Below are 230,686 nucleotides of genomic sequence, written 5' to 3'. Positions count from 1 at the left end.
GGCGCGCAGGCGGTGTCGAAGGCGAGGCCGGTGCCGACGGCGGCGGGCAGCAGCAGGTCGGACACCTTGGCGACGGGCGCGAAGGCGGAGTCCGCGACGGTCACCACGGTCAGGCCCGCCTCCCTGGCGTAGGCCAGCGTGTCCGCGACCTCGCGCGGGTGCCGGGGCAGCGCGAAGCAGAGCAGGGTCGAGGCTCCGGCGCGTACGGCGGCGTCGATGCGGTCGTGGATCATCGTGCCGCCCTCGTTGAGCAGCCGTACGTCGGGATGCACCTTGGCGGCGAAGTACGCGAAGCCGTACGCCTGGGAGGCCGCCGCCCGCAGCCCGAGCACCGGCAGCGGCCGGGAGGCGGCCAGCAGCCGTCCCGCCCGCTGGACCGGACGCGGGTCGGCGAGGAGCTCCGCGAGGTGCTTCAGGTTCTCGATCTCGGCCTCGACGGCCTGCTGGTACTCGTTGTACGAGGCCGTGTTCGCCGTCTGTTCGGCGGGCGCCACCTCGCGCAGGTGTCGGCGCAGGGCGGGGTAGCCGTCGAAGCCGAGGGCGACCGCGAAGCGGGTCACGGACGGCTGGCTGACCCCGGCCAGCTCGGCCAGCTCGACGCTCGACAGGAACGGCACGTCGGCCGCCCGGCGGACCATGCTGTGCGCGATGCGCCGTTGGGTCGGTGTCAGCCGGTGCCCCTCGAAGAGCGCCTGCAGCCGTGCGGCGGGACTGTCCGCCACACCCACCCCCACACCTGTGTCCCTGTCCGCGCTCATGCCCCGCTCCCCCTCCAGATGTCCGTGAACCGGTCCAGCAGCCGGGCCGCGGCCGTCACGTCGTCCGTGAGCGGCCGGTCGGCCTGTTCCTCGTCGAGCACCGACTCGGCGAGCTCCAGCGCCCGGCCCACCGGGAGTCCCGGGTCGGGCCGGAGGTCGCGCTGACGCAACGCCCTTACGGCGGCGACGAGTTCGCAGCCGACGACGAGACGGTACGCGCCGCCGGCACGCAGCGTCTGCCGTGCGGCGAGCGAGGCGAAGCTGGCCTGTTCCTCGACGCCCCGGGAGAGTACAGCGTGGCCGAGCGACGCGGGCGCCGAGAAGGCCCGCAGGTCACCGAGGGCGGCCCCGGCGGCGTACTCCAGGATCATCACGCCGGACGAGGCGGGTTCGGGGTCGGCCAGGAAGGGCCGCAGCCTGGTGTAGGCGGGTTCGTTCAGCGTGGAGAGACGCGAGGTCGACAGACGTGCCACCTGCGTCACCGCCAGCCTGAAGTGGTCCAGGGACAGCGCCAGTTGGGCCTGATAGAAGCCGCCGTGGTGGTAGGCGGCCAGGTCCTCGGCGCAGATGAGGGGGTTCTCGGCGGCCGCGTTGAGCTCGACGGCGAGCACCGCCTCCAGGGCGTCGGCCGCGTCGTGCGCGGGACCGTGGATCTGGGGCAGGCAGCGGAAGCCGTACGGGTCCTGGAGCCGGCCGAGGGGCGGTGTGGGCCGGTCGGCGGCACCGATCAACTCCCGCATGCGGCGGGCGACTTCGACACTGCCTCGATGCGGGCGGGCCGCGTGCACGGGGGCGGCGTAGGCCTCGTGCGAGCCGTCGACGGCGAACAGGGACAGGGCGCCGACGACCTGGGTGGCGGCGACGAGGCCGCGCAGTTCGTGCAGGGCGAGCGCCGACTGTCCGAGGGTGAGGGCGTTGCTGCTGATGAGCGCGAGGGCGTCGTTGTTGTCGAGGGACTGGGCCTCGGGTGCCGAGGCACCCCGCCACGGGTGCTCGCCCACCAGCGCGAGTCCCAGCTGGGCCAGTGCGGCGAGATCCCCGGTGCCCACCGACCCGAACTCGTTGACGACCGGGTAGGCCCCGTTCTCCAGCGCCTCGCACAGGGCCGTCACCACGCTCGGCCGCAGTCCCGCACCCCCGGCGAGCAGTTGGTTGGCGCGGACCGCGAGCATGGCCCTCACCTGCCGGGCGGGGAGTTCCTCGCCGATGGCGCCGGCGTGGCTGCGGAGCAGTCGCAGGCCGTGTTCGGCGGCGGCCTCGGTGGGCACGTCCTCGTTCCGGTTGGCGCCGACGCCGGTGGAGCGGCCGTAGACGCGTCCGGTCGCGGCGATCTGGCGGGCGACGTCCCAGGACGCGGTCATCCGCTTCACCGCGTCGGTACCCAGAGCCGGATGTGCGGCCCCGTCGGCCAGCCGCACGACGTCCGCGACACCGAGGCCGCGTCCGTCGAGGACGACGGGGCCGGAGCCCTCGGAGGCCATGGAAGCCGGTACGTCCACGATCTGAGACGGCATAAGCCCTAACTCCCCTCAATCCGGACGCTTGATCTTGCCTGTCGGGCATCCGTTACCTCGGATTAACACCGAGGCATTGACAACCTATTCAGACACCAAGAACTCTGCATGATGTTATACAGCCGGGCAAGGGACAACTCATGATCCAGTTCGACGCGGTCCACAAGCGCTTCCCCAACGGCACGACAGCAGTCCACGACCTCTCCCTCGACATGCCGGAAGGCGGCGTGACCGTCCTAGTCGGATCCTCCGGTTGCGGCAAGACCACCACCCTGCGGATGATCAACCGGATGGTCGAACCGACCTCCGGCACCATCCGGGTCGGCGGCAAGGACGTCACCCGGCAGGACGCCGCCGAACTGCGCCGCTCCATCGGGTACGTCATCCAGCAGTCGGGGCTCTTCCCGCACCGCACGGTGCTCGACAACATCGCCACCGTGCCGCTGCTGCTCGGCCACGGCCGGCGCAGGGCCCGTGCTCGCGCCGCCGAACTCCTGGAGACCGTCGGCCTCGCGGCCGACGCCGGCCGGCGTTACCCGCACCAGCTCTCCGGCGGCCAGCAGCAGCGCGTCGGCGTCGCCCGCGCGCTCGCCGCCGACCCGCCCGTACTGCTCATGGACGAGCCGTTCGGCGCCGTCGACCCGGTCGTGCGCACCCAGCTCCAGGACGAACTGCTGCGACTGCAGAAGGAGTTGAACAAGACCATCGTCTTCGTCACGCACGACATCGACGAGGCCGTCCGGCTCGGCGACCGTATCGCCGTCTTCCGCACCGGCGGCCACCTCGTGCAGTGCGCGGCGCCCGCCGAACTCCTCGCCCGCCCGGCCGACGACTTCGTCGCCGACTTCCTCGGCGCCGAGCGCGGCCTCAAGCTGCTCTCGCTCACGACCCTCGCCGGTGTCCCGCAGGGCCCGGCCCCCGAGGGCGGTGACTGGACCCTCGTACTCGACGCGGCACGCAGGCCGCTGCACTGGGCCGCCGACACGACGCGGGACGAACTCCCCGTACGGCCGCTCACGGACGGCGACTCCCTGCTGTCGGCGCTCAACGAGTCCCTCGCCTCCCCCACCGGCCTGGTCGCCCGCGTCGACACCGACGGCGTCCTCACCGGTGTCACCTCCCGAGACGACATCCACGCCCACGCGGGCCGCGCCCACACCGAGGCCCGGACCTCCACGAGCACCGGGGTGGCCGCATGACGATCGACTGGTCGTGGATAGGCGACCACACCGACGATCTGACCACCCTCACCGTCTCCCACCTCCAGGCCGCCCTGACCGCCGTCTTCCTCGGTCTGGTCATCTCCCTCCCGCTGGCCGTGGTGGCGCACCGCGTCCGCGCCCTGCGCGGCTTCCTGCTCGGGCTGTCGAACATCCTGTTCACCATCCCGTCGATCGCGATCTTCGTGCTCCTGCTGCCGGTCAGCGGCCTGACCCGCACCACGACCGTCATCGGCCTGACCGTCTACACCCTGGTCGTCCTGCTGCGGAACACGGTCGAGGGCCTCGACTCGGTCCCCACGAAGACCAAGGAGGCGGCCAAGGCGATGGGTGCGCGCCCCCTGCGCACGCTCCTGACCGTCGAGTTCCCGCTCGCGCTCCCCGTGATCATGGCGGGGGTCCGGATCGCGACGGTCATGTCGATCTCCCTGGTCTCGGTCGCCACCTACATCGGCGACGGCGGCCTCGGCCAGCTCTTCACCGACGGCTTCCAGCGCGACTTCCCGACCCCGGTGATCGCGGGCGTGGTCCTCACGATCCTGCTCGCCGTCGTCGCCGACGCGGCCCTGGTCACTCTGCAGTACGTCCTGACCCCGTGGCGAAGGCGGCGAGCCTGACATGTACGAACTCTTCGAGAACCTCGGCTCCTGGCTGACCAGCGGCGACGCGTGGACCGGCTCCGACGGCATCGCGCACCGCCTCGCCGAACACCTCCAGTACTCCCTCCTCGCCACCCTCATCGCGGCCGTGATCGGCCTCCCGCTCGGCCTGCTGATCGGCCACACCGGAAAGGGCGCGTTCCTCGCGATCAACCTGGCGTCCTTCGGCCGCGCCCTGCCGACCGTCGGCCTGGTGGTCCTGGTCTTCCTCGCCGGCGGACTGTCGATGCTGCCGGTGTACGTCGCCCTGGTCGCCCTCGCCGTCCCGTCGATCGTCACCAACACCTACGCCGGGATGACGGCGGTCGACCCGGACGTGAAGGACGCGGCACGCGGCCAGGGCATGCGCGGCCACCAGGTGCTCCTGCGGATCGAACTCCCGCTCGCCCTCCCGCTGGTCATGACGGGCCTGCGCCTCGCGCTCATCCAGGTCGTCGCCACGGCCACGATCGCCGCGTACGTCTCCTTCGGCGGACTGGGCCGCTACGTCTTCGACGGCCTCGCCCAGCGCGACCTGGTCCAGGTCCTCGGCGGGGCGGTCCTGGTCGCCGCGGTCGCCGTCGTCCTGGACCTGGCGCTGGCCGGCCTCCAGCGCTTCCTGTTCCGCCACCGCTCCGCCCAAACCGCCTAGGGACCCCGACATGAACCGACGCACCCTCCTCGGCGGCCTGTTCGCGGCCGCCTCCGTCCCCGCCCTCGCCGCCTGTGGTGGCGGCATCACCTCCCTCGACAGCCAGGGCGCCGGAGCGTCCGGCGGCGGCTCCAGCAAGGGCGGAGTCACCATCGGCACCGCCAACTTCACCGAGAACCAGGTGCTGGGGTACCTGTACGCGGCCGTCCTGGAGCAGGCCGGCGTGAAGGTGAAGGTCCGCCCCAACCTCGGCACCCGCGAGATCCTCATCCCCGCCCTCAAGGGCGGCGACATCGACCTGCTCCCCGAATACCAGGGCGCGCTGCTCCACTACCTCGCCCCCAAGGCGACGGCGACCGAGGAGGGCGCGATGCAGAACGCCCTCGCCGTCGCCCTCCCCGCGGGCCTCCAGGTGCTGCCGTACGGCATGGCCGAGGACTCGGACGCCTTCGTCGTCACCCGCGAGACGGCCCGGAAGTACGGCCTGACCTCGCTCGCCGACCTGACGAAGCAGAACGGCAGGCTGGTGCTCGGCGCGGCACCCGAGGTGAAGACACGCGAGGTGGGCGCGGTCGGCCTCAAGGACGTGTACGGCGTGGAGCTGAAGGAGTTCAAGTCCCTCGACTCCTCCGGCCCCCTCGTCAAGGGCGCGCTGAAGAAGGGCGACGTGGACGTGGCGAACCTCTTCACCACCGACACCGACATCCAGGCCAACGACTGGGTGGTGCTCACCGACCCGAAGAACCTCATCCCCGGCCAGCACATCGTCCCCCTCATCGCCGACCGCAAGGCCGACTCCACGGTCCGCAAGGCCCTCGCCCGCCTCGGCAACGTCCTGACCACCGCCCAGCTCACCGAGCTCAACCGCCAGGTGGACAAGGACAAGAAGGACCCGGAGGACGTGGCGAACGCGTACGCGAAGCAGCACGGGCTGACGAGGTAGCCGGGGGCCGCCGGCGGGCCGCAACAGGGGGGATATCCCCAGTGCGGCGTGCGTTCCCGCTGCCTAGCCTGGGCGTATGACCGGAATGGACGCTCGGGACACCGAGCTGAAGAAGGAGCTCAACGTGACCCTGCAGGCTCGCAGGGAACTGGGCGAGGAGTACGAGTCCGCGCTGGTCGACTCATTCCTGGAGAAGGTCGACCAGCGCATCGACGGCGCCGTGGAGCGCCGGTTGCGCCGGCAGTTCGCCGAGCGGCAGATGGTGGTGGCCCGGGGCTCCCGGTCGCCGAAGGCCACGGACTCCTGGGGAGAGCGCTTCGGCTTCGGCATCGTCTCGCTGGTCCTGGCGATCCCGCTGTCCGCGATCGGCGGCGCCCTCGGCCACCTGCCCGGTCTGTTCGCCGCCTGGGCCGGCATCGTCGGCGTCAACGCCTTCCAGGCCGTCCGCACCAACCCCGGCCTCTTCGGCGGCCTGCGCCGCAGGTCCGCCGAGGACGGCGACTGGAAGGACTGACCGCACCGCGGTCCGGCCGGACCTCACGCATGCCGGGTGGGGCAGCACCATGATCTGCCGCAGGTTCACCCGGCGAGAGCGGCGCCGGTTCAGGCGCGCAAAAAGCTGACGCGGGGACCGCCGCACCCCCGTTACCGGGGGGCGGGACGACGGCGGTCCCCGCGGAGGACGCGTGCCGGGTCAGGGCCGGGCGTGCGCGTCCGTGGCGTCCATGGAGGTCCGGGAGCCGCTCCGGAGGTCCTTGACGCCGTTTCGGTGTCGGCCGGGCGGGGAGCCGCTCCCGCCCTGCCGACATCCACCAATGTGCCGGACCCGTGTTAAGCGGGTGCTGCGCGGACGTGACGCGCTCGTACCACTTCTGCGAAGTCCACCATTTCGGTAGGGAACCGCAAGTTCGTCACCGGCACGAGCCGTTCACCGGACGTTTCCCGTCACTTTCCGCCCTTGGCGAGGAAGGCCAGCAGGTCCTGCCGACTGACCACGCCGGTCGGCTTGCCCTCGACGAGGACGATCGCCGCGTCGGCCGAGCCCAGCACGGTCATCAGGTCGGCGACCGGCTCGCCGGAGCCGACCTGCGGCAGCGGCGCCGACATGTGCTTCTCCAGCGGGTCCTCCAGCGAGGCCCGCTGGGTGAACAGGGCGTCGAGCAGCTCGCGTTCGACGACGGAGCCGACGACCTCGGCGGCCATGACGTCCGGGTGACCGGCGCCGGGCTTGACGATCGGCATCTGCGAGACGCCGTATTCGCGCAGCACCTCGATGGCCTCGCCGACGGTCTCGTCCGGGTGCATGTGGACGAGGGAGGGGATGGCGCCGTGCACCTTGTCGCTGAGCACGTCGGCGACGCGGGCGCTGGGGCCCTCGTCCTCGAGGAAGCCGTAGTCGGCCATCCACTCGTCGTTGAAGATCTTCGACAGGTAGCCGCGGCCGCTGTCGGGGAGGAGGACGACGACGACGTCCTCGGGGCCGAGGCGCTCGGCGACGCGCAACGCGGCCACGACGGCCATCCCGCAGGAGCCGCCCACCAGCAGGCCCTCCTCCTTCGCCAGCCGCCGGGTCATCTGGAAGGAGTCCTTGTCGGACACGGCGACGATCTCGTCGGCGACGCTCCGGTCGTAGGCCGTCGGCCAGAAGTCCTCGCCGACCCCCTCGACGAGGTACGGCCGGCCGGAGCCGCCGGAGTACACGGAGCCCTCCGGGTCGGCGCCGACGACCTGCACCTTGCCGTCACTGGCGTCCTTCAGATAGCTCCCGGTGCCGGAGATGGTGCCGCCGGTCCCCACACCCGCGACGAAGTGCGTGATCCGCCCGTCGGTCTGCTCCCACAGCTCGGGGCCCGTGGAGTGGTAGTGGGAGAGCGGGTTGTTCGGGTTGGAGTACTGGTCGGGCTTCCAGGCGCCCGGCGTCTCGCGCACGAGGCGGTCGGAGACGTTGTAGTACGAGTCCGGGTGCTCGGGATCGACGGCGGTCGGACAGACGACCACATCGGCCCCGTAGGCCCGCATCACGTTGATCTTGTCGAGGGACACCTTGTCGGGGCATACGAAGATGCACTTGTAGCCCTTCTGCTGGGCCACGATCGCGAGCCCGACCCCGGTGTTGCCGCTGGTCGGCTCGACGATGGTGCCGCCGGGCCGGAGCTCGCCGCTCTGCTCGGCCGCCTCGATCATGCGCAGGGCGATGCGGTCCTTCACGGAACCGCCGGGGTTGAAGTACTCCACCTTGGCCAGGACGGTCGCCCGAATGCCCTTGGTCACGCTGTTGAGCCTCAGCAGCGGGGTGTTGCCGACGAGGCTGATCATCGAGTCGTGGAATTGCACCGTTGTCTCCGGATGCTTGCAAAAGAAGTGGTCGTAGTGGTTCCGCCAGCCTAGGCCCTGCCGCCGGATTCCCGCTGTTCGTCCGGATCCGGGCGGACGTGGAGCCACGCGGGTGGTTCGGCGGTCGCCGGCGTGCGGGCCGGGCCTCGCGGGGCAGGGGGAATCCGACGGCCCGTCCGGCACCCGTGACGGTCGTTCACCGCCCGTGGGGATTTGGCGACGGTGCGTGCGGGGCAAGCAGTGGGTGTACCGGTACGTGGAGGTGGCGGCGACGTATGACGAGCATGTCGAGAGCGAGGGTGGCCCGGCGGATCGCCGCCGGCGCGGCCTATGGCGGCGGCGGGATCGGCCTGGCCGGCGCGGCAGCGGTCGGTCTGGTGCTGGCCGAGGTGCGGCTGGCCAAGCGGCAGGTGGGCAACGGCTCGGCACCGCATGTGCCGAACGCGCAGGGTCTGTACGGCCTCGGGTACTCCGTACCGGGTGAGCCGCCGCTGCGGCTGGCGATGCTGGGCGACTCGACGGCGGCGGGCCAGGGCGTGCACCGGGGCGGGCAGACGCCGGGCGCGCTGCTGGCCTCGGGACTGGCGGCGGTCGCCGAGCGCCCGGTGGAGCTGCGCAACGCGGCCCTGCCGGGGGCCTGCTCCGACGACCTGGACCGGCAGGTGGTGCTGGCCCTGTCGGACCCCGCCCGGGTGCCCGACGTCTGCGTGATCATGATCGGCGCGAACGACGTGACCCACCGGATGCCGCCGACCCGTTCGGTACGTCACCTGTCGGCGGCGGTACGGCGGCTGCGCACGGCCGGCGCCGAGGTCGTCGTCGGCACCTGTCCCGACCTGGGCACGATCGAGCCGGTGCAGCAGCCGTTACGGTGGCTGGCCCGGCGGGCGTCCCGCCAGCTGGCGGCGGCGCAGACCATCGGGGCGGTGGAACAGGGCGGCCGTACGGTGTCGCTGGGCGACCTGCTGGGCCCCGAGTTCGAGGCGAACCCGCGCGAGCTGTTCGGCCCGGACAACTACCACCCCTCGGCGGAGGGCTACGCCACGGCGGCGATGGCGCTCCTGCCCACGGTCTGCGCCGCCCTGGGCCTGTGGCCGGCCGACGAGGAGCGCCCGGACGTCTCCCGCCGCGAGGGCTTCCTGCCCGTGGCCCGCGCCGCCGCGGAGGCGGCGTCGGAGGCCGGCACGGAGGTCGCCGCCGCGATGCCGAGCGGCCCGAAGGGCCCCTGGGCCCTCCTCAAGCGCCGCCGCCGCAGGCTGCTGGCGGCCGAGCGGGTCGACGAACCGGTCGGCGGGCCGCACGGGGCGGACAGCGCGGAGAACTGAGGAGCGCGACCCTTTCCGTACACGCAGCGTTCACCGCGCACGTGACAGGGCGTCACCGGGAACTCGCCCGGCCTGGTGAGGGTGGGCGGTTCCGCCCTGCCCTTTTCTGTCACGCCGCTGTCAGGAGTACGCCGCCGCGATGGACAACCCGTCTCCGAGACCCGCCCCCTCCGCCGCCCCGGACCGGGCCCGGAACCCCTGGTGGGACAACGCCCGCTTCGTGTCCGCCGCGCTCATCGTGGTCCTGCACTCCATCGGCAGCATCATGAGCCGCTACGACGCGCTGAACGCGTTCCACATCGCGACCTGGGCCTTCCGGGTGCCGGTCTTCGTCGTGCTGGCTGGGGTCTTCAGCAGCGGAGGGCCGCTCGGTCCACGCGAACTGCGCACCCTGCTGCGCAGCATCGTCCTGCCCGCCCTGCTGTTCAGCCTGTTGTTCTCGCTGGAGATGTACGCGCTCGACCACCCGTTCACCGTGCACGTGGCCCAGCTGCCGTGGACGCTGTGGTTCCTGATGTCGCTCTTCTGCTGGCGGCTGCTGCTGCCGCTGGTGGTCCAGCTGCGTCACCCCCTGCTGGTCACCACGGTCGTGGCGCTCGCTGTCGGGTACGTGGACGAGTTCGGGCTGATGTTCTCGGCCAGCCGGACCCTGGTGTACCTTCCGCTGTTCTACTTCGGCTGGAGGCTGGGCCAGGGCATGCTCCGCGGGTGGTTCGAGAGCCGGTGGAGCCTTCCGGTGGCCGTGGCGGGGGTGCTCGCCGCGGTCGCCGGGGGATGGCTGTGGGGCCGCGAGGTCAAGGGCCAGTGGCTGTCGATGCGCCACGCGTACACGGCCGACACCTCGCTGGGCCTGGGCCTGGAGGGCGCCTGGCTGATCCGGCTGCTCGTCCTGGCCGCGGCGACGGGACTCACGCTGTGCCTGCTGCGGCTGATGCCGAAGCGGCGGCTGCCGCTGGTCTCCGCGCTCGGGGCGGGCGGCTTCACCATCTACCTGCTGCATCCGCTGGTCATCCTGCCGGTGCGGGAGCGCGGCCTGATCGAGCGGGCCGACACCCCGCTGGAGGTGGCCGCCCTGATGGCGGGCGGGGTCATGCTCGCGGCGGTGCTCGCGTCGCCGTGGGTACGGCGCCTGGTCCGGCCGCTGACCCGGCCACCGGTGGACCGGCTGTTCGCCCCGGTGCCCTCACCGCCGGCACCCCACCCCGCCGGGCCTAAGCAAGCGCTTGGAAAAGAGGTCCGTGTCACACCCGTTTAACGGTGACCGAGGGCTTACGTACGGGTAACTTCCCCCGTAAGCCCCTCCCGTCGTCGTCTGGAGCCGTGATGCCCGAAGCCGTGATCGTCTCGACCGCCCGCTCACCCATCGGCCGCGCTTTCAAGGGCTCCCTCAAGGACCTGCGCCCGGACGACCTGACCGCCACGATCATCCAGGCGGCGCTCGCCAAGGTCCCGGAGCTCGACCCGCGGGACATCGACGACCTGATGCTCGGCTGCGGTCTGCCCGGCGGCGAGCAGGGCAACAACCTCGGCCGCGTCGTCGCCGTACAGATGGGGATGGACCACCTCCCGGGCTGCACCATCACCCGGTACTGCTCCTCATCCCTGCAGACCAGCCGCATGGCGCTGCACGCCATCAAGGCCGGCGAGGGCGACGTCTTCATCTCGGCCGGCGTCGAGCTGGTCTCCCGGTTCGTCAAGGGCAACTCCGACAGCCTCCCGGACACGCACAACCCGTTCTTCGCCGAGGCCGAGGCCCGCACCGCCGCGGTCGCGGAGCAGGAGGGCACCAGCTGGCACGACCCGCGCGAGGACGGCCTCGTCCCCGACGCCTACATCGCGATGGGCCAGACCGCCGAGAACCTGGCCCGCATCAAGGGCGTCACCCGCCAGGACATGGACGAGTTCGGCGTCCGCTCGCAGAACCTCGCCGAGGAAGCCGTCAAGAACGGTTTCTGGGAGCGCGAGATCACCCCGGTGACGCTGCCCGACGGCACCGTCGTCGCCAAGGACGACGGCCCGCGCGCCGGCGTCACCCTGGAGGGCGTCCAGGGCCTCAAGCCGGTCTTCCGCCCCGACGGCATGGTCACGGCGGCCAACTGCTGTCCGCTGAACGACGGCGCGGCCGCCCTGGTGATCATGTCCGACGCCAAGGCCCGCGAGCTCGGCCTGACCCCGCTGGCCCGGATCGTCTCGACCGGCGTCACCGGCCTCTCCCCCGAGATCATGGGCCTCGGCCCGGTGGAGGCGTCGAAGCAGGCCCTCTCCCGCGCCGGCCTGACCGTCGACGACATCGACCTGTTCGAGATCAACGAGGCGTTCGCCGCCCAGGTGATCCCCTCCTACCGCGACCTGGACATCCCGCTGGACAAGCTGAACGTCAACGGCGGCGCCATCGCCGTGGGCCACCCCTTCGGCATGACCGGCGCCCGCATCACCGGCACGCTGATCAACTCGCTCCAGTTCCACGACAAGCAGTTCGGCCTGGAGACGATGTGCGTCGGCGGCGGTCAGGGCATGGCGATGGTCATCGAGCGCCTCAGCTGAGCCCACCCGGCCGCTACTGAACACCTGTCAGTAGCCGGTCGGAGACCCAGCGTCACTCATCGGCCCAGAACCTGGGAAGCCCCCAGGTTCTGGGCCGATTTGTGATCCAATCTCCCCCAGGATGTGACCTATCTCGCGCCGAACCGGATCCACGCAGGTCAGAGCCGCTACACCCCCTACCCCCCGATGCAAACGCCTGCCCGTTTCGTGACGTTACGCACTGACAGCGGGATAGTCCGCCCTTCAAGCTGATGTAGGAAGTCGGGGGTCGACTTTGAACCGGGAGTACGTCAGTGAGCGCCATGCCGATCGCTTTGCTGCTCACCACGGCCGCCACAGGCGCCGTGGGCGTCGCCGTCCTGCGCACCCTCATGGTGCTGCGCCGACAGGTCGCGGCCCTGCACGAGGAACTGGCGCAGAGCAACGCCGCGGCCCTCAGAGGCCGGGTGCCCGCCGCCCGCCTCGCCGCGGACGTCGATGAGATACGTGCCGCCGTGGCCGAGGCGCTCGCCGAGGAACGGGAGCGCGAGCTCGCCGAGGCGCGGGCGTTCTGGGCCGCCCAGGAGTCCCGTGACGCCGCTGACGCACCCACCCTGCTGGGCCTGCCGGACAGTGAGCTGTTCCTGCCCCGCCAGGCCGACTTCGTGGGCATGGAGCCGCTCGAGACGGTGACCGAGCCGAGCGCGGACACCGACGAGTTCGCGGGCGAGTCCCCGGAGCTGGCCGCCGCGCGGCGCCGCCACCCCTCGCACCCGGACTTCGTACCGGTCGCCTCTCCGGCCGTGAACGACCATGACCGTACGGTCGCCACGCTGGAGGAACTGGCCGCCTCGCACGTCGAACTCGCCGACGTCCGCCCCGGCCCGCTCGGCACCCTCGACGTCTACGTCTTCGCGGACGGCACCACGCTCTGCATGACCCCGGGCCACCGCGAAACCGCGGAACGCCTCGCCGCCGCCCTCCGCGCCGGCCAGACCCCGACCCTCCTGGGCGGCTCCGGCATCTCAGGCGCCTACACCCTGACCTTCGCCTGCGGCGAGGAAAACGTCTACATCCTGGCCGACCGAGTCATAGCCAGCCTCTGACCCAAACCCCGCCCACCCCGCCCCACCCAGGGACGCGGGGAACTGCGCGCCAAGCCCCAACGCACCCGCACCCGACACCCCACCGCACCCCGCAGGAGCCGCGCCTGCAAACCCGGCCCGCCCCGACCCACCCAGGGGCGCGGGGAACTGCGCGCCAAGCCCCCACGCACCCGCACCCGCCAAGGCGACCGGCGAGGCAACGGCAACAACCGCGGCGACGGCGAAGCCGTCAAACCCCCGCCCGCTTCTGCGCCTCCTCCACCAACCGCACCGCGTCCTCGACCTCCCCCTGGCTACGCAGCACCAGCGCCACATCGTGCCCCGCGACCGTGATCTGGTCGGCCGCGGCGAACATCCCCGCGTCGGGCATCTCCCGCGGCTCCACCCCGGGCTCCTCCACCCGCTGCGCCCACCGGGCCAACTCCCTGGCCAGCGCCAGCGCTTCCGCGGCGGCGCTGCGCTGCAACCGGCTCTGCGGAGCGGCTCGCAGACGATCGGCGAAGTGATCCACCGCACGGACGAGAGGCGTCGTATCAACCACGCCGCGAGACTACGCGCCGCACCGCGACTGTTGCCAACGCGCCGCCGCTCAGGCACGGTGACAGAAGGACCGGCTTACATCCCCTTTGCGTCCGGAGGCGCCGATGTCCCAAGTCTTCTCCCAGGAGACCCATCGCAACCTACTCGCCCGCATTCCCCACTGCACCGGTCGTGAGGTGTCCGACTGGCTGCGCACCGTCGACGAAGGCCCCGCTCTCTTCCGCTTCGAGGAGAAGGTCAGCTGGCTTCGCGCCGAGCACAACCTCGCGTACGGCCACGCCAAGGCGATCATTCACGAGTACGACCTGAGGAGGGCCGCGCGCAAACTGCTCTAGGCGCGCACGTCTGGACAGCGGAAGGGCCCCGGGAGATCCCGGGGCCCTTCTTTCGAACCGCACTCCTACCGCCGTATGCTCACGGCCGCGTGGAGCTAGTCGCTGCTGTTGAGGATCGCGATGAGGCGCAGGAACTCCATGTAGATCCACACCAGCGTCAGCGTCAGGCCGAAGGCGGCGAGCCAGGCCTCCTCGCGCGGGGCACCGTAGGCGATGCCGTCCTCGACCTGCTTGAAGTCGAGGGCGAGGAAGCACGCGCCGAGCAGGATGCCGATGACGCCGAACACGACGCCGAGCGGGCCGCTGCGGAAGCCGAGGCCGTCACCGCCGCCGAAGACGGCGAACAGCAGGTTCACCATCATCAGCAGGACGAAGCCGAGCGCGGCCGCCATGACGAAGCCGTAGAAGCGTCGGTTGACGCGGATCCAGCCCGCCTTGTACGCGATCAGCACGCCGGTGAAGACCGCCATCGTGCCGATCACGGCCTGCATGGCCGCGCCGCTGGCGATGTGGGTGTCGACGATGTTGGAGACGACGCCGAGGAACACGCCCTCGAACGCGGCGTACGTCAGGATCAGCGCGGGCGAGGCCTTGCGCTTGAAGGACTGGACGAACGCCAGGACCATGCCGATGAGCGCGGCGCCGATGCCGATGCCGTAGGAACGGTTGATGTTGGCTTCGTCGACGGGCAGCAGGGCCCAGGAGAGCGCGGCCGTGAGGATGAGGACGCCGAGCGTGGACGCGGTCCGCAGGACCACGTCGTCGATCGTCATCCGGCCGGTGGTGACCGGGGCCTGCGGAGGCGCGCCCTGCTGGAGGTCCTGCTGGGCGTAGGGGTTCTGCGCGTACGGGTTGCCGGACGGCTGGGCGTAGGGGTTGCCCTGCGTACCGACAGCGGCGCCCCCGGCCTGCGGCGCGGTGTTGAAGCCCGCGTAGCCGTTGTCGCGGCTGAACCCCCGTCGCGAGAAGACCGGGTTTCTGCTCCTCATTTCACTCCTCCATGGCCACGCTGCGTGGCCTTGGCCACAAGGGTAATGGGTAGGCAAAGGATTGACCCTACTGCTTGGGGAGGATCTTTCCCTCGTCGTGCTGCGCAACACGCTACGCGGATCTCTGATTCCCCGGACCGGAGGGGCTCATTCATGACCAAGCTGCGACACGCCCGGAACCGGCCGGAGATCCCGCTTCGGGATCACCGGATCGAGCGTCACCCGAACGGGAACCCGGTGTACGCCTCCGCGAGGTCGGTCTCGGCGGCCCGGGAGGAGGTGAGCCGCTCGAGGCGGGCCAGCTGGAGGCGGTCCTCGAAGCCGGTGGCGTCGGGCGCCCGGTGCAGGAGGGTCGTCATGTCGTAGGAGAACCGCTCGGCCTGCCAGACGCGGCGCAGGCAGGTCGCCGAGTAGGCGTCGAGGAGTTCCGGGGAGCCGGTCTCCTTCTCGTACGTCAGCGCCCTGGCGAAGGTGACGACGTCGCCGACGGCGAGGTTGAGGCCCTTGGCCCCCGTGGGCGGCACGATGTGGGCGGCGTCGCCGGCCAGGAAGAGGCGGCCGTGCCGCATCGGCTCGTGGACGTAGGAGCGCATCGGCGTGACGGACTTCTGGGTGATCGGGCCGCGCCGCAGCCGCCAGCCGTCGGCGGTCTCGAAGCGCCGCTCCAGCTCCGCCCAGATGTCGTCGTCGCTCCACTCGTCGGCGTCCGTGCCCTCGGGCACCTGGAGGTAGAGGCGGGAGACCGACGGGGAGCGCATGGACAGCAGGGCGAAGCCGCGGTCGTGGCGGGCGTAGACCAGCTCGTCGTGGGAGGGCGGGACGTCGGCGAGGATGCCGAGCCAGCCGTAGGGGTAGGTCCGTTCGAAGACGCGGGCCGTGCCGGCGGGGACCGCTTCGCGGGAGACGCCCCAGAACCCGTCGCAGCCGACGACGTAGTCGCACGCGAGGACCTCCTCCCGGCCCTCGTGCCGGAACCGCACCCGGGGGCCGGTGCTCTCCGCGTCCTCCACGGCCAGCGCCTCCGCCTCGAACAGCAGCGGGCCGCCCTCCTTGAGGTGCAGGGCGATGAGGTCCTTGCAGACCTCGGTCTGGGCGTAGACCGTCACGGCCCGGCCGCCGGTGAGGGCGGGGAAGTCGACGCGGTGGCGCTGCCTGGCGAACCGCAGCTCGATGCCGTCGTGCCGGAGCCCCTCGCGGTCCAGGCGCCCCGCGGCACCGGCCGCGCGCAGCACGTCCACCGTGCCCTGCTCGAGGATTCCGGCCCGCTGGCGCTGCTCGACGTAGGCGCGGTCGCGGCTCTCCAGGACGACCGAGTCGATCCCGGCGTTGTGGAGCAGCCGGGCGAGCAGGAGGCCGGCGGGGCCGGCTCCGATGATGCCGACGGTGGTGCGCATCGGTCGTTCCCTTCGGTTGGCGTCGTTGCCGCGCCGTGTGCGGGGTCGGGTCATTCGCGGTGGCACCGGGTTCGCGATGTCGCGATGGTCCCACTGGCGGCCTGTCGGTGTACGGTTTTCCGATTCTGTTCGTCAGGTGAAATTCTCTTCACTTGATTCACCCTGTGAGTCTCCGACCGCCGACGCCCGCTGTCAACGGTCGCGTGGTGAAGTCCTCGATGGACGATGCAGGGAAAGGGGCCGCGCGTGCGGCCGGGGAAAGACGTCGGAGGTGCCCGGAGCCGGACTTGAACCGGCACGCCCGCGAAGGGGCAGCGAGGTTTAAGCTCGCCGTGTCTGCATTCCACCATCCGGGCAGGCCGTGGGCTCCGCGTCGAGGTTCCGAGCCTATCGGGGTGCAACCCCCGAACAGCGGCCGGGCAGAGCGATGTTGTCTTATTTTATTGACTTCTGAGGGTGCATCAGCCCGCGGAACTGGCCATCCGCACTTGCCAGTAGCGTTCCGTGCGGCGTCGGGCCGCGCATACGGAATGACGGAATTTCACCGTCCGAACAAGGACGCTCCACCCGTTCTCGACGTACCGCCTCTCAGGGCCGGCCGTCATCCCCAGGTATGACGCGAGGACACCTGGTCCGACCGCAGGCTGCCTTCGGAACCGGAACAGCGGCTGACTACACGCCTCCGATCGACGGCCACGATGGAACCTGTCCCCCTCACGTCGTCCCGACAGGAGCGTCTCCTCGTGACCACCTCTTCCATCGCCGGCCGGACCACCACCGTGGCCGCACGCGCCACGGATCTGTCGAAGATCTACGGACAGGGCGAGACCCAGGTGGTCGCCCTCGACCGGGTCTCCATCGACTTCCGGCAGGCCGAGTTCACCGCCATCATGGGCCCCTCCGGGTCCGGCAAGTCCACGCTGATGCACTGCGTGGCCGGTCTGGACACCTTCTCCTCCGGCTCGGTGCGCATCGGCGAGACCGAGCTGGGCTCCCTCAAGGACAAGCAGCTGACCAAGCTGCGCCGGGACAAGATCGGCTTCATCTTCCAGGCGTTCAACCTGCTGCCGACGCTGACGGCCCTGGAGAACATCACCCTCCCCATGGACATCGCGGGCCGCAAGGCCGACAAGGCGTGGCTGGAGAACGTGATCCGGATGATCGGGCTGGCCGACCGGCTGAGCCACCGGCCCGCCCAGCTGTCCGGCGGCCAGCAGCAGCGCGTGGCCGTCGCCCGCGCCCTGGCCTCCAGGCCCGACATCATCTTCGGCGACGAGCCCACCGGAAACCTCGACTCGCGCGCCGGCGCCGAGGTCCTGGGCTTCCTGCGCAACTCGGTACGGGAGTTGGGACAGACCGTGGTGATGGTGACCCACGACCCGGTGGCGGCGGCGTACGCGGACCGGGTGGTGTTCCTGGCGGACGGACGGATCGTCGACGAGGTGTACGGACCGACGGCCGACTCGGTGCTCGACCGCATGAAGCAGTTCGACGCCAAGGGCCGCACCAGCTGACGCTCCCTCACCTCCGCACGTCTGGACAGAGAAAACCCATGCTCCGTACCGCCTTGCGCAACGTACTCGCGCACAAGGCCCGGCTCCTGATGACCGTCCTCGCCGTGATGCTCGGCGTGGCGTTCGTGTCGGGGACCCTGGTCTTCACCAACACCATCTCCGACGCGTACCAGAAGAGCTCCGCCAAGGGCTTCGACCAGGTCGACGTCGCCGTCCAGGCCGAGAGCCAGGAGGACAAGGGCGACCGGATCGGCAAGACCCCCGAGCTGACGCGGGCGATGCTCGACAAGAGCGCCCAGGTTCCCGGCGCCGCGTCCGCCACCGGCGTCGTGACCGGCTTCACCGCCATCGCCGACAAGCACGGCAAGCTCATCGGCGGCGGCTTCCAGTCCCAGGGCGGGAACTACTGGGGCGCCAAGGACGCCCGGTACCCACTGGCCGAGGGCCACGCCCCGAGCGGCACCGGCGAGGTCCTCATCGACTCCGCGACCGCCAGGCGCGCCGGGTACGAGGTCGGCGACACCGTGCGCATCTCGGTCGACGGCCCGGTCCTCACCCCGAAGATCACCGGCATCTTCACCACCGACGACGGCAACGTCGCGGCCGGCGGCAGCCTCGCCCTCTTCGACACGGCGACCGCGCAGCGACTCTTCGGCAAGCCGGGCACCTACGACGAGATCGACGTGAAGGCGGCCGCGGGCACCAGCCAGACCGCGTTGAAATCGGAGCTGGACAAGGCCCTGCCCAAGGGCCTCACGGAGACCACCACCGGTCAGCAACTCGCGGACGACCAGGCCGAGTTGATCTCCTCCTCGATGGCCGGCCTGAAGCAGGGCCTGCTGGTCTTCGCGGGCATCGCGCTCTTCGTCGGTACGTTCATCATCGCCAACACCTTCACCATGCTGGTCGCCCAGCGCACCAGGGAACTGGCGCTGATGCGCGCGGTCGGCGCCTCACGCAGGCAGGTCACGCGGTCCGTGCTCCTCGAGGCGTTCGTGGTCGGTGCCGTCGCCGCGGTGGCCGGTCTGGTCGCGGGCATCGGCATCGGGGCCGGCCTGCGCTCGCTCATGGGGTCGCTCGGCGCGACGGTCCCGGACGGCCCGCTGGTGATCTCCCCCGGCACGGTCGTCGCGGCCTTCGCGGTCGGCATCCTCGTCACCATGCTGGCCGCCTGGCTGCCGGGCCGCCGGGCCGCGAAGATCCCGCCGGTGGCCGCGATGAGCAGTCTGCACGCCCCGGCCACCACCAAGTCGCTGGTGCTGCGCAACACGCTGGGCGCCCTGTTCAGCGGGGCGGGCGTCGCGGTCGTCCTCGCGGCCACGACGATGGAGGGCTCCGACGGCCAGGCGCCCATGGGCCTCGGCGCGGTGCTGCTGATCATCGGCGTCTTCATCCTGACCCCGCTGCTGTCCCGCCCGCTCATCGCGGCCGCGGCGCCGGTCCTGCGCGGTTTCGGCGTCGCGGGCAAGCTGGCCCGCCAGAACTCGGTCCGCAACCCACGCCGTACGGCCGCCACCGCGTCCGCGCTGATGATCGGCCTGACCCTGATCACCGGTATGACGGTGATGGCGGGCAGCCTGCAGAAGTCGATCGACAAGATGGCGTCGGCGGCGATCAGCGCCGACTACGTGGTGTCCATGGCGAACGGCAACGAGCTCTCCCCGGACGTGGAGAAGAAGCTGGGCCGCGTGGACGGCGTCACCGCCACCAGTCCGCTGCGCAACGCGGCCTCCCGCATCGACGGCACGACCGAGTACCTGACGGGCGTCAACGGCCGCGCGATCGGCGAACTCACCGACCTGAAGGTCGACGAGGGCTCCTTCACCGTCGGCGGCACCAAGGTGGTCGTGGACACCGACACCGCCGAGTCGCACCACTGGAAGGCCGGTTCGGACTTCACCGTCTCCTACGAGGACGGCCGCAGGCAGCGGCTGACGGTCGCCGGGGTCTACGAGGGCAACGAGATGATCGAGGGCATCATCCTCGACACCTCGGCGCTCTCCCCGCACCAGTCGGACCCGGCCGACATGCAGGTCATGGTGAAGACGTCCGACGGCGCCACGAGCGCGACGAAGGACCGTCTGGAGAAGGCCCTCGGCTCCAACCCGGCCGTCAAGGTCCAGGACAAGAAGGACCTCTCCAACGACATCGCGCAGATGTTCACCCTGATGCTGAACATGGTCTACGGACTGCTGGCGATGGCCGTGATCGTGGCGGTCCTCGGAGTCGTCAACACCCTGGCCATGTCGGTCTTCGAGCGCTCGCAGGAGATCGGCATGCTGCGCGCGATCGGCCTGGACCGCAAGGGCATCAAGCGGATGGTCCGCCTGGAGTCCCTGGTCATCTCCCTGTTCGGCGCGGTCCTTGGCATCGGTCTGGGAGTGTTCTTCGGCTGGGCGGCCGGGGAACTGCTCGGCGCGAAGATGGCGACGTACGAGCTCGTCCTGCCCTGGGCCAGGATCGCCGTCTTCCTCCTGCTGGCGGGGACGGTGGGCGTCCTGGCGGCGCTGTGGCCGGCCCGGCGGGCGGCCCGGCTGAACATGCTGTCGGCGATCAAGTCGGAGTAGCCGCACCCATGGCAGGGCCCCGTTCCGGTGTCCGGGAACGGGGCCCTGTCGTATGCGCTCAGATCCAGGTACGCGCCCGCAGTGGCATCCCGGAGGCGCCGGACTCCGGTGTCCGGACCGCCAGCACCTGGTTGACGCCGATCTGGTTGCGCTCGAAGGCGACCACGCAGGCGGCCATGTACAGCCGCCAGACCCGGGCCCGGCCGGGGCCGGTCAGCCGCACGGCCCGCGTCCAGCCCGCCTCCAGATTGGCGACCCAGCGGCGCAGGGTGAGCGCGTAGTGCTCGCGGATCGACTCGACGTCGCGCACCTCGAACCCGGCGCGCTCCAGCTGGTTGACGGTGGTGCCCAGCGGGGCCAGTTCACCGTCGGGGAACACGTAGGCGTCGATGAACTCGTCGAGGGCGTACGTCGACTCGTCGCGCCGCGGGCGACGGGCGATCTGGTGGTTGAGCAGCCGCCCGCCCGGTGCGAGGAGCCGGTGCAGCAGGTCCGCGTACTCCAGGTACCGCTCGGCGCCGACGTGCTCCGCCATGCCGATCGAGGAGATGGCGTCGAAGGGCCCGTCGACGACATCGCGGTAGTCCTGAACGCGGATCTCGACCCGGTCGGTCAGCCCCTCGTCGGCGACGCGCTTGCGGGCGTACGCGGCCTGCTCCTGGGAGAGCGTGATGCCGACCACCCGCACGCCGTGTTCCCGGGCCGCGTGGATGGCCAGGGAGCCCCAGCCGCAGCCGACGTCCAGCAGCCGCTGCCCGGACGTCAGGGCGAGCTTGCGGCAGACGAGTTCCAGCTTGTCGCGCTGGGCGTCCTCCAGGGTGCCGTCCGGTTCGGGGGCGGACCAGTAGGCGCAGGAGTACACCATGGACGAGCCGAGGACGACCTCGTAGAAGTCGTTCCCGACGTCGTAGTGGTGGCTGATGGCGCGTTTGTCGCTGCGTCTGCTGTGCAGGCCGCGGCGGGCCCTGCGCACCTCCTCGCGGGGCGGGGCGGGCGGCAGCGGGGGGCCGGCGAACCTGACGAGGCCGCGGACCGCGGACCGCACCTCGGGGTCGCGCAGCGCCTGGACCGGACTCCTGGTGTCCTCCTGGCGCTCCCACACCAGCCCGGACACCAGGGCGAGCGCGGTGAAGAGGTCTCCCTCGACCTCCAGGTCCCCGGCGACCCAGGCCCGTGCCAGGCCCAGCTCTCCCGGCTTCCACAGCATCCGGCGCACCGCACGCCGATTGCGCAGTACCAGTGCCGGTGCGTCCGGCGGCCCGGCCTCGGAACCGTCCCAGGCGCGGATGCGGAGTGGGAGCGGGGCTCCCAGCAACTGTTCGACGAGGCCCGTCAGCCGCAGCGCGGCGTCAGCCATGGCGTGCACCTCCGTGAGGAGTGATCCCTGAACGTCCGACACCACGTAAACACCTGTGAGGCCGGGTCGCAGTCCCCCACGCGCGTTTCGGCTGGGCAAACCCTTCGTCTCCCCTGCCTCCCGCCCGTCCGGCGCCGGGACGGAGGCGTCCGGGCCGGGGGAGGGTGGCCCGGGTCGGCGGCGCCCGGAGGGGCGTACGGCTCCACGAAACGCCGAAGGACCTCCCGCACCACGGATGGCGGGAGGTCCTTCGGACGGGTCGGTGACCGGAGGTCAGGAGGCCTTGGCCTGGCTGGCCTTCGGCTTCTCCTCGGCCTTGGCCGCCGCGGCGACCGGCGCCGGCTTCGCGGCCTCGTAGAACTCCTCGCGCGGGGACTCCAGCGCGCCGAGCGCCACGACCTCACGCTTGAGGAACATGCCGAGTGTCCAGTCGGCGAAGACGCGGATCTTGCGGTTCCAGGTCGGCATGGCCAGACCGTGGTAGCCACGGTGCATGTACCAGGCCAGGCGGCCGCGCAGCTTGATCTTCACCTTGCCCATGACGATCATCGCGACGCCCTTGTGGAGGCCCAGGCCCGCGACCGCGCCCTTGTTGGCGTGGCTGTAGTCCTTCTGCGGGAAGCCCCGCAGGCCGGAGATCACGTTGTCGCCGAGGACGCGCGCCTGCCGCAGCGCGTGCTGCGCGTTCGGCGGGCACCAGGCGTTCTCGTTGCCGGCCTTGCGGCCGACGAGGTCGGGCACCTGCGCGTTGTCGCCGGCGGCCCAGATGTAGTCGGTGCCCTGCACCTGGAGGGTGGGCGCGCAGTCGACGTGACCGCGGGGGCCGAGCGGCAGGCCGTAGCGGGCCAGCACCGGGTTCGGCTTGACGCCCGCCGTCCACACGATCGTGCTGGAGTCGACCTCGAGGCCGTTCTTCAGGACGACGTGACCGTCGACGCAGGAGTCCATGGAGGTGGAGAGGTAGATCTCGACCCCGCGGCTCTCCAGGTGCTCCTTGCCGTACTGGCCGAGCTTGGGGCCGACCTCGGGCAGGATCTTGTCGGCGGCGTCCACCAGGATGAAGCGCATGTCCTCGCGGGACACACTGGTGTAGTACTTGGCCGCGTCGCGGGCCAGGTCCTCGACCTCACCGATGGTCTCCGCACCGGCGAAGCCGCCGCCGACGAAGACGAAGGTGAGCGCCTTGCGGCGGATCTCCTCGTCGGTCGTGGAGTCGGCCTTGTCGAGCTGCTCGAGGACGTGGTTGCGCAGGCCGATGGCTTCCTCGATGCCCTTCATACCGATGCCCTGCTCGGCGAGGCCGGGGATCGGGAAGGTGCGGGAGACCGCGCCGAGGGCGACGACCAGGTAGTCGAAGGGCAGCTCGTACGCCTCGCCGACCAGCGGGGCGATCGTGGCGACCTTGCGGTCCTGATCGATGGTGGTGACCCGGCCGGTGAGAACCTCCGCCTTGGGCAGCACGCGTCGCAGCGGGACGACGACGTGGCGCGGGGAGATGTTGCCGGCGGCGGTTTCGGGGAGGAAGGGCTGGTAGGTCATGTACGACCGGGGGTCGACGACCGTGACGGTCGCCTCGCCGTAGCGCATCTTCTTGAGAATGCGCCGAGCTGCGTACAGGCCTACGTACCCACCGCCTACTACGAGGATCCTGGGACGCTCCGTGGTGCTCATGCCATCGAGTATCCACCCGCCTCAGGGGGGTGGCTCGTGCGCCCCTTCACAAGCATGCGCAGCGCCTGTGTTATCCTCCGCCACCCGGGTGATCCAGGTCATGGTGGCGCGGCCCGGTCGCGGGGCGGTTTGAGCCGTTGTCAATGCCGCGTGAGCTGCCGTTCCGTGCTCTCCAGGCCACCTCGATCCGACCTCGAGAGCCTCTCGTAAACCCCCGCCGGGAACCCGCCGAAACGCCCTGTCCGACCCGCGCACAGGCGGGTCGAACCCCCGAAAGGGTCAGCCCCGCCACTTTCCTTGCCCGGCTGGGCAGATTTCCTTGTGAAGAACTTCACGAACTTTCCCGGCGAGGTGCCGCCGAGGGGTCCGCACAGACCCCCCGGAGGCGCTCATACGCTATCCGACCTGCTCAGCCGAGGGCTACTGATCAGTAGCAAAGGAGACCCGGACCACCCGGCGCATGTGGCCCACGCCACCGGCCGACCCCGGCCCCCCGGCCGACTCCTAGGCCACCGACCACGCGATCCCGTCGAGGATGTCGTGCTCGCTCACCACGACCTCCTCCGCCCCGCTCCGCTCCATGATCGAGAGCAGTACGAGGGCTCCGGCGGCGATCACGTCGACGCGCCCCGGGTGCATGGAGGGCACCGCCGCGCGCTCGGCGTGCGTGGAGCGCAGCAGCCACTCGGTGATCTCGCGGACCTTGTCACGGGAGACACGGGAGTGGTGGATGGCGGCCGGGTCGTACGCGGGCAGGTCCTGCGCGATGGCCGACACGGTCGTGACCGATCCGGCCAGCCCGACCAGGGTCCTCGCCTCGCCCAGCGGCACCGACTCCTCGACCAGGTCGAGGGCCGCCTCGATGTCGGCGCGCATCGCCGCGATCTGCTCGGCGGTCGGCGGGTCGGTCACGGCCCCGTCCCGCAGGAGGTGCCGCTCGGTCATCCGGACACAGCCGACGTCCACCGAGCGCGCCGCACGCACCCGGTCGTCGCCCACGACGAACTCGGTCGAGCCGCCGCCGATGTCCACGACCAGGTAGGGCCTGGCGAGGTCCGCGCGTTCGGTCAGTTCCTTCGTGGCGCCGGTGAAGGAGAACTCGGCCTCCCGGTCGCCCGAGATGACCTCGGGCTCGACGCCGAGGATGTCCAGCACCCCGCGGACGAACTCGTCCCGGTTCGAGGCGTCCCGCGAGGCCGACGTCGCCACGAACCGCACCTTCCCCGCGCCCAGTCCGCGGATCACCTCCGCGTACTCCCGGCACGCCGTGAACGTCCGCTCCAGCGCCTCGGGGGCCAGCCGGCCGGTCCGGTCCACGTCCTGGCCGAGCCGCACGATCGTCATGCGCCGGTCGAGTTCGAGCAGTTCACCGGTGGCCGGGTTGACGTCGGCGACGAGCAGCCTGATGGAGTTCGTCCCGCAGTCGACGCCGGCGACCCGGCTGAAACCGGCGGGGACCGCAGGGGCTTCCGCGAAGGAGCCGCTGCGGGTCTCGGCGGGGTCGAGGACCGCGCCCTCCTCGTCCGGGTGCTCGTCGGCCGGGTCGGGGGCCGCGAGCGGCTGTACGCACGGACCCTTGAGCCACCACTCGGGCAGCATCGCGATCGCCTCGTCGCCCAGCGGGTTGACGCCCGGCCCCGCGGCCAGGGAGTGCCCCACCAGCACGTGCAGACACTTCACCCGGTCCGGCATGCCGCCCGCGCTCGGGAAGCCCTCCAGCACCTCGATGGCGTCCCGGCGCGCGAGGTAGTCCTCGTGCGCCGCGCGGTATGCGGCGGCGAGTTCCGGGTCGGTCCCGAGCCGCTCCGTCATCTCCTTCATGACGCCGTTCGCCTCAAGGGTGCCGATCGCCGAGGCGGCCCGCGGACACGTCAGGTAGTACGTCGTCGGGAAGGGCGTGCCGTCGGGCAGTCGCGGTGCCGTCTCCACCACGTCCGGCTGCCCGCACGGGCACCGGTGGGCGATGGCGCGCAGTCCACGCGGCGGACGTCCGAGCTGTTGCTTGAAGGCCTCGACGTCCGCATCGGTGGGTTCGGTGCGCGGGGTGGTCGGCGGGGGCGTTTCCATGCCTGTCTTTCTCTGGATCGGTTCACTGGTCGGAGGCGTCGGACTTGTCGACCCCGTCCCAGACGTTCGAGTACCAGGGGCGGTCGGCCGCCCCCTGGTCGGCGCGCGACTGCCTGGCCGCGTCGGGGTCGATGACGACGTAGCCCGTCTCCCCGGGCATCACGTAGTGCAGCCGCTTCCGGATCTGCTGCTCGGCGTACGCGTCGTCCTGCCAGCGCGCCTTGAGGTCACGCAGCTGCTCGACGCGCTGTCTGGCCCGCTCCTTCTGGCGCACCATGTCAGCCATCTCGGCGCGCTGGGAGACGTACTGCCTTATCGGGTAGGCGAGGGCCACGATCAGCGTGCACAGGACGAGGGCGAGCAGCGCGGCACGGCTGGTCAGCCGGGAGCGGCGGGCCTGGCGTCTGGTCTGGGAGCGGTAGACCCGGGCCGCGGTCTGCTCGCCGAGCAGCCGGATCCTGGTCGTGGTGGAGAAACGGTCCCGGTCCTTCACGGCCACTGGCTCTCCGCCTCCCCTTCGCACCTGTCAGCCCGTCATACGCGCGTACGTCCCCGGACACGGTACGGGACCGAGTACGGGGACGTACGTGCGACTGGCTGAGCCTGCCCAGGTGGGGTCAGCCGCGGAAGCGCGGGAAGGCGCTGCGACCGGCGTACACCGCGGCGTCGTCGAGGATCTCCTCGATGCGCAGCAGCTGGTTGTACTTGGCGACGCGGTCCGAGCGGGCCGGGGCGCCGGTCTTGATCTGACCGCAGTTCACGGCGACCGCGAGGTCGGCGATGGTGACGTCCTCGGTCTCGCCGGAGCGGTGGGACATCATGCACTTGAAGCCGTTGCGCTGGGCCATCTCGACGGCGTCCAGCGTCTCGGTGAGCGAGCCGATCTGGTTCACCTTGACGAGCAGGGCGTTCGCGGAGCCCTCCTCGATACCGCGGGCGAGCCGCTCGGGGTTGGTGACGAAGAGGTCGTCGCCGACGATCTGGACCTTGTCGCCCAGCTTGTCGGTGATGACCTTCCAGCCGGCCCAGTCGTCCTCGTACAGCGGGTCCTCGATGGAGACGAGCGGGTACGCGGAGACGAGCTCCTCGTAGTACTCGGTCATCTCGGCGGCCGAGCGGGACTTGCCCTCGAACTCGTACTTGCCGTCCTTGTAGAACTCGGACGCGGCGACGTCGAGGGCGAGCGCGATCTGCTCGCCGGGGATGTAACCGGCCTGCTTGATGGCCTCGAGGATGAGGTCGAGCGCGGCGCGGTTGGACTCCAGGTTCGGGGCGAAGCCGCCCTCGTCGCCCAGGCCGGTGGACAGGCCCTTGGTCTTCAGCACCTTCTTGAGGGTGTGGTAGACCTCGGCGCCCCAGCGCAGGGCCTCGGAGAAGGACTCCGCGCCGATCGGGGCGATCATGAACTCCTGGATGTCCACGTTGGAGTCGGCGTGCGAGCCGCCGTTCAGGATGTTCATCATCGGAACGGGCAGCAGGTGCGCGTTCGGGCCGCCCAGGTAGCGGAACAGCGGCAGGTCGCTGGCCTCGGAGGCGGCGTGGGCGACGGCGAGGGACACGCCGAGGATGGCGTTGGCGCCGAGGGAGCCCTTGTTGTCGGTGGCGTCCAGGTCGAACATGGCCTGGTCGATCAGGCGCTGCTCGGTGGCGTCGTAGCCGACGAGCTCCGGGCCGATCTGCTCGATGACGGCGAGGACGGCCTTCTCGACACCCTTGCCCTGGTAGCGGTTGGGGTCACCGTCGCGGAGCTCGATGGCCTCGAAGGCACCGGTGGAGGCGCCGGACGGGACGGCGGCACGACCCGTGCTGCCGTCGTCGAGGCCGACCTCGACCTCGACCGTGGGGTTGCCTCGGGAGTCCAGGATTTCCCGGGCTACGACGACGTCGATGGACGGCACGAGCATCTCCTTCTTCAGTGTGACGCGGGTACGGCCGGACCGTGGCCCGGCTGGTGCAGCGCCGCACGGGCTCTGCGGGACGAGCCTAACCGGCTCCGGCCCATCGGCCGGCCCGTCGGCCACGTCGTGGACAGAACCGAGAGTAAATTGTTTCCGAACGGAACAAAGAGGGGGCCCGTCCGGAGTGCGAAAAACAGCTCCGGACAGCACAAAGCCCCGCCCCGGTGCGTACGGGGGAAGACGCACCGGAGCGGGGAGCCCGTGGGGACGGGGGGTGACCCTCACGAGGCCTTCATCGTGAAGGACACGGATGTGAGGGCGCTGTGGTTCGGCTACGGGCCGGATGTCACTTCAGGTGAAGCTGCTGGCCCGGGTAGATGAAGTCGGCGTCGTCGACGATGTCCTTGTTCAGCTGGAACAGCTTCTGCCAGCCGCCCTTGACCTTGTGCTTCTCGGCGATCGAGCTGAGGGTGTCGCCCTTGACGACCTTGTACTCGCCGTCACCCTTCTTGACCTTCTTGCCGGTCGGGGTGCTGACCGTCTTCTTCGCGGCCGGGCGCTCCGCGGACCGGGAGGCCTGCTGCTCGCTGGTCGAGCGGGTGCTGTTCGAGGAGCTGCTGGAGCTGCCGGAGCTGCTCGAGCCGCTCGACGAGGAGCCGGAGCTGCTGCCACCGCTGTAGGCGGCGCTCGACAGGCCCTTGCCGCAGACCGGCCAGGCACCCTTGCCCTGGGAGGCGAGGACCTTCTCGGCGACGGCTATCTGCTGCGCCTTGGAGGCCTGGTTGGCGGTGGAGGCGTACTGCGTGCCGCCGTACGCGGCCCAGGTGGAGGCGGAGAACTGCAGGCCGCCGTAGTAGCCGTTGCCGGTGTTGATGGACCAGTTGCCGCCGGACTCGCACGCGGCGACGGTGTCCCACTCGGAGGCGGTGGCGGCGGAGGCGTTGCCGGCCGCCATGAGCGGGGCGGCGATGGCGACACCGGTGACGCCGGCGAGCGTGGCGACGCGGGTGGCCTTGGACGGGCGGCGGTGCTTGCCCTTGCCGGTAAACAGCATGGTTGATCCCCTCACCGACGCCTGCGAGGTGAGCTGTCGGGTTCGGGCCGGTTGAGTTGCCCGGCCACACCTCCCTGGGAGGCGTGGCTTAACCCCAAGCCGCTCCGGTCAACTACCCGGCGCGGCACTTACCTTGGGTCCCCCGCTCCTGCCTACGGCGCTTTACGCGACGACTGTTCCCGTACGGCCGCTGGCAGGATTCGGCGTTGCGGCAGCCGGGGCTCGTGTTGCCGAGCGGTCACGACCGTAGACATGCGATCCGGCGAATTTCAAAGACGATCAGGGCTTCTGAGAGTCATCCCACACTTTCACCAAAGCGGACATTCACCCACAAGTGCGGCGCGAACTCCCGTTGCTTTTGGCCCGGTTAGACACCGACTCGCAGGGTCTGACCGGGGGCGATGCTGCTGGGGTCGATGCCGATCGCGTCCTTGTTCGCGTCGTAGAGCGCGCGCCACCCGCCGTCGAGGCCAAGGGAGTCGGCGATGGACGCGAGCGTGTCCCCGAGGCGGACGGTGTACGAGTCGACGGGCGAGGCGTCACCCTCGCCGGCGACATGGCGGCCGGCCGAGGAGGTGGTGCCACTCGCGGCGTCCTCCGTGGCGCTGCCACCACGATGCCGTCCGGAACCGAGGGCTCCCGTGTCGACCAGGCTCGAAGTGCCCACACTCTGCTTGAGGTTGTCCGCTTCATCCTGCTTGGACACACGAGGAGACGAGCTGACGGAACTGTCCGAACCGTCCTTTTCCGTACCGGAATCGGCACTCTTGTCGCCGTTGGAGCCGGAGGCCGTATCGGACTTGGCCGACTTGTCCTTCTTGTCCTTGCCGGCGTCGGCGCTCGCCGACGTTCCGGACGGAGTGGGCGACGCCGAGGGCGACGAGGAGGACGAGGAGGATTCCGACGAGTCGGACAGGCCAGAGGACCCCGATGAGTCGGACGAGTCCGGCGAGCCGGTGCCCAGACCCGTGTCGATGTCGGCCGAATCCGAGTCCTTGCTGAGTCCGGCGAGCAGACCACACGTCGGCCAGGCGGTGATGCCCTGGTCGTCGAGCATCTTCTCGGCCACGGCTATCTGCTGGGAACGGCTGGCCTCGTCCGCGCTGGAGGCGTACTCGAGGCCGCCGTACTTCTCCCAGTTGTCCTGGGAGACCTGGAGGCCGCCGTAGTAGCCGTTGCCGGCGTTCTCGCTCCAGGAGCCGCCGCTCTCGCATTCCGCGACATGGTCCCAGGTGGTACCGGTGGCCGCGCTCGCCCCGGTGGCACCGAGGAGCGGGATCGCGATGGCGGAGCCGGTCACTCCGGCCGCCACGAGGAGAGCCGGAGCCTGACGGGGGCGACGGTGTCGACCGTTCCCGGAGAGCATGCGGAGACCTTTCGCAGGACAACAGTGGCCGCGCGACACATGAAGCTGGGGCATCGCGCTGATCCGTGAACGTATAGGCACACGATCACTTGTCACAAGTTAATGCCGCGTAGATCACGTGAACATCACAGACTTGAGGGCGTGTCACCTTTACGCAGGTGAGAGCAGTCATCGACGGGGTGTGAACTCCACCGGCAGCGTGCGCAGTCCGCGCATGATGAGACCACCCCGCCACCGCAAATCGGCTGATTCCACCGCCAGTTGCAGGTCGGGGATGCGCGTGAGGAGCGTGCCGATCGCGCTCTGGCCCTCCAGCCGGGCGAGCGGGGCGCCGAGACAGTAGTGGATGCCATGGCCGTACCCGACATGCGGGTTGTCCCGCCGCCCGAGGTCGAGGACATCGGGGTCGGCGAACCGTTCCGGATCCCGGTCGGCGGCCGCGAGAACGACGAGGACCGGGTCGCCCGCCGCGATGTCCTGCCCGCCGAGGGTGAGCGGCCGGGTGGCGAACCGCCAGGTGGCCAGCTCCACGGGGCCGTCGTAGCGCAGGAGTTCCTCGACGCCGGTCTCGAGCAGACCGGTGTCCTTCGCGGCCAGGGAGTCCTGCAGGCGGGCGCGCTGCTCGGGATGGGTGAGCAGCGCGTACACGCCGTTCCCGATGAGGTTGACGGTGGTCTCGAACCCGGCGAAGAGAAGGATGAAGGCCATGGCCGCCGCCTCGTTCTCGGTGAGGTGCTCGCCGTGGTCGGAGGCGCGGATGAGAGCGGAGATGAGGTCCTCTCCCGGCCCGGCTTCGGCGGGCAGCGCCGCGCGCTTGCGGTGGATGAGCTCGGCGAGATAGTTCCGCATCTTCTTCACCGACCGCGCGACCCCGCCCCGCGGACCACCGCCGTGCCGGATCATCATGCCCGCCCAGTCCCGGAAGTCGTCCTGGTCCTCCCGGGGGACGCCGAGCAGGTCGCAGATCGCGTAGATGGGGAGCGGGAAGGCGAACTCGTGGATGAGGTCCGCGGAGCCGCGCTCGGCGAACCCGTCGATGAGCTGGTCGGTGAGTTCCTGGACGCGGGGGGCGAACTCGGCGACCCGGCGGGGGGTGAATGCCTTGGAGACGAGCCGCCGGAGCCTGGTGTGGTCCGGCGGGTCGATGTTGAGCAGGTGGGTCATGAGCTCGGCCTTGCGCTCACCGGGGATACCGGTCTTGCCCTTCGCGTGCGCGGGCTCGTCGTGATGCGCCGGGTTCTTGCTGAGCCGCGGGTCGGCGAGGGCCTGCCTCGCGTCCGCGTACCGGGTGACCAGCCAGGCCTCCACACCGCTGGGCAGCCGCGTGCGGTGCACGGGCGCGTGCTCGCGCAGCCAGGCGTACGCCGGGTAGGGGTCGGCGGCGAACTCCCAGGTGAAGAGGTCGGGGGCGGGGGGCGGGGGGAGCGGCTGGTCGGTCACTCCCCGACGGTATCCGGCGCGGGCGCCGCCACGTCCACGCCCTCGGCGACCCGCACCGCGTCCCGGTAGGCCCGGGCCGCCGCCCGGAGCGCCGCCTCCGGGTCCACCCCCGCCGCCTCGGCACGCACCGCCAGCGCGAGCAGCTCGTACCCGGCACCGTCGCCCTTCGGCAGCGGCACCTCGAGACCCGCCGTACGCACCCGCGACGCCAGCTTCGCGGCGAGCGCCAGGCCGGGCTGGCCGAGCGGGATGCCCTCGGTCAGCGAAGTGCGCTGTTTTTCCGTCGCCTTGGTGCGCAGCCAGTGCTCCTTGACCTCCTCGGGGGTCGTGGCGGTCTCGTCACCGAAGACGTGCGGGTGACGGTGGATGAGCTTGGCGACGATGCCGCCGGCCACGTCGTCGATGGAGAAGGGGGCGGAACCGTCCTCCGGGTCGCCCTCCTCGGCGATACGGGCGTGGAAGACGACCTGGAGCAGGACGTCGCCCAGTTCCTCGCGCAGTTCGTCGCGGTCGCCCTCCTCGATGGCCTCGACGAGTTCGTACGCCTCCTCTATGCCGTACTTCGCCAGGCCCTGGTGGGTCTGCCGCGACGACCACGGGCACTCGACCCGGATGCGGTCCATGACCTGCACGAGGTCCAGCAGCCGGGCGCCCGGCAGGTCGTAGGAGGCGGGGAGCAGCTCCAGTTCCGGCATGGAGACCCGGCCTGAGCCGGCCAGACGGGCCAGGCCGTCCGTCAGGGCAGGCTCGCCCTCGCCGGTCGCGACCACGACGACCGTGCGCCCGCCGGCGCAGGCGGCCACCAGCTCCTCGGCGGTCGGTGACGCCTCGTCGACGGCTGTCCCGGCCTCCCGGAGATACGGCAGCTGCGGGTGTGCGCCGTCCGCGCACAGCACCCGGTCGGCCGCGCGCAACGCCTCCCAGGCCGGCCAGGACAGCAGGCCGGGCGCGACGCGGTGGCTGGTGGTGAGCAGGACGATGCGTCCGGTCGCGGGTCCGGGGTCGGTTCCGGGGACGGTTCCGGTCTCGCGGCCGGGGGCACCTTCGGGGCTGATTGCGTTCACTCTCCGAACGTAACCCACGCCACCGACAGCCCCACGGTCGCTCCGCAGGGCCGGCTGCCCCCGGCGGACCGGTCGGGGTCCCGGCGGACCGGTCGGGTCCCGGCGGACCGGTCGGGGTCCCGGGCGGACCAGTCGGATCCCGCCGGACCGGTCGGGGTCCCGGGCGGACCGGTCGGGTCCCGCCGGATCGCCGGCGGTCCCGTGCGGTCCCGTGCGGTCCCGCTGAACCGTTACGCCGTCTGTTCGGTGTCCGCCGCCGTGACCTCGCGCAGCCAGGGCGTCTTCGCGTCGACGCGGCTGCTCTTCTGGACGTCCCAGCTGCCGTAGCGCGGGTTGAGGTCGACGTTCAGTTCCTCGGACGCCTTGGACAGGGCCTTCCAGAACTCGGGCCGGCTGGTGTCGGTGCCGAGTGCGGCGGCGAGTTTCTGGGCCTCGAGCTGGAGGCGGAGGTTGTCGTCGAGGCGCTGCGGCGGGATGCCGTACTGCTGCAGCCAGGCCGTCTCCAGCGCCTTGGAGCCACCGGCCTGCTGCTCCAGCCCGCTGCGCATCTGCTGGATCTGCTTGCGGGTGACGGTCACGTCCGCCTCCTGCGCGGCGCGGTGCAGCACCCGGTCGAGGACCATCCCGTGCAGGGTGTCGCGGGTGAGCGTGCCGGTCTTGGCGATGGCCTGCTCGTACTGCGCCTGGTCCGGCACGGCCGCCCGCTGGGCCTCGCGCACCTCGTGCACCCGGTTCTCCAGCTGGGCGACGGTGATCCGCTGGCCTCCGACCACGGCCGCCGCCCCGGGATGCGCGTCGTTTCCGCACGCGGTCAGGACAGGGGCCGCGGCGACGAGCGCGGCGGAGAGGACGAGCGCGGTGCGACGGCGGTGCAAGGAAGCCTCCCGAGGAGATTGTGCGACGGTGCACAAAGTCTTGCGGTGATCGATGGTAGGCAGTGGCCAAGCTCTGGCCAACCCATTCGACCAACGATTCACCAGGACTTCGGGCACCGCCGCGCCCGCGCGGCCTCGGCCGGTCGCCGGTCGCCCATGGCGGCCGGCTGCCGGTGGTGGTCCGCCGTCGTCTGTCGGCGGTCCGCCGCCGTCCGCCGGTGCTCAGCCGGTGCTCAGCCGGTGATGGCCACCGGGCCGTCCCAGGCGTCGCGGTCCACGGTGATCGTGTAACCGCCGCGGGTCTCCTTGCTGTTGACCATGTACTGGTGGCCCCGGCTGTGGTTCGTCCACTGCGTCGCCTTGAACGGCCAGTCCGTCGTCGTGGTGTTCTTCTTGTCCCACAGCGCGTACCACATGTTGCCCGGCAGATCGGTCTGGTCGGTGGCGTTCGCGACGGCCTTCGCACTGGAGCTGGTGAAGCCGTAGTAGCCGCTGCGGTACGTCTTGGCGCGCAGGGCCTTGTCGAAGGCGCGGACGTAGGTCAGCACCGCGTCGTTGCACGCCTTGTTCGTGATGTCGTACGGCTCCATGTCGAGGTAGACCGGGCTGCCCGCCTTCATGCCGAGGGCGGACGCCTTGGCCACGGCGTCGGCCGCGTCGCTCGTGCCGAGGGAGGCGGCCGTGGCGGCGGTCAGCTTCTCGGGGCTGGAGCCGGTCTGGCAGGAGGGCTGCGCGCCGACGTAGATCGGGATGAGCTTCCAGCCGACCGCGCTGACCGACTTCACCCAGGACGCGGTGAGGTTGGCCTGGGTGCAGCCGCGGTTCTTGCCTCCGACGTAGACCGCGGCGGCACCGTAGAAGCCGGTGTTCCACGCCTTCATCGCGGCGAGGGACGGCGCGGTGCAGGCGTCGAAGGCGCGGCCGGTGAACGTGCGCTGCGCGGGCCAGGTCGTGGCGGCCATGGACGTCTGCGCGGCGATGCCGGCCCCGGCGACCACCGCCGCCCCGGCGACACCCCAGGTGAGGTATCTGCGCTTCTTCGACTGACGATGGCTGGACATGGTCGAACCCCACCCCTGGTGTGTCATGCGTGATGCGTGCGGAACCTGCGATGCGTGCGGTGCTTGCCGTGCACGCGGTACGTGGCGTGCGTGCGGTACGTAAATCTATCCGCGCACCTGCCCCAGCCACTGCAGGGTCCGGCGGATCTCCTGCGCGAGCGGGATTCCGGGGCCCTGCAGCCGCTCCACGTCGTGCAGCAGCCGGCCCAGCGTGTCGTGGGCGGCGGCGCGGTCGCCGAGGGCCAGGAGGAGATGGCCGATGCGGCGGCGGACGTCGTGCGAGAGCTCGGGGTCGCCGGCCACGTACTGGTTCTCGTAGTACGGCAGCAGCGCGCGGTACTCGGCGAGCGCCGCCGCCGGTTCGCCGAGCTGCTCCAGGCACTGGGCCGCCTCGTAGCGGAAGCGCAGGGACTGCGGGTCGGACCGACCGGCCTCGGCGGCGCGTTCGTCGGCGAGACGGCGCAGTTCGGGCAGCGCGCGCCGGTACTGGCCGTCGTCCATCAGCGTGGCCGCGTACTGCTTGCGCAGGGTGCGTACGACCGGTGAGTGCTCACCGTGCTGTTCGGCCGCGGTGGGCAGGATCGCGCCGAGGATGTCGACGGCCTGGGTGATCCGCCCCTCGCCGAGGAGACGCTTGACGTCGTCGACGGCGCGGGCGACATCCGGCTTCTCCGCGACCGGTGCGACGGACGTGACGGGGGCGGGCTGCGGCGCCGGCGTGAGCGCACGGTCCGGCCAGGGAGCGTGCGGGCGCAGGAACGGGCGGGTGGGATCGAGCGGCGCCCCGGTGGGCGTCCCGCGCGCGGGCAGCAGCAGCGCGAGGTGCTCGTACACCTCCTGTGCGGAGGCGGGGCGGTGCTGCGGGTCCTTGGCGAGCAGGCGCAGCACGAGCGCCTCGAGCGCCTCGGGCACCTCCGCACGGACACGGCGCACCGGCAGCGGCGGCTCGTACAGGTGCCGGTGCAGCACGCCGAGCGCCGTGGAACCCGCGAACGGCACGTCGCCGCTGAGGAGTTCGTGCAGCAGCACACCCAGCGCGTACAGGTCGGTGTACGGGCCGACCGCACCGCCCATCGCCTGCTCGGGGGCCATGTAGGCGGGCGAGCCGATGGGCGAACCGGTGTGCGTGAGGCGGGTGGTGTCCGTGTCCATGACGGAGGCGACACCGAGGTCGAGGACGGTGACCGTGCCGTCCTGCTTCACCATCACGTTGCGCGGCTTGAGGTCGCGGTGGACGATCGGCACGGCGTGCACGGCGCTCAGTACGGCGCACAGCTGCGCGGCCACGGCCACCGCCCACTGCCACGGGTACGGGTCGTGCTCGGCGAGATGGTCGGACAGGTCGGCGCCGTCGACGTACTGCATGACGAGGAACAACTCCTCGCCCTCGCTGCCCGCGTCGTGCACCGTGACCAGGCCGGGGTGGTCGACCTGTGCGGTCACCCGGCACTCGCGCACGAAGCGGCGGCGCAGTTCGTCGGCCTCCTGGCCGGCCACCTTGTCGGGGCGCAGCAGCTTCACCGCCACGCGCCGGTCGAGCCGTTGGTCGTACGCGGTCCAGACCTGGCCCATGCCGCCCTGTCCGATGAGCGTGGACAGTTCGTACCGGTCGGCCACCATCCGCCCTGTCGCCACGCTCACCTTCCGCCCTCGAACCGGCCGTCGGGCTGTGCGTCCGGCCGCCCGCCCGGCCGGCCGTCGGTCTGGCTGTCGTGCCGGCGGAGATAGTCGCTCAGCTCGTCGAGCTCGGCGCGCACCTGGTCGATGCGCGCGGGCGCCGGGCGCTGGGGCGGCGGCGGGGTGGTCAGGGGTGACTGGGGCTGCGGCACCGGCGTCCCGGGGACGGGGGTGTGGGGCATGGGAGGCGGCGCCTGCGGCACGCTCGCGGCCGGGTACGACGGCTGCGGCCCGGCCTGCGGCTGCGGGTAGCCGTAGGCCGGCCCCGCGGTCGGCGGACGCTGCGGGGCGTAGGCGGCGAACTGGAGCTGGTGGAAGTGGCGGATGTCCGAGGCGAGGAAGTACGCGATCGCGATCACCAGCGTGCCGAGGAGCAGCACCAGGCCCGTCCAGCCGCCCGGCGTGTGGATCTCGTCGCCGGACTCCGAACCGAGCAGATAGAGGCCGAGGCCCTCCAGCACGATCGACGCGCCGAAGATGACCCAGTCCACCGCCTTGCGGGTCACGATGGCCAGGCGCAGCATCATCGCCCAGGTCAGCAGGCCGAAGCTGCACACCGAGACCACCACGAAGACCACGCGCAGGAGAACCAGCACGCCCGTCGACGGGGGCTGCTTCGCCGGCTGCGTGTAGCCGTGGCCTTGCATGGCTGCTCCTGATGCCTGAAGTGGGCGTACGAGGGCGACCGGCACTGTTCCGCACCGGGCGGCAACGACGGTCGTGCGATTGTCGCTTCGAGCGTATAGGCCGACACGGACAACTGGCCTGGGGTTGTACCGAACCGTTGTGGCACTGATCACGAGCTGTGCCCGCCGCTGCGCCCGCCGCCGGTTCCGGCGACTCAGTCCGGCGCGACCGTGCCGTCCGTGAGGCCGTCGTACATCCCGCGCACGAGCTGCTCCCCGAGCCGGCCCGCGAGCCTGAGCGCCCGCTCGAACTCGTCGAGTGCGCGGAAGCGAGCGCCGTAGCGCCGCTGTTCGTCCAGCGGGACCCTGGGCAACTGGAGGCGGCGCACGTCGAGCCGGGTCGCGGTGGACGCGTAGCTGCTGGCCTGACGGTTGTTGGCGGTGCCGCGCAGGAAGCCGGCGAGGAACCACGGGTCGAGCGCCGTCGGATCGGGCCGCAGGAGCACGAGGTTGCGCCCGAGGGCCGCGCCTGCCGTGGCCTCGTCGATCACGCGCGCCATCGAGCCCCCGCCGAGCACCGGGACGACGACGTCGCCCGTCTCCGTGAGCACGGCCTCCTCGTCGCTCTCCGGGAGTGACCCGGAGGGATCGGTTCCGGTGAGGACGTCGCTGTCGGTGAGCACGGGCACACGCGCGGGGCCGCCGTTTCCGCCCGTGAGCATCACCAGGGCGGCCCCGCGCGCGAGTTCCCCGACGGTCGTCAGCGGCCGGCGTGCGAGTCGTACGGCGTCCGCGGGCGGCGGCGTGAGGTCGGTGATCCGGTGCAGGGTCTCGCCCAGGCGCTCGCGTACGGCCGTCAGCTGTTCGGCGCCCTCGGCCGCCGTCGCGGGCGGGAGGTGGCGGGCCGGGGCGAGGTCCACGTCGTCGTCGAGGAGTTCGATGACGGGCACCGAGCGGGCCAGGCCGGGCTGTTCGTCGAGCCGGCCCGCACGGTCGAAGGGACGCCACGCTCCGAGGACGGCGTCCCGCACGGCCCGCCAGTCGGGCCCGCCGCGTCCCTCGGTGGCGAACCGTCCCGCGTCGGCGAGCAGCACCTCGGGCTGCGCGGGCGCCTTCTCCGGCCGGCGCAGCACCCACAGGTGGAGCGGGATGTTGTACGGCGGCGCGGCGCCGACGGGCAGCGCGATGACGGCGCGCAGCGCGCCCCGGCGCAGCAGGTCGGCCCGGATACGGCGGCCGGAGCGGCGGGAGGCGGCGGCGGGCGGCATGAGGAGGACGGCGGTGCCACCGTCGGTGAGACGGGCGAGCGCGTGCTGCACCCAGGCCAGCTCGGACTCGGTACGGGCCGGGAAGCCGTACTCCCAGCGGGGGTCGTAGGCGAGTTCGTCGTGCCCCCAGTTGCGCTCGTTGAACGGCGGGTGGCACAGGACGGCCTCGGCGCGCAGCCGCGGGAACGCGTCGGCGCGCAGGGTGTCGCCGACGGCGCCGCGCACGGCGGCCGGGGCGTGCAGCGCGAGCCGGAGCGCGGCGAGTGCGGCGAGGTCGGGGGCGCTGTCCTGGGCGTAGAGCTCCTGGTGGGGGCGGGTGGTGACGGCGCGCAGCAGGGCGCCGGTGCCGCAGGCCGGGTCGAGGACGGTGCGGGCGGGGCCGGCCAGGTCGGCCATGAGTCCGGCGAGTTCGGCGGGGGTGAGGGTGTACTGGCGCGGGTTGGCATCGAGGTGCCGGCCGAGCAGGAACTCGAAGGTCCGCCGGGCGCCCAGCTCGGCGGCGAGTTCGGCGGCGCCGCGCAGGAGGGGGGCGGAGGGGAGGAGTTCGGGGCCGGTGGGGGCGTGAACAGCGGTTGGGGTGTGTCCGTGAACAGCGGTTGGGGTGTTCACAGCGCTTCGCCCGTTCACAGCGGCTCGGCTGTTCACAGCGGCAGGGTCGTGAACGGACGCAGGGTCGTGAACGGCAGCCGGGCTGTTCACGCCAGGGGCGCTGTTCACAGCGACCCCCGCGTTCCCCGTGGGTCCGGTGTGAACACTCCGCTCGCCGCGCACCGCCGACGACAGCGGCGCCACCGCCTCCGCCCCCGTCCCCGCCGTACCGAAACGTGGGGTCAGGACCTGCCGCAGGGCGGCGGGCAGCATCGCGGCGAGCCGCTCGTCGGAGCCGGCGCTCAGCTCGAGCCAGTCCGTGGGGCGGTCGTGGATCAGCAGCAGGACGCAGCCGACGTGGGTGAGGGCGGTGACCGGGCCCTCGGGGTGGCCGGCGAGTTGCTGCCAGACGCGTTCCCGCAGCGGGACTTCGGCCAGTTTCCCCTGGCGGCGCAGCCATGACTCGACCTCGGCGAGCGCGAAGGAGGGGCTGGTCTCGGTGCCGCCGACCGGTTTGGGGAAGTCGGCGTGCCGACGGCGCCAGTTGCTGACGGCAGCCCGTCCAACGCCGGCGAGCCGTGCGATTCCGGCGGCGGTGACCTCGGTCGCGTTGTCCTGCACGCGGCCCGCTCCCCTCATCCCGTACGGCGTTCCGCTTCGGGCATCCCGCGCGGGCATCCGTGTGTGACGCCGAGCATAGCGACGCACGCAAGATCTACCCATTCACGGCCGTGTACACAAGAGATGCCGTGAATCGTGTTGACTCGGTTCACAGGCTCTGGTGTGATTGACCCAGCGAACGGACGACCCACCGACTCGGCTGCGATCGCCGCCTTTTCGTCGCTGCTCGTTGTTCCTCGTTGTTCCTCGTTGTTCTATGTCGTTCCTCCTCACACCCCTCGCCTTCATCAAGGGATTGCCATGCGTCGCACCGCACTTGCCGCACTCTGCATCGCCGCCGCGGCCACCACGGGACTCACCGGCTGCCTGCCCGGCCAGGACAGCGCGGACAGCAAACGGAGCAAGCAGAGCACCTCCGACGATCCGGCCAAGAAGCAGGACCCCTTCGCCGGGCTCAGCGGTGGCGAGATAGCCGATCGGGCGGTCAAGGCCACCACCGGCGCCTCCTCGCTGCGCATGAAGGGTGATGTCGCCGACGGCGCCGACACGATCCGTCTCGACATGGCCGTGAACACGAAGGGCGAGTGCGCCGGCACCATGAGCATGGGCGGCCAGGGCGAAGCCGAGTTGATCAAGACCGGCGACACCGTCTACATGAAGTACGACGAGGCGTTCCTGCGCGCGCAGAGCAAGGGGGAGGCCAAGGCGGACGTCGACGCCGCCGTGACCCTGCTGGCCGGCAAGTGGACCAGGATGTCCGCGACGGGCAAGGACGCCAAGGACCTGGCGAGCTTCTGCGACCTGGACACGGTCCTCAGCGGCGCCGAGGACGTGAACTCGGACGCGACGCGCGGAAAGACCGGCACGGTGGACGGCACGCCCGCGATCATCCTGAACGAGAAGGACGGCAAGGACAGTTACACGCTGTACGTCGCCACGGAGGGCGAGCCGTATCTGCTGCGGGTCGTCGACCGGTCCGCGAAGGAGCCCGGCACCCTGACCTTCAGCGACTACGACAAGCCGGTGCCGGCCGAGAAGCCCGCCGGCGACATCCTGGACCTGGACGCGTTGGGCGGTTGAGCCGAGCCGCCCCGGGAGGCGCTCCGCCCGCTCACAGCGGGTGCCGCATCCACACGTTGGGCTCGACGTACACCGCGTATCCGCGTGCCGGTTCGCAGCGGACCGGTGCGAGCGCGCCGGGTACCTCGATGTCGCCCTCGGTGTCGAAGGGCAACCCCGTCCAGCGGCGCCACTGTTCGAGCGAGCCACAGATGGTCATGGATGCCGGGGCCACGGAGTCGATGGTGGCGCCGGCCCGGACGTGGACGCGCAGCCACGGGTCGTGCGGCAGACCGTCGGGGCGTACACGGTGGGCGTACTCCTCGATCGGTGCGTGCGGTTCGAGGTGCTTGGCGCTGGGGCGGACCGGCGCGACGACCTCGTGGAAGCCGTGGGTGCGGGCGTTGTCCCGCATCGCGGAGAGCATCCTGGCGGACAGTCCGCGGCCCTGGGCGTGCGGGGCGACGACGACCGAGATGGCGCTCACCGTGTCGGGTCGGACACCGTGACGCAGGTCGGAGAAGGCCCAGACGAGCACCTGGTCCCAGCCGCGGGCGGGCAGTTCGCCGCGATCCTCGGCGGTGAGGGCGAAGGGCACGCTGAAGGCATGGGCGACCACCTCGCCGCTCTCGTCCTCGGTGAACAGCACGTACTCGGGGAGTTCGGTGGCGATCCGCAGGTAGTGGGCGTTGCCCACGAGGTCCTGGATCGCGAACTCCGGCCAGCTGTCCGCCATGGAGACGACCTGCCCGAACATGTCGGGACGCTCCGCGAGACTCGACACCTTCCAGTCCATACGGCCACGGTAAGCGTGGGCGCGGTCGCCGGAAAGCGGTTGTCGCACACCTCCGCCGGCCACCCACCCGTTCCGGCTCGCCGCGTCACCGTTCGGCGCAGGCGGTCTCGGCCCGGTTCAACCCGCCCCCGTCCGTCTCCGTCCATCCCCGTCCGGCTCAGTCCGCGTGGAAGCGGGCCGGGGCCTCGGTCGGGTTGCCGCCGGTGGGGAGTTTCTGGCGGGGGCAGCCGGAGAGGACCTCTTTCATCGCGGCCCGCTCGGCGGAGGTCACCCACAGCCCGTACTTCTTCTTCACGGCGACCTGGGCGGCGACGTACGTGCACCGGTAGGCCTTGTTCGGCGGCAGCCACGTCGCCGTGTCACCGTCGCCCTTGCTGCGGTTGGTGCTCGCGTCGACGGCGATGAGGTTGAGGGGGTCGTTGGCGAGGGCTATGCGCTTGCCGGCGTCCCAGTACTTGGCGCCCTTCTGCCAGGCGTCGGAGAGGGCGACGACGTGGTCGATGTCGACCTGGCTGCGACCGCGCCTGTACGTCACCTCCTTGCCGGAGTACGGGTCCGGGTCGAGCGATCCGGAGGACACCTTGCACGTGCCGCCGGTGAACGTCACGTCCTCCAGGTCGCGCTTCAGGATGTCGTCGCGGGTGTCACAGCTGTTGGAGTCCGTGTCGGCCCAGGCGCTGCCGAACCTGTCCCGGTCGTAACCCGTCTTCGGCGCCCGGCCCTTGACCGTGAGCGACTCGGCGGCCGACAGGGCCGCGCCTCCCCCCTTGCCTCCCGCGGCGGTTTCCTCGGGGCCGGCGGACCCCAGGGTCTGGTCCGTGCAGCCGGCGACGGCGAACACCACGACGACAGCCACGGCTGCCCCGCCCCTCAGACGCATCACTGCGCGCCCCTCCCCTTGCTTCCCCGGCCCCGCCCGGCGCGGGCGGATTTCTCCTGGCCCCACCGTAGCGGCGGAGAGGTCCAGACCATATCGAGCCTTAAAGGGCATCCATCGCAAGTGACGCGTATCGTCGTCCGTGAGTCACCTCCGGAAGGAGCTCTGGATGGGCATCCTCGACAAACTCAAGCACCAGGTGAAGGGCAGCAAGGGCAAGCAGATGTCCGACACCGCGGAACAGAAGGCCAACGAGAGAACGGGCAACAAGTACGAGAGCCAGGTCGACGACGGGCAGCAACGGATCGAGGGCTCGCTCGGCATGGACCGCGACAGGCCCGAACAGCCGTAAGGCCCGAGGAGCCCGTACGGCCCCGAACAGCCGTAAGGCCGGAGACTCACGGAGCCCAGGCCGACGGCTCAGCCGTCAGGCGTGGGCCCGCCGAACGACCGTGACGTACAGGCCGTCCGCGGAGGACTTTCTCCCGCGGACGGCTTCGGCGGGTACGTCGGGGCCGGGAACGCGCTACGACCCCAGGATCGACACCAGGAACTCCCCCACCCAGCCCAGCAACTCCCGCCCGACCAGCGGCTTCCCGCCCACCTTCGCGGTCTTCGGGCGGGGCACCAGCACCTGGTGGGCCGTCGGCTTGATGACGGTTCCCGGGTAGAGCCGCTTCAGCCGCAGCTCCTGGGACTCCCTCAACTCCACTGGCGCGAAGCGGATGTTGTTGCCCTGGAGGACGACCTCGCCCACGCCGCACGCGCGCGCGAGCATGCGCAGGCCGGCGACCAGGAGCAGGTTCTCCACCGGCTCGGGCAACTGGCCGTAGCGGTCGACGAGTTCCTCGCGTACGGCCTTGACGTCCTCCTCCGTGTTGGCGGAGGCGATGGCACGGTAGGCCTGCAGGCGCAGCCGCTCGCCGGGCGCGTAGTCGTGCGGGACGTGCGCGTCGACAGGAAGCTCGATCTTGACCTCGAGCGGCGGCTCCTCCTCGACCCCGCCCTCCAGGGAGGCCCGGTAGTCCGCGACGGCCTCGCCGACCATCCGGACGTACAGGTCGAAGCCGACGCCGGCGATGTGGCCGGACTGCTCGCCGCCGAGGAGGTTGCCGGCGCCGCGGATCTCCAGGTCCTTCATCGCCACGTACATGCCCGCGCCCATCTCGGTGTGCTGGGCGATGGTCGCGAGCCGCTCGTGGGCGGTCTCCGTGAGGGGCTTCTCCGGGGGGTACAGGAAGTAGGCGTAGCCGCGCTCCCTGCCCCGGCCCACCCGGCCGCGCAGCTGGTGCAGCTGGGAGAGGCCGAAGTTGTCGCCGCGCTCCACGATCAGGGTGTTCGCGTTGGAGATGTCGATGCCGGACTCGACGATCGTGGTCGACACCAGGACGTCGAACTTCTTCTCCCAGAAGTCGACGACCACCTGTTCCAGCGCCTGTTCGGACATCTGGCCGTGGGCGGTGGCGATGCGGGCCTCGGGGACGATCTCGCGCAGGCGGGCCGCCGCGCGGTCGATGGACTCGACGCGGTTGTGGATGTAGAAGACCTGGCCCTCGCGCAGCAGTTCGCGGCGGATGGCGGCGCCGATCTGCTTCTGCTCGTACGGGCCGACGAAGGTGAGCACCGGGTGGCGCTCCTCCGGCGGGGTGGTGATCGTGGACATCTCACGGATCCCGGTGACCGCCATCTCCAGGGTTCTGGGGATCGGGGTCGCGGACATGGTCAGGACGTCGACGTTGGCGCGCAGTTTCTTCAGCTGTTCCTTGTGCTCGACGCCGAAGCGCTGCTCCTCGTCGACGATGACCAGGCCCAGGTCCTTGAACTTGGTCTCGGAGGAGAACAGGCGGTGGGTGCCGATGACGACGTCCACCGAGCCCTCCCGCAGGCCCTCCAGCGTCGCCTTCGCCTCCGTGTCGGTCTGGAAGCGGCTCAGTGCCCGTACCTTCACCGGGAACTGCGAGTACCGCTCGCCGAACGTGCCGAAGTGCTGCTGCACCAGCAGGGTCGTCGGCACGAGCACGGCGACCTGCTTGCCGTCCTGGACGGCCTTGAAGGCGGCCCGGACCGCGATCTCCGTCTTGCCGTAGCCGACGTCGCCGCAGATCAGCCGGTCCATCGGGACCGTCTTCTCCATGTCGTCCTTGACCTCGGCGATCGTGGTGAGCTGGTCGGGGGTCTCCACGTACGGGAAGGCGTCCTCCAGCTCGCGCTGCCACGGTGTGTCGGGGCCGAAGGCGTGGCCGGGCGCCGCCATCCGCGCGCTGTACAGCCTGATCAGGTCGGCGGCGATCTCCTTGACGGCCTTCTTGGCGCGCGCCTTCGTCTTCGTCCAGTCGGCGCCGCCCAGGCGGTGCATGGTCGGGGCCTCGCCGCCGACGTACTTGGTGATCTGCTCCAGCTGGTCGGTGGGGATGTAGAGGCGGTCGCCGGGCTGGCCGCGCTTGGCGGGGGCGTACTCCACCACGAGGTACTCGCGGGTCGCGCCCTGGACGGTGCGCTGCACCATCTCGATGTAGCGGCCGACGCCGTGCTGCTCGTGGACGATGTAGTCGCCGGTCTCCAGGGTGAGCGGGTCGATGGTCTTGCGGCGGCGGGCGGGCATGCGGGCGCCGTCCTTGCCGGCCGCCTTCTGGCCGGAGAGGTCGGTCTCCGTCAGCACGGCCAGCTTCAGCGCCGGGTCCACGAAGCCGTAGTCGATCGAGCCGCACGCCACGTGCACGACGGCGGGGGCGATCTCCCCGAGGTCCGCGTCGAGGCGGGCCGCGATGCCCTCGGTGCCGAGCACCTCGGCCGTACGGGCGGCCGGGCCGTGGCCCTCGGTGACGTACACCGTGCGCCAGCCGTCGGCGAGCCAGCCCTTGGTGTCGGCCAGCGCCTTCGCCGTGTCGCCGCGGTACGACTCCGGCGCGTGCATGCCGAGCTTGAGGGTGTCGCCGTCGAGCGCGTCGAGTTCGTCGTCCGCCGCGAACGGCGACACCGACCACCACATCATGTCCAGCTCGCGGGCCCGGTCACGGACGTCCGCGATGGCCCACAGGGAGGCCGCGCCGACGTCGATCGGTGCCTCGCCGCCGCCCGCGGTGGCCGCCCAGGAGGCCTGCAGGAACTCCTGGCTCGTCGCCACGAGGTCCGACGCGCGCGTGCGCACCCGCTCCGGATCGCACACGACGGTCATGGCGCCCTTGGGCAGCACGTCCAGGAGCAGTTCCATGTCGTCGACCAGGACCGGGGCCAGGGACTCCATGCCCTCCACGGCGATGCCCTCGGCGATCTTGCCGAGCAGCTCGCCGAGTTCCGGATGCTGCTCGGCGAGGGCGGCCGCGCGGCCGCGCACGTCGTCGGTGAGCAGCAGTTCGCGGCAGGGCGGCGCCCACAGGCCGTGGTCGGCGACCTCCAGGGAACGCTGGTCGGCCACCTTGAAGTAGCGGATCTCCTCGACGTCGTCGCCCCAGAACTCGACGCGCAGCGGATGTTCCTCGGTGGGCGGGAAGACGTCCAGGATGCCGCCTCGTACGGCGAACTCGCCACGCTTCTCGACGAGCTCCACGCGCGCGTACGCGGCGGCGGCGAGGGCCTCCACGATCTCGTTCAGGTCGGCCGTCTGCCCGGTGGCGAGGGCCACCGGCTCCAGGTCGCCGAGGCCCTTGACCTGCGGCTGGAGAACGGATCGCACGGGGGCGACCACGACGGAGACCGGGCCGGTCTCGGGGTCGTCGGCGCGGGGGTGGGCCAGGCGGCGCAGCACGGCCAGGCGGCGGCCGACGGTGTCGCTGCGCGGGCTGAGGCGCTCGTGCGGGAGGGTCTCCCAGGACGGGTACTCCGCGACGCCCTCGGACGGCAGCAGGGTGCGCAGGGCCGCGGCCAGGTCCTCGGCCTCACGGCCGGTCGCCGTCACGGCGAGCACGGTGCGGCCGGTCTCGCGGGCGAGGGCGGCGACCGCGAAGGGGCGGGCCGCGGCGGGGCCGACCAGGTCGACGTGCATGCGGTTGCCGTCGGCGGCGGCGGTGATCGCCTCGGCGAGGGCGGTGTCCTTGACGACGGCGTCGAGCAGACCGTGCAGGCTCATTCGGGGCGGCTTTCGTCCGGGGGGTGGGCAACACGAATCGCCCGACGCGCGCTGCGGGCCGGGGGTACCCCCAGCCTACGACGGCTCGCTCGCGTCCGTCGGGCCTGTGGACAACGCCCGCCCCGGGTCGGCGGTGAGGCGGGGGCCGCCGGCCGCCACGGGCGGGGGAACAGCGGTGAGCCCGGCGCCGAGAAGTCCCCCGTGACTTCTCGGCGCCGGGCCCTTTCCCCCGCGCATCGGCTGCCGGTCCCCGCGGCCCCCACCCGCGACGGCTACCGCCCCCGTGCCCCCGTTCCTTGCGTCCCCCGTCCCCGGGGTCCCCGTCCCCCGGCCGCCGTTCCCGGGATCCCCGTCCCCCCGGCCGCCGTTCCCGGGATCCCCGTCCCCCCGGCCGCCGTTCCCGGGATCCCCGTCCCCCCGGCCGCCGTTCCCGGGATCCCCGGCCCCCGTCCCCGGGGTCCCTCGGCCCCCCGGCCCCCGGCCCCGGGGTCCCCCGGCCCCCGTTCCCCCGGCCCCCGTTCCTGGCGGCGGCGTGCCGCCGGGTCCCTCCGGCGACCGGCCGCCCGGTCGACCAGGCGGCCGGCAAGGCGGTCGATCGGCCGCTACTCCGTGGCGATCGCGTTCAGTACGTTCATCCGGCCCGCCCGGAACGCCGGGACCAGTGCCGCGAACAGTCCTACGAACGCCGACCCGATGAAGACCCCGATGATCGTCGGCCAGGGAATGTCGAGGACGGTCAGGCCCTCCAGGGCGAGCAGCTTCTGGGCCGTCGCTCCCCAGCCCATTCCGAGGCCGAGTCCCAGCAGGGCGCCGAAGAGGGCGATCACCACCGACTCCATGCGGATCATCCGGCGCAGCTGGCGGCGCGAGAGGCCGATCGCCCGCATCAGGCCGATCTCCCGGGTCCGCTCCACCACCGACAGCGCCAGCGTGTTCACCACACCGAGCACCGCGACGATGATCGCGAGGGCCAGCAGGCCGTAGATCATGTTGAGCAGCTGGCCGATCTGGTCCTTGAGGGCCTCCTTGTAGTCCGTCTGGTCGCGGACGGTGTACTGCGGGTAGTCGTGCAGCGCCGACTTCAGCGAGGTGTAGGCGGCGTCCTGCTGTCCGTCCTTAGCGGTGGCGAAGACCAGCACGTCCAGCGGCATCCGGTCGGCCGGGACGTACTTCGACACGGTGGTGATCGACGCGTACATCGCGCCCTTGTCGATCACGGCGTCGTCGCTGGTGATGGCGCGGACCGTGAGCGAGGCCTTCGTGCCGTCCTTGAAGGCGACGCCGACCTTGGAGCCGATCCTGATGTCGTGCTTCTCGGCGAAGCCCTCGAAGACCGACATCGAGTCGGGCCGGTAGGCGTCGGCCAGCTCGCCCCGCACCGTCTCGGTCCGCAGGTCCTGTGCGTACGTCGGGTCGGCCGCGTTGATCGTCTCGCTCTTGGACGTCTTGCCGTCGGGGGTGGTGAGGTCGGCGTCGAGCACCTTGTACTCGGTGACCCGCTCCAGCCCCTTGGTCGACTTCACGGCCTTGACCGCCTGCGAGGTGATCACCTGCCCGCTGTCGGACTGGATGATGAAGTCCGTGCCCACGGTCTTGTCGAGCTGTCCCGTGGCCGAGGCGACCATCGAGGAGCCGACCACCGACAGACAGGCGACCAGTGCCAGGCCGATCATGAGGGCGGCGCCGGTGGCGCCGGTGCGGCGCGGGTTGCGCAGGGCGTTGCGCTCGGCCATCCGTCCGACCGGTCCGAAGGCCCGCAGCAGTACGGCGCCCAGGACGCGCACCACACCGCCCGCGAGCAGCGGTCCGATGACCACGAAGCCGATCAGGGACAGCACCACGCCCAGGCCCAGCCACATCGAGCCCTCGCTCGCCGTGTCCGCGGTGGTGGCCACGTAGAGCCCGAAGCCGCCGCCGACGGTGAGGACCGTGCCCAGCACCCCGCGGATCCAGCCGGCCTTCGCCCCGGCGGGGGCGCCGGCGTCGCGCAGCGCGGCCATCGGGGAGACCTTGCCGGCGCGCCGGGCCGGCAGGTAGGCGGCCAGGACGGTGACGACGATGCCCAGCACCAGGCCGACCACGGGGGTGGTCCAGGCGACGGTGAGGTCGTCGGTCGAGAGGTTCATGCCCGTCATGCCCATGAGCTTCATCAGGCCGATCGCGATACCGACCCCCGCGCCGACCCCGAGGACGGATCCGAAGAACCCGAGGAGCAGGGCCTCGGCCAGCACGGAGCGGTTGACCTGCTTGCGGCTGGAGCCGATGGCCCGCATCAGGCCGATCTCCCGCGTGCGCTGGGCGACCAGCATCGAGAAGGTGTTGATGATCAGGAAGATGCCGACGAGGAAGGCGATTCCGGCGAAGCCGAGCATCGCGTACTTCATGACGTTCATGAAGCCCTCGACGTCCTGCTGGTTGGCGTCGGCGGTCTCCTTGGCGGTCTGCACCTTGTAGCCGGTGCCGATCTCGGCGGCGACGTTCTTCTTCAGCACGGCGTCGGTCACCCCGGCCGCGGCCGTGACGTTGACGTTCGTGTAGACGCCCGACTCGCCGACCAGCGTCCGCTGGGCCGTCCCGGTGTCGAGGTAGAAGATCGCGGCACCGGGGTTGGTGACGGTGAAGGTGGCGATGCCGGAGATCTTCGCGGTGTGGGTGCCGACCGCGCTGATCACGCCGATCTCGTCACCGAGCCCGAGGTGGTGCTTGTCGGCGGTGTCCGCGTCGATCATGATCTGGCCGGAGCCCTCGGGCGCCGTACCGGAGGTGATCTTCATGGTGCGGGCGTCGTTGCCGTTCCAGCTGCCCACGATGGTGGGGGCGCCGCTGGAGGGCGACAGGTTGTCCTTGTCGGCGTCGACGACGGTCACCGAGGTGGAGAAGACGGTCCCCTCCGCCGACTTCACCCCGTCGGCCTTGCGCACGGTGTCGAGCACGGCGGCCGGCATGACCGGCGGCTTGCCGTTGCCGGAGGTGGTCTCGCCGGTGTCCGAGGCGCCCTTGGCGCTGACCGTCACGTCGGACGAGGTGGCCGCGAAGAGTTTGTCGAAGGTGGTCCCCATGGTGTCGGTGAAGACCAGCGTGCCGCACACGAACGCCACCGACAGCATGACCGCCACGGCCGACAGGGCCATGCGTCCCTTGTGCGCGAAGAAGTTGCGCATCGAGGTCTTGAGCACGGTCATGACGTACGCCCCCGGGCGTCGAAGTCCTTCATGCGGTCGAGGACCGTGTCGGCGGTCGGCTTGTACATCTCGTCGACGATCCGGCCGTCGGCGAGGTACAGCACGCGGTCCGCGTAGGAGGCGGCCACCGGGTCGTGGGTGACCATGACGATGGTCTGCCCGAGGTCGTCCACGGACCGGCGCAGGAAGCCCAGGACCTCGGCGCCGGCGCGCGAGTCGAGGTTTCCGGTCGGCTCGTCGCCGAAGATGATCTCCGGCCGGGCGGCGAGGGCGCGGGCCACCGCGACCCGCTGCTGCTGGCCGCCGGAGAGCTGGTTGGGCCGGTGGCGCAGCCGCTCCCTGAGGCCGACGGTGTCGACGACCTGGTCCAGCCAGGCCCGGTCCGGCTTGCGGCCCGCGATGTCCATGGGCAGCGTGATGTTCTCGAGCGCGTTGAGCGTCGGGAGCAGGTTGAACGCCTGGAAGATGAAGCCGATCCGGTCCCGGCGCAGCTTCGTGAGCTTCTTGTCCTTCAGCCCGGTGATCTCGGTGTCGTCCAGGTAGATCTGACCGCTCGTCACGGTGTCGAGCCCGGCGAGGCAGTGCATCAGGGTGGACTTGCCGGACCCCGAGGGGCCCATGATCGCGGTGAACTGGCCGCGGACGATGTCCACGTCGACGTGGTCGAGGGCGACGACACGGGTCTCCCCGGACCCGTACGCCTTCACGACCTGCCGTGCCCGTGCGGCAACGGCCGTACGCCCTCCAGTGCCCCCGTGCCTGGGAATGGTCACAGCCGATGTCACGGTATGTCTCCTATATCGGTCAGCAGATGGAACGTGCGTGTGCACGGTGCGTGCGCGCTGTGCGTACGCACTTCCGGTGGTGCGAAGTCCGGTGGTGCGAAGTCCGGTGAAGCGGTGAGCGGTCCGTCGTCTTCGTCCCGCTCACGTCGTGCTCACGTCGTTGAGTCTGGCGGCTGCGGGGGGTCCGGCGCGCTGGTGCTCAGCGCAGTCTTCTGCTGGGGAAAACCCCACCCCCGTGAGTCAGGTCCGCACCCCTCGGCGGCGTAAAGCCAGGTTAAGGACGGCCCCCGCCCCTTCTCCTCCTCCGGCGGTACGAACCCTCCCCGAGCCGTAGGACGGAGGTACCCCTAGGGGCAGTCCACCTTCGGGTGGAGCCGATCTCGGGGTCGCCTCCACCGTCCGGCCCGGTCAGGCTCCACCCTCCCGTCGCGTCAGGGGCAAGTGGGAAGCTGTCCTGCGGCAGATGGATGCAGGGGGAAGGAATCCGCGTGGGCGACACCGCACCCGCGATACAGGAGGCCGCGCGGAGTACCGGACCGGAGAGGCGTGGCGCCGTCGTCGCGGCGCTGATGCTCGCGATGGCGCTGGCGGCACTCGACTCCACCATCGTGTCCACCGCCGTCCCGCAGATCGTCGGCGACCTGGGCGGCTTCTCCGTCTTCTCCTGGCTCTTCTCGGGCTATCTGCTGGCCGTGACCGTGACCCTGCCGGTGTACGGCAAGCTGTCCGACACCTTCGGCCGCAAACCGGTGCTGGTCATCGGCGCGGTCGTCTTCCTGCTCGGCTCGCTGCTGTGTGCCGTGGCCTGGAACATGGGCGCGCTGATCGCCTTCCGGGTGGTGCAGGGGCTGGGCGGCGGGGCGTTGCAGGGCACGGTGCAGACCCTGGCGGCGGACCTGTATCCGCTGCGGGAACGCCCGAAGATCCAGTCCAGGCTGTCCACGGTGTGGGCGGTGTCCGCGATCGCCGGACCGGGCATCGGCGGGATGCTGGCGGCGTACGCGGACTGGCGCTGGATCTTCCTCGTGAACCTGCCGATCGGCGCGGTCGCGCTGTGGCTGATCGTCCGGCACCTGCACGAGCCGGAGCGGGCGCGGCCCGCCGGCCGTCCGCGGGTCGACTGGGCGGGGGCGCTCGCGGTGTTCGCGTGCGGCGGCGTCCTGATCACGGCCCTGGTGCAGGGCGGGGTGGCCTGGCCGTGGCTGTCGGCGCCCTCGCTGGCCCTGTTCGGTACGGGGCTCGCCCTTGCGGCGCTCGTCGTGCTGGTCGAGCGCCGGGCGGCCGAACCCATCATCCCGGGCTGGGTGTGGCGCCGCCGTACGATCGCCGCGGTCAACCTCGCGCTCGGCGCGCTGGGGCTGTTGATGGTGGCACCGTCGGTCTTCCTGCCCACGTACGCCCAGTCGGTCCTCGGCCTGGCTCCCGTGGCCGCCGGGTTCGTCCTGTCGGTGTGGACGCTGAGCTGGCCAGTGTCGGCGGCGCTGAGCCAGCACGTGTACCGGCGGATCGGCTTCCGCAACACGGCGATGCTGGGCATCGGCGCGGCCGCCCTGATCCTGCTGGCGTTCCCGTTCCTGCCGTATCCGGGAGCGGCCTGGCAACCCGCCCTGCTGATGCTGCTGTTGGGCGGGGCGCTGGGACTGTTCCAGCTGCCGCTGATCGTCGGTGTCCAGTCCACGGTGGTCTGGGCAGAGCGCGGCACGACGACGGCGTCCGTCCTGTTCTGCCGTCAGACCGGCCAGACCATCGGGGCCTCGGTGTTCGGCGCGATCGCCAACGGCGTGCTGGCGGCGCGGCTGGGCGGCGCGAGCGACCTGGACTCGGTGACCCACGCCCTGGACGCCGGCACCGCCCCGGAGTCCACCCGCCGGGCGATCGCGGAGGCGGTCCACGCGGTCTACCTGGGCGCGGCGGGCGCGGCCGTCCTGGCCTTCCTGGTGCTCCTGGTGTGGGCGCCCCGCAGGTTTCCCGTCCTCAAGGAGTGAGGGTTCAGGGAGCGCACGTCGCGGGGCGGGCCGCCGTTCACCTGGCCCGCCGGAACCAGTCCGTCGACTCCGGCAGGGACAACAGGACGATCGCCGGCAGCCCGAACAGGACGCGCAGGGCCGCGTCGAGGAAGGCGGCCGGCTCGTCGGCCCGGGCGACCGCGCCGAGGGAGCCGGCGACGACGAAGCCGAGCAGCAGACAGGTCGCGAGCCGTACGCCGTGCCGCGCGCTGCCGTCGTAGGTCAGGGCGAGCAGCGCGCACACCCAGACCAGCAGCCAGGGCGCCATCAGTTGGCCGAGTCCGCGGGAGTTCAGGGTCTCCGACAGGGTCAGCACGACGACGAGGCCGGTGAACGCGAAAGCGTGCACGACGAGTTGCGCCCCACGCACGGTTGCCGGCATCACGAACCCGGTCACTCCGGCGGCGTCTGGCGCGTCTGTCGCGTCGGTGGCGTCAGTCATCGGTCGGTCCCCCGGTCAATCCCCCGCGACCGCCCCTCGGCGGCCGACGCCGTATGGTACCCAGCCGCCCGCGCCGCCTCTGCGTCATTGTTTTCCTGACATACGGGCTTCAAGTACAGGAGGGGACAAAGGCGACGTCACGTCCGCCGCGAGGGGGCGGCCAACGCGCCCCGGCCGGACGGCGGTTGGGTGATTGAGCGACCAAAGGTCGGAGTTAACGCGGGTAACACCCGAGGTCAGCGCAGCGAGCGCCTACCGACCGATCAGTTTGGTGAAACCCTCGCGCAACCACGAACCGGCGAGTAACGTGCGTGACTCCGCTCACCCACCCCCCACCTCCCTGCGGTCCGCCGTGCCGGACCCGAGCCACGCAAGGAGCACCGGGATGTCCTACGACACGTCCCCGTCGTACCCGTATCCGGAACGTCCGCCACGCCACGCGTCACCGTCCTACGACACCTATCCGTGGCAACCGCCCGCCCCGCCCGAGCCGTCCCCGCGGCGCACCGCGCACCACGCCCCGCTCGGGCACCACAGCGACCTGCGCGTGCTGCGCACCGCGTACCGGTGGCAGCGGCGCGTGGCCACGTTCACCGCGCTGGGCTACTTCACGCTCTTCCTGGTGCTGTCCGCGTTCGCCCCGTCGGTGATGTCGACGACCGTCACCGACGGCCTGCCCACCGGCCTGCTGCTCGCCCTGATCCAACTGCCCGTCACCTGGCTGGCCGTGATCCTGTACGAGCACACCGCCCGCCGCCGCGTCGACCCCATCGCGGACCGCATCCGCAAGCAGTCCCAACTGGACGCGAAGCGTGAGGCGGTGCGGCGATGACGGGATTCAGCGACTCGGCGCAGGCGATGTCCCTGGTGGGGTTCTCCGCCATCGCCACCATCACGCTCCTGCTGTGCGTGATGACCGGCCCGGACCGCGACGACCTCGACGAGTTCTACACCGGCTACGGCTCCCTGTCCCCCCTGCGCAACGGCCTGGCCATCGGCGGCGACTACATCTCGGCGGCGTCGGTGCTGGGCACCGGCGGAGTGATCGCGCTGTGCGGTTACGACGGGGTCGTGCTGGCCCTCAGTACGGCGCTGTCGCTGATGCTGCTGATGTTCCTGCTGGCCGAACCCCTGCGCAACGCGGGCCGGTTCACCATGGGCGACGCGCTGACCCGACGGATGCCGGGACGTTCGGTGCGCATCGCCGCGTGCGGGGTGACCCTCGCCGCGCTGCTGCCGCTGATGCTGGTGCAGCTCGCGGGCACCGGCCAGTTGGTGGCGTTCATCCTCGGCTTCTCCGGCGACTCGCTGAAGACCGGCTGCATCATCGGCCTGGGCATCCTGATGATCAGCTACGCGGCCATCGGCGGCATGAAGGGCACCGCCCTCATCCAGATCCTGAAGATCGTCATGCTGCTCGGCTCGGGCATCGGGGTCGCCGTGCTGATCCTGCACAGATTCGACTGGGACCCGGGCGCGCTGTTCGACGCGGCGGCGAAGCAGAGTGGTGTGGGCTCGGCCTTCCTCCACTCGGGCATCGAGTTCGCGGGCGGGCCGAACCCCCGCATCGACATGATCACGGCCCAGTTGTCCGTGGTGCTCGGCGGCGGCTGTCTGCCGCACGTCACCATGCGCATGTACACCGCCTCCAGCGCCCGCCAGGTGCGCCGCTCGATGTCCTGGGCGGTGTCCTCCGTGGTCCTGTTCGTGCTCGTCATCACGGTCGTCGGGTTCGGTGCCACCGCGCTCATCGGGCGGGCGGTCATCGCGCAGGCGGACCCGCAGGGCAACACGGCCTACCTCCTCGGCTCCCGGGCCGCCTTCGGCGCGGACGTCTCGACCGCGGAGTCCCTCCTGTTCACCACGGTCACCACGGCGATCTTCCTCACGCTGCTCGCCTCCGTCGCCGGCATGATCCTCGCCTGCGCCAACTCCCTGGCCCACGACGTCTTCGCGGCCCGCGTGCAGGACATGTCGGCCCGCCGCGAGATGACACTGGCCCGGCTGTCGGCGCTGGCCGTCGGCATCCCGGCGATCGTGCTCGCGACACTGGTCCAGCACCGCAGCCTGCAACCGCTGGTGACGCTGTCCTTCTGCCTGGGCGCCTCGGCCATCGCGCCCGCCCTCGTCTACAGCCTCTTCTGGCGCCGCTACACCCGGGCCGGCCTGCTGTGCACCCTGATCGGCGGCTCGCTCACGGTCCTGCTCCTGATGCCGGGCACGAACCTCGTCTCCGGCTCCCCCGCCTCAGCCTTCCCCGAGGCCGACTTCAACTGGTTCCCCTTCACCACCACCGGCCTGGTGTCCATCCCGGCCGGCTTCGCCTTCGGCTGGCTCGGCACGGTGGCCTCCGGCCGGAGGAAGTCGGAGGAACAGCGGAAGCAGTACGAAGCGGTGGAGGGGTGGATTCTGGCGGGCGCGGTCCGGAAGGGGCGGTGACGGGCGGCGCGTGAGGTGACGGCCCCGGGGGCCACGACCGTCCGCGAGGGCGGTGAAGAGGTGCCGGGCTCGCGCTCGGTGCCGGGTCACACGGACGGGCGGCTCACTCCTGTGAGGCCGCCCGTCCCGTCAGGGCCGTCAGACTGTTCCGTACGTTGTCCATGTGCGCGCGCACGTCGTCCCACCGCTCGCCGTGCTCCCGCAGCACCCGCTCGGTCTCCCGCACGATCCGCTCCTCCCGCACCCGCGCCTCGGCCACCACCTCCGCGGCCCGCTCCCGGGCGTCCTCCTGCCGTTGCCGCACCGCGGCCTCCGCCTCGGCGAACGCCTGCTTCGCCTCGGACAGACCCGCCTCCGCGCGCGCCACCCGTTCGGCGTGCCGTGCGTCCAGCGCGGCCGCGCGCTCCTCGGCCTCCCGCTCGGCCTCGGCCCATCGCTCCGCGTGCTCCTTGGCCTGCTCGGCCAGCATTGCCGTGGTGCGCTGCCGTACCTCGCGCAGCGCGGCCAGCGACTCCCCGCGGCTCTCCTTCACCTCGAGTCGAGCCGCGATCCGGATCTCGTCGGCCTCGGCGCGCGCCGCGAGCAGCCGCTGCCTCGCGCGGTCGTCGGCCTCGGCAAGGACGGCGTCCGCGTGCGTCCGCGCGTCCTGCTCCCCCTCGGCCGCGCGCGCCTGCGCCTCGCCCACCAGCCGCCGCGCCTCCTCGCGGGCGCCGTCCCGGACGGCCGCGGCCTCCTCCTGCCCGAGCGCGAAGAGCTGCCGCGCGCGTTCCCCGAGCGCCTCGTACGTCTGCGGGGCCAGCCGTGCCACGGTCTCCCGCAGCTCCACCACCTCGGCCTCCATCTGCCGGGCGAGGACGGTGAGACGGGCCGCCCGCTCCCACGCGGCGTCACGGTTCCGGGAGAGCGCCGCGGCGTACGCCTCGACCTGGTCGGGACGGTAGCCGCGGCCCCGTGCCGCCACGAAGTCGCGGGTCGAGACCGGTGCGCTGTTCATCCTGGAATCCCTTTCCGCCGAACGGACGCGAAAATAATGATTTCGCGCATATCCTGATGTATCGAGCGGAAATGTTCATAACGCGACACTCCGTGCGCAGGTTACGGGCGCCGAGGACATGCGAAAGGGCCGGACCCGATCTCACGACCGGGCCCGGCCCTTCGCGACACGCGTGTCACGGCACGGTCGCCCCACACACGCGGTGCCGGCGACGACGTGTCACCTCACAGCAGTCCGTCCCACATCTGCTCCAGCAACACCGACCACCAGCTCTCCGGCGAACCGAGCGCCGCCGGGTCCAGGGACACGAGCTGCGCCTGGAAGTCGACGGTCCAGCGGCCCGCCTGTTCCTGGTTCAGGCCGAACCGCAGCCGCCACATCCGGCCCAGCAGCGCGAGGCAGCGCTGGAACTCGGGCAGTCCCGTGTTCACGAACTGCGGCGGTACGGGAGCACCGCCCGGCCCCGCCTCCACGGGCACGGCCACGATGTTCGCGGTGCCGTACTGCACGCAGAGCGCCCGTCCGAAGTCGCTGCCCATCACGAGGTACGAGCCCGCGTCCGGCGCCGGCTGCACCCCGCGCTCCTGCGCCAGCTCCGCCAGCGTGGGCACCGGACGTCCCGGCTGGGCCTGCGCCCAGAAGAACGGGCCCATGTCCATCGGCAGTCCCGCCACCACCAGCGAGTGCGCCACGACCGGCGGCACACCCTGCCGGGAGACGGCGGCCTGCTCGAACCGGAAGACCCCCGGCCCGAACGCGCCCGCCACCTCCTGTGCGACACCCTCCGGCGGAATCGGCGGCGCCGACTGCACCTGCGGCAACGGCGCACGCACCGGGGCGGAGCGTGCGGGACCGTCGGCCACCTGGTGCAACTCGCCCTGGTGCGCCAACAGTTGCCGCATGCCCTGCTGCCGGCTCGCGTGGTCCGTTCCGTACGGCGCGATGCTCGCGAGCCGCGCCTGCGGCCACTGCTCCCGGATCATCCGCGCGCAGTACGCGCCGGGCAGCTCGCACGACTCCAGCTCCGTGTGCAGTTCGAGCACCTGGTTCGGCGGAACGTTCATCGCGCGCAGCTCGTGGAAGATCTGCCACTCCGGGTGCGGCGTCCCCGGCGCCGAACGCCGGATCAGCTGCTGCTCGGAACCGTCCTGCGCGCGGAAGCGCAGCACGGCCTGGTATCCCGGTCCGACCGTCGGCTGCCCCTGCGGGTACCCGTACGCGGGCGGCTGCTGCCCGGGCCCGGGCTGCCCCGGCAGCGGCTGACCGGGCGGCGGCATCGCACCCGGCGGCACGACACCGGGCGGCGGCATCGCGCCGGCGCCGGGCGCCATCGGCTGAGAGCCGCCCGGAGCACCCGGAGCACCCGGAGCGTGCGGCGGCGGGGGAGCGCCGGGGCCGACCACCGGGGGCGCGGCCAGCACGGTCTCCGCGTGGTGAACGGCACCCTGCGCGCCCCCCGCGGAGCCCTGCGGGCCGGGAGGCCGAGGTGTGCCCGGGGCGCCGGGAGACTGCGGCGCGCGGGGCGCGCCAGGCATACCCGGAGCGCTCGGCGGAGGCGGCGCACCCGTGCGACCGGGGTCGGCGAACACGGTGGCGGCGTGATCCACCTCACCCGACGGCGTACCGCCGGGCGGGTTCGGCGCACCGGGGGCGCGGGGCGCGTCCGGCGCCGGGGCACCCGCGGGGCCGGCCGGTGTCGCAGGACCGTCGGGACCGAGCGCCGACACGAGCTGGGTGGGCACGTAGCCACCGGCCGGTGCGCCCGGCGCACCGGGTCCGGCCGGCGGAGGGACGTTGCCCGGCCGCGCGCCAGGGGCTCCCGGAGCACCCGGCGGAGGCGGAACGGCGCCCGCGCCACGCGCCCGGCGCGGCTGAGGCGCCGCCTTGCTCGTCGCGGCGTCGGCGATGTCCCCGGCGTCCGGCGAAAGCGACCGCCCCGGCGCACCGGGACCGCCCGGAAGCGAGGACGCACCCGATCCCTGCGGACCGCCCGGAGGCGGCGAAGGAAGCGAGGACGCAACCGGCCCCCGCGGGCCCCCCGGAGGCGGCGGAGGCGAAGACGCGTTCGGACCCTGCGGATAGCCGTACGACGACGGAGACGGCGCACCCTGCGCACCGGCCTGCCCCGGAGACGGCGGAGGCGAACCCGCACCCGAGCCCTGCGGATAACCCGGAGGCGGCGGAGGTGAGGACGCACCCGAGCCCTGCGGATAGCCGTACGACGACACACTCGACGGAGAGGGCGCGCCCTGCGGTCCACCCGGGAACGGGGCACCCGGAGCGGCGGCCGCGCCGACCCCCTGCGGATAGCCGTACGAGGACGCCCCGGCCGGAGGCGAGGACGGCAACGGACCGCCGCCCGGCGCACCCGGGGCACCCGGAACACCCGGTGCACCCGGAGCACCTGGCGCCCCCGAGGCCCCAGCCACCCCAGGGCCACCGGGACCTTGCCGGCCTCCGGGTCCGTGCCCCTGGCCGGCGCCCGGCCCCTGCGCCGCCGGCGCGTTCGGCGCCGCCGGCGCGTTCGGGTCGAATGCCGGAGCGACCGCGGTCGGGGGAAGTTGGCTGCCGCCCGAGATCAGGGCCGTCTTGGCGTCGGCCAGGCCCGCGGGCGGCGGGGTCTCGTCGTCACCGCTCAGCGGCGGCGCGAACACGGTCGCGGGCAGCGGTACGGAGCGGTCCTCGCCGGCGTCGCCGTTGGTGTCGGTCCCGGCCCAGGGAGCGGCCCCGGAAGGCGCACCGGACCCGGCGGCCGCGGCGGGCACGCCCGCCTGCGTCTGCGGCAGCGAGTCCCCGGCGGGGGAGGCACCCGGCCCGTCACCCCGCCGGTCCGGAATGCCCAGCTTGTCCGCCGCCTCCTGCAGCCACTCCGGCGGACTCAGCAGGAACGACGTCTGGTTCAGATCGACCCGGGCCGAAGACGCCGGCGCCGGCTCGTCCGCGGGGTCCGGGCGGCCGTACTCCTCCTCGTACCGGCGAATCACCTCGCCCACCGGCAGCGCGGGCCACAGCGTCGCCTCGCCGCTGTCGCGGGCGAGCACCAGCCGCTGCGCACCCCCGTCCGACCGCGGCCCCTCCGCCCGGTCCTCGGCCCAGACCACGAAGCCGAGGCCGAACTCCCGCACCCGCACCTCGCGATGCTGGTACGAGGGCACATCCCCGTTGATCCATTCCTCGGCGCGCTCCTGCGCCTGCGCGAAGGTCACCATCGTCGAGCTCACTCCCCCACCGAAGACGCCGAGGACACCGAAGACGCCGACTCCGGCGACACGGGCACCGGGTGCGCGAACCCGCCGTCCACCATCAGGTTCGCCACCGTCTCCAACTCCGGCGGAGAGCCCGCCAGCCGCGCCAGGAACACGTCGAAGTCCTCACCGCAGGGCAGCAGCAGCCGCTCCACGCGTTCCGCGGGCGCCCAGGCGGGATCGACGTCCCGGGCGTCGTCGTACGCGCAGAACCACACCGAACCGACCCGCTCGCCCTTCACCTTCACCGCCAGCAGCCCGCCCTGGACGAAGCCGACGCCCAGGTAGTCCTTGGTCAGATGGTCGCGCAGGCACTTGTTGACGTACACCAGGTCGTTGACCGCGGCCTCGTCCCGCACCGTGAAGAACGGCTGGTCGATCAGCAGCCCCAGCTCGGCGTCCAGCGCCGTACCCACCGGCGCGCACCCGCCCGCCACCTTCAGGAACGACCGGTACGCGCCCGGCAGCCGGTAGCCGAGGTCCTCCTCGACGCCCTGCACCTGCGACTCGGTCACCGCCACACCGGACTTGGGCAGCGCAAAGTGCGCGGGCCGCGTCTCCTGCAACGGCCGCGTACCCCGCTTGTCCTGGTCGACGCCGGACGTCGCCACCCCGCCGTGGTGCCGCAGCAGCGCCTTCACCTCGACCGGGACCAGCTCCAGCCGACGACCGCCCACCGCGTGGTGCCAGGTCCAGCCGTGCGGGGTCGCCACCGCGGGAACCGTGTCCCACAACTCGTGTCCGCTCGCCGCCAGCGCCGCGTTCGCCGACACGTAGTCGGTGAGCCGCAACTCGTCGACGCCGAAGCCCTCCGGCGGCTCGGCGATCTCCGCGACCGCACGCGCGTAGGGCGAGAAGTCGGGGTAGCCGTACTCGTCCACCCGTACCCCTCTGGGGTGGCGGGCCGCCCGGACCGGGTCCGGGAAGTGCACGACCTGCCCGGCGTAGGCCGCGTTCGGCGGCGCGGCTTGTCCCCCGGCCTGGCTGCCGGGAGGTGCCCCCAGCCCGAGCCGACCTGTCGTCATGGCGGTTGCCCCCTGCGGCACTCTGTACGACCCGTAGTGACCCCATCCGGCCACTACGCCCCGTATCGACTGTCTCGTCCGTCTCGACTTCCGTCTCGACCGTCTGTCACCCACGCGTTGACCGCGCCGACCGCGTGGATCCCTCGGATCGCGGTGCCGACAGCCTATGCGGTACGACGACACCGGTCACCGGGCACCGGTCAGCACCCGTCCGCTTCCGTGACCAGCCGTCACCCCCTCGTGACAGCCCGCCCAAACCCGGGCGTGTCGCATCGCCCCAGCTTCCGCACCAGCCACGCCATTTGGCACTCTGTGTCGACCGGGGGGACGCCCGGGAGGGGATGAAGATCATGAACACGACAGAAGCAGGACCACAGACGGGGCCGCCGCCTGGTGCCTCCGGCGACCCCCGGGTCGGCTGGAGCAGCACCGAGATCGCGCACGCCCCCGTACTCCGCCACCGCCGCGACGGCATACTCCCCACCGTCGCCGCCGCCCTGTCCGTCCGCGGCGCCACCCTCACCGGCACCGCCGCGCGCGGCGATCAGACGCCCGCCCTGCACCACCTCGTCCAGGACTTCCTGGACAGCCTCGGCAGCGCCCAGCGCGACCGCTTCACCGGCCGCTGCGCCGAGACCATCCTGATCTCCCGCCACATCGCCGCCGCCGACGCCGAACGCAGCAGACGCGCCGCCCGCAGACCGATGACCAACGGCGAGGCCCGCAAGGCCCTCAAGCAGGCCAAACTCACCACCCGCCGCATCCGGGAGGACGGCGACCCGCTCCACGGCGGTTTCGCCGCGCCCTGCCGCGCCTGCACCGCCCTCAGCGCCCACTTCGGCGTCCGCATCGTCGACCCGACAGCGGCTGACGACTGACGGCTGACCCCGGGCGGGCCTTCCCGCACAACGCAGGACGCAGGACGCAGCACGCAAGACGCGCGACGACGCCCCGGCGCCGGACCGCGACCCGCACGATCTCGACGGACGAAGGGCAGATGCACACCGACCGCACCTCCACCACACGCTTTCCCGTACCCGTCGACGCCGCCCTGCGCGCCGCCGGCTGGCAGCCCGGACGCTGGGACATAAAGCAGGCCGAGATCTGGGCCGACGCCCTGCGCGAGCACACCTCACCCGCCGGACACCGGCACGCCGTCTTCCCCGCGGCCGTCGAGGCCTGGGCCGAGTTCGGCGGCCTCCACGTCACGCCCACCGGCCCCGGCCGCCAGGTCGCCCCCGCGGCCCTCCACCTCGACCCGCTGTACGGCCTGCACATGGCCCGCACCCTCGGCGACCTCGGCCGCGCCCTCGACACCGAGATCTGCCCCCTGGGCACCGAGACCGAGACGGAGGCCCTCCTCGCCATGGACAGCGACGGCCGCGTCTACGCCCTGGACCACACCGGCGACTGGTACATCGGCCCCGACATCGACCAGGCCCTCGCCGGACTCGTCGCAGGCACCGAACCCGTACGGCTCACCGCCGGCTGACCTCCCGCAGCCTCCCACCGACACCCGCCCACCGCCCCTGGCGCCGAGCACCCGACAGCCCCGGACGCCCGGCCCCCACTCCCGCCCAAAGCGCCACACGTCACGCGCCACGCGCACCGTCAATGCGCCACACGCCACGCACCCAGCAGCCAGCGGCCCCGCACCCCGAAGCGCCACACGTGACGCGCCACGCGCACCCCCAATGCGCCACACGCCACGCACCCAGCAGCCAGCGGCGGCCCCGCACCCAGCACCCCGCGGCGCCTACGACGCCGGAATCACCGCCGACACCCGGAAACCCCCCGCGTCCGTCGGCCCCGACACGAAAACGCCGCCCAGCGCGACGACCCGCTCCTTCATCCCGAGCAGACCGTTGCCGCCGGACGGCAGCCGAGCCGCGGAGGCCGAGGACATCTCCGGCGGCGGCTCGTTCTCCACCTGCATCGCGATCTCCGAGATCCGGTGCGCCAGCCGCACATGCGTCTTCGCACCCGCCGCGTGCTTGTGGACGTTGGTCAACGCCTCCTGCACCACACGGAACGCGGTCTGCTCGATCTCCGCCGCGTACACCCGCTCGTCGCCCTCCACCGACAGGTCGACGACCATCCCCGCCGCGGCCGACTGCCCGATCAGCTCGTCCAGTTCCGACAGACACGGCCCCTCCGCGTCGTCGGCCATCCGGGAGGCGGCGGCCGCCGCGACCGCGCCCACCGCCGCCAGCGGCACGGCCGCCCGCTCGCGCCGGTCCAGCCCGTCCCCGCTGCGCAGCACCCCGAGCATCTCGCGCAGTTCGGTCAGCGCCTGCCGCCCCATGTCCCCGACCAGTACGGCGTTGCGCACCGCCTTGTCCGGGTCCTTGCGCGCGACCACCTGCAGAGCGGCCGCGTGCACGACCATCAGGCTCACCCGGTGCGCCACGACGTCGTGCATCTCCCGCGCGATCCGGGTCCGCTCCTCGTTACGCGCCCACTCCGCCCGTTCCTCCGCGCGCTCGGCGAGCAGCTGCAGCTCCCGCTCGAGATCGTCCGCCCGCTCGCGCAGGCTCTCCATCAGCCGCCGCCTGGCCCCCACGTACAGCCCCAGCAGCAGTGGCGGCGCGGTCAGCCCGAGCGAGGTCGCGATCGCGGCGAACGGCACGAACCAGTCCCCGAGGGTCAGATCCCCTCGCGCCATGTCCTGCCGCACCCGGACGAACGTCACGATCAACGTCCCCACCAGCGACATCCCGGCCAGCGAGGCGATGATCCGGCGGGGCAGCTCCGACGCGGCCAGCGTGTAGAGCCCGACGATGCCCATCAGGAAGCCCATCTGGGCGGGCGTGATCGCGATCGACACCAGCACGACGGCGATCGGCCACTTGCGCCGCACCACCAGCACGGAGCCGGCCAACAGCCCGAACACGATCCCCGCGGCGGGCGGGACCCCCGCGTCCTGCGCGAACGGAATCCCCTCCAGCGCGCATTCGAGCGCGGAAACGAACGCCAGGCTCACATCGAGAGCCGCACTGCGCCACCTGGCCCACCACCACGGCCCTTCCAAGGCCGTCGCGTGGTCTTCCCCCGTCGTGGTCATGGCTCCAGACTACGGGCGGCGGGCGTCCCGTTTCCGGTGAGTTTCCGCGACTGGCCTACACCACTCTCCGCGATCGAACGGCAACGAAACCGCCCGGTATCCTTCGAACTGCTGAATCGCGCACCGTTCGACACCGGAAGATCCGATTCCGCCCGGAGGGTGTGCCCATGGCACCTACACGGGACAAGTACGCGGACTTCGAGGGGCTCAGGAAGCAGGCGATGGCCCTGCGACGGGGCGGACTGAGCCGCCGACAGATCCGCGACCGGCTTCACGTCGACAACAACGACATCCTCAACCGACTCCTTGAGGGCGAGCCTCCCCCGGAATGGACGAAACGCCCGAACGCGAAGGACGACCTCAGAGACAGGGCGAGGGAGCTACGGCTCCAGGGCTGGACGTACGACCGGATCCAGACGGAACTGGGGTGCTCGAAGAGCTCGATCTCACTCTGGGTGCGGGATCTACCGAAACCCGAACGGCGCGACCCGACAGAACAGGCGAAGCTGGCCGCGCGCAAACGATGGGACCACGAGCTGGCGGTACGTGACGAGGAGCGGCAGCGGATCAAGAAAACCGCTGCGCAGAAGGTTGGCACGATGTCCGACCGGGAGCTCTTCCTGCTGGGTGTCGGCCTGTACTGGGCCGAGGGCACCAAGGACAAGCCGTACGACCGACGAGAGAACGTCACCTTCGTCAATAGCGACCCGGGCATGATCGAGGTGTTCCTGGCCTGGCTCGACCTACTGGAAGTGGAACGAGAGCGCCTTCGGTACGCCGTGATGATCCATGAAAACGCGGACGTGACGGGCGCCGAGCAGTACTGGGCCGACCTCGTCGGAGCGGACCGTTCCAGGTTCCACAAGACGACCCTGAAGAAACACAACCCAAAGACCGCACGCAAGAACACCGGGGATTCCTACCGCGGCTGCTTGGTCATCAAAGTCCTGAAGGGTTCCGACTTGTACCGTCGCATCGAGGGCTCCTGGTGCGGCATAGTGGAGTCCGCGCGAGAAGCCGATCAACGGAATCGGACATAGCGCTAAAACCATCCCGGATCGTCTAAGGGCAGGACAAACGGTTTTGGTCCGTTGAATGAGGGTTCGAATCCTTCTCCGGGAGCCCTTGCGATGTGGGCCCTGACAGCACTGTCAGGGCCCACTCTCATGTCCCCCGCGAAACGCCCCGGTATCCTGCGGATGTCCACCCACAGCCATTGAAAGCCGAAGGGCAACCCCGTGAGCGCCATTCGCCCGGCCGCCGTCGTCGTTCTCGCAGCGGGTGAGGGCACCCGTATGAAGTCGGCCACACCCAAGGTCCTGCATGAGATCTGTGGTCGTTCCCTGGTGGGTCATGTGCTCGCCGCCGCACGTGAGTTGGACCCGGAGAACCTGGTCGTCGTCGTCGGACACGCACGGGAGCAGGTCGTCGCGCACCTGACCGAGGCCGACCCGCGGGTCCGTACCGCGGTCCAGGCGCAGCAGAACGGCACCGGGCACGCCGTCCGCATGGCGCTGGAGGAGTTGGGCGGCCCGGTCGACGGGACGGTGGTCGTGGTCTGTGGTGACACTCCGCTGCTGAGCGGTGAGACGCTGCGGGCGCTCGCCGCGACGCACTCCGCCGACGGCAACGCGGTGACCGTGCTGACGGCGGAGGTGCCGGACGCGACCGGCTACGGCCGGATCGTGCGCGACGGGGTCTCGGGTGCCGTCACGGCGATCGTCGAGCACAAGGACGCCTCCGACTCGCAGCGGGCGATCCGTGAGATCAACTCCGGGGTGTTCGCGTTCGATGGGCAGCTCCTCGCGGACGCGCTCGGCAAGGTGCGTACGGACAACAGTCAGGGCGAGGAGTACCTCACGGACGTGCTCGGCATCCTCCGGGAGGCCGGTCACCGGGTCGGCGCCTCGGTCGCGGCCGACCACCGGGAGATCGCCGGGATCAACAACCGGGTGCAGCTCTCCGAGGCCCGGCGCACGCTGAACGACCTGCTGCTGAACCGGGCCATGCTGGCCGGTGTGACCGTGGTCGACCCGGCGACGACGTGGGTCGACGTCACGGTCACCTTCGAGCGGGACGCGGTCGTCCACCCGGGCACGCAGTTGCAGGGGGCCACCCACCTGGGCGAGGGCGCCGAGGTGGGCCCCAACAGCCGCCTGAGGGACACCGTGGTGGGCGCGGGCGCCCGGCTCGACAACACGGTGGCCGACGGCGCGCACGTGGGACCGCAGGCGACCGTCGGGCCGTACGCCTATCTGCGGCCCGGTACCCGGCTTGGGCTCAAGTCCAAGATCGGTACGTACGTCGAGACGAAGAACGCGTCGATCGGCGAGGGAACCAAGGTCCCGCACCTGTCCTACGTCGGTGACGCGACGATCGGTGAGTACAGCAACATCGGTGCCGCGAGCGTCTTCGTGAACTACGACGGGGAGAGCAAGCACCACACCACCGTCGGTTCACACTGCAAGACGGGTTCGGACAACATGTTTGTGGCTCCCGTCACGGTCGGGGACGGTGCCTACACCGCCGCCGGGTCCGTGATCACGAAGGATGTGCCGCCCGGTTCGCTGGCCGTGGCCCGTGGTCAGCAGCGGAATATCGAGGGTTGGGTGGCCCGCAAGCGTCCGGGGAGCGCGGCGGCGAAGGCGGCCGAGGCGGCTTCTCGGGAGCCGGAAGGCGAAAGCTGACCGGAAACAGGCACGTCCGTGACGGCGTACCGTGATAGATGCACACCCGCATCCCCAGCTGAGAGGCCCTCTCGCGCCCGCCGGAGAGGTCTTCTCGACACCCAGCTGAGACACCTCTGAGGAGACAGTTCTGTGACCGGGATCAAGACGACCGGCGAGAAGAAGATGATGTTCTTCTCCGGCCGCGCCCACCCCGAGCTTGCCGAGGAAATTGCCCAGCAGCTGGGTATCGGGGTTGTCCCGACGAAGGCCTTCGACTTCGCCAACGGTGAGATCTACGTCCGCTACCAGGAGTCCGCCCGCGGTGCGGACTGTTTCCTGATCCAGAGCCACACGGCTCCGATCAACAAATGGATCATGGAGCAGCTGATCATGATCGACGCGTTGAAGCGCGCGTCGGCCCGCTCCATCACGGTGATCGTGCCGTTCTACGGTTACGCCCGGCAGGACAAGAAGCACCGTGGGCGTGAGCCGATCTCCGCGCGGCTGATCGCGGACATGATGAAGACGGCGGGTGCGGACCGCATCCTGACCGTGGATCTGCACACGGACCAGATCCAGGGCTTCTTCGACGGCCCGGTGGACCACCTGTTCGCACTGCCGCTGCTCGCGGACTACGTGGGCCGCAAGGTCGACCGCAACAAGCTCACCGTCGTGTCCCCGGACGCGGGCCGGGTGCGGGTCGCCGACCGCTGGTGCGACCGTCTCGGGGCGCCGCTGGCGATCGTGCACAAGCGGCGGGACAAGGACGTGGCGAACCAGGTGACCGTCCACGAGGTCGTCGGTGAGGTCGAGGGCCGGGTCTGTGTCCTGGTCGACGACATGATCGACACCGGTGGCACGATCGTCGCGGCCGCGGACGCGTTGTTCGCGCACGGCGCGGAGGACGTCATCGTGACGGCGACGCACGGTGTGCTGTCGGGTCCGGCGGCGGACCGGCTGAAGAACTCGAAGGTCAGCGAGTTCGTGTTCACCAACTCCCTGCCGACGCCGGGTGAACTGCAGCTGGACAAGATCACGGTGCTGTCGATCGCGCCGACGATCGCGAGCGCGGTGCGTGAGGTGTTCGAGGACGGTTCGGTGACGAGCCTGTTCGACGAGCAGTAGGTCTCCGCTCGCGGCGAAGATCCTTTTGGGTACGGCCTCCCGGCCGAGTAGACTGCTCGAGTTGCTCGGCGAGGGAGGCCGTACCGCTTCGCAAGAGGCTGTGTACGGCGGTCCGTTATCGACGCGCTCTTCGTAGCAGGCCGATGGTTTGGCCGGGTGACCACCTTCCCCCAGTTCTACGAGGAGTGAACATGTCCGAGGTCAAGCTCGCCGCCGAGACCCGCACCGAGTTCGGCAAGGGTGCCGCCCGCCGCATCCGCCGTGACAGCAAGGTTCCCGCCGTCGTCTACGGTCACGGTGGCGACCCGGTCCACATCACGCTGCCGGGCCACGAGCTGCTGCTCGCCCTGCGCACCCCGAACGTCCTGCTCTCCCTCGAGCTCGAGGGCAAGACCCAGCTCGCCATCCCGAAGGCCGTGCAGCGCGACGCGATCAAGGGCTACCTGGAGCACGTCGACCTGCTGCTCGTCCGCAGCGGTGAGAAGGTCAACGTCGAGGTCTACGTCCAGACCGAGGGTGACCTCGCGCCGGGCGCCTACCTGCTCGAGCACGTGCTGAGCACGCTGACCGTCGAGGCCGAGGCCACCCACATCCCCGAGTCGGTCACCGTCTCCATCGAGGGCCTGGAGGCCGGTGCCTCCATCCTCGCCAAGGACATCCCGCTGCCCGAGGGCACCATCCTGGCCATCGACGAGGACGCGGTCGTCCTCCAGGTCCTCGCCGCCCAGGCGGAGGAGGCTCCCGCCGAGGGCGAGGGCGACGAGGCCGCCGAGGCCTGAGTCCGGCCGGCCGGGACATCCCGGCTCCAGCACCAGCCGCTGCTTCCTCCGGGAGGCGGCGGCTGGCGTGTTACTCAAGGAGACATGGACGTGACGACCGACGCAGGCGCCCCGTGGCTGATCGTGGGGCTGGGTAATCCCGGGCCCGAGTACGCCATGAACCGGCACAACGTGGGTTTCATGGTGGCCGATCTGCTGGCCGGGCGGATCGGGGGGAGGTTCAAGCGGGCGGGCAAGGCGCAGGCGCAGGTCGTGGAGGGGCGGATCGGAGCCCCGGGGCCGGCGAGCCGGCGGGTGATCCTGGCGAAGCCGATGTCGTACATGAACCTGTCGGGCGGGCCGGTGACCGGCCTGCGGGACTTCTACAAGGTGCCGACCGCAAACATCGTCGCGGTGCACGACGAGCTCGACATCGACTACGGCACGCTGCGGCTCAAGCTCGGCGGCGGCGACAACGGGCACAACGGTCTGAAGTCGATGACCAAGGCGATGGGGCCGGACTACCACCGGGCGCGGTTCGGGATCGGGCGGCCGCCGGGTCGTATGCAGGTCGCGGACTTCGTGCTGAAGGACTTCTCGTCGGCGGAGCGCAAGGAGCTGGACTACCTCGTGGACCGGGCGGCGGATGCGGTGGAGTGCCTGGTGCTCGAAGGGCTGGAGCGGGCTCAGGGAACGTACAACTCCTGACTTGTCCGGCGCCGGACCCACCCGAGTTGACCGGGAGTGCGGCCATGGCCAAGGATCTCCGCCATGCATGCCGCCGTCACCTCCCGTCAGGGCACGCACGCCGTGCTGCGCTTCGGGCGGATCGCGGCGATGGCGGCCATCGCGGTGCTGATCCTGATCGCGGGTGTGTGGGGGTCCTGGGGGACCGCGCAGCACGCGATGCTGACCAAGGGCCGGGAGAGCGGGACGATCCGGGTGACGCGGTGTGGCGCGGACACCTGTACCGGTCCCTTCACGCCGGTCTCGGCGGGGGCGACGGCGCGCGGCCGGGTGGTCGTCGCGAAGACCGTCGCGGTGCGCACGGGCCGGACGTACACGGTCGTGGTCAAGCCGGGCAGCGACGAGGTGGTCCGCTCCGGCCCGGCCGGAGTCCTGTACGCGTGGGTGCCGTTCGGCGGCGCCCTGTTGCTGGCCTCGGTGGTGATCGCGGGCGGGCTGCGGCGCGTCCGGCTCGCCTGGGTCATGGCCGGCTCGGGCCTCGCCCTGCTCACCGCGACCTTCCTGGTGCTCTGACGCCGTAGGGTCCACGCCTCGTGCCGGACGGGCGGTGCCCCCGAGCCTCGTACGAGCTCGGGGGCACCGCCCTCTCGCGGATCAGCCGGTGTTGCGCAGGCCCGCCGCGACGCCGTTGACCGTCAGCAGCAGGGCCCGGGCCAGCAGCGGGTCGGGTTCCGCGCCCGCCGCGGCCGCGTCTCGCTGCCGCTTGAGCAGTGTCACCTGGAGGTAGGAGATCGGGTCCAGGTAGGCGTCGCGGATGGTGAAGGTCTGCTTCAGCACCGGGGTGGCGTCGAGGAGTTCCCGTTCGCCGGTGACGCGCAGCACCTCGCGCACGGTCAGCTCGTGCTCGGCCCGGATGGTGTCGAAGACGTGCTTGAGCTCGTCGGGGACGAGGGTGTCGACGTAGTGGGCGGCGATCCGCAGGTCGGTCTTGGCCAGCGTCATCTCCACGTTGGAGACGAAGTTGCGGAAGAAGTGCCACTGTTCGTGCATCTCGTCGAGCACGGTGTCCAGACCCGCCTCGCGCAGCGCCTTCAGTCCGGAGCCGACCCCGAACCAGCCGGGCACGATCTGGCGGGACTGGGTCCAGCCGAAGACCCACGGAATGGCACGCAGGCCGTCGAGGCCGGCACCGGAGTCGGGGCGGCGGGAGGGCCGCGAGCCGAGGTGCAGGTCGGCGAGCTGGTCCACGGGGGTGGCGGCGAAGAAGTAGGCGGGCAGGTCGGGGTCGTCGACGAGCCTGCGGTACGCGGCCTCGGCGGCGTTGCTCACCACGTCCATCGCCGCGTCCCAGCGGGCGAGGGCCTCGACGGACTGACGGGGTGAGGTGTGCAGGGCGGAGGCCTGGAGGGTGGCCGCGACGGTCAGTTCCAGGTTCTCCCTGGCCAGCGACGGCACCAGGTACTTGTCGGAGATGACCTCGCCCTGCTCGGTCACCTTGATCTCGCCCTCGAGGGTGCCCCAGGGCTGGGCGAGGATCGCGTCGTGCGAGGGGCCGCCGCCGCGGCCGACGGTGCCGCCGCGGCCGTGGAACAGGCGCAGCCGGACGCCGTAGCGGTGGGCGACGTCGCGCAGGCGGCGCTGGGCCCGGTGGATCTCCCACTGTGAGGTGGTGATACCGCCGAACTTGGAGGAGTCGGAGTAGCCGAGCATGACCTCCTGGACGTCTCCGCGTAGCGCCACCAGACGGCGGTAGGAGGGGTCGGAGAGCATGTCCTCGAGGATCGTGTCGGCGGCCTTGAGCTCGTCCGTCGTCTCGAGCACCGGCACGATGCCGATCTTCGCCCAGCCGGCGTGCAGGTCGAGCAGGCCGGCCTCACGGGCCAGGACGGCCGCGGCGAAGACGTCGTCGGCGCCCTGGCACATGGAGATGATGTACGACTCGATGACCTCGGACCCGAAGACCTCCAGGGCCTTCTTGACGGTCTGGAAGACACCGAGGGTCTTCTCGCCGGCCGCGTCCACGGGCGCCGGGGTCCCCGCGAGGGGCCGCCGGGACCGCAGCTCCTTCGCCAGCAGCCTGCCGCGGTACTCGCGGGGCATGTCGGCGTAGCGCCAGGACTCCTCGCCGAGCCGGTCGAACAGCTGGCCGAGGGCGTGGTGGTGGGCGTCGGCGTGCTCGCGTACGTCCATGGTGGCGAGCTGGAGGCCGAAGGCGGCCAGGGTGCGGATGGTGCGGTCCATGCGGCCGTCCGCGAACAGTCCGCCCCGGTACTCCCTGAGGGAGGTCTGGATGAGGGTCAGGTCGTGCAGCAGCTCGGGGGTGCCGAGGTAGTCGCGGCCCGGCTCGTGCGGGATGCCCTTGGCGAGGCGCAGCTTGGTGTTCTCGAGCTTCTGCCGGATGCAGGTGGCCTTGAGCCGGTAGGGCTCCTCGGCGTTGAGCCGCTTGTAGCGGGGGCTGATCTCCGGGAGGCGCTCCAGGTCGGTGCCGAGGGAGTCCAGGAGCTCGTCGGTGGCGCCGGTGTAGCGGATGGAGTTGGAGAGGAAGCCGCGGAGCTCGTCGATCATGTCCAGGGCGTCGTTGATGCCGTGCTCGTGCTGGAGGATGAGGACGTCCCAGGTGACCTGGGGGGTCACGTTGGGGTTGCCGTCGCGGTCGCCGCCGATCCAGGTGCCGAAGGTGAGCGGGCGGGTGTCGTCGGGCAGCTTGACGCCGACGCGCTCCAGTTCCGCGGTCAGGTCCTCCAGGACGTCACCGACGGCGCCCGCGTGCAGCTCGTCCAGGTAGTAGATCGCGTTGCGGGCCTCGTCGGCCGGTTCCGGGCGTACGACGCGCAGCTCGTCCGTCTGCCACACGAGGTCGATGTTCTCGGCCAGCCGGGTGTCGTGCCGGCGGCGGTCGGACTCGATGACCGGCGCCTCCAGCAGCGCGGCGATGCGCCGGAGCTTGTTGAGGACGGAGCGGCGCGCGGCCTCGGTGGGGTGGGCCGTGAACACCGGACGGACGTTGAGGTTGCGGACCGTCTCGCGCAGGTGGTCGGGGTCGGCGTCCTTCAGCCGGTCGGCCGTGCGGGCGAGGAGGCCGCCCTCGGCGGCACGCCTGGCGCGCAGTTCACGGCCGCGGTGCACCTGCTCGGTGACGTTGGCGAGGTGGAAGTAGGTGGAGAAGGCGCGGACCAGCTTGGCCGCGGTCTCGAGTTCGATACCGCGCAGCAGCTCGGCGGCGGCCTCGCCGTCCTCGCGGGTGAGGCGGCGGACCTTTTCGACGAGCTCCAGCAGCTCGGGGCCCTCCTGGCGGACGAGGGTCTCGCCGAGGAGGTCACCCAGCCGTCGGATGTCGGCGCGCAGCTCGGTGTTCGTCGTCGTGGTCTGGTCGTCGGCACTGCTCACAGGTGCGGCTCCTTGCAGTGTTGAAGCTCGTCCGGAGGGGAACCCGGACTGCCCTCGCGGCGGCTGCCGCATACGGGGCGGACATCCGGGAAGAATTCAGAGCGGACCGCGCTGTCCGACCGACTCCAAGGATAGGTGTCCATGCGGACGCGCAGAATTCCGGGCTCTTGCCGCCGACCGGCGCGCTGCCATACTTACGATGCCGTAGGTTACGGAACCGTAGGGCGCTGCGCGCGGTTCCGCAGTAAGGCACCTCTCTCCACCCTCGACCCCACAGGGGACGCCCATGACCACGAGCTCCGATGTGATCGAAGACGCCCCGGAGGCGAGCGACGGCACACTCATGCCCTCCGCCACGCTGGGCGGTGAGCAGAAGCGCTCGATCGAACAGATCGCGCTCCTCGCCTTCATCACCGTTCCGTTCCTCGCGCTGCTGGCGTCCGTGCCGCTGGCGTGGGGCTGGGGGGTGAGCTGGCTGGACCTCGGCCTGCTCGTCTTCTTCTACTACCTGGGCTGCCACGGCATCACGATCGGTTTCCACCGCTACTTCACCCACGGTTCCTTCAAGGCCAAGCGGCCGCTGCGGATCGCCCTCGCGATCATGGGCTCGATGGCGATCGAGGGGCCGCTGGTCCGCTGGGTGGCCGACCACCGCAAGCACCACAAGTTCTCCGACGCGGAGGGTGACCCGCACTCCCCCTGGCGGTTCGGCGAGACGCTCCCGGCGCTGATGAAGGGCCTGTGGTGGGCCCACATCGGCTGGCTGTTCGACGAGGAGCAGACCCCGCAGGACAAGTACGCGCCGGACCTGATCAAGGACCCGGCGCTCCGTGCGGTCTCCCGCCTGTTCATCCTGTGGGCGTTCCTCTCGCTGGCTCTGCCGGCGCTGATCGGCGGCCTGGTGACGATGTCCTGGTGGGGCGCGTTCACCGGCTTCTTCTGGGGTTCGCTGGTACGGGTCGCGCTGCTGCACCACGTCACGTGGTCGATCAACTCGATCTGTCACGCGGTCGGCAAGCGGCCGTTCAAGTCGCGCGACCGCTCGGGCAACGTCTGGTGGCTCGCGGTGCTGTCCTGCGGTGAGTCCTGGCACAACCTGCACCACGCCGACCCGACCTCGGCACGGCACGGGGTGGAGCGCGGTCAGCTGGACTCCTCGGCGCGGTTCATCCGCTGGTTCGAGCAGCTCGGCTGGGCGTCCGACGTGCGCTGGCCGTCACGCTCGCGTATCGATTCGCGCCGGAACACCGACGGGGACGGCTCCCGGCACGAGAGGGAGACCGCCGAGGCGGCATGATGGACGCCGTGGCGACCGACTCCAGCAGCACTCCGAGCAATGAGAAGCCGCGGCGAGCGCGTCGCACCCGGATGACCGGTGCCGAGCGCCGCCAGCAGTTGCTGGAGATCGGTCGCACCCTCTTCGCCGCCAAGGGCTTCGAGGGCACGTCGGTGGAGGAGATCGCGGCGAAGGCCGGGGTGTCCAAGCCGGTGGTGTACGAGCACTTCGGCGGCAAGGAGGGGCTGTACGCGGTGGTGGTGGACCGCGAGATGCGGCGCCTGCTGGACATGGTGACCAGCTCGCTGACCGCCGGCCATCCCCGCGAGCTGTGCGAACAGGCCGCCTTCGCGCTCCTTGACTACATCGAGGAGTACACGGACGGATTCCGCATCCTGGTCCGCGACTCCCCCATCCCCCAGTCGACGGGCTCCTTCGCGTCCCTCATCTCGGACATCGCCACCCAGGTGGAGGACATCCTGGGCCGCGAGTTCAAGAACCGGGGCTTCGACTCGAAACTGGCTCCCCTGTACGCCCAGGCCCTGGTCGGCATGGTCGCCCTGACCGGCCAGTGGTGGCTGGACGTACGCCGCCCGAAGAAGGCGGAGGTGGCCGCCCACCTGGTCAACCTGGCCTGGCACGGCCTGGACGGCCTGGAGGCGAAGCCGCATCTGATAGGGCGCCGGAAGAGCTGACGGGTCACCCTTTGTGATGACGCCTGCGGATTCCCGCCGCTACCGTTGAGCGGCAGGCCGAGAATCCCGTCCATGGGAGGAACCATGACCGCCGAGCCGACCGCCGAGCACGGCTGCCGCTGGCCGGTGCCGCCGCAGGACGGGTACACCGTGGACGACCTGTTCACGCTGCCTGACCTCCCGCCGCACACCGAGCTGCTCGACGGGAGCCTTGTTTTCGTGAGTCCGCAGCGGGATTTCCACAGCACCATGATCGACCTTCTCGTGACCGGTCTGCGCCGCACGACCCCGAAGAACCTGAAGGTGCGTCGTGAGATGACCGTCGTCCTGGACCGCCGCAACGGCCCCGAGCCGGACGTGTCCGTCGTCCGCGCCGAGGCCGTCACCGGTCTGGAGCAGACGCGCTTCGAGGCCGCCGACGTCCTGCTGGCCGTCGAGGTCGTCTCCCCCGACTCCGAGGCGCGCGACCGCGACACCAAGCCCCGCAAATACGCCGCCGCGGGCATCCCGCACTTCTGGCTGGTCGACATGGCGGGCGCGAACCAGCACCCCGTCGTCCGTGTCTACGAGCTCGACCCGCTGTCGAAGACCTACGCGCTGACCGGCATCCACCACGACGCGCTCAAGCTCGGCGTTCCCTACGACCTCGGCATCGACATCACCCTGGACGCACTCAGGGAACTGTGACCGCCTCCAGGAACTCCAGGCGGTCGCCCGTGGTCCAGGGCCGTGATCATCAGCCACCCTTCCGGGCGACGGCGAACAGTCGGCGGAAGGGGAGCACCGTGCCGTACTCCTCGCTCGGGTAGGCCTCGCGCAGCAGGTCGCGGTATTCGGTGACGAAGGCGTCCCTCGCCTTCGGGTCGTCCGCGAGGGCGGTGAGGGCCGGTCGCAGGCCGGTGCCCTTCACCCAGTCGAGGACGGGGTCCTCGCCGGGCAGGACGTGCAGGTACGTCGTCTCCCAGACGTCGGTCTCGCAGCCGAGGCGGGCGAGCCGGTCCAGGTAGACGGCGGGTGCGTGCACCGAGTCCTCGCGGCGCAGTACGCCGCCGAGCCGGTCCTTCCACCGTGCGCTCGTGCCGAGTTCGCGCATCAGGGCGTGCAGCGGCGCGTCGATGTTGTTCGGGACCTGGAAGGCGAGGATGCCTCCGGGGGCGAGGGCGTCCAGCCAGGCCGGGAAGGCGTCGAGGTGTCCGTCGACCCACTGGAGCGTGGCGTTGGAGATGATCAGGTCGTACGTCTCCCTGGGCGCCCAGGTCGCGGCGTCGGCGTGGGTGAAGTCGAGGTGGCCGCCGCCGGCCGTGGGGCCCGCGTAGGCCTCGGCGTCGGTGAGCATCTGCGGGGAGTTGTCGTAGCCGGTGATGCGGGCGGTGGGCCAGCGGTCGGCGAGGAGGGTGGTGACGTTGCCGGGGCCGCAGCCGAGGTCGGCGACGCGGGGCGGGGCACCGGGCAGGTCGGGGACGCGGGCCAGCAGGTCGGTGAAGGGGCGGGCGCGGTGTCCGGCGTGGCGGAGGTACTGGGCGGGGTCCCAGGCAGGAGTGGTCATGGCTCCCACCTTCCCCCGACATTTATCTTGACGTCAAGAGACTTCACGTCAAGAGACTCCACATCGACACAACCACTACACTGATCGTCATGGAGGACGAGGTCGATCGGCTGGTCGCAGCGTGGCGCCGGGAGCGCCCTGACCTCGACGTGGAACCGCTCGAGGTGCTCAGCCGGGTGAGCAGACTGGCCCGGCACCTGGACCGCGCCCGCCGGCTGGCCTTCGCGGAGCACGCCCTGGAGCCCTGGGAGTTCGACGTGCTGACCGCGCTCAGGCGCGCCGGATCGCCGTACCAGCTCTCGCCGGGACAACTGCTGACCCAGACCCTGGTCACCTCGGGCACGATGACGAACCGCATCGACCGGCTCGCGAAGAAGAGCCTGGTGGAGCGGCTGCCCGACCCGAGCGACCGGCGAGGCGTGCTGGTCCGCCTGACGGCCGAGGGGCAGGACCGCGCGGACCAGGCCCTGGCCGGCCTGCTGGACCAGGAGCGGGCGATCCTGGCGGAACTCTCCCGCGCCCAGCGGGGCGAACTGGCGGGCCTGCTGCGCCAGCTGACCGCCCCCTTCGACAACATCCCCGGCTAGGCAGCCGCCCGGCGGAGCACACCGGTGCCGGTCAGGCGCTGTTGCTCTCCTCCGGCCTGACCCGTCCGGCAGGCCCCAGGTCGGCCGGTCCCACCCCGGCCCGGCGCGCGAGCGCGACGGCGGCGAGGGTGGAGTGGACGCCCAGCTTGCCCAGCACGTTCTGCATGTGGGTGCGGACGGTGTGGGGCGAGAGGAACAGCCGCTCCGCGACCGCCTTTCGGCCCAGCCCCGCGACCATGCAGCGCAGCACCTCCCGCTCGCGCGGGGTGAGCGACTCCACCAGCCGTTCGCTGTCGGTGCGGTGCTTGCGGGCCGCCGTCAGCTCGCGCAGGACCCCGGTGAGCAGGGCCGGCGGCAGATGGGTCTCGTCGCGCAGGACCCCCCGGATGACGGTGAGCAGCCGGGACAGCGAGCAGTCCTTTGCCACCCAGCCGCAGGCCCCGGCCTGCAGCGCGAGCGCGGCCCGCCGCGGATCGTCCTTCTCCGCGAGGACGACGATCCGGACGGTCGGCTGTGCGGTGCGGACGCCGGCGACAAGCGATATGCCGTCGACCAGTCCTTCCTCGTTGCCCTCCGAGACGGGCACGGCGGGCCGGAGTCCGGGCATGTTGCCGCCCAGGTCGGCGTCCACGAGCAGCACGTCGTACCGGCGTCCCTCGGCGGCCGCCCGCTCCAGACTGCGCAGCGCCGCGGAGCCGCTGCCGGCCGCGGAGACGTCCACGTCCGGCTCGGCGGCCAGTGCCGCGGCCAGCGACTCGGCGAAGATGCGATGGTCGTCGACGACCAGAACTCGAATGCGAACCACGAAACCCCCTTCCCCAAGCTCCTGAAGAGCAGGGGATACCCCAAGGTTCGGAGAGGGACGACTGCTGCGGGCACGGCGCCCGGGAGTGCCGCCACCACACGACCGCCGCCGTGCAGAGAACTGCTACCCCCGGTGCGGGCGCCGTACCCGACCGTCTCGCCCCCTGATCAGCACCGGCCCCCACCGGTGCTGTTCACAGGGTACGGCCGGGGGGCGGGAGCGGAAGGCTCTTTGCAGAACTGGCCGCTCGACGCGTTTATGGTGAGCCGCATGTTTCGCATCGAGACAGAAGTCGACAAGGTCCGGCGTGATCTGCTCCGCAGCAGGCTCAGGGAGACCAACACGGCGGCCTCCCCGGTCCTGCGCGCCCTGCGCGGAACCCCGGGTGAACGCGAAGTCCCTTTGCATGTGTGGGTGTTGGACGAGGCGGGTGAACTGGCGGGCGGCCTGGTCGGTCACACCTGGACGACGTGGCTGCACGTGACGTACCTGTGGGTGGACGGCCGCCACCGCGGCTCGGGGATCGGTTCCCGGCTGCTGTCGGAGGCCGAGCGCATCGCGTCCGGGAAGCGGGGCTGCCGCTCGGCACGGCTGGAGACGTGGGACTTCCAGGCACCGCGGTTCTATGTGAAGCAGGGGTACGAGGTGGTGTGCGTGATCCCCGACTACCCGCCGGGGATCACGGAGTACACGCTGACGAAGCGGCTCAGCTGATCCTGCGCGCCCCCGCCGAGGGCACCGCCTCGAACACCCGTGGCGCGGTGAAACCGGCCGCCGCGAAGGCCTCTTCGACCGCCTTGGTGAGCGTGTCGACGTCGGCCGCCTGGGCGAGGACGATCGCCGAGCCGCCGAAGCCGCCGCCGGTCATGCGGGCGCCGAGGGCGCCGGCCGACAGGGCCGTGTCGACGACCAGGTCCAGTTCCGGGCAGGAGATGCGGAAGTCGTCCCGCAGGGAGGCGTGGCCCTCGGTGAGGACCGGGCCGATCGCGCGGGTGTCGCCCTCCTCCAGCAGGGAGACGACCCGCTCCACCCGCTCGTCCTCCGTCACCACGTGCCGGACCAGGCGGCGGACCTCCTCCTCGTCGGCCAGTCGCTCCAGCGCCGCGGCCAGTCCGTCGAACGGCACGTCCCGCAGGGCGTCGACGCCCAGCAGGGCCGCGCCCTTCTCGCAGCCCGCGCGGCGCTTGCCGTACTCGCCGTCGCTGTGGGCGTGCTTGACGCGGGTGTCGACGACCAGCAGGCGCATGCCCTCGGCGGCCAGGTCGAAGGGGATCTGCCGCTGGGACAGGTCGCGGGTGTCGAGGAACAGGGCGTGGCCGGTCTCGCAGCAGGCGGAGGCCGTCTGGTCCATGATCCCGGTGGGGGCGCCGACGTAGACGTTCTCGGCGCGCTGGCACAGCCGGGCCAGTTGCCGGCCCTCGAGGTCGAGGGCGTACAGGTCGTTGAGGGCCAGCGCCACCACGACCTCCAGCGCCGCCGAGGAGGACAGCCCGGCGCCCGTGGGCACGCTCGACGTCAGGTGGACGTCCGCGCCGGTGACGTCGTGGCCCGCGTCGCGCAGCGCCCACACCACACCCGCCGGGTACGCCGTCCAGTTCCGGTCGGACTGGGGGGCCAGTTCGTCCAGGCGCAGTTCCACCACGCCGCCCTCGATGTCCGCCGAGTGCAGCCGCAGCACACCGTCGGCGCGCCGCGCCACCGCCGCGACCGCCACGTGCGGCAGCGCGAACGGCATGACGAAGCCGTCGTTGTAGTCGGTGTGCTCGCCGATCAGGTTGACCCGGCCGGGCGCTGCCCACACCCCGTCCGGATCGGCCCCGTACAGCTCCCTGAACCGCTCGGCGACAGCCACAGCGACAGCCTCGCTCATCCCCTGACCCTGACCTTTCCCGCGTTCTAGTTGCCGCGCTGCTGCGCGAATTCCCAGGCGTCCGCGACGATCCCCTTGAGATCGGCGCGCGACGGCTTCCAGCCCAGCCGCTCCCGGGCGGCATCGGCCGACGCCACCAGCACCGCCGGGTCGCCGCCCCGGCGCGGGGCGACCACCTCGGGGACCGGGTGGCCGGTGACCTGACGGACCGTCTCGATGACCTCGCGGACGGAGAAGCCGTTGCCGTTGCCGAGGTTGCAGATCAGGTGCTCGCCGGAGGTGGCCGCCCGCAGTGCCAGGAGGTGGGCCTCCGCCAGGTCCGCGACGTGGATGTAGTCGCGGACGCAGGTGCCGTCCGGGGTCGGGTAGTCGTCGCCGTAGACCGAGATCGCCTCCCGCCGGCCCTGCGCGACCTGCAGGACCAGCGGGATCAGGTGGGACTCGGGGTCGTGGCGCTCGCCGTACGCGCCGTACGCGCCCGCCACGTTGAAGTAGCGCAGGCTGACCGCGCCCAGGCCGTGTGCCGCGGCCTCGCCCGTGATCATGTGGTCGACGGCGAGCTTGGTGGCGCCGTACGGGTTGGTCGGCGAGGTCGGTGCCGACTCGATGATCGGGACCTCCTTCGGCTCGCCGTACGTGGCGGCCGTGGACGAGAACACCAGCGTGCGCACGCCGGCCTCGCGCATCGCGCCGAGCAGCGCCATCGTGCCGCCGACGTTGTTGTCCCAGTACTTCTCGGGCTTCGCGACCGACTCGCCCACCTGGGAGGAGGCGGCGAAGTGCAGGACGCCGTCGTAGGAGGAGTCCAGCCATGTGGCGGCGTCACGGATGTCGCCCTCGATGAAGACCGCCCCGGCGGGCACACCCTCGCGGAAGCCGGTCGTCAGGTTGTCGAGGACGGTGACGTCGTGGCCGGCCTCCAGCAGGTGCTGGGCGACCACGCTGCCGACATAGCCCGCGCCACCGGTGACCAGGTACTTCCCACTCATGAACTCGCTACCTCTCGCAGTCGCTCGGCCGCGAACTCCGGCGGCACGTCGTTGATGAACACGTTCATGCCGGACTCGGAACCCGCGAGGAACTTCAGCTTGCCGGAGGTGCGGCGGATGGTGAAAAGCTCGAGGTGAAGCCCGAAGTCGTCGCGGTTGACGCCCTCGAACTCCTCCAGCGCGCCGAACGGGGCCTGGTGCCAGGCCGAGATGTAGGGCGTGGGCGTTTCACTTTCCCCGAAGATCCGGTCGAAGCGCCTCAAGAGTTCCAGATAGACCTGGGGGAACTCTGTGCGCGCGTCCTCGTCGAGCCCGAGCAGGTCGGGCACGCGACGCTTCGGGTACAGGTGGACCTCGTAGGGCCAACGCGCCGCGTACGGCACGAAGGCGACCCAGTGTTCACCCTCGAGGACGACCCGCTCGCCGGCGAGTTCACGCTCCACGACGGCGTCGAAGAGGTTCTCCCCGCCGGTGGCCTCCTTGTGCGCGGCGACCGAGCGCAACATCAGCGCGGTGCGCGGGGTGGTGAAGGGGTAGGCGTAGATCTGGCCGTGCGGGTGCCCCAGCGTCACACCGATCTCGGCACCGCGGTTCTCGAAACAGAAGACCTGCTCCACGGAGGGGAGATGCGACAGCTCCGACGTACGGTCCGTCCACGCGTCCAGGACCAGACCGGCCTGTTCCTCGGTCAGGTCGGCGAAGGACGCGTTGTGGTCGGAGGTGAAGCAGACGACCTCGCAGCGGCCCGAGTCGCCGGCCAGCGACGGGAAGCGGTTCTCGAACACCACCACGTCGTACGACGAGTCCGGGATCTCGCTCAGCCGGTCGCCCTGGGTCGGGCACAGCGGGCACTGGTCGGCCGGGGGGTGGTAGGTGCGGCCCTGGCGGTGCGAGGCGATCGCCACCTCGTCGCCGAGCAGCACGTCACGGCGTACCTCCGAAGTGGTGACCGTGCGCTCCAGCGGGCGCCGGTCCACCGCGTCGCGCACCGTGTCGTCCCGCAGGTCGTAGTAGATGAGCTCACGACCGTCGGCCAGCCGGGTCGAGGTCTTCTTCACGCCGGGCTCTCCATCCGTACGTACACCGATCCAGGCATCGATCCGGGGACCGGTCGAGCAGTGATCGAGCAACCATCGAGCAGTGATCAAGCTTTAAACAGAACCGAACACATCAAAGCAGAATTCCCCACGTTCGTCACCATCACAATCAAACAAAGAACACCAAGCAAGGTGAGCGCTGCATGCCAACCCCCACCCATCCGGCCACCTCACTGGCAGCCGAGCTCCGGCTCCCCACCAACGGGCTCGACTACACGATCCTCGGCATCTACTTCGTCGTCGTCCTGGGCATCGGCTTCGCCGCCCGCCGCTCCGTGAAGACCAGCCTCGACTTCTTCCTCTCCGGGCGCTCCCTGCCCGCCTGGATCACCGGCCTGGCCTTCATCTCGGCCAACCTGGCCGCCACCGAGATCCTCGGGATGGCCGCCAACAGTGCCCAGTACGGCGCCTACACCGTGCACTGGTACTGGATCGGCGCCATCCCCGCCATGGTCTTCCTCGGCCTGGTGATGATGCCCTTCTACTACGGCTCCAAGGTCCGCTCCGTCCCGGAGATGCTGCTGCTGCGCTTCGACAAGGGGGCGCACCTGCTGAGCTCGGTCCTGTTCGCCTTCGCCGCCATCCTGATCGCGGGCGTGAACCTGTACGCCCTCGCGATCGTGGTCGAGGCACTGCTGGGCTGGCCGCAGTGGGTGGCCATCGTGGTGGCCGGCTTCTTCGTCCTCGCGTACATCACCCTCGGCGGCCTGTCCTCGGCGATCTACAACGAGGTGCTGCAGTTCTTCGTCATCCTCGCCGCGCTGATCCCGCTGGTCGTGCTCAGCCTGAAGAGGGTCGGCGGCTGGGACGGCCTGAGCGACGCCCTCACCAAGACCCACGGCGACAACTTCGTCACCGCGTGGGGCGGCACCGGCATCGGCAGCGCCAACCCGCTCGGCGCGAACTGGCTGACCATCGTCCTGGGGCTCGGCTTCGTGCTGTCCTTCGGCTACTGGACGACCAACTTCGCCGAGGTGCAGCGCGCCCTGTCCGCGAAGAACCTGTCCGCGGCCCAGCGCACCCCGCTGATCGCCGCGTACCCGAAGATCTTCATCGTGTTCCTGGTGATGATCCCGGGCCTGGTCGCCGCCGTCCTCGTGCCGAAGATCGGTACGTCCGGTTCGGACCTCCAGTACAACGACGCCATCCCGTACCTCATGGCGCAGCTGCTGCCCAACGGTGTGCTCGGCATCGCGGTGACCGGGCTGCTCGCCGCGTTCATGGCGGGCATGGCGGCCAACATCTCCTCCTTCAACACCGTGTTCACCACCGACATCTGGGCGAAGTACGTGGTGCGGGGCCGCGAGGACGCGTACTACGTGCGCTTCGGGCGGCTCATCACCATCGTCGGCGTCATGGCCTCGATCGGCACGGCGTTCCTGGCGTCCTCGTTCTCGAACATCATGAGCTACCTGCAGACGCTGTTCTCCTTCTTCAACGTGCCGATGTTCGTCGTCTTCATCGTCGGCATGTTCTGGAAGCGCGCGTCGAAGAAGTCCGGCTTCTGGGGACTGCTGGCCGGCACCACCGCCGCGATGGTCAACTACTTCGTCCTCTACAAGCAGGACGTCATCGGCATCCCCACCGACCAGGGCGCCAACTTCGTCTCCGCGATCGCCGGGTTCGTGGCCGGTGCGGTGGTCATGGTCGTCGTGTCGCTGTTCACCGCGCCCAAGCCGGCGGAGGAGCTCGAGGGCCTGGTGTACGGCACCACCTCACCCGGCATGGCCGAGCCGCCCGCCGCCGGGGACGACGCCTGGTACCGCCGGCCGGCCCTGCTGGGCTGGGGCGCGGTGATCCTGGCGGCCGCCTGCTACATCCCGTTCTCGTTCTGACGGCGTTCCGACGGGGAAGATGGAGAGACATGTCTGAATATTCCGGATGGTCCGAGAAGGACGTCCAGCGGGAGGTCTCCGACCTGGAGAGCCGGTCGACGACCGCGGCCCGCCTGTTCGACATCCGCCTGATCATCGGCGGACTGTTCGTGATCTACGGCGTCATCGTGACGATCGCCGGGATCTCCCCCTCCGACGCCTCACTCGACAAGTCGGAGGGCGTCAACATCAACCTGTGGACCGGCCTCGGCATGCTGCTCCTGGGCCTGTTCTTCCTGGCCTGGCTGAAGCTGCGGCCCACGGCGGCGCCCGTCCCGGAGATCCCGGCGCCGGACGCCGCTCCCCCGGGCGACAAGCCGGCCGGCTGACGGCGGGACACCCGCGCGGTCGATGCCGCCCGCGCGGTCGGCGACGTACGCGACCCGACGGCCCGCCGCGAGCGGGCCGCCGTGAGCGGGCCGCCGCCACTCCCCCTACGGCTCCGGCAGCACGCCCGCCTCCGGTGGAGCGTGCGGCACCGGGCCCGCCCGGTCCAGCAGACCCGTCCGCGCGGCCAGCGCCGCCGCCTCCAGACGAGAGCCCACGCCCAGCTTCATCAGGACCCGCTGGACGTGGGTGCGGGCGGTCGACGGGGCGATGCCCATACCGGCCGCGATCAGCCGGGTGTCCTCGCCGTCGGCGACCCGGACCAGGACCTCCACCTCGCGGGGGGTGAGCATCTGCAGCAGGCGCTGTCCCTCGTCGTCGGGCTGGGCCACCGGGTTGAGCAGTTCACTGAAGGCGCCCTGGAGCAACTGCGGAGCCACGGCCGCCTCACCCGCCCGGGCCTTCATGATCGCGCGCTCGACCCCCTCGATGCGCTCGTCGTGCCGTACGTAGCCGGAGGCTCCCGCGGCGAAGGCCGCCGCGATGCCCCGCGGGTTCGGCACCGGGCCCAGGACCAGGACCGCGACCTGCGGCCGTTCCCGCTTGATCCGCACCACCGGGTCGAACATGCCCGGTTCGGCCGGTGTCGCCGTCCCCAGCAGGCACACCTCCGGTGACCGGCTGATCACCAGTTCCGCCGCACCCGCGGCCGGCGCCGCGGCGGCGAGCACCCGGTGCCCGCGCAGTTTCAACGCCGAGGCCAGCGCCTCGGCCAGCAGCCGGTGGTCGTCGACCACCATGAGCCGCACTCCCATCGAGCAACCCCCCAGTTCCCCCAACGGAATCCCGTGAACGCCCCACTATGGATGCCCACCGGTCCGCACGGACAGAAGCCCCCCACCCGGCTCCCCGCCCTCATGCCCCCGGAAGCTACACGCTTGTTCGACGTCGCGCGCCCCCTACAGGCGAGAAGTGCCCCAGATCGCCGAAATTCCTCGCATTCGAGGGTGATGAGCGGTACGCGCACGGCCCCGCCCCTGAGCAGGGACGGGGCCGTGACCGTGGGGCCGGTGGGACGTCAGCTCGCCCCGAAGACGATCGCCAGGTACTCCTTGTCCCCGCTACCGGTCAGGGCGCTCGCAAACACGTCCGACATGTAGAGACGGCCCTGCGCGTAGAGGATCTCGGAGTAGTCCGGGGTCATCCGCGACTCCGCGGAGCGCACCGACTCGGTCGACGGGTTCTCCATCAGCTTGGTCGCCTTGAAGGACCCGCCGTCGATGCTCACGACCTGGCCGCCCTTGTCGTAGGGCGGGCGCTTGTAGGCGATGAGGTTGGTGCCGTCCATGCGCAGCGGGGAGATCGTGTAGTCCTCGCCCGCGTCGGCGCGCTGCCCGGTCAGCTTGCCGGTGGCCAGGTCGAAGGCGACGATCTCGTTGGTCTGGCTGAAGTCGCCGCCGCCGTCGTGCTCCTCGGTCGCCAGGTAGAGCCGGTCGTTGCCGACCACGACCTGGTGGCACTCCTCGACCTTGGTGATGCCGTCACAGGTGGCCGCGTACTTGTCGCTGGGTGCCGGGACGCGGATGCGGAGCTTGCCGGTCTTGTTGTCGATGGAGAAGAAGTCGGAGATGCCGCTGCCGTCCTTCGCCGCCTCACCGACGTCGGCCGCCACGACCAGCGGGTCGGTCGACACCACGCTGGCGTACTCGATGCCGGCCGCCATCTCGTAGTCGGAGAGCACCTTCCCGGACGCCGGGTCGATGGTCTGGATGTGCAGCTCGCGGTCGTCGTAGGGGCCGCACTTGCGCACCGCGACCAGCTTCGGTCCGCCGCCGTAGCCGGAGTCGTAGCAGGTGTCCGACGACTTCGGGGCCCACAGCACCTTGCCGGAGTCGATGTCGAAGGCGCCGCCTCCGCTGGTGCTGCCCACGGCGACCGTGTTCGCGCTGACGGTGACGTTGCTGAGGCTGATCGGCTGGTCACCGGAGTTGACGGTCTTGGTCCACAGCTTCTTGCCCGCGTCGAGGTCGATCGCCGCGACCTGGGTGCAGCCGTGCGAGGGCTGCGCCTTGGTCGGCATGGCGGGCTGGTAGGTGATGGCCGTCCGGTGGTCGTCGGTCATGTGGTTGCTGCCCTGGCAGACCGGGCCGGGCAGCTTGATCGTCCACAGCTCGGTGCCCTTGGCGGGGTCGTAGCCGGTGATCTTCGCGACGCCGCTCTTGGCGTACACCTTGTCGGTGAGCCAGGAGCCGGCGACCGAGATGGTGGAGCTCTTGGCGACCTCGGGTGCCGGGATCTTGAAGAGGAGCTCGGAGGCGGGGTTCGCGGGGACCTTCTCCACGGGCTTGGCGGAGGTGGTGCCGCCGGTGCCGCCACCGGTGTCGCCCTTGCCGCCGGTGTCGTCCTTGCCGTCCGTGCCGCCGGTGGAGTGCGCGGTGTCGTCCTTCTTGCCGTCGTCACCGGACGAGGACGCGTACCAGACACCGCCGCCGATGATCAGTGCGATCGCGGCGACGGCCGCCACGATGATCGCCAGCTGCGCGTTGAACTTCCGCCCGCCACCGGCCGCCTGACCCGGCTGCGGGTACAGCGGCATCGTCGGCTGCGGATAGCCGTAACCGGGCGGCGGCTGCTGCTGGCCGTACGGATTCTGCTGGCCGTACGGGTTCGGCTGCTGGCCGGGGTAGCCGTAGCCGGGGGCCTGCGGGGGCTGGGGCTGCTGCGGGTAGCCGTAGCCGGCGGGCGCCGGCGGCTGCGGATAGCCGTAGCCGGGGGGCGCCTGCGGAGGCTGTCCGCCCGGCGGGGCGGGCGGCGGGGGCGTCTGCGGGGGCTGGGGCGGCGGGGCCTGGGGTGGGCCGAAACCGCCCTGCGGCTGCGGCGGCTGGTCCTGCGGCGGGCCGAACCCGCCCTGCTGCGGGGGCTCGTTGGGCGGCGGAGGCGGCGGCTGGGTCATGAAGTGAGTACCTCTGAGGCAGGGGCTGCGGGGACGGGAGCGCGGGCAGGAGGGGTCACTTGCCGAAGGCGAGCATCAACTTCTCCTTCGCTTCGTCATTGCCGGTCAGCCGGGTGGTCGAGAGGTAGAACCGCCCGTCGACCCAGTCGAACGCCTTCGAGAAGAAGCCGTTCTCGATGTCGGCGGTGCCCTGCGGGTTCTGCAGCAGCTTCGTCGGGGTGTGGCTGCCGCCGGTCGTCGGGATCGACACGACCTGGCCGCCCGCGTCGTACGACGGCTCCACATAGGCGATGAGCCTGCCGCCCTCCACCCTCACCGGCAGCATCGACTCGTCGGCCGGGGACTTGACGCGCCACTTCTCCTTGCCGGTGGCGAGGTTGACGGCGACGACCTCGTTGGCGCCGCTGCTCTCCTCGGTCGGCAGGTAGAGGGTGTTCGCGTCGGCGGCCACGCCCTGGCAGCCCGTCAGGTCACGCTCGAGGATCGCCCAGCCGCACTCGGGGGCGAACTCCTCGTCGAAGCCGACCTGGGAGCGGAACGAACCGGTGTCGGTGAACGTGGAGATGTTCCACGCCTTCTTGTCCTCGTTGGTGCTGTAGATGACGAGCGGGTCGACGGAGTAGGCGCGGGCGACCCGCCAGCCCTTGTCGAACTTCCGCGTCCATCTGGCCTTGCCGGTCCTGGGGTCGAGCTCCTGCATCTCGTCGTGTTCGTTCGCCCCCGAGGCGTCGCAGGACGCGACGGAGATCAGCCGGCTGCCGCCCGCGAAGGCGGTCGGGAAGCAGGCGTCGCCGTACTTCTTCTTGTCGAACAGCTTCTTGCCGGTCCCGACGTCGTACGCCGTCCCGGACTGCGAGCGGCCCACCATCAGCGTGTTGCCGCTGACCGTCAGCTCGACGCTGATCGCGCTGTCGAACAGCGCGCCGTCCGCGACCTCGGTGGTCCAGCCCTTCTTGCCCGTGTTCAGGTCGATCTGCTGGAGCTGGTTGCACTTGGCGCGGTCGCTGGTGCCGCTCATGTAGGCCACGACGACGGTGTCGTCGGCGGTCTGCCGCGGGGTGACCGCGCAGATCTTCTGCGGGAAGGTGATCGGGTCCCACGTCGGGGTGCCGCTGCCGACGTCGTAGGCGAAGAGCTGCTTGTACGCCGCCTTCACTGCGGTCTTGTCGGTGACCCACATGCCGGGGGCGTCGGCGCCGGAACCGGGCGCGTCGGGCGCCTCCTTGTACCAGAGCACCTTGGCCTCGCCGGCCTTGCGGCCCTCGTTGAGGTTCTCCGGGTCCGCGCCGCCGTCACCGCTGCCGTCACCGGGGTCGGCGGGGTCGGTGGAGGCGGAGGCCTTGGCGTCGTCGCTCTTCTGGGCGACCGGCTTCTTGTCCTCGCCGCCGCCGTCGCCGTTCACCGCCCACACGGTCGCGCCGACGACGAGCAGCGCCGCCACCGCCGCCCCGATGAGGACCGCCGGCCTGCCCTTGAAGGGGCCGCGGGAGCCGGAGCCCGGAGGCGGGGTGCCGGGCGCGCCGGGGAACTGCGGCTGCGGCGGGTAGCCGTAGCCGGGCTGCTGCCCGTACGGTCCCGGCTGCTGGGGATGGCCGTACGGGCCGGTGGCACCGGGGGTGCCGGGTGCGCCGTACGGGCCGGGCTGGGCGTAGGGGCCCGGCTGTTGGGGCGGACCGTAGCCGGGCTGCTGCTGCGGATAGCCGTAGCCGGGCTGCGGGGCGCCGGGCGGCGGGGCCTGCGGCGGGCTCTGCGGAGGTGGTGGCGGTGCCTGCGGCGGCGGGCCCTGTGGTGGTGGCGGGCCCTGTGGTGGTGGCGGGCCGAACCCGCCACCGGACGGCGGCTGGTCCTGCGGCGGGCCGAAACCGCCGGGCCGGGCAGGCTGGTCGGGCGGCTGAGTCATCAGCGTGCTCCCCCTCGTTCACTGATTTTTCGCCACGCCCCGAGGTACGCGAAGGACCCAGAGTCGTACTCAGACAGTTCTCAGACGGCTCTTTGTATCACCCGGCGCGGACAGCGCACCGGGCCGTGTCCTCCCCTGTTCCCAAGGGAGGACCGGCCCGTGATGCCCTCGTTACGCGCCTTCACGCCCCCTTCACGCGGCGCGCGCGGCGCAGGTACGCGACGGTGGTGCGCCGCTCACGCGTCCTCGGCGAGTTCCAGCCAGGTCATCTCCAGTTCCTCGCGCCTGCCTGCCAGGTCACGCAGTTCGGCGTCGAGTTCGGCGACCTTCGCGAAGTCGGTGGAGTGCTCGGCGATCTGCGCGTGCAGCTTGGTCTCCCGCTCGGAGACCTTGTCCAACTGCCGCTCGATCTTCTGGAGTTCCTTCTTCGCGGCCCGCTGGTCGGCGGCGCTCCGTTCCGGCACCGCCTTCTGCGCGAAGGCGCCCGCGCCCGCGGAGGCGGCGGCCGCGGCGGCCTCCTCCATCCGGCGGCGGCGCTCGAGGTACTCGTCGATGCCGCGCGGCAGCATCCGCAGGGTGGCGTCGCCGAGCAGAGCGAAGACCCGGTCGGTGGTCCGCTCGACGAAGAACCGGTCGTGGGAGATGACGATCATCGACCCGGGCCAGCCGTCGAGGACGTCCTCCAGCTGCGTGAGGGTCTCGATGTCGAGGTCGTTGGTGGGCTCGTCGAGGAAGAGGACGTTGGGCTCGTCCATGAGCAGCCGCAGCAGCTGGAGCCGGCGCCGCTCACCGCCGGACAGGTCGCCGACGGGCGTCCACTGCTTCTCCTTGTTGAACCCGAACGTCTCGCACAGCTGCCCGGCCGTCATCTCGCGCCCGGTGCCGAGGTCGACACGCTCCCGTACCTGCTGCACGGCCTCCAGCACGCGCAGCGTGGGTTCGAGTTCGGCGACCTCCTGGGAGAGGTAGGCGAGCTTGACCGTCCGGCCGACGGCGACCCGCCCACCCGCGGGCTGCACCTCGCCGTCCGTGCGGGCCGCCTCGGCCATGGCCCGCAACAGGGAGGTCTTCCCAGCTCCGTTGACACCGACCAGGCCGACCCGGTCGCCGGGACCGAGCTGCCAGGTCACGTGCTTGAGCAGCACCTTGGGGCCGGCCTGGACGGTGACGTCCTCGAGATCGAAGACGGTCTTGCCGAGCCGCGAGGAGGCGAACTTCATCAGCTCGCTGCTGTCGCGCGGCGGCGGTACGTCCTTGATGAGCTCGTTGGCGGCCTCCACCCGGAAGCGGGGCTTGGAGGTGCGGGCGGGGGCGCCGCGGCGCAGCCAGGCGAGCTCCTTGCGGACCAGGTTCTGCCGCTTGACCTCCTCGGTCGCGGCGATCCGCTCGCGCTCGGCGCGCGCGAAGACGTAGTCGGAGTAGCCGCCCTCGTACTCGAAGACGTCACCGCGCTGGACGTCCCACATGCGGGTGCAGACCTGGTCGAGGAACCAGCGGTCGTGGGTCACGCAGACAAGCGCGGAACGCCGCTCCCGCAGGTGCTGGGCCAGCCAGGAGATGCCCTCGACGTCGAGGTGGTTGGTCGGCTCGTCCAGGACGATCAGGTCCTGCTCCTCGATGAGCAGCTTGGCGAGCGCGATCCGGCGCCGCTCACCGCCGGAGAGCGGGGCGATGACGGTGTCCAGGCCCTGCGGGAAGCCGGGGAGGTCGAGCCCGCCGAAGAGGCCGGTGAGCACGTCCCGGACCTTCGCGTTCCCGGCCCACTCGTGGTCGGCCATGTCCCGGATGACCTCGTGCCGGACGGTGGCCGACGGGTCGAGGGAGTCGTGCTGGGTGAGGACGCCCAGGCGCGTGCCGCCGGAGTGGGTGACCCGCCCGGTGTCGGTCTCCTCCAGCTTGGCGAGCATCCGGATCAGGGTCGTCTTGCCGTCCCCGTTCCGGCCCACGACACCGATGCGGTCCCCTTCGGAGACGCCGAGGGACACGCCGTCGAGGAGGGCACGAGTGCCGTACACCTTGCTGACGTTCTCGACATTGACCAGGTTGACGGCCATTACTCTCCTGACAGGGGGATCGATCAGCCTCCCAGCGTAATGCGCCCGCGTGGTGACCGGTCCCCCGCAGGTCAGCGGGCCGTGGCCGCCCGGACCTCGTCGAGCAGGTCGTACACCGTCCGGCCGGGGCACTCGGTCCGCAGCCGGTCGCGGTGGCCGCCGACCGTCGTCACGTCCTTCGTCACGCCGTTGACCCGGCTGACGTAGGTGATCTTCGCCTGCGGGTCCAGGCCACCGGCGAAGACGGGGTGAGGCACCCGGGTCAGGACGCGACCCGGTCGCCGAGCACCGTCGCGCCCGGCGCCGGCCCCGACGCCGTACGCACCGTCCGGCACGTCCCGGAGGTCCGCAGCGCCTGTGCGACCTTCGACGCCGACCCGGGGTCGCGGACGAGGAAGGCCGTCGTCGGCCCCGAGCCCGAGACCAGGGCGGCGAGGGCGCCGGCGGACCGGCCCGCGGCGAGGGTGTCCGAGAGCTCGGGGAACAGGGAGAGGGCAGCGGGCTGGAGGTCGTTGGAGACGGCGGCGGCGAGTGCGTCCGGGTCGCCCTTGGCCAGCGCGTCGAGGAGTTCCCGGGAGGCGACGGGCACGGGGATCTCCCGGCCCTCGCCGAGCCGGTCGAACTCGCGGAACACGGCCGGGGTCGACAGCCCGCGCCCGGCCATCGCGAACACCCAGTGGAAGGTGCCGCCGGTCTCCAGCGTCGTGAGCTTCTCGCCCCGGCCGATACCGAGGGCCGCCCCGCCCACCAGACTGAAGGGCACGTCGCTGCCCAACTCGGCACAGATTTCCAGGAGTTCGACGCGGGAGGCGCGGGTGCCCCACAGCGCGTCGCAGGCCACCAGCGCGCCCGCGCCGTCCGCACTGCCGCCCGCCATGCCGCCGGCCACCGGGATGTCCTTGGCGATGTGGATGTGCACGTCGGGGCTGCGGCCGTACCGCACGGCGAGGGCCTCGGCCGCGCGGGCCGCGAGGTTCGTCCGGTCGAGGGGGACCTGGTCGGCGTCCGGCCCCTCGCAGGTGACGCGGAGCCCGTCGGCCAGGGTCACCGTGACCTCGTCGTAGAGGCCGACGGCCAGGAACACATTGGCCAGGTCGTGGAAGCCGTCGGGCCGGGCCGCACCCACCGCGAGCTGCACGTTGACCTTGGCGGGCACGCGTACCGTCACGCTCACCGCTGACCAGACTCCTCGTTCTCCGTGTTCGCCGTGTTCCCGGCGCTGTCGGCGCCTTCGGCGCTGTCGGTCCGCCGACGGTGTTCCGCGATCCGCGCGAACTCCTCGACGGTCAGGGACTCCCCGCGCGCCTGCGGTGAGACGCCGGCCGCGACGAGGGCCGCCTCCGCGGCGGGCGCCGAGCCGGCCCACCCGGCGAGCGCGGCCCGCAGCGTCTTGCGGCGCTGCGCGAACGCCGCGTCGACCACCGCGAAGACCTCCCGCCTCGACGCCGTCGTCTCGACCGGCTCGCTGCGGCGGACCAGCGCGACGAGCCCGCTGTCGACGTTCGGCGCCGGCCAGAACACGTTGCGCCCGATGGATCCGGCCCGCTTGACCTCGGCGTACCAGTTGGCCTTCACGGAGGGGACGCCGTACACCTTCGAGCCGGGCGGGGCCGCGAGGCGGTCGGCGACCTCCGCCTGGACCATCACGAGGGTGCGCTCGATGCTCGGGAAGGTGGCGAGCATGTGCAGCAGCACCGGCACGGCCACGTTGTACGGCAGGTTGGCGACCAGCGCGGTCGGGGCGGGGCCCGGCAGCTCGGTGACGTGCATCGCGTCTGAGTGCACCAGCGCGAACCGGTCGGCGCGCTCCGGCATCCGGGCCACGACGGTCGCGGGCAGCGCGCCGGCCAGCACGTCGTCGATCTCGACCGCCGTGACCCGGTCGGCGGCCTCCAGCAGGGCCAGGGTGAGGGAGCCGAGCCCGGGCCCGACCTCGACGACCACGTCGTCGGGCCGGACCTGCGCGGTGCGGACGATACGGCGGACCGTGTTGGCGTCGATCACGAAGTTCTGGCCGCGCTGCTTGGTGGGGCGTACGCCGAGGACGGCCGCCAGTTCACGGATGTCGGCGGGGCTCAGAAGGGCGTCGGGGGCGGGGCTGCTGCTCACCGCACCAGGGTACGGGGCCCCGGCCGGCCCGCCTCACCCGTGCAGCCGCGCCCCGCAGTGCGGCCAGGGACCCGCGCCCTGGCGCACGTACAGCTTCTTCGCCCGCAGCGTCTGCTCCGCGGCCGGCGCGTCCTGCGGCCGTCCGTCGCCGCCGAGGTTCTGCCAGGTCCGGGTGTCGAACTGGTAGAGGCCGCCGTAGGTCCCCGAGGGATCCACCGCGTCGGGGCGGCCGCCGGACTCGCAGGCCGCGAGGCTCTGCCAGTCCAGGTGGTCGGCGCCCCGCACGGACGTCGGCAGCATCCGCGTGCCCACCCTGACGACCTGCGCGCGCGGCTCGCGCACCAGCTCGGACCTGATCCGGCGCGGCTTCTGGCTCACCCCGTTGACGGTCCGCAGGGCGTACGTGATGCGGCGCAGCCCCGGCTGTCCGGCCCGCTCGACCACCTCCGTGCCGCGGAACAGGGAGGAGTCGTCGGTGCGCCGCACCTGGAAGGGGATCGTCTCCTCGCGGACCTCCCGGGAGCCGGTGATCCGCAGCACGGTGACGGTCTGCCCGTCGCGCGGGAAGCTCTCGGGCGCCACGGACGTGGTGTCCTCGCCGCGCAGGGTGATGCCGGCCTCCTCGATCGCCTCGCGGACGGTCGCCGCGTTCGTGCGGACGGTGCGTGCCCGGCCGTCCGCCATGATCGTCACCGAGCGCTCGGTGCGCACGTCGAGCGCGAGCCCCTCGCGTCCGATGGTCCGGGAGCGCGAGGTGGACAGGTACGCGCCCTCCGCGCGCACGCCCAGCTGTCTGAGCGCCTCCTCCACCGTGGGCGCCGTCGTCCAGACCTCGTGCGGTCGGCCGTCGAGCGTGAGCCGGACGGGGCGGCCGTAGTGCACCGCGATCTCGTCACCGTCGGCGAGCTCCGTCCCGGGGGCGGGTACCACCATGTCGTGCGCTCCCACGGTGACGCCCTGGTCCGCCAGGACGTCGCCCACGTCGTCCGCGAAGGTGTGCAGGGTGCGCGGTCTCCCGTCGACGTTCAGCTCGATCGCCTTGTCCTCGGCGACGAACGCGGTGGTGCCGCCCGCGAGGAAGGCGACGACCAGCGCCTGCGGCAACAGGCGGCGCATCGGTCCGTCCACGCGCTCGGCGTACCGCGCCTTGCGCCGCCGTCCGGATCCCCGGCTCACTCCGGCGCGCAACGGTGCGGCGGGCGCCTCGTACGCGGGCCGGTAGGTGTCCTCGTACGCCCGCGTGCCGGACGGCCCGGGGATCCCGGGCGGGGCGGGCACCGGCCGCCCGTCGCGCAGTCCGTACGCCAGTGTCGGCGCGCTGTGCAGCGTCGGTGGGCCGTGCAGGTCGAAGCCGTCGTACGGCGCCGGCTCGTAGGCGTCGTACGGGCCAGTGCCGGAGTCCGGCCGGGGGCCGGCGCCGGGGGCCGCGAGGTCCACGGCGAAATCCGTGCCGCGGCTCGGGCCCGGGTCGTACAGGTCGTGCGTCCCGTAGGTCTCGTAGGTCTCGTACTGCGAGTTGCTCACGCCGACACGCTCCAGAGGGCCGTAAGGGTCCGGATCGGGCCCCCAGAACCTAGCGGAGCGGGAGTCACTCTCCAAAGCGACGCGACTACGGACGGTTGCCCTCGGGCCGGGGCAGGTGTCCCTGAGCGGTGTCACGGGGTGCGACGCGGCACCCTCAGCGACACGCTCAGTAGCCGAAGGCGCGGGCCGTGTTCGCGCCGAGTGCCGTCGCGAGCGCGTCCTCGCCGATGCCCCGCACGGCGGCCATGGCACGCACCGTGACCGGGACCAGATACGGGGCGTTGGGCCGTCCGCGGTACGGCGCCGGGGTCAGGAAGGGCGCGTCGGTCTCCACCAAGACCAGCTCCAGCGGGGCGACGGCGAGGGCGTCCCGCAGGTTCTGGGCGTTCTTGAAGGTCACGTTGCCGGCGAACGACATGAAGTAGCCGGCGCCGGCGCAGATCTCCGCCATCTCGGCGTCCCCGGAGTAGCAGTGGAACACCGTCCGCTCGGGGGCGCCCTCCTCCTTGAGGACGCGCAGCACGTCGGCGTGGGCGTCGCGGTCGTGGATGACCAGGGCCTTGCCGTGCCGCTTGGCGATCTCGATGTGGGCGCGGAAGGACCTCTCCTGCGCCTCCTTGCCCTCGGGCCCGGTACGGAAGAAGTCGAGCCCTGTCTCGCCGACACCCTTGACCTGGGGCAGCGCGGCCAGCCGGTCGATCTCGGCGAGCGCCTCGTCGAGTCCCGCCTCCCCGCCCGGGGTGCGCGCGCCCTGCCGGGACCACCCGTCGGGATCGCCGTGCACGATGCGCGGGGCCTCGTTGGGGTGCAGGGCGACCGTCGCGTGGACGGCGTCGTACCGCGCCGCCGTCTCGGCCGCCCACCGGGAACCGCGCACGTCGCAGCCGACCTGGACGACCGTCGTCACGCCGACCGACGCGGCTTTCGCGAGGCCCTCGTCCACCGTGCCGGACTGCATGTCGAGGTGGGTGTGGGAGTCGGCGACCGGCACCCGGAGGGGTTCCGGAAGCGGCGGTGCCGCGTTCTTGTCGGAGGCGCCGGCTCGGTCGGGGGCGTTCGAAGGCATGCCCCGATCCTACGAAAGGGGCACGCCCGCGCGGACGGCGGTGGGGTCAGCTCGCCTTGCGGTGGAAGGGGTGCAGCAGGTCGGACAGGTGCCAGTGGTGCTGCTCGCCCTGCTCGTGCGGCGCCGCCTCACTCGCGGCCGCCGGTGCCTCCACCGGGCCGGCGGGCGGCGCCTCGGCCGGACGGCTGCGGGGGATCTGCTGCTGCCGGTGCACCGCGCCGAGCGCCGAGGACACCTGGCCGGCCCGCATGATCCGCAGCACGTGGCCGTCGCAGTTCTGGCACGAGGGCCGGCTCAGCGGGGACGGCACGACCTGACCGTCCGTGACGTACATGACGAACTCGTGGCCCTCGGTGTCCCGGTGGTGCTCGATCTCGTACGACTGCTCCCAGCCGTGCCCGCAGCGCATGCAGGCGAAGGAATACGACTCGTGAACCACCGGGCTCGCCGCCCCGTGCATCCCGGCCTGTCCTGCGATCTCGCTCATGCCGGCTCCTCTTGTCCGCTGGACACGGGGACCGATGCGTCCCTTCGACCAGTGGACGCTTCCGCCGGCGCGAATGCATCAGCCCTGTCGAGTGTTGGAGGCGATTTGGCACCGCCTTGCCAAAGGGGCTCTCTCAGGGGGTCTGCGCTTTGCCTTTCGCGACAGCCCTTTGCCCAGCCGTGGGGCGCCCGCTCACAGGAGATGCGCCCTGCTCAGAGGGCATGTGCGCCGTCTCACACCCCTGTGCGCCCGGCGGCGTTCTTCGCCGCCACCACCGCGTCGAACACCTCCCGCTTCGGCAGTCCCGCGTCGGCGGCCACCGCGGCGATCGCCTCCTTGCGCCGCTCCCCCGCCTCCTCGCGCACCCGCACCCGGCGCACCAGTTCGGCGGCGTCGAGTTCCTCGGCGCCCTTCTCGGGGGCGCCCTCGACGACGACGGTGATCTCCCCGCGTACGCCCTCCGCCGCCCAGGCCGCCAGTTCGCCCAGCCCGCCGCGCCTGACCTCCTCGTACGTCTTGGTCAGCTCCCGGCAGACGGCGGCCCGGCGGTCAGCGCCGAACACCTCGGCCATGGCGGCGAGGGTGTCGTCGAGCCGGTGCGGCGCCTCGAAGTAGACGAGCGTCCGGCGCTCGTCCGCGACCTCCCGCAGCCGCGCCAGCCGCTCCCCCGCCTTGCGCGGCGGGAACCCCTCGAAGCAGAAGCGGTCGACGGGCAGCCCCGACAGCGCGAGCGCGGTGAGCACGGCGGACGGGCCGGGTACGGCGGTGACCCGGATGTCCTTCTCGACGGCCGCCGCGACCAGCCGGTACCCGGGGTCGGACACGGACGGCATGCCGGCGTCGGTGACGAGCAGCACGCGCGCGCCGCCCACCAGTTCCTCCACCAGCTCGGGCGTCCGGGCGGACTCGTTGCCCTCGAAGTACGACAGCACGCGTCCCTTGGGTGTGACGCCCAGGGCCTGGGTCAGCCGCCGCAGCCGCCGGGTGTCCTCGGCGGCGACGACGTCGGCACCGGCCAGCTCCTCGGCGAGCCGGGGCGGGGCGTCGGAGACGTCGCCGATGGGCGTGCCGGCGAGGACGAGGGTTCCGGGCGTAGTGGTCACCCGCCCATCCTCCCAGGGGCCGGCGGCGGCCGACGCATCCGCACCGGTACCGCCATGCACGGGACTCCCACAGAACGTTTCCCTACGATGGCGCGGTGACCAGTACCGCGTCCTCCACGGACACCCGGCAGGGCCAGGCACCGCTCGACCAGCCGCCGTCGTGGCAGCAGCGGCTGCGCCGTTTCGGCTACACGGCCGCGCCCAGAAGCGACGTCCGCGACCGCCTGGTGCCGCCCTACGCCCGGCCCAACCCGCGGGTGTGGCAGATCCTCGGCGTTCCGCACCACCTCGCCACGCGCCTCACCCGCTGGTCCGGCTGGGGCGGCCCGCTGCTGGTCACGCTGCTGGCGGGCGTGCTGCGCTTCTGGCACCTGGGCAGCCCGAAGGCGGTGATATTCGACGAGACGTACTACGCCAAGGACGCCTGGGCGCTGGTCCACCGCGGCTTCGAGGTCAACTGGGACAAGAACGCCAACGACCTGGTCCTGTCCACCGGTTCACAGATCAGGATCCCGTCGGACGCGGCGTACGTGGTGCATCCGCCGGTCGGCAAGTACGTCATCGGGCTCGGCGAGCTGATCTTCGGCTTCGACCCGTTCGGCTGGCGCTTCATGACCGCGCTGCTCGGCACGCTGTCCGTGCTGCTGCTGTGCCGCATCGGGCGCCGCCTGTTCCGCTCCACCTTCCTCGGCTGCCTGGCGGGCGCGCTGATGGCGGTGGACGGCCTGCACTTCGTGATGAGCCGCACCGCGCTGCTCGACGGGGTGCTGATGTTCTTCGTGCTGGCCGCGTTCGGCTGCCTGGTCGTCGACCGGGACAGGGCGCGCGAGAAACTCGCGGCCGCGCTTCCGGCCGACGCCGACGGCCGCGTCCGCCCCGACGCGCACACCGCGGAGACAACCCGCCTGGGCCTGCGTCCCTGGCGCTGGCTGGCGGGCCTGATGCTGGGCCTGGCGATCGGCACCAAGTGGAACGGCCTCTACATCCTGGCCGCGTTCTGCGTGATGGCGGTGCTGTGGGACGTCGGCTCCCGCAGGGTCGCGGGCGCGGGCCGCCCCCACCTCGCGGTGCTCAAGCACGACGTGGGCCTCGCCTTCCTGGCCACCGTCCCGGTCGCGATCGCCACCTACCTCGTCTCCTGGACCGGCTGGATCCTCTCCGCCACGGACGGCAGCGGCGGCTACTACCGCAACTGGGCCGCGACCGACGGCAAGGGCGGCAGCTGGACCTGGCTGTTCCCCGACTGGTGGCGCAGCCTGTGGCACTACGAGCACGAGGTGTACGAGTTCCACGTCGGCCTCTCCTCGCCGCACACCTACCAGTCGAACCCGTGGAGCTGGATCGTCCTGGGCCGTCCGGTCTCCTACTTCTACGAGTCCCCCTCGCCCGGCACGGCCGGCTGCCCCGGCGACGCCGGCGGCAAGTGCGCCCGCGAGGTCCTCGCGATCGGCACACCGCTGCTGTGGTGGGTGGGCTGCTTCGCGATCCTGTACGTCCTGTGGCGCTGGCTGTTCCGCCGCGACTGGCGCGCGGGCGCCATCGCCTGCGGCATCGCGGCCGGCTACCTCCCCTGGTTCATGTACCAGGAGCGGACGATCTTCCTCTTCTACGCCGTCGTCTTCGTCCCGTTCCTCTGCCTGGCCGTGGCGATGCTCCTGGGCGCGATCATCGGCCCACCGGGCTCGAGCGACGCCCGCCGGGTCGCGGGAGCGACGGGCGCGGGCGTCCTGACCCTGCTGATCGCCTGGAACTTCATCTACTTCTGGCCGATCTTCACGGGCCAGGCCTTGCCCATGGATTCCTGGCGCGGCCGCATGTGGCTGGACACCTGGGTCTAGCAGCCAATTCAGGAGGCGCCACGCGATTTCACCCGGATCCGTTCTTGGTCGTTGTTGGCGGTCGTCAGGGGTCGTGGGCCGCCTCTGGACGGCCCCCAGACGGCCCCGCGATCGGCCCCCTTTCGCCAGGGCGACGACGTGCGAAGCTGGAGCGCGCGGCAGGCACCAGGCAACCCCGCGCACGCGGCGGAAGAAGGAGGAACGCGTGACGAACCCCAGCCCGCGCGGGACGTACTTGACGATCTCGGAGGCCCTGCGGGCCAGGATCGCTGAGGGGGCCTACCCGGATGGCCTTCCGTCCGAGGCGGAGATCGGCCGGGAGTTCGGCGTGGCCCGCACGACCGTCCGTCGCGCGCTTCGCGCGTTGGAGGAAACCGGCGACGTAACCACCGTCGCCGGGGTCGGCCGCCAGGTCGGCGGCGGCTCACAGATGGCGCCGTACAAGCGGATCATGACGGACCTGTTGGAGCGCATTCGGACCGGCGAGCTACCCGTCGGCGCTCGGCTCCCCAGCGAGGCAGAGCTCTCCGAGACCTATGGAGTCTCGCGGGGCACCGTCCGTCGTGCCGTGCACGAACTGGAAGGTGCTGGGCACGTTCAAGCTCAGCACGGAGTCGGGCGGTTCGTGAGCCCGACGTCCTGACCTCGACAGCTTGGGAGGTACTTGCATGCAGTTGGCCGAGTGGGCTCACGACCTCGCGGAGTCCTTGCTCGCCGAGAGCCTGCCGAACCGGTGGGCTCATTCCCAGCGCGTCTACTCCCAGGCCCTGACACTGGCCCCGGCTCTCGGCGAGGACGCGGAACTACTGGCCGCAGCGGCCGTCGCGCATGACGTCGGATACGCCCGGGCGGCCGTGGACACGGGGCAGCACATGATCGACGGAGCGCGCTATCTGCGCGACGTGGTGGGCGCCGACCCTCGGCTGTGCAGTGTCGTTGCCTTCCATACGTCCTCCCCCTGGGAGGCCTCCGAGCTGGGGCTGAGCGAGATGCTGACAGAGTTCGGCCCGGCAGAGCCCACGCTGGTGGACGCAATCACCTACTGCGACCTGACCAGCAGCCCCGTGGGCACGCTCGTGGATCCTGCGGATCGGCTGACCGAGGTCCTCGACCGGTACGGCCCGGATCACGTCGTGTTCCGGGCCGTATCCGCGGCTCGACCCGAGCTACTGGCCCGGGTCACCCGGGTACGTCAGCGCAGCTTCTAGTAGACTGTCGCGACTTAATTTCTCTGTGTTGTTGGGTAGAGGTGGCGCAGTTTCACGCGTGCGTCGTCGGTGGTGAAGTGCCAGTCGACTTGGCGCTGGTTGCTGTTGGTGTACTCCTGCCAGGCGGCGAGTTCGGTGTTGAGCACGGCGAGGTCGTCGATGCGGCGGCCCAGGCACTGGCGGGTGAGTGCGGACAACTCGATCTCGGCGATGTTGAGCCAGGACCCGTGTTTGGGGGTGTGGTGGATCTCCAGGCGCTGGGCCAGCGCGAAGGCCCTCGCCGGGTCGAACGCCTCATAGAGCGAGGCGGTGGTGTGGGTGTTGAGGTTGTCCATCACCAGCACGACCGTGGCGGCGTCGGGATAGTCCACGGTCAGCAGGTGCTCGACCTGGTGCGCCCAGTCGACCCTGGTCCGGCGGGACTGCGCGTCCACGCGCCGCCATCCGCGCAGCGGCTCGACCCAGCAGAAGATCGAGCAGGTCCCCGAGCGGACGTACTCGTTGTCCTCGCGCCGGTCACGGCCCGGCCGTGCGGGAAGCGGATCGCGGACGTGACCGAGCAGCTGGTACGGCTTCTCATCCATGCACACCACCGGGCGCGCCGGATCGAAGGGCCGGCGGTAGACCGCCAGGACGTCCTCCATCGCCGCGGCGAAAGCCGCATTCGCAGCCGGCGGGATGGTCCAGCACTTCTTCACATGAGGACGCAATTCCGTTTTTTCAAGACCCGACCGATCGTGGAGTGGTCCAGATCCGGGATGTCCTCGACCAGCGCGACGTGCTTCTCCAGCAGGCGCAGCGACCACCGCGCGTGTCCCTTGGGCGGCGTCGAGCAGGCCAGTGCGATCAACCGCGCCTCGACCTCGCCGGTCACTGCGGAGGGTACCGGCGGGAGTGCGCGCGCCTTCCGGCCGACCGTGGCCCACACATCACCACCGGTCTCCGCGTACCGCTTCGAGATCAGGCGGACCGTATCGCACGAGACCCCGACCCGGTCCGCGATCACCACCCGCGGAGCGACCGCGCCGGCCGAGGTGTCCAACGCGAGCAGCACCCGCGCCCGCCTGATCAATGACGCGCTGCGGACCCCGTCGTCGTCACGCGCTCCAAAGCCCGACGATCTTCGGCACACAACGCGACCGGATACTTCTTCTGCGAGGACACGGCACCTCTGCCCGGCCGAACGGAAGCGACAAGTGACGCTCGCTCGGCCAACTCCACCAACCAGGAAGACACTTAGAGCTCGCGCAGATAGACGTCGTGGGGAGCCCCCAGCGACAAGGTGGGCACAGGTCCCGGTGATCATGGAGTTGCGACGCTCTGTGATTACTGGGGGGACCTGTGCCCGTGCTTCCATCATGGCTGACTGACCCGCTCTGGGAACAATTCGCGGCGCTGCTGCCCGAGCGCCCTACGGTCGATCCGTCCCACCCGCTGGGGTGCCACCGGCGCCGTATCAGCGACCGGATCGTGTTCGACAAGTTGCTGCAACTCCTGCGGTTCGGCTGCTCCTACCAGGCGATCTCCGACACGACCTGCTCGGCGACCACCATCCGCAACCGCCGCGACGAATGGATCCGGCTCGGCGTCTTTGGCCGACTCAAGCAGATCACGCTGGAGTCCTACGACCGGATCGTCGGGCTCGTGCTCGACCAGATCGCCGTCGACGGCTCCATCACCAAGGCCCCCGGCGGCGGCGAGGTCGCCGGGCGCTCACCGGTCGATCGCGGCAAACAGGGCTTGAAACGCTCGGGCATGACGGATGGTTACGGGATCCCGCTCGGCCGGGTCCTGGCCGGAGCGAACCGCCACGACTCGCCGCTGCTCTCGCCGACCCTGGACCTGCTGGACGACCTCGGGCCGCTGCCCAACGACATCATGGTGCACCTGGACGCCGGCTACGACTCGGACAAGACCCGCGCTGAACTGGCGGCCCGCGACCTGCGCGGACGCATCGCGCACAAGGGTGAGAAGGCGCCGATCCAGGCGAGCCGGCGGTGGCATGTCGAGCGTACGCACGCCTGGCAGAACGCCTTCTACCGCCTTTCCCGCTGCTACGAACGCCGCGCTACCGTCGTCAACGCCTTCTTCGATCTCGCGGACACGATCATCACCATCCGTAGCCTGATCCGTCGAGCCTGGGCCACCCATCGCTGGGACGAACGCCCCCACCGTCGCCCTTGAGTACCCGCCCTGCGCGCCTACCATGAGGCCGAAGCCGCCAGCACAGGATGGGTGACCCGAAGAAGACGGCCAACCGCCGTAGAAAGAAGTCGGCATGCTGCCAGAGTCGGAATTCGCCGTCATCCTCGGGATGTCCCCCGAACAGCGTGCGGCCTTCGTCGCAGGGGTAGCCGAGCGGGTCTTCGACCTGTACATGGACTGCGCACGGCCGTACCGCAGCAACGTTTGGGAAGCGATCACAGCTGCATGGGGCCGGGCATCCGGCGAGACCATACCTGGCGAGACCGCCGCTCGTCTGGCAGAAGCCCTCGATCAAGAAGCAGCCAGCTACTGCGACGATCTAGATGAGAGCATCGACATTCCCTTTGAGGTGATCACCGCCGTCGGCCACGCGCTCAAGGCCGCCTTCTTCGGCGACCCCAAAGACGCTGAAGCGGCCGCGAACTTCGCGACGGGCGGCATCGCCCGCGCAGCTCACGCATGCAACGACGATCAGGACAGGGCAGTACAGGAAGAACTCGGCTGGCAACTCGACTGGCTGCGTTACGTCAGTACGACCGAGGCGGAAGCCACCCGCGACGGATTCTCAGCACGCACAGTGACCAAGCCGACTTGGTATCTGCGCTGGGAGAACTGAACCCGCCAAACTGCACCGCCACCAATCTGCGTGACCTCTTAGTCGCACCAGATGATCACCCGATCCAGACATTTCGCAGGTTTCGTTGCATAGGTCACCGGGTCAGTCCTTGCGCTCTGTCAGCAGGGCGGTGATCTGGCGGGTGATGCCGTCGGCGGTGAGCCCGGTCTCGGTGAGGAGTTCCTCGCGTGTGGCGTGGGGGAGGAATCGTTGCGGTATGCCCATGTTGCGTAGCGGCACGTGTACAGCGGCGTCGCGCAGGGCCTGGGCGATCGCGGTGCCGACCCCTCCGGTTCGACTGTTGTCCTCGACGGTGACCACGGCACGGTACTGGGCGGCGAGGCCGGGCAACGCTGGGTCGACGGGCTTGACCCAGCGGGGGTCGATCACGGTGCTGGTGACGCCCTGGGCGGCCAGCAGCTTCGCCGCCTCCAGGCAGGTGGGCGCCATGGCGCCGACCGCGACCAGCAGTACATCGGCCCGCCGGGCGGCGCTGCCCTCCCCGGATAGGGCGGGCGTGCCGGTCGGCTGGGTGTTGTCGTGCAGCACGTCCATGCCGCCGATCCGGCCGAGGGCCGGGACGGCGGGGCCGACGGCGCCCTTGGGGTAGCGGATGACGGTGGGGGCGTCGTCGACGGCGACGGCTTCGCGGAGCTGGGCGCGCAGCTGGTCGGCGTCGCGCGGGGCGGCGATCTGCAGGCCGGGGACGACCTGCAGGATGGACAGGTCCCACATGCCGTGGTGGCTGGCTCCGTCGGGGCCGGTGATGCCGGCCCGGTCCAGTACGAAGGTGACCCCGCACTGGTGCAGGGCGATGTCCATGAGGAGCTGGTCGAAGGCACGGTTGAGGAAGGTCGCGTACACCGCGACCACCGGGTGCAGTCCGCCAGTAGCAAGTCCCGCGGCGGAGACCGCGGCGTGCTGTTCGGCGATGCCCACGTCGAAGACCCGCTCGGGAAACTGCTGGGCGAACGGGCCCAGGCCCACCGGGTGCAGCATCGCCGCGGTGATCGCGACAATGTCCTCGCGCTCCCGGCCAAGGGCGGCCATCTCCTGGCCGAACACGCTGGTCCAGTCCCTGGCCGGGGCCTTGAGTGGCAGGCCGGTGTCCGGGTGGATGACACCGACGGCGTGGAAGCGGTCCTCCTCGTGCTGCGCGGCGGGCAGGTAGCCGCGGCCCTTCTGGGTCAGGCAGTGCACGATCACCGGGCCGCCAAGGTCGCGAGCCCGGCGCAGGGCCGCCCCCAGCGCGGCGATGTCGTGGCCGTCGACCGGGCCGAGGTACTTCAGCCCCAGGTCCTCGAACAGGCCCTGCGGCGAAATGACGTCCGTCGGGCCCTTTGTGGCGCCGTGCAGGGTGTTGAAGAGCGGCCGGCCGACCGCCGGAATGCGCTCCAGTGCCTCCTTGCCCCAGGTCAGGAAGCGCTGGTAGCCCTGGGTGGTGCGCAGTGTGGCGAGGTGGTGGGCGAGGCCGCCGATGGTCGGGGAGTAGGAGCGCTGATTGTCGTTGACGACGATGATGACCGGGCGGTCCTTGGCGGCGGCGATGTTGTTGAGGGCTTCCCAGGCCATGCCTCCGGTCAGGGCGCCGTCGCCGATCACCGCGACCACCGCACGGTCGTCGAAGCCCTGCAGCTGGTGGGCCTTGGCCAGGCCGTCGGCCCAGCCGAGGACGGTGGAGGCGTGGCTGTTCTCGATGACGTCGTGCTCGGACTCGGCCCTGCACGGATAGCCGGACAGGCCGTCTCTGAAGCGTAGCTGGGAAAAGTCGTGGCGGCCGGTGAGGAGCTTGTGGATGTAGGTCTGGTGGCCGGTGTCGAACAGGATCCGGTCGCGGGGGGAGTGGAAGATACGGTGCAGGGCGATGGTGAGTTCCACCACGCCCAAGTTGGGGCCGAGGTGCCCGCCGGTCTGGGAGACCGTGCCGATCAGGAAGTCCCGGATCTCCTGAGCCAGGAGTGGCAGTTGGTGGGGCGTGAGTGAGTCAAGAGCCCGGGGGGACTGGATCGCCCCCAGCAGGGTGGAGCGTGCCGTGGCGCCGGCATCCTGTGGCTGGTTTGTGTGTTCCGGAGCCGGAAGGCCAGCGTCGCTGGCGGTGGTGCCAGTCGTGAAGGTCATGGCGTTTCGGTCACCTCTCCCGCACGACGACGAATTCGGCGAGGGCGACGAAGTACTCACGTATCTGGTCCGGCATGGGCACCTCGTCCAGGGCGGCCAAAGCGCCTGTGTGACGGCGACGGGCCTCGTCACGGGCCCAGGCGCGGCCGCCGGCCTGCTCGATCAGGTCAGCGCGGACGGCGAGCTGCTTCCCGTCCTCTTCGGCGCGGGGCTGCGGGTCGGCGAGCAGTTCGGCCAGCCGGCGGGAGGCCGGGCCGCCGTCGGCGAGCGCCACGGCCACCGGCAGCGACTTCTTACGCCGACGCAGATCGCCCCAGCGCGGCTTGCCGGTGACCTCGGTGGTACCCCAGATGCCGAGCAGGTCATCCACCGCCTGGAAGGCCAGCCCCAAGTCGTGCCCGTAACGGCCCAGGGCGTCTGCCGTGCGGTCATCGGCCCCGGCCAGCACCGCGCCGATAGCACAGGCCGCAGCAAGCAGCGCGCCGGTCTTGTTGCCCTCCATCTCCAGGCACTCGGCGACAGTAACCCGGTCACGCTGCTCGAAAGACAGATCCTGCGCCTGGCCGTCGATCAGCCGACGGGTGGCCGTGGTGATCCGCCGGACCGCGCGGGCGGCGTCGGCGGCGCTCGCGGTCGAACTGTCCGGCGCATCGAGCAGGACCTCAGTGGCCAGGGCGAGCAGGGCGTCACCGGCCAGGACGGCCTGTGCGGCCCCGAAGACGGTCCAGGCCGTGGCCCGGTGCCGCCGGGTCTCGTCGCCGTCCATCACGTCGTCGTGCAACAGGGAAAAGTTGTGCACCAGTTCGACCGCGACCCCGCCCGGCACCCCGGTCTCCGAGCCGGCGCCGACCGCCTCCGCCGACAGCAGGGCTAACGCGGGCCGCAGTCCCTTGCCGCCGTCGCCCGAGGCGGGGCAGCCGTGCCGGTCGGTCCAACCGAAGTGGTAGGCGGCGACGGTATCAATCGGTGCGGCCAGCCGAGCCACAGCCTCCCGCAACGGCGGCATGCACAGGGATCTGCCGCGGTCCAGGAGAACCGGCACAGCAAGAGGGGGGACGCAAGGGCCTGAAAGGGTGTTCGCCATGTGGTGCGTTTCGCTCTCGTAGTTGATTTTCACTTCACCTCGTCAGCCGACTGCGGTGACAGTGGGCCGCCCGGTACCACCCGAGTCACCGAAGGCGACGCCGTCGCTCTGCATCTGTTCGGCGAGTTTCAGGGCCTCTTCGATCAGGGTCTCGACGATCTTCGACTCCGGCACGGTCTTGATGACCTCGCCCTTCACGAAGATCTGCCCCTTGCCGTTGCCCGACGCGACACCGAGATCCGCCTCCCGCGCCTCGCCCGGCCCGTTGACGACACAGCCCATCACCGCCACCCGCAGCGGCACCTCCATGCCCTCCAGACCCGCCGTCACCTGGTCGGCCAGCTTGTACACATCCACCTGCGCCCTCCCGCACGACGGGCAGGAGACGATCTCCAGGCGGCGCTGCCGCAGGTTCAGCGACTGAAGGATCTGGATGCCGACCTTGACCTCCTCCGCCGGCGGCGCCGACAGCGACACCCGGATCGTGTCCCCGATGCCCTCGCTGAGCAGCGCACCGAACGCCACCGCCGACTTGATCGTGCCCTGGAACGCCGGACCCGCCTCCGTCACCCCCAGGTGCAGCGGGTAGTCGCACTGCGCCGCCAGCAACCGGTAGGCGCCTACCATCACGACAGGGTCGTTGTGCTTCACCGAGATCTTGATGTCCGTAAAACCGTGCTCCTCGAACAGCGAGCATTCCCACAGCGCCGACTCCACCAGCGCCTCGGGCGTGGCCTTGCCGTACTTCTCCAGCAGCCGCCTGTCCAGCGACCCGGCGTTCACACCGATCCGGATCGGCACCCCCGCCTCCGAGGCCGCCTTTGCAATCTCCTTCACCCTGTCGTCGAACTGCCGGATGTTGCCCGGGTTCACCCGCACCGCCGCACAGCCCGCGTCGATCGCCGCGAACACGTACTTCGGCTGGAAGTGGATGTCCGCGATCACCGGGATCTGTGACTTCCTCGCGATGGTCGCGAGCGCGTCGGCATCGTCCTGCGACGGACACGCCACCCTCACGATCTGGCAGCCGGAGGCGGTGAGCTCGGCGATCTGCTGCAGCGTGGCGCCGATGTCCGCGGTGACGGTGGTGGTCATGGACTGGACGGAGACCGGCGCGTCGCCGCCCACCGCCACCGACCCGACTTGGATCTTGCGGCTCTTGCGGCGGCCGGCGAGCTTGACCGGAACGGACGGCATCCCGAGCGGGATCGCGGTCATCGCCTCACCCGTCCGTATCAGCAGGTGCGGAAGGCGGCGTTGACTCTGCGGCTCGCAGCAGCTCGGCTCGGGTGCGCAGCAGTTCGCGTGGCAGTGCGAAATGCTGGCTCTCGGTCACCGTGCGGACGGTCTGCACGTCGCCGTAGCCGCACTTGGCGAGCCACTCCAGCACGCCCTCAACCAGGATCTCCGGCACCGATGCACCGCTGGTCACACCGACCGTGCAGGCGCCCTCCAGCCAGGCCTCGTCCATCTCATCGGCGAAGTCGACCAGGTAGGCGGCCTTGGCCCCGTACTCCAGGCCGACCTCAACCAGAGCGGAGGAGTTGTGGGAGTTTTTGGAGCCGACCACGATCAGCAGGTCGGTCTCGGGGGCGATCTGCTTCACCACCGCCTGACGGTTCTGGGCGGCGTAGCAAATGTCATCACTGGGCGGACTGACCAGCAGCGGAAAGCGCTTCTTCAGCTCACCGACAGTGGCCATGGTCTCATCCACCGACAGCGTGGTCTGGGAGAGCCAGACGACCTTGGACTCGTCACGGACCTGAACGCCTGCGACGTCCCCGGCGCCGTCGACCAGATGGATCCGGTCCGGGGCCTCGCCCATGGTGCCGACAACCTCTTCATGCCCCTCATGGCCGATAAGGAGGATGTCGTAGCCCTCGTCGGCGAACCGCACCGCCTCCTTGTGGACCTTGGTCACCAGCGGGCAGGTCGCGTCGATGGTGGCCAGCCTGTTGGCCTTCGCCTCGTCGTGCACAGAGGGAGCAACGCCGTGGGCCGAGAAGACCACGATCGAGCCCTCGGGCACCTCCTCCGTCTCATCGACGAAGACCGCCCCCTTCTGTTCCAGAGTCTGCACGACATACTTGTTGTGCACGATCTGCTTGCGCACATACACCGGCGCCCCATATTGCTCCAGAGCATGCTCCACCGCCAGGACTGCGCGGTCCACACCCGCACAAAAACCACGAGGAGCAGCAAGCAGGACACGGAGAGCTGGCGCAGGAAATCTCTCACGTGAATTCAATTCTAACTACCTCTCAATGAGAACGCAGTGTTCCAGCGTCCGCAGCTCATCACGACGAACACTTGAGCCTCATTCTGATAGCGATCGACGGAAGGTCCTGATACGAAGCTCTCTTAATCAGGTCGGCATTTCTTGACATAGGCTTCCGGCCAGTACTGCAGCCAGACTTCGCGACCGAGGCTTCGAGCGGAAACAGATTTGCCGTACTCGCAGTCGAATCGTTCCTGGCTGGTCAGCGGATCGGAGGCGGGATGCAATATCAGGCATCAGTAATTTGCTGCCGCAGCCCGCAGGACGCTGACCTGCGGCGACGCTAAAGTCCGGCCGTAGCATCAGGAAACTACTGTCTCAAGATGTGTTACGGATCACATCGCGCCTCAATTTCGCTTCGCCGGTACGTTTAGCTTAGCGAAGGGTGCGTCCTTCGCATCCGCGGGCCACCCGAAACCTGACCCAATCGTCACTCGGCGATTACTGAACCCGAAAGATCATACCTGCGCACCATCGAGTCAAAGTAGTAATCGTAATTTGCCCTCACTGTAACGAGGTAATCGTCAGCGATGCGCGAAGCATCGCGGCGCTCCTGATCGGTGATCGGGAGAACCTTCAGTTGATCCGTTAGCTCCTCGCGCGCTGTAATTACACGCTTGAAGAGTTTTGTGGCTACAGCATTTGCTTTATCGAGAGCCACCTGTCGGGCTATGGACTCATGACTCTCCGTGAGCAGGATGAAATTATGATAATCTCCATCTCCTTCCTCTTTCGAGACGGAAATGATGTCATTTACCAATGTCTGATGATCGGCTATCGCCTCTCGGAGGCACGCCATAGCAGGCAGTCGGCGCACTACCTCGGGAAGGTAAACATCGGCAACCATTTCGCATTGATCGAGAAGGAACTCCATTCCGAATGTGTGGCGGCGATTCACCTGGTAAGCCCACAGTTCTGGCCACCGCCCACTGGCTTTGTCGACCAGCTCCCCGTACTGACCCCACAGATGATCGACGACATTGCGCCGATAAGCTGACCGCCAGACCTCAGGACGACCCTTGAGTATCCGCTGCCAAACACCGGCGAATGCCCGTCCGGATGAATCTGATGGATCCCCGTCCCCTTCAATCACTCCCAGTAGGGAGACCAGGCGGGACAGGACATCCTGCGGATTGGACACTGCCCACTCGTCGTCGATCATGAAGCCGAGCGTCACGAACTGACCCAATAGAATCAGTTTTTCGGTATCAATTTCCGGATAGAAGAGAGCCATGCACTGGACTGCATTAGTGTCCGCGACTGCCTGACGAACATCCGCAGTCGGGCAGAGATGGAATTCATCAATCCATCGCCGGGTCTCCTTGTTCGCTTCTGCCACCACCGATGAGTTGGGGGGCTTTTGCGGCAATGGCATGTAAATGTCAGGTAGCACCTGCATTGACTCGGCCTCATTTCGAATCAAATCATGTCCGAGGTAGGACAGAAGAAATCTACAGTAGCTAATGTTAGCTTTCCGTGACGAGACAACAGAGAGGTGAGCAATAGATACCTCACTACTGAGCGTCGCCTCGCAACTACGGGGAAGGGGTTTCGATTGGTACCACAGCCGCACTTCGTGATCTGACGGTTCGTTGCTGACTTCTGTCACATCAGCAGTGGTGAAGTCCGCCCCAGTACTGATCTTTAAGATCTTGCTTGACGATCTGTCAGTTCGGGCATATAGACGGTTTGGGGAGTTCGAAGCCGCGCGTTGGGGGCCGGCTGAGCGGGAGGCGCGGCGGGGGCGCTGTCACGTTGGCTGACCGCATGAAGATGCTCGGGAGAGTCCTGCCATGGAGAGCGCGTTGCCGTCGTACCGGTACTACAGCCGGTCGTTCACGTGACGTGATGATGATCCGTCTCGTTGGCGGTGTATGGGGCAGATGCCGCCGCCGGGTCTGGTCCGGCGTGATGAGTTGACCGCGGACGAGGTCCGGTGCTGGGACGCGGATCTGGAGGCGCTGTGCGCGTCGGTGGATGATGTGTTCCGCCGGCCGGCCTCGCGGGAGAATCTGCGGGCGATGGTGCGCGGACTGCTGTCGGATGTGCCGCGCAAGAACATGTGGCAGGTCGCCGAGGCCGCCGGGCATGCCTCGCCGGACCGGTTACAGGACTTTTCTGGCCCTTGCGTCCTGGGACGCGGATGAACTGCGTGACCGTGTACGGGAGTTCGTGGTGGACTCGCTGCGGGACCAGGAGCCTTTTTCAGGCTCTTCGCCCACATGTGTGGGTCGGTTCGTGTCATGAGATGACGAACGCCGCACCCTGCGTAGGTTTCTGATTGTGACGATCAAGAACCTGCGAAGGGGTGCGGCGTGTCGTCTGCGAACGTACTGGTCAGGGCTGCCGGGGTCGAGCGCACGGTGGTCGAGGAGGTCCGTGTTCACCCGGTCGAACCCGTGAAGGTCGTGTCGGTGCGCCCGGACCGCAGGTGGGAGCGCCGGCCCGCCTGCGGGGTGTGCCGTCAGCGGGCGCCGCTCTACGACCGGGGCCACCGCAGGCGCTGGCGGTCCCTGGACGAGGGGCTGCTGCGGGTCTACTTCGAGGCCGACCTGCCACGGGTGGACTGCCCGGAGCACGGCGTGGTGATAGCGGCCGTCCCGTGGGCCCGGCACGGCGCCGGGCACACGATCCCCTTCGATGAGACGGTGGCCTGGTTCGCCCCCGGCGCCTCGAAGAAGCTGATCTCGGTGCTGTTGCGGATCAACTGGCACACCGTCGGCTCCATCCTGACCCGGGTGATGGTCGAGCGGGACGGACAGGACGGCGACCGCCTTGCCGGCGTGACCCGGATCGGAATCGACGAGGTGTCCTTCGCCAAGGGCCAGAAGTACCTGACAGTGGTGGTGGACCACGACTCGGGCCGACTGCTGCACGTCGCCGAGGGCCGCTCGAAGAAGACCGTCCACGCCTTCTTCGACCTCCTCGGTGCCCAACGCTCCCAGGCGCTGACCCACGTCTCGGCCGACGGGGCCGAGTGGATCGCGGACGTGGTCGCCTGGCGCGCCCCGAACGCGGCCCTGTGCCTGGACCCGTTCCACGTCGTGAAGTGGGCCGGCGATGCCCTGGACGCGGTACGCCGCCAGGTATGGAACGCCGCCCGCCGGATGGGCATGAAAGCCCTGGCCGCCGAGCTGAAGAACTCCCGCTACGCGCTCTGGAAGAACCCCCGGGACCTCACCGACCGGCAACGAGCCAAGCTGTCGCTGATCCAGACCGCCAACAAGCCGCTGTACCGCGCCTACCTGCTCAAGGAGCAACTGCGGCAGGTGTTCGCGCCCGGCGGCGCGGAGCGCCTGCACCTGCTGGACGCCTGGCTCGCGTGGGCCTCCCGCAGCAAGCTGAAACCCTTCGTCAGGCTCGCCCGCACCATTCGCGCTCGCCGCCAGGACATCGCCAACGCCCTGACACACCGGCTCACCAACGCCCGGGTGGAGTCGATGAACGCGAAGATCCGCCTGCTCATCCGCCGGGCTTACGGCTTCCGCAGCGTCGAGGCCCTACGCGCCATGATCCTGCTCTGCCTGGCCGGTTACGCCCGACCCCTACCCGGCCGAGCACAACCGAGCCCCATCAGAACCCACAGAAGAGAGCGATGAGCCCTTTTTCACTTGTACGGCCTGCGGGTGAGCGTCGGTGAAGTGTTGACGGTGGCGTGCCGAACGGGGCATCCCGTTGGTTTGGAGAGTCGCCAGACATAACCTTCACCTGCGGAGATGCCCCGTGTTCTCCTATCCTGCCGGATGCGATGTCGATCCGGAGCTCCTGGAGCTGGTCACGATGGTGATCGCGTCCTGTGAAGCCGGCCGGCGCTGCAGACTGCGTCCGTACGACCGGGCCCGGTGCACCCTGGTCTACCTGCGCAAGCACGACACCCTCGAACAGATCGCCGCAGGCTTCGGCATCAGCACGGCCACCGCCTGGCGCTACGTGAACCACACGATCGGGCAACTTGCGGAGCACGCGCCGTCGTTGACCGAGGCGCTCACCAGTCATCACACGGACGGCTACGTGCTGCTGGACGGCACCGTCGCGGAGACCGACCGGGTCCAGGCGCCGGGGCACTTCTCCGGCAAGGTCCGCCGCGAGGGCGTGAATCTGCAGGTCATTGCGGCAGAAGAGGGCAAACTGCTGTGGATGTCACCCGCCCTTCCGGGCGGCACCCACGATGTGACGGCCGCCCGCGAGCACGCCATCGTCGACACCTGCGCGCGACTGGACCTCGAGATCCTCGCGGACAAAGGGTACGTCGGGGCCGGCGGCACTGTGATCACCCCGATCAAACGACGGCCCGGAACCGAACTGCCCGACAAGCACAAGACGTCGAACAAGGTCCACGCCGCACTGCGTGCTCCCGTCGAGCGAACCATCTCCCGGATCAAGCAGTGGCGGATCTTCCGGCATGCCCGCATCAGTCCGAACAGACTCACGTCAGTAGCTGCCGCGATCCTCACCCTCATGATCTACACGTGAAAAAGGCTCCAGGACGCTGTGCTGATCGCGGACGAGACCGGTGACATCAAGAAGGGCACCAAAAGTGCTGGGGTGGCCCGGCAGTACACCGGCGTCACGGGACAGGTGGAGAACGCCCAGGTCAGCGTGCATCTGTCCTACGGCTCCTCGCGTGGCAGGGCGATCATCGACCGTGAGCTGTATGCCGGACAGCACTGGGCGGGCCGTGATGAGGAACACCGCCGCCGCTGCGAGGAGGCCGGGATACCCGAGGAGCGGGCCCGCACGGTGGTGACCAAGCCGGAGCTGGCACAGCGTATGGTCGAGCGTGCGCTTGCGGCGGGAGTGCCCTTCACCTACTTCCTGGCCGACGAGCTCTACGGCGGCTCCCGGTCCCTGCGCGCCCGGCTGGAGGAACACCAGGTCCGCTACGTGATGGCGGTCCCGAAGAACGAGGTCCTCCCACTGGCCGACGGCCGTACCCAGGAGGCGCGGCAGCTGTGGGCGAGGGTTCCCCAGACGCTGATGGAGCGCCGCTCGTGCGCAGACGGCACCAAAGGCCCGCGCACCTACGACTTCGCCACCGTCCACCTGGCCGACACCCCTCACGGCCTGGCACGGACCCTGCTGATCCGCCGCTCCACCGTGCCGAACAAAAAGAACAAGAACGGTGAACTCGTCTGCGAGGTGGCCTGCTTCCTGTGTCACCACGCCCCCGGCACCACTCTGGCCGGGCTGGTGATCGCCGCTGGTCAGCGATGGATGGTCGAGGAGACCTTCTAGGCCGCGAAGAACGAGGCCGGCTTCGACCAGCACGAAGTGCGCAAGTGGATCTCCTGGTACCGGCAGACCACCGTGTGCATGCTCGCCCTGGCCTTCCTCGCCGACGTGCGGAGCCGACGCATACGCCCCCACCGAACCACCCCCTGAGCGCACCGATCCAGCCGACGAGCACGAGGAGGCCGCCGTTCCGCTGTCCCTGAACGAGATCCGCCGCATGTACGACCGGATCGTCCTGGCCCCCGCCCGCGCCGCCAGGACCTGGCTCGCCCTGCACTGGAACCGCTGGCGACGCCGCCACCAGACACAAGCCCGCATCAGCCACTACCGCAGGCGCGACCACCCACCGTGACGCCCCGCAACGAGGTACTACAAACTCGCCGTCCGCTACGAAGCCACCGTGCTGGTCGCAGCCATCAACGAATGGCTTTGACCAGCACTTTCGCAACAGACCCCTAGTTGGCCCGGTGTCCGGAAACTTCGGGGCGGCCCAAGAGGGCATGGGCGAGTTCGCGGCGAGTGGTGACGCCGAGCTTGGTGTAGGCGTGCTGGAGGTGGTTGTCGACGGTACGGACCGACAAGTGCAGGGCCCCGGCGATGTCTTTGCTGCCAGCGTTGGCGGCGGCCAGCAGGGCGACCTCCTGTTCCCTGGCCGTGAGGGCGGAGGTGGCTTGGGCGGTGGCCAACAGCGGCGTGCGGGCGCCCTCGCAGCGGGCGGCGCACGCCTGAGCCTGCTGCGCTGCCGCGCTGGCACGGCGGCTCTGCCCGGCCCGGCGCAAGGCTGAGCCCGCCGCAGTGGCGGCTTCTCCGGCCAGAAGATCCGCCCCAATAGTCTCGAGTTCGCCGGCAGATGCCAGGAGCTGCGTCGGGTCGTCGGTGGCCAGCGCCGCAACCAGACGGGCGCGGGCTGTGGCGAAAGAACCGTCACAGATCTGGGCAAGTTCGACCAGACGGGCAGCAACGTTCTCGGCACCGCCCAGGCGGGCGACATCGGTCAGCAGGAGCGCCTCACTGGTGGCATGCCCGGTGTCCCGGGCTGCTCCTGCGGCTTGAGTGAGTACCGTGCGGGCCTGGGCGAGGTTACCGCAGGAAGCATTAAACCAAGCTTCCCCCAGGCGCTCTTCGCCAGCGAGTAGCCCCATATACGGGTAGTTCTGGAGTTTTTTAAGAGTCGCCTCCGCGGTTTTCAATTCCCCCCGAATTGCCGCTGAAGCGGCATATCCGGAAAGAATGAGCCGCATGGCGATGTCATTTCGATGATTTCTCGCGAGAGTGGCCGCCTCGGCGTACAGCCGCCTAGAGGTGTCCATGTGGCCAGAAATCCATTCAATTCGTGCACGAAAAAGAGCCATCCATGACCGAACTGAGCCTGATGCGCGATCAGCCAAGAGGGATTCAGTTCCAATCTCGGCAACATTCCTAGCCTTGGCCAGGAGTCCAGCCTCAGTGAGGGCGAGAGCCTGGCAAATCAAATCTGCGGCGGGCGAGTGAAAGAGGGATTTACCCTGGAGTGCCAAGTGTACTTCATAGGTTCTTTGCGCGACCTGAACTGCAATCTCGGTGCGGCCTAGAATGGCGAGAGCGGTTGGCTTTACCGTGCCGGCGAATAGCCAGAGGTCCAGGTCGCCCGGCCCGGGGGTCTCACCCAGGGGGACCGAGTCCATCAAGTCTAGCCCTTCTGAAGGATGGCCTGATACAACCATCATTGCCGCTTTGTTGACGATCAATAGATCCCGCTCTCTAGTGCCAACTATATGCTCCATGGCATTTTCATTGACCGCCAGGGCTTCATTCATTTTGGCCATGATCCAAAATAGATTGTAAGTTCGCAGCCTAATGGAAGCCAAGCGCTCCTGGTCGGTTTGGGATAGGTCTTGTGACTTGGCGAACTGTATTTCTGCATCCTCTGCTTTCCCGAGCTGCATCAAAGATTCCCCGTAAAGAAGCCGGGTTGCCGCCGCGTGGTGCTGTGCGGGAATGGCGGCCAGCAAGGTCGCAACCTGTGCGTAGTCGAAGCCAGCTCTGGCCAGGCCTGCGGCCTGAGCCAACAGACCTGGGTCGGCGGTGCCGGTGGCGGCCAGCTGCCAGGTCGCGATGTGCAGCGGGTCTTCACGTCTCAGGGCCCCATGGGTCTCGGTGCGGGCTGCCTGCTGAAGCAGCAGGGCCTGGCGGCGCAGGACCGGCATGTCGGCGCGCAGGACCTCCCCGTACAGCGGATGTGCTAGCGCCAGGGTGGTTCGCCGTCGGTCACGGTGGACGCGGATCAGCTCAGTCCGTTCTAGATCGGCAAGCATCTGCAGCGAGCCGACTGCCTCTGCATCGGCCAGCGGCAGCGGCTCGCACAGCGCGAGCAGTTCCAGCACCGGTCGCCCCCTCTCACTGGCGGTGGCGAGGCGGGCGCCGATCAGCTCGATCAGCCGGGGCGTGGCCACCGGCCGGTCTTCCGTCAGTTCCCAGATCTCTCCGTCGCTGGCCAGGGTTCCCACGGCTAGGGCACCTAGCACTAGCTCGTGCAGGTACATCGCGTTCCCACCCGACGCCCCGTACAGATAGTGCACGGTATGCCGCCCCACCGGCCCACCGAGCGCTGCCCGCAGGACCCTCTCCACTTGCTCACCGCTGAAGGCGGTCAGATCGATCCGGCGCAACGTGTCTTCACCTGCGAGGGCGTCGACCACGTCTCCGGCCGGCTCCCCAGCTCGCACGGTGGCGATCAGCCGCACCGCCCTGGCGTCCAAGAGCTGTCGTAGCAGTACCGCCGACGCGGCGTCTAGCAGGTGGAGGTCGTCAACCCACAGCACCCACCGGGCCCGCTGCGGCCTGGCCAACGTGCGGGCGATCGCGGCGAAGCCCTTGATCGGATCGGAGAGGTCTACCCCGGGCGGAAGCAGGTGCGCGATCGCACCAAGCGGCACCGAGGCGGCCGCTGCCGACGCTGACGCCCGGGAACCCTTCCAGCCATCGTGAACGGCGCGGGCCAAGCATTCCTCGGCCAACCGTGACTTACCCACCCCAGCCGGACCGAAGATCACCACACCCTGACACCGCCGATCCGCCCACGCCGCCGCGAAAGCCTCAAGCTCACCGTCGCGGCCTGTCAGCGGCCACTGCGAAACCCGCTCACGCACACCCACGACGACCTCCCGGCACACTGACGCCGTTTCAAGGTGGCCACCGATCGGATGACGGTGACACCAGCGACGACGCAGTGCCCAACCGCGACGATGCTGGCTTAAGACGTCAGTCAACAGCGCCCAGCCTCACCCAGGCGCGAGCTGAAGGCATCACTGTCAGCCTCGCCCCACCTGGCATTACCGATCACATATCACCCACAATAGCCTTCTTGGGGCATCTCGTGGCGGGTCTATCAGGATTCAGGTGTGGTTCGTCTGTTTGGCCTACAGGTTTTTCGGTGGGCTGGTCGGCCTACACTCGTCCGGCGGTAAGGCGGCCGTCGAAGAGAACGTCGAACTCGTTCAAAGCGCTTTTCCAGCGGTTGTTCCAGCGCTGGCGGCCGCGGCCGGTGGGGTCGAGTGCGAGGGTGGCGAGGTAGAGGCGTTTCAAGGCGGCGGTCTCGTTGGGGAAGTGTCCGCAGGCCTGGGCCGCGCGCCGGTAGCGGGCGTTGAGGGACTCGATCGCGTTCGTGGTGTAGACGACCTGCCGGATCGCGTCGGGCAGACCGAGGAAGGGCACGAATTCGCTCCAGGCCCGCTCCCAGGTCCCGGCGATCGACGGATAGCGCTTGCCCCACTTGTCGTCGAAGTCGGTCAGCCGTGCCCGGGCCTCGTCCTCGTTGACAGCGGTGTAGACGGGCTTGAGGTCGCGTGCGACGTCGGCCCAGTCGCGGCGTGAGGCATACCGCAGACTCGCGCGCAGGAGATGAACCACGCAAGTCTGCACCACAGTCCGGGGCCAGACGGCGTTCACCGCGTCGGGCAGGGCGCTGAGCCCGTCGCAGACCAGCATCAGCACATCACGGACGCCTCTGTTCTTGATCTCGGTGAGCACCGTCTGCCAGTACTTGGCGCCCTCGCCGCCGTCGCCGGCCCACAGGCCGAGGATCTCGCGGTAGCCGTCGGCGGTGACCGCGATGGCCACGTAGATGGGCCGGTTGGCGACATGACCGTCTCGGATCTTGACGTGCACGGCATCGATGAAGACGACCGGGTAGACCGCGTCGAGCGGGCGGGTGCGCCATTCCGCCATCGATTCCAGGGCCTTGTCGGTGATCGTGGAGATGGTCTCCTTCGTTGTCGTCATCCCGTACGTCTGGGCGAGATGGGAGACGATCTCGCCGGAGGTCAGGCCCTTTGCGGTCAGCGAGATCACCAGGTCGTCCAACGCACCAGTGCGGCGGGCGTACTTGGGCAGCAGCCGGGGCTGGAAGGTGCCCAGACGGTCTCGCGGGATCTGCACCGTGACGGCGCCGACCTCCGTCATCACCTTCTTGCTCCGGTAGCCGTTGCGGGTGTTGCCGCCCGAGCGCGACCCGCGCCCGCCGACGCGGCCGACCCCGTCGGCCAGGTGCTGGTCCATCTCTGCTTCCAGCGCGGACTGCATCAGGTGCTGAGCGAGCTCGGGCAGCAGGCCGCCCTCGCCCATCAGCCGCAGTCCCTCTCCGCGGACCTTCTCGGCCGCGAGCGCGGCCAGCTCCTCCAGCAGCTCACTGGACAGACCATTCTGCGACACCGGCATCGACTTCACGTCGGCACCCTCGACGCCACCGCCGACCTCGGCAAGCGACACGCCCTCCACGGTCTCGATCAGGTGACCAGTCGTCGTACTCATCAGGCTCACTCCTTCGGGGAGATCCACACCTGATTCATGACACTCCCCTCGTGGCTCACCTCGATGCCGCACTCGAGCATCAGCTCCCCGACGTCGCGCGGGGCACAGTCACGTTGTCGGGGGTGTAGGCGTCTGGTGGTGCGTCAGGGCGTGGTCGAGCCGGTTGTCGGCTCCGGGTCAGGCCACGGCGGGCAGGGCGGCGGCGCCGGTGATCTGGTTCCAGATGGCGAAGCGGACGGTCATCTCGAGGCGGTGGTCGGGTGCGGTGTGGTTGTGGCGGCCGGGTCGGAAGTGGGGTGAGATGCCGCTGAACGCGGCCAGGAACCGTTGGGCTCCGCCGACGCTGCGGAAGCCCTTCATCGCCCGCTCGCGCTGCCTGGTCGGCTGATGCGAGTTCTCCGCCCGATTGTTCAGCCCCTTGTGCGACCGGTGCTCCACCGAGGGCATCACCTCCCGCAACGCGGCGGCGTAGGAGCGGAGCTTGTCGGTGACGACCACCCGCGGCACGGACCCGGTCTCCATGAGGAGCCGGCGGAAGAAACACCTGGCCGCGGCCTTGTCCCGGCGGTTCTGGACCAGGATGTCGAGCACGTTGCCGTCGGCGTCGACGGCCCGCCACAGGTACTTCAACTCACCGTTGATCCTGATGAAGACCTCGTCCAGATGCCATTTGTCGCCGGGCCGGGGGCGCCGACGGCGCAGCGAGTTGGCGTAGGCCTGCCCGAACTTCAGACACCACCGACGGATCGTCTCGTAGGACACGATGACGCCACGCTCCAGCATCAGCTCCTCGACCTCGCGGAAGCTGAGCGGGAACCGGAAGTACAGCCACACACAGTGGGAGATGATCTCCACCGGATACCGGTGACCCCGGTACGACGGCAACGCGCTCTCCACCACAGGCCCTCCCCAGCATGATCAACCAGTAAGATCATCCCACCCGGTCAGCCAACGTGACACCGGCTGTAGTACCTGTTGCGTACGCAACCGAGGAACGCGATCAGGATCACGAGACACCAGACGGACCGGGGTTCCGCAGAAGTCGGCTCGCCTAGAGGCACAAAGTGGGCCATGACCTGCGACCTCATCACCTCCAGTCCAAATTGTCCGTGTGTCTAGGCGCTAGCGTTCCCGCTGGTCAGGGACTGACGAGATGGGCATCCTTCCCCGACAATGGCGCAAGAACTGGGGGCGCTTCATTGCTATTCGCACCTTTTGCGGGCCCACCTCGACGCCGCGCGACGGGGCTCGAAGCGCACTACGTGATCGGGTAGCGTGGTGGCAACGCCTCAGCATCGAGAGGCCACTTGGCGGTCGTCACTGCGCTGACCAGCGGGAATGCCAGCGCCTAGACACACGCATTCTCTCCATGACCTACTGCATCCTCCCTGTTCAGCCCGCATCTTGTGACTCTAGGTGACGGGAATTCTGCGGAACCCGGGACGGACGGTCCAAGCTCAGCTGATTCGGGGAACCGACGAGTCGCGGAAGCCTTCCTCCAGCCGCCGGCGAGTGGTGGGCGATACGTCAAGGGACTCGATTTCCGTGCGGGGAATCCACCGCACCTCCAGGGATTCCGAACTCACCCTGATCTCGCCGCTGACCGGTCGGGCCCGGAAGCAGAGCGAGAACTCCTGACGAACCTCGCCGTCCGCGAACGCGATGACATGGCCGGGGTCGGTAAAGATGCCCACCAGGCCGACCACCTCGACCTGGATCCCGGTTTCCTCCAGGACCTCCCGGACGACCGTCCCCGCGATGTTCTCTCCGATCTCCTGGACGCCCCCCGGCATGCCCCACCGGCCGTTGTCCGATCGCCGCTCCAGCAGCACATCACCCGCATCGTTGACGACGAATGCCGTCACCGCAGGCACGATGCTGTTGGCTTTCGGCGCGTTGGGGTCGTTGAAATAGTCAGTACGGCGACTCATGCTCACCCTTCAATGGGGACAGCTTCGGACCAGACTTTCTCGAAGCTCTGCTGATATGTGGACACCAGATCAGCACCGGCGACCTTGCGCAGATGGAGGACCGGCGTCAGGGGCGCGCTCACCCCGTACACCTGCGTGTTCACCAACCACTCGTCATCCGACCGGTAGAGCGAGTTGTGCAGAGTTGACCGGTGGAGCCGGAATTCGATCCCCAAAACCGAGTACAGGGGGCGATAGAGCTTCATCACCTCGCGAACCTTGTAGGCCACACCTTCACCGATTTCCTCTTCATCCCCCCGGCGCCGGATCTCTGGGCTGTCCGGATCTCCGAGGAGGATGCGGGCCCGGACACCGCCTGCCGCTTTCAACCTGAGCAGCTGCGGCCAGCGCGGATTCTCAGCGAGGAAGACACCCGCGTGCACCAGCACGCCGATCTCCCGTTCCGCCCGCCCGAACAGCTGGAGCCATAGGTCCGCCGGCACGTAGGAACGATGCGGGTAGACCTTCAACACCTCGGCATCCGCAGCGTCCTTACGCTGCCCATCCGGCAGGCCATCGGGCCATAGATAACCCTCGTCTTCCCGAAGGAAGGCCGAGATGGCAAGGCGGTGTCGCCGGTACGGCGCCCGCCCTTTGGTGATCCAGCGCTCCACCGTCTTGGGGTCGACCCCCAGGTGCTCCGCCAGGGCATCCACGGCGACGCCTTGCGTCAGCATCGCGGACCTTAACCGCTCGTTCGCCATCCCACCCCCAGGGACGTCCAGGGACGTAGTCGCCCCCCAGAACGCTATCGAGGACGTCCCAAGTCGTCCAGGAGCGCGGTGACTTCGTCCCGCCCTTCGGCGGCATTCTGATGTCACACCACAAGGCGGACCGGCTGAGGCGCAGAGCTTGACAGCCTCAATCAGAACCGCCAATCTGAGATACACGCTCAAGCGTGTATCTCATGCAGTGATGCGGCTACTTCGCGCTGACCTGCATAGATGCCTGCAACGAGCCGTGAACAGCACAGGGCGGGGACGCTGCAATCCCGCTAAAGGCCAGGTGGAACAGGGTTTCGGCCCGTACTGGCGAGGTGGCCCGGTGACCGCGAGCAACGGCCGGCGAGTGGGGACTTGATCCCCCTTGCAGTGCTGTTTCGTGCCCCGGGGACTCGGTCCCCTCGACAGAGGAGTTCCGATGCTTCGACATCGTTTGGCGCCGCCGTATGGACCGGGTGGCGGCGCCGCACCATCTCCGTTCCGATCCGTTCTCGGCTTCGCAGCACCTCACGCTGCGGTCGGTTGCCTCCCCCCGCCCGTCCGGCCCGCGCTTCGTGCGGTGGTCGTACGGGCGGGGTCGCAGGGAGCCGGAATGTTCCGACTTCAACGGCGAGCGGCCCCAGGTGGCTAGACCCGGGGCCGCGATTCGGGCCGTTCCACCCACTGAGGAGTCACGACCTATGAAGCACATCGTCACAGTTCAGGAAGCTGTTACCGCGTTCGCTGAGTGGCTTGAGCCCACGGATGCGGAGCTGGACGCGATCGACTCCGAGATGCCGCTCATCACGGCGGAAGTCGAGTTGCTGGACGTACAGATCAGCCTGCTGGACCAGCCGGTCACGGAGACGGACACCCGCCGGCTGCGTCGGGCCCGCCGCAAGGTGCTGGCCACCTGCCTCGCGGTCGCGTACCAGGCATCTTCGGTCTCCGAGGTCGCCGCATGAGCGCCGCGCTGAAGCTGGACGACCTGTCCGTGCCGTTGCGGGTGCTGCGTCTGCTGATGGTCGACTTCGGGCATCTGCCGGCCCCGACCGTGAGCGTCTCGCCCATCTACCCGGGCCGGCTGGAGTTGGCGTTGCACTCCGGTCTGCCGGGCTTCGAGGCGTGGCGCGAGGCGCTGGACGTCGCCCCGGACGCGGTGACCTACGGAGTGCAGCGCGATGGCCGTACGCAGGTGCTGCGCACGGTACTCGACTACGCGGATGCTGAGCTGGAACTGGTCGGCTACGGCGACCTCTGCGCCCCGGTACTGGTCCGTGCGGCATGAGCGCCGCGGCCCGCGTCGACGTGAGGTCGACGCCCGTCGAAGCGCCGTTGACGCCCGTCGCCGTGGACTACGCGATCACCACCCTGGCGAGCGTGCTCACGGTGGTACTCACCGCGGTGGCGTTCTGGCTCTCCTACGAGCACTTGCAGGAAGTCGCCGCCGCGCATGGCATGGCCAAGGCGGTTGCCCGCTCGTGGGCCTGGCCCGCCACGGTGGACCTGTTCATCGTGATCGGTGAGTTGCTGATCCTGCGTGCCTCGCTCGCCCACCGGGTCGACTGGTGGGCAATCGGCCTGGTCACTGCCGGAGACGGAGCCTCCATCGGCCTCAACGTCGCCGGCGTCGGCCAGGACGCGGGCGCCCTCAACTACGTGGTCGCCGCCGTCCCCCCGGTCGCCGCACTGCTCGCGTTCGGCGCGCTCATGCGACAGGTGCACGCCTACCTCGCCCGCCGGGCGTCGACGGGCGTCAACCCACCCTCGCCGGGCGTCGAAGCACCGTCGACGCCCGTCACCGTGACCGTCGACCGCCCACCCGTCGCACCGCCTGCCGTCCCGACGCCTCTCCCTACGGCAGGGCCAGAGCCGGCCGCGTTGCCGATGGGCGTCGACGCCGATTCGACGCCCGTCACCGGTGAGCCGGTCGGCGTCGAGGCGCCGTCGACGGCCGTCGACCTGTGCATGCCGGTGGTCTATCCGAACCGGGTGGATCAGTTGGTACGCGCCCTGTACGGGACGGATTTCACGCAGCCGAGTACCGCGCGGATGACGCAGGCGATGGCCGCGGCGGGGCTGGGGGCGTCGGAGTCGACGGCCCGCACCGCCCGCGGCCGGGTCAAGGCGCGGGAGCCGTACCTGACCGACCTGCCCGCCACGATCGCCGGTTGAGGTGGTGTGTGATGCCGACCGCCTACAGCCGCTGCTTTGACCCAACCGGCGCCCGCTACGGCATACCGACCTACCCATGGCGCTACGCCCCCGACGGCTACGCCACTCGCCGCCAACTCCGCACCAAGGGCTTACGGCCCGGCGGCCAGCCAATCGCCGCACAAGTCATGATCACCAATCGCAAGGCGCGAACGCCCCGCATCGCCTACCTCTACCGCGTCGACCTGGCCAAACCGGTCCGGCCGATGACCTCCCGCAAGTGGGGCGCGCTCGCCCTGGCAATGCTCGCCCGCCGCACCTGCCCGCGCTGCCAGATCACCTACAGCTACTGCCTGTCCACCAGGCACAGCATCTGCGGCCTGTGCATCGCCGCCGAGGAACAGCGCGCCGCCTGACACTCCTCTTCGACGTCCGGGAGGTCCTCGAATGAGCACCACGCAGCAGCCCACCGCACCCGCCGCCCCGCCGGCCGAGGACACGCACTTTTTCGTCCTGACCCTGGAGAAGCCGGGCCGGTTTTCGATGACGCAGGAAGGCACCTGCACCCCGCCGCCCGGCAGCAGCCGACGGGACATGTACCGGCTGATCTACCAGTCCGTCACCGCTCGGGACCCGAATCTCTCCGGTGCCTCGGTGGGCTTCTTCTCGCTGGAGCCCAACCGGCTCTGACTCGCTCCCCCACCCGTTACCGGGCCTGGCCGCTCACCTCTCACAGCACGCGGCCCGGCCCCTTTGACTCCCCAGGAGTGCTCTCAGCATGACAGAACTCAGCACCGAGCCGGTAGCCGTCGAGGCTGCCGCGCTCACACCACCGCCCCCGCCCGAACCGCCGGCCAGCAAAGCGCAGGACGTGAAGGAGGTCGACCACACGCCCGGCGGCTGGCCGATCGTGCCGCTCGCCTTGACCGGCACGAACAGCACCGTCGGCATGGTCGCCGCCGCATCCCTCGCGGGCGGACCCATCGCCGCCATAGTGGCCGCGACCGGGGCCGTTGTCCTCGGGACAGTCGCCGCCACCCGATCCCGCACCCCCAACAAACGCCGTGACGCGCGCCGTGCCGCGGCCCGGACCGCTGGACGTTCCGCAGCACGGAGTGCGGGCTTGCACCGCGGGGGCGCGAGCAGGATCGGAGGCGGGGGCCGCTCGCACGGTTCCCGCTCCGGCCGCGGCGGCGCCGGGTCTGGCCGGGTGCCGGGCCAGCACCGCCACGGTGCAGGCCCGACCGCCCGGCACGCCAGCACCGCCACCGGCGCCAAGACGGGCAACAGGGCCGGTCACGGCGCGTCCAAGCACACGGCCGGCGCCGCGGGCAAAGCGGCGAGCCGGGTGGGCCAGGTCAAGGCACTGCGCGCCGCGCAGCAGGCCGCGGCCGGCTCCCGTGCCGGTCAGCGGGCGCAGACCAGCGCGGCTCGCCGCGCGGTCGCCGATGCCCGCCGCAACGCCAAAGCAGCCGGTAGCGGCACGGGCCTGACCAGCCGTGCCGGGCGTAAGGGCAGTCTCGCCGGGCGGATGCTCGGTGGTGCCGCCCGTAAGGCCCGCGCGGCACGGGATGCGGCGATTACGAAGAGCCGTGCGCGTCGGGACCGGAAGGCCGGCGCCACGGTCGATGCGCAGCGCGGAACGGTCCGCAAGGCCCCCGCCCGCAAGGCGGCGCGGCAGGCGTTGCGCAGGTCCGCGGCCCGTTTCCAGGGCCGGCGCTTGCTCGCCGCGCTGCTCGCGCTGCCGCTGGGTCTGCTCGGGCTGATCACCAGCCCGATCGGCCGCAAGTTGAACCTGCTCTGGCTCCTCCACCCCGGCCGGCGCCTGTACCGGCGCATCACCGGGGCGGCCCGCGAGCTGCGCACCCTCCGCGACGACGCGATCCGCGAGGAGCTGCACGACAAGGAGACGGCCGCCGATGCGGAGGCCGCCACGGACGGCAGCAGCGGCATCGCGGGCGACGTGAAGCATCCCCCGCATCAGGTTCCGACCAGCACGAACACCTCTGTGAGTGAAGGAGAGAACGTGTCCGGCTTCCAGTTCGAAGAGGCCGCTTCCGAGATGGAGCAGGCCGCCAACGCCTACGAGCCCGACAACGCCATGGAGATCCTCGCCATGGTCGAGGGTCTGCCCGCCGCGCTGACCAGCGTGGCGAACGTGATGAAGATCCTTGCGGAGCGCTCCGACTCGGAGTTTCCGCTGGAGAAGGAGGTCGCGGACGGCTTCAACGACATTTTCGGCGCCGTGATGAGCGCGGTTGCGGTCGCGGAGGATATGGGCCCGCTGTTCCGGCAGGTTCACGCGCAGGACATCGCCCGGCACGAGGACCCCCGCAACGGTCCCGAGGCAGAGAAGGGCTGGAACGTCTGAGATGAGCAGCACCGCCACCGCAAAGAAGCAGCAGGGCAGTGGTCCGGTGCTGGACTGGAGTGCCGGTCACGGACCCGTGACCGGCGCCCTGTCCGCCACCACCGGAGCCTTCGCCGTCGCCACCACCGGCGCCGCAACCTCCATGCCGCCCGGCTGGGCACTGGCCGTGGGAGCGGCGGGCGCCCTCGGTCACACCGTCGCCGGCCTGCGGGTGCGCAACGCTGGCCGCACGTTGGCCACCCGCGCCGCGTCCTGGCTGGTCGGGGCCGGCTGGACCACCTGGGCTATGACGCACGGGCCGCTCACCTGGGCTGCGCTCGGGTCGCTGGCCACCATCGGCGTCGGCATCGGTGCCGCCGCCCGCTCCGTCGCACTGTACGAAGAGGCCCGCGAGGAGGAAGCGATCGCTGCTGAAGAGCGGGCGATCGCGCGGGAGTTGTCGGCGGAGCGGCGGGCCATCGCCGCGGAGTGGATCGAGCGCATTCAGCGGATCTGCCACATCACCGTGCGCGTCCTGGGGGTGGAGAAGTGGGAGACGGGGGCCGGCTACTCCCTGGATCTCGAACCGCAGGGCGGCATCACCTACGACCGCATCGCCCAGCACTCGGTGGCCCTGTCGGCGGATGCCAAGCTGCCGCACGGCTGCACCGCCACCGCCGGGCCCGGCATCCACCAGGGCCGCACGATCCTGGACGTGACCACCGTCAACGTCCTGCAAGACGACTGCCCCTACCCCACCGACTACGGGCCCTTGTCCGTGCTCACCGGGATTCCGTGGGGGCTGCGCACGAACGGGGAGCTGGTGCCCGCCTACCTGCGCGAGCAGTGCGCCCTGGTCGTGGGCCCGACCGGTTCGGGAAAGACGAACATGGTCCACACGATCCTCGCCGGCTTCGCCCGCGCCGAGGACGTCCTCACCTGGGTGATCGACCTCAACGCAGGATCAGCCGGCCTGCCCTGGGTGCTGCCCGCCCTGAACGGCGAGCTGGAGCAGGAGAACGGCAAGCCGGTCCGGCCCGGTATCGACTGGCTCGCCGGCACCTACGAGGAAGCCCTCACCATGCTCGGTGCGGCCCTCGCGATCGGGCTGCACCGCAAGAAGGCGTACCAGGACGTCCTGTCCAGGGCGAACACCGACCTGCTGCCGATCAGCGCGAAGATTCCGCAGATCATGCTGGTCATCGATGAGGGCGCGGAGATCCTGGTCAGCACCGACCGGCAGATGAAGGAACTCGCCAAGAAGATCCTGGAAGTCATCCGCATGCTGCGCGCCATGGGCCTGCGCACCGTCCTGACCGCCCTCGGAGCCACCGGGAGCGTGCTCGGGAACCTGATGATCCGCCGTGAGGGCAAGGTGCGCGTCGCCCTCACCGGCGGCGAGACCGAGGGCATGGACCTGGGCAAGATGTTCCCCGGCCGGCGCGGAGTGCGCGTCGACCAAGCCCCCTACCAGGGCGCCGGGTTCATGGGCACCCCGGAGTCGCCGGCCGCACTGTTCAAGGCATGGCGCATCCTCCCCAACCAGATCCGGGAGATCACCACCGCGACCTCGGAACGGCATCCGCGGCTGGACGACGTGTCCGCCAAAGCGGCCGGGCCCGCCTACACGCGCCGCTGGGACGCCGACCGCACCGCATGGATGCGCGACCTCACCCCCGACGCCGACACGGGCAGCGAGTCGTCCGCAACGACCGCGGGGCTGAACCTGTCCGCCCTGCGCAGCGAGCCCGAGGGCGGGGCGCAGGAGGAGGACATCCTGCGCCGCTTCCGGGCGGAGATCGACGCGCAGTTCGGCACCGCACCCGAACCGCAGAGCGGGGATGCCCCGGCCGGGTCGGAGGGGTTGAACCTGTCCGCGCTGCGGGGCGAGCAGGGCCCGACGTGGCTGCCGGCCGCGCTGGAGGCGATCAAGGCGACCGGAGCGGAGGGCATGAAGCCGTCCGCGGTCGCAGAACTCGCGGGCAAGGACCGCAAGACCGTCCGGGCCGCCCTGCAAGCAGCCGTCGAACGAGGCGAGTTGGTCTACCGGGACAACGGACCGCACTCGGTCTACGTCCACCCCGACCACGCCTGAACTCGCTCACACAGTGCTACCGAGTAGTGGGTAGTGGGGCGCGCCCCACTACCCACTACAGGCCCCTACTGGGGCGCCAAGGGCTTTGAACAGGGCTTCCCCACTGGGGACCCCACTACCCACTACCCAGTAGAGCCCCGCGCGTCCGTCACCCAACGCCACATCACCCCGTGCCGAAGGAGACCACCATGGACCGCAACCACCCGCCCCGGATCATCGCCCCGCACATACCGGCCGACGTCTGGAACCGCGCGCAGGCCACCGGTCAGCCGGTCGTCATCGTCGCCCCGGCGACCAACGAGAACGCCATCACGCTGCGTCGGATCGTCGTCCCGTTCGCCATCGCCGGGGCGGCCGTCCTCGGTGGCTGGGGACTGGTCGCCGCCCTGTGCTTCCTGCTCGACGCCGCGGCCCACACCGCAACCGTCATCGCGGGCGCCGCCGGACCCATCGGCGTCGGCGGCATCACCTTGCAGCTCGCCCGCAGCAAGGGCGCCTAGCTACGCCAAGGGCGGCCCCCATCGTCTCGCCAAAGCCGCGGGGCCGCCCTTGCCAACCAGCACCCGTCAAAGGAACTGGAGACCCCCAGAATGACCCATCCCGCCACCAACTGGCGAGGCTTACTCGACGCTGCCCTGTCGGCCGCCGCACGCGGCTGGCACGTCTTCCCCTTGGTTCCCGGCACCAAGCGGCCCGCCCTGCACGGCGAAGCCGCCTGCACCCGCACCGGGGTGTGCGCCGGCGGGCACCGCAAGTGGGAGCAGCGCGCCACCACCGACCCCGACCTGATCCGCCCCACGTGGGAGCGGGCGCCGTTCAACGTCGGTATCGCCACCGGCCCCTCCGGGCTGCTGGTCATCGACCTCGACCTGCCCAAACACAACAGCAGTGCGGACGCGCCCTGCGGCGCGGCGACCTTTGGAGCGCTCTGCGAGCGCACCGGACAGGCGGTCCCCGACACATACCGGGTCCGGACCGCGAGCGGGGGAGGCCACCTGTACTTCACCGCCCCGGCCGGAATCCGGCTGACCAACACCGCGGGCAGTCTCGCTGCGCTGGTCGACACCCGCGGCTGGGGCGGCTACGTCGTCGCCGCCGGCAGCACCACACCAGCCGGCCCCTACACCCTCACCCACGACACGGCCCCCGCGGACCTCCCGCCATGGATTGCGGGCCTGCTGGAAGCGCCCGCGCCCCGGCCGGCCGCGCCGTTCGCGTGGCCCACGATCAGCGGCAGCCGCGCCGCCACCGCGGCCCTGGAGCGCGAATGCCGCACCGTGATGGCCGCGCCCGAGGGAGCGGGTAACATCACGCTCAACCGGTCCGCGTTCAAGGTGGGGCGCTTCGTCGCGTGGGGCGACCTCCCGCGGCACGTGGTGGAGGAAGCCTTCCAAGGGGCGGGAGAGGCGCGCGGACTCACCGCTGCCGAGTGCCGCGCCACCATCCGCAGCGCCCTGGACAGCTCCCTGCGCAAAGCCCGGGCCCGGGATGCGGCATGAACACCCCACCCCCTCCCCTCTTGGAAGGCCAACAGGAAGCCACCACCGGGTCGCAGGACGCCCAACGGTCTCTGCCCGGGCAGGCCGTGGGCGTGCGAAGGGTCGTCGCCCGTAAGGGCGTCCCCACTGCTGTACGCCCTGAGAAGTTCCGCAGCGACCAGGCACGCCACGGCACCCCCGACCCGACCCCGGAGCGGCCCGGCATCCGCATCTACGCCCCACCGCTCTACCAGCATCACTGGGACGGGGCCCGCTGGTCCACACGCCCCGGCGACACCCCGAACGCCGCCTACGCCTGTGCCTGCGGGCAGACCGGCAGCGCCACCGGAGCCCCGAACGTGGCCGCGCTCGCGGCCGACTACGCCGCTCACAACGCCGCCTGCACGGGGCAGCCCGTGACCTTGCCCGAAAGGAGGGCCGCCGCATGACCGAGATCATCGACGGGGCCGCGCTGCTCGACGAGGTGGAAGCCTTCCACCGCCGCTTCAACGTCTTCCCCACCGAACACGCCTACGTCGCCGTGGCCCTGTGGGACGCCCACGCGCACCTGATGGACGCGCTGGACGGCACCGCGCGCATTGCCTTCCTCAGCCCCGAACCGGGCTCGGGAAAGTCTCGCGCGCTGGAGATCATCGAGACCCTCACCCCACGCGCGGCGACCACGGTCAACGCCTCAGCGAACGCCCTGTTCCGGCTCGTCTCCGCAGATGAGGGCACCCCCACCCTCCTCTTCGACGAAATCGACACCGTTTTCGGCCCCAAGGCAGGCGGGAACGAGGAAGTCCGCGGGTTTCTCAACTCCGGCTACCGGCGCGGCGCCAAGTCCCTGCGCTGCATCGGGGACGGATCCGACCAGAAGGCAGCCTTCCTCCCCTCGTTCTGCGCGGTCGCCATGGCCGGACTCGGCTCCCTGCCGGACACGATCCTGACCAGGTCGGTCATCATCCGCATGCGCAAGAAGGCACCCAACGAGAAGTGCGAGCCCTACCGGCGCCGCGTCCACGAGAAGCAAGGTCACGTACTGCGGGACCGGCTCGCGGACTGGACCGCCACCCTGCACGACCAGGTCGCCGAGGCGTGGCCCGAGATGCCCGAGGGCGTCACGGACCGGCCGGCGGACGTGTGGGAACCGCTCCTAGCTGTCGCAGACGCGGCCGGCGGGCACTGGCCCGAGCGGGCCCGCGCCGCCTGCATCGAACTCATCAAGGCCGCAAACAGCGGTAACGAAGCCTCCCTCGGAGTGCGGCTGTTGACCGACCTCCGCGACAAGGTGTTCTGCGGAGTCGACCGGATGCCCACCGCAGCCATCCTCGAAGTCCTCCTCTCCCTCGATGACGCGCCCTGGGCCGACATGAGCGAGGACGGACAGGCCATCAAGCCGCTCACCGCCCGTCGGCTGTCCAAGCTCCTGAGCCAGTACGTGCGCCCCGACACCACCCCGATCAAACCCAAGGGCATCCGGGTCGGCAGCACCACCCCCAAGGGCTACTACGCGGAAGACCTGAGCGACGCCTGGGCCCGCTACTGCCCCCCTCTCCCCGGGAAGTCCGCAACAGCCGCAACAGCCGCAACACCGCAGGTCAGCGGGGGTGAATCTGTGGCGGATACCCCTTCCGAGAGCCGCCACATGTTCGCGGAGACCGACACACGCACCCTGCGCAGCGTCGGCTGAACCCGCCCGCCCAACAGGTGCCGCCGCACCCGCGTGCGGCGGCACCTATCCGCAACACCACCGGCATCCGCCACAGATTCAATCCGCTGACCAGCAATGTTGCGGCGTGGCGGATGTTGCGGATCCCCCAGAAGGCCGGACCCCGAGGAGAGCACATGCCCACCGCCTCCGATCCTCGCGCCACCCTCCGGCGCGGACTCCCCGACAGGTACCTCACACCCGACGACATCGCTGACCTCTTCGACGTCCCGCTGGAGACCGTCTACCAGTGGCGCAAGAAGCGCACCGGCCCGCCGGGATTCCGCGTCGGCAAGCACGTCCGCTATGAACCCGACGCCGTGCACAGCTGGATCACCGAACAGATGCAGGCGGACATCAGCAACGCCGCCTGATCCGACATCACGACCACCGAGGGCGGGCCTACCAGGGCCCGCCCTCGTTCCGTACCCCGGAAAGGCACAACACGTGGCAGGCCACATCCAAGACCGCTGGTACAAGACCGAGTCCACTGCCGGCGGAAAGGCCGTACGGGTTAAGAGCGACCGGCACGGCGTCGGCATGCGCTACCGCGCCCGATACGTCGGCCCTGACGGCACCGAGAAGTCCAAGTCCTTCCCTGACAAGCAGAAGCGGCTCGCCGAGAAGTGGCTCAACGAGACGGCCGCTGACATGGCGCGCGGACAGTACATCGACCCGCGCGCTGGCCGCATCACCTTCCAGCAGTTCGCCGAGAAGTGGGTGGCCACCCACACCACAGAGATCAACAGCCGCGAGGCTGCCGAGCGGCGGCTGAGGCTGCACGCCTACCCATACATCGGCACGCGCCCGATGCCCGCCTTCCAGCCGGGCCACATCCGTACGTGGTTGGGTGGGCTGGAGAAAAGCGTTCCCGCCTCGTCGCATCGCCGGATCATCTTTGGGACCGTCTCGGCGGCGTTCTCCGCCGCCGTCGATGACGGACTGATCACCAAGAACCCCTGCCAAGCCCGATCCGTCCAGATCCCCAAGCCCGGACAGCCTCGCGTCACGCCGTGGGCCCCCACGCAGGTGCTCACGGTGCGGGCCGCCCTGCCCGCGCACCTTCGTACGGCCGTGGACATCGCGAGCGGCTGCGGCCTCCGGCAGGGCGAGGTCTTCGGCCTCGACGTAGAGGAGCTGGACTACGAGGGCGAGTGGGTACGCGTGCAGCACCAGCTCAAGCGGATCCGCGGGAAGTACGTGTTCGCGCTCCCCAAGGGCGGCAAGACGCGCTCCGTGCCGCTCCCCCGCTCTGTCGCGGCGGCGCTCGTCGCGCACTCCAAGCTGAACCCGCCCGTCACCGTCACGCTGCCCTGGCGGACGCCGGACGGGCCGCCCGTGACGAAGTCGCTCATCTTCAGCGGCGCCGGCGGCAGCTTCGTCCGGGTCAGCCACTTCAATGACCACATGTGGAAGCCCGCCCTCGCGGTCGCCGGAATCATCCCGCCGGCCAAGGAGGGAGAGCGCTACGCCTCTGCGCCGCAGCACGGTATGCACGCGCTGCGGCACTTCTACGCGTCGGTCCTGCTGGACGCGGGCGAGAACATTCGGGCGCTGAGTCAGTACCTGGGCCACGCCGATCCGGGCTTCACTCTGCGCACCTACACGCACCTGATGCCGAGCAGCGAGGGGCGGACCCGGAAGGCCGTGGACGGACTCTTCGGACCCCCTCCGGACCATGCTCACGGCCCCGAGACGGCCCAGTAGGCCCGGGGAGGCCCTGGTTAGGAGGAAACCTGCTGGCCAGGGCCCTAAGCTTCATGGGCTGCGACACTCCATCTACTTCTGGCCGCTGTACACGGGCCAGGCGATCCCCATCGACGACTGGCGGTCGCGGATGTGGCTCGACACCTGGGTCTGACCTGGGATTTCGGCTTTCGTGCAGCTCGCGTACAACCCGGTGGTCACTTCGGAGGTCTGGGATACGCCATCGCCGCGTCTGCGGACCGCGGGGCATGGCGCTCCCACCGGACCGGGACACCGTCAGGTGTCCCCGCATGCTCTGGAGAACGCCCGCATGCACGCACGTGTACGCATCGCCCTGGCCACGGTCGCGGCCGCCGGACTCACCGGCGGTCTGCTGACGGTCGCCGCCGGGACCGCCTCCGCCGCGGGCTCCGGCCTGCAGGGTGACTTCAACGGGGACGGATACCGGGACATCGCCGTCTCGGCACCGCTCGCCGCCGTCGGCGGCAAGTCCCGCGCCGGGCAGATCGCCGTGATGTACGGATCGCCGAGCGGTCTCAGAACCGCCGGCCGGACGCTGATCAGCCAGAACTCCGCCGGGGTCCCGGGCAGCGCCGAGACGAACGACTTCTTCGGCACCTCCACCGCCGCGGGCGACTTCAACGGGGACGGCTACGCCGACCTCGCCGTCGGCGCTCCGGGCGAGGACGTCGGCAGCGACACGGACGGTGGTGCCGTCACCATCGTCTGGGGCTCCGCCGCCGGCCTCGCGGGCGGCACCACCGTCGCCGACCCGTCCCCCTCGGGTCAGGACAGCTTCGGCAAGTCGCTGGCCGCCGGCGACTTCGACCCCGACGGCAAGACCGACCTGGCCAGCGGCGGCACCTCCGCCAAGGTCTGGGTCTTCCGCGGCGGCTTCACCAAGGCCGGCGGCAACGGCGGCCGTTACTACGCCACCGCGCGCATCGTCAAAGGCACCGACGCCGGCGCCCTGCACCTGGCCACCGGCGACTTCAACGGAGGCGGCGGCGACGACCTGATCGTGGGCGGCTACGACGCCGACACCAACTTCAGCACCAACGTGCTCATCTACGCCTCGCCCACCGGCACCAAGCTGGAGGACGGCTCCCAGGAGGACCTGGCGGCCGGCATGATCAGCGACACCGGGGACCTCAACGGGGACGGCAAGGACGACGTCGTCATCGGCGAGACCTGGGACGACGGCATCCCCGGGGCCGTGAAGGGCGGGAAGATCGGCGTCGTCTACGGCAACGACTACAGCTCCTACACGGTCCACTCCATCGGCCAGGACACCGCGGGCGTCCCCAGCGCCGCCGAGACGGACGACCGCTTCGGCTGGGAGGTCTCCGTCGGCGACATCAACGGGGACGGCTACGCCGACGTCGCCGTCAGCGCGCCCGCCGAGAACCTCACCACCACCGGCGCCTCCGTGGGCGACACCGGCGCGGTCACCGTGCTGTACGGCTCCGCCTCCGGCGTCACCGCCGCCGGCAGCCAGTACTTCCACCAGGACACCGCCGGCATACCCGGCGGCAACGAGAAGTCCGACTACTTCGGCGGTGAGGTCTTCCTCTCCGACGTCAACGGCGACAAGAAGGCCGACCTGACCATCGGCGCCAACGGGGAGAACGACTGGAACGGCAACGTCGTCGGTCTTCTCTCCGACGGCACCGCGATCGGCACCACCGGAGTCGTCTCCTTCGGCCCGTCCACCGTCGGTGTCTCCACCAGCGGATACCCCGAGTTCGGCAGTGTCATGGCCGGCTGACCCGGACCCGGACGTCCCGAAGGACGATCACTGTTCACGTATGTGGCCGCATGGCGGGCTCGGGCCGCCGTGCGCGCCCGTTCCGCCCATCGCGCGATCTCCGTTCGGACACCATACGGAAAACTCACCTCACAGACGTCCCTCCCGCCACATACAGTCGGAGCACTGGAAACGGGGAGGGGACCGCGCCATGCGCAAGGGGGTCAAGGCAGCCGTCGTCGGCAGTGTGTTCGCCGTGATGGTGGGTGGGGCCGGATATGGGGCGTTCAACGTCGTGTCCGCGCTGGATGGTGACGGGGGGTCCGGCGCCGGCCGGCCGGCGGCCGTCAAGACCGGGCCGCCGGGCAAGGACGAGGTCAAGGAGACGACGGCCAGGTTCTTCGCCGCCTGGGAGAAGGGGCGGGCGGCGACCGCGGCCACGTACACGAACAACGACGCGGCCGCCGAGCCCCTGCTGACGTCCTACGCCGAGGCCGCCCACATCACGCATGTGAAGATCACGCCGGGTACGGCGACCGGCACCACCGTGCCCTTCTCGGTGCGGGCGACGGTGTCGTTCGAGGGGAAGTCCAAGCCCCTGGCGTACAGGAGCGAACTGACCGTCGTGCGCGGGGTCAGCACCGGGCGGGCGCTGGTCGACTGGCAGCCGTCCGTCGTCCATCCCGAGCTGAAGAAGGGCGACACGCTCGTCACCGGCGAGGCCACGAGCCCGCCGATCGAGGCGGTGGACCGCGACGGGACCGTGCTGACGAAGGCGAAGTACCCCTCGCTCGGCCCCGTCCTGGACGCCCTGCGGGCCAAGTACGGCGACAAGGCCGGCGGCACGCCCGGCATCGAGCTGTCGATCCGGCACGAGGCCCAGGACACGGCCGACACCTCGCTGCTGACCCTCGCGAAGGGCCGGGCCGGCAAGCTGCCGACGACGCTGAGCGCGAGCGCGCAGGCGGCGGCCGAGAAGGCGGTGAAGCAGTACGCGCAGTCGTCGGTGGTGGCCGTCAAGCCGAGCACCGGTGAGGTGCTGGCGGTGGCCAACAACCGCAAGGACGGCTTCAACGCGGCCTTCGAGGGACGGGTCGCGCCCGGCTCCACGATGAAGATCGTCACCGCCGCGATGCTCATCGACAACGGCGTGACCTCGATGAACGGCCCCGCCCCCTGCACGGACACCGCAACCTGGCAGAGCCAGACGTTCAAGAACCTCACGGGCATGCAGCCCAACGAGAACGCCACGCTCGCCAACAGCTTCCTGCGGTCCTGCAACACGGCCTTCGTCAAGCTGATCGACGAGAAGCCGCTGACCGACGAGTCCCTGACGACGGAGGCGCAGACCCGTTTCGGGCTCGGCATGGACAACTGGAAGACCGGCATCGTCTCCTTCGACGGCAGTGTCCCCGCCTCGGGCGGCCCCGACCGCGCGGCCAACGCCATCGGCCAAGGCCAGGTCCAGATGAGCCCGCTGAACATGGCCTCGGTCACGGCGACCGCGATCACGGGTTCCTTCCGCCAGCCGTACCTGGTGTCGACGCGGCTCGACGACCGCCGGCTGGCCACCGCCAAGGGTCTGCCGGCCGGCACCGCCGCGCAGCTCAAGCAGATGATGCGGCTGACCGCGACCCAGGGCACCGCCACGCGGGCGATGGCCGGTCTCGGCGGGGACATCGGCGCGAAGACCGGTTCCGCCGAGGTCGACGGACAGGCCGTGTCCAACAGCTGGTTCACCGGTTTCCGCGACGACATGGCGGCGGCGGCCATGACGGAGGAGGGCGGGCACGGCGGCGACGCGGCCGGCCCGATTGTCGCAGCCGTGCTACGAGCCGGAGGCTGACGTCACCCGCACAGGACGGGACTCTAGTGTGGTCGTCGTCGTTGGGTTGTGTGAAGGCAACGAGGGCCAGGCCGCCAGGGCCTACGGACCGTGGATCGCGGAGGATCGAAGGCTGTGGGCAAGCGAGGGCGCGTCGCCGAGCGACGGAAGACGAGACCTGCCGTGGTCGGCGGGGTGATCGCCGTGGTCGTCGGCGGCGTGGGCTTCGGCGCCTACGCGCTGTACGGCGGCGGGGCGGCGGCCGACGAGGGGTCGTCCACGTCCGCCGCGCAGAAGGCGAAGGCCGTCAGGACCGGCCCGCTGTCGGCGACGGAGGTGCGGACCACCGCCGAGCACTTCCTGACCGCGTGGCAGCAGGGCAAGGTCACGCAGGCCGCGGCCGCCACGGACGACAGCGCGGCGGCCACCGCCCTGCTCACCGGCTACGCCAAGGACGCCCGCATCAAGGGCGTCACCCTCACCGAGGGCGCCCGCACCGGCGCCAAGGTGCCCTTCTCCGTGAAGGCGACGGTGTCGTACAAGGGCACCAGCAAGCCGCTGACGTACGACAGCGCGCTGACGGTCGTACGGCGGGCGGAGGACGGCAAGCCGCTGGTGGACTGGCACTCCGCCGTCGTCCACCCCGATCTGAAGGACGGCGACACCCTGGTCACCGGGGAGTCCGGGACACCGCCGGTCACGGCGCTCGACCGGGACGGCGGGAAGATCACCGCGGCGAAGTACCCGTCGCTCGGCACCGTGCTGGACGGGCTGAGGGAGAAGTTCGGCAAGACGGCCGGCGGCAGGGCGGGGGTCGAACTCCGGGTCGTCCGGGGCACGTCGTCGAAGTCGGCCAAGTCGTCCGACAAGACCCTGCTCGAGCTGAGCAAGGGCACGCCGGGCGAGGTGAAGACCACGCTGAGCCCGACCCTGCAGGCGGCGGCCGAGCAGCAGGTGAGCGAACGCAAGCGCGCCTCCGTCGTGGTGATGCGCCCGTCGACGGGCGAGATCCTCGCCGTCGCGAACACCTCCCACGGCTTCAACACCGCCTTCCAGGGCTCCCTCGCGCCCGGTTCCACGATGAAGATCGTGACGTCGACCATGCTGTTCGAGAAGGACCTGACCAGCCCGGGCGCGTCCCACCCCTGCCCCAAGAAGTACAAGCTCGCCGGCTGGACGTTCCACAACGACGCCGACTCCGAGATCAAGCAGGGCACGTTCAAGATGAGCTTCGGTGCCTCCTGCAACAACGCCTTCATCAACTTCGCGCCGAAGCTGTCCGACAGCGACCTGACGAAGGAGGCCCAGCAGGTCTACGGCCTCGGCCTGAACAACTGGGCCATCGGCGTCCCCTCGTTCGACGGCTCGGTCCCGGTGCAGAGCGGCGCGCAGATGGGCGCCTCGCTGATCGGTCAGGGCGGGGTGCGCATGAACCCGCTGAACATGGCGTCGGTGGCGTCGACGGTGGCGTCGGGCGTCTTCCACCAGCCGTACCTGGTGTCCCCGACGGTGGACCACCGCACCCTCGCGAAGGCCTCGCGCACGATGTCGTCGAAGACGCAGGCCGAGCTCAAGGAAGTCATGCAGTACACGGCCGCGTACGGTACGGCGGCCAAGGCGATGGCGGGCCTCGGCCCGGGCTACGGCGCGAAGACGGGCTCGGCGGAGGTCGACGGCCAGAAGAAGCCGAACGGCTGGTTCACCGCGTACCGGGGCGACCTGGCGGCCGCGGGCGTGGTCCAGGCGGGCGGGCACGGCGGGGACACGGCGGGCCCGATCGTGGCGGCGCTGCTGAAGACGGGCGGCTGACGGCTCCTCAGCCCGGGACCCGCTCCGCGGTCATGTAGGTCCGGCGCAGGAACCGCACCAGCGTCTTCGACTCGAACTGCACCACCGAGACGCCGTGTGCCGAGTGGAACTCGACGACGGCCTGCACGCGCCCGCAGGGCCACACGCGGACCTCTCCGCTGCCGGCGGGGGCGCGCAGCCCCTGTTCCAGGAGCGTCCGGGAGAGGGTCCACTCATGGGTGCCGGGGAGTCCGACGCGCACCGAGCGGGGGTCGGCGTCGGGGTCGTAGCGCAGGACGACGGGAACGGCGGCCTCGTGTTCGTCCTCGGGGATGTCCGCGTCGGTGGTGACGATGTGTGCTCGCGCGTACTGCTCGACTACGGACATCGGACGGCCCCTTACAGTGAGTGACCTGTGCGGAAGCTGTGCAACCGCTTCCTCTCCAATGTCGCACATTCCCCGGATCTCGCCCCTCGTGGCAGGAGATTCCGCATCTACGGCAGATTGCGCAGGCGCGAAACATGACGAGTACCTCGCTCTTGCAAGGAGTTCGCAACAAGCCACTATCATCGAACGGTGCATGTGCCTGACGGATTCATCAACGCGCCCATCTCCGCCGCGACCGGGCTCGTCGCCGCGACCGCCGTCGCCGTGAGCCTTCGCGGCGCGCGCCGCGAACTGGACGAACGCACCGCGCCGCTGGCCGGTCTGGTGGCGGCGTTCATCTTCGCCGTGCAGATGCTGAACTTCCCTGTCGCGGCGGGGACCAGCGGCCATCTGCTCGGCGGCGCGCTCGCCGCGATTCTCGTCGGCCCCTTCACCGGGGTGCTGTGCGTCTCCGTGGTCCTGCTGATGCAGGGCATCCTGTTCGCCGACGGCGGCCTGACCGCGCTCGGCGTGAACATCACGGACATGGCGATCGTCACGACGGTGGTCGCCTACGCGGTCTTCCGCGGGCTGGTGAAGGTGCTGCCTCGCAAGCGCCGCTCGATCACCGTGGCCTCCTTCGTCGCCGCGCTCCTCTCCGTGCCGGCCGCGGCCGTCGCCTTCACCCTGATCTACGCCGTCGGCGGCACCACCGACGTCTCGATCGGCAAGGTCGCGACCGCCATGATCGGCGTGCACGTCCTCATCGGCACCGGCGAGGCGGCGATCACCGCGCTGACCGTCGGCGCCGTCGTCGCCGTACGCCCGGACCTGGTGTACGGGGCTCGCGGGCTCCAGCAGAAGCTGAAGCTGCGGGTGAACGGCGAACTCGTCGACGCGCCGGACGCCGAGCCCGTCCCGGTGGCCGCCCGCTCCCACCGCACGGTGTGGGCGGTCGGCCTGGTCACCTCGCTCGTCCTCGCCGGGTTCGTGAGCTTCTACGCCTCCGCCGACCCGGACGGCCTGGAGAAGGTCGCGGCCGACAAGGGCATCGACCGGAAGGCCGAGAAGCACGCGTCGGCGGAATCCCCGCTCGCCGACTACGGCGTCAAGGACGTCTCCGACGCCCGCCTCTCCGGCGGTCTCGCGGGCGTGATCGGCGTCGGTGTCACCGTGGTCGGCGGCAGCGCCGTGTTCTGGGCGGTGCGCAGGCGCCGTACCCAGGACGCCTCGCCCGTGAGCACGGGCCTCTGACGTGGGCGCCGGACACGCGCACCGGCTCTACCGGCACGGGCACTCGCCCGTGCACGGGCTGCCGCCGCACACCAAGCTCGCCGCCACCTTCGCGTTCGTGGTGGTCGTGGTGTCGACCCCGCGCGAGGCGATGTGGGCCTTCGGGCTGTACGCCGTCCTGCTCGCCTGCGTCGCCCTCGCGGCCCGCGTGCCCGCCGGTTTCCTGCTCAAGCGGCTGCTGATCGAGGTGCCGTTCGTCGCCTTCGCCGTCCTGATGCCCTTCGTGGCGGAGGGCGAGCGGGTCGGCGTGCTCGGGATGTCGCTGAGCGTCAACGGGCTGTGGGGCGCCTGGAACGTGCTCGCCAAGGGCACCCTGGGCGTCGCCGCCTCCGTGCTGCTCGCCTCCACCACCGAACTGCGTGAGCTCCTGCTCGGCCTGCAACGGCTGCGGCTCCCGCCGCTGCTCGTGCAGATCGCGTCCTTCATGATCCGCTACGGCGACGTCATCACCGACGAGATGCGCCGCATGCGGATCGCCCGCGAGTCGCGCGGTTTCGAGGCGCGGGGCGTACGGCACTGGGGGGTGCTCGCCAAGTCGGCGGGCGCGCTGTTCATCCGCTCCTACGAACGCGGCGAGCGCGTGCACCTGGCCATGGTCAGCCGGGGGTACGCCGGTTCGATGCCGGTCATCGACGAGGTGACCGCGTCCCGGGCGCAGTGGTCGTACGCCCTCACCCTGCCGTTCGCCGCCCTCGTCGTCTGTCTGCTGGGATGGGCCCTGTGACTGCTTCCCTCGAGGTCTCCGGCCTCGCCTTCGCCTACCCGGACGGGCACCAGGCCCTGTTCGGCGTCGACTTCACCATCGCGCGCGGCGAACGGGTCGCGCTGCTCGGGCCGAACGGCGCCGGCAAGACGACCCTCGTGCTGCACCTCAACGGCATCCTGAGCGGCGGCACGGGCACGGTGCACGTCGCCGGGCTGCCCGTCGGCAAGCGGGACATGGCGGAGATCCGGCGCAAGGTCGGCATCGTCTTCCAGGACCCGGACGACCAGCTCTTCATGCCGAGCGTCCGGGAGGACGTGGCGTTCGGGCCGGCGGCGGCCGGGCTGAAGGGGCCGGAGCTGGAGGCGCGGGTGGACCGGGCCCTCGCGCTGGTCGGCATGGCGGAGTTCAAGGACCGGCCCCCGCACCACCTCTCCTTCGGGCAGCGGCGCCGGGTGGCCGTGGCGACCGTGCTGGCCATGGAGCCGGAGATCCTCGTCCTGGACGAGCCGTCCTCCAACCTCGACCCCGCCTCCCGCCGCGAACTCGCCGACATCCTGCGGTCCCTGGACGTGACGGTGCTGATGGTCACCCACGACCTGCCGTACGCGCTGGAGCTGTGCCCGCGCTCGCTGATCCTGAGCGACGGCGCCATCGTGGCGGACGGGCGGACGGCGGAGCTGCTCTCGGACGACGAGTTGATGCGCGCCCACCGGCTGGAGCTGCCGTTCGGGTTCGATCCGCGTTCCGCGGCGGTGACCGACGGCCGTCCGTGACAATGGGCGCGTGACGAACGAGGAGACGACCAAGGGCCACGCCTCGCTGCTTCTCGACGACCAGCTGTGCTTCGCGCTGTACGCCGCCCAGCGCGCGGTGACGGCCGCGTACCGCCCGCTGCTCGACGAACTCGGCATCACCTATCCCCAGTACCTCGTCCTGCTGGTGCTGTGGGAGCGCGGCGAGACCACGGTCAAGGAGCTGGCGGCGGCGCTGCGGCTCGACTACGGCACGATGTCGCCGCTGCTGAAGCGGCTGGAGACCGCGGGTCTCGTACGACGGGAGCGCGCGACCCACGACGAGCGCTCGGTGCTGGTCGCGTGCACGGGGCGCGCGGAGGAACTCCGTGAGCGCGCGGCGGGGGTGCCCGGCGCGCTGCTGACGGCCACGGAGCTCGCGGACGGGGAGGTCGCGCGGCTGCGCGAGGAGTTGTGGCGGCTCGCGGAACGGGCGGGGGCGGCGGCCGAGCGCACCCGCTGACGTCGCGTTACCCGTGGTCGCCACCCCCTGGTGGGGACAGCCGACCTACCACCCAGTACCTTGTGCACGATGTATTTGTGCGCACTGCTTCTGGGGGAGGCCGGTCATGACTGACGACACCGCTGTGGACACCCGCCCGTCGAAGATCGTGTACGTCGCCGAGGCGACCGCGCACGGCGGCCGGGACGGCTACGTCACCAGTCAGGACGGCCGGCTCCAGCTGAAGGTCGCGATGCCGCCGCAGCTGGGCGGCGACGGCAACGGCACCAACCCCGAGCAGCTGTTCGCGGCCGGCTACAGCGCCTGCTTCCACAACGCGCTGGTCCTGGTGGGCCGCCGCGAGGGCCTGGACCTGACCGGGTCCACGGTCGCGGCGAAGGTCGGCCTCGGCCCCAACAAGCAGCGCGGCTACGGCCTCGCGGTCGCCCTCAGCGTCTCGCTCCCGGTCCTCGACGCGGAGATCGCGGCGAAGCTGGTGGACGCGGCCCACGAGGTCTGCCCGTACTCGAACGCGACCCGCGGGAATATCGACGTAACGATTCTGCTGGGCTAGCCCGGCGCCGGAATCGCAGGCCGTGCGCACGGGTTGCACACGCTGTCGAAGGTGAGCTGACAGGGAGCGCGGACGTGGACGTGAACGGCGTGGTGGCCGAGGGCTTCGAGCCGGTCGGGGAGGCGTTCGCGGCGAACTTCGAGGTGCTCGGGGACCGGGGCGCGGCCGTCGCCGTCTACCGCGACGGGCGCAAGGTCGTCGACCTGTGGGGCGGCACCAGGGACGTCGACGGCCCCGCGCCCTGGGAGCGGGGCACCGCCCAGATCGTGCGCTCGGCGACCAAGGGCGTGGCCGCGGCCGTACTCCTGCTGCTGTGGCAGCGCGGGGAGCTCGACCTGGACGCGCCGGTGGGCGCGTACTGGCCCGAGTACAAGGCGGCGGGCAAGGAACGGACGCTGGTGTGGCACCTGCTCGCGCACCGCGCGGGCGTACCCGTCCTCGACCGGCCGCTGACGCCCGCGCAGGCCGCCGACCCGGTGCTCGGCGCCGCGGCGGTCGCGGCGCAGGCGCCGGCCTGGGAGCCGGGCACGGACCACGGCTACCACGCGCAGACGTACAGCTGGCTGACCGGTGAGCTCGTGCGGCGGGTCACCGGCCGCTCGGTCGGCGCGTGGATCGCGGACGAGATCGCCGGGCCGGTCGGCGCGGACCTGTGGCTCGGACTGCCGGACGGCGAACGCCCGCGGGTGGGCAGGGTGGCGGAGACCGAGGCGCCGGAGCCGGCGGGCGGCCTGCGGACGCGGCCGAAGCGGGCGGTCACCGAGGCCTACGCCGACCCGGAATCCCTCACCCGCCGCGCCTTCGCCGCGATCACCCCACTGCCGGACGAGAACGACCCCGCCTACCGTGCGGCCGTCCTGCCCGCCTCCAACGGCATCGCCACGGCGGACGGCCTGGCCCGCTTCTACGCCTCGCTCATCGGCGAAGTGGACGGCGGAGTACGGCTGTTCGCGCCCGGGACCATGGAGCGGGCCCGGGCCGAGCGGTCCGCGGGGCCGGACCGGGTGCTGGTGGTCAACACGCGCTTCGGCCTCGGGTGGATGCTGCACGGCGCCGCCTCGCCGCTGCTCTCCCCCGCCTCCTTCGGCCACCCCGGCCGCGGCGGCGCCCTCGGCTTCGCCGACCCGGAGTCGGGGATCGCGTTCGGCTATGTGACGAACGGGTTCCGCAGGAGCGTGACGGCGGATCTGCGGGCGCAGGCGTTGGTGCGGGGGGTGCGGCGGGCGTTGCGGGGGTGAGCGCACCCCTTTTGGCGGCGAAGCCGCCTTGTCGGTCGTGCCTCGACTGCCGGTGCGTGGGGGCTGAGCGCGCCGTTCCCCGCGCCCCCTTCGGCGGCGAAGCCGCCTTGTCGGTCGTGCCTCGACTGCCGGTGCGTGGGGGCTGAGCGCGCCGTTCCCCGCGCCCCCTTTGGCGGCGAAGCCGCCTTGTCGGTCGTGCCTCAACTGCCGGTGCGTGGGGGCTGAGCGCGCCGTTCCCCGCGCCCCTTTTTCAGGGCGCTGGGTGGGGTTCCAGGAGGGTGTGGCGGTACCAGGGGGCGTGGGTGGGGAAGTCTGTGGTGAAGGGGGGGCCGGGGGGTGTGGAGATCAGGGACCAGAGGTGGTCTGTGGCGTACCAGCGGTCCACCGTGAGGAGGGCCAGGTGGCGGCGGAAGACGTGCTCGTCGGTCGCCGCGAGGTGGGACAGCGCCTCGTGGCCGCTCAACGTGCCGGTCGGCAGCGGCAGGTCGAGGGCGCGGCAGACCGTGGTGACCAGTTCGCGGGCGGACACCGGCCGCGGGTGGGCGGCGTGCAGGACGCGGCCGGGTCGCGGCGCCGGGCCGGCGGGCGGGTGCGGGGCGAGGGCGAGTTCGGCCAGGACGCCGGCCAGGGCGGGTGCGGAGATCAGGGACAGCCGGGCGGCGCCGTCGTCGACCCAGTGCGGCAGCCGGCGGAGCAGTCGGAGGAGCGCGGGGACGAACCAGGTGTCGCCCTCGCCGTAGACGAGGTAGGGGCGTACCACCGTCCCGCCGGCGGCGAGCACGAGCCGTTCGCCGGCGAGCCGGGTGACGCTGGTCGGGGAGACGGGGGTCTCGGGCAGCCGGCCCTCGGGCTCGCCGCTGTGCGGTCCGTCGCCGTAGACGGCGGCCGTGCCGAGCTGGACGAAGCGGCGTACGCCGGCCCGCCGGGCCTCGGCGAGGAGGGCGCGGGTGCCCTCGTGGTTGACGGCCCGGCAGTCCGCCTCGCTGCCGCCGATCCGGGCCGCCAGGTGCAGGACGGTGGTGACGTCCTCGCACACCCCGCGCAGTGTGCCGGGGTCGGCGAGGTCGCCGTGCACGGTCTCCACCTCGCCGGTGTCCCGGCCGGGCGCGGGGCGGCGGTGGGTGAGCAGCCGTACGAGGGGACCCCGCGGCGAGGCCGCCGCGGCCGTCCGGAGCAGGGGCACGACGTGGGAGCCGACGAAGCCGGTCCCGCCCGCCACGAGGATCCGTTCAGGTCTCAACGACAGCCTTTCGCCGACACGGTCAGGAAGGTGCGCGCACACGCCGTGCGCACGAGGCGATCACCGGACGTTCACGAGAAGTGCGGGCACCACTGTCCTCAAACGCGCCTTCGAGAGCAATAGGATTCGGACATTCCGCTCAGGCCGCCGCCACCCCGCTCCCTTGGGGCGCCGTCGATCGCCGCATCAGATCGGCCAGTACGGCGGCCAGTTCACTGACCGAGTTCTCCCTCAGCAGATAGCTCGCCGGGACCGGGATGTGCAGGTCCCGCTCCAGCCTGCGCTGGAGGGACAGCGCGGTGAGGGAGTCGACTCCCTGGCTGTAGAGGGGCCGGTCGCGGTGGATCCGGTGGGCCGGGGGGATGTCGAGATAGGACGCCAGGTTGCGGCAGAGGAACGCCTCCATGGCCTGCGGGGTGGTGGGTATTCCTGACACGGTCTCTCCCTTCGTCGGTGGACTGCCTTGTCGTCAGGTGCGTGGCCGCGGCTGCGAGTTGCGCAGTGCGCGCGGCTCCGGTCCCGGACGGGGGCCGGCTCCCGCGGACCAGACGAGGTGGAACGTCCAGCGGTGCAGCCGCCAGCCGTCCGGGGTGCGCACGGCCTCGCCCTCGCTGTAGCCGCCGATGTCGAAGCGGCCGCCGGGGTCCGGGCCGTCGTCGTGGTGTACGTGCGAGGCGACGAGGTGCGCGCGCAGGCGGGCCGTGTCGCCGTCGAGGTGGATGCCGTAGGTGGCGGCGACGTGGTGGGTGCGGGCGAAGCGCGACTTCTTCTCGAGGTGGAAGGCGGCGAGCCCGTCCAGGCCGGACGCCCTGCCGACGGGGAACTCCAGCTGGCAGTCGTCGGTGAAGACGCCACGCGTCCAGGTGTCGTCGAAGCCGTGCTCGTCCTGCGTGTCGAGCAGGGTGACGTAGCGGTCGATCAGTTCGGCGAGCTCGGCCCGGTCGGTCAGGGTCCGCACCTGCTCGCGCAGGGCCGCGAGTTCGGTCTCGGGCACCGTGACGCCGGCGGTGGGGGCGCCGGCGGTGGCGGGTTGTTCGAGGGGCGGGGCGGTCATGTACGGGGCTCCGTTTCTCGGAAGGGGTACTGCTGCTACGCGCCCCGGCTGCCGGAGGCGCTCCAGGCGCGCGGGTCCCGGTGGGCGGGGTTGCGTTCCGGGCGGCGCCAGCCGGCGGTGGGCGTACGGTCCTGCAGGCACGGCCCGCCCGCGGCCAGGGCGGCGGCGCGGGCCAGCAGCACCGTGGTGAGGGCGGCGATGTCGGCGGCCGTGGCCTGTCCCTTGACGACGCGGATGACCAGCGCGTCCCGCTCGCCGTCGGCCCCGCTCACTGCGGCGGGTTGCCGTGCTTGCGGCACGGCAGGTCGGCCTGCTTGCTGCGCAGCATCGCCAGCGCCCGCACGAGCGCCCGGCGGGTGTCGCGCGGGTCGATGACGTCGTCGACGAGGCCGCGTTCCGCCGCGTAGTACGGGTGCATCAGCTCCGCCTGGTACTCCTTGATCTTCTGCGCCCGGGTGGCGTCGGGATCGTCGGAGGCGGCGATCTCGCGGCGGAAGATGACGTTGGCCGCGCCCTCGGCGCCCATGACCGCGATCTCGTTGGACGGCCACGCCAGCGCCAGGTCGGTGCCGATGGACCGGGAGTCCATGACGATGTAGGCGCCGCCGTAGGCCTTGCGCAGCACCAGGGAGATGCGCGGCACGGTGGCGTTGCAGTAGGCGTACAGCAGTTTGGCGCCGCGCCGGATGATGCCGTTGTGCTCCTGGTCCACGCCGGGCAGGAAGCCCGGCACGTCGATCAGGGTGACCAGCGGGATGTTGAAGGCGTCGCAGAACTGCACGAACCGCGCGGCCTTCTCGCTGGCGTCGATGTCGAGGACGCCGGCGAAGGAGGCGGGCTGGTTGGCGACGATGCCGACGACCTCGCCGTCCAGCCGGGACAGCGCGCACACCATGTTGGTCGCCCAGCCCGGCTGGATCTCGAAGTACTCGCCGTCGTCGACGATCTCCTCGATGACGCCCCGGATGTCGTAGACCCGGCTCGGGTCCTCGGGGACGAGCTCCAGCAGCGGGTCCGTGCGCCGCTCGGCGGGGTCGTCGCCCTTGGCGGTGGGCGGGAGTTCGCGGTTGTTGGACGGCAGCAGGGACAGCAGGTACCGCACGTCCTCCAGGCAGCTGCGGACGTCGTCGTAGGCGAAGTGGGCGACCCCGGAGGTGGTGGCGTGGACGTCGGCGCCGCCGAGGTCGTTCTGGCTGATCTCCTCGCCGGTCACGGCCCGCACCACGTCGGGTCCGGTGATGAACATCTGGGAGATGTCGCGGACCATGAAGACGAAGTCGGTGAGGGCCGGCGAGTAGGCCGCGCCGCCCGCGCACGGGCCGAGCATCACGCTGATCTGCGGGATGACGCCGGAGGCCCGGGTGTTGCGCTGGAAGATGCCGCCGTAGCCGGCCAGCGCGCTGACGCCCTCCTGGATCCGGGCGCCCGCGCCGTCGTTCAGCGACACCAGGGGTGCCCCGGCCGCCAGGGCCATGTCCATGATCTTGTGGATCTTCTGCGCGTGGGCTTCGCCGAGGGCGCCGCCGAAGATGCGGAAGTCGTGGGCGTACACGAAGACGGTACGGCCCTCGACCGTGCCCCAGCCGGTGACCACACCGTCGGTGTAGGGCCGCTTGCGCTCCAGTCCGAAGCCGGAGGCGCGGTGCCGGCGCAGGCTCTCGACCTCGTTGAACGAGCCGTCGTCGAGGAGTAGTTCGATGCGTTCGCGTGCGGTGAGCTTGCCCTTGGCGTGCTGGCGCTCGGTGGCCAGCGGGTCGCCGTGGGCGGCGGCCTGTTTGATCAGGCCGAGCTCCTCCACCCGTTCCAGGGCGCTCCACTGGCCGCGGTGTTCGCGGTCGCGCAGGCTGGGCCGGGCGGCGGCGGTCTGTGCCGTGCCGGTCTGGTCGGTCGACATCTGGGTCACGCTCCCCTGTCAGGTCCTTGCGTGGTCGTGGCGGCGACGCCCGGGTCGACGGCGTCGAGGTCCACCGTGCCGCCGGCGAACAGTGCCTCCGGGGGCAGCCAGCGCACCCCGACCCGGGGCGCCTCGGTGCCGAGCACCGCGACGGCGGCGTTGTGCCGGGGGCCGGCCGGCAGGTCCAGGAGGGTCCAGCCGGCCGGCCTGCGGTGGGCGTCGGAGCCGAGGTAGTCCTGGCCCGGATCGCGGGACAGGCCGGTGCCGAGCGCCTTGAGGTAGGCCTCCTTGCGGGTCCACATCCGGCCGAACGCCTCGCGCTTGGCCTGGCCGGCGAGGCCGGCGAGTTCCTCCCGTTCCCCCGGGTGCAGGGCGGGGGCGCACACCTCGACGGTCTCGTCGCGGGGCAGCCGCTCCACGTCGACGCCGATCACCGTGGTGGAGACGGCGATGGCGGCCATGCCGTGGCTGTGGGCGAGGGAGAAGTGCAGCGGCGGGCCGGGGTGGGCGACGGCGGGCCGCCCGTGCGGTTTGGCGCAGCCGGGGCAGGGCTCCCGCACGAACGGCACGTCCCGCGGGGCCCGGCCCAGGTAGGCGCCGAGCAGCCGGCGCAGGGCGACGTGCGCGGAGGCGTAGGTGATGCCGTCCGTGGGGCGCACGAAGGAGGCGGTGCGCCTGCGTTCGGCGTCGCTGAGCTCGGTCAGCTCCAGCTGTTCGGCCGCCGAGTCGAGCCGGGGCCGGCGCAGCAGCCACACGTCGAGCCGGCCGGGGACGGGCAGCCGGGCCGCGTCGGTGGCCGGCCCCCCGCGGACGAGCAGGTCCCCGCTCACGCCGTGCCCGGCAGGTCGTGCGAGACGAGGTGCTCGATCTCGCCGGCGTGCTTGTGCGGGTTGTCCTCGGGGCCGAGCTGTCCGGCCAGGCAGTCGACCAGTTCGGCGGCGCTGTTGGCGCGCAGCAGCATGTTGAGGTTGACGTCGACCTGGAGGACGGCCTCCATCCGGCGCTGGAGTTCGAGGCCGGTGATGGAGCCGATGCCGAGGCTGTTCATGGGGCGGCCCACGGTGTCGATGGTGTGCGGCTCCACCCGCAGCACACGGGCGAGTTCGGCCCGTACGTAGGCGTCGATGAGCCGGGTGCGTTCGGTGAGGCCGCAGGAGGCCAGCTGCCCCAGGCTCGGCGGCACCACGTCCACCACGTGGTCCTGCTCGAACTCGTAGTCCAGGTCGTCGAGATCGTCAAGGTCGTCGAAGATCCAGGTCTTCGTCGTCTGGTCCATGATCGTTCCCCGTCGTGGAGTGGGTGGGAGGTACGGGAGGGCGGCGCGGTACGGCGGTGCGGGTGAGGCCGCGAAGGCCCACGAGGAGTCCGAGTCCGCCGAGTGCGGCGACCAGGACGAGCGCGGGCCGGCAGGCCGCCACGGCCTCGGCGGCCGTGGCGTGCGCCGGGGTGGCGGCCGTGAGCAGGGCGGCGGTGAGCGCCGGAATCAGGGCCGCACCGGTCTGTACGGCCGTCTGGTAGAGGCCGCTGCCCGCGCCGCGTTCGGCGGCCGGCAGCCACGCGGTGGCCTGCGTGTTCAGCGCGGCGAAGGACAGCACGAAGCCGGCCCCCACCAGCAGCAGCGTGGGCAGCAGCAGCCCCGGGTAGTCGAGCGGCCAGGACGTGCGCAGCTGGAGCAGGTAGCCCGCGAGGGGGAGGACCGCGCCGGCCGCGATGAGCCGCGGGGCGCCGAAGCGGGTGACGAGCCGGCCGGACAGCAGCGCGGTGACCGCGAGCGGGGCGGCGGCCGGTCCGAGGGCCAGCGCGCAGCGCAGCGGCGACCAGCCGGCGACCGTCTGCAACTGGTGGACGAGGACGAACAGCAGCCCGAGATACGACCCGTTGAGACAGGCCGCGCCAAGGGCCGAGCGGAGCATCGGTCCGCCGCGCAGCGCGCCGAACCGCACCAGCGGTGCGGGCGCGGTGCGTTCGACGGCGACGAACAGCGCGAGCAGCGTCGCGGCGGCCAGCAGGGCTCCGCCGGACCGGGGATCGGCCCAGCCGTGGGCCGGGAGGGCGGTGATGCCCTGGACGAGGGCGAGCAGGGCGCCGGTGAAGGTGACGGCGCCCGTCACGTCGTAGCGCCGGTGCATGCCGGGTGCTGCCCCGGGTGCCGTGTCGCTGTCGGGGATCAGGCGCAGGCCGAGGGCGAAGAGCAGCAGCACGACCGGTGCCGGGAAGGCGAAGGTCAGCCGCCAGCTGTAGCCGGTGAGCCAGCCGGAGAGGAGCAGGCCGGTGGTGAAGCCGACCGCGCCGAACAGGGTGTAGACGGACAACGCCCGGCTGCGGGGCGGGCCTTCGGGGAAGGCGGTGGAGATGATGGCGAGGCCGGTGGGCGCGGTGAGCGCCGCGCAGAAGCCCTTGACCAGGCGAGTGGCGACCAGCAGCCAGGGTTCCTGGGCGAACGCGCTCAGCAGGGAGGCGGCCGCGAAGGCGAGGAGCGCCGCCAGGTAGACCCGGCGGCGCCCCAGCAGGCTCACGACGCGGGCGCCGAAGAGCATCAGCCCGCCGAAGCCGACGGCGAAACCGGTCATCGTCCACTGCACGGCGGTCAGCGGCAGCCCGAGGTCCGTGCCGATCGCGGGCAGCGCCACGACCGCCACGGACACTTCGAGCGCGTCGATGAGCATGTTGCCGGCGAGGACGAACAGCAGGGCCCACAGCCGTGCGCCCCACCGCCCGGCGGCGAGCTCGGCGGTGGCCGTCGCGGAGGGATACGACGTGGTCACGGCGTCACCCGAGGAGGGTTCCGCCGCTCGCGTCGACGAAGGAGCCGGTGACCCAGCGGGCGTCGTCGGAGACGAGGAAGGCGATGACGTCGGCGACGTCCTGCGGTTCGCCGACCCGGTTGAAGGTGGACAGGCCCGCCATCGCCTCGACGGCCTCCGGGATGTCGAACACCGGGTTGCCGTTGCGGGTGATGCCGGGGGCCACGCTGTTGACGGTGATCCCGCGCGGCCCGAGCGCCTTGGCGAAGTGCAGCGCGAGCTGCTCCACGGCGCCCTTGCTCATCGCGTACGCGATCTCGTCGGGGTTGGCGAACCGGGTCAGCCCGGAGGAGATGTTCACGATCCGGCCGCCGTCGGGGATGTCGGCGAGCGCCCGCTGGATGATGAAGAACGGCGCCTTGGCGTTCACGCCGAAGATCCGGTCGAACTGATCCGGCGTGGTGTCCTCGGGCTTCACCCCGCCCATCACCCCGGCGTTGTTGACCAGGATGTCGAGCACGGTGGAGCCGGTGCGCTCCTTGAGTCCCCGCTCCAGGCCGAGGAACAGCTCGTGCACGCCGCCGGGTGCGTCGAGTTCGGCCGGTACGGCGAACGCCCGCCCGCCGTCCTTCTCGATCCCGGCGACGACCTCGGCGGCCGCGTCCTCGTTGGTGGCGTAGTGCACGGCGACGAGCGCGCCGTCCCGGGCCAGGCGTTCGGCGGTGGCCCGGCCCATCCCGCGGCTCGCGCCGGTGACGAGCGCGGTCTTGCCGGTGAGGTCACCCATGTTCCTTCTCCTGCCGTTGACGTGTGCGTGCGTTGCGTGGGGGTGTGCGCGCGGGAGCGTGTCCCGCGGGCCGCCGGGGGTGAACCAGCGGCCGAGAGCCGCGTCCAGGCCGTCCGGCGAGTCGCCGGCCCAGGCGACGTGGCCGTCGGGGCGGACGAGCACCGCGGCGACCTCTGTCAGGGGGCCCTCCGCCGGGGGCAGCGCGGTCACGGTGTCGACGGTCGCGGCCCACGGCCGGGCCACGTCGGCGATCCGCTGCCGCAGCTCCTCCTGCCGGGCCGGCACGAGCAGCAGTCCGCGCCCGGTGCGCAGCAGGCCCAGCGCGCTGAACGGCTCGGCGGAGCCGGGCAGTTGGGCCTCCGGGAGGCGGGCGCCCACCAGCGGGTGGCCGGCCGCCGTCTCGTAGCGCACGTCGAGGCCGCTGATGGTGCCGGCCAGGTGGGCCCGTACCGGCTCGTAGGCGGTCAGTTCGCCGACGACGGAGCGCAGGGCCTCCACCTCCGGGCCGCCCAGCAGCAGCCGCGCCTGGGCCCGGATGTGGGACAGCACCCGCCGCCCGACGGCGTGCCGCTCCTCGTGGTAGGTGTCGAGCAGCCCGTCCGGGGCCTGCCCCACCACGGTCGCGGCGAGCTTCCAGCCCAGGTTGACGGCGTCCTGGAGGCCGAGGTTGAGCGCCTGGCCGCCGATCGGCATCTGCTGGTGCGCCGCGTCGCCGGCCAGCAGCACACGACGGTCGCGGTAGCGCTCCGCGTGCCGGGACGCGTCGCCGAAGGAGTTGACCCACAGCGGGGTGCCGCCGGAGATGTCCTCGCCGGTGACGTTGCGCCAGGCCTCGACGATGTCCGCGGAGGACGCCTCGCCGCTCGCGCGCGCCGGGCGGCCGAACTCGTGGACCATCACCCGGGTGACGCCGTCGCCGCGCCGGGCGGCGATGGCGAGCCCCTTCGGCAGCCGCTCGAAGCGGCGGTTGCGGATCTCGATGCCGTCGACGTCGGCCCGGATCAGCTCCCGTTCGGCGCCGTTGCCGGGGAAGCCGATGCCCGCGAGCCGTCGTACGGCCGAGTCCTCGCCGTCGCAGCCGACGACGTAGCGCGTGGTGAACCGTTCCCGCCGCCCGCCGTACTCCGCCGCCACCTCGATGTGGTGCGGGTACGGCTCCAGGCCGACGACCCGGTATCCGCGCATGATCCGCGCCCCGAGTTCGACCGCGCGGGCACCGAGCAGTTCCTCGGTGCGGACCTGCGGCACCTTCCACTGCCCCGGGTAGGGGCTGGGCAGCCGCAGGTCCATCGGCAGGCCGCCGAAGTGGCCCATCGGCTCGTGCGGCGGCAGCGGGTCGCCGAACCCGCCGGGGCCCTCCAGCAGGTCCCGCTGGTGCAGGATCTCCATGGTCCGTGCGTGCAGGGTGGACGCCCGCGACTGTGTCGTCGGCGCGTCCAGCAGCTCCAGTACGGTCACGTCGGCACCGCCGAGGCACAGTTCTCCGGCGAGCATCAGCCCGACGGGGCCGGCGCCGACCACCACGACCTGCGTATCGACAGCGTCGGCACCGGCCACGGGTCAGCGCCTCGCTTCGACGTGGTTCTTGGCGTGACCCAGGGTCGCGCGGCTGTTGGTGCTGAGCGCCGAGCGCACGTACTCCCTGGCCTCGTCCACACCCGCCTCGGGGCCGAGGATCCGCTCGATGTTCTCCGGCCGCAGCACGACGGTGTGCTGCGAGGAGGCGGTCGCGCCGGTGTCCGTCTCGCGGAACGTCCAGTAGCCGGTGTGCAGGGTCATCAGCGCCGGCAGGGTGGTCTGCTTGTAGGCGATCTTCTCGCCGTCCAGGCACACCCGGTAGGACTTCGTGGTGTGTACGGAGCCGTCCTTGGCGCGGGTGTCCATCTCCAGCGTCTGCAGGCCGGGGGTGTCCTCGGTGAGCCGTACGGTCGCCACGTGCGGCAGCCGCTCGGACCACAGGCCGGCCTCGTTGACGAAGTCGTAGGCGTCCTTGGCGGACCCGTCGATCTCGACCGTGTCCTCGAAGGAGAAGGTCAACTCCTCGGAGGCGGTGGCCAGTTCCACGTTGGTCTTCAGGGCCGCGAGCTCCGAGCGGGAGTTGCGGTCCACGGCCTCCTCGATCCAGGCCAGGCTCGCCGGGTCGTCGTCGACGGCCGTGTAGTCGTGCAGCAGCCGGATGCGTGACTCGGTCTCGGACAGCGGCTCGATGATCCAGGTGCCGCCCATGGTGGCGACCGGGGGCGTGGAGACCTGCTGGCGGAAGGTGATGCCGAGGCCCTCGGGGTCCAGGACGCGGCGCGAGGTCCAGTTCTTGGCCTCGCCGTTGGCGGTCGCCCAGATGCGGATCAGTTCCTCGTTGCCGGAACGCTCCAGGTGGTCGACGTAGATGGTCGGCGGGAAGATCCGCGGCCAGTTCTCCACCTCGGCGATCAGCCGGTAGACGGCGGTGGCCGGGGCCGAGACGGTGATCTCGTGCTCGACTTCCCGCGGCTCGGATGCGGACATGCGTGCTCCTCGGAAGGTACGGGTGTCGGACCGGTCAGAAGTTGCCGAGACCGCCGCAGACGTTGAGCGCCTGCGCGGTGATGGAGGCGGCCGTGTCGGAGGCGAGGTAGCCCACGAGTCCGGCGACCTCCTCGGGGCTGGAATAGCGGCCGAGGGGGATCTTCGCCGTGAACTTCTGCAGGATGGCGTCCTCGGACGTGTCGTACGCGGCCGCGTAACCGGCCCGCACGCGCTGCGCCATGGGCGTCTCCACATAGCCGGGGCACACCGCGTTGACGGTGATGCCGGTCGGCGCGAGCTCGTTGCCGAGGGCCTTGGTGAAGCCGACGACTCCGTGCTTGGAGGCGGAGTAGGGGGCGCCCAGCACCACGCCCTGCTTGCCCGCGGTGGAGGCGACGTTGATGATCCGACCGCGGTCCTTGTGGCGCATGCCGCCGGTGTTCAGGACGGCGCGGGTGAGCCGGAAGACGCCGTTCAGGTTGGTCTCGACGACGTCGTACCAGAGCTCCTCGTCGATGTCGGCGGTGACGCCGCCGCCGGACCGGCCCGCGTTGTTGACCAGGACGTCGACGGTGCCGAAGCGGTCCACGGCGGCCTGGACGAAGGTCTCGATCGACAGCGGCGAGGTCACGTCGAGGGCGGCACCCTCGACGTCGAGGTCCTCCTCGCGCAGCTGCTTGACGGTACGGGCCACGTTCTCGGCGTCGCGGGCACCGATGAAGACCCGGTGCCCCTGGCCCGCCAGCAGCCGTGCCACCGCGAGACCGATACCGCTGGTGGCCCCGGAAACGAGGGCGACCCGCTGGGGAATGTCGGACATGTCTGGTGCTCCCTTGTAGGCGTGTGTGGGCAGGGGGGTGAGGTGGAGGGGGTGCGGTGGCCGTGCGTGGTGCCGGTCGGTGAGGCAGCCGCCGTAGCCGGCTCGGCAGGGAAAGCCGCCGGCGCGGTGGCGCGGGGCCCGGGTCGGTGGGCGTCTGGGCCGGTCGGTGAGGCAGCCGCCGTGGCCGCCTCGGCGGGAAGGCCGTCGGGGCGGCGTCGGCAGGGAAGCCGCCGGCGCGGTGTCGGAGGGGGACGCCGCGCCGGCGGGTGGTCAGGCGGCCGCCGGGGTGGTGTCGGCGAGGCGGGCGTTGACCGCCTCGACCATCGCCCGGGGGGTCTTGGCCTCGGTCAGCACGGAGTCGTCGAGCGATATGCCGTACTCGCGCTCGATCCGGCCGCAGGTCTCCAGCAGCGCCAGGGACTCGTAGCTGAGCTCCTCGAACTCCGTGTCGAGGATGTCGCCGTCGAGGTCGACGTTCTCGTCGGCGCCGGCTCCCTCGAGCAGGATCCGCTTGAGGTCCTCGATGGTGAAGGGCTGGGTGGCCACGCGTGCGTCCTTTCATCGTGGTGGAAGGGGCTCCGGCGGTTCCGGTGTCCCCGTGCCGAGCTCGTTTCGCCGTCCGGAGGGCACTGACAGGCGGCAGGCGAAACGCCCGCCGCCCGGCTCGGGCGTGGGAGTGGAAGTACGAGCCGGGCGGCGGGTGTCATGGGGGCGGGCCGGGCGCCGGGTGTCCTGGGGCGGCCGGGCGCCGGGCGAGCGGTGTCACGCCGCCGCCCGCACCACCGCCGCCGAGTTGAACCCGGCGTGTCCGCGGGCGACGACCAGGACCGTGCGGAGCTCGCCCGGCCGGGGCTGGCCGGTGACCAGGTCGAGGTCGTAGGAGGCGTCCGGGTCGACGTTGGTGGTGGCCGGGACGATCCCGTCGGCGATGGCCAGCAGGGCGGTGGCGACGTCCAGCGGGGCGGCGCCGGAGCAGAGGCGGCCGGTCATCGTCTTGGGGGCGGTGACCGGGACGCCGTGCGGTCCGAACACGTCGTTGAGGGCGTCGGCCTCGGACCGGTCGAGCTCGGGGATCGCGGCGCCGTCGGCGAAGACGACGTCCACGTCACCGGCGTCGGCGCCCGCGTCGGCGAGGGCGAGTTCGATCGCCTTGCGCAGACCGGGCGGGCGGCCGCTGCCGGGGGCCGGGTCGAAGGTGGCGCCGTAGCCGGCGATCTCGCCGTACACGCGGGCCCCGCGCCGCTCGGCCGACGCGTCGGATTCGAGGATGAGGATCGCCCCGCCCTCCCCCGGCACGTGTCCGGCGGCGGCCACGTCGAAGGGCAGGTAGGCCCGGTCGGGTTCCTCGCTGGTCGACAGGCGGCCACTGGCGAGGAGTCCGACCCAGCCCCACGGGCAGATCGAGGCGTCGATCGACCCGGAGACGATCAGGTCGGTGCCCTTGCGGATCTGACGGCGGGCGTGGGCCAGCGCGTCGAGACCGCCGGCCTGGTCGGAGACGACCACGCCGCTGGGCCCCTTCATGCCGTTGCGGATGGAGATCTGGCCGCTGTTGACGGCGTAGAACCAGGCGAAGGACTGGTACGCGGACACGTACTGGCTGCCCTGGCTCCACAGCTTCTGGAGTTCGCCCTGGCCGAACTCGAAGCCCCCGGAGGAGCTCGCGGTGACCACGCCCATGGAGTATCCGGGCAGTTCGGCGGGGGTGACGCCGGCGTCGGCCAGCGCCCAGTCGGTGGTGACCAGGGCCAGCCGGGTCATGTGGTCGGTCTGGGCGGTCAGCCGGCTGGGCAGGTGGTCCCCGGCGGTGAACCCGGGGATCTCGCCGGCCAGTCGGGACGGGTACCGGGAGGGGTCGAAGCGGGTGATGCGGGCGATGCCGTTCTTGCCCGCCCGGGTCGCCGCCCAGTAGTCCTCCGTACCGAGGCCGTTGGGGGCGGCGATGCCGAGCCCCGTCACGACGACCTTCGGCATTGACGAGCTCATGCCATACTCCTCTCGGGGCGGGCCAGCACCATCGCGCTCTGGAATCCGCCGAATCCGCTGCCGACCGTCAGCACCGCGTCGGTACGGTGCTCCCGCGCGACCAGCGGCACGTAGTCCAGGTCGCACTCGGGGTCGGCCGTGTGCAGGTTCGCCGTCGGAGGCACCACGTTGTGCTCCATGGCCAGCACCGAGGCGGCGATCTCGATCGAACCGATCGCCCCGAGCGAGTGCCCGACCATCGACTTGATGGAGGACACCGGCGTCCGGTAGGCGTGCTCGCCGAGGCTCTTCTTGAAGGCGGCCGTCTCGTGCCGGTCGTTCTGCTTGGTGCCGCTGCCGTGCGCGTTGACGTAGTCGATCGCGTCGGGGTTCACCCGGGCCTCGTCCAGCGCCACCGTGATGGCCTCGGCCATCTCCGCGCCGTCCGGGCGCAGGCCCGTCATGTGGAAGGCGTTGCAGCGCGACGCGTAGCCGGCGATCTCCGCGTAGATGTGCGCACCCCGCCTGCGCGCGCTCTCCAGTTCCTCGAGCACGAACACCGCCGAACCCTCCCCCAGCACGAAGCCGTTGCGGGTCCCGTCGAAGGGTCGCGAGGCGTGCTCGGGGTCGTCGTTGCGCGGGGTCGTCGCCTTGATGGCGTCGAAGCAGGCCAGGGTGATGGGCGAGATCGGCGCGTCGGTCGCGCCGGCCACCATGACGTCCGCCGACCCCTCGCGGATCAGCTCGACCGCGTGGCCGACCGAGTCCAGGCCGGAGGTGCAGCCGGTGGAAACCACCGTCGCCGGGCCCTCCGCCCCCGCCGCCCACGCCACCTCGGCCGCGATCGAGCTGGGCACCAGGTAGTCGTAGAGGTGCGGGACCGCGTACTCGTGGTCGACCAGGGCCAGCCGGCCGCCGTCGCTGACGATCCGGTACTCCTCGTCGAGTCCCATGGTCGCGCCGACCGCGCTGCCGATCGTGATGCCGACCCGGTACGGGTCCGCCGCGGCCAGGTCCAGTCCGCTGTCGGCGACCGCCTCACGGGCGGTCACCACGGCCAGCTGTGCCGCCCGGTCCATCCGGCGGATCTCCTGCGGGCCGAGCCCGTGTGCCTCCGGATCGAAGTCGATCTCGGCGGCGACCCGGGAGCGGAACGAGGACGGGTCGAAGAAGGTGATCGCGCGCGTCGCCGTACGTCCCTCGCTGAGCAGGCTCCAGAAGTTCTCGGCGCCCACTCCGCCGGGGGCCGTGACACCGACCCCCGTGATGACCACTCGCCTGGCACTCACGCCCGGCCCTCCCAGTCGTAGAAGCGTGTGGCGACCGCGTCGGCCGGGGACCGCCAGGTGGCCGGGTCGTAGGCCTGGATGAACGGCTTGAGGTCCTCGCTGATCCCGACGAAACGCGGGTCGGACTTGGCCGCCTCGATCAGCTCACCGCCGTTGTCGGTGTCAAAGTCCTGGAGGTGGAAGTAGAGGCCGCGGTACGCGAAGAGCTGACGGCGCCGGGTGCCCATGAGGTGCGGCATCTCGGTGCCGTCGAACTCCTTGAACAGCCGGGCCACGTCGGCCTGGCTGCCGGGGTCCATCCGGGCCACGATCAGTGTGCTGTGCATGGGGGTCTCCTTCGGCGGGACTCGTGGGCGGGCGGGGCGGGTGCCGCACGCGGGTGAAGTGACGTTCCGGCGGCCGGCTCGACGGACGGCGAGGACGGAGGGGACGGGGAGGAGTGCCGGCACGGGTTCGGACAGCGACACGGACAACGGCGCCCGTGAGGCGGTCAACGGGCCGGGCCGAACCAGCGCTCCAGTGCCATCGGCAGATCGCCGTGACTGCCCGGTGCGGCCCAGGCCACGTATCCGTCGGGGCGGACCAGGACGGCCGTGGTTCCGGCCAGCGCGCTGCCCTCGGGCAGTACGGGAGTGGCGGTGACGACGTCGATCCGGTCCAGCCAGGGGGTGGCCCGGCGGCGCAGCGCCTCGTTGCCCGTGAGGTCCAGCAGCACACCCCGCGCCGCGCGCAGCGCCTCGGTGCTGGAGGAGACCAGCCTGTCGCCGGTCAGCCGTACCTCCGGCAGACGCCGGCCGAGCAGCGGGTGGGGGCCGCCGTCGAGGTCGTAGCGGATCTCCAGGCCGGAGACCATCGCGGCGAAGTGCTTGCTGACCTCGGGGTAGCGGATCAGCTCGTTCAGCACGTCCCGCAGCGGCTGCACCTCGGGCCCGGACAGGAACAGCAGGCCCTGCGCCTGCGTGTTCATCAGCAGCCGCTTGCCCACCGGGTGGCGCTCGGCGTGGTAGCTGTCGAGGAGCGCCTCGGGCGCCCTGCCCCGGGCCACCGCGCCCAGTTTCCAGCCCAGGTTCACCGCGTCCTGGATGCTGGTGTTCATGCCCTGGCCGCCGGCCGGCAGATGGATGTGCGCGGAGTCTCCGGCGAGGAAGATCCGGCCCCGCCGGTACTCGGTGACCTGCCGGGTCGCGTCTCCGAACGAGGAGACCCACACCGGCTCGGCGTGCGAGATGTCGTCGCCGGTCAGTCGCTGCCAGGCGGCGGCGACCTCGTCCCAGGTCGGGGGCTTCTCCCGGCGCTGCGGCGGGGTGCCGCGCTCGCACACGATCAGCCGGGTGACGCCGCCGGGCAGCGGGCCCACCATGACCATGCCGCCGGGCAGGGTCTCGCCGATCATCCGGGGCTCCAGGGTGATTCCCCGGACGTCGGCGAGGAACATCTCCAGGGTCGACGCCGTGCCGGGGAAGTCGAAGCCGAGGGTCTTGCGGATCGTGGACCGGCCGCCGTCACAGCCGACGAGGTACTCGCCGCGCAGATGCCGCACACCGGCCGGCCCGCGCACCTCCACCTCCACGCAGTCCTCCTTCTCGGTGACGGACAGGACCTCGTGGCTGCGCCGGATGTCCGCGCCGAGCTGGGCGGCCCACTCCTCGAGCACGGTCTCGGTGGCTGACTGCGGGACGGTCTTGGCGGCCTGGTGCGCTCCGTCCAGCACCGCGAAGTCCACGGGCAGGCCGCCGAAGTGGCCCACGTTGCTGACCTCGATGTCCCCGAAGCGGGACAGCAGTCCGCGCTGGTCGAAGACCTCCATGGTGCGGGCGGTGAAACCGAGACCGCGCGACTCTCCGGTGCGCGCCGGCAGCTTCTCCAGCACGATGACGCCGACGCCCGCGAGGCGCAGTTCCCCGGCGAGCATCATGCCCGCCGGTCCGGCGCCCACGACGATGACAGTTGCGTCCATGACACTCCTCGGGATGAACCCGCGCTTCAGGCGGGGAAGAGACGGGTCAGCGGGGAAGAACGGGTCGATCGGGGGTGGCCGGGGCGACCGGCGCCGTCCGGTCAGACGCGACGGCGACCGGTCGGGCGGGCCGGTCGGCCGGGCCGGGTGGCCCGGCCGGGTGGGCATGACCGAGGCTGGTCTGCCGGGCCCGGTTGGGCATGACGGCGGCCCGCCGGTCAGGCCCGGTTGGGCATCACGCCGACCCGCCTGTCGGGCGCGGTCGGGCGTCACGGCGGCTCGCCGGGGCGACCCGGTCGGGCATCACAGCGGCCCGCCGGTCAGACCCGGTCAGGCATGACCGAGGCCCCGGCCGGTCGGGCGCGGTCGGGCATGACCGAGGCCGGCCGGGCATGACCGAGGTCGGTCGGGCATGACCGAGGCCGGTCTGCCGGGCCCGGTCAGGCATGACGGCGGCCCGCCGGTCGGGCCCGGTTGGGCATCACGACTACCCGCCTGTCGGGCGCGGTCGGGCGTCACGGCGGCTCGCCGGTCAGACCCGGTCGGGCATGACCGAGGCCGGCCGGTCGGGCGTCGCCACGGTCGGCCGGTGGGTGCTGCCGACGCTCACAGGTAGAGGCGGCCGAGGCCCTGGTTCGCGATCTGGGCGGCCGCCGCGTGGCGGGGGTCGGGCGCGATCGCCTCGTGGCGGACGGCGACCTCGGCGAGCTTGATGGCGTGCTCGTCGCCGATCTGGACGGCGTTCGCGAACACCTCGTCGACGTCGGGGGCTTCGGGCAACGGCGCCTGCGGGCGCGGGGTGGCCTGGAACCAGTCGAGCATCGTACGGCTGAGGGACCGGGCGACCCGGTACGAGGGCCACCGCTGGGCCGGCGGCAGGTACTCGATCACCAGCCGGACGGCGGCCGGGCCGGTGACCGAGTGGATCAGCGGAATCGGATGACGCTGCGCGACGGTGGCATAGATCCCCGAGTACTCCGCGACCAGCTCGTCCAGCGCCCGCGCGGCCGGGTCACGTCCGTGGCCGTCGCCATCGCCATCGTCGTGACCGTCGCCTTCGCCATGGTCGTGGACGCGGTCGCGGTCGCGGTCGCGGTTACGGCCGTCGTCGCGTCGCCCGTCGCCCAACGCGCCCGCGCCCGTGTTCGCATCCGCGCCCGCGTCCGGGTCCGGGTCCGGGTCCGGGTCCGGGTCCGCCGCGAGTTCGCCCGAGTCGGAGTCGTCCACCGGTGCGCCGTGACCCGCGTAGCGGGCCGCCCAGTAGCCCAACCCCTGGGCCAGTTCGCTCAGTTGTCTGTGGTTGTCCGGGCCGGCCGCGGCCACCGCGCGGACCGCGTGCGCGGTGCGGATCACGCCGTGGGTGAGCACCCCCGACATGCCGGGCAGCAGGCGGGGCCACCAGCGGGCCAGCACCTCGGTCCACTCGTCCTCGGACAACTCCCGCTCGAACAGGGCGGTCCAGTCGCCGACCCGGGCGAAGTCCCCCAGCGCCGCCTGCCATCCGGCCCGGTCGGCCGGGTCGATGGCCCATCGGAGCTCGGGCACGTCGTGGTAGGTGCGGGTGCGCAGATTGCGGTCGACCCAGCCGGGCACCTCGTCGGTGTACCCCATGTGGGCGAGAGCCTCGGCGGCCATCGGGGCGTGGTTGACGAACCTCGGGCCGTGCTCGAAGCCCACTCCACGCAGGCGCTCGAGTGCCTCGTTCACGGCATCGGTGTAGGAGAGTGCTGCCATGGGTCTCAGTCCTTGATCTCGCAGATCGGCGCGCCGGAGGTGAGGGAGGCGCCGACTTCGGCGGACAGGCCCTTGATGGTGCCGGACCGGTGCGCGTTGAGCGGCTGTTCCATCTTCATCGCTTCCAGGACGACGATCAGGTCGCCCTCGGTGACCTGCTGGCCCTCCTCGACGGCGACCTTCACGATCGTGCCCTGCATCGGCGAGGCGAGCGTGTCACCCGAGGCCGCGGGCCCCGACTTCTTCGCCGCCCGCCGCTTGGGCTTCGCGCCGGCGGCCAGTCCGGTGCGGGCCAGCGACATGCCGAGTGAGACCGGCAGGGAGACCTCGAGCCGCTTCCCGCCGACCTCGACGACGACCGTCTCGCGGCCCGCCTCCTCCTCACCCTCCACATCCGAGGGCGCGGTGAACGCCTTGATGTCGTTGACGAACTCCGTCTCGATCCACCGCGTGTGCACCGTGAACGCATCCGTGGAACCACTCAACTCCGGCGCGAACGCCGGGTCGGTGACCACCTTGCGGTGGAAGGGGATCGCCGTGGCCATGCCCTCCACCCGGAACTCCTCCAACGCACGCGCGGCCCGCTGGAGGGCCTCCTGGCGGGTGCGGCCGGTGACGATGAGCTTCGCCAGCAGCGAGTCCCAGGCCGGACCGATCACCGACCCCGACTCCACCCCGGCATCCAGCCGCACCCCCGGCCCCGACGGCGCGGCGAAAGCGGTGACGGTGCCCGGCGCGGGCAGAAAACCCCGGCCCGGGTCCTCGCCGTTGATCCGGAACTCGAAGGAGTGCCCGCGCAGCACGGGGTCGCCGTAGCCGAGTTCCTCACCGTCGGCGATGCGGAACATCTCCCGCACCAGGTCCAGGCCGGCGACCTCCTCGGTCACCGGATGCTCGACCTGCAGCCGGGTGTTGACCTCCAGGAAGGAGATCGTGCCGTCCTGGCCGACCAGGAACTCGACCGTGCCGGCGCCGACGTAGCCGGCCTCCTTGAGGATCGCCTTCGAGGAGGCGTACAACTCCTCCACCTGCGCCGGCGACAAAAACGGCGCCGGAGCCTCCTCCACCAGCTTCTGATGCCGGCGCTGGAGTGAGCAGTCACGGGTGGAGACCACCACCACGTTGCCGTGGGAGTCGGCCAGGCACTGCGTCTCCACATGCCGCGGCTTGTCGAGGTAACGCTCCACGAAGCACTCACCGCGCCCGAACGCGGCCACCGCCTCCCGCACCGCCGACTCATACAGCTCCGGAACTTCCTCCAGCGTGCGGGCCACCTTCAGACCCCGCCCGCCGCCACCGAAGGCCGCCTTGATCGCGATCGGCAGACCGTGCTCGCGGGCGAAGGCCACCACCTCCTCCGCACCCGCCACCGGATCCGGCGTACCCGCCACCAGCGGCGCACCCGCCCGCTGCGCGATATGCCGGGCAGCGACCTTGTCCCCCAGATCACGGATCGCCTGCGGCGGCGGTCCGATCCAGATCAACCCCGCGTCCAGCACGGCCTGGGCGAAGTCGGCGTTCTCCGACAAGAAGCCATAGCCGGGATGGATCGCGTCCGCACCCGATTCCCGCGCGGCGCCCAGCACTTTCTCGATGTCCAGATAACTGGTGGCCGGGGTGTCACCGCCCAGGGCGAACGCCTCATCCGCCGCGCGGACATGCAGAGCGTCCCGGTCCGGGTCGGCGTATACGGCCACGCTCGCGATCCCGGCGTCCCGGCAGGCCCGGGCCACACGGACAGCGATTTCGCCACGGTTGGCGATGAGCACCCGTCGCATGTCAGGACGCCCGTCTGCCCGAAGTCCCGGCGTCCTGGGCCTGGTTGAAACGACCGGCCCCGGCCTCCAGGGCGCCCAGCGACCCGTCGAAGAAGATCAACGGCTCCTGGCCGTGGTCCGGTACACCCAGTTCCACCACCTCGCCGACGACGATCTCGTGGTCGCCGCCCGCGTGGATGTCGACGGTCGTGCAGGTCAGGTACGCCAGCGCCTCCGTCAGCACCGGCAGACCGCCGTCGCTGAAGTGGTGCGGTACCCCGGTGAACCCCTCGGGCCGGCGCCCCGCGAAGGACCGGGCCAGCTTCTCCTGCCGGCCGGACAGGAAGTTCACGGTGAAGCCACCGCTCTCCTCCAGCACCTCGTGCAGCCGTGACTGCTTGTGCAGGCAGAACAGGACGAGCGGGGGGTCCAGGGAGACCGAGGTGAAGGAGTTGACGGTCGTACCCTCGGCACGGCCCGCCGGGCCGGTGGTGATGACCGTGACCCCGGTCGTGAACAGGCCGCACACGCGGCGCAGGGTCGGAGCTTCGATCGGCTGTCGCTCGTGGGTGTGAATCAGCGAGCGCGCTGCTGCTGACATGCGCATCCCTTTCGTGACGGGGTTCGGAGAGGTGCCGCGCGCTGGGCTTCAGAGAAGCTTCCGGACCTTGGCGCCGGCCTTGACGATGCCGAGCAGGAACTCCCGGCCGACGCTGTTCATCTCCGGCGGGGCCTGGACGGAGGCCCAGTAGAGGAAGCGGGCCATGGTCGCCGTGGACGGGTAGATGAATCGTTTGTTCTCGTCCTTCCAGCCGAACACCGGATTGACGATGGGCGAGTCGTCGAGCAGCTTGAAGATCGCGTCGGCGGCCTCGTCGCCGCTCAGCACGCCCGCCTCGTACTTCTCACAGGTCTCGGCGGCCGTCTCCAGGAGGATCTTGAACTGGTCGCTCTGCGGCCACCACAGCCCCGGGTACCGCGCCTCCTCCAGCTCCTGGAAGTGCCGCGGGTTCCCGTCCCGGACGTGCTTGAGGCGGGCGCGCGTCAGCCGCATCGTGCCGGGCGTGATGAAGGAGCCCCAGATCCGGAACATCGCGTTCCACAGCCGGAAGTGTGAGAAGGCGATGAAGGAGCTGTTGACCAGTTCGTCGTTGTACTGGAGCAGACCCTGCTCCAGTCGCTCGACGTACTCGAAGCGCTCCGCCGAGAAGTCCCCGTCCTTGAGGGCGACGACCAGGCGGGAGGTGAGCGCGTCGACCACCTCGAAGGTGTTGGACAGGCCGCGGGAGAACAGCGGGTCGAGGAAGCCGGCCGCGTGCGACATCAGGCACCAGCGGTCGCCGATGGTCTGCTTCGAGGAGTACTGCAGCCGGTCCGTGGAGATCCACTCCCGGATGCGGGCCGCGCCGTCGAACTGCCGCTTGACCGCCGGGTACCTGTCCAGGAACAGCTGGAACTCCTGCTCCGGGGAGAGGTCCGTCGGCTTCGGATAGGTGCGCTCGTCGATGGTCAGGCCGACGCTGCACAGCGGGTTGCGCGACTTCGGGTGGTTGTCGAACGGGATGATCCAGAACCAGCCGCGCTCGATCAGGTGGTGCATGGTGCCGGTGTGCCAGTCGGCCGGCGGGCGCAGGTCCTTGGGGTGTCCGCTGACGTCGTCGAACGGCTTGACGCCGACGTAGTGGGTGAACATCGACCGCGAGTGGTGCTTGAAGCGGGCCGGCTTGTCCCGCAGGTCGAACTTGTCGGCCAGCGGCGAGCGGAAGCCGGACGCGTCCACCAGGTACTTTCCGCGGTAGAGCTCGGGCTGCGCGCCGGGGGCGGCGCTGCGGCCGGTGACGGTCACGCCGTCCTCGTCGAAGTCGACGGCGGTGGCCCGCCAGTTCTGCCGCGGCACACAGCCGTACTTCACGGCCACGTGGAACATGAAGGCGTCGCTGTCCTGGCGGAACATGTGGCTGTTCTGCAGGAAGATCTTGGGCAGGGCCAGCTGGGTCGCCTCGCGCGGGTCGGGTTCCTGGCCGACCTCGTGCTTCATGAAGCCGAAGTGGGCCTTGGTGCCGAAGGTCGGGGCGATGTCCCGGGTGGACTGCTGGACGCTCGCCAGGCTCTTCAGCTCGGGAATGTCGTGGCGCTCGGAGAGGATGTGGATCCACTCGACGAGCTGCGGAGTCATGGACTCACCGATGGCGAAGCGGGGATGGGCGGCGGCGTCGACCAGCAGCACCCGGGCACCGTTCTTCGCCAGGATCGTGCCGGTCACGGAGCCGGCCATGCCCGAGCCCAGAATGATGACGTCGAACGTCATGTCGTCGGAGATCTCGGCCGTCCCCGATATCCCGGATGTCTTCGTCGGTTCCGTCGCGCCTTCGGTCCTCTTCGCGACCATGAGCTGTCTCCTTCGTCAGGTGCGGTCCAAGCGAAAAAGTGCATGAAAAAAGGGCCCTCCATTCGCTTTCTGGAGAGCCCTGAAACAGGCGTGAATCAACCGCTGGCTAAAGCGTGACAGAATTGCCCTGGAGCGTCAACCCCCTTATTGCACAGGGGAATTGACTCGCGCGGAATGATCGGATTCCGCGTCGGACGGAACCGGATCGGCCGGATCCGAAGGGGCGGGCCCGGAATGTGTTTCGGCCAGCAGTTTCCCCAGCAGGGACCGCAGTTCGTCCTCGCCGCCGGGACCGAGCATCCTCGCCACGTCCGCCGCGAGGGAGTCCACCGCGCGGGCCACGACGCCGAGCTTCTCCCGGCCGAGGTCGGTCACCTCCAGGGCGTACCGGCGCCGGTCGTGCGGATCCCGGCCGCGGCGTACCAGGCCGCCCTTGACCAGCTCGTCCACCATCTGGGAGACGGCCGGCCCGGTGACGGCGAGGAACTCCGCTAGCCGCTGCTGCGAACAGGGCGTGAACGTGTTCAGGGCGGACAGCGGCCCGTAGTGGCGGACCCGGAGACCGGTGCCGGCCAGCTTGTCGTCGCCGTGCTTGCGGAGCCGGTGGTGGGCCTGCGCCACCAGGTACTCGGTGCCCCGCACCAGCGGCTGCGTGGACTCCGGGAGGAGTCTGGCGAGGAGTGCGTCGAGCCGGGTCCGCTCCTCGGGCGTGAGCGCGCCGGTCAGCCGGTCGTCCCGCTCGGCCACCGCCCCGCGCCTGGCCTCCAGGGCACCACGTCCCCGGTCCGTCAGGGACAGCACGTACTGGCGCCGGTTGTCGGGATTGCGGGTGCGTTGGACCTCGCCGCGGGCCTCGAGCCGGTCGATGACCGCGACCATGATGGTGCGGTTGATGCCCAGGCGTTCGGCCAGGTCGAGCTGGGACTCCCAGTCACGGCCGGCGAGCGCGGCGAGGACGAGGAACTCGCGGGAGTCGGAATCGGTGCCGTCGGCGCTCGCGGTGAACTGCGCGTGGACCCGCCGGAGGAGGTAGCCGATGAAGTCCGTGAGCGTCTCCGGGAGAACGCCCGGTACCTCGGCGACCTCCTCGGTCTTCGTCACGGGACTCCGCAGACTTTCGTGCTCGCGCCGCAAGACAGCACCTCCTGCCCGAGTGTATACGGGCGGTGCGCGCGGCCCGGGGGGCGCGCACCGCCCCCGGAATCAGTGCGCCCGGCCCTCGGGCACGAGCTCGACGATCGACCGGACCGCCGTGGCCTGACCGTCGGCCCGGTGTACGGCGACGACCTCCAGACCCGCGGCCCGGGCGAGCCGGGCGAGCTCGTCCAGCGGACGTTCGAGGCCGCCGTAGTAGGCGAGCATCCGCAGGTCCATGCCGGTGTCGGCGGTCTCCGCGGTCTCCTCGACGACGAACACGCGGCCGTCACCGCCGGCGACCGCGGCGGAGCAGCGCTCCAGGATCCGCAACGCCTCCTTGTCGGCCCAGTTGTGCAGCACGGACGAGAGGAGGTAACCGCCGCCGCCCGTGGGCAGTTCCTCGAAGAAGCTGCCGCCGACCACCTGGGCGCGGTCACCGAGGCCGGCGTCCCGGAAGCGCTGCGCGGCCCGCGCGGCGGTGCCCGGCAGATCGACGACCGTGCCGCGCAGCGTCGGATGGGCCGCCAGCAGGCCGGCGAGCAGGACGCCGTTGCCGCCGCCGAGGTCGTAGACGTGGCCGAGGGACGACCAGTCGTAGGCGTCGGCGATCGAGCGGGCGTCGCGGGCCACGTTGTCCGCCATGACCCGGTCGAAGGACTGCGCGAGCTCCGGGTCGGTCTCCAGGTCGTCCCAGAAGGGCAGGCCGTAGCGGACCGGGTAGGCCGGGTCGCCGGTGCGCACCAGGTGCGGCAGCTCCACGAGGCACAGGTCGCCGCGGCCGATCGCGCCGTTGAGGTCGATGAGGTGCAGCTGGCCGCTCGGGTGGTCGGAGCGCAGGCCCTGGCCCAGCTCGGTCAGCCCGTACGAGCCCCCGTCGGCGGTCAGCACTCCGACGCTGACGAGGTGGCGCAGCACCCGGTCCAGCGGTTGGACGCGCAGCCCCTCGGCGCGCGCGATGTCGTACGCGGTGACCCGGCCGTCGGTGATGTGGTCGGCGACGCGGTGGGTCGCGGCCACCCGCACGGCCATGGGGGTGACCAGGTCGGCCAGCTCCCACAGACCCAGCGCACGGGGGCCCGAGGACTCGGACTGTGCGGGCTCGGGCTGCGCGGACTCGGACTGCGGGGACTCGGGCTGCGTGGACCCGGGCTGTGTGGACTCGGACTGCGTGGACTTGGGCTGTGCCATGTCGGGTCGCCTCTTTCCGGGGCAGTGGGGTTCCGGGGCGGTGGCGGGGGGGTGCTTCGGGGTGGGCGGCCCCGCGCTGTGCGGGGCCGCCGTGCGGCTCGTTCAGATGGCCGCGGGCGCGTGCTCCCCGTGCTGCGGTGCCGTGGCCGGGATGGCCACTACGGCGGTCAGCAGGGCCAGCAGGTAGAGGCCGGCGCCGAGCAGGAAGCCGTACGAGTAGCCGTCGGTCAGCGCCTCGGAGACGTTGCCCGGCAGCTTGCCGTCGGTGATGTGCTGGGCCGTCGCCGCCAGCAGCGCCAGACCGATCGCGCCGCCGATCTGCTGGGCCGTGTTGACCAGACCCGACGCGGCGCCGGTGTCCTGCGGTGCGACACCGCGCACGCTGATCACGGTGACCGTCACGAAGACCAGGCCCAGTCCGAGGCCGGACACCAGCTGCGCGGGCAGCAGGGCCACCAGCGCGTTCTGTCCGGGAGCCAGGAAGCTGAACCAGATCATGCCCGCGATACCGACGATCAGGCCGACGACGATGACCGCGCGCTCGGAGGTCTTGGCGAGCAGCTGCGGGCCGATGCCACCGGCCGCGAGGCCGATGCCGACCGCGAAGGGCAGGTACGCCAGGCCCGTGACCATCGGCTCGTAGCCCTTGACGATCTGCATGTAGAGAGTCAGGAAGTAGAACGTGGCGAGCATGCCCGCACCCACCAGGAACATGATCAGGTTGGCGCCGACGCGGCCCTTGTCCGCCAGCACGCTGCCCGGGATCATCGGCGCCCGGCTGGAACGCTGGATCAGCACGAACGCGACCAGCAGGACGACCGCGACGGCCAGGCCGATCAGCGTGACGGAGTCGCCGATGCCCTCGGTGCCGGCCCGGTTGATGGCGTAGACGAGTGCGCCGAAGCCGAAGGTGGCGGCGAAGGCGCCGGGCACGTCCACCTTGCCCCGCTCGCGCTCACCCTCGACGAGCACACCGGTGCCGATCAGGACCAGGACGGCGATCGGGATGTTGACGTACATCACCCAGCGCCAGTTCAGGTACTCGGTGAGCGCGCCGCCGAGCAGCAGGCCGACCACGGAGCCGAGCCCGCCCATCGCGCCGTACACGCCGAGCGCCTTGTTGCGGGCGGGGCCCGCCGGGAACGTGGTGGCCAGCAGGGACAGCGCGGTCGGCGCGGCGATGGCGGCGCCCAGGCCCTGGAGTACCCGGGCCGTGATCAGCAGCTCGCCGTTGCCGGCCAGACCGCCGAGCAGGGAGGCGCCGGTGAACAGGACCAGGCCGACGCGGAACATCCGGCGGCGGCCGAAGAGGTCACCGGCGCGGCCGCCGGCCAGCAGCAGTCCGCCGAAGGCGAGGGCGTACGCGGTGACGACCCAGCCGAGGGCGGACTCGCTCAGCCCGAGCGCGCTCTGCATGCTCGGCAGGGCGACCGCCACGATGGTGTTGTCGAGGACGAGCATCAGCTGTGCTGCCGCGATGACCAGCAGCGCCAGGCCCATCTTGCCGCCCTGTCCGGGCGGTGCCGACGCCTTCGGGACGGTTTCGGTTCGGTCTTGCAGCGACATGAGCTCTCTCCGATGTCTCTGGTTGTGGGGGACGTGAACGGACGAGGTGCGGGCCCCGGGGGGTGGACGGGGGAGGAACACCCCCCGGAGGTGTGGCGGGGTGGCCCTGACCTGTGGCACATCGGGGTCGGGGCCGGGAGGAGCCTCGGGTCGCTTGCTCAGCGGGCTCCGGAGCCGGTCTTCGTGCCCCAGATGTCGAGGGCGTCGTACGCGACGCGCCACTCGGTCTCGTAGGCGGTGCGCAGCATCTCGGGCATGTTGCCGAGGATGTGGGCGACCTTGGCGGCGTCGATGTCGTCGAGCAGCCAGGGCAGGTAGCGGACGGAGTCCTGGCCGACCCGGGTGCGCTGCTCGGCGCTGAAGGCCGCCCACTGCTCCTGACTCAGGGTGATGTCCATGAGCTGGAGCGCGTCGCGCTCCTCGTGGTCGAGGTGGCCGCCGAGGCTCGTGTGGAGGGTGTCGACGAGACCGCCGAGGCGCTCGATGCCGGAGTCACGGTCGGCGAGTGCCGCGTCGATGTCGGCCAGCAGCGGGTCGATGACCGCGTGCTCGGCCTCCATCGCGTCGAGCAGGGCGATCTCGGCGGGCTTGCCGGCCAGCGCCTCCTGCATCACGGGCCACACGGTGATGTCTTCCGACGTGTGGTGGATGGTCAGGAACTTCTTGAACAGCTCCCAGCCGACGGCGGTGCTCAGGACGTGGCGGGGGTCCTCGTCGACCCGGGCGGTGACCCGCGCGATCCGCTCCAGTTCGCGCCGGAGGGCGTCGTGGATGGCGAACATCATCGTCATGTCGAGGTTCTTGAAGTTCTGGCTCATCACTGTCTCCCTCAGTGCTCCTGCGTCGTACCGCGACGGTATCGTCAATCCACTTATCTATCAAGGTCTACAACTAACAACCACCCAACCATCAGTGAGTTATCCAAGTGCTTCGCCGAGGGAAGCGCTGGTCAGCGGGTGGACGCCGGCTGCAGAGCGGATTTCTCCGTCGCGTCGACATCGGCCGTACCGGCACCGTCGACGGCTTCGAGGTCGCCCGCCCGCCGACGGATCAGGCTCAGCGCGGGCGCTGTCGCGGCCGTGGTGACCAGGGCCATGAGAACGAGCAGCGTGAACAGGTCGGGGCCGATGACGCCCAGGCCGAGCCCGATGTTCAGCACCACCAGCTCGGTCAGACCCCGGCAGTTCATGAGCGCACCGATCGACATGGCGTCGGTCCACCCCTGGCCGGACAAGCGCGCCGCGACGGAACCCCCGCCCCACTTGCCGAGCACCGCCACCGCGAGCACGGCGCCGAGCCACAGCCACTGCTGCGGCTTGCCCGCCAGCAGCGACATGTCCGTCTTCAGGCCCGTGGTGACGAAGAACAGCGGCAGCAGCACCGGCACCGTGAACGCCCGCAGCCGGGCCGCCGTCACCTCGACCACCCGGCTGCCCCGCGGGGTCACCACCCCGAACAGGAACGCGCCGAACAACGCGTGCACCCCGATCCGGTCGGTGGCCAGCGCGCTCAGGCACAGGCCGCTGAACAGCACGACGAGCACCACGCTCTCGCTGTACGCCCGTTCCGCCCGCGCGACCCAGCGGGCCAGCAGCGGACGTACGGCGTAGTACATGAACAGCGTGAACGCGACGGCGTACAGGGCCGTCGTGAGCGCCTCCGTGGGCGAGTTGCTCTTCGTCACCGCCACCACGGCCGCCAGCAGGCACCACGCGGTCACGTCGTCCACCGCCGCGCACGCCATGGCCAGCGCCCCGACCCGGGTGCGGTACAGACCCCGGTCGGTGAGGATGCGGGCCAGCACCGGGAAGGCGGTGATACTCATCGACACCGCGATGAACAGCACGAACGGCAGTCGGTCCACACCGTCGGGCGCGAAGGTGCCGTACATGCCGAGCGCGAGGAGCGTGCCGAGGGCCAGCGGCAGCGCGATGCTCACCTGGGAGACCACCACGGCGGTCCGGCTGTGGCCGCGCAGCGAGCCCAGGTCCAGTTCCAGGCCCACCAGGAACATGAAGGCGAGCAGGCCGACATTGCCCAGCGCGCCGATGTACGGCAGCACGGACTGCGGGAAGAGCCAGGTCTGCGCGTCGGGCCACAGCCAGCCCAGCAGCGAGGGGCCGAGCAGGATGCCGACCGCTATCTCGCCGACCACCGGTGGCTGGCCGAGCCGGCGCACCAGTTGCGCGCCGGCCTTGCAGGCGAGGATCACCACCGGAACGGCTGTCAGCAGGTCGGGCAGGGGATCGGATACAGCTGCCATCGCGTCTCCTGAGGGTGGGAGGTGAAGGGCATGCGGGCACGGGTGGGTGCCGGAGCCGTGCGGGCTCAGGTTCCGTAGGGGCGGCCGGCCTTGGCCTCGCGCAGGGCGCGGGCCCACCACAGCAGCTGGTCGAGCATGAGCTTGGCGGCGGCCTCGGCGCCCTCCGGGTCGGCGGGGAAGCGGCCCTCGGCGTCGTAGTGCTCGAGGATCCGCGGGAACGTGACGATGTCCTTCATCCCCACGCAGTGGAACTCGGCGAAGATCTGCCGCAGGTGCTCCACCGCCCGGACACCGCCCGCCATGCTGAGGCCGTAGCTGACGAAGCCGACGGGCTTGGCCAGCCACTCGGTCTGGAAGCTGTCGATGAGCGTCTTCAGCGGGCCCGGAACGCTGCGGTTGTACTCCGGTACGACCAGGACGTAGGCCTCCGCTCCGGCGATCCGGGGGCGGAGGGCCGCGGTGTGCGGGTGGTTCGGGTTCAGGTCCGCGGGCAGGGGGGTGTCTGCCACGTCCACGACGTCGATCACGAGGTCGTCTCGGCGGGCGGCCACCTGCCGGAACCAGCCCGCGACGTCCGGGGCCAGCCTGCCGTCTCGGGCCGAGCCGACGACGAGCGTCACCTCGACCGGCCGCGGCGCCGGGGTCGTCATCGGCCGGCCGCCGGCGCCGGTGCCGTCACCGGCGTCAGCGCGATGAACTCGGTCGCGTCGACGCGGGAGAGGATCCGGCGGGTCAGCGCGGGCATCCTGGTCGTACCGTCGTCGGTGAACACGGTCGGGTTGGTGACCTGGACGCGGCGCCCGCGGGTGGTGATCTCGCAACCGCCCGCCGCCAGCACGTTCTTGACCCAGTCCGAGCCCGGCCCGTACGGCAGCGTGATGATGATGTCCTCGCCGCGCCGGAACAGCTTCACCGGCGTGGTGAACTCGCGCCCGGACTTCCGGCCACGGTGGTGGACCCGTCCGAAGCCGGGCATCCGGCTGAACAGGGGGCCCACGAGATGGTTGGCGAACCGCCGGTTGAAGCGGGCCACCTTTCGGTCTATCGGCACGACTCACTCCTTCTGCGCGGTGGGTGTTCGGGGTGGGGGGCTCTCCCTGTGGTGCGGCGTGCTTGTGTGTGGGGCGGCGGGTCGTCGTGGTGCAGCAGTTCGTTGGGGTGCAGCAGTTCGTCGGGGCAGCGGTTCGGTAAGTGCAGCAGTTCGTCGGGGCAGCGGTTCGTTGTGGGCGGGGCCGCGCCGGGGGTGTCCGTCCTCGGACTGGCGCGGACGGGCTTGCTCACCGGCGCACCGGTGTTTCGACCGCACCAGCCGCTGCGGGCGGACACCCCCGTCACGTCCCCTTGCCGCCGTACTTGTCGGCCCGCCGTCAGGCTGCGGGCTTCGCCGGCGCCGGGGTGAGCGGGCCGGTCGGCTTGCCGCCGGACTGGAGGAAGCGCTGCAGGGTGAAGTTGTCGACGATGCCCCAGCGTTCGGCGATCTTGTCGCCCTCGAAGCGGAACCAGATGATCGCCTGGTGCTGGACCTGGAGGCCGGTCGGCGCTATGCCGATGAACGGGCCGGTGTGCTTGCCGTGCATCACCCAGCGGATGGCGGCCTTGTCGCCGTCCGAGATGAAGTCGAGGATCTCGTACTTGATCTCGCTGAACGCGGACTGCTGGATCCGGATGGTGTGCTTGAACGCCTCCGGGCCGCGCATCGAGTCGTCGTGGCTGCCGTGGTTGCGGAAGTCGGCGGTCAGGTAGCGGTCGGCGGCCGACAGGTCGCCGAGGTCCAGGCCCTCGTGGAAGACCTTCTCGACCAGTTCCTTCTGCTGTTCGCCGGTGAGTGTGGTGGCCATGCGTCAGTTCTCCTTGGCTGGGGTGGTGACGGTGTTTCCGCGGGTGTCGAGCGTCTTGGTGTCGACCCTCGTCACGCCCTTGGGCACGGACCCGGTGGTCCACACGATGCGCAGCCGCAGGCTGTCGAAGCGCCAGCCCTCGGGCGTACGCCGGGCCGTGCCCGTGAACCGGCCGCCGAGCTGGAAGTACTCGGACGGGTCGGGGGGCAGAGGTGAGGCGAAGTGCACGTGGGAGGCGATGAGGCTCCAGGTGAGGCCGGCCCGGTCGCCTTCGGCGTCGACCGAACTGTCGGAGCCGTGGTGGTGCGTACGGCCCCAGCGCGCCATGATCCGCGCGGTGAAGTCGTCGACGCCGTCGATGCCCTTGTGGCTGCCCACCGGGAACGCCATCTCGATGTCCTCGGTGAACAGCGACCGGGCCCAGGTCTCGTCGAAGGTGCCCTCGTCGAGGCTGGCGAGATAGCGGTCGACGAGCTTGCCCAGCGCCGCGAGGTCGGACAGACGGCCGACCTCGGCGGCCAGGGCCTTCAGTTCCGCGGCCTCCGGCTGCGTCATGACACCCGGCGCCCCTCGGTACTGGCCTCGGTGGCGTAGATCAGGGAGTCGTCGGCCGCGTAGATGACGGCCTTGCCGGCGCCGGTGAACTTCTCGCCGTCGTGCTCGGCGGAGAACTCGATCCGGATGTATGCGGCACGCTTGCCGGTGGGGCTGATCTGGGTGAAGTCGGGGTTGAAGTCCTCGCGGACGGAGAAGTCGAAGCTCCGGTCGCCGGTGGCGGACCAGGAGCCGGTGCCGGTGCTCTTGCTCGTGGTGACCGAGAGCGAACCGTCCGGCTCGAAGGTGGCGGTGTAGACGTCCACCTCACCGTCGTGCGCGACCTCACCCGTCCACTGACCGACAGGCGTCTTGGCAGTAACAGACATCGACCACACTTCCTCGGGTCGGGGCGAAAAGGAGACAAAAAAATCCGCACCGTGGTGAGAAACCAACGGTTGCGGATTTGGGGAATTGCGCCGCTCCTGAGGACCACCGTCGACATCGCGGGGGTGCCAGGGCATGGAGGCGCCGGGAAAAGTGTGACACCCATCCACCCGATCGGTCAACTATCGTTTTGCCTAGGGGAGTTGATCGCTGTGGGGAAGTGGCGGTGGTGGGTGTGAAGTGATCAACGGGGGGATGGGAAAAGCCCCCTGCGGCCGTGGGTGGCGGCCGCAGGGGGCTTTCGTCGTGGAATCCGTGGATACCTGTTGAGGTTTGTTTGTGTTTCCGCTCACCGGGAGCCTTTTTCACGTGTAGATCATGAGGGTGAGGATCGCGGCAGCTACTGACGTGAGTCTGTTCGGACTGACGCGGGCATGCCGGAAGATCCGCCACTGCTTGATCCGGGAGATGGTTCGCTCGACGGGAGCACGCAGTGCGGCGTGGACCTTGTTCGACGTCTTGTGCTTGTCGGGCAGTTCGGTTCCGGGCCGTCGTTTGATCGGGGTGATCACAGTGCCGCCGGCCCCGACGTACCCTTTGTCCGCGAGGATCTCGAGGTCCAGTCGCGCGCAGGTGTCGACGATGGCGTGCTCGCGGGCGGCCGTCACATCGTGGGTGCCGCCCGGAAGGGCGGGTGACATCCACAGCAGTTTGCCCTCTTCTGCCGCAATGACCTGCAGATTCACGCCCTCGCGGCGGACCTTGCCGGAGAAGTGCCCCGGCGCCTGGACCCGGTCGGTCTCCGCGACGGTGCCGTCCAGCAGCACGTAGCCGTCCGTGTGATGACTGGTGAGCGCCTCGGTCAACGACGGCGCGTGCTCCGCAAGTTGCCCGATCGTGTGGTTCACGTAGCGCCAGGCGGTGGCCGTGCTGATGCCGAAGCCTGCGGCGATCTGTTCGAGGGTGTCGTGCTTGCGCAGGTAGACCAGGGTGCACCGGGCCCGGTCGTACGGACGCAGTCTGCAGCGCCGGCCGGCTTCACAGGACGCGATCACCATCGTGACCAGCTCCAGGAGCTCCGGATCGACATCGCATCCGGCAGGATAGGAGAACACGGGGCATCTCCGCAGGTGAAGGTTATGTCTGGCGACTCTCCAAACCAACGGGATGCCCCGTTCGGCACGCCACCGTCAACACTTCACCGACGCTCACCCGCAGGCCGTACAAGTGAAAAAGGCTCCGGGTTCATGAACTTCTACGGGATTCCGGTGGCCCTATGGGATTCCGGTGCCTGTGTCGATGTCGGCGGTGGAAAGGCGGGCGTGTGGGCCGGCGGTCAGGGTGAGCAGTTCGTCCAGGTCGTATTCGGCCCTCTGCGGGCCTCCGTACCGGGTGATCTTCCCTCGGCTCGCCCATTTGCGGATCGTCGCCTCGGACACTCCCATGGCCAGGGCCGCCAGTTCGGTCGGTACCGTGCGCCGTCTCGCCGCCCGCATCAGGCGGCTCCTTCCGCCATCCGGCCCGCCACCTGAAGCCACTGCCGCGGCGGCAGCGCGTGGCCGGCGTCGCAGGAGACGTGGCTCGGGTCGGCGGCGCCGTCCGAGCGGACGACACCGTGCAGCGTTCCGGCGCAGCCGGGCCGCACGCACGGGCCGAGCGGGAACCTGCGCGCCTGCCCCGGGCCGAACAGTCCGCCGAACTCGCCCAGCAGTTCCGCGACTTCCTCGTCGAAGTCGACGGCCGCGGGATGGCCGGCGATCCACCGCACCTGCTGCCGCAGGAACGGCACCAGGTTGGTGACCTCGCGCTCACGCGGTCGGGGCACCTCGCTGCCCCGCTCCTCCACGACGAGCCGCGCCCAGGAGGCGAGCACCTCGGTCATCCGGGCGCGCATGTCCACGGCCCGTTCGTCGAGCACGATGCCGACGACTCCGCGGCTGCCGCTGACCCGCTCGCGCAGCCGGGGCGACGCGGCGGTGAGGGCGTGATCGCTCTCGCGGTACAGCTCGAGCAGCGTGCGTAGTTCACCACGCAACCGCTCGACGCACTTGGCGCAGATCCGACCGCACAGCCTCGCGCAGTCCCGTCCTGTGTGCTTGCCTGGAAGTTCCCCAACCTTGTGCACCTGGACCCCCCAATCCCTGTGGCTTTCCCTGTGGCTCCTGGTGGTTTCCTCCATCCTCGCCACGCCTCGGACACGCTTCAACACACGCCGGTTCAGAGCTTCGCCAGACTTCCGCAGCTGTATCAGGGAACCGTCAGGCCAGTGTCAGACGTCCGAAATTCTTCGCCCCGGTCGGTCGCCCCGCGTTCACTCCGGCCGCGGGGCCGACCTCCGACCCGCCCTCACTCCGGGTCCGTCCCGCCCTGGCGGTCCTCTCCCGCCGTCTGCGGTGGCGTGATCAGCGAGGCCGCCTGCGCCTTGTTCACGGCGTCCATGCGCGATACGGCGCCTAGCTTGCCGTAGATGTTGCGCAGGTGTCGTTTCACCGTGCCCTCGGCGATCGCCAGCCGTCGGGCTATCTGGCTGTTGCTCAGGGCCTGGCCCGCCAGGGCCAGCACCTCCCGCTCCCGTGCCGAGAGGACCTGGGCCGGTCGCGGGCCGGCGACCAGGCTCTGCTGGGACAGGGACAGCACCACGTGGCCGGAGCGCCGTTCCACCGTGACGCTGCGGATCGCCGACAGCAGTTCCTGCCGCGTGGACCCCTTCACCAGGTAGGCCCCCGCGCCCAGCCCCAGCAGTTCCCTGGCCAGCGCGATGTCGTCGTGCACCGTCAGTACGACCACCTGGGGACGCGGGGTCAACCGCACCAGGCGGGCCAGCACCTCCCGTACTCCGGGCCCCGGCATCTCCACGTCCAGCAGCACCACGTCGGGCCGCGCCTCTGCGGTGACGCGGCAGGTCTCCTCCCCGCGGTGCGCCTCCCCCACCACCTCGAAACCGCCCGAGGCCGCGAGGATCTCCCCGATGCCCTCGCGGAACAGCGTGTGGTCGTCGGCGAGGACGATCCGGACCGGTCTACCGGGCAGCACGGGCTTCCCCTCTCAGCGGCACGCGCACCAGGACCCGCGTGCCTCCGCGTGTCTCTCCGCCGGGCTCGGGGCCCGTATCCCGCACTCCCGGCCCCGACTCCACGGCGAGGCTGCCACCCAGGAGTTCGGCCCGTTCCCGCATCGAGACCAGTCCGCCTCCCCCGTACGCCAGGCCCGCCTCCACGTCGAACCCGCGTCCGTCGTCCTCGATCCGGGCCTCGATCCGCTCGGGCAACACCTCGACCGACACCGTGATCCGCGACGCCTTCGCATGCCGTACGGCGTTGCGCTGGGCCTCCCGCACGATCAGGAACAGCTCCCGGGCCGTCCGGTCGGACAACAGCTCGTCACCGTTCACCTCGACCCGCACCCGGGCTCCCTCCCCCGCCGTCGGGTCGGCGCCCGCCCCGCCGAGATCGCGCAGCAGCGCCGCCCGCAGCGGACGCACCACCCCCACCGCGCCGGTCGTCGTCGTGTCGGTGGCCGCCGCGCCGGCCTCCCTCGCCTCCGCGGGCCTGCGGAGCTGTGCCATCACCGCGCGCAGCGCCGTCAGGGACTCCCGCACCGACTCCCGTGCGCCGCTCAGCCGTTCCAGCGCCGTCCGGGGCCGGGCGGCGCGGTGCAGGTCGTACAGCTCGAAGCAGTTGAGTGCCACCGTCAGCCGTCCCGCCACCTCGTCGTGCAACTCCCGCGCGGCGGCCGAGGAGACCGCGGAGACGGTGTGCCGGTGCAGCAGCGTCAGCAGGCGTACGCCGTCCTGCGCGGCCACCGGCTCGGCGAACAGCACGTGCCCCACCGCCTCGAAGAGGTCGGTCGCGGTCCGCTCGGTCACCGCCACCGGCCGTGGGCCGGGCTCGCGCCGGGGCTCGGGACAGCCTGGATCATTATTCCTACCGTCCAACTGGTTTCCGGAAAACCGCAGTTCAGCGATCACGCTCTGCAGGAGCAGGCGTGCGGAGTCCAGTTCCCGCCCCTCACAGGACTTCAGCACGTGTTCCATCCGGCGTTCCAGTACGTCCACGGCCGCACTGCGCGCGCCTCCCTGTGACGACACCCCGCCACCCCCTGGTGACCAGCGAACTCCCCAGCCCTGCACTGATCTTGGCTGCTCGGAGAGTACCTCCTCCTGAGGGCCCGACAGGTCTTCGGAACCGGTCGGGGCACGGCTCGCTACCTCTGCGATACCCCGTAGGAGGCATGGCCGTGTATCCCGAACGGGACACCTACCCCCTGCCACTTGAGAACCGGTCGACCGACTTGTTAGACTTCAAAGAAGATACCGTTCGACCAGTTTTTTTAAGGGACCATGCGGGACCGCTCCGCGCACGCGGGCAACAGCGCCGGGAGACACCGGATGAAGAGCGTTCTGATCGTCGAGCACGACGACGGCGTGGCCGAGGCCCTCGCGCAAACCCTGGCCGTGCACGGATACGCGCCCCAGCGCACCGACAGCGGCCTCGCCGCCCTCGGCCTGCTGGACGGCGTCCGGCTCGTCCTGCTCGGACTCACGCTGCCGGACCTGGCCGGGCACGAGGTGTGCCGCCGGATCCGCGAACAATCCTGTGTGCCCGTCATCGCACTGAGCGAGCCGACCGACGAACTCGACGAGCTGGACCGGGTGATGGCCCTGCACATGGGTGCCGACGACGTCGTCGCGAAGCCGTTCGGCCGGTTCGAGCTGATGGCGCGCGTGCAGGCGGTGCTACGGCGGGCCGGCTCCTGCCCGTGGCACGAGCGCGCGGCCGCCGACGCGCGGGGTGCGGAGAGCGGCCCGGGCCCGTCGGCACACCCGGCCACCAGCGTCGCATCCTCAGACATGGAGGCTGTGCCGGTCCCCGCACAGCGGACCGCTTCCGGCGATACGGCGACCCCGGTGGGCGCGGCGGGGGCGGCGACCCCGGTGGGCGCGACGGGGGCGGCGGGCGCGGTGGCTTGGGCGGGGACGGCGCGCCCGCAGGCGCAGGCCGCAGCCGTGGGAACGGTCGCGGCAGTGAACGCCGACGCCGGGCTCAACGGTTCCGGATGTCTGAGCGCCGGCCCCTTACTGCTGGACCCGCGCATCCGCAAGGTCTTCCTGCACGGCGCCGAAGTCCGCATCACCCGCAAGGAGTTCGACCTCCTGGCCATGCTCATCCAGGAACCCGGCACGGTGATGAAGCGGCAGGAGATCATGGCCCGCGTGTGGGACGAGAACTGGTTCGGCTCCACCCGGACCCTCGACGTCCACGTGGGTTCCCTCCGCGGCAAGCTGGGCAGCGCCGAGTGGATCGAGACGGTGCGAGGAGTCGGCTATCGACTCACCGTCCCGGTCACCCAGGGACGTTGAGCCACGCATACCGGACGGCGGCCCCCGGCCCACGGCCCGCCGCCGGCGTCCCGCATCGCGAACGCCCCCGGCCCGGACCCGACGGTCCGAGCCAGGGGCGTCCGATGTCTCGGGTCAGGCCGGTCCGCCCGGGGTGTCCGGGGTGTCCGGGGTGTCCGGGGTGTCCGGGGTGTTCTCGCCGTCCCGGTCACCCAGGACGTTGAGCCACGCACACCGGACGACGGCCCCCGGCCCACGGCCCGCCGCCGACGTCCCGCATCGCGAACGCCCCCGGCCCGGACCCGACGGTCCGAGCCAGGGGCGTCCGATGTCTCGGGTCAGGCCGGTCCGCCCGGGGTGTCCGGGGTGTTCTCGCCGTCCAGGATGGACACCTCGCAGGTCGCGGCCACCGAACCGGACTGGTGGAACTGGACCGTCAGCGTCCGGCGTCCCTCCGCGTCCGTCGTCGGCTTGCCGGCCGAGACGAGGCACGGGGAGTCGAACTCGACGTACCGCTCGAAGGTCGCCTCGCAGCCGACCAGGAGTCCGCGCGGGAGTCCGAGGGCGGCCAGTGCCGCCTGGCGGGCCGCTTCGAGGAGCAGCATGCCCGGCACATGGTCCACGGGGTGGTCGAACAGGACGGGGTGCGAGGCGTCGACGCGCAGCAGATGGACGTCGCCCAGGCCTTCGGCGTCCTCCACCTCGGACCGGCCGAGGACGACGTCGAACTCGCTCAGTCGGCCCACGAGTTCCGGCTGCACGGCCCGTATGAGGGTGTACGACGGTCTGGCCTCGGCGCGAGCTCCCCGCAGCCTGCGGTACACCGCGGGGCCGACGCAGTCGCTGGCCGCCTGCCCGCGGCCCATGAGTTCCCCGCCCCGGTGGGCGAGGACGTCGAGGGCGAACGAGGAGACGTATGCTCCGCGGCACCGGATGTCCCGCAGTTTCACGCACAGGACGATGTCGGCGGGCGCGCCGGCGAGCCTCGCTCCCTTCTCCGTCATTTCGAAGGAGGTGGACTGGGTGAGGAAGCGGTGGTCCAGCGGGATCCCGAGAGCCTCGTGCGCCAGCAGCAGTCCGGCCTGGCGAATCGATTCCCCAAGCAGCATGGGGTCATGCCACCGCCCGGCCACCGGGCCGTAGTAGCAGTGACCCCGGGCCCACTGGGCACCTATGTGGTACTTGTCCCGCCCGCTGGGCCGCAGCCCGGTGAGCAGGACCTCGGAGACGGCGGATCGGTGTACGAGTCCGCGAGGAACGGTGCGCTCGAAGAGCTCGGCCTCCTTCCCCGGAGTTAAAGAATCCGGTCGGACGGCTTGCTTAAGTGGACTCATCGCTTGCCTCCTGAGACGCGCGCAGACGTCAGCTACCCGCAAAATGAACAGGACACGAGGCAGGAAAGCCCGCCCCCCACGTGTGGCCTCACTTCCTTAACCATACTAGGTGACTGGTTTTTTTTCGCTAGTTCATGGCAGTCTGGTTCCAGCTACTTGCCGTGGTGATCACCGGAAGGATGGAAGACCACCATCCGCACCGCGGCGGACAGGAGGCACGGAGTGGCCAGGGCCAGGCAGGAACGAGCCGAGATCACCCGGCAGGCGATCCTCGACGGGGCGGCGGCCGCCTTCGACAGCACCGGTTTCGGGAGTACGAGTCTGAGCGAGGTCTCCCAGCACGCGGGTGTGACCAAGGGGGCGTTGTACTTCCACTTCCAGTCCAAGGAAGCACTCGCCCGCACGCTGATAGAGGAGCAGTTCGAGCTCTTCCGTCCGGTGTCCAGCACGTCGATGCCGGGGGTGCAGACCGCGATCGACCTCTCCCACCAGCTGGCCCACGGGCTGCTCACCGACGTACGGGTCCGCGCCGGGATCCGTCTGGTGATCGAGTTCGGCTCGTTCACCGACCCCGACCCCACGCCGTACAACTCGTGGATCGACGCGCTGCGCGACTGCCTGGCACCCGCTCAGGGCCGGGGGGACATCCTTCCCGAGGTCAACGTGACCGACCTGGCGACGTTCCTGTGCGGTTCGTTCACCGGTATCCAGGTCGCCTCGCACGTCCGTACCGGCCGCGAGGACCTGCACGCCCGGGTGACGGATCTGTGGAACTTCGTGCTGCCCGGCACCGTCCCGGCTCGCCGGCTCGCCCGTTTCGAGCCGGGCGGCTCCGCCGAGTGCCGCGCCGCGGTGGGCCTGCCCGCCCTGGAAGAGGCGGGGGTACGGGCCAACTGACGCCACCCGGCCGAGGGCCGGCCGTCCGGTTCAGGACGGCCGGCCCTGGGCCGCCGGCAGTGCGGGGGCGGTCGTCCGGACGGGCCGGTGGTCCGGGCGGTCGGGCCGCAGGGCCGGCAGCAGCAGGGACCAGAGGTCGGTGAGCCACGCCTCGGCCTCCGCACGCTGCGCCCCCAGCCAGGTCAGCGCCTCGAGGCCGGCCACCACAGCCGTGACCAGCGTGCGCGCGGACGTGTCCGCCACGGACCGGCCCAGCTCGCCGCCGCGCCGCGCCTCGGCCATCAGGTCCCACAGCAGGTCCAGCCACACCCGGTAGAAGTCGAGCTCCTCGACGCCGGGATCCGCGCCGGGTACGCCCCCGGTGACCACGTTTCTGTCGGCGTCCGCCGCGTCGCTGTCCCTGTGTTCCCGCGCGATGCGCACCGAGGCCCGGACGAACACGTCCTCCCGCAGCAGCCGCTGGAGTACGAAGGTCAGGTCGACGACGGCCTGCAGATACGCGCCCTCCGCCGGGCCCAGTCCGGTGACCGAGTGCTCCATCAGCTCCCGTCCGCGCTCCTGTACGGCCACGGCCAGTTCGTCCTTGGAGGCGAAGTGGAAGAACAGGGCTCCCTTGGTCACTCCGGCACGGCTGCTGATGTCGGCCAGCGTCGCCCGCACATAGCCGTGCCGGGCGAACTGGTCGGCCGCGGCGGTCACCAACCGCTCGACGGTCCGTTCCGAACGCTTCTGCCTGCCGACCATCCGCCCTGCCCCTCGACGCCCTCCGCGCACACGCCATCGCCGGGCGAGCGCGGGAAGGGGGACGTCCGGCGCTCGCCCGGCGCCACCCTTCTTTGATACGCCCTCCCGCGTCAGGGGAACGCAAACCCCACGTCAGAGGGACCGTCGAGGAAGGTCAAACCTCCACGGCACGGGTGCCGGGCCGCTCAGACGTTGATCGGGTGCGAGGTCCGCCCCGACACCTCGTCGATCTCCCCGTGCGCCTTGGTCAGCAGCTGCATCGCGAGCTCGTTGAGAGCCCGGGCACCCGCCACCTCCTCCCCTACCCGGGGCTGGTTGGCGTCGATCTGGTGGCGGCTGGCGTGCCCCTGTGTGCGAATCTCGGTGCCGTCGGGCAACCGCACCATCGCGGCCGCCTTCGTGTGCTGCTCGTCCTCCTGGAACTCCAGCTCGATGTGCCAACCCACCGTGGTGTGCGTGCTGTGCGTCATCAGGATCACCTCCGGAACGTCTGCTTCCAGAGTGCTCCTCGGCGGGACCGTACGCACGGACAGGGGGCGGGCGGGGGGGCACACGCGGGCCGGGGGGCACGCGGGCCGGGGGGCACTAGCCCGCGTGCATCATGAGTCCGATGCCGAGCACGAGCAGGCCCGCCGCCGCGATCCTCGGAGCCCCGAAACGCTCCTTGAAGAACACCGCGCCGATGGCGGCCCCGACGATGATCGAGGACTCGCGAAGGGCCGCGATGGGGGCGAGTTCGGCCTTGGTCTGCGCCCACAGGACCAGGGCGTAGGCGGAGACGGAGAGCGCGGCTCCCAGCAGGCCGACGGCGGCGAACGGCCGTAGTTCGCCGATCAGTCGGTCGCCGCGGCGCCACAGGGCGTACGCCGGGACGACCACGCCCTGCACCGCCATCAGCCAGGCGATGTAACCGAGGGAGGTGCCGGAGGCGCGCACGCCGAGGCCGTCGACCACCGTGTAGGCGGCGATGGTCAGGCCGGTCGCGAGAGCCGCCCCGATCGCCGCCCAGTCCGGCCGGCGCCCGCGCAGCCCCCACAGGGCGACGCCCGTCAGCCCCGCGCAGGACAGGGCGACACCGGCGGCCGCCCACCCGTCGGGGACCTCGTCGGCGAAGACCGCGGCGAGGACGGTGACCACGAGGGGCGCGGTGCCGCATGCGATCGGGTACGCCTGGCCGAAGTCCCCCAGCCGGAAGGACTTCATCAGCAGGGCGTAGTAGGCGACGTGGACGCAGGACGAGGCGATGAGATACGGCCACGCGTCCGCCGCCGGGAGCGGCACGAACGGCACCATGGCCAGCCCGATGATCATTCCCCCGCCGGCGATCAGGGTGAATCCGACCAGCTTGTCCGTGATGCGGTGGGCGATCGCGTTCCAGCTGGCGTGCGTCACCGCCGCGAGCAGGACGGCCGCGGTGACCAGCGGGGTCACGCGGTCTGCTCGCGTACGTCCACGAGGGTGCCGCCGGCGTGCGCGACGAGCGTCTTGGGCTCCATGGGGAAGACGGTGTGCGGGTTGCCGGCGGCGGCCCACACGAGGTCGTGGTCGAGGAGCGAACGGTCCGCGAGCACCCGGGTCCGCGTCCGGTGCCCGAACGGCGGGACTCCCCCGATGGCGTACCCGGTGGTCTCCCGTACGACGTCGACCCTGGCCCGCGTCACCTTGTCGACGCCGAGCTCCCTCCGGACCAGTTCGAGATCGACGCGGGAGGCGCCGTCCATGAGGACGAGCACCGGTACCCCGTCCGCCGCGAAGATCAGTGACTTGCAGATCTGACTCAGCTCGCAGCCGATGGCGGCGGCGGCCTCGGCGGCCGTACGGGTGGCTTCCGGGAACCGGCGCACGCGGGAGATCAGCTCCTCGAGCCCCAGCTCACGCAGGGCCTCGGCGAAACGGGGGTGGACTCCGGAGGCTTCGGTGTCGGTCGACGTCATGCACGGCACGGTAACGGTGGGTGTAGGGGGCAGGCGAACGGGTTTGTCCGCGGGCGGGGGTGGACGGGACCCGTCGGGCCGGGGGCGACGGTCTTCCGCCGCCGTCCCCGGCCAGGTGCCCCCGGGGACGGAAACGCGGCCCCCCGGACCGGTGGCTCGGCGTGGTGCCGCGTCGTCGGTCCGGGAGGCCGCCCGGGTCATGGGTCGGTCGCTCCCGGTCTCGTCCCTCACCGAGACCTTGGTCCGCTCCCGTCCCGCTCGGATCCTGTTCGGTCCGCTCAGCTCCTGCTCAGACCCTGACCAGCTCTCGGTCCTCGTCCGGGTCCGTGTCCTTCGCGGTGCCCTGGGTCCGCAGGCCCTCGCCCTCCACGTCCACGTTCGGCAGGGCCCGGTCGAGCCACTTCGGCAGCCACCAGGCCCGCTTGCCGAGCAGTGCGAGGACCGCCGGGACGATGGTCATGCGGACGATGAAGGCGTCGAAGAAGACGGCGATCGCCAGGCCGAAGCCGATCATCTTGATCATCGATTCGCTGGAGCCGATGAAGCCGGAGAAGACGGCCATCATGATGACCGCGGCGGCCGCGACCACCCGGGCTCCGTACTTGAAGCCGGTCACGACGGCCTCGGTGGGCCGCTCCCCGTGGACGTACGCCTCCCGCATGCGGGTCACGAGGAACACCTCGTAGTCCATCGCCAGGCCGAAGACCACGCCCACCATGAAGATCGGCATCATCGACATGATCGGGCCGGTCTCCTCGACGCCTATCAGGCCCGCCAGCCAGCCCCACTGGAAGACCGCGACCACGGCACCGAGAGCGGCCAGCACGCTGAGCAGGAAGCCGAGGGCGGCCTTCAGCGGGACCAGGATCGAGCGGAAGATCACGATCAGCAGGAGGAAGGCGAGGCCCACCACCAGGGCCAGGTACGGGATCAGCGCGTCGTTGAGCTTCTGCGAGAAGTCGATGTTCATCGCCGTGGTGCCGGTGACCAGCACCCTGGCATCCGTGTCGGCGCGCACGCCGGCGCCCGCGTCACGGATGGAGTGCACCAGGTCCTCGGTCTGCGTCGAGGACGGCTTCGACTCCGGGACCACGGTGATCATCGCGGTGTCGCCGGACTTGTTGAACTGGGCGGGGGACACCGTCACGACGTCCTTGAGGCCCTTGACCTCGTCGGTCACCGCGGTGGCGGCGGCCTTCGGGTCGGCGCTGTCCTTGGCGTCGACCACGAGCATCAGCGGGCCGTTGAAGCCGGGGCCGAAGCCCTCCGAGAGCAGGTCGTAGGCCTTGCGCTGGGTGGTCGACGTCGGCTGCGTGCCGTCGTCGGGCAGGCCCAGTTCCAGCTGGGTGGCGGGCAGTGCCATCGCGCCCAGGCCGACCACACCGATCAGCAGTACGGCGACGGGGCGGCGGACGACGAAGCTCGCCCAGCGCGTGCCCATGTTCGGCTTGGCCACGCCGGAGGTCTTGGCGGTGCGGCGCCCGAGGAGCTTGCCCTTCTGCCCGGCCGGCCGGATCTTGCGGCCCGCGTAGCCGAGCAGCGCCGGGATCATGGTGAGGGCGATGAGGACGGCGATGACGACCGTGCCCGCCGCGGCGAGACCCATCTTGGTCAGCATCGGGACGTTGACGACCGCGAGTCCGGCGAGCGCGATGACGACCGTGAGACCCGCGAAGACGACCGCCGAGCCGGCGGTGCCGACGGCCCGGCCGACCGCTTCCTCGCGGTCGCGGCCCTCGGCCAGTTCGGCCCGGTAGCGGGAGACGATGAACAGCGCGTAGTCGATGCCGACGGCGAGGCCGATCATCAGGGCGAGGGTGGAGGTGGAGTCGCCGAGGTCGAGCGCGCTGGCGAGGGAGGTGATGGTGGCGACACCGATACCGACGCCGACGATGGCCGTCAGCAGCGGAAGCCCGGCCGCGACGAGCGAGCCCAGGGTGACGACGAGGACGACCGCGGCGATGGCGAGGCCGATGATCTCGCCGGTGGCCGCCTGCTCGGGCTGGGCCTGCAGCGCGTCACCGCCCATCTCGACGGTCAGCCCGGCGTCCCTGGCCTTGTCCACGGTGGTCTCCAGGGTGTCCCTGGAGGAGTCCTTCAGCTCGACGGACGAGACCGTGTACTTGACCGAGCTGTAGGCGACCGTCCCGTTCTTGCTCACGGCGTTCTTCGTGAACGGGTCGGTGACGGAGACGACCTCGGAGCCGTCGCCCAGTGCCTTGACGGTCTTCGCGACGGTCGCCTTGTTGTCGGCGTCGGTCATCTTCTCCCCGGCGGGCGCCTTGAAGACGACGTTCGCGGTGGCACCGTCGGCGCTGGCTCCGGGGAAACGCTGTTCCAGCAGGTCGAAGGCCTTCTGGGCCTCGACTCCCGGGATGGAGAAGGAGGTGGAGCCCGCGGCGGGCGCGGAGGCGGCGCCGACGCCCGCGAGCGTCAGCAGGGCCACCCACAGGAGGGCGACGAAGTGCCGTCGCCTGAAGGCGAGCCGGCCGAGTCTGTAGAGGAACGAGGCCACTGGGGCGTACTCCCGGTCAGGTCGTGGGTTCTTCGGGACAGGGGTGACCGGCCCGGCGGCCGGTGCCTCGTGGCCGGGGTCTGCCCACGACGGGGCGAACCTCGGCTGACGCGGCACTGGTGGGCAGGGCTGATCGGCCCGACGACGTGAGCGGTGACGTCAGGTGGGCTGACTGCGGGGACAGGTCAGGAGGTGGGCGCGCCGAGGGCGGGGAGGACCACGGCGTCGATGTACGAACGCAGGAAGTCCTGCGTGGGGGGCAGCTCGTCGACGAGCGTGCGGGCGGCGAACGCGCCGAGCAGCATGTGCACGATGTACTCCAGCGCCGGGCAGTCCTCGCGGATCTCGCCGCGGTCGACAGCGCGGCGCATGACCCGCTGGAACTCCTCCATCTCCGGTTCGACGAGCAGCTCCTTGAGCGCCCGCATCAGATCCGGATTCCCGTGCGCCGCCATGGCCAGCGCCCGCATCAGGTCGGAGTTCCGCTCCATGGTGCAGTCGTCCTCGCGGGCCACCATGGTGTGCAGGTCGCCGCGCAGGGAGCCGGTGTCGACGCCGCGGAGGCCGCCCGGCTTGTTGTGCCGCATGGCCTTGACGACCAGCTCGGGCTTGCCGCCCCACTGACGGTAGAGCGTCGCCTTGCTGGACCGGGTGCGGGCGGCCACGGCGTCCATGGTGAGCGCGTCGTAGCCGACTTCCCGGAGCAGGTCGAGCACGGCCGAGTACAGCTCGGCCTCGCGCTCGGGGGTGATACGACTGCGACGCGCCGTTGCGACTTCAGTCATTGCACTCACCTTTCTTCTCCGGAGCCCGGACAGCGCCGCGAACGACACGGTCTCGTACAGGACGAATGTAGCGCACCAGCAAGCGAAACGAAACTGTTTCGTTCGTGTTGCGGGTCACTTACGTGTGCGAGAGACGGCCTTTTGCACGAGTTGCCCCGGTCCATCCACCGGAAAAGCATAGGGAGGTGAGCTATCTGCGCCTTCCGCACCTGAGCGGCGACCTGCTGAGCTTCGTGGCCGAGGACGACCTCTGGTTGGCCCCCCTCGAAGGGCCCGGCCGAGCCTGGCGGCTTACCGTCGACCGGACCAAGACGGGCCACCCGCGCTTCTCGCCCGACGGCCGCCATCTCGCGTACACGAGCTGGCGCAGCCTCGTCCCGGAGATCCACCTCGTGCCGGTGGACGGCGGGCCGGGCCGGCAGCTCACCCACTGGGGCTCCGCCGACACCCGGGTCTGCGGCTGGACGCCGGCCCGGGAGGAGGGGGCCGGCACGATCCTCGCCGTCGCCTCCCACGGCGAGCCCTTCTCGTACTTCACCTGGGCCTACAAGGTCCGCACCGACGGCGACCCGGGCCGCAAGCTGCCCTGGGGCCCCGTGTCCGACATCCAGGTCGCCGACCTCGACGGCGAGCGCAGAACCCTCCTGCTCACCGGCACCCCGCCGCACGAGCCCGCCGCCTGGAAGCGCTACCGGGGCGGTGCCATGGGCCGCCTGTGGCTGCACGGCGAGCGGCTGTTGCCCGACCTCGAGGGGCACCTGCACTCCCCCATGTTCGTCGGCGGCCGGATCGCGTTCCTCTCCGACCACGAGGGCGTCGGAAACCTCTACTCGTGCGCCTACGACGGCTCGGAACTGCGCCGTCACACCGACCACGACGCCTTCTACGCCCGGCACGCCGCCAGTGACGGCACCCGGGTGGTGTACCAGTGCGCGGGCGACCTGTGGCTCGTCGACGACCTGGCCGCCGACTCCGTCCCGCGCCGCCTCGACGTGCGGCTGAGCGGCCCGCGCGCGGGCCGGCGTCCGTACCAGGTTCCGGCGGCGCAGCACGTGGACGGCATCTCGGTCGACGAGACGGGCCGCGCGAGCGCCGTCGTCGTCCGCGGCAGCCTGTACTGGCTCACCCACCGGGACGGCCCGGCCCGCACGATCACCGACACGCCCGGTGTCCGGGTCCGGCTCCCGGAGATGCTCGGTTCCGCCGGCCGGGTCGCGTACGTCACGGACGCGGAGGGCGAGGACGCCGTCGAGATCGCCTACCTGCCGCGGGCCACCGGTGACCGGGAACCGGGACGGCTCGCCTCCGGGCGACTGGGCCGGGTCCTGGAGCTGGTCTCCGACCCGCAGGGCGAACGCCTCGCCATCGCCTCCCACGACGGCCGGCTGCTGCTGCTCACCGTGCCCGAGGACACCGACGTCGATACCGACACCCCCACGGACAGCGACACCGGCACCGGTGCCGGCACCGGCACCGGCACCGACGCGAACACGGGTGCCGCCGCCGCGTCGGAGGCCACCGGTGGCGAGGTCACCGAGCTGGTCCGGTCGGTCAACGGGCCCGTGCGGGACCTCGCCTTCTCCCCGGACGGGACATGGCTCACGTGGTCGCACCCGGGGATCGGCAGGTCGCTCCGGCAGATCAAGATGGCCCGCATCGCAGGCACCGGCACCGGCACCGGCACCGGCGAGGAGCACCGGTTGATCGTCGATGTCACCAACGGGCGCTTTGAGGACGAGAACCCGGTGTTCACCCGGGACGGCCGCTATCTGGCGTTCCTGTCCTGGCGGGGCTTCGACCCCGTGTACGACGTGCACACCGGCGACCTGTCCTTCCCGCTCGGCTGCCGCCCCTACCTGGTCCCGCTCTCCTCGGCCACCCCCTCGCCCTTCGCGCTCACCCCGGAGGGCCGCCCCGCCGCGGGGGGTCTGGACCCGGTCGAGGACGACGAGCCCGGCGAGGGCAGCGCGGTGACCGTCGAGGTCGAGGGGCTGGCCAGCCGTGTGACGCCCTTCCCTGTCCCGGCGTCCAAGTACTCGGCGCTGTGTCCCGTCACGGGCGGCGGGCTGGTCTGGCTGCGCTGGCCGATCTCCGGCGCGCTGGGCGAGACGTTCGTGAACCCGGACGACACCAGCGGGCGGCCGACGCTGGAGCACTTCGGCATCAGCAAGGCGAAGAAGTCCGAACTGGTCGAGCACCTGGACTGGTTCGCGGTGAGCGGCGACGGTTCGCGGCTGGTCGTGGTCGACGAGGGCGATCTGCGGGCGGTGCCCGCCACCGAGTCCGGCGACGGCGACACCACGGTCTGGATCGACGTACGCCGCATCCTGCACGAGGCCGACCCGGCCGCCGAGTGGCGCCAGTCGTACGAGGAGGCGGGCCGGCTGATCCGGGCGTACTTCTGGGATCCGGGCATGTGCGGGATCGACTGGGACGCGGTGCTCGCGCAGTACCGGCCGCTCGTCGAACGGGTCGCGTCCCCCGACGAGTTCGCGGACCTGCTGCGCGAGGTGCTGGGCGAACTCGGCACCTCCCACGCGTACGTCGCCGCCGCCCGACGCAACGAGGGGCCGCCGCACTACCAGCGCAGGCAGGGACTGCTCGGCGCCAACCTGGTCCGCCGTGAGGAGGGTTGGGCGGTGCGTCGGATCCTGCCCGGTGAGTCCTCCGACTCCAAGGCCCGCTCACCGCTGGCGGGTACCGGCATCCGCGAGGGGGCGGTCCTCACGCATGTCGACGGCCGCCCGGTGGACCCGGTCACCGGGCCCTACCCTCTGCTGGCGGGCGCGGGCGGCACCACCGTTGAACTGACGTTCCGGCCGGCCGGGGGCGGAGGACGGCCGCGGCGGGTGGCGGTCGTCCCGCTGGTCGACGAGCGGCCGCTGCGCTACCAGGACTGGGTGGCCAAACGCCGGGAAGTCGTACGGGAGTTGAGCGGCGGCCGCTGCGGCTATCTGCACATCCCCGACATGGGCGGCTCGGGCTGGGCCCAGTTCAACCGGGACCTGCGCATGGAGGTGTCGCGGCCCGCGCTGCTGGTGGACGTGCGCGGCAACGCGGGCGGCCACATCAGCGAGCTGGTCGTCGAGAAGCTGACCCGCAGGATCGTGGGCTGGGACCTGACACGCGACGCCCAGCCGGTGTCGTACGCCTCCAACGCCCCCCGGGGGCCGGTGGTCGCGCTGGCGGACGAGGCGACCGCCTCCGACGGCGACATGATCACCGCGGCCTTCAAACTGCTGAAGCTCGGCCCGGTGGTCGGCCAGCGCACCTGGGGCGGCGTGGTCGGCATGACCGGCCGCCACCAGCTCGGCGACGGCACGGTGATCACCGTGCCGATGAACGCGGCCTGGTTCGACGCGTACGGCTGGTCGGTCGAGAACCGCGGGGTGCTGCCCGACCTGGAGATCCTCCGCACGCCCCTGGACTGGGCGGAGGGCCGGCACGCCCAGCTGGACGACGCGGTCCGGCTCGCCCTGGACCTGCTGACGACGAACCCGCCCGCCACGCCGCCGGACTACAGCGACGTGCCCGACCGGTCACGGCCGAAGCTGCCGCCGAGAGGCCGGCAGCCGGGGAACGGGACGTGAAAGGGGTGCCCTTCAGCAGGGCACCCCTTCCGTGCTGCGGAGGACGTCAGGCGTCGAAGTCCTGGCTCATGCGCTCCTCGTCCTCGTGCGCGCGCGGCGTGCGCTCGGGGTCCTCGTCACGCCGGCGGCCGCGCTGCTGAGCCTGCTCCTTGGCCTGCTCGGCCTTCTCCTTGGCCTGACGCTGCCACTGCTCGGACTTGTCCTGGAACTGGTCCTTCATACCCATGTGGGTTCACTCCTGAATGAGGGGTTTCGTGCCCCTTGGTGGGGCCTCGACCAGATTCACACGGTCCGACACAGCGCGCATTTCGATCAGTTACGGTGCGTAGCCCTGGCCTGTTCGTCGGCCTCGCCGCCCGCCCCGACCAGCCCCGACCGCATCCCGTCGAGCCGTGGGGCGAAGCGCCGCATCTCCCGCTGCCCCACCGTCCCGATGAGGCCCGGCAGATAGCCGCGCACACTCTGCATCCCGCGCAGCCACCACTGCCCGTACACGTGGGACGACCGCCGCTCGATCCCGGCGACGATCCGGTCGACCGCCGGACCCAGCGGGTAGGTCTTGTTCGACGGCCACGGCAGCCGCTGCCTCAACTCCCGCATCACGTCGTCCTGATCGGCCCCGCGCACCATGTCCGTGTCGGTCCACGACAGGTAACCGACCCCGACCCGCACGCCCTTGTAGCCGACCTCGGCCCGCAGACTGTGCGCGAACGCCTCCACGCCCGACTTGGACGCGCAGTACGCCGTCATCATCGGCGCCGGGGTGATCGCCGCGAGGGAGGCGATCTGGAGCAGGTAGCCCCGGCTCTCCATCAGCACCGGCAGGAAGGCGCGGGCGGTCATCGCCGAGCCGATCAGGTTGACCTCGACGACCCGCCGCCAGGCCTCCGGGTCGGCGTCGACGAGGGGCCCGCCGGTGGCGACACCGGCGTTGGCGACGACGATGTCGACCTTCCCGAAGCGCTCCTTGACCTCGCGGGCCACCTGCGCCATCGCCTCGTGGTCGGTGACGTCGGCGTACCAGTGGGCGCTGTCGGTGTGCAGCCGTTCGGCGACCTGTTTGAGTGCGTCCGGCTCCAGTCCGACCAGGGCCACCTTGGCGCCGCGTGCGGACAGCTTGCGGGCGAGCAGTTCACCCACGCCCCGCGCGGCCCCGGTGACGACCGCGACCTGCCCTTCCAGACTCACCCTGCTCATGCGTCCTCCTTGGCGTGCCGCACGGGTACGTACGTGGTGACGAGTTCCCGGATCTTCCCGGTGACCAGTTCGGGTGCCTCGACCGGCGTCATGTGGCCGAGCCCGGGCAGTTCGGTGACCCCGAGGCAGTCGGGCAGCGCGGCGGCCAGCGCGCGGGCGTGCACCGGCGGGGTCATCCGGTCGGCGGCGCCCACGAGGACGGCGGTCGGCGCCCGCAACTCCCGTACGTGGTGGTCGAGGTCGAGCAGGTCGAGCACCTGGGACCAGGCGTGGCGCACCCTGCGCGGACAGGCGTGCACGATCCGGGCGCAGGCCTCGACCATGTGCGGGGCCGAACCGGGGCCCATCGTCCCGTACTTGAGGATGCGCAGGGCCAGGGGCGTGACCGGTCCGAGCGGCGCCCGGGATCCGAGGACCCGTTTGGTCAGCCAGGTCCTGAGCCGCCCCGCGCGCATCGGCACGACCAGCGACTCGGCGACCAGTCTCGAACTGCCGGTGCTGCACAGCAGGACGGCCGCCGCGTGTTCCCGGAACGCGGGGCGGGTGGCCACGGCCAGCACCGTCATCCCGCCCATCGAGTGGCCGGCGATCACCGCCTGTTCGCCCGGCGCGAGCGTCGCGGCCAGTACGGCTTCGAGGTCGTCGGCGAGCGCCTCCGTACTGCAGGCGGGGTGGGCCGGGCTGCGTCCGTGGCCGCGCTGGTCGTAGGCGATGACCCGGTGGTCGGTCGCCAGGTCGCGCAGCTGGGCGGCCCAGAAGGCGGTGGAGCAGGTCCAGCCGTGGGCGAGGACGACGGCGGGCGCGCCGTCGGGACCGTGCACCTCGACGTGCAGCCGGGCGCCGTCGGCGGAGACGGCGGTGAGTTCACGGGCGGGCGCGGGCGGGGCGTAGGGCCCTGTGGCCATGTGCGCGAGGCGGCTCACGCGGTCACCTCCGCGGCCGGCGCGGTCCGGGCGGCGGGCGCGCGGAGCACCTCGTACTCCGCGAGGTCCACCCGTCGTGTCGCGCGTCGGAACTCGGTGGTGGTGCCCGGCCAGATGGTGCTGTTGCGGCCGCTGGCGTCCAGGTACCAGCTGGTGCAGCCGCCGGTGTTCCACACGGTGCGCTTCATCCGTTCCTGCACCCGGTGGTTCCAGGCCCGCACGGCGTCAGGCCGGGCGTCGAGTGCGGCGCGGCCGCCGAGGACGTCGAGCTGCCGTACGAAGTCGGCCAGGTAGTTCAACTGGGACTCGATCATCAGGATCATGGACGAGTTCCCGAGGCCGGTGTTGGGCCCGATGACGGTCATCCAGTTGGGGAATCCGGCCGCCGAGGCGCCGCGCAGGGCCTCCATGCCGCCCTTCCACGCCTCGGCGAGGGTCCGCCCGTCGGCGCCCACCACCCGCTCGGCGATCGGCATGTCGGTGACGTGGAAGCCGGTGCCGAAGACGATCGCGTCGACCTCGGCCTCGCTGCCGTCGGCGGCGACGACGGTCGAGCCGCGGACCTCCGCGAGTCCGCTCGCGACCACGTCCACGTTGGGCTGGGCGAGCGCCGGATAGTAGGTGCTGGAGAGCAGGATGCGCTTGCAGCCGATGCGGTAGTCGGGGGTGAGCCTGGCGCGCAGCGCCGGGTCCTTGATGGCGCGGGCCATGTTGCGCTTGGCCAACTGCTCCACCAGGCCGAGCTCGTTGGGATGCTTGGTGAACGCCTGGACCTGCAACTCCCTGAGTCCCCAGAGGAGTCCGCGGCGGGCCCGGGCGGTGACGGGCAGCTGCCGGTGCAGCCAGCGCTCCGGGCCGCTGACGGCGCGGTCGATGCGGGGCATCACCCAGGGCGGGGTGCGCTGGAAGAGGGTCAGCCGGGAGACGTCCGGCTGGATGGCGGGCACGATCTGGATCGCGGAGGCGCCGGTGCCGACCATGGCGACCCGCTTGCCGCGCAGGTCCTGGTCGTGGTCCCAGCGGGCGGAGTGGAAGACCTTGCCGGGGAAGGTGTCCAGGCCCGGTACGGCCGGGATCTTCGGGTCGGACAGCGGACCGGTGGCGGAGACGACGAGGTCGGCGGAGAGGTTTCCGCCGCTCGTCTCGATGTCCCAGCACAGCCGCTCCGCGTTCCAGGTCATCCGCTTCACCTCCGAGTCGAAGCGGATGTGCGGGCGCAGCCCGAAGACGTCCGTGACGTGTTCGAGGTAGGCGCGGATGTGCTCCTGCCCGGAGAAGGTGCGCGGCCAGTCCGGGTTGGGCGCGAAGGAGAACGAGTAGAGGTGGGACGGCACATCGCAGGCGCATCCCGGATAGCTGTTGTCCCGCCAGGTGCCGCCGACGCTGCCGGCCCGTTCCAGGACGACGAAGTCGGTGACGCCCTCGCGGCGCAGCCGCACCGCGGCTCCCAGTCCGCCGAATCCGGACCCGATCACCGCCACCCGTACATGCTCGTGTTCGTTCATCCCGACGTCCTCCACAGACAACGCGACTCCGCCAGTGAACACTGGCGCAATCGGAGAGTAGAGCAGCTCCGTACCGATGGGTAGGGGGCGGGCCCAGGAAAGTTACCCCTGGTACGACATAGGGTGCGGGCGTGGCAGACAAGCGCGAGTACCGCATGGAGGAGCTGGCCGTGGAGGCCGGGATCACGGTGCGCACCCTGCGCTTCTACCGCGAGCGCAAGCTGATCCACCCACCGCGCCGGGAGGGCCGTATCGCCTGGTACGACGACAGCCACCTGGCCCGCCTGCGCACCATCTCCGCCCTGCTGGAACGCGGCCACACCCTCAACGGCATCGCCGAACTGGCGGAGGCCTTCGACCACGGCCGCGACGTCGGCGACCTCCTCGGCCTCGGCGTCCCCACCGAGGAGGAACCGGTCCGCCTCACCCCCGAGGAACTCGCCGCCCGCTTCGAGGGCGAGGTCACCCCCGAGAACCTGGCCGCCGCCCTGGACCTCGGCTACCTGGGCACCGACGGCAAGGAGATCGTCCACATCAGCCGTCGCCTGCTGGACGTCTCCTCGGCCCTGGTCCGCGAGGGCATCCCGCTCGCGGAGGTCCTCGCCGCGGGCGTCCGCGTCCGCGAACACGCCGACGCCCTGGCGGAACTCTTCGCCGACCTCGTTTTGCGCCACGCGGGCGAGGAGGATCTGCCGCGCCTGCGCCCGCTGGCACGGAGCGTGGTGGAGGCGGAACTCTCCCTGGCGCTGGACCGGCGGATGCGGAAGCGGAACTGAGAGGCCGGCGGGATCAGAGGTCGTAGACGACCGTCACCGGCGCGTGGTCCGACCAGCGCTCGTCGTGCGTGGCCGCCCGCTCGACGAAGCCCTTGACCGCCTTGGCGGCGAGGCCGGGGGTGGAGACGTGGAGGTCGATCCTCCACCCTGAGTCGTTGTCGAAGGCCCGCCCCCGGTAGGACCACCAGGTGTACGGCCCCTCCACCTCGGGATGCAGCGCCCGCAGCACGTCGACGTAGCCGCCGTCCGCCGCGTCGAAGACCTGGCTCAGCCAGGCCCGCTCCTCCGGCAGGAAGCCGGAGTTCTTCTGGTTGGCGCGCCAGTTCTTGAGGTCGGCCTGCTGGTGGGCGATGTTCCAGTCGCCGCAGACGACCACCTCACGGCCGTCGGCGGCGGCGCGCACACGGAGCTCCTTCAGGTGGGCGAGGAACTCGGACATGAAGCGGAGCTTCTCGTCCTGCCGGTCGGTGCCGACCTCGCCGGAGGGCAGGTAGAGGGAGGCGACCGTGACGCCTGGCAGGTCGGCCTCCAGGTAGCGGCCGCTGCCGTCGAACTCGGAGGAGCCGAAGCCGGTCCGCACCCGGTCGGGCTCGCGGCGGGAGTAGAGGGAGACACCGGCGCGCCCCTTGGCGGCGGCGGGGGCGTGGGTGACGTGCCAGCCGTCGGGCGCGCGGACCGGCTCGGGCAGCTGGTGCGGCTCGGCGCGCACCTCCTGGAGGCAGAGCACGTCGGCGGAGGTGGCGGTCAGCCACTCCACGAAACCCTTCTTGGCGGCTGCGCGCAGCCCGTTCACATTGGCGGAGGTCACAGTGAGCACCCCGGCACGATACCGGCACACTGGACGGAGTCCCGTTCTGGATTGTATTGACATACGGTAGGTAGCATGAATATTCGTCGCGTCGCGTTCGACCACCCTGACGCCGTCAAGATGAACGATCAGGTCCAGGCCGAGTACCACGTGCTCTACGGCGACGGCGGCGACGCCACCGAGCTCGACCCGGCCGACTTCGACCCGCCGAACGGCGTCTACCTGATCGTGTACGACGAGAGCGGCACGCCCCTCGCCACGGGGGGCTGGCGCGCCCGCGACACCAACCCCGAGGGCAACCTCGACGGGGACGCCGAGCTCAAGCGGATGTACGTCGTCGAGCAGGCCCGCGGTCTGGGGCTGGCCCGCCGCGTCCTGGCCGCGCTGGAGGAGGACGCCCGTACCCGCGGCCGCGTCCGCATGGTCCTGGAGACCGGCACGAAGCAGCCGGCGGCGATCGCGCTGTACGCCTCCAGCGGCTACGAGCCGTGCGACAAGTTCGGCCACTACCGCTTCCACGACGACAGCCGCTGCTTCGCGAAGCGACTGTGAGCCCGCGGCCCGGGTCTCACGCCCGCAGGAAGGCGAGTACCGCGAGGACTCTGCGGTGGGTCTCCTCGGCCGGGGGCAGGTCCAGCTTGGTGAGGATGCCGCCGATGTGCTTGCCGACGGCCGCCTCGGAGACCACCAGTGTCCGGGCGATCGCGCCGTTCGACTTCCCCTCCGCGATCAGCGCGAGCACCTCCCGTTCACGCGGGGTGAGCCGGGCCAGCGGATCGCGGCGCCGGCGCAGCAACTGCCGTACCACCTCGGGGTCGACGACCGTGCCGCCGGCCGCGACCTCGTGCAGCGCGGCGACGAACTCCTCGACCTGGCCGACGCGGTCCTTGAGCAGGTAGCCGACGCCGGTTCCGTCGCCGGAGTCGAGGAGTTCGGCGGCGTACGCCCGCTGCACGTACTGACTGAGGACCAGGACCGGCAGACCGGGCCGTTCCTCGCGCAGCCGCACGGCCGCGTGCAGCCCCTCGTCCTGGAACCCCGGCGGCATGCGTACGTCGGTCACCACGGCGTCCGGCGCGTGGTCGGCGACGGCGGCGAGCAGCGCCTCCGCGTCGCCGACGGCCGCCACGACCTCGTGCCCGAACCGGGTGAGAAGTCCGGCCAGGCCCTCGCGCAGGAGCACGCTGTCCTCGGCGAGAACTAGGCGCAGGGAACGGTCTGTCGGCTCGGCCGGCACGGGATCTCCACACGCAGCAGGGTGGGCCCGCCGGGCGGGCTGGACAGGGTGAGTGTGCCATCGAGGACGGCCACCCGGTCGGCGAGACCGGTCAGTCCGCTGCCGCCGCCGGGGTCCGCCCCGCCGCCCCCGTCGTCACCGATCACCAGGACCAGCCGTCCGCCGTCGTGCACCGCGCCGACCCGGGCGCGGGTCGCCGCGCTGTGCCGGGCCACGTTGGCGAGGGCCTCGCGGACGGCGAAGTACGCGGCACTCTCGACGTGCGGGGGCAGCCGCCCGGGCAGCTTCAGGTCCAGGTCGACGGGGACCGGGCTGCGGTCGGCGGCGTCGGCGACGGCGGCTTCGAGGCCGTAGTCGGTGAGGACCTTGGGGTGGATCCCGTGGATGAGTTCACGCAGTTCCGCCAGGGCCCCGCCGGCCTCGTCGTGGGCCTTGGCGAGCTGGTCGGCGAGCGGTCCGGGCGGGGCGTCGAGGCGGGCCAGCCCGAGGGTCAGGGTGAGGGCGACGAGCCGCTGCTGGGCCCCGTCGTGCAGATCCCGTTCGATGCGCCGCCGCTCCGCCTCGAAGGCGTCCACCAACCGCGCCCGGGACCGGACCAGTTCGGTGACCCGTTCACTGTCCTTCGCGGTGAGCAGGGACCGGGTCAGCTCCCCGCGCAGCCCGGCCACGGCCCCGAGGAGGTACCCGCCGGCCGCCAGGAGCAGCATGCCGGGTACGGCGACCGCGCAGGCCTCCGGCCAGGTGGTGACGGTCCACAGCTTGACGACCTTCGCCTCGCCGTCGACGGCGACCAGCACCGGCGCGGCGACCATGGTGCCCGGCAGGGCGATCACGAGAGCGACGGCGAGCGCGTCCAGGGGCCACAGCAGCAGTGCGAACAGCAGCGCGTACGCCAACTCCCGCCAGGTCAGGGGCTCCCGCAGCCGGGTGGACAGCCACGCCCCGAGGCCCGGCCCGTCCGGCACCCGGTGCTGCCCGGCGGGCACCGGACCCGACCCGACCAGTCGCAGTCGCCGTCGCTCCACGGCGGCCACCGGAATTCCGGTCAGCGCGGTGAGCACCAGCAGCGGCAGACCGATCAGTCCCACGGCGAGCACGCCGCCGACCAAGAATCCGCTCACCAGCACCACGAGGACGACCGCCCCGAGCAGCGCCCCGCTCGCCAGGAAGGCGACCGCGCGCCACGGCCAGCCCGATCCCAGGTACCCCCGCGCGCCCAGCGCCGCCCACATACTCCGTGCCTGCATGGAGATCACCGTAGGAGCCGGGGCGGGGTGCGTGCCATCGGTGTGACCGGAGGCTTCGGGGTATGCCTGGCCCTACCCCGAGTCTCGTCCCTGCCGCACTGCTTTCGGCCCCGGTCGCGGGGTTTCGTGGAGCCGACGGAACGGCAGCGGACGGTTGGGGGCGCGGAGCGGGATGGCTGAGATCGACGTACACGACGGGACCGGAGAGCCGGGAGTGCGGGGAGGGGGCGTGCGCGCCGACGCGCTCACGCTGCGCTCGGTGAGCAGGTGGTACAGGTCGGGCGGCGGCCGGGTGACCGCTCTCGACGAGGTGTCACTCGCCTTCGCCCCGGGTACCTTCACCGCCGTCATGGGACCGTCCGGTTCGGGCAAGTCGACCCTGTTGCAGTGCGCGGCCGGCCTGGACCGTCCGGACGCGGGCTCCGTCCGGCTCGGGGACACCGAGCTGACGAGGCTGGGCGAGCGACGGCTGACGCTGCTGCGACGCGAGCGGATCGGCTTCGTGTTCCAGGCGTACAACCTGCTGCCGTCGCTGACCGCCGCGCAGAACGTGGCCCTGCCGCTGCGCCTGGCCGGCCGGCGGCCCCCAAAGGCGCGGGTCCGCGAGGTGCTGCGCCGGGTCGGCCTCGACGGCCGGGCCGGCCACCGTCCTTCCCGGCTGTCCGGTGGTCAGCAACAGCGGGTCGCCCTGGCCCGTGCGCTGATCACCCGCCCCGAGGTGCTGTTCGGGGACGAGCCGACCGGTGCGCTCGACTCACGGACGGGGCGCGAGGTGCTGACCCTGCTGCGGGACATGGCCGACTCGGAAGGCCGTACGGTCGTGATGGTCACGCACGACCCGGTGGCCGCGTCGTACGCCGACCGTGTGGTCTTCCTCGTCGACGGCCGGGTGCACGGGGAGTTGGCGGGGGCGTCGGCCGGCGAGATCGCCGAGCGGACGGCGAGGTGGGAGACGGACGGGGCACCCCGTCCGACCGCCGCGACGGCTGCCGCGCGGACCGCGGGTGCGGGCCCCGCCTCGCCGGAGGCCGTCTCGTGCTGAGCATCGCCCTGCGCGGCCTGCGCTCCCGCTGGATCACCTTCGTCGGCAGTTTCCTCGCGCTCTCACTGGGCGTCGCGATGATCGCCGTCATGGGGCTGGCCCTCGCCTCCTCGCTCGACGCCCCCGCACGCGGGCCGGAGCGGTTCGCCGCGGCCCCGGTCGTCGTGCGGGGCCAGGACACCCTGCGCGTGCCGACCCCCAACGGCGTGCGCACCCGAAGGCTGGCCCGCCCGCACGTCGTACCGGCGCACGTCGTCGCCGCGCTGCGACGCCTCGGCAAGGTCACCCAGGACCGCTCCTTCACGGTGCGGGCCGAGGGCGGGCCGCGCGACCTGGCGGGCCACCCCTGGCCGACGGCCGCGTTCGCCCCGTACGAGCTGAGCGCGGGGCGGGCACCCCGGGCGGCCGACGAGGTGGCGGCCACCGGCGGCTGGACGGCCGTCGGCCGTCGGGTGCGGACCGACTCCGGCACCGTGCGGGTGGTCGGAACACTGCGCGGACCCGACGTCGAGGACGCCCTCTTCTACACCGACACCCGTGCCTCCCGACTGGCGCCCCGCAGCACGCAGTTGGTGGTGGACGCGGAAGCCTCGGCCGTACGAAAGGTGGTGGGCGGCCGGGCCGAGATCCTCACCGGCGGCGAACGGCGACTCGCGGACGCCGATCCCGACCGCGACGCCGAGGCGCTCACCGCCCTGAACGCCCTGTTCGGCACGGCGGGCGGAGTCACCGGGTTCGTGTCGGTGTTCGTGGTGGCGTCCACCTTCGCCTTCACGGTTGCCCAGCGGCGCCGGGAGTTCGGACTCCTGCGCGTCGCGGGCGCCACCCCGGGACAGGTCCGCCGGACCGTCCTCGCGGAGGCACTGCTCGTCGGCGTCCTCGCCTCGGCGGCGGGCTGCGCACTCGGCGGGTACGCCGCCCCGCACCTCGCCGAGCGGGTCGTCGACGGGGGTCTCGCACCGGCCTGGTTCTCGGTCGGCGACCACGTCTGGCCGTACCAACTGGCTTTCTGGACCGGCCTGTCGGTCGCCCTGACCGGAGCTGCGGCCGCGTCCTGGCGGGCCGGCCGGACCGGGCCCGCCGAGGCGCTGCGCGAGGCGTCCGTGGACAGCGGGACGCTGACGCGGGGGCGCCTGCTGTGCGGCGCGGCCCTGCTCGGGACCGCGGTCGTCACCCTCGCGCTGACGCTGCTGACCGAGCCGGGCGATCTCCTGCACCGCAAGACGTACGTCAGCCGCCCGATGCTGCTGATCACCGCGACCGCCCTGCTCTCCCCCGCCCTGGTGCGCCCGCTGACCCGGCTGATCACCTGGCTGCCGGCCAGGCTGCCGGGCGCGGCCGGGACGCTGGTCCGCGAGAACGCCGCCGCCGGCGTCCGCCGCACCGCCGCCGTGGCGGCCCCCGTCCTCGTCACGGTCGCCCTGACGGGCTCGTTCCTCGGCGCCACCGCCACCCTGAGCGGAGCGAAGGCCGCGGAGGCACGCCGGCAGACGGCGGCCGACCTCGTGGTGACCCCGGCCGCCGGCTCGGGCGGCTTCGACGCGGCGACCGTGCGACGCCTTCGCGCCGTGCCCGGCGCCGACGTCTCCGCGAGCGCGACGAGCGCGGTGTACGTCCTGGAGGACGGCGTGGCCCTCCTCAGGTCCGAGGCCCGGGCGGTCGATCCCCGGTCGCTCGCCGCCACCGCACGGCTGCCGGTGACGGCCGGCCGGGTCGCGGGCCTGGACGACGACTCGATCGTCGTCAACGAGGAGTGGGCCGCTCACCGCGTCGGCCGGCGGGTGACGGTGTGGCTGGGCGACGGCACCCGGAGGTCCCTGCGGATCGCCGCGGTGCTGTCCACCGGCACCGGGGACAACGGCGTGTACGTCACGTCGGCCAACGCGAAGGGTGCGCCCGTCGATCGCGTGGACGTGCGGGCGAGGACGGCGGAGGGAGCGGACGCGGTGGCGGCGGAGGTACGGAAGGCGCTGCCGGCACCGGGGCAACCGGGGGCGTCGGCCCGGGTGTTCACACGGGAGGAATGGATCGGGGCGACGACTCCCCGGGCCGACTCCACGAGCCGCCTCGGTCTCCTCCTCGTCCTCGGCATCGCCCTCCTCTACACCGGCATCTCCCTCGCCAACACCCTGGTCATGGCGACCACCGGCCGCACGCGGGAACTCGGCGCGCTGCGACTGGCCGGGGCGACGAGCGGGCAGGTGCTGCGCCTGGTCGCGGCGGAGGCGTTGACGGTGGTGACGGTCGGCACGGCACTGGGCGTCCTGGTCGCCGCCCTCGATCTGCTCGGCCTGTGGGGCGCGCTGAACCTGCTCGACGTACGGACGGCGATACGGATGCCGTGGTCGGCGGTGTTCGCGGCAGCGGGGGCGTGCGCGATCGTGGCGGTGAGCTCGGGGGTGGCCGCGGCGGGGATGACGCTGCGGCGATGGAGCGGGGGGCGCGGGGGCTCGTAGGGCGGACGCTCGTGGGCGGCGCCGACGCGACCAGCGCCTTCGCCCGCCTGTTCCTGCTCCCGGGCGTCGCCCACTGCGGCGGCGGCCAGGGCCCCGGCACCTTCGACGCGCTGACCGCGATGGTCTCCTGGGTGACCGAGGGCAAGGCCCCGGGCAGCCTCCTCACCAAGTCGGTCGACACCGGCGGCACCACCACAGCAGCACGCCCGGTCTACCCGTTCCCGTACGTCGCCGAGAACACCACCGGCTGCCCGGCCGGCGACCCCGGCAGCTACACCCCCGTCCGGTCCACCGCCGAGGCGAACCTGACCCTGGACCGGCTCGGTTCCTTCCGCTCCGGCTACGAGACCGTCGGCAACTGGGTCCACGGCACGTGGGTGGTGAGCAAGGGCAAGGCATAACCCAGACATGGCAGAAGGCCCGTCCCCCCTTACGGGGAACGGGCCTTCATGCTGCGTGGACCTGAGGGGATTCGAACCCCTGGCCCCCTCGATGCGAACGAGGTGCGCTACCGGACTGCGCCACAGGCCCTTGCAACGAGAGAAACTCTAGCATCCCGGTCCTGATGCTCGGAAATCCGTTCCTGGCTGGTCATGACCACGACCCGGACCGCCCCTCGGGTGCCTATTCGTTGGCGGCGCGAGGCCGCTCGCCGTCCTCGTACTGATCAAAAAGCGGCGTTCGCCCCCGCTCCCGGGCACGACGGGCGGACGCGGCGCGACGGGCGTCGCTCCGCTCGTCCGGCGCCGTTCTGTCCTCGTCGCCGGGCGAGGAATCCTCCGCCGCGCCGTCCCGCGCACCGGACTCCGCCTCGTGCTCCGGCGGCACCGAACTGGACCGCGCCGAGCTCCACGCGTCCGGCGCGCCCAGATCGACATCGGCGGTGGCCCGCGGGGCGACCGGCGCGGTCACGTACGTCGGCAGGGGCACCGGAACCGGCTCCCAGCTGTCGCCGTGGCCGGGCCGCCGCTGCCGCTCACGCTGCTGGTCGACCCACTCCGCGTGGTCGGTCTGCTCGACGAGCGCCCGCCGGTCCGCGGCGAGCGCCGACATCCCTGGATCCGCCTCGGCCGCGGGCCCGTCGTCCGGCTCGGCCGACTCGGCGCCGGTGTCCATGGCGGCGCGTCGGCGCGGCTGACGCGCGCGCTCCCGCAGCCGCTGCGCGGCGACCTCGGCCTGGCGCCGGTCCATCTGGTAGGCGAAGCGGCGGTGTTCCTGCGAGCGCAGGTAGGCGATGTATCCGCTGAGCAGCACGGCGGGCACGCCGGGCGCCCAGAGGAACGCGAGCCCTCCGACCGCGGCGACGATCGCGCCGAGCGTGAACGCGATGAAGAGCATCACCGTGGTGCGCCGACGGCGCGCGAGCACCTTCGAGCGCCGGGCGCGCGCGGCGGCTGCTTCCGCGCTGGCGTCCGAAGCGGCGCGCCGTGCGGCCGGCACGCGCTTGCGGGCCCGCGCGGCATCCGCCGCGGACGCGGCCGCCGGTGCGCGCACGGGTTCCCGGACGGCGTCGCGCGCCGGTTCCCGGACCGCTTCCCGAGCCTGCTCCCGTACCGGTTCCCGGACCTGTTCCCGTACCTGCTCGCGCGCCGGTTCCCGGGCCGGTTCCGTCCGCCCCGCGGCCTTCGGCTGCGCCGCGGCCTGGGCCTGCGGGCGGACCGGAGGCATGGCGAAGGCCCGGACGTCCACCGAATCGGTGGCCGGTCCCGGCTCGACGGCGCTGGGCTCCCCCTCCTCGGTGGAGCGCGCCCGCAGGTCCTTGGCGTATCGGCGCTCCATCCCCGCCCGGCCGGACAACAACCGGATGGCTGTGCTGAAGCGTTCCGTCGGACGGGCCTCGTTCAGCTCGTCCTGCCTACGGAGCCACATCGGCACCAAGTAGGCGGCCCAGGCCCCGACAATGACTGCGTAGATGAGGCCGCTGCTGCTCACGTCTCACACGGTAGAGGGATTTGCGTGAGGCCATCCGCCAATTGGGCCGGTGTGTCGCACGATCTGGCTGATATTTCGAGCTTTTTTTGTGACCGATGCGATCAACAGGCCGCCGAGGACGCGAATTCAATGCCCCTAGACGGTCATCCGCCGATCATTTTCGAACACTTATTCAATTTCCCGGGCGGGACGTATCGTGCGGTGTGTTCCTGGAGCGTGCCCGCTGCCAGCGCCTCAGCAAGCCGTCCGGCACCTCCTCCGCGGTGAGCGCGAACACGAGATGGTCCCGCCAGGCGCCGTCGATGTGGAGATAACGGGGCCTGAGCCCCTCCTCACGGAATCCGAGTTTCTCCACGACCCGCCGGCTGGGCGTGTTCTCCGGACGAATGCAGACCTCGATGCGGTGCAGACCGACGGTCCGGAAACAGTGGTCGACGACGAGCGCCACCGCCGTCGGCATCACACCACGGCCGGCCACCGACTGGTCCACCCAGTAGCCGACGTGTCCCGAGCACATCGAGCCCCAGGTGATGCCGGCGACCGTCAACTGCCCGACCAGCCGACCCTGGTACTCGATGACGAACGGCAGCATCCGCCCCGCGTTCGCCTCCGCCCGCAGGTGCCTGACCATCTGGCGATACGTCGGCCGGTGCGCGATGGGCCCGCTGGGCGTGGGCGGCGGAATGGTCGCCTCCCAGGGACGCAGCCAGTCCCTGTTGCGCCGGTTGACCTCGCGCCACGCCCGCTGGTCGCGCACCTTTATCGGCCGGAGGACGACATCGCCGTCCGCCAGCACGACGGGCCAGGATGGGCTGTTCAGCTCGCACCCCCGGGGCCGGCGCCGGGTCTGGGGTGGTCCCCACCGCGGAGCTGGTCGACGGCGTGCACCAGCAGGGGCTCCAGGACGGCGAGTCCGTCCTTCACCCCGCCGGAAGAACCGGGCAGGTTGACGATCAGCGTCCGCCCGGCCACTCCGGCGAGGCCGCGGGAGAGCGCCGCGGTCGGCACCTTCTCCCGTCCGAACGCCCTGATGGCCTCCGCGATGCCCGGGACCTCGTGGTCGATCACCTCGCGGGTCGCCTCGGGAGTGCGGTCGGTGGGCGAGATACCGGTGCCGCCGGTGGTGAGCACGACGTCGTAACCCGCCTCGACGCCGGCCCGCAGGGCGGCCGCCACGGGGTCGCCGTCCGGGACGACCCGCGGTCCGTCGACCTCGAACCCGAGAGCTTCGAGGCCCGCGGCGACCAGCGGCCCGCCCTTGTCCTCGTACACCCCGGCGGCGGCCCGGTTGGAGGCGGTCACGACGAGCGCGCGGTAGGGCCCGGCGCTCATGTCCGGCTCCAGTCGCCCGACTTGCCGCCCGTCTTCTCCTCCACCCGGACGTCCGTGATGACCGCTCCCTTGTCGACCGCCTTGACCATGTCGATCACCGTGAGCGCGGCGACGGAGACCGCGGTGAGGGCCTCCATCTCGACACCCGTGCGGTCCGTCGTCCGCACCGTGGCGAGGATCTCCACGGCGTCGTCCGCGACCGCCAGATCCAGTTTCACACCCGACACCGACAAGGGGTGGCACAGCGGGATCAGGTCCGGCGTGCGCTTGGCACCCATGATGCCCGCGATCCGCGCGGTGGCCAGGGCGTCACCCTTGGGAACGCCTTCGCCGCGCAGCAGCTCGACGACGCGGGGGGATACCAGGACGCGTCCGCTGGCGCGGGCGGTGCGCGCCGTCACGTCCTTCCCGGACACGTCGACCATCCGGGCGGCGCCCGCCTCGTCGATGTGTGTCAGTCGGTCCTGCACTGAAGGTCCGGGGGTCTCCCCCCGGGAAGGCACAGTCATGGTGTGTGGCGCTCCCGGTCCGGGCCCGCCGCGGTGCGGCGCGCGGGCCTGTTGTGCGCGACACGGTACCGCCAACCCGCGGGGTTCAGCGGAGGAGGTCCCCGGTGACCTCCCGCGCCCCGGGCCGTGGGGGCCCGCGCGCGGGGCGCGCCTGGGAGCCCCGCGCCCGGCTCAGCCGAGCAGGACCACCTCGACCTCGGTGCCGGGCTCGACGGTCTCGATGTCCTCGGGGACGACGATCAGCGCGTCAGCGTGCGCGAGGGCCGCGACCAGGTGGGAGCCGGCACCGCCGACCGGGGTCACCGCCCCGTCCCTGTGCGTGCCGCGCAGGAACTGCCTGCGCCCCTTCGGCGAGGTCAGCGCCTTGTCCGCGGTCAGGGTGGCCCTGACCGTCGGCCGATGGACGTCGTCGAGCCCCATGAGGGTGCGGATGGCGGGGCGCACGAACAGCTCGAAGGAGACGTACGACGACACCGGGTTGCCGGGGAGCGCGAGCAGCGGTGTGTGGTCGGGGCCGATGGTGCCGAAGCCCTGGGGCTTGCCGGGCTGCATGGCGAGCTTGCGGAAGTCGATGCCGCTGCCCGCCTCGTCCTCGTCGCCGGCGTACGACAGCGCCTCCTTGACGACGTCGTACGCGCCCACGCTCACGCCACCTGTGGTGACCACGAGGTCGGCCCGGACGAGCTGGTCGTCGATGGTGGACCGGAGCGTCTCGGCGTCGTCGGCGACGGCGCCCACGCGGTAGGCGATGGCGCCGGCGTCGCCGGCGGCCGCGGTGAGGGCGAAGCTGTTGGAGTCGTAGATCTGGCCGCTGCCGAGTTCCTCGCCGGGCGGGACGAGTTCGCTGCCGGTGGACATGACGACCACGCGCGGACGCGGGCGCACGCGCACGGTGCCGCGGCCGATCGCGGCGAGCAGGCCGATCTGCGGCGGGCCGAGGACGGTGCCCGACTCCAGGGCGCGGTCTCCGGCCTTCACGTCACTGCCCTGCGCGCGCACGTGCGCGCGTGCCTCGGCCGGCCGGTACACGTGCACGTGTCCGACGGCGCCCTCGGGTGCCAGGCTGCGGGCCCGCATCCCGGTGACCGGGCCCTCGCCGAGGCCCCCGTCGGTCCACTCCACGGGCACGACGGCCTCGGCGCCGGGCGGCAGCGGTGCGCCGGTCATGATGCGGGCGCTCTGGCCGGGACCCACATGGAGCAGCTGCGAGTCGCCGGCCGCCACGTCCCCGACGACCTCGAGAACGGCGGGGAACTCCTCGCTCGCGCCCGCGACATCCGCGACCCGCACCGCGTACCCGTCCATCGAGCTGTTGTCGAACGGCGGCAGGGACACCGGCACGGTGACGTCCTCCACCAGGACACAGCCCTGGGCGTCGAGGAGTTGCAGCTCGATGGGGTCGAGGGGGCGGACGGTCGCGAGGATGTCCTGCAGGTGTTCGTCCACCGACCAGAGGTGGCCTTGTCCGGTGGTGCGGGGCGCGGCGCTGCTCAACGTCGTTACATCTCCTCGGCTACGTAACTGCGAAGCCAGGCCCGGAAGTCCGGGCCCAGGTCTTCACGTTCGCATGCGAGTCTGACAATGGCACGCAGGTAGTCGCCGCGGTCGCCGGTGTCATAGCGGCGGCCCTTGAAGACGACGCCGTGCACGGGGCCGCCGACCTTCTCGTCCTCGGCGAGCTGCTGGAGGGCGTCGGTGAGCTGGATCTCGCCGCCGCGGCCGGGCTCGGTGGTGCGCAGTATGCCGAAGATCGCCGGGTCGAGGACGTAGCGGCCGATGATCGCGTAGTTCGACGGGGCGTCCGCCGCGTCGGGCTTCTCGACCAGGCCGGTCACCTTGACGACGTCGCCGTCCTCGGTGGGCTCCACGGCCGCGCTGCCGTAGAGGTGGATCTGCTCCGGCGCGACCTCCATGAGGGCGACGACGCTGCCGCCGTGCCGCTCCCGCACCTCGACCATGCGCGCGAGCAGCGGGTCGCGCGGATCGATCAGGTCGTCGCCGAGCAGGACGGCGAACGGCTCGTCACCGACGTGCGGGGCCGCGCACAGGACGGCGTGGCCCAGGCCCCTGGGGTCGCCCTGACGGACGTAGTGCATGGTCGCCAGGTCGCTGGACTCCTGGACCTTGGCGAGCCGTTTCGCGTCGCCCTTCTTCTGGAGGGCCGACTCCAGTTCGTAGTTGCGGTCGAAGTGGTCCTCGAGGGGGCGCTTGTTGCGGCCCGTGATCATGAGGACGTCGTCGAGGCCCGCGGACACGGCTTCTTCGACCACGTACTGGATCGCCGGCTTGTCGACGACCGGCAGCATCTCCTTGGGAGTGGCCTTGGTGGCCGGCAGGAACCGGGTGCCGAGGCCTGCTGCGGGGATGACAGCCTTGCTGATCCTGGTATGCGACTGGGTCATGCACGCAACCTTATCCGGTGCCTTTGCAAGGAATCTGCAGGTCCGGTTAGTTAGCTGTCGTATGAGCGCACTGGTGAGGGTATGGGAGCGACTGTTGACTGACATCGGACATCCGGCCGAGCCTGACAAGCGAATGTTGCGGCGAGAGTTCCTCGCGGTGAGGAACAGGTTGACGGCGGATGTCGTACGGGAGGCGGCCGGCGCACTGGCCGCGCGGGCCCTGGAACTGCCGGAACTGGCGCGGGCGCGCACGGTGGCGGCGTACGTCTCCGTGGGGAGCGAGCCCGGCACCCTCACGCTGCTGGACGCGCTGCGCGCGCGGGGCGTGCGCGTCCTGCTGCCCGCCCTTCTGCCCGACAACGACCTCGACTGGGGCGCGTACGCCGGAGAGGGCTCCCTCGCGCGCGTGCAACACGGCGGGAAGATGGCCCTGTTCGAACCCGCGGGCGAACGCCTCGGCCCGGACGCCGTGTCCGCCGCCGACGCCGTCCTGCTGCCCGGCCTCGCGGTCGACGCGCGCGGCATGCGTCTGGGACGCGGCGGGGGATCGTACGACCGCGTGCTCGCCCGTCTGGAGCGCGCGCACGCCCATCCGGCGCTCGTGGTGCTCCTGTACGACGTGGAGATCGTCGCCGACGTGCCGGCGGAACCGCACGACCGGCCCGTGCACGCGGCGGTGACGCCCTCCAATGTGCACCGGTTCGGCTCCTGACGCACCGGCCGCCGAAACGGCGAACGGGGCCTGCACGCGCGCGTGCAGGCCCCGTCTCACGCTCGGCTCACGGCTTCAGGACCAGCGAGTCGCTCGTGCTGTCCTCGACGGCCTTGTCCGAGAAGGACCAGTCCAGCAGTTCGCCCTTGACCCACTTGCCGGTCTGGTCGGTGTAGTGGGCGCTGAATGCGTGCCCGGACGCGCCGGTGAGGTTGATCCACTTCGACTTGTCGAGGTCGTCGAGGTTGACCACCATCCGCATCGACGGCACCCATACGACGCCGTAGCCGCCTGCCGCGTTCCAGCCGGTCGCGTTGACCGCGGCCTCGCCGCCGCCGAGGTTCCACGGACCGCGGTTGAGGATGTACTTCAGGAAGGAGGGGCCGTCGGTGCCCAGGGTCTGGTTCTTCAGGAACAGGCGGTGCAGCCGGCCCCAGCTCCAGGTGTCGATGTCCTTGCCCAGCTTGGCGGTCAGCTCCCAGCGGGCGTCGATCAGGGCGCGCTTGAACAGGTCGTCGCGGTTGTGGTCCGCTCCGTCGCGGGCCCCCGCCTCGGGCGTCGTCCACCAGTCGCTGTTCTCGTCGTCCAACAGCTTGCGCACGACCTCGAACCAGCGGTCGCCGCCGTCCGGCTGCGCCTGGTCGGCGTCGCGCTGGCCGCACTCGCGGACCTTCTGGGTGTCGTCCACGGGGCCGGTGGTGTTGACCGGGTCGACCCACAGGCACTGGCTCTTGACCCGCAGTTCCTTGGGCAGCTTGTTGCCGAAGGCGAGCTTGAGGATGTTGCGCCAGACCGAGTTGAAGTACGCGGCCGCCGCCGAGTCGGGGTCCTGGGTGTAGTCCCAGCCCTCGAGGAGCTTCTGCGCCTCACGGACGTCCTTGTCGGCGATGTCGATCTTCAGCAGCTTGGGCACGAGCAGCTTGGCGATCTCGCTGCTGTTGTCGAGCTGCATCTGCCGCATGTCGTCGGTGGAGATCTTGCCGCCGCCGTCGATCTTCTGCTTGATCAGGTCGGTGATGCGCTGGCTGCGGGTGCCGTAACCCCAGTCGGTGGTGAGCGTGTACGGGTACTTGTCCTTGTCGACCACGGCCTGGTTGGCGGTGACGACGTAGCCGCGCTTCGGGTCGAACTCGTAGGGCAGGGCGTCCTGGTCGATGTAGCCGGTCCAGGCGTACTTGGAGTCCCAGCCCGGCGCCGGGATCGAGCCGTCGACGCCCTTGGCACGCGTGGGGATCCGGCCGGGCAGCGTGTACCCGATGTGGTTCTCGGTGTCCGCGTAGACCAGGTTCTGCGAGGGCACGTCGAACAGCTGGGCGGCAGCCCGGAAGTCGCTCCAGTCGGCCGCCTTGTCCATCGCGAAGACGGCGTCCATGGAGGTGCCCGCCTCCAGGGCGGTCCACTTCAGCGCGATGCCGTAGCCGTCGCCGCGGTCGGGCGCCGCGGTGTCGACGGTGGCCTTCTTGCCGACCTTCACGAGCTCGTCGTCACGGTCGGACAGCAGGGGCCCGTTGTTGGTCGTACGGACGACGATCTTCTTGGACTCCCCGCCGGCGACCTTGATGGTCTCCTCGCGCGAGGTGAACGGCTTCACCTTGCCGTCGTACAGGTAACCCTCGCCGCTGAGCTTCTCCAGGTAGAGGTCGGTGACGTCGACCCCGGAGTTCGTCATGCCCCAGGCGATGTTCTGGTTGTGGCCGATGACCACACCCGGCATCCCCGCGAAGGTGTAGCCGGTGACGTCGTACTGGCACTTGCTGGAGACCGTGCGGCAGTGCAGGCCCATCTGGTACCAGACGGACGGCAGCGAGGCCGACAGGTGCGGGTCGTTGGCCAGCAGCGGCTTTCCGGTGATCGTGTACTTGCCGGCGACGACCCAGGAGTTCGAGCCGATGCCGTTGCCGTTCACTCCGACGGCCGCGGGGACGTTGTCCAGGACGTCGTAGAGGCCGGACAGCTGGCTCTGCAGGGCCGACGCGCCGGAGCCCGTGGCGGTGCCCGTCGAGCCGGTCGTGGAGGTCTCTCCGGTCGACGTGGCGCCGTTCTGCTGGAACGTCCCGGTGAGCGCGTCGTACTGGCCCTCCTGGACGATCGCGGCGTTGCGGCTGTACGGGTACTGCGGGTACAGGTCGGCGATCTGCTTGGGGCCCAGACGGCTGGTCATCAGCGCCCGGTCGATCTCGTCCTGCATGTTGCCGCGCAGGTCCCAGGCCATCGCCTTCAGCCAGGACACCGAGTCGACCGGGGTCCACTGCTGGGGCGTGTAGTCGTTGGTGAACCCGAGGGCGGCGTACTCCAGGGAGATGTCCTTGCCGCCCTTGCCCTTCAGGTAGGCGTTGACTCCCTTGGCGTACGCCTGGAGGTACTTCTTGGTGGCGGCCGACAGGGTGGTGTCGTACTCCTGCTCGGCGACCCGGTCCCAGCCGAGAGTGCGCAGGAACTCGTCGTTCTTGACCTGGCCCTTGCCGAACATCTCCGACAGGCGCCCGGAGGTCATGTGCCGGCGGACGTCCATCTCGTAGAACCGGTCCTGCGCCTGGACGTAGCCCTGCGCCATGAACAGGTCCGCGTCGGAGGAGGCGTAGATCTGCGGGATGCCGTAGCCGTCGCGCTTGACGTCCACGGGCCCCGACAGGCCCTCCAGCGTTATCGAACCCTTGGTCTGCGGGAACGATGCGCGAACGGTACTGATGGACCAGTACGCGCCGAAGGCCAGGCCGCCGATGATGGCCAGTACGAGGACAAGGACGAACAATCGGGCTTTGCGCCCCTTCTTCCTGCCGGACTTGCCGGGCTGCTGACCCGATGAGGCGGTGGTGTTGGGGGGCATCGCTGTCCTTGCTGTCCTAACGCGAGCGGCAGGGCGGGCTGTGCTTTTGACTGAGCGCTGGAGCAACCATAGGCGCAGGGCTCGGCGCGACTTGACGCGGAGTAGGGAACCGGCACGGACGGGCGTTCGATCTTGCGCCGAGAAGTGTCAAGAAATCGTCAAGAGTTAGGTAAGGTAACGAAGTACTTGGGTGCGAAGCCCCTCGGCTTCGTGTCGGATGTACGTGAGCTCTCGCGCGCAGCGCGGGGGCCAGGGAAGGGAACGGCCGCTGACTGTCCAGCACCTCAACCAGCTTCTGCTCGTCTGCTCGCTCGTCCTGCTCGTCGCCGTGGCAGCGGTCCGGATCTCCTCGCGCAGCGGGCTCCCCAGCCTGCTCGTCTACCTGGGCATCGGCATCGCCATGGGCCAGGACGGCGTGGGCGACATCCACTTCGACAACGCCGAACTGACCCAGGTCATCGGATACGCGGCCCTCGTCGTGATCCTGGCCGAGGGCGGCCTCGGCACGAAGTGGAAGGAGATCCGGCCGGCCCTGCCCGCCGCGACGGCGCTGGCGCTGGCCGGGGTCGCGGTGAGCGTCGGGGTCACCGCGACGGCCGCGCACTACCTGATCGACCTCGAGTGGCGGCAGGCGCTCATCATCGGGGCGGTGGTGTCCTCGACGGACGCTGCGGCGGTGTTCTCCGTGCTGCGGAAAATCCCCCTCCCCGCGCGCGTGACGGGCATGCTGGAGGCCGAGTCCGGCTTCAACGACGCTCCCGTGGTCATCCTGGTGGTCGCCTTCTCCACGGCCGGCCCGGTCGAGCACTGGTACGTGCTCGTCGGCGAGATAGCCCTGGAACTCGCGATCGGCGCGGCCCTGGGACTCGCGGTGGGCTGGCTGGGCTCCTGGGGACTCAGGCATGTGGCCCTGCCGGCTTCCGGCCTCTATCCGATCGCCGTGATGGCCATCGCGGTCACGGCGTACGCGGCGGGCGCCCTCGCCCACGGCAGCGGATTCCTGGCCGTCTACCTCGCCTCGATGGTCATGGGCAACGCGAAACTCCCCCACTGGCCGGCCACCCGAGGGTTCGCCGACGGACTCGGCTGGATCGCCCAGATCGGCATGTTCGTGCTGCTCGGCCTCCTGGTCACCCCGCACGAGCTGGGCGACGACGTGTGGCCCGCGCTGCTCATCGGGCTGGTGCTGACGATGGTGGCGCGTCCGCTGAGCATCGTGCTGTGCCTGACGCCGTTCCGGGTGCCGTGGCAGGAGCAGGCCCTCATGTCCTGGGCCGGGCTGCGCGGCGCCGTACCCATCATCCTGGCCACCATCCCGATGGTGCAGGGCGTCGACGCCAGCCGCCGCATCTTCAACATCGTCTTCGTCCTGGTCGTCGTCTACACCCTGGTCCAGGGTCCGACGCTGCCGTGGCTCGCCCGCAAGCTGCGCCTGGGCGGGGACCCCGAGGCGGCCGACCTCGGCATCGAGTCGGCGCCCCTGGAACGGCTGCGCGGCCATCTGCTGTCCGTCGCGATCCCCGAGGCCTCGAAGATGCACGGCGTCGAGGTCAACGAGCTGCGGCTGCCGGCCGGGGCCGCGGTCACCCTCGTCGTACGCGACGGAAAATCGTTTGTCCCGCTGCCGGCGACGGTGCTGCGCCGCGGGGACGAGCTGCTCGTGGTCGCCACCGACCCCGTCCGCGACGCCGCGGAGCGACGCCTGCGCGCGGTGGGCCACGGCGGCAAGCTGGCCGGCTGGCTGGGCGACACGGGCGAGCCGGGCGCGCAGGGGACGGGACACTGACGGCAGGGCCGCCGCGTCCGACGCTTTCGCGTCCGACACCGCCGCCGCACCGTTAAGGATGTGTTTCCTACAGTTCACACCCACGGCAATCGCAGGTGAACGAGCCCATAGTGCTCGTTTTCACAGGATCACAGGCCGTTGGTCACTGTATGATGAAGGCGCATTCTGATCGAACCAACTCTGCCTGACGCAGAGCTGGCGCGACCGTATGGCGGCCGAGACGCACTCCGCAGTGGGCACCGGCATCTACCGCAGTCCGCGCAAGAGGACAGCTCTCGGCGCCCCCGCACAGGCGCGCTACCAGGCGGCAGAAAGGCACGGGCCGTGGCATCCACGGTCACCTCCCGCCCTGGCTACGGACAGTTGCTGCGCACCCGCGGCGTCTGGACGTTCCTGCTCCCCGGCTTCGCCGCGCGCCAGCCGTTCGCGATGCTCACCATCTCCATCGTGCTGCTGGTGCGGCACACCACCGGCTCGTACGGCGCGGCGGGCGCCGCGGCGGCCGTCACCGGCGTCTCCATGGCGCTGTTCGCCCCCTACAGCGGCCGCCTCGCGGACCGCTACGGGCAGCGCGCGGTACTGCTCCCCGGCGTACTGGTGCACACCTTGTCCGGCCTGGCCCTGACCGCTCTCGCGCTGGCGCACGCCCCGCTGTGGGCGCTGTTCGCCGCGGCCGTGCCCACGGGCGCCTCGGTGCCCCAGATCGGCCCCATGGTGCGTGCCCGCTGGGGCGTACGGCTCCAGGGCTCGCCGCTGCAGACCACCGCGGCGGCCTTCGAGTCCGTCACGGACGAGCTGACCTTCGTCTTCGGCCCCCTGCTGGCCACGGCCCTGTGCACAACCCTCCACCCGGCCGCCGGCCTGCTGACGGAGGCGTCCCTGACGCTCGTCGGCGGACTGCTGTTCGCCGCGCAGAAGAGCACGCAGCCCACCATCGCCACGGCGGGGCACGCACGCGTGCGGCACGCTTCCGCTCTGCGCGTGCCCGGCGTGCGCGTGCTGATCGTCACCTTCCTGGGCATCGGGTCCGTGTTCGGCGGCATGCAGGTCTCGCTCGCCGCGTTCACCGAGTCGATCGGCGAGCCCGGCCTGAACGGTGTCCTGTACGGCGTCTTCGCCGCGGGCAACATGCTGTCCGGTGTGGTCTGCGGCGCCGTCGCGTGGAAGGCCGCCCCCCGACAGCGCCTCCTCGTCGGGTACGCCGCCCTCGCACTGACCGCCTCCGGCCTGTGGGCCGCGCACTCGGTGCCGGTGCTGGCCGGCCTCGGGCTCCTCGTCGGCATGTCCATCGCGCCCACCCTGATCACCGGCTACACGCTGGTCGACAGCCTGGTTCCGGCCGGCGCCCGCACCGAGGCGTTCACCTGGCTGACCGGCGCGGTGGCCCTCGGCCAGGCGGCCGCCGTCACGATCGCCGGACAGCTCGAGGACCGCTTCTGGGGCGGCGCCGGATTCCTGGTCCCGATGGGTGGCACACTGCTCGCCCTGGCCACCCTGGTGGCCCTGCGCTCACGACTGGCGGCACCGCCCCGCAGCCGTACCGTCGCACGTGGCGTCGGTCACCGCGTGCCGGTGACAGTGGACTGATCCTCGGGAATACGTCACTATGGACCGTCGTTAGCACTCATCGAGTGAGAGTGCCAGGAGGAAGACAGTGCCCACCTATCAGTACCAGTGCACCGAATGCGGCGAGGGCCTCGAGGCGGTGCAGAAGTTCACCGACGACGCCCTGACCGAGTGCCCCAATTGCGGTGGCCGCCTGAAGAAGGTGTTCTCCGCGGTCGGCATTGTCTTCAAGGGCTCCGGCTTCTACCGCAACGACAGCCGCGGCTCCTCGTCGAGCAGCGCGCCGGCGTCGGCCTCGAAGTCGACGTCCTCCGACGCGAAGTCGTCGTCCTCGGAGTCGAAGTCGTCCTCGACCTCGTCGGCGTCCTCGGACTCGAAGTCGAAGTCGAAGTCGTCGAGCACCGGCAGCTCGTCCAGCAGCAGCTCCGCCGCGTAACACCGGCTCCCCGAACGGATCGCGGAGACCCTGCCGTCGTACGACGGCAGGGCTTTCGGCGTTTCCGGGCCCCTGGTGGGTCCCGGTGCGGCGCCCGCTAATGTGCTGGTCATGGCGAACGCAGAGATCGGTGTAATCGGCGGCTCCGGCTTCTACTCGTTCCTCGACGAGGTGACCGAGGTCCAGGTGGACACCCCCTACGGACCGCCCAGTGACTCCCTCTTCCTCGGCGAGATCGCCGGCCGCCGGGTCGCCTTCCTGCCCCGCCACGGGCGCGGGCACCACCTGCCGCCGCACCGCATCAACTACCGCGCGAACCTGTGGGCGCTGCGCTCGGTCGGCGCGCGCCAGGTCCTCGGCCCGTGCGCGGTGGGCGGTCTGCGCCCCGAGTACGGGCCGGGCACCCTGCTGGTGCCGGACCAGATGGTCGACCGCACGAAGTCCCGGGCGCAGTCGTACTTCGACGGGCTGCCGCTGCCCGACGGCACGGTGCCGAACGTGGTGCACGTGTCCCTGGCCGACCCCTACTGCCCGGTCGGGCGCGCGGCCTCGCTGAAGGCGGCGCGCGGCCGGGACTGGGAACCGGTGGACGGCGGCACGCTGGTCGTGGTCGAGGGGCCGCGCTTCTCGACCCGCGCCGAATCGTTGTGGCACCAGGCGCAGGGCTGGTCCGTGGTGGGGATGACGGGCCACCCCGAGGCGACGCTCGCGCGTGAACTCGAACTCTGCTACTCCTCGCTGACCCTGGTCACCGACCTCGACGCCGGCGCGGAGACCGGCGAGGGCGTCTCCCACGACGAGGTGCTGCGGGTGTTCGCGGCGAACGTCGACCGGCTCCGGGGCGTGCTGTTCGACGCGGTGGCCGCACTGCCCTCGAACGAGGAGCGGGACTGCCTGTGCACGTCGGCGCTGGGCGGGATGGATCCGGGGTTCGAGCTGCCGTAGTGGTTGTGGTGGTGTGGCATCCGTAGCGGTTGTGGCGGCGTGGCGGTTGTGGTGGCGTGGCGGTTGTGGTGGCGTGGCGGTTGTGGTGGCGTGGCGCTGCGGTGGCGTGGCGCTGCGGTGCGTGCGTTGTCGGGCGGGCCGGTGCCGGCCGGCACGCGAGGCTGGGCCGGTGCCGGAGGCCGGTGCGGTGCCTGTGCCGGAGGCCGGTGCCGGTGCCGAAGGCCGGCCGGTGCGGTGCCGAAGGCCGGTGCGGTGCCGAAGGCCGGTGCGGTGCCGAAGGCCGCGGGCCGCCTGCCGGTGTCGCGTACCGCTACCGCCTACCGCCTACCGCCTACCGCCTACCGCCTACCGCCTACCGCTGCGGAGCGTCTCGTTCGGGTGAGGGCGTTGTCCACAACCGGCCGGTTGTCCACCGGCTCCGACGGGCGGCGGCACGAAGCCTCATCGTGGCAGGGCAAGCCGATCCCTCGTCCCAGGTGGTGGTCCCGTGCCCTTCACACCCTCGTCCCCTCCGTTCCCCTCGCTGCCGCCGCGCCCGCTCGGCACGGATGCTCCCCCCACCTGCGAGGTACCGTACTTCGCTCCGGTCCGCGTGCGCGGCGGGCGGTACCAGCTGCGTCGGCTCGCACGGCACCGGAGGCGGGCCGTGGCGGCCGGGCTCGCGGTGACCGCGGCCGCGCTGGTGGCGGCCGGCCCTGGACACCCCGACCGGGCCCGCGGGCATCCGGCGGCCGAGCCGGTACGGGAACACCGCGCCGTCCAGATGGTGGCCGCGCCGGTGCGGATCGCCGACGGCGCCACGGTCCGGCTGTTGCGTCCCGGCGACCGGGTGGACGTCATCGCCGCCGAGGAACCCGTGGCGGGCGGCGAGGCCCGCCTGGTCGCGCGCGGGGCGCGGGTGACGAAGGTGCCCGAGCCGCTGGACGACGCGAGCGACGGCGGAGCGCTGGTGGTGCTCTCGGTGCCGCGTTCCACCGCGACGCGTCTCGCGGGGGCGAGCGCCACGGCACGGTTGGCGGTGACGCTGTGCTGAGCTGGCTCTCACACACCGTGCGCGAAAACTGGTCAAGTCCCTCATTGGAGGGGTGCGATTGGACAGGGCCGCCCCGCCCTGACGTAGGTTGCGGAGCTGTTTGTTCCACAAGCTGTGTATCCGACGAGAGGCCCCGGGGTGAGCGCGAAGAAGGAACCGAGCGTCTGGCAGGGCTTCAAGGCCTTCCTGATGCGCGGGAACGTCGTCGATCTGGCGGTGGCGGTGGTGATCGGCGCCGCCTTCACCAACATCGTCAACTCGGTGGTGAAGGGCCTGATCAACCCGCTGGTCGGAGCGATCGGCACGCAGAACCTCGACAGTTACAGCTCGTGCCTGAGTGCGACGTGCAAGGGCGACGAGGGCATCCGGCTCCTGTGGGGCTCGGTGCTCGGCGCCACCCTCACCTTCGTGATCACCGCGGCCGTCGTCTACTTCCTGATGGTCCTGCCCATGGCGAAGTACCTGGCCCGGCTGGAGGCCCGCAGGAAGGCGAAGGAGGGCACCCGCGAGGTCATCGAGGTGACGGAGCTGGAGGTGCTCAAGGAGATCCGCGACGCGCTGATCGCCCGGCAGCAGCGCGGCTCGGGGCACAACGAGCCCTGACAGGCGCGCTGCGCGCAACCCGGCGGGCGTGGGCCGGCCTGGTCCGCGAGGCTCAGATGTGGTGGGGCGGCTTCTCGTCGAGGAAGCGCCGCAGGTCGGCCGCGCTGTCACCGGTGGTGCCGGGCCGCTCGCCCCACCCACGGTCCGTGTCGTCCGAGGACTGCTGGTCCAACGGATCGTCGAAGACCAACTCGGCCTTGGGCTCGCGCGGCTCGGGGTCGGGGGCGGTACTCATGCGTCCAGGGTACGTGGACGTCCCTGCGGAACCCGTCCGGTCCATCTGCTGTGCTTGGCCCCATGACCTCCAGTCCCACTCCCCCGCCCAAGCCTCCGGGCGCGCCCGCAGGCCGCCCTCCTCTGCGCAGACTCACGGCGCGCGGCCGTCAGGAGGCGCACCGGGTCGCCTCACCGCTGGAACTCTTCTTCGACCTGTGTTTCGTCGTGGCCATCGCGCAGGCGGGCGTCCAGTTGGTGCACGCCGTCGCCGAGGGGCACGCGGGCCAGGGGATCCTCGACTACGCGATGATCTTCTTCGCCATCTGGTGGGCGTGGATGAACTTCACCTGGTTCGCCTCGGCGTACGACAACGACGACGTGCTCTACCGGGTCGTCACCCTGGTCCAGATCGCCGGCGTCCTGGTCCTCGCGGCCGGGATCTCCCAGGCCTTCACGGATCACGACTACCTCGTCGTCGTGCTCGGCTACCTGATCATGCGGCTCGCCATGTCGGCGCAGTGGCTGCGCGCGGCACGCTCCGCGGAGGGCACGGAGCGAACGACGGCCCTGCGGTACGCGGGTGGCGTACTGCTCTGCCAAGTCGGCTGGACGGGGCTGCTGTTCCTGCCCGAGAGCGCGCGGCCGTGGACGTTCCTGGTGATGGCGGTGCTCGAGATGTGCGTGCCGCTGTACGCGGAGAAGGACTTCTCGACCTCCTGGCATCCGCACCACATCTCCGAACGGTACGGACTCTTCACGATCATCGTGCTCGGCGAGACGATCGCCGCGGCCACCGTCGCCGTGAAAACGGGCGTGGACGACAACGACGCGCTGGGCGAACTGCTGCCGATCGCCGCGGGTGGGCTGCTGATCATCTTCGCCGCCTGGTGGATCTACTTCGTGGTACCCATCCACGGTCATCTGCGCTCCAGCAGGGACGCGTTCCTGTGGGGCTACGGCCACTACCTGGTCTTCGCCTCGGCCGCGGCGATCGGCGCGGGCCTCGAGGTGGCGGTCGAGCAGGCCGTCGACAAGGCCCACATCTCCACCCTGGCCGCCTCGTCCGCGGTGACCCTGCCGACCGCCCTGTACCTGCTCACCGTCTGGGCGCTGCACTCGCGTCACTTCAAGGTGGGCCCGGCCCAGCAACTGGTGCTGCCGACCGCGGCCCTGCTGGTGATCTGCTGCACCTTCCTGGGCGACTGGTCGGTGCTCGCCGCGGGCCTGGTGTCGGCGGCGGCGGTGACGGCCGGCGAGACGCTGAGCTCCCGCATGGCCGGCCGGGCGGACTGAAGCAGGAGGAGTAAGGAGAGGAGGGGGAAAAGGTGAGTCGGTCCGGCCGCCGCGGTCCGCGCCGGCCGCTGGACGACACTGGCCCCATGACAGTCGACGCATTGACGGACGTCACCGGTGTACGGGTCGGGCACGCGACGCGCACCGGCGACGGTTGGCTCACCGGCACCACGGTCGTCCTCGCTCCGCCGGGCGGGTCCGTGGTCGCGGTGGACGTGCGCGGCGGAGGCCCCGGCACCAAGGAGACCGACGCCCTGGACACCCGCAACCTCGTGCAGAGGATCGACGCGATCGTCCTGACCGGTGGCAGCGCGTACGGGCTCGACGCGGCGTCCGGGGTGATGGCCTGGCTGGAGGAGCAGGGGCGCGGCGTACCTGTCGGGCCGGATCCGGCGCAGGTCGTGCCCGTGGTGCCCGCCGCCGCGGTCTTCGATCTGGGGCGGGGCGGCGACTTCAGGGCCAGGCCGGACGCGGCCACCGGCCGGGCCGCGGTCGAGGCGGCCGCCGCGAGCGAGCCGGGCGCCCGCGTGAGCGAGGGATGCGTGGGCGCCGGTACGGGGGCCGCGGTCGGCCCGATGAAGGGCGGAGTCGGCACCGCGAGCACCGTGCTCGACTCGGGGATCACCGTGGCCGCGCTGGTCGTGGCCAACGCGGCGGGATCGGTGACGGACCCGGAAACCGGCGTCCTGTACGGGGAGTTGTTCGAGGGCCGCGTCACCTACCCCGAGCCGGCCGTGCACAAGGCCGCGCGTCGGCGCCTGGCGGAGTCTGCGGCGAAGGGCGCGCCTCTTCCGCTGAACACGACGCTGGCGGTGGTCGCCACGGACGCGGACCTGTCGAGGGCGCAGGCGCAGAAGCTGGCCGGCACGGCGCACGACGGTATCGCGCGCGCCGTACGGCCGGTGCACCTGCTCCACGACGGGGACACGGTCTTCGCGCTCGCCACGGGAGGACGTCCGCTCGCCGAACACCCCCTCGCCCTGAACGAGATCCTCGCCGCGGGCGCGGACCTGGTCACCCGCGCGATCGTCCGTGCCGTACGTGCGGCCGAGTCGGTGGACGGACCGGCCGGATCCTGGCCGTCGTACGAGGAGTTGTACCCGGCGGGCCGCTAGCCGCAGGCGACCGACCGTCGGCGACCGGACCTTGGCAATCGGCCGTCGGCGACCGGACCTCGGCGATCGACCGTCGGCAATCGGCCGTCGACGACCGGCCGTCGGCGACCGCGGGCCGGGTCATTGTCCTGGTTCTGTCACGTGATGGCGTCCGTCGTGATCGGCGGGAACCCGATCGACCGCCGAGCCCCTCTTTCTCCACGCACTGGAGCGGATCACCCACATCACACGAACCTGGAGCAGCCCGTGACAACGCCGGACATAGCAGCGCGGCGCATCCTGGGGGCCTTCGCCGCCCTGATGGTCGGCACCCTCACCCTCACCGGCTGCGGTGGGGACGCCAACGCGAGCAACGACAGCAAGGGCAACGGCGGCACGTCCGCCAGGACGGGCACCGCGAAGATCGTCATCTCGGCGAAGGACGGTTCGACCGGCGCCTCCATCAACGCGACCGACGTGAAGGTCAGCGGCGGGAAGCTGACCGACGTACAGATGACGGTGGCGACCACGGGGCAGGACGTACCGGGCTCGTTGTCGGCGAACGGCAGCGCCTGGAAGCCGAAGGAGCAGCTGGAGCGCGGGACGAAGTACCGGATATCGGCGACCGCCAAGGGCGCGAACGGCAAGACGATCGCCGCCGACTCCGCTTTCACGACCGTCTCTTCGGGCAACAGCTTCATCGGGACGTACACGCCGGACAACGGCACCACGGTCGGCGTCGGCATGCCGGTGTCGTTCGAGTTCGACAAGGCGATCAGCGACAAGAAGGCCGTGCAGTCGCACATCACGGTCTCCTCCAGCAGTGGGCAGAAGGTGGCCGGGCACTGGTTCGGGGCGCAGCGCCTGGACTTCCGGCCCGAGGAGTACTGGAAGGCCGGCTCCAAGGTCACCATGAAGATCGACCTGGACGGCGTCGAGGGCGCGAACGGCGTCTACGGGGTCCAGAAGAAGACGGTCACCTTCACGATCGGGCGGTCGCAGGTCTCCACGGTCGACGTCGACACGCAGATCATGACGGTCGTGCGGGACGGGCAGACCATCAAGTCGGTCCCGATCTCGGCGGGCAGCCCGCAGTTCACCACGTACAACGGGCAGATGGTGATCTCCGAGAAGTTCACCCAGCTCCGGATGGACAGCAGGACGGTCGACCTCGCCAACGCGTACGACATCCCGGACGTACCGCACGCGATGCGCCTGACCACGTCGGGGACCTTCATCCACGGCAACTACTGGTACAACAAGGGCAATCCGCCCTTCGGTCGCGAGGGCACCAGCCACGGTTGCGTCGGGCTCCAGGACGTACAGGGCGCGCAGGGCGACACGAGTGCCAAGTGGTTCTACGACAAGTCGCTCGTCGGGGATGTCGTGATCGTCAAGAACTCCCCCGACAAGAAGGTGGCGCCGGACAACGGCCTCAACGGCCGGAACCTGTCGTGGAGCGAGTGGCTCGCGGGGAGTGCCTCCTGATCCTGGCACCGACCATCTGACGCGCGGAAGCGCCCTCTGACCGGCATCTTTTGACGCACCCTCGGGCCGCGTGGGAACTTCCTCCGCGGCCCGGGAGTTTTCCGGGCGTACGTTTTCTCGGTTCCCGGACATGATGTCCGACCGAGGGGCTACGGTATGCACCCACAAGGTGACATGCAGCAACGCCGGGAGAAACCTTGAGCGTTCCGTACGAGACGGCAGCGTACGAACCACCCGAGTCGCCGGAGTCTCCGGAGGAGCACCTCGCGCGACTCCTGGGTCGCGCCCTCAACTCGTTCGAGCTGCCCGACGAGGCGATCCGCCGACTGGACTGCGCGCTCGCGCACGACAGTTCCCTGCACTCCGCGCACCACAGCGCGGGGCTGCATCGTGAGACGTACCGGCATACCTGGCTGCTCGCCGACGGCTCGGCGTGCACGCTCTGGGAGCTCGTCCACAACACCGCGCCGGGCAGCGCCCCGCAGCACGAGGTGTACGTCGACGAGGAGGAGCTGCGCGCCGCCACCGCCCGGCTGCCGCTCCCGTCGGTCGCGCCGGACTTCGAGCTGCCGGTGACGGTGCAGTTGTCGCCGGTGCTCACGCCCCGGCACGCGTATGTGCCGGACGACTCGGCGGACCACGCGCGCCGACTCCTACGCCGGGCGGAGAACCACGACCGGCCGGACGCGGACACGACCGCGCTGCTGAGTACGGCGTGCGCCCACCAGATCACCCAGGCGTTCGGGCGTCCGTGCCGGGCGGGACGTGCCGCGCTGTCCTTCTCGCTCTACGAGCACGCGTTCCTGCTGCGCGACGGCGAGGAGGTCTCCCTCTGGGAGGTCGAGCACACGGCGACGCCCGACGGGCGGCACATGTGCGAGGTCTACGTGTCCGAGGACGCGGCCCGAGAGGCGATGGAGAGGCGCGCGGCACAGGTCTCGTGAGCGCCTCGGACTGCCGAGCGCCTCGGCCGACCGGATCGGAACACCGGCCGTCCCGGCACCCGGCTCAGTGCCTGTCTCAGCGCCCGCCGCCGAGTTGCCGTACCAGACCGGCGAACGCGTCCTGCTCGGCAGGAGTCAGCTCGACGTACTCCCGGTGGGGACCGGCCTGCCGCTGATGCGGGAGGGCGGACAGGGTGTGACCGCCGGCGCGCCGCACAGCGGCCTCGAAGCGGCCACGGCGCAGCATGTAAGCCAGCCCGAAGGTCCAGGCGAGGGCCACCAGGATCAGAAGGCTCACACCGAGCGACTGGTAGATGGAGACGTGCTCAGGCATGCGCTCCAGTAGACACCACGGTCCGGGACTTTGGCCCCGGACCGTGACGTATCTCGCAGGTGCCGTGAACACCCCACAGCGCCCCAAAGGGGCAGGCGGACGGCGGCGTCGCCTACGCCGCGACCGGCTGCTTCGCCTCCGCCGCCGGAGTCGCCGCGCCCTCACCGGCTTCCGGGGCCGTCGCCCCGCCGGCCGGCTTGCGCAGGCCCTTCAGGACGACCACCAGGGCCGTCGTGGCGCACACCCCCGCCGCGATGGCGACCAGGTAGAGGAACGGGTTGCCGATCAGCGGGACCACGAAGATGCCGCCGTGCGGAGCGCGCAGGGTGGCGCCGAAGGCCATCGACAGGGAACCGGTGATCGCGCCGCCGACCATCGCCGAGGGGATGACGCGCAGCGGGTCCGCCGCGGCGAACGGGATCGCGCCCTCCGAGATGAAGGAGGCGCCCAGCACCCAGGCGGCCTTGCCGTTCTCGCGCTCGGTCTCGGTGAAGAGCCGGCCGCGCACCGTCGTCGCGAGGGCCATGGCCAGCGGCGGGACCATGCCGGCCGCCATCACGGCCGCCATGATCTTCATCGCGGAGTCGCTGGGGCTGGCGACAGCGATCCCGGCGGTGGCGAAGGTGTACGCGACCTTGTTGACGGGACCGCCGAGGTCGAAGCACATCATCAGGCCGAGGAGGGCGCCGAGCAGGACGGCGTTGGTGCCGGTGAGGCCGTTCAGCCAGTCGGTCATGCCCTTCTGGGCCGAGGCGATGGGTTTGCCGATCACCACGAACATCAGGAATCCGACGATCGCCGAGGAGATCAGCGGGATCACCACCACCGGCATGATGCCGCGCAGCGCCGCCGGGATCCGGACCTTCTGGATCCCGATCACCACACCACCGGCGATCAGACCGGCCACCAGGCCGCCGAGGAAGCCCGCGTTGATGGTGAGGGAGATCGCGCCGCCGACGAAGCCGGGCACGAGACCGGGCCGGTCGGCCATGCCGTACGCGATGTAGCCGGCCAGCACCGGGACGAGGAAGCCGAAGGCCACACCGCCGATCTGGAAGAACAGCGCGCCCCAGCTGTCCGCCTGCATCCACATGAAGTGGTCCATGACCGACGGCGCCTTGTTGATCTTGTACCCGCCGATCGCGAACCCGAGGGCGATGAGCAGACCGCCCGCGGCGACGAACGGGACCATGTAACTGACGCCGGACATCAGCCACTTGCGCAGCTTGGTGCCGTAGCCCTCGCCGGATTCCCCGGCGCGTTCGACCGGCGACGGCGCGGAGCCGGACGTGACCTCGCCGCGCGCGGCCTTCTGGCGCACCTCGGTGATGAGTTCGCCGGGCCGGTTGATGCCCGCCTTCACACCGACGTCGACGGTCGGCTTGCCGGCGAAGCGTTCCTTCTCCCGTACCGGCACGTCGTGCGCGAAGATCACGCCGTCCGCGGCGGCGATGACCGCCGCGTCGAGCCGGGTGAAGCCGGCCGAACCCTGCGGCTCGACGACGAGCTCGACGCCCGTCTCGCGGCCCGCGTTCTCCAGCGACTCGGCCGCCATGTAGGTGTGGGCGATGCCGGTCGGACACGAGGTGACGGCGACGATCCGGAACGGCCGCTCGTCCTTCCCGGCACCCTCGCCGCCCGCTGTGGTGGTACCCGTGGCGGCGCCGGCGGAGGCCGCCGCCGGCGCCGCCACGGAGTCTTCGGCGGAACCGGCGGAACCGGCGGACCTCGCGGAACCCGCGGAACCCGCCTGATCCGCCGAACCCGCCTGGCCCGCGGAACCCGCCTGATCCGCGGAACCCGCCTGATCCGCGGAACCGGCACCCTCCGCGTCGGCCGCACCGTCCGCCGCGGGCTCGTCCCCGCGGATGAGTGCGACCGCGCCCGCCGCGTCGTCCACCGACCGCAGCGCGGAGGTGAACTCGGCGTTCATGAGCTGTCGGGCCAGTGACGACAGGATCGTCAGGTGGGCGTCGTCCGCGCCGGCCGGGGCGGCGATCAGGAAGATCAGGTCGGCGGGCCCGTCGGGCGCGCCGAAGTCGATACCGGTGGCACTGCGGCCGAAGCCGAGCGTCGGCTCGGTGACGTGCTCGCTGCGGCAGTGCGGGATTCCGATGCCACCGTCGAGGCCGGTCGGCATCTGGGCCTCGCGGGCGGCCACGTCGGCGAGGAAGCCCTCCAGGTCGGTCACCCGGCCCAGGGCGACCATGCGCTCGGCGAGGGCACGCGCCGCCGCTTCCTTGGTATCGGCGGACAGGTCGAGATCGACCAGGTCCGCGGTGATCATGTCGCTCATCGCGGGCTCCTTCGCACGCGTATCGCCCGAAAAGCGCGGTGGGCGAGGGTGGTGACGGGGACGGGGAGAGAGGTGGTGAGGAAGGTGCGTGGGGTGTTGCGTGGGGTGTTGCGTGGGGTGCGTCGGGTGTTCAGGAGAGAAGTCGGCGGAGGTGGCGGCGGAACGGACAACGAAGTCCCTCGCCACGCCAGGACCGGTCCGGCGCCCCGCGTGGGGGCCTCGCCCCGCACGGCGTACGTCGTCATGACACCGGCTCCTTCAGCAGGCGGTCCACCGGCACCTCGGCCGTGACGGTCACCGCGTCCGGGTCCAGGTCGTCAGGCCCCGGCATCACGCTTCCGGGCAGCCGCACGGCCGCCGCACCGTGCGCGACCGCCGAGGCGAGCGCCCCGGGCCCGCTGCCGCCGGCGATGAGGAAACCGGCGAGGGAGGAGTCTCCGGCGCCCACATTGCTGCGTACGACGTCGACCCGCGCGCTGCCGAACCAGGCGCCCGCGTCGTCCACGAGCAGCTGCCCGTCGGCGCCGAGGCTCGCGAGCACGGCGCGTGCGCCCATCCCGCGCAACTCCTCGGCCGCCTTGACCGCGTCTCCGACCGTGGCCAGGGGGCGTCCGACGGCCTCCGCGAGTTCCTCGGCGTTCGGCTTCACCACGTCGGGCCGCTCCCGCAGGGCCTGCAGGAGCGCGGGCCCCGAGGTGTCCAGCGCGATCCGTACGCCGACGGCGTGCGCCCGCGCGACCAAGTCGGCGTACCAGGAGGGCGCGAGCCCCCGTGGGAGGCTTCCGCAGCACGCGATCCAGTCGGCGCCCGTCGACTGCCGACGCACCGTCTCCAGCAGCGACTCCCGCTCGGCCGCCGTCAGTTCCGGGCCGGGCGCGTTGATCTTCGTCAGTACGCCGTCCGCCTCCGCGAGCGCGATGTTCGAGCGGGTGGCTCCGGCCACCGGTACCGGCGCGACCTCGATGCCCTGGGCGTCGAGCAGATCGGCGACGAGTGCGCCCGGCGCACCACCCAGGGGCAGAACAGCGACCGTGCGCCGCCCGGCGGCCGCGACGGCGCGCGAGACGTTGACACCCTTGCCACCCGGATCCATGCGCTCACCGGTGGCGCGGATGACCTCGCCACGATCCAGCGAGGGAACCTCGTACGTACGGTCCAGGGACGGGTTCGGGGTGACGGTGAGGATCATGCGCGCACTACTTCCGTGCCGCCGCGCTCGATGGCGGTGGCGTCCTCGGGGCTCAGCCCGCTGTCGGTGATCAGCAGGTCCACGTCGCTCAGGGCGCCGAAGCGGGCGAAGTGCTCCTGCCCGTGCTTGGCGGAGTCGGCGAGCAGCACCACGCGGCGCGCCGCGGCCATCGCCGCCCGCTTCACCGCGGCCTCGGCGAGGTCGGGGGTGGTCAGACCGCGGTCGACCGAGAATCCGTTGGCCGCGACGAAGAGGACGTCGGCCCGGATCTCGTCGTACGCACGCAGCGCCCAGGCGTCCACGGCGGCGCGCGTACGGTGCCGGACGCGCCCCCCGACGAGATGGAGCTGCATGCCGGGGTGGTCCGCCAGGCGGGCCGCGATGGGAAGGGAGTGCGTGACGACGGTGAGCGCCGCCTCCAGCGGGATCGCGCCGGCCAGGCGGGCGACGGTCGTACCGGCGTCGAGGATCATCGTGCCCTCGCCCGGCAGTTCCGCGAGGGCCGCCTTCGCGATCCTGTCCTTCTCGTCGGCCGCGGTCGACTCGCGCTCGGCGAGGTCCGGCTCGAAGTCGAGGCGCCCGGCCGGTATGGCACCGCCGTGCACCCGGCGCAGCAGCCCGGCACGGTCGAGAGCCTTCAGATCCCGCCGGATCGTCTCCGCGGTGACCTGGAACTCCTCGGCCAGCGACACCACGTCCACCCGCCCGCCGTCACGCGCGAGCCGGAGGATCTCCTGCTGCCGCTCCGGTGCGTACATGCCCGTTCGCCTCCGACCAATGCCCGAACCTGTGGTTTCGCCCTGGAGGCTACGCCGGGATTTCCGCAAAGTAAACAGGTTCGGAAGCAACTCAGACACAAACGGGCATGCACTCGCATCGAACACGGACCCCGCAGAAGCCCTGACGCAGTGTCACCGCGTCCGTATCCTGGACTGCGGGACACAGCTTCTCGGGGGGTGTTGTGGACACGGACGACTCGAAGCGCGCCGCCCGCCCGGACCACGACTGGCAGACGAGGGTGGTCGAGGCACTGCTCGACTCGCCGACGGTGCCGGACCGGCGGGCACGGGCCCTGCTGATCGAGCTGACCGGAGACGGGCTCGGGCACCGCGTCTCCTTACGCGAGCAACCCACCGCGCCGCGCGCGGGCGCCCGCTCACCGGCGTCGGCGGTGCCCCCAGCGTCTCCGGCGACCCCGGCAGCCCCGGCGCCCCTCCCGCATCTCCACTGTTTCCGGGCTGAGAGGGGCAGCGGCATTGACGACACCGAACACCGGGCCGGTGACTCCGGCGGTCCTGCGCATACGTGAGCGGATCCGCGAGGAGACCGTCGGCGCGCTCCTGGACATACTCACCCTCCAGGACCGGCAGGCCCGCGCGCTGCTCGTGGAGCTGGTCAGCGAGGCGTTGGGCCGCCGGGCGGAGCTGCGGGAACAGAGCACCGTACGACTCCAGTTCCTGGAGTTGTTCCGGTTCTGCGCCGCCGAGCAGGACGGCCTGGCGGGGCTGGGGCGAACGCTGCCGTTGCTGGAACAGGGCTGCCCGCAGGCGCCCTTGGTGCAGCGGCTGGCCGACGAGTGGGCGGCCGTGCACTCGCTCGCCGGTCTGCCCGAGGTCACCGGCTCCTGGGAGTTCCTCGGCACGGCCCTCGGGGCGCTGACGATGTCGTACGCGATGCGGGTGGCGCTGGTGCGGACGGCCACGGACGCCCGGCTGCCCGCACCGCCGCCGCACGCCAGGAACGCCTGGCACGACTTCCTCCATGTGGCCGGACAGAACGCGGCACCCGGCGGACTGCCGCCGTGGATGCGTTACCTCGACCGGAGCACCGCGCAGATGGACGCCCGCACCGCTGCCGAGGTGCTGGCCCGCAACCGCCAGTGGGCCCTGCGGTGCGAGCTGGCCGGACGGCTGGACCACGACCGGGCCGAGCCGCAGCCCGCGGCGGTTCCCGCCCGGCGGCACCAGGAGTACCTGGCCATCCACATCACGCCCGACCCGCTGGACAACGGTTTCTACACGCTCACGCACGCCTTCATGTCCGACGCGCGCGGCCTGCACTGGGAGCACGGGGGCGCGCCGGTGCGGGTGTCGACGGAGGGGCTGGAGCCCGCGGTGAGCACGATCATCCGGCAGGTGGAGCGGGTCGGCGGCGACCGGTCGGCCCATCTGTGGCTGGAGTTCGTGCTCCCCTTCGAGCTGCTCAACCTGCCCGTGCACTGGTGGCCCAGGGACGCCGGCGAGATGACGCACGTGCCGCTCTCGGTGGACTACCCCGTCGTCATCCGCAGCCTCGACCGGCTGCGGAACAGTGCCTGGCACCGGTTCTGGCGCCACCGCTGGGAGCAGCTCGAAGCCGGGGAGGACGCTTCGGCGTCGGTGCACATGAGCGTGGCCCACGGGAACGGGGACCATGTGCGCGGTCTGGAGGCCCGGCTCGGCGACAACGAGCACTTCGTCGCCCTGGTGCTGAGCGAGCCCCCGCTGGCCGACCGGGAGGACGGGCGCCGGGAGCTGCAGGCGGCCCTGCGCAGCGGCCTGCCCGTGGTGATCTGGCACCGGGCGAGCCGCTCCACCCAGGAGTTCCGGGACGTGCTGAGGTCACTGCTCGACGAGGGTCTGCAGCGGTTTCCGGCCAAGGTCGCCGCGTACCGCCGTCAGGCTGCCATCGACGCCGACGGCCAGGACGCGGCACACATGGGCAGGCACCTCACCGTCCTGTGGGACGACCCCGACCGCAAACCCGTGTTACCGGACGCGCGGTGACCCGCGAACCGCCGGCGCGTGCGAGGCACCCGGCCCACGTCCGCCCACCGCGCCACCACCACCGAACCGAGGGGACGCCGTTCATGCCGTCGAACAGCGAGTCGTGGGGGATCTACCGGGGCACCGGCCACGCCGGCACCGGGACGGAGGACTGGCCCGAGCCGCCGGGCTGGCGCTCCTTCGGCGGCGGGCCCGATCTGCCGGCGCCGCCCTCCGACGACCCGTACGCCCCCGTCGTACTGGGCAACGTTCCCCAGCCGCTGGAACCGGTGCGGGAGGAGGTCGCCAGGGTCAACGCGGCCCTGCATCTGCGCCGCCCGCTGCTCGTCATGGGCGAGCCGGGCACCGGCAAGTCCTCCCTGGCGTACCGCATCAGCCGCGAACTCGGTCTCGGCCGCGTGCTGCGCTGGCAGATCACCAGTCTGAGCACGCTCCGGGAGGGGCTGTACGCCGGTGACGCCCGGCTCGGACCGCTCGGCACCGCCTTCCTGCCCCACCGCCGCCCCCGTGTGCTGCTGATCGACCAGCTGGACCGGGCCGAGATCGCCCTGCCGGAGGACCTGTGCACGGTGCTCACGGCCGGCGGCTTCCCGCTGACCGGCAGCCTTCCGCCCAGCCCACCGACCGTCCTGACCGGCCCGGCGACAGGCCCGACCGGCCTCCCGCCGGGCGACGCCGACGGCACCGTACACATGGCGACGTTCGACGATCCGGCCGTCACGGTGCCGCTTCCGGGCGGAACGGTCCGGTGCCACGCCTTCCCTGTCGTGGTCATCACGACCACGGGTGACCGCGACCTGCCGTTCGACCTCCTACGCCGCTGCGTCACCCTGCGGACGACCCGGCCCTCCCCCGGCCTCCTGCGCGCCATCGCCGCCGGCCGCTTCCCGGCGGACGGCCCGGGCCGGACCCCCGCGCCGGACGTGGTGGACGCCTTCCTCGAACAGGCCGCCCGCACCGAGGGGCCCGTCGTGGAACGGTTCCTGGACGCCCTCCAGCTGGCGGCCGACGGCGTCCTGGAAGCGGTGGCGGCGCAGGGGCGGAGCTGGCAGGAGGCCGTGGGCACCCTGTGGCGATGGACCGCGCCGGAGGAGTCGTGACCGGGCGCCGGAAGGAGCCGCTGTCCGCTCCGGCCGACCGCGAGCCACCGAGCACGGCTGTCCGGCGGGCCCCGCGGAGAACGGCCGACCGCCCTTTTCCCTCCGCGCTTCCGCAGGGACTCGCGAACTCCCTCGTGCGCACCGGCGCGGCCCTCCGGCACGGAACCGGACGCCCCTGGGACGTGGCCGTGGTGTCCGACTCCGGTCCGACCATGGACATCTGGCGGGAGACAGTCCACGCCCTCGCGTCGGCGCTGCACCGCTCCGGCGCCTTCGGGCGGATCACCGCACACCGGCTGCCGTACGGCCGTGATGCCGATCCGGCGACGCTGCCGCGGCACGGCGCCGGCC

208 protein-coding genes, 3 tRNA genes, 1 pseudogene and 1 riboswitch (2 of these 213 cut by a window edge) are annotated in these 230,686 nt (G+C 71.0%); of the genes and pseudogenes, 88 read left to right on the top strand and 124 right to left on the bottom strand.

Going from position 1 to position 230,686, the window contains the following annotated elements:
• Both OG985_RS27365 and OG985_RS27360 read right to left on the bottom strand, forming a co-directional pair.
• Positions 1–758, bottom strand: partial view of a MurR/RpiR family transcriptional regulator gene (locus tag OG985_RS27365; protein WP_371670989.1) — the 5' portion only. Its footprint begins 115 nt before the window's first position; the window shows 758 of its 873 coding nt (coding positions 1–758); its start codon is at positions 756–758; its stop codon lies off the left edge, out of view.
• Positions 755–2,272 (bottom strand): aromatic amino acid ammonia-lyase, encoded by a 1,518-nt coding sequence (locus tag OG985_RS27360; protein ID WP_371670988.1) that lies wholly within the window; start codon positions 2,270–2,272, stop codon positions 755–757. The genes OG985_RS27365 and OG985_RS27360 overlap by 4 nt, the downstream gene beginning before the upstream one ends.
• Positions 2,273–2,412: 140 nt before the next feature.
• Between OG985_RS27360 and OG985_RS27355 the strand changes: the two genes are divergently transcribed.
• From OG985_RS27355 to OG985_RS27335, 5 genes are all read left to right on the top strand, one after another.
• Positions 2,413–3,471: an ABC transporter ATP-binding protein gene (locus OG985_RS27355; protein WP_371670987.1), complete on the top strand. Its 1,059-nt coding sequence runs from the start codon at positions 2,413–2,415 to the stop codon at positions 3,469–3,471.
• Positions 3,468–4,109, top strand: coding sequence for an ABC transporter permease (locus tag OG985_RS27350; protein ID WP_371670986.1), 642 nt, complete (start codon positions 3,468–3,470; stop codon positions 4,107–4,109). Before OG985_RS27355 ends, OG985_RS27350 begins: the two co-directional genes overlap by 4 nt.
• A gap of 1 nt (position 4,110) precedes the next feature.
• Positions 4,111–4,782 (top strand): ABC transporter permease, encoded by a 672-nt coding sequence (locus OG985_RS27345; protein WP_371670985.1) that lies wholly within the window; start codon positions 4,111–4,113, stop codon positions 4,780–4,782.
• A gap of 10 nt (positions 4,783–4,792) precedes the next feature.
• On the top strand, positions 4,793–5,725 hold the full coding sequence (locus tag OG985_RS27340; protein ID WP_371670984.1) for an ABC transporter substrate-binding protein: 933 nt from the start codon (positions 4,793–4,795) through the stop codon (positions 5,723–5,725).
• Positions 5,726–5,810: 85 nt separating this feature from the next.
• On the top strand, positions 5,811–6,239 hold the full coding sequence (locus tag OG985_RS27335; RefSeq protein WP_371674509.1) for a hypothetical protein: 429 nt from the start codon (positions 5,811–5,813) through the stop codon (positions 6,237–6,239).
• Between the two features lie 431 nt (positions 6,240–6,670).
• On the opposite strand, the gene OG985_RS27330 is transcribed toward OG985_RS27335, so the two are convergent.
• On the bottom strand, positions 6,671–8,059 hold the full coding sequence (locus tag OG985_RS27330; RefSeq protein WP_371670983.1) for a cystathionine beta-synthase: 1,389 nt from the start codon (positions 8,057–8,059) through the stop codon (positions 6,671–6,673).
• A gap of 275 nt (positions 8,060–8,334) precedes the next feature.
• Here OG985_RS27330 and OG985_RS27325 point away from each other — a divergent pair, with 275 nt between their 5' ends.
• The 4 genes from OG985_RS27325 to OG985_RS27310 all read left to right on the top strand — a co-directional run bounded on the left by OG985_RS27325 (position 8,335) and on the right by OG985_RS27310 (position 13,013).
• The gene (locus tag OG985_RS27325) at positions 8,335–9,384 is read left to right on the top strand and encodes an SGNH/GDSL hydrolase family protein (protein ID WP_371670982.1); all 1,050 of its coding nucleotides are present in this window, start codon (positions 8,335–8,337) and stop codon (positions 9,382–9,384) included.
• Positions 9,385–9,523: 139 nt separating this feature from the next.
• Positions 9,524–10,639, top strand: a complete 1,116-nt coding sequence (locus tag OG985_RS27320) for an acyltransferase family protein (RefSeq protein ID WP_371670981.1) — start codon at positions 9,524–9,526, stop codon at positions 10,637–10,639.
• Positions 10,640–10,707: 68 nt separating this feature from the next.
• On the top strand, positions 10,708–11,928 hold the full coding sequence (locus tag OG985_RS27315) for an acetyl-CoA C-acetyltransferase (protein WP_371670980.1): 1,221 nt from the start codon (positions 10,708–10,710) through the stop codon (positions 11,926–11,928).
• Between the two features lie 293 nt (positions 11,929–12,221).
• Positions 12,222–13,013 carry a hypothetical protein gene (locus OG985_RS27310; protein WP_371670979.1) on the top strand — a complete coding sequence of 264 codons (792 nt, stop codon included), beginning with the start codon at positions 12,222–12,224 and terminating at the stop codon, positions 13,011–13,013.
• 229 nt (positions 13,014–13,242) lie between these two features.
• Here the strand turns inward: OG985_RS27310 and OG985_RS27305 are convergent, their stop codons facing one another.
• Positions 13,243–13,554 (bottom strand): hypothetical protein, encoded by a 312-nt coding sequence (locus tag OG985_RS27305; protein ID WP_371670978.1) that lies wholly within the window; start codon positions 13,552–13,554, stop codon positions 13,243–13,245.
• 103 nt (positions 13,555–13,657) lie between these two features.
• On the opposite strand from OG985_RS27305, the gene OG985_RS27300 reads away from it, so the two are divergent.
• Positions 13,658–13,888 carry a DUF4287 domain-containing protein gene (locus OG985_RS27300; RefSeq protein ID WP_054237274.1) on the top strand — a complete coding sequence of 77 codons (231 nt, stop codon included), beginning with the start codon at positions 13,658–13,660 and terminating at the stop codon, positions 13,886–13,888.
• A gap of 95 nt (positions 13,889–13,983) precedes the next feature.
• Here the strand turns inward: OG985_RS27300 and OG985_RS27295 are convergent, their stop codons facing one another.
• The 3 genes from OG985_RS27295 to OG985_RS27285 all read right to left on the bottom strand — a co-directional run bounded on the left by OG985_RS27295 (position 13,984) and on the right by OG985_RS27285 (position 16,627).
• A complete protein-coding gene (locus tag OG985_RS27295) occupies positions 13,984–14,877 on the bottom strand; it encodes a Bax inhibitor-1/YccA family protein (protein ID WP_371670977.1) in 894 nt (297 codons plus the stop codon).
• A gap of 218 nt (positions 14,878–15,095) precedes the next feature.
• The gene (locus OG985_RS27290; protein WP_371670976.1) at positions 15,096–16,271 is read right to left on the bottom strand and encodes a 4-hydroxybenzoate 3-monooxygenase; all 1,176 of its coding nucleotides are present in this window, start codon (positions 16,269–16,271) and stop codon (positions 15,096–15,098) included.
• A gap of 272 nt (positions 16,272–16,543) precedes the next feature.
• Positions 16,544–16,627: transfer RNA gene (locus OG985_RS27285), tRNA-Leu, on the bottom strand.
• Between the two features lie 387 nt (positions 16,628–17,014).
• On the opposite strand from OG985_RS27285, the gene OG985_RS27280 reads away from it, so the two are divergent.
• On the top strand, positions 17,015–17,785 hold the full coding sequence (locus OG985_RS27280) for an ABC transporter ATP-binding protein (protein WP_371670975.1): 771 nt from the start codon (positions 17,015–17,017) through the stop codon (positions 17,783–17,785).
• A 38-nt stretch (positions 17,786–17,823) separates the two neighbouring features.
• Positions 17,824–20,352, top strand: a complete 2,529-nt coding sequence (locus tag OG985_RS27275) for an ABC transporter permease (RefSeq protein WP_371670974.1) — start codon at positions 17,824–17,826, stop codon at positions 20,350–20,352.
• A 58-nt stretch (positions 20,353–20,410) separates the two neighbouring features.
• Here the strand turns inward: OG985_RS27275 and OG985_RS27270 are convergent, their stop codons facing one another.
• From OG985_RS27270 to OG985_RS27200, 15 genes and pseudogenes are all read right to left on the bottom strand, one after another.
• Positions 20,411–21,709 (bottom strand): class I SAM-dependent methyltransferase, encoded by a 1,299-nt coding sequence (locus tag OG985_RS27270; protein WP_371670973.1) that lies wholly within the window; start codon positions 21,707–21,709, stop codon positions 20,411–20,413.
• 273 nt (positions 21,710–21,982) lie between these two features.
• Entirely contained in the window at positions 21,983–23,380 is a 1,398-nt protein-coding gene (locus OG985_RS27265) for an NAD(P)/FAD-dependent oxidoreductase (RefSeq protein ID WP_371670972.1), read from the bottom strand.
• Positions 23,381–23,884: 504 nt separating this feature from the next.
• The gene (locus OG985_RS27260; RefSeq protein WP_371674508.1) at positions 23,885–24,787 is read right to left on the bottom strand and encodes an exopolyphosphatase; all 903 of its coding nucleotides are present in this window, start codon (positions 24,785–24,787) and stop codon (positions 23,885–23,887) included.
• Between the two features lie 258 nt (positions 24,788–25,045).
• Positions 25,046–25,447, bottom strand: a pseudogene (locus OG985_RS27255) (DUF501 domain-containing protein); the annotation flags it as partial.
• A gap of 22 nt (positions 25,448–25,469) precedes the next feature.
• Positions 25,470–25,946 (bottom strand): septum formation initiator family protein, encoded by a 477-nt coding sequence (locus OG985_RS27250; protein WP_371670971.1) that lies wholly within the window; start codon positions 25,944–25,946, stop codon positions 25,470–25,472.
• A 118-nt stretch (positions 25,947–26,064) separates the two neighbouring features.
• The gene (gene eno, locus OG985_RS27245; RefSeq protein ID WP_371670970.1) at positions 26,065–27,351 is read right to left on the bottom strand and encodes a phosphopyruvate hydratase; all 1,287 of its coding nucleotides are present in this window, start codon (positions 27,349–27,351) and stop codon (positions 26,065–26,067) included.
• Positions 27,352–27,691: 340 nt separating this feature from the next.
• Positions 27,692–28,399 carry a transglycosylase family protein gene (locus OG985_RS27240; protein WP_371670969.1) on the bottom strand — a complete coding sequence of 236 codons (708 nt, stop codon included), beginning with the start codon at positions 28,397–28,399 and terminating at the stop codon, positions 27,692–27,694.
• 3 nt (positions 28,400–28,402) lie between these two features.
• Positions 28,403–28,569: riboswitch (cyclic di-AMP (ydaO/yuaA leader) on the bottom strand.
• Between the two features lie 197 nt (positions 28,570–28,766).
• On the bottom strand, positions 28,767–29,765 hold the full coding sequence (locus OG985_RS27235) for a transglycosylase family protein (protein WP_371670968.1): 999 nt from the start codon (positions 29,763–29,765) through the stop codon (positions 28,767–28,769).
• A 168-nt stretch (positions 29,766–29,933) separates the two neighbouring features.
• The gene (locus OG985_RS27230; protein ID WP_371670967.1) at positions 29,934–31,205 is read right to left on the bottom strand and encodes a cytochrome P450; all 1,272 of its coding nucleotides are present in this window, start codon (positions 31,203–31,205) and stop codon (positions 29,934–29,936) included.
• Entirely contained in the window at positions 31,202–32,269 is a 1,068-nt protein-coding gene (locus OG985_RS27225) for a nucleoside triphosphate pyrophosphohydrolase (protein WP_371670966.1), read from the bottom strand. The genes OG985_RS27230 and OG985_RS27225 overlap by 4 nt, the downstream gene beginning before the upstream one ends.
• Positions 32,270–32,499: 230 nt before the next feature.
• The gene (locus OG985_RS27220) at positions 32,500–33,144 is read right to left on the bottom strand and encodes a SurA N-terminal domain-containing protein (RefSeq protein ID WP_371670965.1); all 645 of its coding nucleotides are present in this window, start codon (positions 33,142–33,144) and stop codon (positions 32,500–32,502) included.
• A gap of 233 nt (positions 33,145–33,377) precedes the next feature.
• Positions 33,378–34,205, bottom strand: a complete 828-nt coding sequence (locus OG985_RS27215) for a glycoside hydrolase domain-containing protein (protein WP_371670964.1) — start codon at positions 34,203–34,205, stop codon at positions 33,378–33,380.
• A gap of 105 nt (positions 34,206–34,310) precedes the next feature.
• Positions 34,311–35,825 carry a protein kinase gene (locus OG985_RS27210; RefSeq protein ID WP_371674507.1) on the bottom strand — a complete coding sequence of 505 codons (1,515 nt, stop codon included), beginning with the start codon at positions 35,823–35,825 and terminating at the stop codon, positions 34,311–34,313.
• A gap of 17 nt (positions 35,826–35,842) precedes the next feature.
• Positions 35,843–36,529, bottom strand: coding sequence for a hypothetical protein (locus OG985_RS27205; protein ID WP_371670963.1), 687 nt, complete (start codon positions 36,527–36,529; stop codon positions 35,843–35,845).
• 194 nt (positions 36,530–36,723) lie between these two features.
• On the bottom strand, positions 36,724–38,985 hold the full coding sequence (locus OG985_RS27200) for an N-6 DNA methylase (RefSeq protein ID WP_371670962.1): 2,262 nt from the start codon (positions 38,983–38,985) through the stop codon (positions 36,724–36,726).
• Between the two features lie 300 nt (positions 38,986–39,285).
• Here OG985_RS27200 and OG985_RS27195 point away from each other — a divergent pair, with 300 nt between their 5' ends.
• Positions 39,286–40,065 carry a hypothetical protein gene (locus tag OG985_RS27195; protein WP_371670961.1) on the top strand — a complete coding sequence of 260 codons (780 nt, stop codon included), beginning with the start codon at positions 39,286–39,288 and terminating at the stop codon, positions 40,063–40,065.
• A 31-nt stretch (positions 40,066–40,096) separates the two neighbouring features.
• On the opposite strand, the gene OG985_RS27190 is transcribed toward OG985_RS27195, so the two are convergent.
• Together OG985_RS27190 and OG985_RS27185 are read right to left on the bottom strand one after the other, a co-directional pair.
• On the bottom strand, positions 40,097–40,840 hold the full coding sequence (locus tag OG985_RS27190) for a GNAT family N-acetyltransferase (RefSeq protein WP_371670960.1): 744 nt from the start codon (positions 40,838–40,840) through the stop codon (positions 40,097–40,099).
• A 157-nt stretch (positions 40,841–40,997) separates the two neighbouring features.
• The gene (locus OG985_RS27185; protein ID WP_371670959.1) at positions 40,998–41,720 is read right to left on the bottom strand and encodes an HNH endonuclease family protein; all 723 of its coding nucleotides are present in this window, start codon (positions 41,718–41,720) and stop codon (positions 40,998–41,000) included.
• Between the two features lie 166 nt (positions 41,721–41,886).
• Between OG985_RS27185 and OG985_RS27180 the strand changes: the two genes are divergently transcribed.
• On the top strand, positions 41,887–42,069 hold the full coding sequence (locus OG985_RS27180) for an Rv0909 family putative TA system antitoxin (protein WP_371670958.1): 183 nt from the start codon (positions 41,887–41,889) through the stop codon (positions 42,067–42,069).
• Positions 42,070–42,243: 174 nt separating this feature from the next.
• Here OG985_RS27180 and mfd read toward each other — a convergent pair whose 3' ends face one another.
• The 3 genes from mfd to OG985_RS27165 form a co-directional block, all read right to left on the bottom strand.
• Entirely contained in the window at positions 42,244–45,783 is a 3,540-nt protein-coding gene (mfd, locus tag OG985_RS27175) for a transcription-repair coupling factor (RefSeq protein WP_371670957.1), read from the bottom strand.
• A gap of 602 nt (positions 45,784–46,385) precedes the next feature.
• The gene (locus OG985_RS27170; RefSeq protein WP_371670956.1) at positions 46,386–48,965 is read right to left on the bottom strand and encodes an ABC transporter permease; all 2,580 of its coding nucleotides are present in this window, start codon (positions 48,963–48,965) and stop codon (positions 46,386–46,388) included.
• Positions 48,962–49,750 (bottom strand): ABC transporter ATP-binding protein, encoded by a 789-nt coding sequence (locus tag OG985_RS27165; RefSeq protein WP_371670955.1) that lies wholly within the window; start codon positions 49,748–49,750, stop codon positions 48,962–48,964. Before OG985_RS27165 ends, OG985_RS27170 begins: the two co-directional genes overlap by 4 nt.
• A 488-nt stretch (positions 49,751–50,238) precedes the next feature.
• Here OG985_RS27165 and OG985_RS27160 point away from each other — a divergent pair, with 488 nt between their 5' ends.
• Positions 50,239–51,735: an MFS transporter gene (locus OG985_RS27160; protein WP_371670954.1), complete on the top strand. Its 1,497-nt coding sequence runs from the start codon at positions 50,239–50,241 to the stop codon at positions 51,733–51,735.
• A 37-nt stretch (positions 51,736–51,772) separates the two neighbouring features.
• Here OG985_RS27160 and OG985_RS27155 read toward each other — a convergent pair whose 3' ends face one another.
• On the bottom strand, positions 51,773–52,198 hold the full coding sequence (locus OG985_RS27155) for a hypothetical protein (RefSeq protein WP_371670953.1): 426 nt from the start codon (positions 52,196–52,198) through the stop codon (positions 51,773–51,775).
• 385 nt (positions 52,199–52,583) lie between these two features.
• Here OG985_RS27155 and OG985_RS27150 point away from each other — a divergent pair, with 385 nt between their 5' ends.
• Entirely contained in the window at positions 52,584–53,030 is a 447-nt protein-coding gene (locus OG985_RS27150) for a DUF485 domain-containing protein (RefSeq protein WP_371670952.1), read from the top strand.
• Positions 53,027–54,637, top strand: coding sequence for a cation acetate symporter (locus OG985_RS27145; protein ID WP_371670951.1), 1,611 nt, complete (start codon positions 53,027–53,029; stop codon positions 54,635–54,637). Before OG985_RS27150 ends, OG985_RS27145 begins: the two co-directional genes overlap by 4 nt.
• A 103-nt stretch (positions 54,638–54,740) precedes the next feature.
• On the opposite strand, the gene OG985_RS27140 is transcribed toward OG985_RS27145, so the two are convergent.
• From OG985_RS27140 to OG985_RS27130, 3 genes are all read right to left on the bottom strand, one after another.
• Positions 54,741–55,631: a cellulose-binding protein gene (locus tag OG985_RS27140; RefSeq protein WP_371670950.1), complete on the bottom strand. Its 891-nt coding sequence runs from the start codon at positions 55,629–55,631 to the stop codon at positions 54,741–54,743.
• Positions 55,632–55,855: 224 nt separating this feature from the next.
• Positions 55,856–58,840 carry an SUKH-4 family immunity protein gene (locus OG985_RS27135; protein WP_371674506.1) on the bottom strand — a complete coding sequence of 995 codons (2,985 nt, stop codon included), beginning with the start codon at positions 58,838–58,840 and terminating at the stop codon, positions 55,856–55,858.
• An 8-nt stretch (positions 58,841–58,848) separates the two neighbouring features.
• Positions 58,849–59,901: an SMI1/KNR4 family protein gene (locus tag OG985_RS27130; protein ID WP_371670949.1), complete on the bottom strand. Its 1,053-nt coding sequence runs from the start codon at positions 59,899–59,901 to the stop codon at positions 58,849–58,851.
• Positions 59,902–60,242: 341 nt separating this feature from the next.
• Between OG985_RS27130 and OG985_RS27125 the strand changes: the two genes are divergently transcribed.
• Both OG985_RS27125 and OG985_RS27120 read left to right on the top strand, forming a co-directional pair.
• Complete coding sequence (locus OG985_RS27125) at positions 60,243–60,779, top strand: YwqJ-related putative deaminase (protein ID WP_371670948.1); 537 nt, start codon at positions 60,243–60,245, stop codon at positions 60,777–60,779.
• A gap of 119 nt (positions 60,780–60,898) precedes the next feature.
• Entirely contained in the window at positions 60,899–61,393 is a 495-nt protein-coding gene (locus OG985_RS27120) for an SUKH-3 domain-containing protein (protein WP_371670947.1), read from the top strand.
• A gap of 264 nt (positions 61,394–61,657) precedes the next feature.
• Here the strand turns inward: OG985_RS27120 and OG985_RS27115 are convergent, their stop codons facing one another.
• Entirely contained in the window at positions 61,658–62,965 is a 1,308-nt protein-coding gene (locus tag OG985_RS27115; protein WP_371670946.1) for a sensor histidine kinase, read from the bottom strand.
• 167 nt (positions 62,966–63,132) lie between these two features.
• On the opposite strand from OG985_RS27115, the gene OG985_RS27110 reads away from it, so the two are divergent.
• From OG985_RS27110 to OG985_RS27080, 7 genes are all read left to right on the top strand, one after another.
• Positions 63,133–64,005, top strand: a complete 873-nt coding sequence (locus tag OG985_RS27110; protein WP_371670945.1) for a hypothetical protein — start codon at positions 63,133–63,135, stop codon at positions 64,003–64,005.
• 11 nt (positions 64,006–64,016) lie between these two features.
• Positions 64,017–64,087 (top strand) — tRNA-Gln (locus OG985_RS27105).
• A 116-nt stretch (positions 64,088–64,203) separates the two neighbouring features.
• Positions 64,204–65,652: a bifunctional UDP-N-acetylglucosamine diphosphorylase/glucosamine-1-phosphate N-acetyltransferase GlmU gene (glmU, locus tag OG985_RS27100; RefSeq protein ID WP_371670944.1), complete on the top strand. Its 1,449-nt coding sequence runs from the start codon at positions 64,204–64,206 to the stop codon at positions 65,650–65,652.
• Positions 65,653–65,784: 132 nt separating this feature from the next.
• Positions 65,785–66,759, top strand: a complete 975-nt coding sequence (locus OG985_RS27095; protein ID WP_371670943.1) for a ribose-phosphate diphosphokinase — start codon at positions 65,785–65,787, stop codon at positions 66,757–66,759.
• A 191-nt stretch (positions 66,760–66,950) separates the two neighbouring features.
• Positions 66,951–67,538 carry a 50S ribosomal protein L25/general stress protein Ctc gene (locus OG985_RS27090; RefSeq protein ID WP_371670942.1) on the top strand — a complete coding sequence of 196 codons (588 nt, stop codon included), beginning with the start codon at positions 66,951–66,953 and terminating at the stop codon, positions 67,536–67,538.
• 84 nt (positions 67,539–67,622) lie between these two features.
• Entirely contained in the window at positions 67,623–68,225 is a 603-nt protein-coding gene (gene pth / locus OG985_RS27085) for an aminoacyl-tRNA hydrolase (protein WP_371670941.1), read from the top strand.
• 63 nt (positions 68,226–68,288) lie between these two features.
• Positions 68,289–68,777, top strand: coding sequence for a hypothetical protein (locus OG985_RS27080; RefSeq protein ID WP_371670940.1), 489 nt, complete (start codon positions 68,289–68,291; stop codon positions 68,775–68,777).
• 81 nt (positions 68,778–68,858) lie between these two features.
• Here the strand turns inward: OG985_RS27080 and ppc are convergent, their stop codons facing one another.
• Complete coding sequence (gene ppc / locus OG985_RS27075; protein ID WP_371670939.1) at positions 68,859–71,591, bottom strand: phosphoenolpyruvate carboxylase; 2,733 nt, start codon at positions 71,589–71,591, stop codon at positions 68,859–68,861.
• A gap of 286 nt (positions 71,592–71,877) precedes the next feature.
• Between ppc and OG985_RS27070 the strand changes: the two genes are divergently transcribed.
• The 3 genes from OG985_RS27070 (at position 71,878) to OG985_RS27060 (ending at position 74,249) form a co-directional block, all read left to right on the top strand.
• On the top strand, positions 71,878–72,888 hold the full coding sequence (locus OG985_RS27070; RefSeq protein WP_371670938.1) for an acyl-CoA desaturase: 1,011 nt from the start codon (positions 71,878–71,880) through the stop codon (positions 72,886–72,888).
• On the top strand, positions 72,885–73,562 hold the full coding sequence (locus OG985_RS27065; RefSeq protein ID WP_371670937.1) for a TetR family transcriptional regulator: 678 nt from the start codon (positions 72,885–72,887) through the stop codon (positions 73,560–73,562). Before OG985_RS27070 ends, OG985_RS27065 begins: the two co-directional genes overlap by 4 nt.
• Positions 73,563–73,646: 84 nt before the next feature.
• Complete coding sequence (locus tag OG985_RS27060; protein ID WP_371674505.1) at positions 73,647–74,249, top strand: Uma2 family endonuclease; 603 nt, start codon at positions 73,647–73,649, stop codon at positions 74,247–74,249.
• 49 nt (positions 74,250–74,298) lie between these two features.
• Here the strand turns inward: OG985_RS27060 and OG985_RS27055 are convergent, their stop codons facing one another.
• Positions 74,299–75,108, bottom strand: coding sequence for a trans-aconitate 2-methyltransferase (locus OG985_RS27055; protein ID WP_371670936.1), 810 nt, complete (start codon positions 75,106–75,108; stop codon positions 74,299–74,301).
• Positions 75,109–75,197: 89 nt separating this feature from the next.
• Between OG985_RS27055 and OG985_RS27050 the strand changes: the two genes are divergently transcribed.
• Positions 75,198–75,695, top strand: coding sequence for a MarR family winged helix-turn-helix transcriptional regulator (locus tag OG985_RS27050; protein WP_371670935.1), 498 nt, complete (start codon positions 75,198–75,200; stop codon positions 75,693–75,695).
• Between the two features lie 31 nt (positions 75,696–75,726).
• Here OG985_RS27050 and OG985_RS27045 read toward each other — a convergent pair whose 3' ends face one another.
• The gene (locus OG985_RS27045; protein ID WP_371670934.1) at positions 75,727–76,500 is read right to left on the bottom strand and encodes a LuxR C-terminal-related transcriptional regulator; all 774 of its coding nucleotides are present in this window, start codon (positions 76,498–76,500) and stop codon (positions 75,727–75,729) included.
• A gap of 258 nt (positions 76,501–76,758) precedes the next feature.
• On the opposite strand from OG985_RS27045, the gene OG985_RS27040 reads away from it, so the two are divergent.
• The gene (locus OG985_RS27040; RefSeq protein WP_371674504.1) at positions 76,759–77,214 is read left to right on the top strand and encodes a GNAT family N-acetyltransferase; all 456 of its coding nucleotides are present in this window, start codon (positions 76,759–76,761) and stop codon (positions 77,212–77,214) included.
• On the opposite strand, the gene galK is transcribed toward OG985_RS27040, so the two are convergent.
• From galK to galT, 3 genes are read right to left on the bottom strand one after another with little or no spacing between them, the layout of a single operon-like run.
• Positions 77,207–78,370, bottom strand: coding sequence for a galactokinase (galK, locus tag OG985_RS27035; RefSeq protein WP_371670933.1), 1,164 nt, complete (start codon positions 78,368–78,370; stop codon positions 77,207–77,209). The two genes, OG985_RS27040 and galK, sit on opposite strands and share 8 nt — an antisense overlap.
• A 26-nt stretch (positions 78,371–78,396) precedes the next feature.
• Positions 78,397–79,359: a UDP-glucose 4-epimerase GalE gene (galE, locus tag OG985_RS27030; protein WP_371670932.1), complete on the bottom strand. Its 963-nt coding sequence runs from the start codon at positions 79,357–79,359 to the stop codon at positions 78,397–78,399.
• Positions 79,356–80,417: a galactose-1-phosphate uridylyltransferase gene (gene galT, locus OG985_RS27025; RefSeq protein ID WP_371670931.1), complete on the bottom strand. Its 1,062-nt coding sequence runs from the start codon at positions 80,415–80,417 to the stop codon at positions 79,356–79,358. The genes galE and galT overlap by 4 nt, the downstream gene beginning before the upstream one ends.
• 182 nt (positions 80,418–80,599) lie before the next feature.
• Here galT and OG985_RS27020 point away from each other — a divergent pair, with 182 nt between their 5' ends.
• Positions 80,600–82,291, top strand: a complete 1,692-nt coding sequence (locus OG985_RS27020; protein ID WP_371670930.1) for a sodium:solute symporter family protein — start codon at positions 80,600–80,602, stop codon at positions 82,289–82,291.
• Positions 82,292–82,320: 29 nt separating this feature from the next.
• Positions 82,321–82,659 (top strand): hypothetical protein, encoded by a 339-nt coding sequence (locus OG985_RS27015; RefSeq protein WP_371670929.1) that lies wholly within the window; start codon positions 82,321–82,323, stop codon positions 82,657–82,659.
• Positions 82,660–82,764: 105 nt separating this feature from the next.
• Here OG985_RS27015 and OG985_RS27010 read toward each other — a convergent pair whose 3' ends face one another.
• From OG985_RS27010 to rsmI, 11 genes are all read right to left on the bottom strand, one after another.
• On the bottom strand, positions 82,765–83,472 hold the full coding sequence (locus tag OG985_RS27010; protein WP_371670928.1) for a LuxR C-terminal-related transcriptional regulator: 708 nt from the start codon (positions 83,470–83,472) through the stop codon (positions 82,765–82,767).
• A gap of 263 nt (positions 83,473–83,735) precedes the next feature.
• Positions 83,736–85,610, bottom strand: coding sequence for a PQQ-binding-like beta-propeller repeat protein (locus tag OG985_RS27005; RefSeq protein ID WP_371670927.1), 1,875 nt, complete (start codon positions 85,608–85,610; stop codon positions 83,736–83,738).
• A 55-nt stretch (positions 85,611–85,665) separates the two neighbouring features.
• Positions 85,666–87,510: a PQQ-binding-like beta-propeller repeat protein gene (locus tag OG985_RS27000; RefSeq protein ID WP_371670926.1), complete on the bottom strand. Its 1,845-nt coding sequence runs from the start codon at positions 87,508–87,510 to the stop codon at positions 85,666–85,668.
• A 236-nt stretch (positions 87,511–87,746) separates the two neighbouring features.
• Complete coding sequence (locus tag OG985_RS26995; RefSeq protein ID WP_371670925.1) at positions 87,747–89,564, bottom strand: ABC-F family ATP-binding cassette domain-containing protein; 1,818 nt, start codon at positions 89,562–89,564, stop codon at positions 87,747–87,749.
• 71 nt (positions 89,565–89,635) lie between these two features.
• The gene (locus OG985_RS26990) at positions 89,636–89,821 is read right to left on the bottom strand and encodes a hypothetical protein (RefSeq protein ID WP_371670924.1); all 186 of its coding nucleotides are present in this window, start codon (positions 89,819–89,821) and stop codon (positions 89,636–89,638) included.
• A gap of 5 nt (positions 89,822–89,826) precedes the next feature.
• Complete coding sequence (locus tag OG985_RS26985) at positions 89,827–90,738, bottom strand: 4-(cytidine 5'-diphospho)-2-C-methyl-D-erythritol kinase (protein WP_371670923.1); 912 nt, start codon at positions 90,736–90,738, stop codon at positions 89,827–89,829.
• A complete protein-coding gene (rsmA, locus tag OG985_RS26980; RefSeq protein ID WP_371670922.1) occupies positions 90,735–91,673 on the bottom strand; it encodes a 16S rRNA (adenine(1518)-N(6)/adenine(1519)-N(6))-dimethyltransferase RsmA in 939 nt (312 codons plus the stop codon). Before rsmA ends, OG985_RS26985 begins: the two co-directional genes overlap by 4 nt.
• 33 nt (positions 91,674–91,706) lie before the next feature.
• Positions 91,707–93,197, bottom strand: a complete 1,491-nt coding sequence (locus OG985_RS26975; protein ID WP_371670921.1) for a ubiquitin-like domain-containing protein — start codon at positions 93,195–93,197, stop codon at positions 91,707–91,709.
• A 166-nt stretch (positions 93,198–93,363) separates the two neighbouring features.
• Complete coding sequence (locus OG985_RS26970) at positions 93,364–94,263, bottom strand: TatD family hydrolase (protein WP_371670920.1); 900 nt, start codon at positions 94,261–94,263, stop codon at positions 93,364–93,366.
• A 46-nt stretch (positions 94,264–94,309) separates the two neighbouring features.
• On the bottom strand, positions 94,310–94,750 hold the full coding sequence (locus tag OG985_RS26965) for a hypothetical protein (protein WP_371670919.1): 441 nt from the start codon (positions 94,748–94,750) through the stop codon (positions 94,310–94,312).
• A 233-nt stretch (positions 94,751–94,983) separates the two neighbouring features.
• On the bottom strand, positions 94,984–95,853 hold the full coding sequence (rsmI, locus tag OG985_RS26960; RefSeq protein WP_371670918.1) for a 16S rRNA (cytidine(1402)-2'-O)-methyltransferase: 870 nt from the start codon (positions 95,851–95,853) through the stop codon (positions 94,984–94,986).
• Positions 95,854–95,948: 95 nt separating this feature from the next.
• Between rsmI and OG985_RS26955 the strand changes: the two genes are divergently transcribed.
• From OG985_RS26955 to OG985_RS26945, 3 genes are all read left to right on the top strand, one after another.
• Positions 95,949–97,691, top strand: a complete 1,743-nt coding sequence (locus OG985_RS26955; RefSeq protein ID WP_371670917.1) for a dolichyl-phosphate-mannose--protein mannosyltransferase — start codon at positions 95,949–95,951, stop codon at positions 97,689–97,691.
• 205 nt (positions 97,692–97,896) lie between these two features.
• The gene (locus OG985_RS26950; protein ID WP_371670916.1) at positions 97,897–98,334 is read left to right on the top strand and encodes a GntR family transcriptional regulator; all 438 of its coding nucleotides are present in this window, start codon (positions 97,897–97,899) and stop codon (positions 98,332–98,334) included.
• A 25-nt stretch (positions 98,335–98,359) separates the two neighbouring features.
• On the top strand, positions 98,360–98,899 hold the full coding sequence (locus tag OG985_RS26945; protein ID WP_371670915.1) for an HD domain-containing protein: 540 nt from the start codon (positions 98,360–98,362) through the stop codon (positions 98,897–98,899).
• A gap of 14 nt (positions 98,900–98,913) precedes the next feature.
• Here OG985_RS26945 and OG985_RS26940 read toward each other — a convergent pair whose 3' ends face one another.
• The gene (locus tag OG985_RS26940) at positions 98,914–99,597 is read right to left on the bottom strand and encodes an IS630 family transposase (protein ID WP_371670914.1); all 684 of its coding nucleotides are present in this window, start codon (positions 99,595–99,597) and stop codon (positions 98,914–98,916) included.
• Complete coding sequence (locus tag OG985_RS26935; RefSeq protein ID WP_371670913.1) at positions 99,594–99,953, bottom strand: helix-turn-helix domain-containing protein; 360 nt, start codon at positions 99,951–99,953, stop codon at positions 99,594–99,596. Before OG985_RS26935 ends, OG985_RS26940 begins: the two co-directional genes overlap by 4 nt.
• A 287-nt stretch (positions 99,954–100,240) precedes the next feature.
• Here OG985_RS26935 and OG985_RS26930 point away from each other — a divergent pair, with 287 nt between their 5' ends.
• Positions 100,241–101,083, top strand: a complete 843-nt coding sequence (locus OG985_RS26930) for an IS5 family transposase (protein WP_331718633.1) — start codon at positions 100,241–100,243, stop codon at positions 101,081–101,083.
• Positions 101,084–101,177: 94 nt separating this feature from the next.
• Entirely contained in the window at positions 101,178–101,720 is a 543-nt protein-coding gene (locus OG985_RS26925; protein WP_331718632.1) for a hypothetical protein, read from the top strand.
• Positions 101,721–101,822: 102 nt separating this feature from the next.
• On the opposite strand, the gene dxs is transcribed toward OG985_RS26925, so the two are convergent.
• The 5 genes from dxs to OG985_RS26900 form a co-directional block, all read right to left on the bottom strand.
• A complete protein-coding gene (gene dxs / locus OG985_RS26920; protein WP_371670912.1) occupies positions 101,823–103,838 on the bottom strand; it encodes a 1-deoxy-D-xylulose-5-phosphate synthase in 2,016 nt (671 codons plus the stop codon).
• A gap of 10 nt (positions 103,839–103,848) precedes the next feature.
• Positions 103,849–104,922 carry a polyprenyl synthetase family protein gene (locus OG985_RS26915; RefSeq protein ID WP_371670911.1) on the bottom strand — a complete coding sequence of 358 codons (1,074 nt, stop codon included), beginning with the start codon at positions 104,920–104,922 and terminating at the stop codon, positions 103,849–103,851.
• 42 nt (positions 104,923–104,964) lie between these two features.
• Positions 104,965–106,140: a flavodoxin-dependent (E)-4-hydroxy-3-methylbut-2-enyl-diphosphate synthase gene (ispG, locus tag OG985_RS26910; RefSeq protein WP_371670910.1), complete on the bottom strand. Its 1,176-nt coding sequence runs from the start codon at positions 106,138–106,140 to the stop codon at positions 104,965–104,967.
• 4 nt (positions 106,141–106,144) lie between these two features.
• Positions 106,145–107,170, bottom strand: a complete 1,026-nt coding sequence (locus OG985_RS26905) for a 4-hydroxy-3-methylbut-2-enyl diphosphate reductase (protein ID WP_371670909.1) — start codon at positions 107,168–107,170, stop codon at positions 106,145–106,147.
• A gap of 460 nt (positions 107,171–107,630) precedes the next feature.
• A complete protein-coding gene (locus OG985_RS26900; protein ID WP_371670908.1) occupies positions 107,631–108,599 on the bottom strand; it encodes a hypothetical protein in 969 nt (322 codons plus the stop codon).
• A 517-nt stretch (positions 108,600–109,116) separates the two neighbouring features.
• Here OG985_RS26900 and OG985_RS26895 point away from each other — a divergent pair.
• From OG985_RS26895 to OG985_RS26875, 5 genes are all read left to right on the top strand, one after another.
• A complete protein-coding gene (locus tag OG985_RS26895; RefSeq protein WP_371670907.1) occupies positions 109,117–109,347 on the top strand; it encodes a hypothetical protein in 231 nt (76 codons plus the stop codon).
• A 168-nt stretch (positions 109,348–109,515) separates the two neighbouring features.
• Entirely contained in the window at positions 109,516–110,799 is a 1,284-nt protein-coding gene (locus tag OG985_RS26890; RefSeq protein ID WP_371670906.1) for an ISL3 family transposase, read from the top strand.
• Between the two features lie 124 nt (positions 110,800–110,923).
• Entirely contained in the window at positions 110,924–111,673 is a 750-nt protein-coding gene (locus OG985_RS26885; protein ID WP_371670905.1) for a transposase family protein, read from the top strand.
• 18 nt (positions 111,674–111,691) lie between these two features.
• On the top strand, positions 111,692–112,435 hold the full coding sequence (locus OG985_RS26880; protein WP_371670904.1) for an IS701 family transposase: 744 nt from the start codon (positions 111,692–111,694) through the stop codon (positions 112,433–112,435).
• Positions 112,436–112,649: 214 nt separating this feature from the next.
• Positions 112,650–112,784, top strand: a complete 135-nt coding sequence (locus tag OG985_RS26875) for a hypothetical protein (RefSeq protein WP_371670903.1) — start codon at positions 112,650–112,652, stop codon at positions 112,782–112,784.
• Between the two features lie 103 nt (positions 112,785–112,887).
• Here OG985_RS26875 and OG985_RS26870 read toward each other — a convergent pair whose 3' ends face one another.
• The 5 genes from OG985_RS26870 to OG985_RS26850 all read right to left on the bottom strand — a co-directional run bounded on the left by OG985_RS26870 (position 112,888) and on the right by OG985_RS26850 (position 119,867).
• Complete coding sequence (locus OG985_RS26870) at positions 112,888–115,566, bottom strand: LuxR C-terminal-related transcriptional regulator (protein ID WP_371670902.1); 2,679 nt, start codon at positions 115,564–115,566, stop codon at positions 112,888–112,890.
• Between the two features lie 292 nt (positions 115,567–115,858).
• Positions 115,859–117,127: an IS256 family transposase gene (locus tag OG985_RS26865; RefSeq protein ID WP_331718661.1), complete on the bottom strand. Its 1,269-nt coding sequence runs from the start codon at positions 117,125–117,127 to the stop codon at positions 115,859–115,861.
• Positions 117,128–117,397: 270 nt separating this feature from the next.
• Positions 117,398–118,120, bottom strand: a complete 723-nt coding sequence (locus OG985_RS26860; protein ID WP_371670901.1) for an IS6 family transposase — start codon at positions 118,118–118,120, stop codon at positions 117,398–117,400.
• A gap of 557 nt (positions 118,121–118,677) precedes the next feature.
• Positions 118,678–119,151: an NUDIX domain-containing protein gene (locus tag OG985_RS26855; RefSeq protein WP_371670900.1), complete on the bottom strand. Its 474-nt coding sequence runs from the start codon at positions 119,149–119,151 to the stop codon at positions 118,678–118,680.
• Positions 119,152–119,153: 2 nt separating this feature from the next.
• On the bottom strand, positions 119,154–119,867 hold the full coding sequence (locus OG985_RS26850; protein WP_371670899.1) for an XRE family transcriptional regulator: 714 nt from the start codon (positions 119,865–119,867) through the stop codon (positions 119,154–119,156).
• A gap of 725 nt (positions 119,868–120,592) precedes the next feature.
• On the opposite strand from OG985_RS26850, the gene OG985_RS26845 reads away from it, so the two are divergent.
• The 16 genes from OG985_RS26845 to OG985_RS26770 all read left to right on the top strand — a co-directional run bounded on the left by OG985_RS26845 (position 120,593) and on the right by OG985_RS26770 (position 136,767).
• Positions 120,593–120,856 carry a DUF6284 family protein gene (locus tag OG985_RS26845; protein ID WP_371670898.1) on the top strand — a complete coding sequence of 88 codons (264 nt, stop codon included), beginning with the start codon at positions 120,593–120,595 and terminating at the stop codon, positions 120,854–120,856.
• Positions 120,853–121,179 (top strand): hypothetical protein, encoded by a 327-nt coding sequence (locus OG985_RS26840; RefSeq protein WP_371670897.1) that lies wholly within the window; start codon positions 120,853–120,855, stop codon positions 121,177–121,179. The genes OG985_RS26845 and OG985_RS26840 overlap by 4 nt, the downstream gene beginning before the upstream one ends.
• Positions 121,176–122,066, top strand: coding sequence for a DUF2637 domain-containing protein (locus tag OG985_RS26835; protein ID WP_371670896.1), 891 nt, complete (start codon positions 121,176–121,178; stop codon positions 122,064–122,066). Before OG985_RS26840 ends, OG985_RS26835 begins: the two co-directional genes overlap by 4 nt.
• Before the next feature lie 11 nt (positions 122,067–122,077).
• Positions 122,078–122,461, top strand: coding sequence for an RRQRL motif-containing zinc-binding protein (locus tag OG985_RS26830; RefSeq protein ID WP_371670895.1), 384 nt, complete (start codon positions 122,078–122,080; stop codon positions 122,459–122,461).
• Between the two features lie 31 nt (positions 122,462–122,492).
• A complete protein-coding gene (locus tag OG985_RS26825; protein WP_371670894.1) occupies positions 122,493–122,735 on the top strand; it encodes a hypothetical protein in 243 nt (80 codons plus the stop codon).
• A gap of 88 nt (positions 122,736–122,823) precedes the next feature.
• Positions 122,824–124,416, top strand: coding sequence for a hypothetical protein (locus tag OG985_RS26820; RefSeq protein ID WP_371670893.1), 1,593 nt, complete (start codon positions 122,824–122,826; stop codon positions 124,414–124,416).
• A gap of 1 nt (position 124,417) precedes the next feature.
• Positions 124,418–126,490 (top strand): hypothetical protein, encoded by a 2,073-nt coding sequence (locus OG985_RS26815; protein WP_371670892.1) that lies wholly within the window; start codon positions 124,418–124,420, stop codon positions 126,488–126,490.
• Between the two features lie 188 nt (positions 126,491–126,678).
• On the top strand, positions 126,679–126,990 hold the full coding sequence (locus tag OG985_RS26810) for a hypothetical protein (protein WP_371670891.1): 312 nt from the start codon (positions 126,679–126,681) through the stop codon (positions 126,988–126,990).
• Between the two features lie 90 nt (positions 126,991–127,080).
• Positions 127,081–127,989, top strand: a complete 909-nt coding sequence (locus OG985_RS26805; RefSeq protein ID WP_371670890.1) for a bifunctional DNA primase/polymerase — start codon at positions 127,081–127,083, stop codon at positions 127,987–127,989.
• Positions 127,986–128,417, top strand: a complete 432-nt coding sequence (locus OG985_RS26800) for a hypothetical protein (protein WP_371670889.1) — start codon at positions 127,986–127,988, stop codon at positions 128,415–128,417. The genes OG985_RS26805 and OG985_RS26800 overlap by 4 nt, the downstream gene beginning before the upstream one ends.
• Complete coding sequence (locus OG985_RS26795) at positions 128,414–129,661, top strand: DUF3631 domain-containing protein (RefSeq protein WP_371670888.1); 1,248 nt, start codon at positions 128,414–128,416, stop codon at positions 129,659–129,661. Before OG985_RS26800 ends, OG985_RS26795 begins: the two co-directional genes overlap by 4 nt.
• 155 nt (positions 129,662–129,816) lie before the next feature.
• Entirely contained in the window at positions 129,817–130,053 is a 237-nt protein-coding gene (locus OG985_RS26790) for a helix-turn-helix domain-containing protein (protein WP_371670887.1), read from the top strand.
• Between the two features lie 73 nt (positions 130,054–130,126).
• Positions 130,127–131,386 carry a tyrosine-type recombinase/integrase gene (locus OG985_RS26785; protein ID WP_371670886.1) on the top strand — a complete coding sequence of 420 codons (1,260 nt, stop codon included), beginning with the start codon at positions 130,127–130,129 and terminating at the stop codon, positions 131,384–131,386.
• A gap of 310 nt (positions 131,387–131,696) precedes the next feature.
• Positions 131,697–133,154, top strand: coding sequence for an FG-GAP-like repeat-containing protein (locus OG985_RS26780; protein WP_371670885.1), 1,458 nt, complete (start codon positions 131,697–131,699; stop codon positions 133,152–133,154).
• Positions 133,155–133,344: 190 nt separating this feature from the next.
• Complete coding sequence (locus OG985_RS26775; protein ID WP_371670884.1) at positions 133,345–134,979, top strand: penicillin-binding transpeptidase domain-containing protein; 1,635 nt, start codon at positions 133,345–133,347, stop codon at positions 134,977–134,979.
• Positions 134,980–135,093: 114 nt separating this feature from the next.
• Complete coding sequence (locus OG985_RS26770) at positions 135,094–136,767, top strand: penicillin-binding transpeptidase domain-containing protein (protein ID WP_371670883.1); 1,674 nt, start codon at positions 135,094–135,096, stop codon at positions 136,765–136,767.
• A gap of 7 nt (positions 136,768–136,774) precedes the next feature.
• On the opposite strand, the gene OG985_RS26765 is transcribed toward OG985_RS26770, so the two are convergent.
• Positions 136,775–137,134 carry an SsgA family sporulation/cell division regulator gene (locus tag OG985_RS26765; RefSeq protein ID WP_371670882.1) on the bottom strand — a complete coding sequence of 120 codons (360 nt, stop codon included), beginning with the start codon at positions 137,132–137,134 and terminating at the stop codon, positions 136,775–136,777.
• Between the two features lie 189 nt (positions 137,135–137,323).
• Between OG985_RS26765 and OG985_RS26760 the strand changes: the two genes are divergently transcribed.
• The 6 genes from OG985_RS26760 (at position 137,324) to OG985_RS26735 (ending at position 142,157) form a co-directional block, all read left to right on the top strand.
• Positions 137,324–138,367: an energy-coupling factor ABC transporter permease gene (locus tag OG985_RS26760; RefSeq protein WP_371670881.1), complete on the top strand. Its 1,044-nt coding sequence runs from the start codon at positions 137,324–137,326 to the stop codon at positions 138,365–138,367.
• Between the two features lies 1 nt (position 138,368).
• The gene (gene cbiQ / locus OG985_RS26755; RefSeq protein WP_371670880.1) at positions 138,369–139,130 is read left to right on the top strand and encodes a cobalt ECF transporter T component CbiQ; all 762 of its coding nucleotides are present in this window, start codon (positions 138,369–138,371) and stop codon (positions 139,128–139,130) included.
• Positions 139,118–139,885 carry an energy-coupling factor ABC transporter ATP-binding protein gene (locus OG985_RS26750; RefSeq protein ID WP_371670879.1) on the top strand — a complete coding sequence of 256 codons (768 nt, stop codon included), beginning with the start codon at positions 139,118–139,120 and terminating at the stop codon, positions 139,883–139,885. The genes cbiQ and OG985_RS26750 overlap by 13 nt, the downstream gene beginning before the upstream one ends.
• 10 nt (positions 139,886–139,895) lie before the next feature.
• Positions 139,896–140,366 (top strand): MarR family winged helix-turn-helix transcriptional regulator, encoded by a 471-nt coding sequence (locus OG985_RS26745; protein ID WP_371670878.1) that lies wholly within the window; start codon positions 139,896–139,898, stop codon positions 140,364–140,366.
• 106 nt (positions 140,367–140,472) lie between these two features.
• Positions 140,473–140,919 carry an organic hydroperoxide resistance protein gene (locus OG985_RS26740; RefSeq protein ID WP_371670877.1) on the top strand — a complete coding sequence of 149 codons (447 nt, stop codon included), beginning with the start codon at positions 140,473–140,475 and terminating at the stop codon, positions 140,917–140,919.
• 74 nt (positions 140,920–140,993) lie between these two features.
• Entirely contained in the window at positions 140,994–142,157 is a 1,164-nt protein-coding gene (locus OG985_RS26735; protein WP_371670876.1) for a serine hydrolase domain-containing protein, read from the top strand.
• Between the two features lie 250 nt (positions 142,158–142,407).
• Here OG985_RS26735 and OG985_RS26730 read toward each other — a convergent pair whose 3' ends face one another.
• The 35 genes from OG985_RS26730 to OG985_RS26560 all read right to left on the bottom strand — a co-directional run bounded on the left by OG985_RS26730 (position 142,408) and on the right by OG985_RS26560 (position 177,292).
• Positions 142,408–143,397, bottom strand: coding sequence for an NAD-dependent epimerase/dehydratase family protein (locus OG985_RS26730; RefSeq protein WP_371670875.1), 990 nt, complete (start codon positions 143,395–143,397; stop codon positions 142,408–142,410).
• A 139-nt stretch (positions 143,398–143,536) separates the two neighbouring features.
• Positions 143,537–143,833: an acyl carrier protein gene (locus OG985_RS26725; RefSeq protein ID WP_371670874.1), complete on the bottom strand. Its 297-nt coding sequence runs from the start codon at positions 143,831–143,833 to the stop codon at positions 143,537–143,539.
• 33 nt (positions 143,834–143,866) lie between these two features.
• Positions 143,867–144,451: a nuclear transport factor 2 family protein gene (locus OG985_RS26720; RefSeq protein ID WP_371670873.1), complete on the bottom strand. Its 585-nt coding sequence runs from the start codon at positions 144,449–144,451 to the stop codon at positions 143,867–143,869.
• Between the two features lie 35 nt (positions 144,452–144,486).
• Complete coding sequence (locus tag OG985_RS26715; RefSeq protein WP_371670872.1) at positions 144,487–144,723, bottom strand: acyl-CoA carboxylase subunit epsilon; 237 nt, start codon at positions 144,721–144,723, stop codon at positions 144,487–144,489.
• Positions 144,720–146,345 (bottom strand): acyl-CoA carboxylase subunit beta, encoded by a 1,626-nt coding sequence (locus OG985_RS26710; RefSeq protein ID WP_371670871.1) that lies wholly within the window; start codon positions 146,343–146,345, stop codon positions 144,720–144,722. Before OG985_RS26710 ends, OG985_RS26715 begins: the two co-directional genes overlap by 4 nt.
• 5 nt (positions 146,346–146,350) lie before the next feature.
• Positions 146,351–147,175 (bottom strand): 4'-phosphopantetheinyl transferase superfamily protein, encoded by an 825-nt coding sequence (locus OG985_RS26705; RefSeq protein ID WP_371670870.1) that lies wholly within the window; start codon positions 147,173–147,175, stop codon positions 146,351–146,353.
• The gene (locus tag OG985_RS26700; RefSeq protein ID WP_371670869.1) at positions 147,172–147,621 is read right to left on the bottom strand and encodes an acyl carrier protein; all 450 of its coding nucleotides are present in this window, start codon (positions 147,619–147,621) and stop codon (positions 147,172–147,174) included. The genes OG985_RS26705 and OG985_RS26700 overlap by 4 nt, the downstream gene beginning before the upstream one ends.
• Positions 147,581–149,110, bottom strand: a complete 1,530-nt coding sequence (locus OG985_RS26695; protein ID WP_371670868.1) for an MFS transporter — start codon at positions 149,108–149,110, stop codon at positions 147,581–147,583. The genes OG985_RS26700 and OG985_RS26695 overlap by 41 nt, the downstream gene beginning before the upstream one ends.
• Before the next feature lie 4 nt (positions 149,111–149,114).
• Positions 149,115–151,433, bottom strand: a complete 2,319-nt coding sequence (locus OG985_RS26690) for an SDR family oxidoreductase (protein WP_371670867.1) — start codon at positions 151,431–151,433, stop codon at positions 149,115–149,117.
• Positions 151,434–151,436: 3 nt separating this feature from the next.
• On the bottom strand, positions 151,437–152,381 hold the full coding sequence (locus OG985_RS26685) for an aromatase/cyclase (protein WP_371670866.1): 945 nt from the start codon (positions 152,379–152,381) through the stop codon (positions 151,437–151,439).
• A gap of 34 nt (positions 152,382–152,415) precedes the next feature.
• Positions 152,416–153,201: a 3-oxoacyl-ACP reductase FabG gene (fabG, locus tag OG985_RS26680; RefSeq protein ID WP_371670865.1), complete on the bottom strand. Its 786-nt coding sequence runs from the start codon at positions 153,199–153,201 to the stop codon at positions 152,416–152,418.
• Positions 153,202–153,471: 270 nt separating this feature from the next.
• A complete protein-coding gene (locus OG985_RS26675) occupies positions 153,472–153,747 on the bottom strand; it encodes an acyl carrier protein (RefSeq protein ID WP_371670864.1) in 276 nt (91 codons plus the stop codon).
• Between the two features lie 216 nt (positions 153,748–153,963).
• Positions 153,964–155,175 (bottom strand): ketosynthase chain-length factor, encoded by a 1,212-nt coding sequence (locus OG985_RS26670; protein ID WP_371674503.1) that lies wholly within the window; start codon positions 155,173–155,175, stop codon positions 153,964–153,966.
• Positions 155,176–155,183: 8 nt separating this feature from the next.
• Positions 155,184–156,455 carry a beta-ketoacyl synthase gene (locus tag OG985_RS26665; RefSeq protein ID WP_371670863.1) on the bottom strand — a complete coding sequence of 424 codons (1,272 nt, stop codon included), beginning with the start codon at positions 156,453–156,455 and terminating at the stop codon, positions 155,184–155,186.
• The gene (locus OG985_RS26660) at positions 156,452–156,781 is read right to left on the bottom strand and encodes a TcmI family type II polyketide cyclase (RefSeq protein WP_150951192.1); all 330 of its coding nucleotides are present in this window, start codon (positions 156,779–156,781) and stop codon (positions 156,452–156,454) included. Before OG985_RS26660 ends, OG985_RS26665 begins: the two co-directional genes overlap by 4 nt.
• A gap of 164 nt (positions 156,782–156,945) precedes the next feature.
• Positions 156,946–158,412, bottom strand: coding sequence for an FAD-dependent monooxygenase (locus OG985_RS26655; protein WP_371670862.1), 1,467 nt, complete (start codon positions 158,410–158,412; stop codon positions 156,946–156,948).
• Between the two features lie 606 nt (positions 158,413–159,018).
• On the bottom strand, positions 159,019–160,146 hold the full coding sequence (locus tag OG985_RS26650; RefSeq protein WP_371670861.1) for a hypothetical protein: 1,128 nt from the start codon (positions 160,144–160,146) through the stop codon (positions 159,019–159,021).
• Positions 160,147–160,151: 5 nt separating this feature from the next.
• Entirely contained in the window at positions 160,152–161,924 is a 1,773-nt protein-coding gene (locus tag OG985_RS26645; protein ID WP_371670860.1) for a biotin carboxylase N-terminal domain-containing protein, read from the bottom strand.
• A gap of 1 nt (position 161,925) precedes the next feature.
• Entirely contained in the window at positions 161,926–162,504 is a 579-nt protein-coding gene (locus OG985_RS26640) for a flavin reductase family protein (RefSeq protein WP_371670859.1), read from the bottom strand.
• A gap of 48 nt (positions 162,505–162,552) precedes the next feature.
• Positions 162,553–164,211: an NAD(P)/FAD-dependent oxidoreductase gene (locus OG985_RS26635; RefSeq protein ID WP_371674502.1), complete on the bottom strand. Its 1,659-nt coding sequence runs from the start codon at positions 164,209–164,211 to the stop codon at positions 162,553–162,555.
• 225 nt (positions 164,212–164,436) lie between these two features.
• Positions 164,437–165,393: a MarR family winged helix-turn-helix transcriptional regulator gene (locus OG985_RS26630; protein WP_371670858.1), complete on the bottom strand. Its 957-nt coding sequence runs from the start codon at positions 165,391–165,393 to the stop codon at positions 164,437–164,439.
• A gap of 102 nt (positions 165,394–165,495) precedes the next feature.
• On the bottom strand, positions 165,496–166,617 hold the full coding sequence (locus OG985_RS26625) for a methyltransferase (RefSeq protein WP_371670857.1): 1,122 nt from the start codon (positions 166,615–166,617) through the stop codon (positions 165,496–165,498).
• Positions 166,618–166,719: 102 nt separating this feature from the next.
• Positions 166,720–168,183, bottom strand: coding sequence for an MFS transporter (locus OG985_RS26620; RefSeq protein WP_371670856.1), 1,464 nt, complete (start codon positions 168,181–168,183; stop codon positions 166,720–166,722).
• Between the two features lie 158 nt (positions 168,184–168,341).
• Positions 168,342–169,001 carry a hemerythrin domain-containing protein gene (locus tag OG985_RS26615; RefSeq protein ID WP_371670855.1) on the bottom strand — a complete coding sequence of 220 codons (660 nt, stop codon included), beginning with the start codon at positions 168,999–169,001 and terminating at the stop codon, positions 168,342–168,344.
• A gap of 131 nt (positions 169,002–169,132) precedes the next feature.
• Positions 169,133–170,446 (bottom strand): cation:proton antiporter, encoded by a 1,314-nt coding sequence (locus tag OG985_RS26610; RefSeq protein ID WP_371670854.1) that lies wholly within the window; start codon positions 170,444–170,446, stop codon positions 169,133–169,135.
• Positions 170,447–170,511: 65 nt separating this feature from the next.
• Entirely contained in the window at positions 170,512–171,096 is a 585-nt protein-coding gene (locus OG985_RS26605) for an NADPH-dependent FMN reductase (RefSeq protein ID WP_371670853.1), read from the bottom strand.
• Entirely contained in the window at positions 171,093–171,497 is a 405-nt protein-coding gene (locus tag OG985_RS26600) for a nitroreductase family deazaflavin-dependent oxidoreductase (RefSeq protein WP_371670852.1), read from the bottom strand. Before OG985_RS26600 ends, OG985_RS26605 begins: the two co-directional genes overlap by 4 nt.
• 316 nt (positions 171,498–171,813) lie before the next feature.
• Positions 171,814–172,284 carry an ester cyclase gene (locus OG985_RS26595; protein WP_371670851.1) on the bottom strand — a complete coding sequence of 157 codons (471 nt, stop codon included), beginning with the start codon at positions 172,282–172,284 and terminating at the stop codon, positions 171,814–171,816.
• Between the two features lie 3 nt (positions 172,285–172,287).
• Entirely contained in the window at positions 172,288–172,839 is a 552-nt protein-coding gene (locus OG985_RS26590; RefSeq protein ID WP_371670850.1) for a nuclear transport factor 2 family protein, read from the bottom strand.
• A complete protein-coding gene (locus OG985_RS26585) occupies positions 172,836–173,207 on the bottom strand; it encodes a dehydrogenase (protein ID WP_371670849.1) in 372 nt (123 codons plus the stop codon). Before OG985_RS26585 ends, OG985_RS26590 begins: the two co-directional genes overlap by 4 nt.
• A gap of 363 nt (positions 173,208–173,570) precedes the next feature.
• On the bottom strand, positions 173,571–174,320 hold the full coding sequence (locus OG985_RS26580) for a transposase family protein (protein WP_331718606.1): 750 nt from the start codon (positions 174,318–174,320) through the stop codon (positions 173,571–173,573).
• 159 nt (positions 174,321–174,479) lie between these two features.
• On the bottom strand, positions 174,480–174,701 hold the full coding sequence (locus OG985_RS26575) for a transcriptional regulator (RefSeq protein WP_371670848.1): 222 nt from the start codon (positions 174,699–174,701) through the stop codon (positions 174,480–174,482).
• Positions 174,701–175,330, bottom strand: coding sequence for an OvmZ protein (locus OG985_RS26570; RefSeq protein WP_371670847.1), 630 nt, complete (start codon positions 175,328–175,330; stop codon positions 174,701–174,703). Before OG985_RS26570 ends, OG985_RS26575 begins: the two co-directional genes overlap by 1 nt.
• 221 nt (positions 175,331–175,551) lie before the next feature.
• A complete protein-coding gene (locus OG985_RS26565) occupies positions 175,552–176,238 on the bottom strand; it encodes a response regulator (protein WP_371670846.1) in 687 nt (228 codons plus the stop codon).
• Positions 176,225–177,292: a sensor histidine kinase gene (locus OG985_RS26560; RefSeq protein ID WP_371670845.1), complete on the bottom strand. Its 1,068-nt coding sequence runs from the start codon at positions 177,290–177,292 to the stop codon at positions 176,225–176,227. Before OG985_RS26560 ends, OG985_RS26565 begins: the two co-directional genes overlap by 14 nt.
• Positions 177,293–177,592: 300 nt before the next feature.
• Here OG985_RS26560 and OG985_RS26555 point away from each other — a divergent pair, with 300 nt between their 5' ends.
• On the top strand, positions 177,593–178,564 hold the full coding sequence (locus OG985_RS26555; RefSeq protein WP_371670844.1) for a response regulator transcription factor: 972 nt from the start codon (positions 177,593–177,595) through the stop codon (positions 178,562–178,564).
• Positions 178,565–178,881: 317 nt separating this feature from the next.
• Here the strand turns inward: OG985_RS26555 and OG985_RS26550 are convergent, their stop codons facing one another.
• Positions 178,882–179,877, bottom strand: coding sequence for a ScbA/BarX family gamma-butyrolactone biosynthesis protein (locus OG985_RS26550; RefSeq protein ID WP_371670843.1), 996 nt, complete (start codon positions 179,875–179,877; stop codon positions 178,882–178,884).
• Positions 179,878–180,099: 222 nt separating this feature from the next.
• Here OG985_RS26550 and OG985_RS26545 point away from each other — a divergent pair, with 222 nt between their 5' ends.
• Positions 180,100–180,774: a ScbR family autoregulator-binding transcription factor gene (locus OG985_RS26545; RefSeq protein WP_371670842.1), complete on the top strand. Its 675-nt coding sequence runs from the start codon at positions 180,100–180,102 to the stop codon at positions 180,772–180,774.
• Between the two features lie 30 nt (positions 180,775–180,804).
• Here OG985_RS26545 and OG985_RS26540 read toward each other — a convergent pair whose 3' ends face one another.
• The 6 genes from OG985_RS26540 to OG985_RS26515 form a co-directional block, all read right to left on the bottom strand.
• A complete protein-coding gene (locus OG985_RS26540) occupies positions 180,805–181,518 on the bottom strand; it encodes a ScbR family autoregulator-binding transcription factor (protein WP_371670841.1) in 714 nt (237 codons plus the stop codon).
• Positions 181,519–181,703: 185 nt separating this feature from the next.
• Entirely contained in the window at positions 181,704–181,988 is a 285-nt protein-coding gene (locus tag OG985_RS26535; protein ID WP_371670840.1) for a DUF1876 domain-containing protein, read from the bottom strand.
• Between the two features lie 115 nt (positions 181,989–182,103).
• Positions 182,104–182,949, bottom strand: coding sequence for an EamA family transporter (locus OG985_RS26530; protein ID WP_371670839.1), 846 nt, complete (start codon positions 182,947–182,949; stop codon positions 182,104–182,106).
• A complete protein-coding gene (locus OG985_RS26525) occupies positions 182,946–183,452 on the bottom strand; it encodes a YbaK/EbsC family protein (protein WP_371670838.1) in 507 nt (168 codons plus the stop codon). Before OG985_RS26525 ends, OG985_RS26530 begins: the two co-directional genes overlap by 4 nt.
• A 289-nt stretch (positions 183,453–183,741) precedes the next feature.
• Entirely contained in the window at positions 183,742–185,967 is a 2,226-nt protein-coding gene (locus OG985_RS26520) for an MMPL family transporter (RefSeq protein ID WP_371670837.1), read from the bottom strand.
• 185 nt (positions 185,968–186,152) lie between these two features.
• Positions 186,153–186,752, bottom strand: coding sequence for a TetR/AcrR family transcriptional regulator (locus OG985_RS26515; RefSeq protein ID WP_371670836.1), 600 nt, complete (start codon positions 186,750–186,752; stop codon positions 186,153–186,155).
• A gap of 185 nt (positions 186,753–186,937) precedes the next feature.
• Between OG985_RS26515 and OG985_RS26510 the strand changes: the two genes are divergently transcribed.
• Complete coding sequence (locus OG985_RS26510) at positions 186,938–190,342, top strand: S41 family peptidase (RefSeq protein ID WP_371670835.1); 3,405 nt, start codon at positions 186,938–186,940, stop codon at positions 190,340–190,342.
• 46 nt (positions 190,343–190,388) lie between these two features.
• On the opposite strand, the gene OG985_RS26505 is transcribed toward OG985_RS26510, so the two are convergent.
• From OG985_RS26505 to OG985_RS26490, 4 genes are all read right to left on the bottom strand, one after another.
• Complete coding sequence (locus OG985_RS26505; RefSeq protein WP_371670834.1) at positions 190,389–190,568, bottom strand: hypothetical protein; 180 nt, start codon at positions 190,566–190,568, stop codon at positions 190,389–190,391.
• Between the two features lie 86 nt (positions 190,569–190,654).
• Positions 190,655–191,539, bottom strand: a complete 885-nt coding sequence (locus tag OG985_RS26500) for an SDR family oxidoreductase (protein WP_371670833.1) — start codon at positions 191,537–191,539, stop codon at positions 190,655–190,657.
• Complete coding sequence (locus OG985_RS26495) at positions 191,536–192,462, bottom strand: alpha/beta fold hydrolase (protein ID WP_371670832.1); 927 nt, start codon at positions 192,460–192,462, stop codon at positions 191,536–191,538. The genes OG985_RS26500 and OG985_RS26495 overlap by 4 nt, the downstream gene beginning before the upstream one ends.
• Positions 192,459–193,967 carry a flavin-containing monooxygenase gene (locus tag OG985_RS26490; RefSeq protein ID WP_371670831.1) on the bottom strand — a complete coding sequence of 503 codons (1,509 nt, stop codon included), beginning with the start codon at positions 193,965–193,967 and terminating at the stop codon, positions 192,459–192,461. Before OG985_RS26490 ends, OG985_RS26495 begins: the two co-directional genes overlap by 4 nt.
• Before the next feature lie 131 nt (positions 193,968–194,098).
• On the opposite strand from OG985_RS26490, the gene OG985_RS26485 reads away from it, so the two are divergent.
• Positions 194,099–194,743: a MerR family transcriptional regulator gene (locus tag OG985_RS26485; RefSeq protein ID WP_371670830.1), complete on the top strand. Its 645-nt coding sequence runs from the start codon at positions 194,099–194,101 to the stop codon at positions 194,741–194,743.
• A 13-nt stretch (positions 194,744–194,756) separates the two neighbouring features.
• Here OG985_RS26485 and OG985_RS26480 read toward each other — a convergent pair whose 3' ends face one another.
• Positions 194,757–195,560 carry an exodeoxyribonuclease III gene (locus OG985_RS26480; RefSeq protein ID WP_371670829.1) on the bottom strand — a complete coding sequence of 268 codons (804 nt, stop codon included), beginning with the start codon at positions 195,558–195,560 and terminating at the stop codon, positions 194,757–194,759.
• A 66-nt stretch (positions 195,561–195,626) separates the two neighbouring features.
• Here OG985_RS26480 and OG985_RS26475 point away from each other — a divergent pair, with 66 nt between their 5' ends.
• On the top strand, positions 195,627–196,103 hold the full coding sequence (locus OG985_RS26475; RefSeq protein WP_371670828.1) for a GNAT family N-acetyltransferase: 477 nt from the start codon (positions 195,627–195,629) through the stop codon (positions 196,101–196,103).
• A gap of 16 nt (positions 196,104–196,119) precedes the next feature.
• On the opposite strand, the gene OG985_RS26470 is transcribed toward OG985_RS26475, so the two are convergent.
• Both OG985_RS26470 and OG985_RS26465 read right to left on the bottom strand, forming a co-directional pair.
• Positions 196,120–196,788, bottom strand: coding sequence for a response regulator (locus OG985_RS26470; RefSeq protein WP_371670827.1), 669 nt, complete (start codon positions 196,786–196,788; stop codon positions 196,120–196,122).
• Complete coding sequence (locus tag OG985_RS26465) at positions 196,752–198,035, bottom strand: sensor histidine kinase (RefSeq protein ID WP_371670826.1); 1,284 nt, start codon at positions 198,033–198,035, stop codon at positions 196,752–196,754. Before OG985_RS26465 ends, OG985_RS26470 begins: the two co-directional genes overlap by 37 nt.
• 172 nt (positions 198,036–198,207) lie before the next feature.
• On the opposite strand from OG985_RS26465, the gene OG985_RS26460 reads away from it, so the two are divergent.
• Genes OG985_RS26460 through OG985_RS26450 form a run of 3 tightly spaced genes read left to right on the top strand, consistent with a single transcriptional unit; the run spans position 198,208 to position 201,934 of the window.
• Entirely contained in the window at positions 198,208–199,077 is an 870-nt protein-coding gene (locus tag OG985_RS26460) for an ABC transporter ATP-binding protein (RefSeq protein ID WP_371670825.1), read from the top strand.
• A complete protein-coding gene (locus OG985_RS26455) occupies positions 199,071–201,533 on the top strand; it encodes an ABC transporter permease (protein WP_371670824.1) in 2,463 nt (820 codons plus the stop codon). The genes OG985_RS26460 and OG985_RS26455 overlap by 7 nt, the downstream gene beginning before the upstream one ends.
• Complete coding sequence (locus tag OG985_RS26450) at positions 201,506–201,934, top strand: tannase/feruloyl esterase family alpha/beta hydrolase (protein ID WP_371670823.1); 429 nt, start codon at positions 201,506–201,508, stop codon at positions 201,932–201,934. Before OG985_RS26455 ends, OG985_RS26450 begins: the two co-directional genes overlap by 28 nt.
• A 56-nt stretch (positions 201,935–201,990) precedes the next feature.
• On the opposite strand, the gene OG985_RS26445 is transcribed toward OG985_RS26450, so the two are convergent.
• From OG985_RS26445 to galU, 7 genes are all read right to left on the bottom strand, one after another.
• A tRNA-Ala gene (locus OG985_RS26445) sits at positions 201,991–202,064 on the bottom strand.
• 93 nt (positions 202,065–202,157) lie between these two features.
• The gene (gene glpR, locus OG985_RS26440; RefSeq protein ID WP_371670822.1) at positions 202,158–203,465 is read right to left on the bottom strand and encodes a gephyrin-like molybdotransferase receptor GlpR; all 1,308 of its coding nucleotides are present in this window, start codon (positions 203,463–203,465) and stop codon (positions 202,158–202,160) included.
• A gap of 172 nt (positions 203,466–203,637) precedes the next feature.
• Complete coding sequence (locus tag OG985_RS26435) at positions 203,638–204,261, bottom strand: GNAT family N-acetyltransferase (RefSeq protein ID WP_371670821.1); 624 nt, start codon at positions 204,259–204,261, stop codon at positions 203,638–203,640.
• A 20-nt stretch (positions 204,262–204,281) separates the two neighbouring features.
• Complete coding sequence (locus OG985_RS26430) at positions 204,282–204,797, bottom strand: molybdenum cofactor biosynthesis protein B (protein ID WP_371670820.1); 516 nt, start codon at positions 204,795–204,797, stop codon at positions 204,282–204,284.
• Positions 204,794–205,306: a cyclic pyranopterin monophosphate synthase MoaC gene (gene moaC, locus OG985_RS26425; protein ID WP_371670819.1), complete on the bottom strand. Its 513-nt coding sequence runs from the start codon at positions 205,304–205,306 to the stop codon at positions 204,794–204,796. The genes OG985_RS26430 and moaC overlap by 4 nt, the downstream gene beginning before the upstream one ends.
• A gap of 171 nt (positions 205,307–205,477) precedes the next feature.
• Positions 205,478–206,800, bottom strand: a complete 1,323-nt coding sequence (glp, locus tag OG985_RS26420; RefSeq protein WP_371670818.1) for a gephyrin-like molybdotransferase Glp — start codon at positions 206,798–206,800, stop codon at positions 205,478–205,480.
• Between the two features lie 5 nt (positions 206,801–206,805).
• Positions 206,806–207,708, bottom strand: coding sequence for a UTP--glucose-1-phosphate uridylyltransferase GalU (galU, locus tag OG985_RS26415; RefSeq protein ID WP_371670817.1), 903 nt, complete (start codon positions 207,706–207,708; stop codon positions 206,806–206,808).
• Positions 207,709–207,841: 133 nt separating this feature from the next.
• On the opposite strand from galU, the gene OG985_RS26410 reads away from it, so the two are divergent.
• Positions 207,842–208,420, top strand: a complete 579-nt coding sequence (locus OG985_RS26410; protein ID WP_371674501.1) for a 5-formyltetrahydrofolate cyclo-ligase — start codon at positions 207,842–207,844, stop codon at positions 208,418–208,420.
• A gap of 67 nt (positions 208,421–208,487) precedes the next feature.
• On the opposite strand, the gene OG985_RS26405 is transcribed toward OG985_RS26410, so the two are convergent.
• On the bottom strand, positions 208,488–211,247 hold the full coding sequence (locus OG985_RS26405; RefSeq protein WP_371670816.1) for a penicillin acylase family protein: 2,760 nt from the start codon (positions 211,245–211,247) through the stop codon (positions 208,488–208,490).
• Positions 211,248–211,464: 217 nt separating this feature from the next.
• Between OG985_RS26405 and OG985_RS26400 the strand changes: the two genes are divergently transcribed.
• From OG985_RS26400 to mscL, 6 genes are all read left to right on the top strand, one after another.
• Positions 211,465–213,033 carry a potassium/proton antiporter gene (locus OG985_RS26400; protein ID WP_371670815.1) on the top strand — a complete coding sequence of 523 codons (1,569 nt, stop codon included), beginning with the start codon at positions 211,465–211,467 and terminating at the stop codon, positions 213,031–213,033.
• Between the two features lie 324 nt (positions 213,034–213,357).
• Positions 213,358–214,620, top strand: coding sequence for an MFS transporter (locus OG985_RS26395; RefSeq protein WP_371670814.1), 1,263 nt, complete (start codon positions 213,358–213,360; stop codon positions 214,618–214,620).
• Between the two features lie 67 nt (positions 214,621–214,687).
• Complete coding sequence (locus tag OG985_RS26390; protein ID WP_371670813.1) at positions 214,688–215,035, top strand: FmdB family zinc ribbon protein; 348 nt, start codon at positions 214,688–214,690, stop codon at positions 215,033–215,035.
• Positions 215,036–215,146: 111 nt separating this feature from the next.
• The gene (locus OG985_RS26385; protein ID WP_371670812.1) at positions 215,147–215,980 is read left to right on the top strand and encodes an S-methyl-5'-thioadenosine phosphorylase; all 834 of its coding nucleotides are present in this window, start codon (positions 215,147–215,149) and stop codon (positions 215,978–215,980) included.
• A gap of 487 nt (positions 215,981–216,467) precedes the next feature.
• The gene (locus tag OG985_RS26380; protein ID WP_371670811.1) at positions 216,468–217,013 is read left to right on the top strand and encodes a hypothetical protein; all 546 of its coding nucleotides are present in this window, start codon (positions 216,468–216,470) and stop codon (positions 217,011–217,013) included.
• Positions 217,014–217,151: 138 nt separating this feature from the next.
• Positions 217,152–217,616: a large conductance mechanosensitive channel protein MscL gene (mscL, locus tag OG985_RS26375; protein WP_371670810.1), complete on the top strand. Its 465-nt coding sequence runs from the start codon at positions 217,152–217,154 to the stop codon at positions 217,614–217,616.
• 52 nt (positions 217,617–217,668) lie between these two features.
• On the opposite strand, the gene OG985_RS26370 is transcribed toward mscL, so the two are convergent.
• Positions 217,669–217,851 (bottom strand): hypothetical protein, encoded by a 183-nt coding sequence (locus OG985_RS26370; protein ID WP_371670809.1) that lies wholly within the window; start codon positions 217,849–217,851, stop codon positions 217,669–217,671.
• A gap of 62 nt (positions 217,852–217,913) precedes the next feature.
• Between OG985_RS26370 and OG985_RS26365 the strand changes: the two genes are divergently transcribed.
• The 4 genes from OG985_RS26365 (at position 217,914) to OG985_RS26350 (ending at position 222,651) form a co-directional block, all read left to right on the top strand.
• On the top strand, positions 217,914–219,125 hold the full coding sequence (locus tag OG985_RS26365; RefSeq protein ID WP_371670808.1) for a low temperature requirement protein A: 1,212 nt from the start codon (positions 217,914–217,916) through the stop codon (positions 219,123–219,125).
• 86 nt (positions 219,126–219,211) lie between these two features.
• Positions 219,212–220,240, top strand: a complete 1,029-nt coding sequence (locus OG985_RS26360; RefSeq protein WP_371670807.1) for a P1 family peptidase — start codon at positions 219,212–219,214, stop codon at positions 220,238–220,240.
• Positions 220,241–220,486: 246 nt separating this feature from the next.
• The gene (locus OG985_RS26355; protein ID WP_371670806.1) at positions 220,487–221,707 is read left to right on the top strand and encodes an Ig-like domain-containing protein; all 1,221 of its coding nucleotides are present in this window, start codon (positions 220,487–220,489) and stop codon (positions 221,705–221,707) included.
• Positions 221,708–221,904: 197 nt separating this feature from the next.
• Positions 221,905–222,651, top strand: coding sequence for a DUF6227 family protein (locus tag OG985_RS26350; RefSeq protein ID WP_371670805.1), 747 nt, complete (start codon positions 221,905–221,907; stop codon positions 222,649–222,651).
• Positions 222,652–222,727: 76 nt separating this feature from the next.
• On the opposite strand, the gene OG985_RS26345 is transcribed toward OG985_RS26350, so the two are convergent.
• The 4 genes from OG985_RS26345 to OG985_RS26330 all read right to left on the bottom strand — a co-directional run bounded on the left by OG985_RS26345 (position 222,728) and on the right by OG985_RS26330 (position 227,228).
• A complete protein-coding gene (locus OG985_RS26345) occupies positions 222,728–222,985 on the bottom strand; it encodes a hypothetical protein (RefSeq protein WP_371670804.1) in 258 nt (85 codons plus the stop codon).
• 112 nt (positions 222,986–223,097) lie between these two features.
• Positions 223,098–225,281: a fructose-specific PTS transporter subunit EIIC gene (locus tag OG985_RS26340; RefSeq protein WP_371670803.1), complete on the bottom strand. Its 2,184-nt coding sequence runs from the start codon at positions 225,279–225,281 to the stop codon at positions 223,098–223,100.
• Positions 225,282–225,522: 241 nt separating this feature from the next.
• Positions 225,523–226,470 (bottom strand): 1-phosphofructokinase, encoded by a 948-nt coding sequence (pfkB, locus tag OG985_RS26335; protein ID WP_371670802.1) that lies wholly within the window; start codon positions 226,468–226,470, stop codon positions 225,523–225,525.
• Positions 226,467–227,228, bottom strand: coding sequence for a DeoR/GlpR family DNA-binding transcription regulator (locus OG985_RS26330; protein WP_371670801.1), 762 nt, complete (start codon positions 227,226–227,228; stop codon positions 226,467–226,469). The genes pfkB and OG985_RS26330 overlap by 4 nt, the downstream gene beginning before the upstream one ends.
• A 203-nt stretch (positions 227,229–227,431) precedes the next feature.
• On the opposite strand from OG985_RS26330, the gene OG985_RS26325 reads away from it, so the two are divergent.
• The 4 genes from OG985_RS26325 to fxsT form a co-directional block, all read left to right on the top strand.
• On the top strand, positions 227,432–227,779 hold the full coding sequence (locus OG985_RS26325; protein WP_371670800.1) for a hypothetical protein: 348 nt from the start codon (positions 227,432–227,434) through the stop codon (positions 227,777–227,779).
• Positions 227,751–229,235, top strand: a complete 1,485-nt coding sequence (locus tag OG985_RS26320) for a hypothetical protein (protein WP_371670799.1) — start codon at positions 227,751–227,753, stop codon at positions 229,233–229,235. Before OG985_RS26325 ends, OG985_RS26320 begins: the two co-directional genes overlap by 29 nt.
• 83 nt (positions 229,236–229,318) lie before the next feature.
• A complete protein-coding gene (locus OG985_RS26315) occupies positions 229,319–230,335 on the top strand; it encodes an AAA family ATPase (protein ID WP_371670798.1) in 1,017 nt (338 codons plus the stop codon).
• A protein-coding gene (fxsT, locus tag OG985_RS26310) for an FxSxx-COOH system tetratricopeptide repeat protein (RefSeq protein ID WP_371670797.1) crosses the window boundary here: on the top strand, positions 230,311–230,686 show its 5' end (the start). The gene runs 3,554 nt beyond the window's last position; only the first 376 of its 3,930 coding nucleotides appear in the window; the start codon lies at positions 230,311–230,313; its stop codon lies off the right edge, out of view. The genes OG985_RS26315 and fxsT overlap by 25 nt, the downstream gene beginning before the upstream one ends.

It is taken from the genome of Streptomyces sp. NBC_00289, from assembly GCF_041435115.1.
In the GTDB taxonomy this organism is placed as follows: Bacteria; Actinomycetota; Actinomycetes; order Streptomycetales; family Streptomycetaceae; genus Streptomyces.
This window is presented reverse-complemented; position numbering and strand designations above follow the sequence as displayed.

Excerpts from the sequence above, each read along its gene's own strand:
- OG985_RS27360 (WP_371670988.1), bottom strand. The coding sequence starts at position 2,272 with ATGCCGTCTCAGATCGTGGACGTACCGGCTTCCATGGCCTCCGAGGGC.
- OG985_RS27355 (WP_371670987.1), top strand. The coding sequence starts at position 2,413 with ATGATCCAGTTCGACGCGGTCCACAAGCGCTTCCCCAACGGCACGACA.
- OG985_RS27350 (WP_371670986.1), top strand. The coding sequence starts at position 3,468 with ATGACGATCGACTGGTCGTGGATAGGCGACCACACCGACGATCTGACC.
- OG985_RS27345 (WP_371670985.1), top strand. The coding sequence starts at position 4,111 with ATGTACGAACTCTTCGAGAACCTCGGCTCCTGGCTGACCAGCGGCGAC.
- OG985_RS27340 (WP_371670984.1), top strand. The coding sequence starts at position 4,793 with ATGAACCGACGCACCCTCCTCGGCGGCCTGTTCGCGGCCGCCTCCGTC.
- OG985_RS27335 (WP_371674509.1), top strand. The coding sequence starts at position 5,811 with ATGGACGCTCGGGACACCGAGCTGAAGAAGGAGCTCAACGTGACCCTG.
- OG985_RS27325 (WP_371670982.1), top strand. The coding sequence starts at position 8,335 with ATGACGAGCATGTCGAGAGCGAGGGTGGCCCGGCGGATCGCCGCCGGC.
- OG985_RS27320 (WP_371670981.1), top strand. The coding sequence starts at position 9,524 with ATGGACAACCCGTCTCCGAGACCCGCCCCCTCCGCCGCCCCGGACCGG.
- OG985_RS27315 (WP_371670980.1), top strand. The coding sequence starts at position 10,708 with ATGCCCGAAGCCGTGATCGTCTCGACCGCCCGCTCACCCATCGGCCGC.
- OG985_RS27300 (WP_054237274.1), top strand. The coding sequence starts at position 13,658 with ATGTCCCAAGTCTTCTCCCAGGAGACCCATCGCAACCTACTCGCCCGC.
- OG985_RS27295 (WP_371670977.1), bottom strand. The coding sequence starts at position 14,877 with ATGAGGAGCAGAAACCCGGTCTTCTCGCGACGGGGGTTCAGCCGCGAC.
- OG985_RS27290 (WP_371670976.1), bottom strand. The coding sequence starts at position 16,271 with ATGCGCACCACCGTCGGCATCATCGGAGCCGGCCCCGCCGGCCTCCTG.
- OG985_RS27275 (WP_371670974.1), top strand. The coding sequence starts at position 17,824 with ATGCTCCGTACCGCCTTGCGCAACGTACTCGCGCACAAGGCCCGGCTC.
- OG985_RS27270 (WP_371670973.1), bottom strand. The coding sequence starts at position 21,709 with ATGGCTGACGCCGCGCTGCGGCTGACGGGCCTCGTCGAACAGTTGCTG.
- OG985_RS27265 (WP_371670972.1), bottom strand. The coding sequence starts at position 23,380 with ATGAGCACCACGGAGCGTCCCAGGATCCTCGTAGTAGGCGGTGGGTAC.
- eno (WP_371670970.1), bottom strand. The coding sequence starts at position 27,351 with ATGCTCGTGCCGTCCATCGACGTCGTCGTAGCCCGGGAAATCCTGGAC.
- OG985_RS27240 (WP_371670969.1), bottom strand. The coding sequence starts at position 28,399 with ATGCTGTTTACCGGCAAGGGCAAGCACCGCCGCCCGTCCAAGGCCACC.
- OG985_RS27235 (WP_371670968.1), bottom strand. The coding sequence starts at position 29,765 with ATGCTCTCCGGGAACGGTCGACACCGTCGCCCCCGTCAGGCTCCGGCT.
- OG985_RS27215 (WP_371670964.1), bottom strand. The coding sequence starts at position 34,205 with ATGTCCAGCCATCGTCAGTCGAAGAAGCGCAGATACCTCACCTGGGGT.
- OG985_RS27210 (WP_371674507.1), bottom strand. The coding sequence starts at position 35,825 with ATGGTGGCCGACCGGTACGAACTGTCCACGCTCATCGGACAGGGCGGC.
- OG985_RS27205 (WP_371670963.1), bottom strand. The coding sequence starts at position 36,529 with ATGCAAGGCCACGGCTACACGCAGCCGGCGAAGCAGCCCCCGTCGACG.
- OG985_RS27195 (WP_371670961.1), top strand. The coding sequence starts at position 39,286 with ATGCGTCGCACCGCACTTGCCGCACTCTGCATCGCCGCCGCGGCCACC.
- OG985_RS27190 (WP_371670960.1), bottom strand. The coding sequence starts at position 40,840 with ATGGACTGGAAGGTGTCGAGTCTCGCGGAGCGTCCCGACATGTTCGGG.
- OG985_RS27185 (WP_371670959.1), bottom strand. The coding sequence starts at position 41,720 with ATGCGTCTGAGGGGCGGGGCAGCCGTGGCTGTCGTCGTGGTGTTCGCC.
- OG985_RS27180 (WP_371670958.1), top strand. The coding sequence starts at position 41,887 with ATGGGCATCCTCGACAAACTCAAGCACCAGGTGAAGGGCAGCAAGGGC.
- mfd (WP_371670957.1), bottom strand. The coding sequence starts at position 45,783 with ATGAGCCTGCACGGTCTGCTCGACGCCGTCGTCAAGGACACCGCCCTC.
- OG985_RS27170 (WP_371670956.1), bottom strand. The coding sequence starts at position 48,965 with ATGACCGTGCTCAAGACCTCGATGCGCAACTTCTTCGCGCACAAGGGA.
- OG985_RS27155 (WP_371670953.1), bottom strand. The coding sequence starts at position 52,198 with ATGACTGACGCCACCGACGCGACAGACGCGCCAGACGCCGCCGGAGTG.
- OG985_RS27150 (WP_371670952.1), top strand. The coding sequence starts at position 52,584 with ATGTCCTACGACACGTCCCCGTCGTACCCGTATCCGGAACGTCCGCCA.
- OG985_RS27145 (WP_371670951.1), top strand. The coding sequence starts at position 53,027 with ATGACGGGATTCAGCGACTCGGCGCAGGCGATGTCCCTGGTGGGGTTC.
- OG985_RS27140 (WP_371670950.1), bottom strand. The coding sequence starts at position 55,631 with ATGAACAGCGCACCGGTCTCGACCCGCGACTTCGTGGCGGCACGGGGC.
- OG985_RS27135 (WP_371674506.1), bottom strand. The coding sequence starts at position 58,840 with ATGGTGACCTTCGCGCAGGCGCAGGAGCGCGCCGAGGAATGGATCAAC.
- OG985_RS27130 (WP_371670949.1), bottom strand. The coding sequence starts at position 59,901 with ATGACGACAGGTCGGCTCGGGCTGGGGGCACCTCCCGGCAGCCAGGCC.
- OG985_RS27125 (WP_371670948.1), top strand. The coding sequence starts at position 60,243 with ATGAAGATCATGAACACGACAGAAGCAGGACCACAGACGGGGCCGCCG.
- OG985_RS27120 (WP_371670947.1), top strand. The coding sequence starts at position 60,899 with ATGCACACCGACCGCACCTCCACCACACGCTTTCCCGTACCCGTCGAC.
- OG985_RS27115 (WP_371670946.1), bottom strand. The coding sequence starts at position 62,965 with ATGACCACGACGGGGGAAGACCACGCGACGGCCTTGGAAGGGCCGTGG.
- OG985_RS27110 (WP_371670945.1), top strand. The coding sequence starts at position 63,133 with ATGGCACCTACACGGGACAAGTACGCGGACTTCGAGGGGCTCAGGAAG.
- OG985_RS27090 (WP_371670942.1), top strand. The coding sequence starts at position 66,951 with ATGTCCGAGGTCAAGCTCGCCGCCGAGACCCGCACCGAGTTCGGCAAG.
- pth (WP_371670941.1), top strand. The coding sequence starts at position 67,623 with ATGGACGTGACGACCGACGCAGGCGCCCCGTGGCTGATCGTGGGGCTG.
- OG985_RS27080 (WP_371670940.1), top strand. The coding sequence starts at position 68,289 with ATGCATGCCGCCGTCACCTCCCGTCAGGGCACGCACGCCGTGCTGCGC.
- OG985_RS27070 (WP_371670938.1), top strand. The coding sequence starts at position 71,878 with ATGACCACGAGCTCCGATGTGATCGAAGACGCCCCGGAGGCGAGCGAC.
- OG985_RS27065 (WP_371670937.1), top strand. The coding sequence starts at position 72,885 with ATGATGGACGCCGTGGCGACCGACTCCAGCAGCACTCCGAGCAATGAG.
- OG985_RS27060 (WP_371674505.1), top strand. The coding sequence starts at position 73,647 with ATGACCGCCGAGCCGACCGCCGAGCACGGCTGCCGCTGGCCGGTGCCG.
- OG985_RS27055 (WP_371670936.1), bottom strand. The coding sequence starts at position 75,108 with ATGACCACTCCTGCCTGGGACCCCGCCCAGTACCTCCGCCACGCCGGA.
- OG985_RS27050 (WP_371670935.1), top strand. The coding sequence starts at position 75,198 with ATGGAGGACGAGGTCGATCGGCTGGTCGCAGCGTGGCGCCGGGAGCGC.
- OG985_RS27040 (WP_371674504.1), top strand. The coding sequence starts at position 76,759 with ATGGTGAGCCGCATGTTTCGCATCGAGACAGAAGTCGACAAGGTCCGG.
- galK (WP_371670933.1), bottom strand. The coding sequence starts at position 78,370 with ATGAGCGAGGCTGTCGCTGTGGCTGTCGCCGAGCGGTTCAGGGAGCTG.
- galE (WP_371670932.1), bottom strand. The coding sequence starts at position 79,359 with ATGAGTGGGAAGTACCTGGTCACCGGTGGCGCGGGCTATGTCGGCAGC.
- OG985_RS27020 (WP_371670930.1), top strand. The coding sequence starts at position 80,600 with ATGCCAACCCCCACCCATCCGGCCACCTCACTGGCAGCCGAGCTCCGG.
- OG985_RS27015 (WP_371670929.1), top strand. The coding sequence starts at position 82,321 with ATGTCTGAATATTCCGGATGGTCCGAGAAGGACGTCCAGCGGGAGGTC.
- OG985_RS27010 (WP_371670928.1), bottom strand. The coding sequence starts at position 83,472 with ATGGGAGTGCGGCTCATGGTGGTCGACGACCACCGGCTGCTGGCCGAG.
- OG985_RS27005 (WP_371670927.1), bottom strand. The coding sequence starts at position 85,610 with ATGACCCAGCCGCCGCCTCCGCCGCCCAACGAGCCCCCGCAGCAGGGC.
- OG985_RS27000 (WP_371670926.1), bottom strand. The coding sequence starts at position 87,510 with ATGACTCAGCCGCCCGACCAGCCTGCCCGGCCCGGCGGTTTCGGCCCG.
- OG985_RS26995 (WP_371670925.1), bottom strand. The coding sequence starts at position 89,564 with ATGGCCGTCAACCTGGTCAATGTCGAGAACGTCAGCAAGGTGTACGGC.
- OG985_RS26970 (WP_371670920.1), bottom strand. The coding sequence starts at position 94,263 with ATGCCTTCGAACGCCCCCGACCGAGCCGGCGCCTCCGACAAGAACGCG.
- OG985_RS26965 (WP_371670919.1), bottom strand. The coding sequence starts at position 94,750 with ATGAGCGAGATCGCAGGACAGGCCGGGATGCACGGGGCGGCGAGCCCG.
- OG985_RS26945 (WP_371670915.1), top strand. The coding sequence starts at position 98,360 with ATGCAGTTGGCCGAGTGGGCTCACGACCTCGCGGAGTCCTTGCTCGCC.
- OG985_RS26925 (WP_331718632.1), top strand. The coding sequence starts at position 101,178 with ATGCTGCCAGAGTCGGAATTCGCCGTCATCCTCGGGATGTCCCCCGAA.
- dxs (WP_371670912.1), bottom strand. The coding sequence starts at position 103,838 with ATGACCTTCACGACTGGCACCACCGCCAGCGACGCTGGCCTTCCGGCT.
- OG985_RS26915 (WP_371670911.1), bottom strand. The coding sequence starts at position 104,922 with ATGGCGAACACCCTTTCAGGCCCTTGCGTCCCCCCTCTTGCTGTGCCG.
- ispG (WP_371670910.1), bottom strand. The coding sequence starts at position 106,140 with ATGACCGCGATCCCGCTCGGGATGCCGTCCGTTCCGGTCAAGCTCGCC.
- OG985_RS26900 (WP_371670908.1), bottom strand. The coding sequence starts at position 108,599 with ATGCAGGTGCTACCTGACATTTACATGCCATTGCCGCAAAAGCCCCCC.
- OG985_RS26875 (WP_371670903.1), top strand. The coding sequence starts at position 112,650 with ATGTACGACCGGATCGTCCTGGCCCCCGCCCGCGCCGCCAGGACCTGG.
- OG985_RS26865 (WP_331718661.1), bottom strand. The coding sequence starts at position 117,127 with ATGCCGGTGTCGCAGAATGGTCTGTCCAGTGAGCTGCTGGAGGAGCTG.
- OG985_RS26855 (WP_371670900.1), bottom strand. The coding sequence starts at position 119,151 with ATGAGTCGCCGTACTGACTATTTCAACGACCCCAACGCGCCGAAAGCC.
- OG985_RS26850 (WP_371670899.1), bottom strand. The coding sequence starts at position 119,867 with ATGCTGACGCAAGGCGTCGCCGTGGATGCCCTGGCGGAGCACCTGGGG.
- OG985_RS26845 (WP_371670898.1), top strand. The coding sequence starts at position 120,593 with ATGAAGCACATCGTCACAGTTCAGGAAGCTGTTACCGCGTTCGCTGAG.
- OG985_RS26840 (WP_371670897.1), top strand. The coding sequence starts at position 120,853 with ATGAGCGCCGCGCTGAAGCTGGACGACCTGTCCGTGCCGTTGCGGGTG.
- OG985_RS26835 (WP_371670896.1), top strand. The coding sequence starts at position 121,176 with ATGAGCGCCGCGGCCCGCGTCGACGTGAGGTCGACGCCCGTCGAAGCG.
- OG985_RS26830 (WP_371670895.1), top strand. The coding sequence starts at position 122,078 with ATGCCGACCGCCTACAGCCGCTGCTTTGACCCAACCGGCGCCCGCTAC.
- OG985_RS26825 (WP_371670894.1), top strand. The coding sequence starts at position 122,493 with ATGAGCACCACGCAGCAGCCCACCGCACCCGCCGCCCCGCCGGCCGAG.
- OG985_RS26820 (WP_371670893.1), top strand. The coding sequence starts at position 122,824 with ATGACAGAACTCAGCACCGAGCCGGTAGCCGTCGAGGCTGCCGCGCTC.
- OG985_RS26815 (WP_371670892.1), top strand. The coding sequence starts at position 124,418 with ATGAGCAGCACCGCCACCGCAAAGAAGCAGCAGGGCAGTGGTCCGGTG.
- OG985_RS26810 (WP_371670891.1), top strand. The coding sequence starts at position 126,679 with ATGGACCGCAACCACCCGCCCCGGATCATCGCCCCGCACATACCGGCC.
- OG985_RS26805 (WP_371670890.1), top strand. The coding sequence starts at position 127,081 with ATGACCCATCCCGCCACCAACTGGCGAGGCTTACTCGACGCTGCCCTG.
- OG985_RS26800 (WP_371670889.1), top strand. The coding sequence starts at position 127,986 with ATGAACACCCCACCCCCTCCCCTCTTGGAAGGCCAACAGGAAGCCACC.
- OG985_RS26795 (WP_371670888.1), top strand. The coding sequence starts at position 128,414 with ATGACCGAGATCATCGACGGGGCCGCGCTGCTCGACGAGGTGGAAGCC.
- OG985_RS26790 (WP_371670887.1), top strand. The coding sequence starts at position 129,817 with ATGCCCACCGCCTCCGATCCTCGCGCCACCCTCCGGCGCGGACTCCCC.
- OG985_RS26780 (WP_371670885.1), top strand. The coding sequence starts at position 131,697 with ATGCACGCACGTGTACGCATCGCCCTGGCCACGGTCGCGGCCGCCGGA.
- OG985_RS26775 (WP_371670884.1), top strand. The coding sequence starts at position 133,345 with ATGCGCAAGGGGGTCAAGGCAGCCGTCGTCGGCAGTGTGTTCGCCGTG.
- OG985_RS26765 (WP_371670882.1), bottom strand. The coding sequence starts at position 137,134 with ATGTCCGTAGTCGAGCAGTACGCGCGAGCACACATCGTCACCACCGAC.
- OG985_RS26750 (WP_371670879.1), top strand. The coding sequence starts at position 139,118 with ATGGGCCCTGTGACTGCTTCCCTCGAGGTCTCCGGCCTCGCCTTCGCC.
- OG985_RS26740 (WP_371670877.1), top strand. The coding sequence starts at position 140,473 with ATGACTGACGACACCGCTGTGGACACCCGCCCGTCGAAGATCGTGTAC.
- OG985_RS26720 (WP_371670873.1), bottom strand. The coding sequence starts at position 144,451 with ATGACCGCCCCGCCCCTCGAACAACCCGCCACCGCCGGCGCCCCCACC.
- OG985_RS26710 (WP_371670871.1), bottom strand. The coding sequence starts at position 146,345 with ATGTCGACCGACCAGACCGGCACGGCACAGACCGCCGCCGCCCGGCCC.
- OG985_RS26700 (WP_371670869.1), bottom strand. The coding sequence starts at position 147,621 with ATGGACCAGACGACGAAGACCTGGATCTTCGACGACCTTGACGATCTC.
- OG985_RS26685 (WP_371670866.1), bottom strand. The coding sequence starts at position 152,381 with ATGTCCGCATCCGAGCCGCGGGAAGTCGAGCACGAGATCACCGTCTCG.
- fabG (WP_371670865.1), bottom strand. The coding sequence starts at position 153,201 with ATGTCCGACATTCCCCAGCGGGTCGCCCTCGTTTCCGGGGCCACCAGC.
- OG985_RS26670 (WP_371674503.1), bottom strand. The coding sequence starts at position 155,175 with ATGCCGAAGGTCGTCGTGACGGGGCTCGGCATCGCCGCCCCCAACGGC.
- OG985_RS26660 (WP_150951192.1), bottom strand. The coding sequence starts at position 156,781 with ATGCACAGCACACTGATCGTGGCCCGGATGGACCCCGGCAGCCAGGCC.
- OG985_RS26655 (WP_371670862.1), bottom strand. The coding sequence starts at position 158,412 with ATGGACGCAACTGTCATCGTCGTGGGCGCCGGACCGGCGGGCATGATG.
- OG985_RS26650 (WP_371670861.1), bottom strand. The coding sequence starts at position 160,146 with ATGGCAGCACTCTCCTACACCGATGCCGTGAACGAGGCACTCGAGCGC.
- OG985_RS26645 (WP_371670860.1), bottom strand. The coding sequence starts at position 161,924 with ATGCGACGGGTGCTCATCGCCAACCGTGGCGAAATCGCTGTCCGTGTG.
- OG985_RS26640 (WP_371670859.1), bottom strand. The coding sequence starts at position 162,504 with ATGTCAGCAGCAGCGCGCTCGCTGATTCACACCCACGAGCGACAGCCG.
- OG985_RS26635 (WP_371674502.1), bottom strand. The coding sequence starts at position 164,211 with ATGACGTTCGACGTCATCATTCTGGGCTCGGGCATGGCCGGCTCCGTG.
- OG985_RS26625 (WP_371670857.1), bottom strand. The coding sequence starts at position 166,617 with ATGGCACAGCCCAAGTCCACGCAGTCCGAGTCCACACAGCCCGGGTCC.
- OG985_RS26620 (WP_371670856.1), bottom strand. The coding sequence starts at position 168,183 with ATGTCGCTGCAAGACCGAACCGAAACCGTCCCGAAGGCGTCGGCACCG.
- OG985_RS26615 (WP_371670855.1), bottom strand. The coding sequence starts at position 169,001 with ATGAGCCAGAACTTCAAGAACCTCGACATGACGATGATGTTCGCCATC.
- OG985_RS26610 (WP_371670854.1), bottom strand. The coding sequence starts at position 170,446 with ATGGCAGCTGTATCCGATCCCCTGCCCGACCTGCTGACAGCCGTTCCG.
- OG985_RS26605 (WP_371670853.1), bottom strand. The coding sequence starts at position 171,096 with ATGACGACCCCGGCGCCGCGGCCGGTCGAGGTGACGCTCGTCGTCGGC.
- OG985_RS26595 (WP_371670851.1), bottom strand. The coding sequence starts at position 172,284 with ATGGCCACCACACTCACCGGCGAACAGCAGAAGGAACTGGTCGAGAAG.
- OG985_RS26590 (WP_371670850.1), bottom strand. The coding sequence starts at position 172,839 with ATGACGCAGCCGGAGGCCGCGGAACTGAAGGCCCTGGCCGCCGAGGTC.
- OG985_RS26585 (WP_371670849.1), bottom strand. The coding sequence starts at position 173,207 with ATGTCTGTTACTGCCAAGACGCCTGTCGGTCAGTGGACGGGTGAGGTC.
- OG985_RS26575 (WP_371670848.1), bottom strand. The coding sequence starts at position 174,701 with ATGCGGGCGGCGAGACGGCGCACGGTACCGACCGAACTGGCGGCCCTG.
- OG985_RS26555 (WP_371670844.1), top strand. The coding sequence starts at position 177,593 with ATGAAGAGCGTTCTGATCGTCGAGCACGACGACGGCGTGGCCGAGGCC.
- OG985_RS26550 (WP_371670843.1), bottom strand. The coding sequence starts at position 179,877 with ATGAGTCCACTTAAGCAAGCCGTCCGACCGGATTCTTTAACTCCGGGG.
- OG985_RS26540 (WP_371670841.1), bottom strand. The coding sequence starts at position 181,518 with ATGGTCGGCAGGCAGAAGCGTTCGGAACGGACCGTCGAGCGGTTGGTG.
- OG985_RS26535 (WP_371670840.1), bottom strand. The coding sequence starts at position 181,988 with ATGACGCACAGCACGCACACCACGGTGGGTTGGCACATCGAGCTGGAG.
- OG985_RS26525 (WP_371670838.1), bottom strand. The coding sequence starts at position 183,452 with ATGACGTCGACCGACACCGAAGCCTCCGGAGTCCACCCCCGTTTCGCC.
- OG985_RS26515 (WP_371670836.1), bottom strand. The coding sequence starts at position 186,752 with ATGACTGAAGTCGCAACGGCGCGTCGCAGTCGTATCACCCCCGAGCGC.
- OG985_RS26505 (WP_371670834.1), bottom strand. The coding sequence starts at position 190,568 with ATGGGTATGAAGGACCAGTTCCAGGACAAGTCCGAGCAGTGGCAGCGT.
- OG985_RS26500 (WP_371670833.1), bottom strand. The coding sequence starts at position 191,539 with ATGAGCAGGGTGAGTCTGGAAGGGCAGGTCGCGGTCGTCACCGGGGCC.
- OG985_RS26490 (WP_371670831.1), bottom strand. The coding sequence starts at position 193,967 with ATGAACGAACACGAGCATGTACGGGTGGCGGTGATCGGGTCCGGATTC.
- OG985_RS26475 (WP_371670828.1), top strand. The coding sequence starts at position 195,627 with ATGAATATTCGTCGCGTCGCGTTCGACCACCCTGACGCCGTCAAGATG.
- OG985_RS26465 (WP_371670826.1), bottom strand. The coding sequence starts at position 198,035 with ATGCAGGCACGGAGTATGTGGGCGGCGCTGGGCGCGCGGGGGTACCTG.
- OG985_RS26460 (WP_371670825.1), top strand. The coding sequence starts at position 198,208 with ATGGCTGAGATCGACGTACACGACGGGACCGGAGAGCCGGGAGTGCGG.
- OG985_RS26450 (WP_371670823.1), top strand. The coding sequence starts at position 201,506 with ATGGAGCGGGGGGCGCGGGGGCTCGTAGGGCGGACGCTCGTGGGCGGC.
- OG985_RS26430 (WP_371670820.1), bottom strand. The coding sequence starts at position 204,797 with ATGAGCGCCGGGCCCTACCGCGCGCTCGTCGTGACCGCCTCCAACCGG.
- moaC (WP_371670819.1), bottom strand. The coding sequence starts at position 205,306 with ATGACTGTGCCTTCCCGGGGGGAGACCCCCGGACCTTCAGTGCAGGAC.
- galU (WP_371670817.1), bottom strand. The coding sequence starts at position 207,708 with ATGACCCAGTCGCATACCAGGATCAGCAAGGCTGTCATCCCCGCAGCA.
- OG985_RS26410 (WP_371674501.1), top strand. The coding sequence starts at position 207,842 with ATGTTGCGGCGAGAGTTCCTCGCGGTGAGGAACAGGTTGACGGCGGAT.
- OG985_RS26405 (WP_371670816.1), bottom strand. The coding sequence starts at position 211,247 with ATGCCCCCCAACACCACCGCCTCATCGGGTCAGCAGCCCGGCAAGTCC.
- OG985_RS26400 (WP_371670815.1), top strand. The coding sequence starts at position 211,465 with ATGTACGTGAGCTCTCGCGCGCAGCGCGGGGGCCAGGGAAGGGAACGG.
- OG985_RS26385 (WP_371670812.1), top strand. The coding sequence starts at position 215,147 with ATGGCGAACGCAGAGATCGGTGTAATCGGCGGCTCCGGCTTCTACTCG.
- OG985_RS26370 (WP_371670809.1), bottom strand. The coding sequence starts at position 217,851 with ATGAGTACCGCCCCCGACCCCGAGCCGCGCGAGCCCAAGGCCGAGTTG.
- OG985_RS26365 (WP_371670808.1), top strand. The coding sequence starts at position 217,914 with ATGACCTCCAGTCCCACTCCCCCGCCCAAGCCTCCGGGCGCGCCCGCA.
- OG985_RS26360 (WP_371670807.1), top strand. The coding sequence starts at position 219,212 with ATGACAGTCGACGCATTGACGGACGTCACCGGTGTACGGGTCGGGCAC.
- OG985_RS26345 (WP_371670804.1), bottom strand. The coding sequence starts at position 222,985 with ATGCCTGAGCACGTCTCCATCTACCAGTCGCTCGGTGTGAGCCTTCTG.
- OG985_RS26340 (WP_371670803.1), bottom strand. The coding sequence starts at position 225,281 with ATGAGCGACATGATCACCGCGGACCTGGTCGATCTCGACCTGTCCGCC.
- pfkB (WP_371670802.1), bottom strand. The coding sequence starts at position 226,470 with ATGATCCTCACCGTCACCCCGAACCCGTCCCTGGACCGTACGTACGAG.
- OG985_RS26330 (WP_371670801.1), bottom strand. The coding sequence starts at position 227,228 with ATGTACGCACCGGAGCGGCAGCAGGAGATCCTCCGGCTCGCGCGTGAC.
- OG985_RS26315 (WP_371670798.1), top strand. The coding sequence starts at position 229,319 with ATGCCGTCGAACAGCGAGTCGTGGGGGATCTACCGGGGCACCGGCCAC.